Source organism: Streptomyces sp. NPDC020489, from assembly GCF_044386545.1.
Lineage (GTDB): Bacteria > Actinomycetota > Actinomycetes > Streptomycetales > Streptomycetaceae > Streptomyces.
This window is the reverse complement of record NZ_JBIRUZ010000005.1, coordinates 229960-454495: the sequence shown is the minus strand read 5'-3', so window position 1 is coordinate 454495 and position 224536 is coordinate 229960. Positions and strand designations below refer to the sequence as shown.

The following is a 224536-nucleotide window of genomic DNA, read 5'->3' as shown; positions in this document are numbered from 1 at the left end:
CCTCCGGGGTGAAGCCCCGCCGTCTCAGGGCGGGCCACCGGGCGGCCAGCAGGCCGTTGGCGATCGAACCCCCGGACACCGACGACGCGTAGCGCAGCTCGGGCATCATCCTCGCGTCGGCGACGAAGCGCAGGACGCCCAGTGCGGCGAGCGTCGCCCGGAAGCCGCCTCCGGAGAGCGCGACGGCGACCGGGGCGTCTGCCGGGGGCGGCGGGGCGGGGCGCAGGGTGTCACCGCAGGGCCGCGCGCGCAGGCCGGTGCCGCCGGCGGGGGAGTCCACGGCCCAGCGGCTGTCGGTATGGCGGGAGCGGGTCATGGCCGCTCGCCCACCTCTATGACCTCGGCGAGGTCCGCGGGCGGGCGGACCCCGACCGTGAAGCGCCGGTGGTGGTGGAGCTCCGCGAGGGTGTCCTCGGCGAAGTCGATCCGGTTCGTCAGATGGATGGTGTACTCGTCGTCGCGGTCCCGTGACTCGACCAGCATGCGCAGGGTGTCCTCGCTGGGATGATGGTGTTTCACCCCGTCGGCCGAGATGACGTAGTGGTCGGCGTGGACCTGGTCGAAGAAGTCGCTCTCCACATTGCGGTCGCTGCCGTGATGGGGCAGTTTCAGCAGGTCGACGTGGAGCGGGCGGGCGCCGTCCAGCAGCCCGGTGTCGCGCAGCCCCGCCAGGATGCGGTCGCCCCTGGCGTCGCCGGTGAGCAGTGCGGTGCTTCCGCGGTGCTTCAGCAGCAGGACGATGCTGGACAGATTCGGTATGGAACCGTCCGTGTAGGACGAGGTGATGACGCCGGGGTCCTGGAGCCGGCGCGCCGTCAGCCAGCGGTCGGCCAGTTCCTCCAGTGCCGTCCCGTCCGGGGCGACCACGGTGACGTGCAGCTGGTCCAGGGTCGCCGCCCCGCCCGTGAGGAGCGGCCCGTCGAAGAGGGGATTGCCGTCCAGCCCCAGGGCGGCCGCCGCGTCCCGGATGGCGCGTCCTTGGTTGTAACTGGCCCGGACGGCACCGCTCTCGGCGCTCGCGCGGTCGACGAGCTCCCGCGCCGAGGCACTCAGGCCCTCCTCCTGGTGGTCCACCAGTTCCTCCACCGAGTTGAACCAGACCTTCCGCACGGCGAAGGGATCGGCCTCCTGGTCGTCCCTGGCGTGCTGTATCCGCCGGAGCAACTTGAGGACCCCGACGGCGTGGTCGTCGTCGACGTGGGACAGGCAGACGACGTCGATCCGCGGGACGCCCCGGGCGTCCACGGGCAGCTGTGACAGCCGCTCGCGCAGGGACGTCTCGTACACCTGGCTGGGACCGCCGTCGACGAGCATGACCCGCTCGTTCGCCCCCCACCGGACCAGGAAGGAATCGCCGTGCCGGGCGTTGAGGAAGTCGAAGGTGAACATGAACCGCTCCTTCGGGGGCTCGGCGCTCTCAGACGGACTGCATCGCCCGCAGGACGTCGACCAGGCCGGATCCCTGGTAGTGCCGTTCCCGGCCCAGATCCGTCGCCGTCGCGCACAGGATCTGCTTGATCCGCTCCGGGCGCCCGATCAGCTCCCGGTTGCGGGCCAGCAGCATCGCGGCGGCCCCGCTGACGTGCGCCGCCGCCTGACTGGTGCCGTGCAGCGCGGCGATGCCCTGATCGGGCACGGGCCCGTCGATGTCCTCGCCCGGTGCCAGCAGGTCCGGCTTGGGCCGGCCGTCGCCGGTGGGGCCGCGGCTGGAGAAGTAGCTGACCCCATGGCGGTGCGGGTTGGTGCGATGGGTGGAGCCGACCGTGATGACGGACTCCGCGTTGCCGGGGTCGGAGATGCTCGCACCGCGGTAGTCGCGCCCCAGTGTGCGTACGGCTCCGGCGTACCCGGAGTTCCCGGCAGCGGCGACGACCACGACCCCCGACCGGACCAGGCGGTCGCACTCGATGCACACCGGGGTCCACCCGGTGGAGTGGCTGGCCACGTCGTGCGGCACCGACAGGCTGATGTTGACCCCGGCGATGACGAACCGTCCCGCCTGTTCGTTGATGTACCGGATGGCCTGAAGGGCCGTCACGATGGAGAACTCGTCGCCCGTCCCCTCGTCGCCGAGGACCCGGAAGTCGTACAGCTGGATCCGCGGGCAGATGCCGCGGAACTCCTCCTCGGGGCGCGGCCACCAGCCGCCGATGATCCCGGCGATGTGCGTGCCGTGCGGGTCGAGCGGGGTGGTGTACCGCTGGTGGCGCGGGACCTCGGCGGGCTGTGTGGTGGCCGGCGCCGCGGCGAGGTCGATCTCGGCGTACGGCAGGGCCTTGGGCCAGTCGATCCGGCCGTCGTTGAGGGCGTCGAGGGACAGGGATCTGCGTACGCCGACGAAGTTGAACGCGCGAGGGATGCGCGAGTGGCGCGGCACCGGCTGCGGTGTGGCCGTGGTGTCCCAGTCGTAGAAGGCCGGGTGCCGTGCGTCGATGCCGCTGTCGACCACGGCCCAGCCGATGGAACTGCAGTTCACCGAGAAGACCTGCTCGGCGGCGTCGGCCTTGATGGTGGCGCGGGACCGTACGACCGCGGAGGAGGCCTGCCGGTTGGCGGTCACGGAGAGGATGGGATACCGCTGCCTGCGGTCGAGGACACCCTGCGCGGCCGGATCCGCGGGGGGTGCGGTGTCGGACGGTTCCAGGTGGACGCCGATCAGCATCTCGGCGATCTCCGCGCTGACCCCGGGGTCCGGCGACGGCCTGCCGCGCAGCGCCGGACTCGACTCGGTGACGATCGCGCTCAGCAGCCTGAGGAACCACCTCTGGTGGCGGGTGCGCTCCTGCCGTCGCGCGGAGTTGTCGTGGACGTCACTGGCCCGCTCGGGAACGCCGCCCGGCTGCGCCGAGGCGGGAGGGTCGTCGCGCAGCGCGTCCTCGATGCCGGCGCCGCCCTGCCGCTGCGCCAGGTCGTGCGCGTCGCGAAGGACGCGGTTGAGATTGGTCTTCGGCAGCACGGTCTGGACGAGCTCGCGCAGGGTCAGCTTCGCCGCGATGAAGCTGCCCGACGCGATCGGCTGGCAGTCGTCCGTCATGCGCAGGTTCCTGAAGCGCTGGAGGATCTGCTGGACGCCGTACTCCTCGTTGATCGCGAGGATCAGGTCCTCCCGCCGCGACTGAGCCGCGTCCTCGGGAGGCTGAGCGAGGGCCAGCAGGGCGTCGAACCGTACGGGGCAGTCCGTCGCCCAGGGGACGGGACGGGGGCCCTTGCCGTAGAAGAGTTCCTCGAGTCTGTTCCGGTCCATCTGTCCTCGCCCTGGCTCAGGTGCCGGTGCGGATGCCGATGAAGCGCTCTCGCCCTCAGTGTGGGGCGCGGGACAAGGGCTGCACAGGGCAGAAGGGACCACACGCGGCGGGGCAGTGTTACCCCGGCCAGGGGCCGGTGGGGATGATGGCGTGGGTCAGGGCGAAGCGGGTGAGGTCGGCCCGGCGTCGGGAGCCGATCTTGTCCCGGAGGCGGTCCAGATGGGAGTGCACGGTGTGCTCGCTGATGCCGAGCCGGAGCGCGATGGCGTGGTCGGTCTCACCGTGGGCGACCAGTTCCAGGATCTGGCGTTCACGGTCCGTGACGTGACACGACGGCTCTGTGTCCGGTCGTACGGCGAGTTCCGCGGAGATGTACGAGCAGCCGTCGGCGACGAGCCGGATCGCGGCCAGCAGCTCGCCCTCGTCGGCGTGGCGGTCGAGGCAGCCACGGGCGCCGGCGCGCAGCGTGGGCACCGCGCGGCCGTCCCGCGCGGTGGCGAAGACCAGGACCTCGATGTCCTCGGCGGCCAGCTGCCCCACCGCCTCCGCCAGACAGACCGGGGGCAGCTGGAGGTCCACGAGCGCGATGTCCCCCTGGCGCAGGCTGTGCGCGGCCTCGTCAGCGGACCGGGTGACGAGCGCGAGCGCGAGGTCGTCGGCGCCTTCGACGACATGCGCCACGCCGGTGCGGAACAGCGGACAGTCGCCTACGACGGCGACACGCCTGGCCTCCGCACTCATCGGCACCTCACTTCCACCCGGGCCGGCGCCCCGGGCGCGGGCATGGGCTGACAGCTCCAGTGTTGTGGGTCCGCGGCGGTCCGGCACGCCGAGGCGCGGGGACACGGGCCAGGAGCAACCGGCGCTGTTGCGTGAGCGCGGGCGACTTGGCGGCCGGCGGGCCGGACGGTGGCGTCGGGGTGTGCAGGACGGGGTCGATGTGGGAGTCGGGCCGTCGTGACATGAGGTAGAGTTGATCACGAGCTGGTCGCCGCAACTCGCTTCGCCCGGTGCTGCGTTGGTGGTCCAAGGAAAGACGCCCCGCTTCCTGCGGGGAGATGCAGGTGCAAGGCCTGCCCGGCGCTCCGAATGGGGCCTGTCCGCAAGCGGACAGGCCCCATAGCTTTGCCCGCACGCGCTGAACGGGGCCGCCCCCTCGGAGCGCCCTCGGCCGGGACGGCCTGCCGGGGCGCTCAAGGGGGAGCGGCGGTGCGGTCGCGCGCCTCCGGTCAGCCGTTGGCGAGGAGTTCGAGGGTGTCGATCACGCGGTTGGAGAAGCCCCACTCGTTGTCGTACCAGGCGACGACCTTGACGTGGCGGCCGTCGACGCGGGTCAGGGCCGAGTCGAAGATCGACGAGGCGGGGTTGCCCACGATGTCGGAGGAGACCAGCGGGTCCTCCGAGTACTCCAGGACACCTGCGAGCGGCCCGTCCGCGGCGGCGCGGTAGGCGGCGAGCACGTCCTCGCGGGTCACGTCCCGGGCGACGGTCGTGTTGAGCTCGACGATCGAACCGACCGGCACCGGTACGCGGATCGAGTCGCCCGACAGCTTGCCGTCGAGGTTCGGCAGCACCAGGCCGATCGCCTTGGCGGCGCCGGTCGTGGTCGGCACGATGTTGACGCCGGCGGCCCGGGCGCGACGGGCGTCGCGGTGGGGACCGTCCTGGAGGTTCTGCTCCTGGGTGTAGGCGTGCACCGTCGTCATGAACCCGTGCTCGATGCCGGCCAGGTCGTCGAGCACCTTGGCCAGCGGCGCGAGCGCGTTGGTGGTGCAGGAGGCGTTGGAGACGATCGTGTGCAGCTCGGCGTCGTAGGTGTCGGAGTTGACTCCGTACGCGAGCGTGACGTCGGCGCCGTCCGACGGCGCGCTGACGAGCACCTTGCGGGCGCCCGCGTCGAGGTGGGCGCGGGCGGCCTTGGCCGAGGTGAAGCGGCCGGTGGCCTCCAGGACGATGTCGACGCCGAGGTCGGCCCACGGCAGCTGTGCCGGTTCGCGTTCGGCCAGCACGGTGATCCGACGGCCGTCGACGACAAGGGTGTTGCCGTCGACGGTCACGGGGCGACCGAGGCGGCCGGCCGTGCTGTCGAAGGCGAGCAGCCGGGCGAGCGCGGCGGGCTCGGTGAGGTCGTTGACGGCGACGATCTCGAGGGCGCTGTCGCGCTCCAGGAGCGCGCGCAGCACGTTGCGTCCGATGCGGCCGAAACCGTTGATGGCGATGCGAGTCATGAGTGAGGTCCCTTCCCTTCGCCACCCCAGCCTCGCGCGCGGCACGTCCCGCTGACAGTGGCGAGATCGCCATGGTTCAAAAGGATCTCGCCACCGCCGTTGTCGCAGCCGCCTCCGCTGTCGTCCTCGGACTACTCACCCCGCGTGAAGGTGCGCCGGTACTCGCTCGGTGTGGTGCCGAGGATGCGCTGGAAGTGCAGGCGCAGGTTCGCCCCGGTGCCGAGGCCCACGTCGTCGGCGATCTGTTCCACGCTGCGCTCGGAGCGTTCGAGCAGTTCGCGGGCCAGGTCGATGCGGGCGCGCATCACCCACTGCATCGGCGTGTAGCCGGTCTCCTCGACGAAGCGCCGGGAGAACGTGCGCGCGGAGACCCCGGCCTGCCGGGCCAGGATGTCCAGGGTGAGGGGCTCGCCGAGCCGGTGCAGCGCCCACTCGCGGGTGGCGCCGAAGCGCTCGCCGAGCGGTTCGGGGACGCTGCGCGGCACGTACTGGGCCTGGCCGCCGCTGCGGTAGGGGGCCGCCACCAGACGGCGGGCCGCGTGGTTGGAGGCGGCCACGCCGAGGTCGCCGCGCAGGATGTGCAGGCACAGGTCGATGCCGGAGGCGGCGCCGGCGGAGGTGAGCACGCTGCCCTCGTCGACGAACAGCACGTTCTCGTCGACCTGCACGAGCGGGTGGCGGGCCATGAGCGCGCGTGTGTAGTGCCAGTGCGTCGTGGCGCGTCTGCCGTCGAGCAGGCCGGTGGCGGCGAGCGCGAAGGCGCCCGTGGAGATGGCGGCGAGCCGTGCGCCCCGGGCGTGGGCGGCGATCAGCGCGTCGACGACGGGCCGCGGCGGGTCCTCGCGGTCGGGGTGCCGATAGCCGGGGACGAAGACGATGTCGGCCCACGCCAGGGTGTCGAGGCCGTGGGCGACGGCGTACGACAGACCGTCGCCGCCGGTCACCAGCCCCGGTGCCGCCCCGCACACCCGCACCTCGTACGGCATGCTCGCGCGGGTCGTGAAGACCTGGGCGGGGATTCCGACGTCGAGCGGCTTCGCCCCTTCGAGCACGAGGACGGCGACGCGATGCAGGGGCGTGGCTGGCATGGGAAGAGGCTACGTCGGGTCCCCGGCGCTCCCTGACAGCCCGTCACCGCACGTGAAGGGCTACGTCAGGCCTTCGACGGTCCCGGACTGCCCGTCGCTGCCCCGCGGGGACCACACCTGGGTGTCTGAAGGCCTCGGCGAAGGGCTACGTCGGTTCCTCGCCGTTCCCTGACTGCCCGTCACCGCACCCCCGGGGAGCACACCTGGTGTCTGAAGGCCCCGCTGAAGTGGCCGCTTCCCACGCGGCCGAGTCGGTGGCCCGCCTCCCGCCGGGGGGTGCCCCCCGGCGTGCCCTGCGGCTGCCCCCACCCGCGAACCGGCGGTCAGCCCGAGTGACCCCGCCGGGGCGCGTGCCTAGCGTTGTGGCGCATGGCATCCTCCCGCATCACCTCGACGCTGGGCAGGCGGGCCGGTGTGGCGGCCCTGCTGGCCGCCCTGGTCGTGCCCGTCGCTCCGGCCGTCGCGCAGCCGTCCCCGGCCGGGCAGCACGCCGACTGCGGACCGGGCGACGAACTGCGCCGGGCCCTACGGACCCTCACGGATCGCGACCGGATCACCGGGGCCGCCGTGCTGGTCACCGACACCGCCCCCGGCGCCCCCTGCCCGACCCGGACCGCGACCGCCGGGACCGCCGACCTCGGCACCGGGCGCCCCATGAACACCACCGATCGATTACGCGCGGGCAGCGTCACCAAGACCTTCACCGCGACGGTCGTGCTCCAACTCGCCGCAGAGCGCCGCATCGCGCTCGACGCCCCCGTGGAGCGCTACCTGCCCGGACTGATCCGGCGCGGCGGCTACGACGGCCGCCGGATCACCGTACGGCAGCTGCTGCGGCACACCAGCGGGCTGCCCGACTACCTCGACGCGCCCGAGTGGGAGCACTTCGAAGCCCTCCGATACCGGCACTTCGAACCGCGCGAACTCGTCGCCCGCGCCCTCGACCTGCCGCGCCCTAAGGAGGCATGGCACTACGCCACCACCAACTACCTGCTCGCGGGCCTGATCATCCGCGAGGTCACCGGTCACTCACCGGAGGCGGAGATCACCCGCCGCGTGATCCGGCCCCTGAAGCTGCGCGACACGTACTGGCCCGGGGACGACCCCCGCATCCACGGCCCGCACTCGCGCAGCTACTTCACCGCCGAGGACGGCCGCCTCGCCGACGGCACCGAGTGGAACACGACCTTCGGCGGCGTCGGCGGCGCCCTGGTCTCCACGCCCGCCGACCTGACCCGGTTCGTCACCGCGCTGTTCGGCGGCCGTCTGCTGCCGCCCGCCCAACTGGCCGACATGCGGCGGACGGTGGCCGCCGACCCCGAGCGGCTGTGGCCCGGCGCCCGCTACGGGCTCGGCCTGATCGCCTCCCCGCTGCGCTGCGGCGGGCTGTGGTGGGGCCACGCCGGGACCGTGCCCGGAGGCCATCGCGCGCTGGCCGCCATGGGCCCCGGCGGGCGGAGCGTCGCGGTCGCACTCACCAAGGTGCCGGACACGCTCCAGAGCGAACAGGCCTTCCTGGAGCTGGTCCAGGCCGCGCTGTGCGAAGGGCGGCCCTCCGAAGGAACCGAACCGGCCGACGGCACGGAAGCGACAGAAGGGGAACACCAGTGATCCGCTCAGCCCGTTCGCAGCAGGGCACTTCGAGGACGGCGAGGAAAGCCGCGCTGGGGCTGGCCGCCACGGCACTCGCTCTGACCGCACTGCCCGCCACGGCCCTTCCGGCCCAGGCGGCCGCCGACCCGCTCGCGCGCTATCACCACCAGCGCCTGGACTGGAAGAGCTGCGTGCTCGGCTCGGACGACGCGATCGGCAAGGAGTTGGAACAGGCCGGCGCCCGATGTGCCGACGTGACCGTGCCGTTGGACTACGGCGATCCCGGCGGCCGGACGATCACCGTCGCGATCTCCCGGATCCGCGCCACCGACACCGGCCACCGCGTCGGTCCGCTGTTGCTGAACGGCGGTGGCCCCGGCGGGCAGACGCTCGGCGACCCGCCGTGGGTGCGCCAGGCGATGCAGGACGTCGGCGCCCGCTATGACGTCGTGGGCGTGGATCCCCGCTTCGTCGGCCGCAGCACCCCGCTGGACTGCAAGTGGCCGACCGGCTCCGCGTTCCGCGGTGCGGGCGTCGACCGCGCCGGCTTCGACCGCGTGGCGGCGTTCTCCGAGGACCTCGCCCGGCGCTGCCGGCAGCACGCGGGGGACGTGCTGCCGTACGTCACCACCCGCAACACCGCGCGGGACATGGACGTCATCCGTGCCGCGCTCGGTGAGCGGCGGATCTCCTACCTGGGCTACTCGTACGGCAGTTACCTCGGCGAGGTGTACGCCACGATGTTCCCCTCCCGTACCGACCGGGTCGTCCTGGACGGTGTCATAGACCCGGACCGGTACGGTCCCCGGCTGCTGCGGGGCACCGAGAAGGCCAACCGCCACGCACTGCGGGACTGGGCCTCCTGGGCCGCCGCCCGTGACACGACCTACGGAATGGGCCGTACCCCAGGAGCGGTCCTGGCGTCCGTGGACCGGATCCAGGCGGCCGCCGCCCGCACACCACTGAGGATCGGAGACCACCGGGTGGACGAGCACCACGTCCCCCTCGTCGTCATGAACGGCCTCTCGCAGGACAACGACACCGCCTACGGAGAGTTCGCGCAGGGCGTGCGGGACATGCTGCGGGCGGCGCAGGGGCGACAGGTCACCCCGTCGCCGTGGCTCGCCGGGGCTCTCGCGTTCATGCTGACCGGTGCCGACTCGCACTACGGCAGCGTCCAGACGGCGATCCTCTGCGGTGACATCGCCGCGCCGCGGGACCGGGAGGTCTACTGGCGCGACATCCAGCACGCCCGCGCCCGGGACGCGCTGTTCGGCCCCGTCGCCCAGAACCTCAACCCCTGCGCCTTCTGGGACCGGCCCCGCGAGCGTCCGACCACCGTCAGGGACGACCTCCCCGCCCTGCTCGTCAACGCCACCGGGGACCCGCGCTCCACCTACGAGGGCGCCACCGCGATGCACCGGGCGTGGCCCTCGTCCCGCCTGGTCACCCTGCGCGGAGCCGACCAGCACGCGGTGTACGGCGTCCACGGCACCGCCTGTGTCGACGCCACGGTCAACGCCTACCTCGCCACCGGCCGCCTCCCGGCGAGGGACGTCACGTGCGAGGCGCACGACCGGTGAGCGCACAGGGGCGGAAAGGCGTCCGGGGGGCAGGGGCATCGCCCCGGCATCATCGGGTCTCCCGCCCCTGCCCGACGGTGGCCGGACCCCTGCGGGCCGGCCACCGTCGATGCGTACCGCTCGCCTACGGGGCCATCTCGTACGCGCCGGCCAGTGCCTCGACGCGCTGCCAGACGCGTTCCGTGCGTGCCGTGTCGACGACCGGCCGGCGGACCGCGCCCAGCGCCCACTCCTGCTGCCGCTCGGTCGCGGAGTCCTTGCCGTGGAGTTCGACGGCATGGCCGGAGAAGTCGCGTACCAGGACGGCGAAGAGTTCGTCGAGGACGTCCTCGTCGAGGCCGGTGAGGGCGGCCTGCTCCAGGACGAGCTGGGCGTGCACGACGAGTGCGAAGAGCTGGCCTATGGACAGGACGAGATCGAGGTCGCGGCTCTGGTCCGCGTCGGGCCCGGCGGTTGCGACGAACTCGCAGAGCGCCTCGGCCTGTTCGCGCAGCCGGGCGACGTTGGGGAGGTGGGCGTACGTGTCGAAGGCCGGGCGCCAGTCGTGGAAGCGCACGGAGCCGAGGCCGCGGGCGGGGCCCTGGCGGAACAGGAAGTCGTCGTCGGCCGCGTCGAGTCGGGTGGGCACGCTCGGGTAGTCGGCCGGGTCGAGGAGGTGGTTGCGCAGGAACTTGAGGATCAGCGCCAGGTTGACGTGGACGGTGCCCTCCAGCTTCGGCAGGCCGCGGATCTCGACGGCGGCCTGGGCGAAGTAGTTGTCCTTCTCGAAGCCCTTGGCGGCGATGACGTCCCACATCAGGTCGATGACCTTCTCGCCCTCCGTGGTCACCTTCATCTTCGTCATCGGGTTGAACAGCAGGTAGCGGCGGTCGTCGGGGCCGGCGGAACGGAAGTAGTCGACGGCGCGGTCGCTGAACTGCTTCATGCCGACGAGCCGGACGTAGGCGTCGGTCAACTCGCGGCGCACGTGCGGAAAAGCGGTGACGGGGCGGCCGTACAGGACGCGGTGGTGGGCGTGGGTGACGGCCTCGTACATCGCGTGCTCGCAGATGCCGATCGAGGCGGTGCACAGGTTGAACTTGCCGACGTTGACCGTGTTGAGGGCGGCGTCGAAGGCGGCCCGGCCGGTGTGCAGGACGTCCTCGGCCGCGACGGGGTAGTCCGCCAGGCGGAACTCGCTGACGAACTTGGAGGAGTCGACGACGTTCTTGACCAGGTGGTAGTTCGGGTGGCGGCTGTCGGCCGCGAAGAACACATAGCCGTCGGGGCCCTCGACGTCGGTGCGGCGGCCGAAGACGGAGACGAGTCCGGCGGCGTTGCCGTTGCCGATGTAGTACTTGGAGCCGGTGGCGCGGAAGCCGCCGTCGCCGTCGGGTTCGAGGAGCATGTCGGTGGAGTAGATGTCGGCCCCGTGGGCCTTCTCGGACAGGCCGAACGCGAACACCTCTCCCTGGGCGAGGAGTTCCGCGGCGCGGGCGCGGGCGGCGGCGTTCTCGCTCTGCCAGACCGGGCCGAGACCGAGGATGGTGACCTGCCAGGCGTACCAGTAGTCCAGGCCGTAGAAGCCGAGGATCTCGTTGAGGGCGGCGATGCGGGCGGTGTCCCAGCGCTTGTCCGGCTCTTCCGGTCCGGCGGCGGCGGCCGGCGTCAGGAAGGTGGCGAAGAGGTTCTCCTTCGCGGCGAAGGCGAGGAAGTCCCCGAGCCAGGCGCGGGTGCGGTAGTCCTCGATCAGCTGTCGCTTGCCGCGCTCCTCGAACCAGTCGACGGTGGCACGCAGCAGGCGGCGTGTCTCGGGGTCGAAGTGCGCGGGGTCGTACGTGCGCGGGTTGAAGAGCAGCTGGTCAGCCATGGTGAGGGTCTCTTTCGACAGACGGGCGGACGGGAATCGTGGAACCGTGGGACAGGGCGCGGGGGAGAGTGGGGTCGGGCGGCGGTCAGTGGCTCGGGCCGAAACGGGCCAGCGTGGTGAGCACGTCGTCCAGCCAGCCGATCATCATGCGCTCGTAGGCGATGCCGCCGCGCAGGACGACGTGCTGGAGCTCTCGCTCCGGGTCGAGCGGTGCCCTCGCGGCGGCCGCGCTCGCCTCGGGCCCGGTGAAGTCCCGCTCCTCGCCCGCGAGATAGTGCTTCAGCCGCTCCTGGTGCGCCTGCCGGTGCCGCTCCACCTCGCGCACGAGCGCGGCGGGGTCGTCGAAGGCGGCGCCCCGGATCTTCACCGCCAGGTCGTGGCGGACGCTTTCCGGCTCGATCGGGTCGTGCAGCCAGGAGGACAGCGCGGCGCGGCCGAGGTCGGCGACGGAGTACTCCTTCTTGTCCGGCCGGCCTTGCTGCGGGACGTCCCGGACGTCGACCCAGCCGTCGTTCTCCATGCGCTTGAGCACGCGGTAGATCTGCTGGTGGGTGGCGGTCCAGAAGTAGCCGATGGACCGCTCGAAACGGCGGGCCAGCTCGTAGCCGGAGCCCGGCTTCTCCAGGAGCGACACCAGGATCGCGTGTTCGAGCGCCATGGCACCGATCGTGCTATGCAACTCGTTGCATAGCAAGTCCCACCCGCCTCGATGCGACGTGGGTCACCCCGGGGTGGCGGAGCGAACCGCCCCCACACGGACCCCGCCCGGCAGGGGTGCGAGTTCCTGCCGACCACGAAACGTTGCGCTGACTGTCGACGGACGAGCCGTTGTTGGACATTCTTTCAACAACGACGTCCCGACGTAACGCGAGGGACAGCTGCATCCGGGGTGGTGATGGGTGTGAACGACGACACGCGCGGCGCCTTTCCGGTCCGCACCGTCGGTGTGGCCGGGCTCGGCCCGCCGGGGGCCCGCGCCCTGCCGCCCGCGCCCTGCGCCACCATCGCGCCGCGCGCCCGCGACGCGGCGTCCCGACGGGCCCTGGCGCACGGTCAGGAGCAGTTGCGCGACGGCCCCGTGGCCGATGCCTGCTCGGCGCTGCTCCGTGCCGCCGCCGGGCTGCGCGAGACCGACCCCGCGACGGCACGCCGCGCCCTGCTGGCAGCGGCGTCGGCGGCCTGGGCCGCCGGTGACCAGGACACCTACCGGCGCGTCTTCACGGTGGGCCCCTGCCACGCCTGCGGTGCCGACCGCGCGTCCGCACTGTGCGCCCCGGGATGCCCCGAGGCCGGCTGGAGAGCCCATTGGATCGGCATGAGCGCGGTGGTCGAGGGGGACTTCCCTCGCGCCGGCGCGGTCCTGGAACCCCGGCTGCGACAGGTCACGACCCGCGCGGACACCGAGGAGCTCTGCGAGGCCGGCAGCGTGGCCCTCCTCCTGGGCAGGCTGCCCCTGGCGCGCAGGCTCCTGAGCCTCGCCCTGGCGTCCGCGCGCTCGGCGGGAGCGGAGACGGCGGTCCCGGGCATCCTCGCGCACCTCGCCTGCGCCGAGCTGCGGGAGGGACGCCACCCCCAGGCCCGCGCCCACGCCGAGGAGGGGCTGGTGCTGGCGCGGAGATTCGGTCAGCGCAACGTCGCCGCCGAACTGTCGGCCGTACGCGCGCTCGTGGTGTCCATGGCGGGTGACCTGCCCACGGTGCGCGCCCAGGTGGCGGACGTCATGGCGGTGGCGCAGCCGCACGGGCTGGCCCAGGCCGCGTTTCTCGCCGCGTGGGCGCAAGCGCGCGCGGAACTGGGGGCGGGCAAGGTCGAGCGGGCTGCCGCCCGGCTGGCTCCGCTGGTCCAACCCGGCGCCCGGCAGGGCCACTTCGGGCTGTGGTTCCTGGCCGTGCCCTGCTTCGTCGAGGCCTGCGTCCTGTCCGACCAGGCCCCCGACGCCACCGGGATGGTCGACCTGTTCGCCGTCTGGGCGGATCTCGGCGCCGACCCGCAGGCACCGGCACAGCTGGCGCGGTGCCGCGCGCTCCTGGCGTCCGCGGACCGCAGCGAGGAGCTCTACCGCGCCGCGCTCGCCCACCACGAGCGGGCGTCAGGGCCGTACGAGCACGCGCGCACCCACCTGGCCTTCGGCATGTGGCTGCGGCGTCGACGACGGCCCACCGAGGCCCGTACCCAGTTGCGCGCCGCGCTGATGGGTTTCGAACACTGCGGCGCCGGGCTCTGGGCGAAGCGGGCGGGCGCGGAGCTCCGGGCGGCCGGCGAGGTGACCGGAGCGGGCGAGACGGGGCTGCTGTCCTCGCTCACACCGCAACAGGTGCGTATCGCCCGGGACGTGGCGCACGGCGCGACGAACAAGGAGATCGCCGCGGAACTGTCCATCAGCATCCGGACCGTCGAGTACCACCTGCGCAACGTCTTCGCGCAGCTGGGCGTCCGGTCGCGCACCGGACTCGCGCATCTGCTGGCGAACGTCGACACGGACGAGGACGAGGAGCAGGTCCGGGCCTGGGAACAGCCCGAGCCGAGTTAAGGCGTCGCGGGGCGCGTGGGTGCCCTGGGGCATGACTGGTGATTCCACGGATGACCGGCTTCCGGTTGGCTCCTACGTTGTTCACCGCCGGATGACTCGTGTCACGCCGGGCGACCGCGCCCTTCCCGCGGCGGTCGCCGCCAGGCCCGCGGGCGCCGGAACCCTCACCCTCGAAGGAGCCGTGATGAGCGACGACCCTGAGACCTTCCGTCCCCCGAGCACCCCGCACCCCCGCCACCGGCGCCGCCGTTTCGGGCGCCTCGCCTCCGGCGCCGCCACGGCCGCGGCGCTCGTCGGCCTGCTGACCTCGCAGACCGGGGGAGCCCAGGCGGCCGAGAACCCGTACGAGCGGGGCCCGGCGCCCACCCGGGCCAGCATCGAGGCCAGTCGGGGCCCCTACGCCGTGTCGCAGACCAGCGTGTCGCGCCTCGCGGTGAGCGGGTTCGGCGGCGGCACCATCTACTACCCGACGAGCACCGCCGACGGCACGTTCGGGGCCGTCGCGGTGTCACCGGGCTACACCGCCTACCAGTCCTCGATCGCCTGGCTCGGCCCGCGGCTCGCCTCCCAGGGCTTCGTCGTCTTCACGATCGACACCCTGACCACCTCCGACCAGCCGGACAGCCGAGGCACGCAGCTGCTGGCCGCGCTGGACTACCTGACCCAGCGCAGCACGGTCCGCGGCCGCGTCGACGCCTCACGCCTCGGGGTGATGGGCCACTCCATGGGCGGCGGCGGCACCCTCGAAGCGGCCAAGTCCCGTCCCTCTCTTCAGGCCGCCATCCCCTTGACCGCATGGAACCTGGACAAGACCTGGCCGGAGGTCAGGACACCCACCCTGGTCGTCGGCGCCGACGGTGACACCATCGCGCCCGTGGCGACGCACTCCGAGCCGTTCTACGCGAGCCTGCCGTCCACCACCGACCGCGCCTACATCGAACTGCGGGGCGCGACCCACTTCACCCCGAACTCGTCCGACACGACGATCGCGAAGTACAGCATTTCCTGGCTGAAGCGGTTCATCGACAACGACACCCGCTACGAGCAGTTCCTCTGCCCGCTCCCGGCCGTCAGCCTGTCGATCGCCGAGTCCCGCGGCAACTGCCCGCACACCTCCTGATCCCCGGCCCCGGGGTCCCACACGCTGTCGCCGTCGCACGGTCGTTTCCCGGCCGCGCGGCGGCGACAGCGCCGTCATGCCCGCTGTGGGTGCGACACCACGGGGTCGGGGCGGTCCGTGAGGTGATCTACGGCTCCGAGTGGGCACCCGCACAGGTGGCCCGTCTCCGCCGGTCAGGTGACGGGGTCCGCCTGCGCGGCGGGCCGGACCGCACTCGGCGGCGGGGCGGGCACGATGCTCGACCAGGTCAGCGCCGACCTGCGCGGCAACCTCGCCCCCGACACCAGCCCACCCCGCACCAGAGGAACGCCATGACATCGACCAGCCCGTCCTCTCCCCGCGGCACCGCCCTCCTCGCCGACCCCCTGCTCAACAAGGGCACCGCCTTCAGCACCGAAGAGCGTGCCGAACTCGGCCTGGACGGCCTGCTGCCACCGGCCACGGAGACCCTGGAGGAGCAGGCGAACCGCGCGTACGAGGCACTCCTCGGGTACGACAAGCCGCTCAACCGGCACATCTACCTGCGGCAGTTGCAGGACACCAACGAGGTCCTCTTCTACGCCCTCCTCACCCGGCATCTGGAGGAGCTGCTGCCGATCGTCTACACCCCGACGGTCGGCGAGGCCTGCCGCCGCTTCAGCGAGATCTACCGCAGGCCGCGCGGACTGTTCCTCACCTACGAGGACCGGCACCGCTTCCGCGAGATCCTGCGCAACCGGCCGGGCCGGGACGTGGACGTCATCGTCGTCACCGACGGCCAGCGCATCCTCGGCCTGGGCGACCAGGGGGTGGGCGGCATGGGCATCCCGATCGGCAAGCTCAGCCTCTACACCGCCATCGGAGGCATCCATCCGGCGCGCACCCTGCCGATCCTGCTGGACGTCGGCACCGACAACGAGGACCTGCTGGCCGGCGAACACTACCTCGGCCGCCGACGCCACCGAGTCACCGGCGCCGAGTACGACGAGATGATCGAGTCCTTCGTCGACGCCGTGCGGTCCGAACTCCCCGGCACCCTGCTCCAGTGGGAGGACTTCGCCACCCCCCACGCCCGCCCGATCCTCACCCGCTACCAGGACCAGCTGCTCACCTTCAACGACGACATCCAGGGCACGGCCGCCGTGGCGCTCGGTGCGCTGACCACCGCCACCCGGGTCGCCGGAGCACGGCTGACCGACCACCGCGTCGTGGTCCTGGGCGCCGGATCGGCGGCGATCGGCGTCGCCGACATGATCCGCACGGCACTCGTCGGCGAAGGCCTCACCGAACAACAGGCCGCCGACCGCTTCTGGTTCGTCGACATCGACGGCCTGCTGGTGCGCTCCCGCACCGGGCTCACACCGGAGCAGCGGGTCTACGCGCGCGACGACGAGGAAGTACGACCGTGGGGCGAGGGCGCCCACGACCTGGGCAGGGTCGTCGACGAGGTGAAGCCGACGGTGCTGATCGGACTGTCCACGGCGCACGGCGCGTTCACCGAGCAGATCGTGCGGAGCATGGCCGCGCACGTCGACCGGCCGGTCATCCTGCCGCTGTCCAACCCGACCTCGCACGCCGAGGCCGACCCCGCCGACCTGGCCCGCTGGACCGACGGCAGGGCGCTGATCGCGGCGGGTTCGCCGTTCCCGCCCCTGAAGCTGGGCGAGCGTGAGGTGCCGGTCGCGCAGGCGAACAACGTCTATGTCTTCCCCGCCGTCGGCCTGGGCGTCACCGCGTGCCAAGCCACCCGGGTCACCGACCGGATGATGGTGGCGGCGGCCCGCGCCGTGGGGGAGTGCGCGGTGCGCGCCGGCGACGGCGACGCGACCCCGTTGCTGCCCCCGCTGGCCGGCATGCGGGACGCGGCCCGCGAGATCGCGCTGGCCGTGGCGCAGGCCGCGGTCGAGGACGGCGTCGCCCCCGAGGCCACGGAGGACGAACTGCGCGAAGCCATCGCGCGGACCCAGTGGACCCCGCGTTACCCGTCCTGACACCGCCGCGCACCCCCGGCGTGGATCCCGTGCCGGGCCGTCATGGGATCCCGCCGACCGCGCCAGGCGTGGATCCTGTGCCGGGCCGTCATGGGATCCCGCCGACCGCCCTCTACGCGTCGACGCGCACGCCCAGTTGATCGGCCACGCTGCTCAGGGCCGGCCCCAACGGCAGCGCGACGCGGGTGAGGGCGTGTCGGTCGCCTCGGGTGGGGTCCCGGTTGACGACGAGCACCGGCTTCCCGGCCTCGGACGCCTGGCGGACGAACCGGAGCCCGGACATGACGGTCAGCGAGGAGCCCAGGACCAGCAAGGAGGTTGCCTCACGGACCAGGTGGCGGCAGTGCTCGACCCGTGCCGCGGGGACGGCCTCGCCGAAGAACACCACGTCCGGCTTGAGGATGCCGCCACAGCGCAGGCAGGGCAGCACGCGGAAGTCCCCGACCTGCGCGTCGGTGAGGTCGGCGTCGCCGTCGGGGTTGATTCCCGCTGCCACCGGCTCGAAGCCCGCGTTGGCCTCCTCCAGACGCAGGGCGAGGTCTTGGCGGGAACCGACGGCACCGCAGGACAGGCAGACGACCCGCGCCAGGCTGCCGTGCAGCTCGACGACGTCCGGGGTGCCGGCCAACTGGTGCAGGCCGTCCACGTTCTGCGTGATCACGCCCGTGAGCAGCCCGGACCGTGCGAACGCCGCCACCGCCCGGTGCCCGGCGTTCGGGCGGGCACGGCCGAAGGTACGCCAGCCGAGGTGGCTGCGGGCCCAGTACCGGCGGCGGGCCTGGGCACTGGCGGTGAAGTCCTGGTAGGTCATCGGCGTGTGCCGACCGAGGCTGCCGCCCTCGCCCCGGTAGTCGGGGATGCCCGACTCCGTGGAGATGCCCGCACCGCTGAGCACCAGCACACCCCCGGCCCTCAGGGCGTCGACGACCGGCGCGAGATCCGTGGTGCCGGGCGGCAGATCCTCGTCGGGCGTCCAGCTCAGAGTGGGGCGCATGCGCATGCCGCCAGGGTACGGAACCCGCGGGCGCACCGGCGTCGTGCCCGGGAGGACGCCGCCGGACCGTGTGCGCCGCCCGGGAGAGGGTAGATGGTGGTTTGTCCGGAGCTGCCGCCGGGGCGGTGGCCCGACCTGCGAGGGCCGGGGATCCGCTCGGGTGGCCCAGGGGCACCGGGCGCGGCGAGCGGTGGCGCGGGCAGGAGGCGAAGGACGTGGTGGAGCGGGCCGCGGTGGCGTCGAGGCTGATGCGGCTGATGCAGGACAGCCACTTCGTCACGCTGGAGAAGCTGCCCGCGCTGATCGCCGGGCACTGCGCCGAGGTCGGGCTGCATGACGTGACCGTGTTCGTCGCGGACCTCCGGGAGACGGTGCTGCGCCAGCTCACCGGCGAGGGGCGGACCGCGGGGGAGGGCGGGCAGGAGTTCACCGTGCGGGGCACCCTGCCGGGGCAGGCGTACCAACGGGTGGACCTGCTCGCGCAGACGGACCACGGGGCCGGCGGCCCGCAGCCGCGTCGGCGCTGGTGGGTGGCCGTCACCGACGGTGTGGAGCGGCTGGGTGTGCTGCGTGCCGACACCGAGACCGACGACGAGGCCACCCGTGACGCGGTGCGCGATCTGGCCTCGATGACAGCCCTGCTCCTGTTGAGCAAGCGCTCCTTCAGCGACTCCCTCGCGCGGCTGGTGCGCACCGAGCCGATGAACGTGGCCGCCGAGATGCAGTGGAACCTCACCCCGCCGCCCGCCTTCGCCGGGGCCGAGGCCACCGTCGGCGCGGCGATGGAGCCCGCCTACCAGATCGGCGGCGACGCCTACGACTACGCCGTGGCGGGCAGCGTCCTGCACCTGGGCGTCTTCGACGCCATGGGCCACGACACCACCGCCGGGATCACCGCCAACGTCGCCGTGTCCGCCTGCCGCAACGCCCGCCGCCAGGGCGCCTCCCTGGCACAGACCAGTCAGCATGTGGAGGCCACCCTCGTCGAGCAGTTCGGAAGCAGCCGCTACGTCACCGGCATCCTGGCCGACCTCGACCTGACCACCGGCCACCTGACCTGGATCAACCGCGGCCACCACTTGCCCGTCCTCATCCGCGGCAACCGGTGGACCACCGAACTGGTCTGCCCCCCAGCCGGGCCGATGGGCGCCGCCCTCGGACTTCCGGTGACCGAGTGCACCGAGCAACTCGAGCCCGGCGACCGTCTGTTGCTGTACACCGACGGCGTCATCGAGGCGCGTGACTCCCAGGGCAGGCAGTTCGGCCGGGACCGGTTCGTGGACTTCGTCCTGCGCCACCATTCCGGGCGGCGCACCTTGCACGAGACCCTGCGGCGGCTGATGGCGGCCGTGCTGCTCCACCACGAGGGAACGCTCGAGGACGACGCCACCGTACTGCTCACCGAATGGCGCGGCGCCCATCAGGAGAAGCTGACGCCGTGACCGTGTGCCGGAGCGGGGCCGGTCAGTGCACCAGCAGGTCGATCAGGCCCGTCAGGTCCTCCTCGCCGCTGCCCTCGGCCAGGCGGCGCCGCATCAACGCGAAGTAGGGGCTGAGCAGTTCGGTGCTGACCCCTTGCTGCTCCGCCGTGCGCAGGAAGGTCGGGATGCCCGCGACCTGCATGGCGAGGTTCGAGACGACGCCCTTGGTGTAGTCACCGCTGCGCAGCTGGTCGGCGGTCTGGTGCACGGCGGGGGCCATCGCGACCAGCCAGTCGGCGAGCAGAGGGGCGAACGTCGCGGGGTCGACGTCCTCCTTGCGGATCAGGGCGAAGGCGTGCGCGGCCCCGGCGAACATGCCGTACATGGCGCTGAGCAGGGCCACGTCGTGCAGGGCGGCGAAGCCCGCGTCCTCGCCGACGTACCTGGTGCCCGCGGGCACGCGCAGCGTCTGCTCGTGCTCCTCGAACAGCTCCCGCGATCCGCTGTAGAGGACGTAACCACCGGGCTGCGCACCGCCGATCATCGGGGGAACGGCCATGATCCCGCCGTCCAGGTAGCGGGCGCCGCGCGTCCGGGTCCACTCGGCGCGGGCGCGGGCCTGGGCGGGGGTGCCGGTGGTCAGGTTCACCAGGTCCTTGCCGGTCAGGTCGGTGCCGGTCAGCACGTCCTGGACTGAGGGGTCGTCCAGCAGACAGACGACGACCAGGGCGTTGGCCGCGACCGCGTCGGCCGCGCTCTCCGCGACCGTCGCCCCCTCGGCGGCGAGCGCCGCGGCCCGTGCGGGCGTGCGGTTCCAGACGGTGAGCGGGTGGCCGGCGGTGAGCCAGGTACGGGCCAGTGCGGTGCCCATCGCGCCGAGGCCGAGCAGGGTGAGGGACGTCTTCTCAACGGGGTGGTGTGTCATGCCGATTAGGCTGGTCGCAGGCCCGGAGGTGATCAAGTACGTACTTCGGAGTGGGTGGTTACCCCGGGGTGAGCGAGCACGTCGGAGGGGTGGGGGCATGACGACGCTGAACCGGCCCGGCGCACCGGACGGACACGTCTGCGGGATCGACACCGCGATGGAGGTGATCGGCGGCAAGTGGAAGGTGCTGATCCTGTGGGCGCTGCACGAGCATCCCCACCGCCGCTTCGGCCAACTGCGGCGACTGCTGCCGGGGATCACCGAGAAGGTCCTCGCCTCCCACCTGCGGGAGATGGAGACGGACGGGGTGGTGCGCCGCGTCTCGTACGAGGAGGTGCCGCCTCGCGTCGAGTACTCGCTGACGGAGGACGGCGTACGGCTCAACGAGGCGCTCCAGCCGCTGGCCGCCTGGGGCCGCGAGCGGCCGGCCCCTCGCTGACGAGCCCGGCCCGGACCCGTCCGCCGGCTGTGCGAGCCCGCGCCTACCGCGCGTCGCTCGGGCGGCCGAGGAAGCGGAGGAGTTCTTCGGTGAAGCCCGGGTCGAGCAGTGCTCCCAGATGATCGCCTGCCACCAGGCGCAGTGTGGCGCGGGGGACGGCCGCCGCGAGGGTCTGGGGGCGGGCGGCGAAGGGGTCGTCCCGTCCGGCGATGACGAGCGTCTCCGCCGTGATCGCGTGCAGCGGGATGGGGTCGCCGTGGGCCGCCGACGCCTGGGCGGCGAGAGCGAGCCGGTCGGCGCCGAGCGAGTCCGCGAAGGTCCGGAACGCGGCCGCCGTCTCGTCCGTGATCGACCTCGGGTCGTCGGTGCGCAGGGCGTGCTGGAGCGCGCCGGGGGCGATGACTCGGGTGTCCACGCCACCGCGTTCGACGACGGCGCAGCCCACCCCGCCGACGACGAGACGGCGTACCCGGGCATCGCGGGTGGCGGTGATCAGCGCGACGATCGCGCCCATGGAATAGCCGACGAGATCGACCCGGGACTCGCCCAGCAGGTCGATCAGGGCCGTCACGTCCCGCGCCATCCGGGCCTCGCCGTAGCGGGCGGGGTCGTGGGGTTTGCCCGAAGCGCCGTGCCCGCGGGCGTCGATGGTGGCGACGCGGTGCCCGCGGGCGACCAGCGCGGCGACGATGCCCGGCGCCTCCCAGTTCGTCGCTCCCGAGGCGATGAAACCGTGGTGGAGCAGCACCAGGGGCCGCCCGGAATCCTCCCCTCGGACGGCATCCCGCTCCCAGACCCTGTACGCGATCTCCGTACCGTCGTCGGCGTGAAAACGCTGCATGTCCCGGCCCTTCCAGGCGGCGGTGGACCGGCCGGCGGCGCGAGTGGGTGTGCCGTCGGCCGGTCCCGACTCGTCAGGAGGCGACGAAGTCGGCGATGTCGCCGAGCACGGACGTGTCGGTGAGGAAGCCGATGTGGGTCTGGCAGGCCACGGGATGGTTGGTCGCGCCGTCCAGCCGGGTGCTGGTGTACGGAATGATGATGCCGTCACACGGCGAGTACCAGGTGGCGTACCTGGTGCTCCCCGGTGTCTCGTCGCCCGCGGTGATCTGGCCGATGAACGAGGAGCCGGGGTACATCTGCTGACAGGTCGTGTAGATGAGACAGGCGCCGGCGTAGGTCGTCCCGTGGTTGGCGCCGGCGATCGAGGCCAGGTGACTGACGTTGGTGTTGCCGCCCAGGACCTTCAGGTAGTACTGGCTGACGAGCCCGCCCATGGAGTGGTTGACGAGGGCGACCTTGCTCGCGCCGGTCCGCGCCTTGACGTTGTTGACGAAGGACGCCAGCCCCTGCGCGTTGGTGACGTTGTTGCCGTAGGAGTTGTACTCGTAGGCGAACAGGTGGGAGCTCGACCAGCCGTTGAGCCGGAAGACGCTCATGGCGGTGGTCCAGTTCGACGCACTGCCGGTGTACCCGTGCACGAAGACGACCGGGGTGCTGGTCGACAGGACTCCGCCGGCCGCGTCGGCGGCCTTGACCGAGGCGACGGTGGTGGCGGTGGTGTCGGCGGCACCGGCCGAGGTGGCCGAGGAGAACAGGGCGAGTGCCGCGGCGACGGCCGCGACGGCGCCGGTACGTCGACGTGCTGAACGACGGCTCATGGAGCCCTCCCAACAGGGGTGCGGGTGCTTGACCCGACCAGAGTCGGCGCGCGGCTCGCCGCTGACATCAGCGGAATCACCAGTCACCGCACCCGGTCGAACACCGGCGGCGGCGCCAACTAGGCTCCCGCCCATGAGTGAGGCAGACGGAGGCCCTGGCAGACGAGTCGTCGACGGGCGCTTCGAGTTGGAGGGCCGCCTCGGTGGCGGCGGGATGGGCATGGTCTGGCGGGCCCGCGACCAGGTGCTGCACCGACTGGTGGCGATCAAGGAGGTCCGGCCGCCCGACCGCGACCTGGCCGAGTACGACCCCGAGGCCGCGCGGATGCTGCGCGAGCGTGTGCTGCGCGAGGCCAGGGCCCTGGCCAGGATCGACCATCCCAACGTCGTGACCATCCACCACATCGTCGACGGCGGCGAGGGCACCTACCCGTGGATCGTGATGGAGCTGGTCGGCGGCGGCTCCCTGGCCGACCGGCTGGCCCGGGGACCGATGCCCCCGGCCGAGGCGGCACGGATCGGCCGCGGGGTCCTGGCCGCGCTGATCGCCGCGCACGAGGCCGGAATCCAGCACCGCGACGTCAAGCCCGCCAACGTGCTGCTGCGCCAGGACGGGCGCCCCGTCCTCACCGACTTCGGCATCGCCGCGATCCGTGAGGCGACCAACCTCACCGTCACCGGGTCCCTCATCGGCACGGCCGACTTCATGGCGCCCGAGCGGATCTCGGGTCAGGAGGGCGGGCCCGCGTCCGACCTGTGGTCACTGGCGATGATGCTGTACACCGCCGTGGAGGGTCACCACCCGCTGCGCCGGGGCACCACCCTGGCCACCCTCGCCGCGGTCCTCCACGAGGAGGTGCCGCCGCCGGTCCGGGCCGGAGCGCTGGGCGACGTCCTGATGCGTGTACTGGTGCGGGATCCCTCGGCGCGCCCGTCCGCCGCCGCCCTGGACCGGGAGCTGGCCGTGATCGAGGCGGCGCCCACCGGTCCCGCGCACCCGCGCGACGAGCCCACCTCCTATCCGCTGCCCGCACCCGCCACGCCCGCCCTTCCCGCACCGGGGACGACGGCGCCCCAGTCGGTGGCGGCCCCGGTGCGCCCGCCACGCCGGGGGGCTCCCGGGCGCCCTGCCCTGCTGGCCGTCTCCGGTATCTCGCTCGTGGGGGCCGCAGCCCTGCTGTGGTGGTTGCTGCCGCTGGGCGGCGGCGGTTCGGCCGACCTCAACACCGGTTCGCCGACGACGACTTCGGCTCCGCCGCCGACCGCCTCCTCGGAGCCCAGGAAGACGCCGACCCAGACCGAGACCGAGACCGCGAGCGGGAGCATGCTCACCCCCGCGAACATCCGCATCGCCATCAAGGCGCTGGAGGAGGAGAGCGGCCGGAAGAGGTTCGGCAGGTTCTCGGTCTACCCCGAGTACGTGACGGCGCAGGTGATGGTGGAGGGCAGCGACACCGCCTACGAGACGTACGACTACCGCCCGGGACGGGGCGCGGAGAAGGGCATCATCGACGGCACACTGATGAGCGGCTGGGAACCCTTCACCGTCGAGAGCTTCAACTGGGACAGCGTTCCGGGGCTCCTGGCGGAGGCGGAGAAGAAGCTGAACGTCAAGGATCCCGAGACCCGGTATGTGCTGGTCCGGCAGCCCGACGCCTTCACCCCCGGGTTCGGGCTGTCCGTCTACCTGTCGGACAAGTACCACCGCAGCGGTTATCTGGAGACCGACAAGCAGGGCAAGGTGCTGGACGTGCACCCGGCGGAGGACTGACGCCGGGCCGCGTCCGGCCGTCGGCTCAGTAGGTGAGCGCGTCCTCGGCGGAGCCGAAGAAGCTGGTGACCTGGCCGTCGTTGACCGTGACCGGGCCGCCGCCGATCACGACGGTCGTGGGGGACTCGGCGGGGCTGAGGGCGATCTCGACCTGGTCGGCGCTCTTGCCGCCCTCGGTGTCGGCGCGGGAGAACATGATCCCGGCGTAGGCGCTCTCGCCGGCCTTGAGGATCCAGTCCTTGCCCTCGGGGCCGGCGTGCTCGGCGGCGCCGTCGAGGCCCGGGATCGTGATCACCAGGTCGTTGGCGGGCAACAGGCACGGATCGGTGCCCTTGTTGGCCGCGGTGAGCAGGGCGTGGTTGACGGGGCTGGAGGCGACGGTGACCTTGTAGGTCAGGTCGGCGGTCTCGCACATGCCCACCCCGCCGTCCTGGTCGTCCTCGGCGCCGGGATCCGCGGACGGGCTGCCTTCAGCACTCGGATCGACCGACGCGGACGGGTCGGCGTCGGCGGAGGCGCCGCCGTCACTCGGGTCCGCCGTCGTGGGCGCCTCGGAGCCCTGGCTGGTGGCGGAGGGAGACGGGCCCGCCGCGTCCTCCGTGTCACCGTTGCAGGCGGTCAGGGCCATGACGCCCAGTGAGAGTGCCACGAGCGCGGCGGCGGTCCGGCGTGAGCGAGCGGTGTGAGCCATGAGAAGTCCCCCGGGGAGTTGGAATGTCGCGGTGATCCTGCCTCACCGGAGCCGCGCCGCGGCCCGCTGACGCCGACAGAGATCCATCTCCGAACAGCCTTGTGACAATGTGACGGTGGGGGAGACGAGGGATGAGGCGCCCGGCCGGTCGCAGCCCACCGGACGGCGCCCCGCACACGAGGTGCCGCGTCGGCGTCGTCCCGACGGCCGTCCGCGCCGGGGCCGGGTTCAGCCGGGGAAGCGGCCCGTCGAGCGCAGGTGCCAGCGTCGTTCCGCGTAGGCGAGGTCGTCGCGCCACAGGCGTCCTGCGGCGGCCCGCATCAGGGGACGCAGCACCGGCCCCATCCGGCGCGCCACGGCGAACCCGGGCCGGTCCGAGGTGGCCACGACCGCCTCCACCACCGCCGTCCGGGGTCTGCCGTGCTCGTCGGGGCCCAGGGGGGTGGCGTGGGTCTCGACCACCGATCCCGCGCCCTCGCCCCGGGTGATGCGCATGAGGACCGTACGCGGCTCGGGTGCGGTGAACACCGCTCGCACCGGCACGACGAGGCGTCCGGCGACCTTGAAGGACACGTCGACGGTGAACCCGTCCTCGTCCCCCGCCCCGGTGGGGCCTCCCTCCTGCGGCGCGGTCGCGGGGACGACGTCGAGGTCGACGAAGGAGTACGGGTGGAACCAGGCGCCGTGCCACGGGTCGAGCCGGTTGGCCACGACGTCCTCGGGTTCGCAGGTGCCGACGCCGACGTACACCGCCGAGACCGCTCCCGCCGGAGCGGGCCGTACGGGCACCACGGGGGCGTCCAGGGGTGGCTCGCCGCCCACGTCGTCCAGGCGTACCCACACCAACACCCCGTCGTCGTGCACGGGCAGGGGCTCCCAGCCCGCGAACGCGGTGCCCCGCAGGCCGAGTCCGTGCCAGTGGCAGACGAGGGTGCCGCAGCGCACCGGGCTGTCGCGCAGCGGCGCGCCCAGATGCGGGCAGACACCCGGACCGGCGACCAGCCGGCCCTCGGCGTCGCGCCAGACGACCACCTCCTGCCCGGCGATCGTCCGGGCCAGCGGCCGGTCGCCGGGCACGGCGGCGGTGGCGCCGACGACGTACCAGTTGCCGGACGGCCGTGCCTGCGCGCGCTTCAGGGCGCGGGCGATCAGGGCTGGGCGCGCCTCACGCCAGATGGGGCGCTGCCGCTCCCAGGCGACGGCGTTCCGGCGCAGCGACAGTGGCTGTCGTGCGCGGCGGACGGGACGCTCGCGGCGGCCGTCCGAACGGTCGGAGTTCACACGACCTCCTCGTGCAGTGCGGGATCCTGGACGGGGGACATGAGTGACACGGGCGGCACGGGTCGCCCTGTCCGGGGTCGCCGACGCGCCGTGATCCTGGCGGCCGTCAGCCGCACCGCCCCGTCGACCGCCACCGCGGCACGCCGCCGCCGGGGCACCACGGCCCGGCGGTGCAGCACCGCGTACCCGTCGTCCGCGATGGCGTCCAGGATGCCGCCGTACAGCACGAAGGCCGTGCGGATGCAGGGGCGCGCGACCGGGTCGAGCATCGCCAGGCCGGGCGCCGCCTCGCGGTAGACACCGCGGGTGAGGTCCTCGGCGGCGCGGAACGCCTCGGTGATGCGTGGGTCGCGGCGACCGGTAGCGCGGCTCCAGGACAGCAGGTCCCGGTGGACGCCGTGGGCGCCCAGCAGGTCGGCGGGCAGGTAGACGCGGCCGCGGTCGAGGTCCTCGCCGACGTCGCGCAGGAAGTTGGTGAGCTGGAAGGCGACGCCCAGGGCGGCGGCGTAGGGGGCGGCCTCCTGGCGTGGGACCACCGTGCCGAGGACGGGGAGCATCTGGAGGCCGATGACGGCGGCGGAGCCGTGCATGTACGCCCGTAGGTCCTCGTAGGTCGGGTAGTCCGTGACCTCCAGGTCGCTGCGCATGGCGGTCATGAAGTCGCTGAAGTGGCGGTGGTCGATGGCGTGGCGGCGGGCGGTGTCGGCGAGTGCCAGGACCACCGGCTCGGTGCCGTCGCCGTCCCGGAGGCCCTTCTCCAAACGCCTTTGCAAGAGGGCCAGTTCGCTCGCGCGGCGGTGCGGTGGAACGCCCGGGTCGAGGGAGTCGACGATGTCGTCCGCCCAGCGGGCGAAGCCGTACAGGGCGTGCACGGCGGGGCGGCGTTCGACGGGCAGCAGCCGGGTGGCGAGGAAGTAGGTCCGGCCGTGCCGGGCGTTGAGCCGGCGGCAACGGGTGTAGGCCTCGCGCAGCGCCGGGTCGGTGATGCCCGCCGCGTCGAGTTCACGGCCGGTCATGGGGTGGGTCCCTTCGAGAGAGCCGAGGTGGTACGGCGGGGGAGGGTGGGCGTGTGCCGTCCGGTGATCCGGGCCGCGGCGAGCTTGCCGGACAGCAGCACGGTGGGCACGCCGACGCCGGGGGTGGTGCCGCAGCCGGCGAGGACGGCGTTCTCGGTGCCGCGGACGAGGTTGCGCGGCCGGAACGGGCCGGTCTGCGCGAAGGTGTGGGCGGCCGAGAAGGGGGTTCCGGCCGCGTGTCCCTGGGCCTGCCAGTCGGCGGGGGTGACGAGGGTTTCCTCCTGCACGGCGTCGGCGATGCCCTCGAAGCCGCGCCGCTCCAGCTCCCGCAGCAGGCTGTCGCGGTAGCGCGGCCCGAGTTCGGACCAGGTGGCGGCGTCGGGGCCGATGGCGGTGTTGGGGCACGGGGCGAGGACGTAGTGGAGATGGCGGCCGGGCGGGGCGAGGGACGGGTCGGTGGTGGTGGGGCGGGTGATGAGCAGGGACGGATCGCTCATCAGCCGCCCGGTACGGGTCAGTTCGTCGAAGGTGCGCCGCCACCGCGCCCCGAAGGACAGGGTGTGGTGGGCGAGTTGCGGCCAGGTCCGGTCGGTGCCGGCGTGCAGGACGACGGCCGACGGCGCGTATCGCAGCCGCGCGGGCCGGCGTGGTGTGTGACCGAGCAGGCGATAGGCGGCCGGCAGGTCCGCGGTGAGGACCACGGCGTCGCAGGCGATGCGCTCCTGGTCGGTGACGACGGCGGTGACGCGGTCACCGGCGCGCTCCAGCCGGGTCACGTGCCGTCCGAAGCGGAGGTCGGCGCCCGCGTGTTCGGCGGCGTCCGCCATGGCCTGCGGCAGCGCGTGCATGCCACCGCGCGGGAAGTACACCCCGGCGACGGTGTCCATGTAGGCGATCACGGCGTACGCGGCGAGCGCCCGCTCCGGGGGGACGCCCGCGTACAGCGCCTGGAAGGAGAACACCCGGCGCACCCGCTCGTCGCGCAGGTGGCGGCCGATCCGCGCGTCGAGCCGCCCGAAACCGCCGAGCGCGGCGAGCCGGGCCAGGTCGGGGGTCAGCAGGGAGAAGGGCGAGTCGAAGTTGGCGTCGATGAAGTGGCGCATCTGGACCCGGTACAGCTCCGTAAGCCACCGGCGCAGCCGTCGGTAGCCCGCGGCCTCCCCGGGGCCGGCGAACCGTTCCAGTTCCGCCTCCATCGCCTCCGAGTCGGTGTGCACGTCGAGGCCGCTGCCGTCGGCGAAGAGGGCGCGGTAGGCCGGGTGCAGGGGGATGAGGTCCACGCGGGCACGCAGGCTGTCGCCGACCGCCGCGAAGGCCTCGTCCGCGAGGTCGGGCATGGTCAGCACGGTGGGGCCGGTGTCGATGCGGTACCCGTGCCGCTCCAGGCGTCCGGCCCGGCCGCCGGGCAGCGGGTCCCGCTCCACGAGCGTCACCCTCCGGCCGGCGCCGAGCAGATGCAGGGCGGCGGACAGACCGGACAGGCCGGCGCCGACGACCACGACGTGGTCGGTGGGTCCGGGAACGGTTCGGGTCATCGGGCGGCTCCCTCGACGGCGGGGACCGGGAGCAGAGAGAGGGGCAGGCCGTCCTCGGCGCCCGGCCGGTCGGGTGCGGGCGGGGGAGTGGCGGACGAGCCGGCCGTGGCGAGGAGCAGCTCCCGCAGCGGCAGGTGGCCTTCCGGCTCCAGCCGGGCGGACTCCAGATGGCGCAGCGCGTGCCCGGCGAGCCGGTCGATCCTGGCCTCGACGATGTCCCGCGCGCCCGTCGCGACCAGCACGTCACGGACCTCGGCGAGCCGGCTCTCGGGTAGGTCGGCGCGTCCGAGCGAGCGGCGCAGCACGGCGAGGCCGTGACGGTCACCGGCCGCCTCGGCCCGCGCGTGCGCCACCGCCACGAGGTAGGTCGGCTTGCCCGCCCGGATGTCACCGCCGACGGGTTTGCCGGTGCGCCGGGGGTCGCCGAAGACGTCGGTGAGGTCGTCGCGCAGCTGGAAGGCGATCCCGACGCACCGGCCCGCCGAGCACAGGGCCCGGGTGCGTGCGTCGTCCGCGCCCGCCAGGGCCGCGCCCAGCGCCAGGGGCCGTTCCACCGAGTACAGGGCGCTCTTGAGGCAGGCGGCGCGGATCGCGCGGGTCAGGGAGCGTGCGGAGGTGGCCTGCCCCTGGAGGTCGAGGTACTGCCCGGCGACCATCTCGGTGCGCATGACGCTCCACAGGTCGCGCACCGCGCGGACGCGGGGCCCGGGTGCCTCCAGGGCAGCCACGATGTCGTCCGCCCAGGCCAGGGCCAGATCCCCGGCGAGGATCGCCGCGGCCTCCCCGAACCGCGCACCGGCCGCCCCGGGCACGCGGTCGGCGTACTGGGCGGCGAGGTCCGCGTGCAGGGCGGGCCGTCCGCGCCGCACCCGGGAGCCGTCCATGACGTCGTCGTGGACCAGGGCGCAGGTCTGGATCAGCTCCAGCGCGGCCCCGACCCGCAGGGCCGCCTCGGTCTCCGCGGCGCCGCCCCCGCAGGCGCGCAGCGCCCACCACACGAACCGGGACCGTATGCGCTTGCCACCGTCCAGGGTGAAACGCGCCAGCCGCGCGGCGAGGTCGCGGCCGAAGTCGGGGTCGAGGGCGGCGGCTCGCTCCACCCGTTCGGCCAGCACGCTGTCCAGCATCCGCCCCACGGCCGCGGACACGTCCGCGTCGACGGCGCGCGGTCCCCCGCCGTCCTGCGGGAATCGGGCGGGGACGGGACCGGGGCCCGACACTGTCGCGGCCACGGGGTGATCCTTCGCCTCGATCGGGCGCATCCCGGTTCCTCTCCTCCTGCTCGCGCATCGTCTGACGGAAGACCTTCCGCGCCGGATGCCTGCTCGGATGCGCTGTCAGGGTGGTTGTGGGCGCTTGTCGGCCATCGGAGTGCCGCCCCGCGCCGGACGGTACGGCCGCAGATGCTGGACGGGCGGTCCGTGGGCCGGTCGGCGCGGCCGCAGATCCTGACGGGCGGATCGTGGCGGGATGGTTTTCTCTCGGCTCACCCGACTGCCTGCATCCGCGTCGGACACCCGCGGGGAAGAGGTCAGACAGACCGCTGCCGGATATCCCGGCGCGGCGAGCCAGTGGTGTGCGCGGGGAGGAGAGGGCGGGTGCGGGAGGCCGAGGTGGCCATCGTGGGCGCGGGAGCGGCGGGACTGTCCCTGGCCCACCGCCTCGCGCGGCCCGCTCCCGGAACCCGCCGCGTGACGGCCGTCCTGCTGGACGCCCCGCCGGGCCCGCTCCGGCCACCCGAACGGACCTGGTGCTTCTGGGAGGACGGCCCCGGGCCCTACGACAGCGCGCTGACGGCGTCCTGGCGACGGCTGCGCGTCCACACCCCCGCGGGGCGCCCGCTGGAGGACGACATCTCGCCGCTGTCCTACAAGATGCTGCGCTCCACCGACTTCGAACGCCTGGTCGCGCGTGAGCTGGCGGACAGCAGCGACGTCCGTCGGCTGGAGGCGGCCGTGGAGACGGTGGACGCCGTCGCCGACGGGGCCGTGATCCGTGCCCGGGACGGCGAGGGGAGGCCCGTCACGGTGCGCGCCCGCTGGGTCTTCGACTCCCGGCCGCTCGGCAGCCTCCCCGCGGCCCGGACCACCCTGTTGCAGCACTTCCACGGCTGGTTCGTCCGCACCGACCGTCCGGTGTTCGACCCCGGCACGGTGGAGTTCATGGACTTCCGGGTGCCCCAGCCGCCTCGCGGCCTCGCCTTCGGATACGTGCTGCCCACCGGCCCGCACGAGGCACTCGTGGAGTACACCCGCTTCTCCCGTGCCGTGCTGTCGCGGTCGGCCTACGAGAGCGCGCTGCGCCGGTACACCACGGACGTGCTGCGCCTCGGACGCTTCGAGGTCGTGGCCACCGAGACCGGTGTCATCCCCATGACCGACGCGCGCTTCGCCCGCCGCTCGGCGCCGTCGGTCTTCCGCGTCGGGGCCGCGGGCGGCGCCACCCGCCCCGCGACGGGCTACACCTTCTCCGCCGTCCAGCGCCAGACGCGGGCGATCGCGCGGGCCCTGTCCGCGGGCCGCACGCCGGAGCCCCCGCCCGCCCATTCGGCCCGCTCACGGGCCATGGACGCGGTCCTGCTCCGGGCACTGGACAGCGGACGGCTGGACGGCGCGGCGTTCTTCACGCGCCTGTTCTCCCAGGTGCCGACGGCGCGGCTGCTGCGGTTCCTCGACGGCCGGACCCGGCTCGACGAGGACCTCGCCCTCGGCCTGCGCACGCCCGTGCTGCCGATGCTCCACTCCGCCGCGGAGCTGCTCTGGCTGCCCCGCACCCCCTTTCCCCGACCGTGATCCCGGCACCAAGGAGTCCCGTGCACCCCGACCGAGGCGACCACCCGACCCTGCTGCGCGACGAGGACCTGGCCACCGCCTTCGACCATGCCGCGCGCAGCTACGACACCCTGGTGGCCGCGAACCCCGGCTACCACGCCCACCTGCGCCGCTCCGCGCGCCGCCTGGGCCTGTCCGACCACGGCGGCGGGCTGCGCGTGCTGGACCTCGGGTGCGGCACCGGCGCCTCGACGGCCGCGCTCGCCGAGGTGCTGCCCGGCGCCGAGATCGTCGCGGTGGACGCCTCCGCGGGCATGCTGGAGCGGGCGGCCGCCAAACCGTGGCCCCCGGGCGTGCGGTTCGTGCGGTCCTCCGCGGAGCGACTGACGGACGCGGGCGTGCGGGGACCGTTCGACGCGGTCTTCGCCGCCTACCTCTTCCGCAATGTCGGGGACCCCGACGCCGTCCTCGCGGCCGTGCGCGAAGTCCTCGTCCCCGGTGGCCGGCTGGCGGTGCACGAGTACACCCTCAGTGGCCGGGCCGTCGACCGCGCGGTGTGGACGGGCGTGTGCCGGGGCCTGGTCCTGCCGGTCGCGACCCTGCTCGGCGACGGTGACCTGTACCGCCATCTGTGGCGCAGCGTCGTGGAGTTCGACACGGCGGGCGACTTCGCCGCGCGGGTCCGCTCGGCCGGGTTCACCGACGTCCGGGTGCTGCCCCTGCCGGGATGGCAGACCGGCATCACCCACACCGTCGTCGCGCGCCGCCCGGGCACCGGTGTCGAGGACGGCCGGTGAACGCGCCCGGCCGGGGCGCCGCCGCCCGGCGCGGCAGGGACCGCCGCGCCCGCACCCTCCTGCCCGCGCCCGGCGCGCCGCGCCTGAGCGGCGACCGCACGGTGAGCACCGCGGTCGTCGGCGGCGGGATCGCCGGGCTCGCCGCCGCGACGGCCCTGGCCGAGCGAGGCGTGCGGGTCACGCTCTACGAACGCGAGGCCGTCCTGGGCGGCCGGCTCGCGGGCTGGCCGACCGTCCTCGCGGACGGCAGCACCGCCACCATGAGCCGTGGCTTCCACGCCTTCTTCCGCCAGTACTACAACCTGCGCGGACTGCTGCGGCGCACCGATCCGGGTCTTGAGCGCCTGCGCGGCCTGCCCGACTACCCGCTGCGGCACGCCGACGGGGCGCACGACAGCTTCCGGCACGTGCCGCGCACACCGCCCTGGAGCGCCCTCGGCTTCGTCGCCCTGAGCCCCACCTTCACCCTCCGCGACCTTGCGCGGATGAACCCGGTCGCCGCACTGCCCCTGCTGGACGTCCGCGTCCCCGGCGTCTACACGCGGCTCGACGACGTCAGCGCCCACGACTTCCTCGAGTCGATCCGCTTCCCACCGGCGGCGCACCACCTGGCGTTCGAGGTGTTCTCCCGCAGCTTCTTCGCCGACCCGCGCCATCTGTCCGCCGCGGAGATGGTGTTGATGTTCCACATCTACTTCCTCGGCTCGGCCGAAGGACTCCTCTTCGACGTGCCCGACGAGCCCTTCCCCGCCTCCCTGTGGGACCCCCTGGCCCGCTACCTCACCGGCCACGGCGTCGACCTGCGCACCGACACCCCCGTCACCTCGGTCGACCCCACCGCGGACGGCGGCTTCGTCGTCGCCGCCGACGGGGGTGAACAACGCCACGACACGGTGGTGCTGGCCCTGGACGCCGCCGGTCTGCGCTCACTCGTGGAGCGCTCCCCGCGCCTGGCCGACGCCGCGTGGCGCGAACGGATCGCCAGGCTGCGCAGCGCGCCGCCGTTCCTCGTCTCCCGGCTGTGGCTGGACCGCCCGCTCGACGCCGCCCGGCCCGGCTTCCTGGGGACCAGCGGCTACGGCAGCCTCGACAACGTCAGCGTGCTGGACCGCTGGGAGGGCGAGGCGGCGCGCTGGGTCTCCCGCACCGCGGGCTCCGTCGTGGAACTGCACGCCTACGCCCTGCCGGAGGACGCGGCCCGGGACGTGGAGCAGAAGCGCCTGGTGGAGCAGCTGCACCGGGTGTACCCGGAGAGCCGCGCGGCCACGGTGGTGGACGAACGGCACGAATGGCGGGCCGACTGCCCGCTGTTCCCGGTCGGTGGATACGCGGACCGGCCGACCGTGCGCACCAGTGACCCCGGCCTGGTGGTGGCCGGTGACCTGGTCCGTACGGAGCTGCCGGTGGCGCTCATGGAACGCGCGGCGACGAGCGGCTTCCTCGCGGCCAACGCGCTGTTGGAACGGTTCGGGGTCCGGGGCCAGACCCTGTGGACCGTGCCGGACCGCGGACGCGGCGCGGTCCTGCGCACACTGGCGGGCCTGGGCTGAGCCGCAGCGGCACCGATCGGGGGTGGGATGGCGAAGGCGGGGTAACCGCGTTCGTACCGGGGCCTCGCCACAGGGGCCTTGGCACCGCTAGTTGGGGAGGACGTCGTGGCAGGCATGTTGGAGAAGATCAAGCAGTTCAGCCGGAGCCCGCAGGGCCGCAGGACCATCGAACAGGCCCGCCGTGCCTCCGCGGACCCGCGGCGCCGGGCCCAGGCGCGGCAGCTGCTGGGCCGGCTCCGGGGACGGGGCCGCTGAGCCCACCTCTGAGAGACGTCGCGCGTACGACGGCGCGTCAGCGTCCGTGCCGCCCGGGAAGACCGGCGGCACGGACGCATTGTCAGTGGTCGACGCGAGAATGCGAGCTGCAAGATCAACACCGGGCCCGGACGGGGTATGCGGTGTCCGTTCCTTCTGTCGGAAAGGCCCTGCCGATGCCCCAAGCCCCTACTCTCGCACCGGTCCCGCGCGGTGGGTCCGCGGCCGACGTGCTGCGCCTGGTGTCGGACTCCCGCACCCCGGTGTTCGTCACCGAGTACCCGGGCGGACGGCTCCGCTACGGCTACTGGCGTTCGCTCGACGCCACCACCGGTCGCGGCGGCTGTTACGTCGCCCTGCCGACCGACGTGTGCGAGGAGCTGCGCTCCACCGGCCGTATCACCCTGGGCGAGCCCATCACCGATCCCGCCAGAACCACCTACCGGGTCAGTGCCGCCCGCCCGCAGACCGGTGCCGCCCGCGCCCGCGCCCGCGCCCGCGTCCGCTTCCGCGCCGCGTGAGGTCCCCGGCGGCCCTGCGCGAAGGCACCGTCGCCCTGCACGCCTGATACGGCGCGAGCGGGGCGCGTTCTCGTGCCGCGGGTGACAGGTGAGCCGCTGGATGGCATGGATTCGCGCTCCGTGGTGAGGTGATGCGGGAGGGCGACGGCACGGGTGACGGGAGAGGTCTGGGGATGGCGGGCAGCGATGAGTTCGTCGGGCGGCTGGATCCCGAGATGTGTGTGGTCACGGCCGCGGCGGGCGGTGAACGGGCGGGCTGCCTGGTCGGCTTCTCCTCGCAGTGCTCCCTGCAACCCGTACGGTTCGTGGTGTGGCTCTCCGAGGTCAACCGCACCTTCCGGGTCGCTCACTCCGCGACGTTCCTGGCCGTGCATCTGCTGACCCGTGAACAGCGTGGTCTGGCCGAGGTGTTCGGCGGGCGGACCGGGGACGAGGAGGACAAGTTCCAGCAGGTCCGCTGGCGGGAAGGGCACGCCGGTTCCGTGATCGTCTGTGACGCGGCCGCCTGGTTCGTCGGCCGGATCCTCACGCGTGTCGACGGCGGTGACCATGTCGGCTTCGTCCTCGACCCGGTCGAGTGGGGAGGCAGCGCGGCGCACGACGGGCCGCTGCTGCGACTGGGCGACGCCGAGGGCATCTCGCCCGGCCACCCGGTGGACTGACCGCCCGATCCGGGCCGGCGGAGGCGCGCTCCGCCTGGGCAAGCGGGCCACCCCGTACAGGGGGCGCCGCTTGCCCGGACGAACGCGGTACGCGGGGATCAGGCGGGGGAGACGACGCCGCTCTCCTCGACGACGATCTTCTTCGACGTGGCGCCGTTACGGCTGCCGAGCGCCTCGATCGCCTTGACGACGTCCTCGCCCTCGACGACCTCACCGAAGACGACGTGCTTGCCGTCGAGCCACGGGGTCACCACGGTGGTCACGAAGAACTGCGAGCCGTTGGTGTTCGGGCCGGCATTGGCCATGCTCAGCAGGAACGGCCGGTCGTGCTTGAGCTGGAAGTTCTCGTCGGCGAACTTCTCACCGTAGATGCTCTTGCCGCCGGTGCCGTTGCCGTTGGTGAAGTCGCCACCCTGCAGCATGAACTCGGGGATGACGCGGTGGAAGGGCGAGCCCTTGAAGCCGTAGCCGTTCTGGCCGGTGGCCAGCTCGCGGAAGTTGCGGGCGGTCTTCGGCACGACGTCGTCGAAGAGCCGGAAGACGATGCGGCCGAGGGGCTCGCCGTTCGCGGAAACCTGGAAATAGACGTTCTCACTCATGCGGGCAATTCTCCACTGTCGCGGTTCAGGGCGAAGCACCCCCCTCCCAGGCCGTGTCGAATGAACCGATCTGTCTCAGTTGACCGAGTCCGTCGGCGCCACGGGGTGAGCTTCCAGGCCCGGGGTGGCGAGCAGGTCCGCGACGCAGGCCGCCGTGCCGCCGACATAGGTGCTGACGAGGTCGACGTCGCCGCCGACGCACCAGGCGCGGTCCTCGGGCCACCACAGGTCGGGGAGCTCGAGGGCCGCCTCGGTGGTGTCCCGTGCGGGGGAGTCGGCGTGGTCGAGCGGACCCGCGAGGAGGATCTCGTCGCGGCCGGGGGTGCGGAAGACCGGCAGACCGTCCCAGTCGTAGCGGCCGTAGCCCTCCCACAGGCCGAACCAGCAGTGTCCGGGGGTGCGGGTGTGCCGGGCCAGCACCGGAATCAGGAGGCGGGCCACGTCGGCGGGGGTGGGGCCCTCGTCCGGGTGCTCGTCCCAGACACCGGGGACGGCAGGCGGGTCGTCGTTGCGGTACAGGAAGGGATCAGGGGCGCCGATCACCTCGTGCCAGCGTGTCTCGGCGGTGACCGAGCGGCCGTACACCTCGGCCACCCGCTCCCACCGCACCGGCGCCTCGGCGAGCCGGGCGGGATGCAGGATGCGCGCGTACGCGTCGAACCCGGGTGCGCACACGCCCGCCACCGTGCCGAACCCGTCGTCGCCGGGCGGGCGTTGCTCCAGCCAGCGGGCGGGGGCGAGGTCGCTCGGCTCGACGCGGAGACTTCCGTAGCGGCGCGGGGGCGGTGACTGCTGGACATACATGCCGCCAGTGTCGCCTGTCGCGCCGCGAGGGAGGATGGCGCGGTCAGCGGAGGCGACGCGCGCGCAGGACCACGTCGTCGGTGTGGTGCGCGCCCGCGCCGCCCTCCGGTGCCACGCGGGGGCGTTGCTCGTCCACCTCGATCTGCCAGTCGTCGTCGAGCAGGGCGGCGACCATCGAGGGCCAGACGTAGTCGGCCGGATCGAATCCGCCGTCGTGCGCGTGGGGCTGGTCCATGCCGGCGTGGTGGACGAGGAGCAGGACGCCGCCGGGTGCGACGGCCGCGAGCAGGGCGCGCTCGGCCGCGGCGTCGGGGGTGCGCAGCAGGGCCGGGTACTGGGCGGAGACCAGGTCGAAGGAGGCCGGCGGGAGGTTCGCCTCGGTGAGGCCCGCGTGGACCCAGCGAACGGTCACGCCGGCGTCGCGGGCGTGCCCGGCCGCCCGTTCCAGCGCCACGCCCGAGACCTCGACCGCGGTCACCTCCCAGCCGCCGCGGGCGAGCCAGACGGCGTCCGCGCCCTCGCCGCAGCCGACGTCGAGGACCCGGCCGGGGGTGAGCCCGGCGACCTCGGCCACGAGGGCCCCGTTGGGCCGGCCGCTCCACAACTGCTGTCGCTCGGTGTAGCGGCTGTCCCACTCGGCCCGCACGGCGGGGTCTCCTGCGTATCCGTCGGTGGGCGGCGATCCTGCCGCGATGTTGTCGGTCACGGGCCCACCGTCGCGCACCGGCTTCCGCGCGGCCACTTTTGTTGCCGGTCCGGCAAAAGCAGAACGCCCGGCCGGGGACCCCCGGCCGAGCGTTCCGTCCGCACCGTTCCGCGGTCAGCTCACCTCGGTGATCCGCCACCGCTGGTTGGACCCGGAGTTGGCCTGCCAGGTGGTGACGGCCGCGCCCTCGTTCGTGGCCTGGCCGCCGACCTCCAGCAGACGCCCGGTCGCCGCGTTCACCAGCGTCCAGGTGCCGTCGCCCGTGGTGGACAGGATCCACTCCGTCGCCGGGTCCCGCTCACCGGTGTCCGCCTCGATCACCGGCACGTTGTCGCGCACGGCGAGCCGCTTGCCCTCGGCCGGGTTGGCGAAGACGTAGCGGGCACGGTTGCTGCCCTTCTTGCCGTACTTGGCCTCCAGCCGCCACTCCTGCGCGACCGTGGAGTCGGCCGAGCGGATGACCAGGTTGGTGCCGTTCGCGCCGACGGTCACGACCTTGCCGCTCTGGACACCGGTCAGCGTGTAGGACTCGCCCTTGCTGAACAGGCTCGCGTCCTTGGCGACGCCGGAGACGCCCTTGATGGCGAACGAGGTCACGGACTGCGCGGGGACCGTGAACGTCGCCCTGCCGTCGACGACCCGGACCGGGGCCTGCTTCACGAGCTTGCCGGCCGCGTCGGTGACAGTCGGGGTGACGGTCGCCGAACGCTTGATCGTCCCGAACTTCGACAGGTCGATCGTCACCGCGCGAGGCGCGGTCGTGGAGTTGACGTGGACCAGCGAGGCGCCCTTGCCGTCCTTCGTCACCGCGGCGGCGCTGGAGGTGTCGTCCACCTTGACCAGACGGTCACCGGGCTTGATGAAGTGGGTGAAGTTGCGGGCCGTGTCGAACTTCGTGTTCGTGTAGATCGGGCAGGACTTGAGGGTGTCGGCCGAGGTGCAGCTGAACGGCAGCTGGATCGAACCCCAGTTGCCGCCCTTGGCGGACTCGCCGCCCGGCTTCATGTTGTCGTAGTCCTCGACCGGCTGCCAGAACACCCAGGCCGTGGGCTCCAGTTCGCGCAGGTCGTTGACCATCTGCTGGGCCAGGCCCAGGCCGGGGCGCATGTCGGTGAAGCTCTGCCCGTCGCCCCAGTCGCCCTCGACCTCGCTCATCCACAGCGGCTTGTCGGCCGCCTTCGCCAGGTCGCGGACCGTGGTGCGCTGACCGGTGCCGTAGGTGTGGACGTTCATCTGGTCGACGAGGTCCTTGGAGGCCTGCGAGTAGGAGTTCCAGTTGGTCGCGAACAGGCCGGGGTTGGTCTCGTCCATCGCCGATATACCGGCCTTGACCTTGGCCTTCTTCAGCGCCGGCGCCAGCGCGGCCAGCACCTTCTCCTGCATCGCGGGGCCGATGTGCGCCCCTTCCTGACGGCCGCCCACGGGCTGGCCCGCGGCGTCCAGACGGGTGCCCCAGTAGCCGGTGTTCGGCTCGTTGAAGGGGTCGACGGTGTCGACCTTGATGCCCTCGGACCTCTCCAGCCGCTTCGTCACGCCGGCCACGTAGGCGGCGAAGTCGTCGACCGAACTCTCCTTCAGCTGCTCGGCGTTGGCGTTGAAGCCGCCCGAGACATAGCCGCTCTCCGTCATGAACCACGGCGGGGAGTTCGAGAACGTCTCCCAGTGCGTGATGTCGTTCTTGATGCGGTCGACCCACCAGCGCTGCGTGGCGTCCGCCTTGGCGTTCCAGTCTGCGGGGTCGTCGGCGCTCCACCAGTCGGTGTCGGTGCGGGTGGTGCCCGCCGGGGCCTTCCACCAGCCCTCGACCGCGCCACCGGCACGCAGGTAGTCCTTGACGTCGGGGGCGTTGCCGCCGCCGATGTTGTACCGCGCGATGTTCAGCGCCAGACCGTCGTCACCGAACAGCAGCTTGGCGAGCTTCTCGCGGATCTCCTTGGGGTAGTCGCCGGTGGCGTTGGCGAACCAGACCAGGCTGGTGCCCCAGCCCTCGAACCTGTCCTGCTTGTACGACGGGTCGGGCTGGACGGTGACCGACGCGGTGGCCGTGTCGGCCTGCGCGAGCGGCGCGGGCACGGACAGCAGCGCCGCCCCGGTCGCCAGCGCGGTCATCGACGCGGCCCCGAGGAGCCGTCTGCTGCGGGTGAGTCCTGCCATCGTGTGCTCCCAGCTTCATAGGTGGAAACGCTGCGGTGGTCCCTCCCGCCGGACGTACCGGGAGGGGTGGCCCCGGACGGGCCGTGTGCCGCCCGGGGAGCCGGAGGAGGTGGGGAGGGGGTCAGGCCCGCGGTCGGCGCACCACGGCGACCTCGCGCGGCCCGAGTTCGAGCCCGTCGCCGGTGGCCGTGCCGTACAGCACGTCCCCGGTGAAGCCGGGCAGCGGCACGGTGTCGTCGGTGCGGTTGACCAGGAACAGGAAGGTGTCCTCGGCGTTGCCGCGGACGACCAGTTCGACCCGTCCGCGCGCCTCGGCCGGCAGCTCGCTCGTCACACCGGCCGGCTCCAGCAGACGCGGCAGCAGCGCGGTGAGCCCCTCGACGCCGAGGCGTGTGGAGACGTAGGCCGCCGAACCGGCGTTCGTCGTACGGCGGGTCAGGGCGGGGCGGCCGGCCTGGTCGCCGGTCTCGTAGCGGGCGAGGACCTCGGTCCGCTCGTCGGTCAGGGTGATGCGGTCGGTCCACAGGGTGCCGGTCGAGCCGTCGTCCAGGGACACCGTCTCGTCGGCGAGCAGCGGGCCGAACTCCTCGACGCGGATGCCGAGCAGGTCGCGCAGGGCGCCGGGGTAGCCGCCGAGCCAGACGTGGTCGTTCTGGTCGACGATGCCGGAGAAGTAGGTGGTGATCAGGTGGCCGCCCTGCTCGGCGTAGCGGGTGAGGTCCTTGGCGAGGTCCGCCGGGACCACGTGCAGGACGGGCGCGATCAGCACGTCGTAGCGCGCGAAGTCGCTCTTGGTGGTGACGAGGTCGGCGCGCACGCCGAGGGCGAGGAGCGCCGAGTACCAGTCCAGGCCTTCCTGGCGGTAGTTGAGCAGGGAGGTGGGGTGGGAGTCCTGTTCGCTGGCCCACCAGGAGTCCCAGTCGAAGACGATGCCGACCCTGGCGCTGTTCCGGGTGGAACCGGCCACCGGGGCAAGGGTCTTGAGGGTGGCGCCCAGCTCGGCGACCGCGCGGAACAGCTCGCTGTCGGCGCCGGCGTGCGGGACCATCGCGGAGTGGTACTTCTCGGCACCGGCCGCCGACTGCCGCCACTGGAAGTAGCAGACGGCGTCGGCGCCGTGCGCCACGTGCAGCAGGGAGTCCCGGGCCAGCTCCCCGGGCCGCTTGGCCACGTTGACCGGCTGCCAGTTGACGGCGCTGGTGGAGTGCTCCATCAGGAACCACGGCCGCCCGCCCGCGATGCCGCTGGTGAGGTTCGCGGAGAAGGACAGTTCGTCGCGGGACTGCGGTCCGGGGTGGACGTAGTGGTCGTTGGAGACGAAGTCGATCTCCTCGGCCCAGTCCGCGTAGTTCATGCCCTTGGTCTCGCCCATCACCATGAAGTTGGTGGTGACCGGGACGTCCGGGGTGATCGCCTTCAGGAGGTCCCGCTCGGCGCGCAGATAGTCCTTCAGGGCGTCGGAGGAGAAGCGCTTGAAGTCCAGCTGCTGGGTCGGGTTGGGGTGCGAGGCCGCCAGCCGCGGGGGCAGGATCTGCTGCCAGTCGGTGTAGCGCTGGGACCAGAACGCGGTGCCCCAGGCGTGGTTGAGGGCGTCGAGGGTGCCGTAGCGGGCGCGCAGCCAGTCACGGAAGGCGTGGGCCGCGTCGTCGGAGTAGTCGTAGACGTTGTGGCAGCCCAGCTCGTTGGAGACGTGCCAGGCGACGAGCGCCGGGTGGTCGGCGTACCGGGTGGCCATCTCGCGGACCAGGCGCAGGGCGTGCTCGCGGAAGACCGGGGAGGTGGGACGCCAGTGCTGACGGGCGCCCGGCCACAGGGTCTCGCCGGTCGCGGTGACCGGCAGGATCTCCGGGTGGGCCGTGGTCAGCCACGGCGGCGGGGAGGCGGTGGCGGTCGCCAGGTCGACACCGATGCCACCGGCGTGCAGCAGGTCCATGACCTCGTCGAGCCAGCCGAAGTCCCACGCGTCGGGGCCCGGTTGCAGACGGGCCCAGGAGAAGATCGCCACGGAGACGACCGTGACACCGGCCTCCCGCATCAACCGGACGTCCTCCTGCCACACCTCCCTCGGCCACTGCTCGGGGTTGTAGTCGGCGCCGAAGCCGAGACGCGGGGTGGGATCACCGTCCGCCCCGCTGCGGCGGGAGTGGAGGGTGGAGATCATGGCGGTCCTTCCGAAGGGGTGGTGCACAGGGGCGGCGCGGCCCGGAGCCGCGCCGCCCGGTGTCTACTGCTGCCGCGAGAACTACTTCTCGACGGTGAAGCCCTGCTCCTCGGCGTACTTCACCGACGCGTCCTGCCAGGCCTTCAGACCCTGCGCCAGCGTGGTGCCGGAGACGTAGGCCTTGCCGACGGTGTCGTTGAAGATCGAGTTCGCGTACGGCTGGAAGGGCAGGTACGACCAGTCGCTCGCCACGTTCGCCGCGGACTCGGCGAAGATCTTGTTGGCCTCCTGGCCGCCGAAGTAGTCGAACTTCTTGCCCTGGAACTCGGCCGAGTCCAGCTCCGCCTTGGTGGCGGGGAAGGCGCCCTCGGAGACGCGCGTGGCGACACCGGCACCGGCGTTGGCGTACTCGGTGAAGGCGTAGGCGAGAGCCTTGTTCTTGGCCAGCGCCGGGACGGTCAGCGAGCTGCCGCCGTTCTCCGCGCTCGCCTTGTCGCCCTTGGTCCAGGCGGGCATCGCGGCGGCACGCCACTGGCCCTTGGCGCCCGCGACGCCGGTCTCGAAGTTGGCGGGCATCCAGGCGCCGGTGGCCAGGGTGGCGATGGTGCCGTCGCCGAGGCCCTTGTACCAGTCGTCGGTCCAGCCGGTGACCGGGGCGAGGAGCTTCTCGTCGACCAGCTTCTGCCAGACGGCCTCGTACTTCTTCGCGCCCGCGTCGTCGAAGTCGATGCCGACCTTGGTGCCGTCGACCTTGTACGGGCGCGAGCCGGACTGCCACAGCAGGGAGGTGGTCAGGCCCGCGTCACCGGTGTCGTTGGCGATGTAGGCCTTGGGGTCGGCCTTGTGGAGCTTGCGGGCCGCGTCCAGGTACTCGTCCCAGGTGGTCGGGACGGCGATCTTGTACTTGTCGAAGACCTTCTTGTTGTAGAACAGCGCCATCGGGCCCGAGTCCATGGGCAGGCCGTAGACCTTGTCGCCGTCGCTGACCGCGTTCCACGGGCCGGGCGTGTACTTCGAGGCGAGCTTGTCGGCGCCGTAGGGGGCCAGGTCGGTCAGGCCCTTGGTGAGGGAGTACTGGCCGAGCGCGAAGTACTCGACCTGGGCGACGTCCGGGACGCCCTTGCCGGCCGAGATCGCGTTGGACAGCGCGGTGTAGTGCTTGTCGCCGGAGCGCTCGCTGACCAGGTTGACCTTGACCTTGGGGTACTTCTTCTGGAAGTCGGCGGCCACGGTCTTCAATGTGGGCTCCCACGCCCAGACCGTGATGTCGCCGCCCTTGTCCAGGGCCGCCTTGATGTCCGCGGCGGAGACGGCCTTGGTGTCGGAGTCGTCGTCGGAGCCGCCGCAGGCGGTCAGGCCCAGGGCGAGGGTGGAGACGAGGGCGATGCCGCGCAGGATGCGGCTCGGTGTTCTGCGCATGGAGGTGCTTCCACTTCTGCGTGGGTGGGACAGGTGAGGGTGGGGGTGGTGCGGGTGGTGCTCCAATGGGGGGCTTGCGGGCGCCGGCCTCGTCACTCCTTGACGCTTCCGGCGGCGAGACCGGACTGCCAGTACTTCTGGAGGAACAGGAACGCGGCGATCAGGGGGATGATCGTGAGCAGCGAGCCGGTGATCACCAGGTTGAAGATCACGTCGCCGCCGATGGTCTGGGCCTGCGAGCTCCAGGCGCTCAGACCCAGGGTCAGCGGGTACCAGTCCGGGTCCTTGAGCATGATCAGCGGCAGGAAGTAGTTGTTCCAGGTGGCGACCGTGGTGAACAGCAGCACGGTCACGATCCCCGGCGCCAGCAGCGGCAGCGCGACCTGGAAGAAGGTGCGCAGCTCGCTCGCCCCGTCCATCCGGGCCGCCTCCAGGAGCTCGGTCGGGATGGCCTCGGCGGCGAACACCCACATCAGGTAGAGGCCGAACGGCGAGACCAGGGACGGGATGATCACCGCCCAGGGGGTGTCGGTGAGCCCCAGCTTGCTGAACATCAGGAAGGTCGGCACCGCCAGCGCCGTGGCGGGTACGGCCACCGCGCCGATGACGACGGCGAAGATGGCGCGCTTGCCGGGGAAGTCGAACTTCGCCAGCGCGTAACCGCCAAGCACCGCCAGCAGCGTCGCGCCGCCCGCGCCGAGCACCACGTACAGCAGGGTGTTCAGCAGCCAGCGGCCGAAGATGCCGTCGTGGTAGGTGAAGGTGGTCCGGATGTTGTCCCACAGGGCGAAGTCATGGGCGAACCACAGCCCGTTGGAGTCGCCCAGACCGGCCTGGGTCTTGGTGGAGTTGATGACCAGCCAGATCAGCGGCACCACGGTGTAGAGGACCATCAGGGCCATCAGCACCGTCATCAGCACACTGCGGCGCGGCTTGTCCGGGCTGTGCTTGCGCGGGGTCCGCAGCCGGGGCGGGCTGCTGCTCCGGCTGCTGCTCTTGGCGGGGGAGGCGGTGGGGGCAGAGGTGCTCATCGGGTCACGCTCCCTTGCGCATGCCGCGCAGCTGCACGACGTAGGCGACCACCATGGTGAGCAGGCCCATGATGATGGCGACCGTCGCGGAGTAGTTGTGCTGCTGGCCGGCGAAGGACAGCGAGTACGTGTAGAAGTTCGGCGTGTAGTCGGTGGTGATGGCGTTCGGCGCCAGTGGGCGCAGGATGCTCGGCTCGTTGAAGAGCTGGAAGCTGCCGATGATCGAGAAGATCGTGGCGATGACGATCGCGCCCCGGATCGCGGGGAGTTTGATCGAGGTGATCACGCGCCACTGTCCGGCGCCGTCGATCTCCGCCGCTTCGTACAGCGAGTTGGGGATGACCCGGAGCGCCGAGTAGAAGATCAGCATGTTGTAGCCGACGAACTCCCAGGTCACGATGTTGCCGATGGAGGCGAGCACCCAGTCGGGGGAGAGCAGGTCGGGCAGCGAGGTGCCGAACGCCTCGTTGATGTCGCCCACCAGGCCGTACTTGGTGCCGTACATGAAGCCCCACATCAGGGTGGCGACGACGGCGGGCACGGCGTACGGCAGGAAGATAGTGATCCGGAAGAAGCTCTTGCCGTAGAGGCGGCCGCTGTCCAGCGCCAGCGCCACCAGCAGGGCGATGCCGAGCATGATCGGCACCTGGATCGCCAGGAAGAGCCCCACCCGGCCGACAGCAGACCAGAACTGGTCGTCCTTGAGGGCCTGGGTGTAGTTGTCCAGGCCGACGAAGTGGTTGCCGCCGATCAGCTGGTTGCGGAACAGGCTCAGGTAGATCGAGTACGCGATGGGTGCGAGGAAGACCAGCGCGAAGACCGTCACGAACGGGCCGATGAATCCCCACCCCGTCCAGGAGCGTCGGTCCCGTGGTGCCGGCGGCGGTGCCGGGCGCGGCTCGGCCGTGGCCGGCGGGTGCAGAGTTGTCATGATCGTTCCTCGCTCGTTCACTCATGGAACCCCCGCCCGCACCGGTTTCCCGCGTGGAGCGGCCGGGATGGTCACGCAAACACCGATCAGCGAAAAAAGAGACCTGAGCTGTTATGTTTACGTAAACATCCGATGGCGGCATGTCTACACTCCTCCGATGACGCGGGTCAAGGGTCTCCCGGGCGGATCGTGATCAAAGCGATGTAATGACAGGCAGGGGGTAGGAAATGGACGCCACGCAGGACTCGCCGCCACAGGCGCCCGCACCTGCGGTGACCCGTGGTCGGCGCTCGTCCGGAGGGGGCCGCTCCTCGGTCTCGATGGCGGACGTGGCGCGGCTGGCCGGAGTGTCGTCCCAGACCGTCTCCCGCGTGTCCAACGGCTACGCCGGTGTCAACGAGGAGACACGCCGTCAGGTCCTCGCCGCCATGCGGGAGTTGGGCTACCGCCCCAACAGCGCGGCCCGCGCCCTCAAGCGCGGCGAGTTCCGCACCCTTGGCGTGATCACCTTTTCGCTCTCCACGACCGGCAACGTCCGCACCCTGGAGGCGATCGCCACCGCGGCCGCCGCCGAGGGGTACGCGGTCACCCTGCTGCAGGCCACCGTCCCCACCCAGGACGAGGTCCGGGGCGCCTTCTCCCGCCTGGAGGAGCTCGCCGTCGACGCGGTGATCGTCATCATGGAGGTGCACCTCCTGGACGCGGCCACCATCAACATCCCGCCCCATGTCCAGGTCGTCGTCGCCGACTCCGACGCGGGCGAGCGGTATACGGTCGTCGACACCGACCAGGCCGGCGGCACCCGCGCGGCCGTCGAGCACCTCCTCGAACTCGGCCACGACACCGTCTTCCACCTCGCCGGCCCCGAGGACTCCTACGCCGCCCAGCGCCGAACCGACGCCTGGCAGGCCACCCTCGTCGAGGCGGGCCGCAGCGTGCCGCCGCTGGTGCGCGGCGACTGGTCCGCGGAGTCCGGCTACCGGGCGGGCCTGGAGCTGGCCGCGCGCGAGGACTGCACGGCGGTCTTCACCGCCAACGACCAGATGGCCCTGGGCCTGCTGCGCGCCCTGCACGAACGCGGCCGGCGCGTCCCCCAGGACGTCAGTGTCATCGGCTTCGACGACATCGCCGAGGCGTCGTCCTTCCAGCCGCCCCTGACCACCGTCCACCAGGACTTCGCCGAGGTCGGCCGGCTCTGCGTCCAGGCGGTCCTGCGCAAGATGCGCCACGACGGCGCCCCCCACGACACACCTCACGGCACGACCCTCGTGCCGACCCGGCTGATACTCCGAGCGAGCACGGGTCGTCCTAGGGGGCGCTGAACGCCGGCGGGGGTGGCGGCTCGGGGGTGCGCGGTGGGGTCCGTGCTGCTCCGGCTGGGGCTTCGGACGGTCTGCGCTTCTACGGCTGAGGCTTCGGACGGTCTGCGTTTCTACGGCTCGGGCTTTGGGGGCCTGCGCTTCTACGGCGGGGCTGTCCGACGGTCCGCCTTCGAACGCGGCTCTCGTTTGACGCCGCTGCACGCCAGGAGTTCGGTTCCGGCGGCGTCGAAGTACAGCGTGAAGTGCCAGGACCGGTCCGGCGTGTCGATGAAGCCGGTACGCAGGGGTTCGCCACGGTGCCGGGCCAGGATCTCGACGGTCTCGTCGAGGCCGAGGGTCGTCAGACCGATCCTCAAGGACCGCCTCAGCCGCGTGGCGGTGATGCCGTAGACCATCCAGTGCGGCCCGGCGTCACCGCAGAGCGTCACCGTACCGCCGGCGGCGATGGCGGCGCGGGCCGCCTCACAGGCACGGGTCTGGTCGGTGAGCATCGCCGCGATGTCGGGCTGACCTGGGGTCTGGGTGGTCATGGGGTGACTTTAGGGAGGAGGCGGGGGCGTGGCCATGGGGTTTTGCGGGGTGGGTCGTGTGGGGGTGGGGGGGGTTGCGTGGGGCTGCGGAGGCGGGGCGGGGCGCCCGCGCCCTCCTCCATGCGCTTCGCGTTCGCCTGAAGCTCTGGCGCGTCACCTGGGCGGCCAGGGACATGGACGGGGGCTATGCCGGTGGCGGGCTCGCAGTGGTCGAGCACTCGTGCAGAGTTCCGTCGGCGACTGCGTGGAGCTTGTCGGGGTTGGCCACGTTGTGGATGGTCGAGATGCGGCCTTCCGGATCGAAGTCGAAGGTCAGCGTGGCGACCACGCGGTCCGGGCCGCGGAAGACCACGCCCGGCCCGCCGTTGATCCAGGTGAGCTCCGCCCGCATGTGCCCGGGCTCGATGCCCTGGTAGGTCGTGGTGCCGAGCGCGGCGAACCAACGAGCCACGGTCTCGAGGCCGACGACCGGCTTGAGGGCCTGGCGGACCTTGCCGCCGCCGTCGGTCCAGAGGGTCACGTCCGGGGAGAGCAGTTCCATGAGGGCGTTGATGTCGCCGCCCGCCGTCGCCGCGAAGAAGCGCTTCGCGACGTCGCGTTGGCGGGAGCGGTCCGCGGAGAAACGGGGCCGCCGGGCCTGGACGTGCTCGCGGGCGCGGTGCGCGGCCTGCCGGACCGCCACCTCCGAGCGTTCCACCGCCTCCGCGATCTCCGCATAGCTGAAGGCGAAGACCTCCTTCAGCACGAAGACCGCGCGCTCCAAGGGACTCAGCGTCTCCAGCACGACCAGCAGGGCCATGGAGACCGAGTCCGTCGTGGCAACGCCGTCCGCTGTGTCCGGACCGGTCAGGATCGGCTCCGGGAGCCAAGGCCCGACGTAGGTCTCGCGCTGGTGACGAGTCGAACGCAGCCGCTCCATCGCCAGGTTGGAGACGATCCGGGTCAAGTAGGCCTTGGGCTCGGCGACCTGGGACCGGTCGGCTGCCGACCACTTGAGCCAGGCGTCCTGGACCACGTCCTCGGCATCGGCGGCGCTGCCGAGGATGCGGTAGGCGACGGAGAAGAGCAGGGTGCGGTACTGCTGGAAGGCGAGCTGGTCGGGGTCGGCCTGCTGCGGCTGGGTCACTTGGCGCTCCGAATCCGGGTGTAGCGGCCGCCGTGCGGCCAGAACGCGCCCGAGACGGGCATCTTCTTCATGCGGGCGAAGGTCGGCCACGGCGCGGCGCTGACCGTCTCCTTGTACTTCGCGGCCCGCTTGCCGGTCAGCACGATCCGGCGCGGGCTGTCATCGGGGTGGGTGAACTGCACGACGGCGTCGTTCCGGCCCAGACTCACAGGTGTGTGGTAGTAGCCGAAGCGGAAGGGCTTGGGCTCCTTGCCGGCCAGCACTCGCAGGATGGAGAGGGCCGCGTGCACACCGGTGGGCATACCTCCCTGACAGGTCCCGTGCATCATGCCGTAGCCCTGACGGATCGCCGCCGCATCGCCCACGGCATAGACATCCGGGTGGGAGACCGAGCGCAGCGCGCTGTCGGTGACCACACGGCCGCGCTCGTCGACGGTCAGGCCCGCGGTGGCCGCCAGCGGCGAGACACGGGTGCCGCTGGTCCACAGCACCGCGCACGCCGGGATGCTGGATCCGTCGGCGAGCTCGACACTGTCCGGCAGCACCTTGGCCACCTTGACGCCGCTGCGTACCCGCACGCCGAGCCGGGCGAGCGCCGCGTCCAGGTAGGCCTTGGCCTTCGGGTGCATGCTCGCGCCCGGCTCCTGCCGGCCCAGCAGCACCACGTCGAGCTCCGGGTGCCGCTCGGCGATCTCCGCGGCGGCCTCGACGCCGGTGAGGCCGCTGCCGCCGACCACGACGGTCCCACGGTCGAGCCGGGCCAGCCGGTCGGCGAGGATGGCGGCGTCCTGCGGGCTGTTGAGGGTGTGGGCGTGGTCGTCCACGCCGGGGACGGCGACGGTGTCCGCGATGCTGCCCAGGCCGTAGACCAGGGTGTCGTAGCGCAGGACCCGGTCGTCGTCGATCCGGACGGTCTTCGTCTCGGCGTCCACGGCGGTGACCCAGCCACGGACGAAGCCGGCGCCGGTGCCGTCCAGCAGGCCCGGGATGTCCATCTCGGCCGTCTCCTGACCGGTGGCGGTCATGTGGAGTCGGAGTCGCTCGGTGAAGGTGTCGTAGGGGTTCACCAGCGTCACTCGCAGGTTCCCGCGCTTCCTGGTGCGGGCCGCGAGCTGGATCGCGGCGGAGAGCCCGGCGTAACCGGCACCCAGGACCAGGACCTCGTGCTGCTGCGCTGCTGTCGCGTTCATCGCTCTGTTGTCTCTTTCCTGTCGGCCGCTCCCGCTGAGCGGACGACCAGCAGACGCAAGGTGCCTTTCCGTTCGTGACATGGGTTCGATGTGACCCGCGTCACATCGTGAGGAGAGAGGGGGCGCGCGGCATCGGCACCCCGACCACCGCGACGCTGAGCAGTCAATCATGATCGACTGGCGCCGCACAGGGACTGACGGCACAGCAGAAGCCGGAGGTCAGCGGAGGGGGCGGGCCCGCGGTGTCCCAGGATCTCTGTCGATTCCCCCACGGCCGGGGTGAACAAAGCGTCCGTAAACGGGACGGCGCGTCCTGAACGGGGGAGGATGGTCGGCATGACGCTGCCTGCCCTGCCCGAGGAATCCTTCCAGCGTGTGCTCTGTGTCGTCGCGCATCCCGACGACATGGAGTACGGCACGTCCGCGGCCGTCGCCCGCTGGACCGCGCGCGGTATCGAGGTCGCCTATCTGCTGCTGACCCGCGGCGAGGCCGGCATGCCGAATCCTCCCGAGGAGACGGCTCGCCTGCGCGTCGCCGAGCAGCAGGCCGCCTGTGCCGCCGTCGGTGTCGAGCGGCTGACCATCCTCGACCATCCGGACGGTGTGCTCGTCTACGGCCTCGACCTGCGCCGCGACATCTGCCGGGAGATCCGCCGGTTCAAGCCCGACGCTGTGCTCGGTGGAAGCTACGACATCGAGACGCCCCTCGGCTTCGACCAGGCCGACCACCGCGCCGCCGGACTGGCGACCCTGGACGCGGTGCGCGACGCCGGCAACCGGTGGGTCTTCCCGGAGCAGGTCGACGACGAAGGGCTTGAACCGCACTCGGCGCGCTGGCTCATCCTCCCCGCGTTCGGCGGCGCCGGCGCGACCCACGGCGTCGACGTCACGGGTGAGCCGTTGCGCCGCGGCGTCGCCTCCCTCGAAGCGCACGCGGCGTACCTGGCCGCGCTCCCGGGGCACCCCGCCCCGAAGGACTTCATCCCGAAGATCGCCGCCATGAGCGGCAAGGCCCTGGGCGTCGAGCACGCGGTCCTGTTCCGCGCCCATGACCTTCAGGCACCGCCGGAATTGTTCACCGAGGACGCGAAGGACTGACGCGGGGGCCCGTGGCGCCCGGTCTGTCAGTGGCGGCCGGCCAGGGCCTTGTCGGCGTTGGACAGTTGCGTACGTATGTCCTGCTGGACGGCGGCGAGTTCGCGCTGCTTCTCCGCCATCGCCCGCCGTTGGTACGCCGCGTCGACGGAGGACCAGATGCCGACGACGTTCGTCTCCTGTTTGCACGCCACGTCGGCCTTCGCCAGGGCGAGTTCGGCCCGGCCGGCGGTCGGACCGCTGAACTCGGGGTCCTTGCCGGGTGGTTGGGTCGGGTCGGCGTAGGTGTAGTCGTCGTCATGTCGCTTCATGCAGCGTGACCAGGCACGGAAGACCGCCACCACACGCGGATCGCGCTGTGAGTCACGGTAGCTGCCGATGTTGATCGCGCCGACGAGTTCAGGGTTCCCCAGCTTCTGCGGGTCACCCGACAGGGCCTTCACCGCCTCGCCCTGGCAACCGCCCGCAGGGAGCCGTCGACCGCGCGAGTCCGTGTCCGCGGGTGTGCCGTCCGGCTTCAGCCCGCGCAGAACGAGCATGGCTTCCCGCCCCGGCTTCGGCCCCGTGGACTTCTCCTTGGCCTGCGGCGGCACTGAGCCGGGAGCCGGGTGGTAGCCATGGCGTGCCGCCTCGGCCGCGTCCGTGATGCCGTACCGGTGTGCCGTGTTGGCCGGGTTCAGGGTGCCTGTCTCCGGGATGGGGCCGGTGGGGGCGGGCCAAGAGTGGCCGAAGCGCCGCATGCAGGACTCGGTCAGTACCGCCTTGGCCCGGTACAGGCGTCCGACCTGGCGATCAGTGAACAGGTAGGGCTCGATGGGCAGGACCAGGTCACTGACGTCGAGCATGTTCGGCACCGCGGTGACCGTTGGCGGCCCGGGAGCCGTCGGTGTTCCGGGCGGAGTGGACGTCGGCGTCGACCCCGCCGCCTGGCCCGGCGCGCACCCGGCCGTGACGGCGAGCAGGAAGACGGCCGCGCCGAGATGCCTGGTCCGGTGGATTCGTCGCGTCGGCATGTTGTCCTGTCCCTTCCGGGGTGCGGGGCCCGCCCGGCAGCGCGCGGGCGGGCCGGACACGTGTCAGACGCGGTACCAGGCGAGCGAGGCGTTGTTGTTCTGCACTCCGGAGTTCAGCGCGCGGGCCTCTCCGGGCCAGAAGTCGTCGTAGGGGGCGTTGGGGGTGCCGGAGTTCTGCCACTCGTTGTAGAAGATGCGGGCCCGGTACCTCTCATCGTTGTTCCAGCCGCGGTACACGTTGTTCTTCACTCTCTGGCCCTGGCCTTCACCGGCGGCTGTGAACGTGTCGGTCCCGAAGTCATTGACCCAGTTCCAGTACGTGCTGTAGGAGCTGTTGCCGGAGGCGCTGTAGTAGAGGTAGAGCTGGCCGTCCCATTCGGCAGCCCGGACCTCGGCGGCTGCGGCTTCCCCCTTCGCGGCAGCGGGCGCAGTGGCCAGGACGGTGCTACCGGCGATCAGTGCTGCGGCGACTGCGATGGATCCCACCATGCGACGTGCAGTTGTCACGATGCTCCTCCGTTGGCATACGGGAAGGGGGGCGGCGCTCGGGCAGGAGTCGTGCGCCTGCGCGAGCCTCCCCCGTGTCGATCGGCCCTGAGGCTAGGCCGGACGCGCCGCCGCGCGGTCCTGACAGGTGTCAGGGCCGCACGGTCCGCCAGGTCGGTCAGAGGGTGGTCCCCGGTGTGTGGTCTGTGGCCCGGCGGTCCAGGCGTGCGACGAGTGCGTGCTCTGCGCGGAGCAGCCGCCGACGTCGGTCCTCGGGAAGGGACGCCAGGGCGTCGTGGAGAGGCTGCTCGCGCGGGACGTGGACCATGGCCGTGGAGTAGATCCGGCAGCCGGGGCACCAGGCGTAGCCGACGCACCGCTCGAACATCGTGGACTCGGGCGGATGGAAGCGGTGTTGATACGAGCGGACGGCTGTCCCGCACTCCTTGCAGGCGCGGCGCTCTCCGTCCTGGACGGTGTCCCAGGAGGAGACCTTCACCCAGGGCCGGTGGCCGGCCGCGGCTCTTCAAGTCGTCATGAGCCGCATTATGCCCGGCGGTTGAGCACGGGCGCCGGCCTCACCCCTTGCGCAGTGCGGCGGGGAGCTGGTCGGGGTGCCCGCGTGCGGTGCAGGTGCGGACGGGGTGGATGTGGTCGCGGGACTCGATGATCCGGCTGCCCCGGGCGCGCATCACGAAGACGTACGGGACCTTGGCCGCGGAGCCGTCCGGCGAGGCGAACGCGTGGCCGGACTCGGCGACGATCACTTCCGGGTCGGTGGTTTCGTGGTGGTTTCGTGGACGACGACGTCGACGACCCGACGCTTGGTCAAGGACTGCCGGGCTCCGGGATGGCACGGTGAAGTGTTCAACGCCGTGGTTCAGCGTGTTGCCGCGGAGGCGCGCTCGGTGTCGACGGCCGGCTTCGGCCTCGATGTGCGGGCGATGGTCAGCAGGAGTACCCCGCACGCGGCGACGAGGATCCAGCCGGGGCGGGAGGCGTGCGCGAGTCCGGTGGGGGTGGTGTCGGCCACCAGGGCGCCGGCGAGGGCGATGCCGAGGGCGGCACCGAGTTGTCGGGCGGTGGAGGTGACGGCTCCGGCGACGCCGGCACGCGCGGGTGGCAGTCCGTTGACCGCGGTGTTGGTGAGGGGCGCGTTGGCGAAGCCGAACCCGATGCCGATGAACGCGTACGAGGTCAGCAGCAGGAGCACGCTCGTGTGCGCGGTGAGCCGGGTCAGGCAGAGCCCGCCGACCGTGATGAAACCGCCGGCCAGCAGCAGCGGCAGGCGGGGGCCCGAGCGGCCGACCATGCGGCCGGAGAAGGGGGCGCAGAGTGTCGCGCCGAGGGCCAGGGGCAGGGTCGCCACACCGGCGGCCAGCGGCGTCCATTGCCGGGTGTGCTGGAGATAGAGGGTGTTCAGCAGCAGGGTCGTGTTCAGGGCGACGAAGACCGTCACCGCGCCGACGACGGCGGCGCTGAAGGCCGGGCGGGTGAAGAGCCGCAGATCCATCAGAGGCTCACGGCGACGTGACTCGACCCGCACGAACCCGGCTGCGGCCAGTACGGCCGCCGCGTACCCCGTCAGGGCCATGGGCGATGTCCAGCCGATGTGCGGGCCCTCGATCAGGACGCCGACCACGGCCGCGAGGAGCATGGTCAGCAGGACCTGGCCGGGCAGGTCGGGTCGCCGGGTGTGCTGTGCCCGGGACTCCGGTACCAGCACGGCGCTGAGCAGGAGGGCGGCCGCGATGACGGGTGTGTTGATCCAGAACAGGGCCCGCCAGTCGAGTGCCGCGAGGAGCGCGCCGCCGGTCACCGGCCCGGCGGCCATGCTCAGGCCGAACACGGAGGCCCAGATGCCGATGGCCTGTGCCCGTTCCTTCGGGTCCGGCATCGCGTTCACCACGATGGCCAGCGCGACGGGGCTGAGCATCGAGGCACCGATGCCCTGAAGGGCGCGGCCGGCGATCAGGACACCTGCCGACGGGGCCAGGGCACAGAGCAGTGAGGCGGCACCGAAGGCGGCCAGCCCGTACTGGAACACCCGACGGCGTCCGAAGCGGTCCGCCAGCGCGCCGGAGGAGATCAGACAACTCGCCAGGACGAGGGTGTAGGCGTCCACGATCCATTCGAGATGGCGTGTGTCGACGTCCAGGCCCCGCCCGATGGCAGGCAGCCCCACATTGACGATCGTGGTGTCCAGCCCCACCAGGAACATGCTCAGGCAGCACACGGCCAGGATCGTCCAGCGTCTGCGCGCGCTCAGCGCGGGTGGAACGGTATGTGTCGTCGCGGTCATGGTGTACCTCACAGGTGCGGGAACAGTGCCCGGCAAGACTCCGCTCGGGTCCCGGGCGCCGCCCATCAGTTTTGCGAACACTGCAAAAATGGGTCCATGAACACAGGCGCCGACTCCCCGCACACCGGTCTCGAGGACGCCGAGCTGGCGGAGATTCTCGACGGCATCGGGTCCCGGCTGCGCCGACTGCGCAGGGAACGGGGTCTCACGCTGGAGGCGCTCGCGGCCACGACCGGGATCTCGGTCAGCACGCTCTCCCGGGTGGAGTCGGGCAAGCGGCGCCCGACGCTGGATCTGCTGATCCCGCTGGCACGCGCGCACCGCGTCGCACTCGACCAGCTGGTGGCGGCACCGGCCAGCGGCGACCCCCGGGTGCATCTGCGGCCCCTGCGCAGGGACCGCGGGAGCGTCCTCGTCCCGTTGACGCAGTACCCGGGCCGGGTGCAGGTCTTCAAACAGGTCCTGGCACCCCGTCCGCCGGAACTGGTCACCCACGAGGGCTACGAGTGGCTCTACGTCCTCGCCGGCCGCCTCCGCCTGATCCTCGGGGCGCGGGACTTCACGCTCCGGCCCGGCGAGGTCGCCGAGTTCGACACTTCCGAGCCTCACTGGTTCGGGCCGGCGGACACCGAGGCCGTGGAGATCCTGCACCTGTTCGGTCCCCGCGGAGACCAGGCCGTCGTCCGCGCCGGACCGTCGGCGACCGACCTGACCGACCCGACAGACCCGACCGACCGGACCGACTCGACTGATCTGACCGGCCCGGTCGCGCCGAACCTGCCGGGGAGGACGTCATGACGGGGCGCCGGGGCGGTTCCGTAAGGAACGCGTCAAAGGTGTCGGCGCCGCCGTAAGGGACGCGTCAACGGGCGGTCATATGCGGTCACAGCAGGGGTTTGCTCTGGCTGTCCGCATGTTGTCCGTACCTCTCCTAGGAGCTCGCGATGGCCGATCCGGCCTTCGTCGTCACCACGATCGCGCTGTTCGCGCTGGTGGCTCTCGTTGCCAAGGGGGTGACCAGGCTGTGACCGCCGAGAACATCGTCGGCCTCGTCGTGGCCGTCGCCCTGCTGGGCTATCTCGTCCTCGCCCTGATCTTCCCGGAGAGGTTCTGAGACCAGGTATGGGACCCGTACTCGCCGGCGCTCTTCAGCTGCTCGCCCTCATAGCGGCGCTGGCTCTCGCCTACATCCCCCTCGGCAATCACATGGCCAAGGTCTACTCCTCCGACCGGCACTGGCGGGTGGAGAGGTGGATCTACAGGGGCATCGGTGTCGATCCCGACGCCGAACTGCGCTGGCCCGCCTACCTGCGCGGTGTTCTCGCCTTCTCCGCGGCCGGGGTGCTCTTCCTCTACCTCTTGCAACGGTTGCAGGGCGTGCTGCCGGGTTCGCTCGGCTTCTCCTCGATCGACCCGGACCAGGCGTTCAACACCGCCGTGTCATTCGTGACCAACACCAACTGGCAGTCGTACTACGGCGAACAGGCCATGGGTCACGTCGTGCAGACCTGCGGTCTGGCCGTGCAGAACTTCGTCTCGGCCGCGGTCGGTATGGCCGTCGCCGTGGCGCTGGTGCGCGGGTTCGCCCGGTCCCGGACCGGTGAACTGGGCAACTTCTGGGCGGACATGGTCCGCGGGGTCACGCGCATCCTGCTGCCGCTGGCCTTCGTCGCCGCGATCGTGCTGGTCGCCTGCGGTGCCCTTCAGAACTTCTCCGGCATCCACGCGGTCGGCCAGTTCATGGGTGGCTCGCAGCAGTGGAACGGCGGCGCGGTCGCCTCGCAGGAGGCGATCAAGGAGCTGGGTACCAACGGCGGTGGCTACTTCAACGCCAACTCCGCGCACCCCTTTGAGAATCCGACGCCTTTCACCAACCTCTTCGAGGTCTTCCTGATCCTCGTCATCCCGTTCGCCCTGACCCGCACCTTCGGGGTGATGGTCGGCTCGGTGAAGCAGGGGTACGCGATCCTGGCGACCATGGCCACCATCTGGATCGGCTTCACGGCCCTGATGATGTGGACCGAATTCGCCCACCACGGACCGGCGTTCGAGCTCGCGGGTGGGGCGTACGAGGGCAAGGAGGTCCGCTTCGGCGTAGGTGGCTCGTCGATCTTCGCGGTGGCGACCACGCTCACCTCGACCGGTGCCGTCGACTCCTTCCACTCCTCCTTCACCGGGCTCGGCGGCGGCATCACCATGCTCGGCATGATGCTGGGCGAGATCGCGCCGGGCGGTACCGGGTCCGGGCTGTACGGCATGCTGATCATGGCGATCATCGCGGTGTTCATCGCCGGGCTCATGGTCGGCCGTACGCCCGAGTACCTGGGCAAGAAGATCGGCACCCGCGAGATCAAGCTGGCCGCCTGTTACATCCTGATCACCCCCACGCTGGTGCTGGTCCTGGCCGCGGCGGCGATGGCGCTGCCCACGCCCGCACACTCGATGACCAACTCAGGCGCGCACGGGTTTTCCGAGATCCTTTACGCCTATACGTCCGCCGCCAACAACAACGGCTCGGCCTTCGCCGGGCTGAACGCCGACACGCAGTGGTTCAACACCACGCTCGGCATCGCCATGCTGCTCGGCCGCTTCCTGCCGATGGTGTTCGTGCTCGCGCTGGCCGGCTCGCTCGCCGAGCAGAAGCCGGTGCCGCAGACAGCGGGCACCCTGCGCACCGAGAAGCCGCTGTTCACCGGGTTGTTGGTGGGCGCGATCCTGATCATCACCGGTCTGACGTATTTCCCGGCGCTGGCCCTGGGCCCGCTCGCCGAAGGGCTGGCGTCATGACCACTCGTACCGAAAGCGAAGAGATGCCCCCAGCCACCGCGACCCGGGCGCCGCACAGCGACGTACCGACCGGGCACCAGTTGTCGCAGGGCCGAGTCGGAGCGGGCGTCTTCGATCCCGGACAGCTGCTGACGTCGCTTCCCGACGCGTTCCGCAAGCTCGACCCGCGCGTGATGATCAAGTCGCCGGTGATGTTCGTGGTGTGGATCGGTTCCGTGCTCACCACCGTCTTCTCCTTCAAGGACCCGGGGGACTGGTTCGGCTGGACCATCAGCGCCTGGCTGTGGCTGACCGTCGTCTTCGCCAACCTGGCGGAGGCAGTCGCCGAGGGCCGGGGAAAGGCACAGGCCGACACCCTCCGCAAGGCCAAGACCGACTCGGTGGCACGACTGCTCAACGGCACCGAAGTCCCCGGCACCCAGCTGAAGATCGGCGATCTGGTCGTCTGCGAGGCGGGCGATGTGATTCCGGGCGACGGTGATGTCGTCGAGGGCGTGGCCTCGGTCGACGAGTCGGCGATCACCGGTGAGTCGGCGCCGGTCATCCGGGAGTCCGGCGGCGACCGTTCGGCGGTCACCGGCGGCACGAAGGTGCTGTCCGACCGGATCGTCATCAGGATCACGACGAGGCCGGGCGAGACCTTCATCGACCGGATGATCAACCTCGTCGAGGGCGCGGCCCGGCAGAAGACGCCGAACGAGGTCGCGCTGAACATCCTGCTCGCCTCGCTGACCATCGTGTTCCTGCTCGCGGTGGCGACCCTGCCGCCGTTCGCGGACTACGCGGGCACGCACCTCACCATGGTCGTGCTGGTCGCCCTGCTCGTCTGCCTCATCCCGACCACGATCGGCGCCCTGCTCTCCGCGATCGGCATCGCGGGCATGGACCGACTGGTGCAGCGCAACGTGCTCGCCATGTCCGGCAGGGCCGTCGAAGCGGCCGGTGACGTCTCGACCCTGCTCCTCGACAAGACCGGCACCATCACCCTGGGCAACCGTCAGGCCGCCGAGTTCGTCCCGGTCACCGGGGTCACGGAGGCCGAGGTGGCGGATGCCGCCCAACTCTCCTCGCTGGCCGACGAGACGCCCGAGGGCCGTTCCGTCGTCGTACTGGCGAAGGACAGGTACGGGCTGCGCGAGCGCGAGTTGGCCGGTGCCGAGTGGATCGCCTTCACCGCCCAGACCCGTATGTCCGGAGTGGACGTCGACGGACGCAGGATCCGCAAGGGAGCGGCGGGTTCCGTCGTCGCCTGGGTGGGGGAGCGGGGCGGTGAAGTCGCTCGGGACGCACTGGAGTTGACCGATCGGATCGCCACCGCGGGCGGTACTCCGCTGCTCGTGGCGGTCGAAGACGCCGAGGGCGCACGGGTGTTGGGTGTCATCCACCTCAAGGACGTGGTGAAGGAGGGCATGCGAGAGCGGTTCGAGGAGCTGCGCCGCATGGGCATCAGGACCGTCATGATCACGGGTGACAACCCGCTGACCGCCAAGGCGATCGCCGAGGAGGCGGGCGTCGACGACTTCCTCGCCGAGGCCACCCCCGAGGACAAGATGGCGCTCATCAAGCGGGAGCAGGCCGGCGGCAAGCTGGTCGCGATGACCGGTGACGGTACGAACGACGCGCCCGCGCTGGCCCAGGCGGACGTCGGCGTCGCGATGAACACCGGCACGTCGGCCGCCAAGGAGGCCGGCAACATGGTCGACCTCGACTCCAACCCGACCAAGCTGATCGAGATCGTCGAGATCGGCAAGCAACTCCTCATCACCCGGGGAGCGTTGACCACGTTCTCCATCGCCAACGACGTCGCGAAGTACTTCGCGATCATCCCGGCGCTGTTCGCGACTGTCTACCCGGGCCTGGACACGCTCAACATCATGGGCCTGTCCTCGCCGGACTCCGCGATCCTGTCCGCCGTCATCTTCAACGCGCTGATCATCATCGCGCTGGTGCCGCTCTCGCTGAAGGGGGTGCGGTACCGGCCGGTCAGCGCGGACAGGCTGCTGCGCCGCAACCTCACCGTCTACGGCCTCGGCGGGCTGATCGCCCCGTTCCTCGGCATCAAGATCATCGATCTGCTCATCTCCCTCATCCCCGGGATCGGCTGAAGTCCATGAACAACTCCCTCACGAACACAGGCCGGTTGCTCTGGGCTGGGCTGCGTGCCCTGCTGGTGCTGACACTGGTGACCGGCGTGCTGTACCCGCTGGCCGTCACCGGCGTCGCCCAGGCCCTCTTCCACGACACGGCGAACGGCTCGGAGGTGAGGGCGGGCGACAAGGTCGTCGGGTCCTCGCTCATCGGCCAGGCCTACAACCTGCCGGTGAAGAAGGGCCAGAAGACGCCGGAGCCCGACCTGAAGTGGTTCCAGGGCCGCCCGCAGAACGGCCTCGGCACCAACAGCGTCAACACCCGGTACCAGCTGATCCTGTCCGGCGCCACCAACCGCTCCGGTGACAACGCCGACCTCGTCCAGTGGGTCAAGGACGCCAAGGCCGCGGTCATCAGGGACAACTCGACCGGCGACCACACCGTCGAACCGTCCGAGGTGCCTGCCGACGCGGTGACGTCCTCCGGCTCCGGCCTGGACCCCGACATCTCCCCGGCCTACGCGCAACTCCAGGTCCACCGGGTCGCCGAGAGGAACGGCCTGACCGACGCCCAGGTGCGCAGGCTGGTCGACGACCACACCGAGGGCCGCACGCTCGGCTTCATCGGGGAGCCCCGGGTGAACGTCCTGGAGCTCAACATCGCGCTCAAGGACCTTGTGGGCAAGGGGTGATGGGGTGACCCGTCCGGCGGGGGAGTCGGCGGCCCGGGACGACCGGGTCCGTCGACTCCCGCGGTCCGTACAGGTCATGCCACGGCGTCCTCCACGGTCGCCCGTACGTCGAGCACCGTGTCGGCCCCGGTCAGTTCCAGGATTCGTCGCAGTTGTGGGGGCGGCCCGACCAGCCGCAGCTCGGTCTGCCGGTTCAAGCCCAGCAGCAGATTCAGGAACGTCGAATCGGCGAAGGTGATGCCGGCGACATCCACCACGACCCTGGCGTGCTTCTCGGCCGCGGTGCCCAGCGCTTCTGCGAGCGGAGACAGCGAGTCCATGTCGTAGGAGCCGTGGGCGACGACGACCCACGCCCCGTCGCGCTCGTACTGGACCACCGCCCCGAACTGCTCCTGAGCGGACCCGTTGACCTGGTCGAACTCGTTGACGTGGTCGAATCCGTTGCCATGGTCGAACGATCTCTTGTCATCGTCGGCGGTACTCATCGCGTCATTATCCCCGCGAGGCGTGTCGCGGTGGATCACGGATGGATCACGCGTGAGGCCGCTCGTCCGCCCAGCCGCGGATCGGCGGGACGGAGAGGGTGACTCCGTCTACGTGACGTCAGGCCCTGCGAGGCGCGGGTCGGGGGCGGATCACGGAGGCGAGCAGGGGTAGTTGTTGCCGGTGCCCAACACGATGGAGTTGATCGGGCCCAAATTCTGCACGGACCCGTACGGGGCGGCGAAGATGATTGCTTCTCCCCGGCCGGTCCCGTTGTAGCCGGTGCACAGCTCCACCCAGGCGCCACCGTACTGGTTGTTCACCACGTAGTGATCGCCGTACTGGTTGCTGAGGTTGTGCGGGCCGTAGGCCCAGTAGACACCGCCGTTCTCGATGCCCGAGTCAGGGTTGGCGGTGTTGTAGATGCAGACGGCTCCGTACGGACATCCGTAGTAGGTGGCGTCGGCCCTCGCGGACGCCGGCCCGGCGCTGACGGCCATGAGCGACCCTGCCACCGCGACGGCCGAAACCGCCAGTCTCACCAGTTTGCCGAAAATCGCGGGTACCTCCTTGTAGAAGCCTGGGCGGACAAGTGATGGGCCCCGGTCGGCAGTTGCCCATCGACCAGGCCGGATCCCCGTGCCCGTCGGGTGCGTCGTGCTGACCGCACTTGTGAGGTGGTGCGCACAGCAACCTAGAGGGACGTCGATCCCGACGGTCCTGACAGATGTCAGGAGTGCGGCTACCGCTCGTCGGCGGGCAAGTGGTGTGAGTTGCATCCGTAGCGCGGACTCCGCACGGACGCTGCTGGCGCCTGCTGAGCTCTCGACGTCGCGCACAGGAAAACAGCTTGGCCCGGATTGGGGGACCCGGAACAATGGTGATCATGCGGATTCGACAGGCATGGCCTGATGACGCGTCAGCGGTCGCTGACGTCTACGTGCGCTCTTGGCGGGCGGCCTTTGCCGGTCTTGTTCCGCAGCACTACCTCGACGCCATGGACCCGGTCCGCGAGGAGTCCGTCTGGAAGACACGGATCGCGGAGACACGGTGGCCGTCATCGGGGGTGCTGGCAGCCGAGACCGAGGCAGGGATCATCGGATTCACAAGTTTCGGCCCGTCGCAGGAGATCCCTGCCGTCGCGGAGATCGGCACGCTGTACGCCGTCCCCGAGGTGTGGGGCAGCGGGGTCGGAAAGCAGTTGATGCTTGCCGCTCTGGCGACGCTCGGACAGGCCGACTACAGCCGAGCCACCTTGTGGGTACTGCAAGACAATGAGCGTGCCCGGCACTTCTACGAGGCTGCCGGTTGGCGCGCGGACGGCGCGGCCGTGGAGGACACCACCGGCGGGGCATCTCTGAACAAGTTGCGCTACGCGCGCACCCTTTGCTAGCCCTGGCCGGCCCGCTAGCCGGTCTTCGCAGGAACTCCGCGAGAGTCCGTGGGGGCCGGCGGGTCCTCGGCGTGATGTGTCCGAGGCGTGCCCCCGCCGTGGCGCGGGGTCCGCTTCCGCCCAGCGTGTGAGGGCTGGGCGGAAGCGGGGCGGGTCCCCTCCGGTGGTTCTTGAGCACGAGGGGTCCGCGCGGCCTTCCAGACATGGAAGGTGCGACGCCGGGGTGGCGTACGTGTTCCATGGTCCGCCATCCGGCTGGTGCCGCAAGGAGAACTACGGCTTCGCCATCAAAAGGGTTCATTACCCCATGATTTGGCGGCGGTAAAAGCGTTCTTGCGGTAACGCGCCCTGGTACGCCGGGGCCTGAGGGGACGTCAGCGACGCCGTGCGATCGCCTGGTGACGATGTGTTCACTGGGCGACATTGTTCCGCAATCTCATGATCACGTTGAGTGGTGGCCACCTCACCCAGCATGCTGTCGTGCAACTCCTCCGAGGCGCTTGAGCACCGCCTCGGAGGGGCCTTTCCAGACGCCTGTACGTCCTTCCAGGGAAGGTGCCATGACAAGCAAGCAGGTGATGACCGTCATCGTCCTGGCGGCGGTCCTCACATGGAGCACGGTGATGACCGTGCTGGGCCAACTCGCGGCCATGGTCGCGCTGTTGCCCACGCTGGGGCTCCTCGTCCAGCAGATCGTCTCCGCGCTCGGCGGCTCGGACACACGGGCCACCACGGCGGCGCCCGCACCGCCCGCGGGTCAGCTGGGAAGTCAGGAGCCGCCCCAGTGAAAACGCCCCCCGTACCCGAACGACCCGCTGAGCCTCCCCATCGCCGCGGCCGCCCGCCGGAGCCGATCTGCAAGGAGGCCGGACTGGCGCACAGGACATGGCTGGAGCCGGTCCGCACCCGCTTCGCCGCCAGTGGACTGACCCTGGACGAGCTGGTCGGCCGTTCCGGCTTCTCCAAGACCCGCCTGTCCGAACTGATGCGCGGCAAAGGCCTCTACCCCACGTGGGAGATCACCTACAGCGTGGTCCGTGCCCTGGACATACCCGTCGGCCCGTTACGCAGGCTGTGGCGGGTCGCCGCCATCGAGGCGGAGAAGAAACCGTCCTGGATAGACGATCGCATCCAGGCCGTCCAGTCGGCGGACGCCGATGAGCAACCCCTCGCCCACGTAGCGCTCTACCAGGCCATGGCCGAGCCCTACAGTGCCTACGCCCAGGCCTTCCTCCAGTCCCTGCCCCGCGCCCGCCATGCCGTCGGCGAGGTCTTCGACCTTCTCTGGCTGACCTGGGACGAAGCCACGTCCAGCCCGGACATGCCGCGCCACGCCTGGCAGATGCTGCGGGCCACCGTCCTGTCGAGGGCCGCCAAGCGGCCCGCCGGTCACCACGACCTGCGTGCCGCGGCCTTCACCACCACTCATCAGGCGCAGGCCCAGAACCTGATGGAGCGCCTGGCCCGCATCGACGCCCTGGCCCGCTTCTTCGACGCGATCGCCCAACTGCCCGACGACCAGATGGACGTCACGGTCCTGCGCTACCTGTGCGGGATCGACCCCGACGCCATCCCCGACGTGGTCGGTCTGCCCCCGGCCCTGGTCCACACCCTGGACCACCACGCCCGCTGGGCTCTGAAGCAGCTCTTCCCCGACGCCGAAACCCAGGAGTGATCCCGCCGCCATGAGCACCATCGACGACCTCCTCGCCCAGTCGCTGCTGCTGCGTGAGCCCCACGTCCCCGCCGACGTCGTCCCTCATGACGAGGCTCTCGACGACGACCTGCTGCTGTGGCAGCACCGGGCGGACGACACCACCGACAACAGCGCCGCCCACAGCCTGAACGCCCTGTGCGAAACAGTCGTCAGTCACTGCACCCCCGACCAGCTCGCCGACTTCCTCACCGACCAGGTCCCCCAGCCCCGCACCGCCCGCATCCTGGGGTGCGCCCTGCACCTGGCCGGCGTCGACATCGGTGCCCGCTTCTGGTGGCAGTACGCCGCCGGTGCCGAAGACGCCCCCGCCTCCTACTGCCTCTACCTCCAGCACCTCGCCCACGGCGAGACACACGCCGCCGCCCTCTGGCACGCCCAAACCGATGTCCCCGCCCCGGCCGAAGGCAACCCTGGCGCCGAGGAGTGCGTCCCGGCCCGAGGCGACACCGACGCCGACGCCGAGGAGTACGCCCCCGCCTTGCAATCGATGAGCGCCGACAGCAGCCTGGCCACCGTCCTGCGTGTCCTGGCCCAGCTCACCCGCACCATGCCCACCCGTCGGCACACCCCGGCCGCCCGCGCCGTCATCGAGTTCGTCGCCACCGCCGTCGCCGGTGGCTACGCCCGCCATCCCGACCTCGAAATCCCGCTGCCCGGCACCTACTTCGCCGAACGGCTCGAGATCGTCGTCGCGGCCAGCACCAGCAGCGACCAGGTCCCGCCCGCGTCCGCACACGCCGCCCCCGCGCACCCGTCACCCTCGGCGGACGACCTGCCCAACCGGCTCGCCCCTGACGAGGGCCGCAAACACATTCCCACCAGAACCACCCCCCGCGACCCCGAACACCTGCTGGTCCAGGTCACCGCCGCGGACCACGAACCCACCACCGCACACACCTTCTTCGAGAACGCCGCGGCCGTCTGCTGGAGGACCGCGACCGAACAGGACACCCGGGGCAACGGCATGGCCTACCGCCTGCGCCGCTTCGCCCAGCGCCTGGCCCCGGCACCCTCCGGCTTCGGCCAGCTCAGAGCGGCCTCACCCTCCGGTGGCGCCCCCATGCCCTTCCATCGGCTGTGAGAGAGCAGCTTGAGCAAGTGCCCCGAACTTTCCTTCATAAACAAGGAGATATTCAGGAGTTGAGGCGCAATGCGAGGGCAACAGAGGGTGCAGGAGGTTGATAACTATGGTTCCCCTGCTTCTTGTTCTGCTTCTCGCGTTGCTTCTCTTCGGTGCTGGATTTGCCGTCAAGCTGCTGTGGTTCGTCGCCGTCGCGGTGCTGGTGCTGTGGCTGCTCGGCTTCGTGATGCGCTCCACCACCGCCGGTGGTGGTCGGGGCCGCTGGTACCGATGGTGACCTGACGAGGTAAGTATCCCTTCGTGGGGCCCGGCCGCCGAGAAGGCCGGGCCCCACGGGCATGTCTGGGCGAGAGCCGGGAGGCCCGACCCACCCGCCGGGCAGCCGGATCCAGGACTTCGCCCCGTCAGACGCGGTCGGCCGCAATCAGTACATACTGGAACGAGCCATCCCGGTACGACTCGATGAACGCCTCCTCGATCCCCGTGACCAGTGACGACGTGGCCCGCAACTCCCAGTACGGCAGGGTGTCCGGGGTGAGGTCGATTACGGTCTGCGGCACGAGCCGGTTGTCGGCCATGGCCCGCAGGTACTCACGGCGGGAGTGGATGTTGCACTCGAAGTGAGCATTGATCTGGGAGACCCACTTCGACGGCTGGCCGTAGCGGGGATTCCAGCAACCGGTGATGGTCACGTACCTGCCGCCCACCTTGAGGAAGCGGGAGTGCTCGGCGAACAGGTCGTGCAGATCGACGTACATGCTCGACTCGTTGTTCCAGGAGGCCGCGATGCTGCCCTTCTCGAAGGGGGTGTCGAGCATGTTGCACACGTGGGAGCGCACACGGTCCTGGATCCGTAGGTCCCGTGCCCGTCCGTTGCCGAACTCGGCCTGGGTGACGGACAGGGTGACACCCTCGACCTTGCAGCCGAAGCGTTGGTGGGCCATGACCATGGATCCGCCGCGCCCGCAGCCGGCGTCGACGAGGGTGTCGTCGGGTTCGATGGGGCCGAGGTGGTCCAGAAGGAGTTCGGCCTGCGCGGACTCGAGCCGGTGCAACTCCGCGATCAGCTTCTTGTCGTACTCGCTGTGCTCCGGGTCACCGAGGGCCTCGTGGTTGACGGCCCCGATGCCGTAGTGGTGGTGGTAGAGCCCGTCCACCTCACCGAGGCGCAGGTTCACCGGCCTCGCCTCGTTGTTCCAGTACCGGGCGATGTCCCCCTGGTAGGGGGTTGCCGGGTTCGGGATCGTCGCGGAGACGGTGGGGGTGATGTCTGTGGTCACAGAGGTGTCCGTTCCTTACCAGAAGGCGGGCAGGCTGTAGCGGAAGGTGTTGGTTCGGTGCCAGTCGTGGTTGCCGTCGACCCAGGTGGCCACGCCCTTGAGGAAGCGCACCACGGGGGGCAGCGGACAAGCGGCGGCCAGGTCGGCCGCTGCCGCCTCGAAGGCGTGCATGAGCTCGTTGTGGATGTCGATCGCCTTGAGGTAGGCGTCGCGCTCCGAGAGTTGCTCGCGTTCGGCGATCACCACGGGCAGGTTCAGATGCCTGCCCGGGCTGGCGAGTTCCTTGGTGTACGAGTACAGGTCGTTGACGATGGTGGTCGCGTTTCCGGCCAGAGCGATGACTCGCTGCATCTCCGGCCGTGCGTGCAGGTCGGCTGGGAGTTCGTAGCCTCCGACGGTGTCGGTGATCGTGGGGCAGGGGCGGAAGTTGTTGAACTGGCGCATCGCCAGGTACTCCCACACCTCCGGGACGTGATCGGTCTCGGCCCAGGCCGCCTCGGCCAGGTAGCCCATGTGCAGGCGGGCCATGTCATGGCGGTACCGGTCGGCCTGGGAGGGGCTGGCCGTGCGGACGAAGTAGTCCATCGCGCTGCGGTAGGCGCGCCGTGGGGGGTCCGAGCCGAGCGACTCCTCCCAGGCCGGCGCGTACCCGGGGGTGGTGTGGAGAGGGTCGAGCGCGGTGTGCGCCAGAAGAAGACGTCCGCCGAGACCGACGGGGGAGCCGCCGTGGTCCTCGCAGTAGCAGTCGTCGACTGCGTTCTCCGCGACCATCAGCCGGGTGGCGATCATCAGGTGCTCGATCGTGGGGGCGTCGGGGTGGCAACCGACCATGTACCGCCCGACGGAGAAACCGTCGAACTGGCCTTCCCACTCCTCGGGATACAACTGGACCTCGTCCTCGGCCCAGCGCTTGATCCGGGAACTCACCTCCTCGACACGGGTGGGGTCGGGCTCCGGGACGGGATGGTGGTACAGGCCGGGGATGGCTCGTCCTGCTGCGGGAGGCGCGGGAGACGGGGGTGCCAGTGGTGCGGGGAGCGTCGGGACGGGTCCCGGCGGCGGCTCATGCGGGGGGTGGGCCAGGGACAGCGAGGCCGTGCCCAGACCGGTAGGACCGCCCAGAACTCTCCGCAGACTCACGTCGGTTGGGGGCGTGGTGGGCGTGTCCGGCGGGATCGGAGGCGGCGACGGCGTGTCCGTCGCAGGCGAACCACCCGCCAGGGACAGTGAGTTGGTGCCCAGCCCGGTGGGTCCGGCGAGGATGCGCTGAAGGATGGGTTCGGCGGTGGCCGCGGGCGGCGTGCCGGGCGGCGTCTCGGTGATCGGTGGGGGCGGGGGAACGATCTGCGGATGCGGTACCGCCGCGAGGCCGAACGCTGCCGCTGCGATCGGAAGATCGGGGAGCACCGGCGCGGGGGCGTCCGGCACGGTGGCCGTCGGCCTCGACTGCTGTCGGGGAACGGATGGCCCCTGGGGCCGGGGTTCGGGCATCTTCTGCTCCTTGCTGCGGTGGGGTGAGCGCACATGCGGCGTGGGCGGGGCGGCAGCCCGTTCCGCGTGGCGCGCCCTCAATCCCGTACGCGGGCGATCTGCACGTTCTCCATCACGCCGAGCGCGTCGGGGAGAAGCACCGCGGCGGAGTAGTACGTGCTGACGAGGTAGGAGATGACCGCCTGCTCGTTGATGCCCATGAAGCGTGCCGAGAGGCCCGGCTCGACCTCGTCCGGCAGTCCTGTCTGCCACAGGCCGATGACGCCCTGGTTCTTCTCGCCCGTGCGCATGGCGAGGATGGAGCTGGTCTGGTCCTTGCTGATCGGGATCTTGTTGCAGGGCAGGATCGGGACGCCGCGCCAGGCCGGGACGGACTGTCCGCCGAGATCGACGTGCTCAGGGTAGAGGCCGTAGGCGTTGAAGCCGCGCCCGATCGCGGCGATCGTCCTCGGGTGGGCGAGGAAGAACTTGGTGCCGCGGCGGCGACAGAGCAGATCATCCATGTCGTCCGGGGTCGGAGGGCCGGAGTGGGTCGGGATGCGCTGCTTGAAGTCGGCGTTGTGCAGCAGTCCGAACTCGCGGTTGTTGATCAGTTCGTGCTCCTGGCGTTCGCGCAACGCCTCGATGGTCAGCCGGAGTTGCTCCTCGGTCTGGTTCATCGGCCCGTTGTAGAGGTCGGTGACCCTGGTGTGGACCCTCAGGATGGTCTGGGCGACGGAGAGTTCGTACTCCCGCGGGTTGAGTTCGTAGTCGACGAAGGCGCTCGGCACGTCGACCTCGCCGACATGACCGGCCGACATGGCGATCTCGGCCTCGCCGTGCTTGTTCATCCGTCGCCGAGTGGCGGATTCGAACTCGCGTGTGTGGGCCTGGAGAGCGGGCGCCGAGTCCCGCACGGCGGCGAAGTCGGCGCGGGAGAGGGTGAGGAGGGTGCCGGAGGTCTCGGCGGTGGCCGTGTGCTCGTGGCGTGCGTCGGCGTCCAACAGGGCGTGCTCGCCGAAGTGGGCACCGTCCGCGAGGACCGCGATGGCGATCTCCCCGCCGTACTTGCCCACACCGGACTGGCTGATCCGTCCGTGGGCGATGAGGTGGATGCCGTCCGCCGGGCTGCCGCGCTCGACGATGACCTCGCCGGCGGTGAAGTCGCGCTGGACGCAGCGCGAGGCGAGGGCGGAGAGGACGTCGGTGTCCTCGAAGCCCCGCAGCAGGGCCAGTTCGCCCAGCTCGCGCGGGATCACACGGACCGTGGCACCCTCTTGCACGAACTCGACGCGGCCGTCGCCGACGGTATGACGCAACCGTCGGTTGACCCGGTAGGCGCCGCCCGTGGTCTCGACCCAGGGGAGCATCCGCAGCAGCCAGCGGGAGGTGATCTCCTGCATCTGCGGGGCGGACTTCGTGGTGGTGGTGAGGTTGCGTGCGGCGGCGGTGCTCAGCGACTGTCGCGGCACGGCTGGTGCGGCGGCCTGGACCTCCGGGCTGCTGTCCACGGTCATCGGGGTGGGGTACTCCTTGCGTGGCCGGGCGTGGGCGCACAGATGTGCGCCGGTTGGGGGAGCGGGGGACGGGCACGAGGCAGGGAGGAATCCGACGATTCATCCACGCGAAGGACGATAATGGCCGGTCGGAGCGGCTCGCCCGGAGATCCCGGCTGCTTACTTCGAAGCGGTGATAATCGGTCGATCACGGTTTATCGCATGAGTGGCGTCATTGCGCCAGCTTCGGCGGGGCGCGACGGGTGACGCAGGCCGATCACCACGCCCTACGGCGCATCCCGGGGGTCGAGTCGTCATGATCGAGCCATCGAAGAGGCGCGTGTCCTGCGACATGCGACGCACGGCAGGACTCGACGTGCCCCAGGTCGCCGTTGAAGGGCGCCGCTCAGATCTGACCATGGCTGTCCTGCGGATGCCCGCAGCGCACGATCGCGTGGCCCCCGTCGACATCGCCCTCGGTGTAGTCGGTGAAGGTGTTCCGGCAGGGCTCGCCATTGCTGCCCCGGTAACGCGGGCAGAGGCAGGTGTGATGGACCGGCGGCGGGGGCAGTTGCGCCATGCAGCGGTCTGCCGCGAACCACTCGCGCTCCTCGGGCAGCAACTCCGTGCCCCCTCTCCGCAGGATCTCCATGGCCTCGCGCTGTGCGCCGGCGACCAGTGCCGCGGCTTCCGCCAGCGCCCTCCGCTGCTCCTCGGTCCGCTGGTTCGTCGTCGTCGCGTCGTCGGACATGTACGCCCTCCTCGGAGTGGTCGAGGCCGGGGCGGCAGGGCCGTCGGTGCCGCCCGCCGGAAACCTCGTACAAGACAGTCGATGCCAGATCGGGGCAGGGCGCGCGCTGACAGCGCCGCACGGCGGACCCCGCGGCCTTCACGCAGGGGACCGTGTGGCTGGGAGCACTGCACACCCGCCGCCCGCACACCTCCCGCCCGCACATCCGCCACCGGCGCACCTGCCATCCCCACACCTACGCGCAGTGCACCTCACACCTGCACACCTGTGCACCGCGACCCGCGCACCCGCGCGCCTGCGGATCCGTGCACCCGTGCACCCACGCACCCGCACTCCTGCACACCGCGACCTGAGCACCCATGCACCCGCGGACCGGCCCCCTCCTCAACGCACCGCGCTCTTCCCCCGCCACTCGCCCCACGAGAGGTTCCACGCGCCGAACCCGTTCCCGGGGGCGACCACGCCCTTGGTCTCCTTGCCGGTGATCTCGAAGGGGTCGCCCGGCCGTACCTGCTGGTAGAACCAGGCTGCGTCCGCGTCGCTCATGCCTATGCAGCCGGAACTGTGGTTCGCGTTGCCGAAGTAGCGGGCGTTCCACGGGGCGGCGTGCGCGTACATGCCCGACCAGGTCAGCCGCATCGAGTAGTCGACCATCTTGTCGTAGGCGTTGGCGAGGCCGACCGTCTCGGAGTTCATGTTGATGGTGCCCTCCTTGGCCATGAGCACGGCGGTCCCGCGCCAGGAGCGCCGGTCGCCGCCGGGGGTGCCACCGGAGACGGGTATGAGCCGGACCGGCTCGCCGTCGCGCAGGAGGGTGAGCTGATGGCTGTCGAGGTCGACCTTGACGATCTGCCGGGCGCCGATGGTGAATGAGGTCGTGTAGTCGCGTACGAACCAGCCGCCCCCCGCACCCGAGTCGGTGCCGTTCAACCGGGCGTTCAGCGTCACCTTGGTCCCGGGCTTCCAGTACGTCCTGGGCCGCCAGTCCACCCGGTCCCGGCCCGACCAGTCCTGGATCCAACCCCAGGAGCCCTCGGTGTTGTTCGAGGTGGTGACCTTGAGCTGTTTCTCGACCTCGGCCTTGTTCTTGACCGGGTTGTCGAAGACCAGCGAGATCGGCTGGGCGACACCGACGGTGGCCGCGGCGCCCGGCCTCCAGTCGACCTTGTTGACCTTGTCCGCCGGGGCCGTGGTGAAGGAGGCCTTGGTGCTCCTGGTGGCTCCGCCCTCGGTTCTGGTCGCCGCCGTCACCGCGTACGCCGCCCCGGGTACGGCCTTGCGGGTGGAGAGCCACGACCGGCCGTCGGCGGCAAGCTTCCCGGCGAGCCGGTGGCCCTCGGCGTCGGTGACGGTGACCGAGGTGAGGCGGCCGCCCGCGGCCGTGACGCGCACGGACCGGCCCGCCCGCACCTGGTCTCCCTGAGGGGTGACGGTGACCTTGACGGGACGGTCGTCGGCGCCCGGTGCAGGCTTGGCGTCCTGGGCGCCGGGGGAGGCGTTCGACGAGCAGGCGGCGAGCGGCACCAGCAGCGCGGCCACGACGGCGGCCCTGACGCGGGCCGGGGTGACTGCTCGGGTGCGGGACATCGGAACCTCCGGGGAGACGACAACGGGTGGGCAAGTCGGACGATGTCGTGACTGTAGAGCCGGAAAACCCGAGGTCAGCCGCGATCGGGCTGTGTGACGGCGACTGGTGAGGAACGGTCATGGTCCGGTCACATTCGCCGCGCGGAGCGGTCACGGTCCGCTGTGAGCATCCTTTGCGTCCCCGCGAACAGGGTCCGGGGAGAAGGAGAGGCTCAGACTGTGTCAGCGCTGCTCGTCCCACCCAGCCGCGTGTGCCGATCGGGCAACCGGGGCTTCGCCCTGCGGACCATCACCGCTCGGACCTACCGGGCCTTCCTCGCGTCCCCCGACGGTGCCGCGCTCGGCGCCGGCTTCCTGCAATGCCCGTCCTGGGCCGACGTCAAGGAGGGCTGGCGTGCTCACCTGCTCGGGTGGGGCCCGGATCCGGAGGCAGGGGCGCTCGCGGGTGTGGCGCTGGTGCTGATGCGGCAGTTCCCCGGCACCCGCAAGTACTTCGCCTACCTGCCCGAGGGGCCCGTGGCCGACTGGAACGACCCCGACGTCGACGGCTGGCTCGATCCGCTCCTCGAACACCTGCGCCGCGCGGGCGCGTTCGCCGTGCGCATCGGCCCGTCGCCCGCCTATCGGCGCTGGGACGCCGCCCTGCTCAAGCCGCTCGCCGGTCCGGGCCGACACCTGGGCGACGTCCTCGCCAGTGAGGTCGACCCGCTCGGCACCGCCGTCGCCGAGCGGCTGCGGGCACGCGGCTGGCGCCGCTGCGGTGGTGACGGCACCCAGGAGGGCGCGGACGCCCAGCCCCGGCACGTCTTCCACGTACCACTCGCCGGACGGACCACCGAGGATCTGTGGTCCGGACTCAACCAGGAATGGCGGCGCAACGTGCGCCGGGCCCAGAAGGAGGGCGTGGAGGTGGTGGTGGGCAGTGCGGCCGAACTCCCGGAGTTCTACCGGCTGCTGGGCATCACCGAGCGCCGCGACGGCTTCCGGCTCGGCCGCTCGCTCGCCTACTACGAGCGTCAGTACGCCGCGCTCAACGCCGAGGAACCGGGCCGGATGAAGCTGTACCTGGCCCGTCATCAGGGGGAGATCCTGGCCGCCCACACCATGATCACGGTGGGTCGCCGGGCCTGGTACCAGACCGGAGCCTCGGCCGACCACCGCCGCGAGGTCCGGCCCTCCAACGCCCTCCAGTGGCGGATGCTGCTGGACGCCCATGCCCTCGGCGCCCACGTCTACGACATGCGCGGGGTACCCTCCACTCTCGATCCGGAAGAACGTTCGTACGGACTGCTGCGGTGGAAGCTCGGCACCGGAGGGCAGGTCGTCGAGACGCTGGGGGAATGGGAGAGGGCCTTGGGCGGCAGCGCCAACCACGCGCTTCACCGCGCTTTCCAGGCATATCTGAACCGCCGATGAAACAACAGACATCGACCAGGTCGACCAGCGCGCGGAAGGGGACCAAGGCGGTCTCCGCAGCCCGCGGCAGCGCCGTCATGGCCGCCGGATCGGTCGTCTCCCGCGCCACCGGTTTCGTCCGCTCCGCCGTGGTCGCGGCGGCGCTGGGCACCATCGGGCCGACCGCCGACGGCTACGCGGTCGGCAACGCCCTGCCCACCATCGTCTACGTGCTGCTGTTGGGCGGCGCGTTGAACGCAGTGTTCGTCCCGGAGCTGGTCAAGGCCGCCAAGGAGCACGAGGACGGGGGTGCCGCCTACACCGACCGCCTCGTCACCGTGTGCGTCGTCGCCCTGCTGGTGATCACCGCGACCGCGGTGTGGGCGGCTCCCGCGATCATCGACGCGTACACCGACTACACCGGCCCGCAGGCGGCCATGACCATCGCGCTCGCCCGCTACTGCCTGCCCCAGATCTTCTTCCTCGGACTGTTCACGCTGCTCGGGCAAGTACTCAACGCACGGGGCCGGTTCGGCGCGATGATGTGGGCGCCGGTCCTGAACAACGTCGTCGTCATGACCGTCTTCGGCATCTACCTGGCCCTGGCCATGGGCGGGGACGGCCGTCTGCTGACGCCGACCGAGACCGCCGTGCTCGGCTGGGGCACGACCGCCGGCATCGCCGTCCAGGCACTCGCTCTGCTCCCCGCCCTGCGCGCGGCCCGCTTCCGCTGGCGGCCCCGCTTCGACTGGCGCGGCAGCGGACTGACCCGGCCCCTGCGCTCGGCGGGCTGGCTGGTGCTGCTCGTCCTGGCCAACCAGGCCGCCTACTGGGTCACCACCCGGCTGGCCACGACCGCCGGCCTCGACGGCGGCCCCGGATACGGCGCGTACAACAACGCCTATGCCCTGTGGGTCGTACCGCACGGCATCATCACCGTCTCCGTGGTGACCGCGCTCATGCCCCGGATGAGCGCGGCCGCCGCCGACGGGGACACCGCGGCCGTGCGACGCGACGTCTCCCACGCCCTGCGCGTGTGCGCCGCGGCCGTCGTCCCCGCCGCCTGCGCCCTGTTCGCCCTCGCCCAGCCGGTGACGGCCCTCGTCTTCGGCCACGGCAGGACCAGCGCCGACGACACGGCCGCCATGGCCGGGATCCTCATGGCCTTCGCACCGGGACTCATCGCCCTGTCCGGCCAGTACGTGCTGTCCCGCGCCTTCTACGCGCTCTCCGACACCCGTACGCCGTTCCTGCTCAACCTGGTGATCGTCGCCCTGAACGCGGGACTGTCCCTGCTGGCCGCACAGCTGCTGCCGGCCCGCTGGGCCGTGACGGGCATGGCGGGGGCGTACTCGCTGGCGCTGTGCGTGGGCTGGGCGGTGACCGGGCTCGTGCTGAGCCGCCGGCTCGCCGTCGCGCACCCGCTGCGCTCGTCCGCCGCCGGCGCGCACGCGCGGCTGCTGCTCGCGGCGCTGCCCGCCACCGCTCTGGGCCACCTCGCGACCCTGGGCACGGCACGGGCCGGTTCCCTGGTCTCCGCAACTGCCGGGGCGGTCGCCGTCGTCCTCACCTTCGCCCTGCTGGCCCGTCCGCTGCGACTGGCCGAGCTCACCGCGCTGCTCTCCGGCCTCCGCCGGCGACGGTCCCGGATCTGACCTTCACCTAGGGAGAACTGCCCATGCCCCGCGTGCTCCTCATCGAGGACGACCCCTTCGTACGCGAGGGGGTCGAACTCGGTCTGCGCCGCCGCGGCCACGAGGTACGGGCGACCGCGACCGGCGAGTCCGGCCTGGCCGCGCTGGCCGAGTTCCGCCCCGACCTGCTGCTCCTGGACCTGATGCTGCCCGGCATGACCGGCGTCCAGGTGTGCCGGCAGGTCCGTGAGCACAGCCAGCTCCCGATCATCATGCTCACCGCGCGCGGCGACGACTTCGACGTCGTCATCGGTCTCGAGGCCGGCGCCGACGACTACATCGTCAAACCCGCTCGCCCCGAGGTGATCGAGGCCCGCATCCGTGCCGTACTGCGCCGCCTGGACGACAGCGGCCCGGGCCGTCCGGCCATCGAGGTCTACGGCGAACTCACCGTCGACCGCGCCGGGTTGACCGTCACCAAAGCCGGCCGCCGACTCGAACTCGCCCCCTCGGAACTCAAGTTGCTGCTGCACCTGTCCGCCGCCCCGGAGCAGGTGTTCAGCAGGCAGCAACTGCTGGAGCACGTGTGGGAGCACAGCTTCCACGCCGACGCCCGCCTCGTGGACGCGTGCGTCCGTCGGCTGCGCGGCAAGATCGAGGACGAGGCCGGCAGCCCTCGCTACGTCCAGACCCTGCGGGGCTTCGGCTACCGCTTCGGGCCGCTGTGACCGTCGGCGAGCGGTGGCGGATGAGGGCGTTCGGGCTGCGTACGCGGCTGTTGCTGGCCTTCCTTCTGGTCGCCGCCGTCAGCGCGGGCACGACGGCCGCCCTGACCTACCGTGAGGCCCGCAACGCCCTGTTGAAGACGGCGCAGGACACGGCGGTCTCGTCGTTCCGCGACCAGGTCCAGCAGACCGGTTTCTCCTTGCCGGTGCGGGAGGAGGGGCTGGAGGAGGTCCTGCGCGACATCGCCCGCAAGGGCAAGCCGCACCCCTGGGTGGTGTTCGCCGAGTACGGTTCCCTCCGCGCTTCCTCGGGCGAGAACCCCGTCTCCACCGTCATCACGCCCGAACTGCGCCGCGCCGCGCGGGCCGACCCGCACGGCAGCTTCGAGCGGGTCGTCAAGGACGGCGTCCCCTACCTGACCATCGCCATGCCCACCGTGTTCAAGGCGAGCCCGGACAGTGTGCTGCCCACCGGACTCGTCCTGTACGCCGTCATGCGGATGACCGACGAGCAGGTCAACGTCGACGCCCTGCTGACGGCCGGGCGGGACGGCGCCGTGCCCGGTCTGGCGGCCGCGCTGATCCCTGGTCTGATCGCCGCGCGGAGCGTGCTGCGTCCGGTGCGCAAACTCCGCGAGGCGGCCCTGAGCATGGGCAGCGGCAAGCTCGACACCAGGATCCCGGTACGCGGCAGCGACGAACTGACGGACCTGGCCCGCACGTTCAACGCGTCGGCGGGGCAACTGGAGCAGTCCGTGCGGGAACTGCGCGAGGCCGAGGCACGCGCCCGCCGCTTCGCCTCCGACGTGTCCCACGAACTGCGCACCCCCCTCGCCGGAATGCTCGCCGTCACCGAGATCCTCGACGACGGCGCGGAGGGCCTGGACGCCGACACCGCCAGGGCCGTCCGGCTGGTCAGCGCCGAGACCGGGAAGCTCGCGGTGCTCGTCGAGGACCTGATGGAGATCTCCCGCTTCGACGCCCGCGCGGCCGAGTTGAACACCGACGAGGTCGACGTGGCCGAGGCCATCCGCAAGACCCTCCACAACCGGCACTGGACCGACGACCGGATCCGCGTCGAACTGCCCGACGGTATCCGGGCCCGGCTCGACCCACGCCGTTTCGACGTGGTGATCGCCAACCTCGTCGGCAACGCCCTGCGCCACGGCGGCGCACCCGTCACCGTGCGGCTGCGCAGCGAGGCGCGCGACCCGGGCCCGCCCGTGCTGATCACCGACGTCATGGACAGCGGCCCCGGCATCCGGCCGGAGGTGCTCCCGCACATCTTCGACCGCTTCTACAAGGCCGACGCGGCCCGCACCCGTTCGACGGGCAGTGGCCTGGGGCTGGCGATCACGCTGGAGAACGTGAAGCTGCACGGCGGAACGATCCACGCGGGGAACCGTGCCGGGGGCGGTGCCGTCTTCGCCGTCGAGATCCCGCTGTACACGGAGGAGACCTGCGGATGAGGCGACGTACGTCCGCCGTCGCCGTCGCCATGGCCGTCACGGCCGCCCTGCCCCTGCTCGGCGGCTGCGGGATCCAGGAGAGCGACGTCATCGAGGCAGGCGGCCCCGCCAGCGTCCAGGCCTTCCTCAACCGCGAGTACGACATGCTGCTCTTCTTCCGTTCCCCCGACGGAGACCTGAGCCCCGTGATCCGCACGACCGGCCCCTCGGCAGGGTTGGGCGGCGAGTACGAGGTGGCGGGTGCGGAAGGCCAGAACACCGGTGACCCGGAGGAACCGGTGCCGACGGAGAAGGTCGTCCTCGCACTGCTCGCCGGCCCGCGGGAACTGGACCGGGCCGCGGGCCTGAGCACCGCCCTCCCCGCCCTCACCCGCGGCGCCCACGTCGAGATCGGTTCCCCCTCGGGCGGCAGGGTCACCGCCCGCGTACCGCTGACCCTGGCAGGGTTGGACAGCACCGCTCTACGGCAGCTGACCTGCACGATCGCCTACGGCGTGGACCCCGAGGGCCAGCTCGTCGTGGAGCTGACCGGACAGGACGGCACATCGAGGTCGGGCACCTGCGGACTGGCCCCCGCGGCACGGAGGACGTCCCCCTGACGGCCGGGAAGCGGGCGCATCCGGCGCCCAGCCTGGTGGCCGTGCTGGTGTCAAGCCCCGCCAAGGTCGGCAAGGACGCGGGCGAACTCTGTCAGGGCTGAGCGGTCAGTCGGAAGCTCTGCGCGGCCGAGTTGTCGCAGGTGCGCTGTACGAGCTGCACGCTGTTGCTGGACATGCCGTTCGTGCTCAGGCACTTGCCGCTGTGCCGGGCGACGAAGTGATAGGTGCCGCCGCTCTCGCGTACCGGCAACCACTGCTGGTTGGTGCCTGAGCCGTACGTCCACAGTTGCAGGGGCGCGTTGTCGGCGGTGGACACGTTGGTGACGTCGATGACCTGCTGGGGATTGCCGCGGTTGGCGATACGTGTGTATCCGCTGTCGGTTGAGCGGAACTGGAACTGCTGGGCGAGTGTGCCGTTGCAGGAGTACTGCTGGACGGCCGTGCCGTTGGCGGTGGCCGCACCGCGTGCGTCGGCGCAGACCGCGCCCGCGCTGCTCGTCAGCGAGTACCAGGTGGTCTCGGAGATGGGGTCGGTGGGTGCGGGGCTGCCGCCTGCGCCGCCGAGCCACTTGAGCCCGTCGATGAGGAAGCGGTTCTGGGTGGGACTGGCGAACGTCGAGGACAGCCGGGTGTTGGTGTCGTAGTTCATGGCGTTGTGCCCGAAGTTCGCGTACAGCATCCGGTACTGGGTGTTGGTCCACAGGATCGGGTAATAGCCGCTGTACCAGGACTGGTTGGGATCCGTACCCAGGGGGAAGCTGCTGGGGTCGACGGAGGCCAGCACCTTGATGTTCGGGTTGGTCCGCAGGTCGTTGGACCAGCTGTACCACTCGCTGACCGCCGAGGTGAACGTCGCGGGAAGCGCGGCGGTGGCCGGGTGGGTGCGGTCCTCGGTGCGCAGGACCGCCGTCGTCGGGCCCCAGGTGTTCGAGCGGAAGGTGCCGCTGCCGAGGAAGGTGTTGTAGTACCAGGGCCATTCCCCGGCGTTGGTGGTGAACGCCGAGACATGGAAGCCCAGCCAGCCCCCGCCGGCGCGCATGTACCGCTCGAAGCCCGCCTGTTGGGCGGCCGTGGGCGGGGCGTCGTCGAGGAACAGCACGACCTGGTAGTCGTTCACGCCGCCGTTCGCCAGCAGGTTCCAGTCGGTGGTCGCGCGGTAGGTGAAGTTGTTCTCCGCGCCGGCCCGGGGAAACCACTCGTTGGCTTCCTTCACGAAGTCGATGTGGGCGGCGTCCCAGGTGCCGTTGTAGAAGGCGATCACCTTGAACGGGTCGGCCTGGGGCGCGGCGGACACGGAGGGGGCGGGCGTGGTGAACGCCAGGACGAGCGCCAGCAGGGTCAGCAGCTTCGCCGCGAGCCGTCTTACGGATGACTCGACGGGACGGTCGCGCAGGTGGACGGGGTGAAGGGGCCGTGGTCGGGTGGGTCGGGGCATGACTGCTCCTCCTGCCGCCGAAGCGGCCAGAGACGGGGGGTGGGAGCGGTGATGGGTGCGGTGATGGGGGTGGTCAGCCGCTGTACTGGGCGAAGACGCGGGTGAATTCCCAGGGCTGTTGGGAGACGCCCGAGCAGGTGTCGGCGCCGCCGCCGGTGCAGGGGCGGTCACGGTTGACGGACCAGAAGGTCAGCCGGGCCAGGTGTCGCTGCTGGGCGTAGGCGAGGATGGTGCGGAAGTCGGCGACGGTCACCGTCTCGCCGTTGTCCGTGATGCCGTTCATCGAGGAGATCCCGGTGTGCCGGTAGGCCTGGTCGTCGCTGTAGCCGTACGCGTTCTTGACCGCGGTCTTCAGACCCTCGGCGGCGCGGACGGTGAGCTGGCCCATGTTCTGGCCGGCCCCGCCGAAGTTGAACGGCATGATCGTCCAACTGTCCACGGTGAGCCCGGACGCGGCGGCCTTGTTGATCAGGCTGCTGTCCGGCCCGTTCTGGCCGGTGCCGAAGGTGACGTACACCTTGATGCCGGGGTTGTTGGCCTTGACCGTCTTCAGGGCGTCGACGGTGCGTTGCTGCACGGTCGGGCTGTCGTAGGCCGCCGCCTCGATGTCGATGTCGATCGCCTTGAGCCCGTAGGCGTTGATGACCTTCTGGTAGGCGGTGGCCAGTTCGCCCACGCTGCCGCAGGAACTCTCCAGCTTGTTGCCGCTCCAGCCGCCGAAGGACGGGATGACGTCGCCGCCCGCGCCCCGCACGGTGTTGATCGTCTGCTGGTCGACACCGCCGGTCAGCGGACGGTTGCCGTCCCACTGGGGGTTGCAGTAGCCGTTGCTGAGCACGAAGGCGAGCGTGAACCACTTGACGCCGGTCGCGTTCATCACGGTGGTGGGGCTCGGCGGGCTGCCCCAGCCGTTGTAGAGGTACGGCGCGACCGCCATCGCGCCCGGACCCGGCGCCGGGGTGTCGCCGGCGGGGGCGGTCCACTTCTGGTTGGCGGCGCCGGTGCAGGTCCAGATCTGCAGCGGGGTCGCGTTCGCCGAGCTGCTGCCGGTCGCGTCCAGGCATTTGTCGGCCTGCGGGTTGACGATGTCGCGCGCCGCGGTGACGGTCCACTGCTGGGCCCCGCTGCCGTTGCAGTCCCACAGCTGGACCCGGGTGCCGTTCGCGGTGCCCGCGGAGGCCACGTCCAGGCACTTGCCGAGGGCGCGGATCGTGCCGTCGGAGCGGACGTCCCACTGCTGGGCGGCGCTGCCGTTGCAGTCGTAGAGCTGTACGGCGGTGCCGTTGGCCGTGGCGGCGCCCGCCACGTCCACGCACTTGCCGCCGAGTCCGGTGATCTGTCCGACGGCCGCGGCAGCGGCGCCCGCCGGGGTGCCGGTCGCCCCGAGGAGGAGGGCGGCCACTGCCGCACCGAGGGCGCCGCGGACCGCGGTTTTGGGGAGGGGGGTTGTCGTCATACGTCGTGTCCTGTTCTGTCGTCAGCCGCCGCCACTTGCATCGCGGGTTGGGGTGCCCATGACATGTCGAAGATCGGGCACGCCCATGACACCCCAGGGGAGGGGAGGGCCTTGCGAAGCGGTGAGCGGCGGGCGGCGGTGGGGGGAGCCGAGGGGCCAGGAGGCCAAGGGGCCAAGGCAACAGGGGGGTTACTTCACACCGTGATTTAAGATCTGGCGTAAAGCCTTGTCAATAGTTTGGTCCAGTCCAATCGGTCGTCTCGTCGGCTCTGGTGATGAGTTTTCGTCTCCCCGGCCGTCACACATACGACGGGAGATCGGCGCGGCGGAGGGACGAGGCGATGGGTGCGGAGACGGGACTCGGTGAGCTGGGCGTGAGTGGTGGCCTGGGCGACATCGGCGAGGTGGCGTTCTCGGGGCTGACGGAGCGGCATCGGCGGGAGCTGCATGTGCACTGCTACCGGATGCTGGGGTCGTTCGAGGACGCCGAGGACGCCGTACAGGAGACGTTCCTGCGTGCCTGGCGGCGGCGGGAGACCTTCGAAGGGCGGTCGACGCTTCGGGCGTGGCTGTACCGGATCGCCACCAACACCTGCCTGGACCTCCTGGCCAAGGTCCGTCCGGAGCCCGCGAGCGGGGGCGAGGTGCTGTGGCTCCAGCCCTACCCGGACCGGCTGCTGGACGAGCTGCCGGCGGCGGACGCGGACGAGCCGGAGGCGGTCGCCGTCGCCCGGGAGACGATCGAGCTGGCGTACCTCGTCGCCGTCCAGCACCTCGCGCCGCGCCCCCGGGCCGTGCTGATCCTGCGGGACGTGCTCGGCTGGCCGGCCAAGGATGTCGCCGAGTGCCTGGGGGACACCGTCAACTCGGTGAACAGCGCGTTGCAGCGGGCCCGCGCCGGCATGCGGCAGCACCTTCCCGCCGAGCGGCAGGACTGGACCGGCGGTGAACAGGACGCCGGTACGCGTGAGTTGGTACGCCGTTATACCGAGGCCAGCGTGGCCACCGACCTGGACGGCATCGCCGCACTGCTGCGGGACGACGTGCGCTGCTCGATGCCGCCCACGCCGGGCCTCAATGTCGGCCGCGACGCGGTGGTGAAGGACTGGGTCGAGGGCGGCTTCGCGGAGATGACGGGCCTGCGTGCGGTCCTGACCCGCGTGAACCGGCAGCCCGCGGCCGCCTTCTACCTCTGGCGCGAGACGGAGGGCGCGTACCTGCCGCTGACGATCGACGTACTGCGCGTCACCGGCGGGGCGATCGCCGAGATCGTCACGTTCCACGACGACCAGTTCCCGCGCCTCGGTCTGCCGGAGCGCCTGGCGGCGGACGGCGCGGAGTAGCCCCGGCGGTTATCGGAGTTGGGGAGGATCGACAGGGGCAACACGAAGGGTCTGCGCGCCCGGAGTGGGTGACGGCGGACGGCTAACTTTGTCCTGCGAGTGGAAGAAGAGGCGCCCTACTCGCGCGTAAGTACTTCCCAGTCTGGAAAATGGTTGTTACGTTCCTCTCCGACAGGCAGACGGCGCAGCCGGTGCGACGGACGCCTGGGGGCCCCGCAGCGGGGGAGGGGAGGGATCGTGCGACGGATGACCGCGCGACCTGAGAACGCACATCAGGCGCGGCTGCTTCGTCTACTGCGTGACAGCGGCTCCAACTCTCGAGCCGAGCTGGGTGACCTGGTGGACCTGTCCCGTTCCAAGCTGGCGGTCGAAGTGGACCGGCTGCTGGCGACGGGGCTGGTCGTCGCGGACGGGCTGGCGCCCTCCCGGGGCGGTCGACGGTCGCACAACATCCGGCTCGCGCCGACGCTGCGTTTCCTCGGTGTCGACATCGGTGCCACGTCGATCGATGTCGCCGTGACGAACGCGGAGTTGGAGGTCCTGGGGCATCTGAATCATCCGATGGATGTCCGGGAGGGGCCGGTCGCGGTCTTCGAGCAGGTCCTGTCCATGGCCGCCAAGCTGAAGGCCACGGGGCTCGCGGAGGGGTTCGACGGCGCCGGCATCGGCGTCCCGGGCCCGGTCCGCTTCCCCGAGGGTGTGCCGGTCGCGCCGCCGATCATGCCGGGCTGGGACGGTTTCCCGGTCCGGGAGGCACTCAGCCAGGACCTGGGCTGCCCGGTCATGGTCGACAACGACGTGAACCTGATGGCGATGGGGGAGCAGCACGCGGGCGTAGCGCGCTCCGTGGGCGACTTCCTGTGCGTCAAGATCGGCACGGGCATCGGCTGCGGCATCGTCGTCGGCGGCGATGTCTATCGAGGGACGACCGGCAGTGCCGGCGACATCGGTCACATCCAGGTGGAACCGGGAGGCCGCGCGTGTGCGTGCGGCAACCAGGGGTGCCTGGAAGCCCACTTCAGCGGCGCCGCGTTGGCCCGTGACGCTGAGCAGGCCGCGCGTGAGGGCCGGTCGGTGGAGCTTGCTCTCCGGCTGGAGACGGCCGGGCGTCTGTCGGCCGAGGACGTCTCGGCCGCCGCGGCGGCGGGGGACGCGGTGGCTCTGGAGCTGATTCGGGAAGGTGGGAAGCGTCTGGGGCAGGTCATCGCAGGCCTGGTCAGTTTCTTCAACCCGGGACTGGTGGTGATCGGCGGCGGTGTGACCGGGCTCGGACACACCTTGCTGGCCAGTGTCAGGACCCAGGTGTACCGGCAGTCGTTGCCGCTGGCCACGGGCAACCTGCCCATCGTGCTGGGTGAGTTGGGACCGGCAGCCGGAGCCATCGGCGCAGCGCGGCTCATCAGCGACCATGTCTTCTCACCGGCGTGACCGCGGGCGGCCCCCGGCGTACGACTACGACCGGCGGCGCCGCTGCCACCCTTGACGGGGCCACTGCGCCCTGACGGGGTCGCTGCCCCCTGATGGCGCCGCCACCGGACGTGCCTGGTCACAGCCACAGCTACCCCACGGGTGACACTGAGCGCTCAAAGCGGCTCGGCCACCTGACGGTGCTCTCGGCGACCCCGAGTGCCACCGTGACCTTCGGCGAGCCACCGCAACCTCGGGACAGGCGCGGGAATCCCCGGGCAGTTGCCGAAAGTCCCGGGGCGGCCCACGCCCCCGACGGCCAGCGCAACTCTCCGACGGGCAGCGCGACCCTCGGACGACACGCAACCCTCAGAGCAGCGCAAGCCTCGCAGGGCCAGCGCAACTCTCCGACGACCAGCGCAACCCACAGAATCAACCCAACCCTTGGAAGCGCACCGCACCACGGGTCCGTTCCGGCCTGCCTCGCCTCGCTCGGCCCGTGAGCCGTGGCTCGCCGCGCCAGGGGCCCTTCAGCGCCGCCCAGCAACAGCAACCGCCCAACCTGGCCCTGCCCGCTCACGGCCCGTATCCGCCGAGGGGATCTCTCATGGCACCACGACCATCCCTGCTCACCATGTCCGGTATCACCAAGTCGTTCCCGGGCGTTCGCGCCCTGGACGGTGTGGATCTCGAGGTACAGGCCGGTGAAGTCCATTGCCTGCTCGGCCAGAACGGGGCCGGGAAGTCCACGTTGATCAAAGTGCTCGCCGGGGCCCACCAGCCTGACGACGGTGAGATCACCTGGCAGGGCGAGCCCGTGACCCTGGGTTCGCCGATCGCCGCCATGCGGCTGGGCATCGCCACGATTTACCAGGAACTCGACCTGATCGAGGGGCTGTCGGTCGCCGAGAACGTCTTCCTCGGACACGAACCGACCTCCGCCGGGTTCGTCGTGCGCGGCTCCGCCGCCCGTGCGGCGACCGAGAGGCTGCTGAACCGTCTGGGGCACTCGGAGATCGATCCCTCGGGGCTCGTCGGTGAACTGTCCGCGGCGCAGCAGCAGATCGTCTCCATGGCCCGCGCCCTGTCCCACGAGGTGCGGCTCATCGTGATGGACGAGCCGTCGGCGGCGCTCGACCCCGAGGAGGTGGACAACCTCTTCAGGATCGTGGCCGACCTCACGGCCGAGGGCGTTGCCGTCATCTACATCTCCCACCGGCTGGAGGAGATCCGGCGGATCGGCGACCGGGTCACGGTCCTGAAGGAGGGCCGGTCGGTGGCAGTCGGTCTGCCCGCAGAGTCGACGCCGACCCATGAGGTCGTGGCCCTGATGACCGGGCGCAACGTCGAGTACGTCTTCCCCGAGCGCCCCGAGGCAGGGTCGGCCAGCGGACGGGAGCCGGTGCTGAAGGTCGAAGGGCTCACCCGGCGAGGGGAGTTCGCGCCCGTCGACCTGGAGTTGCGGCCCGGCGAGATCGTCGGTCTGGCCGGGCTCGTCGGGTCCGGGCGCAGCGAGATCCTGGAGACGATCTACGGGGCCCGCAAGCCTGACGGGGGCCGGGTCCTCGTGGAGGGCACGCCCCTGCGCCCCGGCAGCGTCCGCGCCGCCGTGCGCGCCGGCATCGGTCTCGCGCCGGAGGAACGCAAGGCGCAGGGACTGCTGATGCTGGAGTCCGTCAGCAGCAACGTCTCGGTGTCCACCCTGTCCCGGTTCGCCCGCGCGGGCTGGATCGACCGGCGTACCGAGCGGGCCGCGGCCCATCAGGCGGTACGGGAACTGTCGCTCCGGCCGGACAATCCCGATGCCGCGATCAGGACCCTGTCCGGCGGCAATCAGCAGAAGGCGGTGCTCGCCCGCTGGCTGTTGCGGGGCTGCAAGGTGCTGCTGCTGGACGAGCCGACCAGGGGCGTCGACATCGGCGCCCGGGCGGAGCTCTACGCGGTGATTCGCCGGCTGGCCGACGACGGTCTGGCCGTGCTTCTCGTGTCCAGTGAGGTGCCCGAGGTCCTGGGCCTCGCCGACCGGGTGCTGGTGCTTCGCGAAGGCAGCGTCGTGCACACGGCGGACGCCCGCGAGCTCGACGAACACCGTGTACTCGACCTTGTGATGGAAGGGAGCCCGACGTCATGACACAGCCGGTCACCGCGGCACAGCCGGAGACGCCGACGTTCGCCAGCAAGTCCCCCGGGAAGCAACCAGGTTCGGGCCGTCCCGGCCTGCCGTGGGACGTGCGTACGCTGTCCCTGCTGGGCGTCCTCGCCGTCCTCGTCGCGGTCGGCGGTATCACCGCGCCGGACGAGTTCCTGTCGACGAGCAACCTCCAACTCGTCCTCACCCAGGCGTCCGTGATCGGCGTCGTCACCGTCGGCATGACGTTCGTCATCACCAGCGGCGGCATCGACCTGTCGGTCGGCGCCATGGTGGCGCTCTCCTCGGTGTGGGCGACGACCGTGGCCACGCAGGAGTTCGGCTTCGCGGGCATCCTCTTCACCGCGGTGATCGTCGGTGTGGGATGCGGTCTCGTGAACGGTCTGCTGATCGCCTACGGCAGGATGGTGCCGTTCATCGCGACGCTGGCCATGCTCGCCTCCGCCCGGGGTCTGGCACTGCAGATCACGGACGGCAGCACCCAGATCGTGAGCGTCGAGTCCGTGCTCGAACTCGGCGCCAGGGACTCCTACGTCCTCGGCATCCCGCCCCTCGTCCTGATCTTTGCCGCGGTCACCGTCATCGGCTGGCTGCTGCTCAACCGCACCACCTTCGGTCGCCGGACCGTCGCGGTCGGCGGCAACGCGGAGGCCGCCCGGCTCGCCGGTATCGACGTTCGCCGTCAACGCCTGTACCTGTACCTGCTGTCCGGCCTGTGCTGCGGTATCGCCGCCTTCATGCTCATCGTGCTCGCCGGCTCGGGCCAGAACACCAACGGCAACCTCTACGAGCTGGACGCCATCGCCGCGGCGATCATCGGCGGCACCCTGCTCAGCGGCGGCCGCGGCACCATCGTCGGCTCCGTCCTCGGTGTCCTGGTCTTCACCACGATCACCAACATCTTCGCCCTGAACAACCTGGAGACCGCTGTCCAGCAGATCGCGAAGGGCGCCATCATCGTCGCCGCCGTCCTGGTCCAGCGCCGCTCCCTGCACGGCGACACCTGACGCCGTACACCGCCGACGCCGGGCCCTGACACCGCCGAACACCGCCGACGCCGGGCCCCGGCACCGCCGTCCGGGACCTCTCACCTCCCCCAACTGACGCACACCGCACATCTGACGCACACCGCACAGTCGAAGGGTCGATCCGCCATGGCAAGAACCCCCGCCACCAGCCGCAGAGCACTCCTGTTCGGAACCGCGGCCGTGTCCGCCGGCGCACTGCTGACGGCCTGCACCAGCAACGAGCCCAAGGACCAGGAACAGGCCGCGGACAACGTGCCGGTCGCCGACGACAAGCCCGGCAAGCAGGTCACCATCGGCTTCGCGGGACCGCAGGCCGACCACGGCTGGCTCAACGCGATCAACGACAACGCCAAGTCGCGAGCCGAGAAGTACTCCGACGTCACTCTGGAGATCACCGAGGGCTCCAACGACACCGCCCAGCAGATCGGCCAGATCCAGACGCTGATCAACAAGAAGGTCGATGTCCTGGTGGTCCTGCCCGCCGACGGCAAGGCGCTCACCCAGGTCGGCCTCCAGGCCATGCGGGCCGGCATCCCCGTCGTCAATCTGGACCGCGTCTTCGCCTCTCCGCAGGCGTACCGCTGCTGGATCGGCGGCGACAACTACGGCATGGGCCTGAACGCGGGCCACTACATCGGCGAACAGCTGAAGGGCAAGGAGGGCGCCAAGGTCGTCGAACTGGCCGGCCTGGACAACCTGGAGCTGACCCAGCAGCGCACCAAGGGCTTCGACGACGCGCTGAAGAACTACCCGAACATCAAGAAGGTGGCCCGGCAGGCCGCCGACTTCACGGTGGAGTCCGGACAGGCCAAGATGGCCCAACTCCTCCAGGCCCAGTCCAAGTTCGACGCGCTGTGGAACCACGACGACGACCAGGGCGTGGGCGCGCTGCGCGCCATCGACCAGGCCGGCCGCGACGACTTCCTGATGGTCGGCGGCGCGGGCGCCAAGTCCGCGATGGACGCCATCAAGGCGGGTGACAGCGTGCTCAAGGCGACCGTCCTGTACCCGCCGACGATGGCCGCGTCCGCCATCGATCTGGCCCGTGCTCTCGGCCAGGGCAAGGGTGTCGGCGGGCTCGCAGAGTTCGAGATCCCGTCCTCGCTGACCCTCTATTCGGCCGTGGTCACCAAGGACAACGTCGAGCAGTACCTGCCGACCGGCTTCGTCTGATTGGCCCGGGCCGCGTGCCCCGCCAACACAGCGATTGAGTCAGTGACACTCCGACGAGGAGGAATCCGTATGGAACACAGGGACGTTGGGACCGCAGCGCCGGCACTCGGTGTGGGCATGGTCGGTTACGCGTTCATGGGCGCCGCCCACTCACAAGGGTGGCGCACCGTTGGGCGCGTGTTCGACCTGCCGCTGCGGCCGGTCATGGCCGCGATCGCCGGCCGCGACCCGATCGCGGTGCGGGCGGCGGCCGACAAGCACGGCTGGGCGGCGGCGGAGACCGACTGGCGTGCCCTCGTGGCCCGCGACGACGTGCAGCTCGTCGACGTCTGCACACCGGGCGACAGCCATGCGGAGATCGCGATCGCGGCACTGGAGGCGGGCAAGCACGTGCTGTGCGAGAAGCCGCTGGCCAATTCGGTCGCCGAGGCGCAGGCCATGGTCACGGCCGCTGAAGCGGCCCGCGCACGCGGGCAGTTGGCCATGGTGGGCTTCAACTACCGGCGGGTGCCCGCCCTCGCCTTCGCCCGCCGCCTGATCGCGGACGGCAGGCTCGGCACGCTACGCCACGTGCGGGTGAGCTATCTCCAGGACTGGCTGGTCGACCCCGACTTCCCGCTGACCTGGCGGTTGCAGCGGGAGCATGCGGGGTCCGGGGCGCTCGGCGACCTCGGTGCGCACATCGTCGACCTCGCCCAGTACCTGGCGGGCGAGACGCTGGTCGGGGTCTCCGCCCAGATCGAGACCTTCGTCAAGGAGCGTCCCCGCCTCGACGGCCCCTCCTCCGGGCTGAGCGCTTCCGGCGGCACCCGGCGCGGTCCGGTGACGGTCGACGACGCGGCCGTGTTCACCGGTCGGCTCGCCTCGGGGGCGCTCGCCACGTTCGAGGCGACCCGGATGGCGACCGGACGCAAGAACGCCCTGCGACTGGAGGTGAACGGCGAGTACGGCTCCCTCGCCTTCGACCTGGAGCGGCTCAACGAGCTGTCCTTCCACGACCACCGGGAGGCCGCCGCCACGGCCGGGTTCCGCAGGATCGTCGTCACCGAGGCCGAACATCCCTACCTGGCCGCCTGGTGGCCGCCGGGCCACGGCCTCGGTTACGAGCACACCTTCGTCCACCAGGCCCGCGACCTGGTCGAGGCCATCGCGTCCGGCACCGACCCGATGCCGTCGTTCGCCGACGGACTCCAGGTCCAGCGCGTCCTCGCGGCGGTCGAGGAGAGCGCGCAGAAGAACTCCGTCTACACCCCCGTCCAGGCCGTCGAAGCCGAAGTCCGGTAGGGAGCCGTCAGAAACCCCGCTTGCGGCATTCACAGGCGGCGCCGACCAGGTGCTCCGCCGCTGCCCGGTGGCGGTAGCGCCGCCGGGCCGATCCGTGCTGCCCTCAACTCTCCTTTGTCCTGACCCTGGAGGAAGTTGGCGCTCTTCGTGCATAAGGGGTTCCGGTCGGGGACGAACGGGGCTACGGTCCCCTCGTGCACAGGAACCACACGGTGGTTCGAAACTGACGGCTCATTCGGACCGGGCGGCACATCGCTCGACCGACCGACCTGTGAAGGAGGGCCCCTGCCCAGCGCAGGGCCAAGGCCTTCGGGTATCCCGCACGTCTCACCGGCGGTCCCTATGCCGCCCACTCGCACGCCGTAACCGCGCCGACCACGGAGACAGCTCCTGGGCCGCGGCCAAAGCCGCCCAAATGCCGGCGGTGGGCGGGAGGCCACCGCGCCCCCACCCACCGTCCTCCACACCACATCGGAACTTCGACATGGCAGGGAGGCAGCCCGTGAACCACGACGGGAACGCATCGGAGCCCCAGATCCGTGAGCGGACCGCACGCACCGGCGTCTGGTTCGTCGGAGCCCGCGGATCGGTGGCCACCACCGCCGTCGCCGGGTGCGCGGCCGTCACCGCCGGACTGCACGCCCCGACCGGCATGGTCACCGAGACACCGCCGTTCGACGGCACCGGCCTGCCCCCGCTGGCCTCACTCGTCTTCGGCGGCCACGACACCGCCCACTGCCCGCTGCCCAAGCGCGCCGAACACCTCACCGAGGCGGGCGTCCTGCCGCACGGCCTGGCCCCCGCCACACGCGCCGAACTCCAGGCCGCGGACGCGGAGATACGGCCCGGCGGCCCGCTCCCGGACGACGCACGCAGCGACGAGGAACTCATCGAGGACTTCGCCACCGACCTCACCTCGTTCCGCGAGCGCAACGCACTGGCACGGGTGGTCGTCGTCAACGTCTCCTCCACCGAACCCCTGCCCGCGCCCGGCGCCGAGCGTCTCCCGCCCAGCTCCCTGTACGCGGCCGCCGCCGTGCGCGCCGGCTGCCCCTACGTCAACTTCACCCCGTCCACCGGGCTGCGCACCGCGCACCTCACCGACGCCGCGGCCGCGCGGGGACTTCCTCACGCGGGCCGTGACGGCAAGACCGGCCAGACGCTGCTGCGGGCCGTACTCGCCCCGATGTTCGTCCAACGCGCCCTCGAGGTGCGGGCCTGGTCCGGCACCAACCTGCTGGGCGGGGGTGACGGGGCGGCGCTGGCCGACCCGGGGGCTGCCGCGGCGAAGAACGCCGGCAAGGAGCGGGTCCTGGCCGAGACCCTCGGGTACACCCCGCAGGGCGAGGTGCACATCGACGACGTACCGGTGCTCGGTGACTGGAAGACCGCCTGGGACCACATCGCCTTCGAAGGCTTCCTCGGCTCACGCATGATCCTCCAGACCATCTGGCAGGGGTGCGACTCGGCCCTCGCCGCACCGCTCGTGCTGGACCTGGCCCGCCTGGTCGCCCGCGCCCACGAGGCGGGACTGTCCGGTCCGCTACCGGAACTGGGCTTCTACTTCAAGGATCCCGACGCGGGACCGTCCGGCCTCGCGGAGCAGTTCACCGCGCTGCTGACGTTCGCCGACCGCCTACGGGAGGCAGAGTGATCTGCCTCCGGCCGACCCGCCTCGCGGCGCCCGTAGCGAGGCCCGCCCAAGGTGCCGTCGGCGGCGGCACCCGTGCCCTGATCCCGCTCCAAGCCACGCTCGCCACCCGGGCCGGGGCGAACATCACCGCCCTCGCCCTGCTGGGCCTCGTCCCCGTGACCCGCACCCTCGCACGGAAGGTGAGCCTCACATGAGCCCCCGACAGCGACTCCGCCTCGGCTACGGCACCAACGGACTCACCGACCTGCGCTTGGACGACGCCCTCGGTCTGCTCGCGGACCTGGGGTACGACGGCGTCGGTCTCACGCTCGACCACATGCACCTCGACCCGCTCGCCCCCGATCTCGCCGCCCGCACGGCCCGGGTCGCCCGTCGGCTCGGTGAACTGGGGCTGACCGCGACCGTCGAGACAGGCGCCCGCTATGTGCTCGACCCGCGCCGCAAGCACGGCCCGTCACTGCTGGACGCGGAACCCGAGGCGCGTGCCGCCCGCACCCGGCTGCTGACCACGGCGGTCAGGGTCGCGGCCGACCTCGGAGCGCACGCCGTGCACTGCTTCAGCGGCATCACCCCGCCCGGCACCGACGACGACACCGCGTGGCAGCGGCTGCGCGAGGCCCTCGGGCCCGTGCTCGACGCCGCTGCCGCCGCCGGCATACCGCTCGCGATCGAACCCGAACCGGGCCATCTCCTGGCCACCCTCGCCGACTTCCATCACCTGCGCACCTCGCTCGGCAACCCTCCCGCGCTCGGCCTGACCCTCGACATCGGCCACTGCCAGTGCCTGGAGCCGGACCCGCCCGCCGAGTGCGTCCGCGCGGCCGGGCCCTGGCTGCGGCATGTGCAGATCGAGGACATGCGTCGCGGGGTGCACGAGCATCTGCCGTTCGGTGACGGCGAGATCGACTTCCCGCCCGTGCTGGACGCCCTCGCCGCCACCGGGTACCAGGGCCTGACCGTCGTCGAGTTGCCCCGCCACTCCCACGCCGGGCCTGAACTCGCCCGCACATCAATGGAGTTCCTCCGTGACGCGGGAGCCACCACGCGAGAGGCGACGGCGGCATGACGCACACCGCTCCCTGGACCCGTGAAGACGTCGCCGCCTCGCTGCCCGCGGGCACCGCGCGCGCCTGGTTCGACGAGGCGCTGGCGGAGGCCGCGTCCGCCGCCCAGGCACCGCCCGCGGCCCCCTCCCCGGACCTCGCCCACAGCTGGGAGTCGCGGTTCGCCGCCGCCGGACGGCACTGCGGCCACGAGCACGCGGACGCCGTCCGTACGCTGCTGCTGGTCGAGGCCCGGGCGAGACCCGAGACCCTGACCCGGCTCTACCAGCAGGGCAGTGCCGCCGAACGCCGCGCCGTGCTCCGGGCGTTGCCGACCCTGGTCGAGGGACCGGACGCCCTGCACCTCGTCGAGGACGCCCTGCGCAGCAACGACACGCGGCTCATCACCGCCGCCGTCGGCCCATACGCCGCCGCCCACCTCGATCCGCACGCCTGGCGGCACGCCGTTCTGAAGTGTCTGTTCACAGGCGTCCCCGTGGACGCTGTCGCCGACTTGGCGCGGCGGGCGGCCGGCGACGGTGAACTCGCCCGCATGCTCGGCGCCTACGCCGCCGAGCGCACCGCCGCAGGCCGTGACGTCCCCGACGACCTCGGCCGCGTGCTGACCCTGACGGGCGAAGCGCCCGAGGGGCCGTGATGCGCGTCCTCGCTCCGCGCGTCAGAGCGGAAGGCTCAAGCCCCGCGAGGTCGCCGACACCACGCTCCACCCCGCACCTATCTGCGGCAGCCACCGCAGCCTCCCTCCGAGTGACGGCGAAGGTCCGCTCCTCCTGGTCTCCACCCCCCGCGCAGTGCCCGCCCACGTCGCTGCCGCCGAAGTGAGGTCCCTTCTCCCGCGGCCCGCCGGCCTCTCCAGGGGCGGGGGCCGTCGGACACCCGCAGCGCCGCGACAACGAATCAACAATCACCCGAAGCACCGCGACAACGACTCAGACCCCCAGAACCGCGACAACGCATAAGACACCCGAAGCACCGTGACAACGAAAGAGAGAACCACTGTGACCGCGTTCAACGACGAAGCCGTCACCGGCGACTCCCTGCGCCGCGCGCTCGGCGTCAACCGCCGTCGTTTCCTGAGCACTTGCACGGCCGTCACCGCCGCGGCGATCGCCGCCCCTGTCTTCGGCGCCGGCCCCGCCCTGGCGCAGGACGGGTCGGAGGCAGCCGACCATGACCGGGGCCGTTCCGCGCTGGTCCCGCCGCACAAGCGCGGCATCATCCTCTACACCGTCCGCGACGCGATCAGCCGCGACCCGCTCGCCTCCGACCTGCCCTCCGGGTTCCGCGAGGTGTTCCGGCAGCTGGCGCGCTTCGGTTACCGCCAGGTGGAGTTCGCCGGTTACGGCCAGCACGCCAACGCCCCCGGCGGCGCCGATCTGGGCACCGTCGCGGGCGCGAGGCTGCTGCGCTCCTGGCTCGACGAGTACGGCCTGCGGGCGCAGGGCAGCCACGGCTTCATCCCGCCGTCCTGGCCGCTGACCTCGTCCGACCTGGACACCTTCAAGCGGTTCCTGGAGATCGCCAACATCCTCGGCATGGCCCACATGGGCACCGGGGCCGACCCCACCAACACCCCCTACCGGGCGGACTGGGACGTGGCCGCGGAGAAGTGGAACATCCTGGGCGGCATCGCCCGCCGCGAGGGCATCAAGCTCTACACCCACAACCATGACGCGGCCTATGACTTCCTGCTCGACGGCGGCCCCCTCGACGCCCAGGGCCGGCCGACCCGCAGCTCCGGGATCCGCAAGCTGGAGTACTTCCTGAAGGTGACGGACCGCAAGAACGTGTATCTGGAGCTGGATGTCTTCTGGGCACACGTGGCCCGGTACAAGTTCCACACGTACACCGCCCACGACGGCTCGCAGCGCAGGGACGTCTTCGACCCGGCCGCACTCGTGGTCCGCAACACCAACCGGTTCCCGCTCTTCCACGCCAAGGACGGTGTCGTCAACCTCCAGAGCGGTCTGGGCTACGACATGGTGCCGTTCGGCACGGGGGACATCGACTACCGGAGGTTCTTCACCCGGGTGGGTGCGAAGAACTACCACAACCCGATGGTGGAGCAGGACAACGCACCCAGTGCGACCGCTCCCGGCCAGTCCCTGGAGTTCGCCAAGATCGGCTACGACAACCTCGCGGCCCTGCGCGCCTGCAACTGACGACGCGTCACTGACACTCCCCGCCCGGCGCCTTGGCGCGGGGCGGGCCCCGGGTGCGCCCGCAGAACCACGCAAGACAACCACGAAAGACAACCCCGAAGGACGGGACAAACTTTCCTCGGATTGCTTGGGACTTTGTCCTTGACGAGTCGAAAGTGGGCGCCCTAGCGTCCATCGCACGGCGTCCAACTCACGTATTTCGCCTGGCTTTTCACCTGCATGCCAGACCAAAGGAGTTCTGAGTGCGCAACAGACGGATCGTCACCCTCGTGGGTGCGGCTGCGTTGGCCGGAGCCGTCGGGCTCCTGCCGCTCTCCGTGGCCGAAGCCGCCAAATCAGACCCTGTGCCGCCGAATTCGTCGGACTTCCAGAAGGTCACCCTCAACGACCGCCCCGGCGAGCCCATGGCTCTGGCCGTCCTGCCCGACCGGCGGGTGCTGCACACGGCGCGCACCGGAGAGGTCCGCATCCACGACCCCAAGAGCGGCGTGAACTTCCTTGCCGCCGACATGAAGAAGAGCCCCGCCGGGCTCTATCAGCACGACGAGGAAGGCGTGCAGGGCATCGCCCTCGACCCCGGCTTCGCCAAGAACCGCTGGGTCTACCTCTACTACTCGCCGCGCCTCGACACCCCCGTGGACGACCCGGCCACCCCGGGCGTCAACGAGGGGGACGCGCCGCAGTTCGGCACGGCCCAGGACTTCGCCAAGTACAAGGGCGTCACACGGCTTTCGCGGTTCAAGCTCGTGGGCAACAAGCTCGACTTCGCCAGCGAGCAGAAGGTCATCGACGTGCCCGCCGACCGTGGCATCTGCTGCCACGTCGGCGGCAAGATCGACTTCGACCACAAGGGCAACCTGTTCCTGTCGACCGGCGACGACTCCAACCCCTTCTCCTCGGACGGTTACGCCCCGCTCGACGACCGCCCGGACCGCAACCCGGCCTACGACGCGCGACGGACGGCGGGCAACACCAACGACCTGCGCGGCAAACTGCTGCGCATCAAGGTCAAGCCGCGCGGCGGCTATTCCATACCGAAGGGCAACCTCTTCGCGCAGGGCACCGCGAAGACCCGCCCCGAGATCTACGCCATGGGTCTGCGCAACCCGTTCCGCTTCGGCGTGGACGACAGGACGGGCGAGGTCTATGTCGGCGACTACTCGCCCGACGCCAACACCGCCAACCCGGGCCGCGGCCCCGCCGGCCACGGACGCTGGATGGTCATCGACCGTCCCGCCAACTACGGCTGGCCGTTCTGCGTGACCCAGGACATGCCGTACCAGGACTACGACTTCGCCACCCAGACCTCCAGCGGCGCGTTCGACTGCGCCAAGCCGGTCAACGACTCCCGCCACAACACCGGCCGCAGCGAGCTGCCCCCGGTCGAGGACGCGGAGATCGTCTACGGCTACGGGGCCTCGGCGGAGTTCCCCGAGCTCGGCACCGGCGGCATCGGCCCGATGGGCGGCCCGGCGTACCGCTACGACCGGCACAACAAGGCCGCGAACCGCTGGCCCCAGTACTTCGACGGCAAGCCGCTCTTCTACGAGTGGACCCGTGACCAGATGAAGGCCATCACCCTCGGCAAGAAGAACGAGGTCCTGAAGATCGAGGACGCCATCCCCTCGATCAAGACGGACGGCCCGATCGACGCGGAGTTCGGCCCGGACGGCGCGCTGTACGTCCTCGAGTACGGCACCGGGTACTTCGCGGAGCTGCCCGAGGCCCAGCTCTCCCGCATCGACTTCACACGTGGCAACCGCACCCCGGAGCCCAAGGTCGCCGCGGACGTGGTCAACGGCACCAGCCCGCTGACGGTCCAGTTCTCCAGCGCCGGCACGAAGGACGCGGACGGCGACGCACTGCGCTACGCCTGGGACTTCGACGCCGACGGCACCGTGGACTCCAGGGAGGCGAACCCGAAGCACACCTACGACAAGAACGGTGTCTACGACGCCACGCTGAAGGTCACCGACAGCACCGGGCGCTCGGCCTCCGCCTCCGTTCCCGTGGTGGTCGGCAACAAGGCGCCGGTCGTCGCCCTCACCACCGACCCGGCTCCGCACGGCGGCACCCCGTTCCACTGGGGCGACACGGTCACCTGGCAGGTCACCGTCACCGACGACCAGCCGGTGGACTGCTCGAAGGTCACCGTCTCGTTCATCCTCGGCCACGACTCGCACGGTCACCCGCTGTCGACGAGCACCGGCTGCTCCGGGTCGTTCAAGACCTTCGTGGACGGCGGTCACAGTGGTTCGGACAACCTGAAGGCGGTCTTCAACGCCACCTACACCGACACGCCCCCGGCCGGCCTGCCGGCTCTCTCGGGCAGCGCCGAGGTCGCCCTGACCCCGGCTGACTGATCGTCGGCGACGACACCACGACGGGGCGCCCTTTCCGAGGGCGCCCCGTTCGTGGGCGGACGTGTCACTCCACCCGCCCGGTCAGGCGCAGGCGCCCCCGTTCAGAGTGAAGGGGGCGGGAGCGGGATTGCCGCCGCTGAGCGAACCCTGGACCCCGAAACTCGCCGTCCCGCCCGGTGCGATCACCCGGTTCCAGTCGGTGTTGCGGGCCACGACAGCCGTCCCGCTCTGCGTGACGGTCGCGTTCCAGGCACTGGTGACACGCTGGCCACCCGGGTAGCCCCAGGTCAACTGCCAGCCCTCGACAGGGGATTGGCCCGTGTTCTTGACGGACACCGTCGCCGTGAAGCCGTCGCTCCAGGCGTTGTCCACCTTGTACGTCACCGTGCACGCCGCGGCAGGCGGTTCCCCGCCGGTGGACGTCCGCTCGGCGGCGTAGGCGGCCAGCCACGCCAGCGGGGCGTTCCAGTTGACCGCCACCTCGTTGGTGGAGTACGAGCCGATGTCGTCGACGTAGCAGGCGGCGGGCGCGCATCCGCCCAGCTTCTGCTGTGCCACCGGGTCCTGCAGGCCGCTGTTGGGGCCGCCCGCGAGTGAACCCGCCGGGGGGTTGGGCAGCGAGGCGTCGGACTGGTGCGCCCAGAAGCGGTGATGCTGGTTGCGGGAGTCCTTCTCGCCGTAGCCGGTGACGTAGGACTGGCCGAGGGCGTTGCGGCCGAGGAGATAGTCCATCGTCTCCAACACGCCGGTGCGGTAACGCCCGTTGCCGGTCAGCTCCCCGGCGACGGCCAGGACGATCGCGTTGTTGCCGACCATGCTGTTGGAGCCCCAGACGTACCCGTCCGCCGGGAGGGGGACGGCGTAGCCCTGGGCGGCCATCCGGGACAGGTGGTTGTCGGCGGCCGACGTCACCGAGGTGCGCACGCGCGCGAGGTCGGAGGCGGGCAGCCCGTTGGGGACGGTGGCCAGGGTGAGCCGGCCGAGGGCGGCGGTGTCGGCCCAGCCGAAGCCGTAGGAGGTGAAGGCGTCGGCGGAGGTGTGCCAGGACGAGGACGTCACGGCGTCCCGGTAGGTGCTCTCGCCGGTCGTCGCGTACAGCTCGGCGGCCGCCCAGTAGAACTCGTCCGTGACCCGGGTGTCGCCGTAGGCCCCGCCCCCGGTGCTGTCGGAATCCGGCGCGTACATCGCGGGGTTGGCCTGGGCCGCCGTCCAGGCCCGGCGGGCGGCCGCCAGGCAGCGGTCGGCGAAGGCCGCGTCGTACGGGCGGAAGACCCGGGCGCACTGGGCGGCGCTCGCCGCGAGGTTGAGGGTCGCCGCGGTGGACGGGCGGTGCAGCTCGCGCTGTTGGCCGTCCTGCTCCGGGCGGGTGGGGATGCCGGTCCAGTTCGCGTCGTGGATCTTGTGGAAGGCCATGCCCGCGTACGGCTTGCCCACGGGCACCTGCATCCGCAGGAGGAAGTCCAGCTCCCAGCGCGCCTCGTCCAGGACGTCCGGGGTGCCGTTGCCGCGTTCGGGGACCCGCAGTGTCGAGTCGCCCAGGGCGCCCGCCGTGCCCGCGCGTTGGGCCCGCTCGAAGGAGTTGACGACCAGCCAGGCGGAGATCCCGCCGTTGACGACGTACTTGCCGTGGTCGCCGGCGTCGTACCAGCCGCCTCTGACGTCCTGGGTGTAGTCGCAGACCCCGGACTGGCAGGGGACGGAGGTGTCTCCCTTGTTCGGCGCGACGCCGAGGTGCCCGGCCGTGTGGGCGTAGGCGGAGCCCACCAGGGAGGCGTCGATGGCGATACCGCTGCGCTGGTGGTAGAAGAACGCCATCGCGTCGGAGCGCAGCCCGTCGTAGAGGTTCGCGCGGATGTCGAACGGGTCGCTGGTGCTGCCGTCCGCGGTCAGGACATAGCCCGAGCCGGGGGTCTGGTACGTCGAGAAGTCGGCGACCTGCACGGACTGGCCGGAGGGGGCGTCGGCGCCGCGCGGGGTGGTGGAACCGGAGGCCACCACGGTGCCGGCGGCGTTGCGCAGCTGCCAGGTGAGCGACTGGGCCGCCGTGGTGACGACCGTGGCGCGCTTGGGCCCGTCGGGCAGGTAACCGACCTGGTTCACGCGCACGGCGCTGGTGGCCGCGGCGGCGGTGGGGGCGGTCAGGACGCCACCGAGGAGGAGTGAGCTGGTCAGCAGGGCGACGGCGAGGGGCCTGCTGTGGTGACGTAGCGAGACGAACGTGGGCATCAGCGGCTCCTGATGGGGGATGTGCGCATGAGGTGGGAGCGCTCCCACTGGGAGCGTGGCATGGGCACGTCCACCCGTCAATCGGTGTGCACGCGGGAGCCGTGGGCGGCCCGCCCCGCACGCGGCGGGGCGGGCTCCGGTCACTGGCCGGGCGTGAGGACGTAGGTGTTGAGGGTGTTGACCGCGCCGAGCGGGGTGGGGGAGCCCAGGTCGTAGCGGTCCACGGCGAGGTAGGTGGGCTTCTTGCGGGCGGCGGGGGTGCAGAAGTTCTGGGCGCGGTTGAGGAGTTTGCCGTTGTCCGTCGAGGCGGTGGAGGCCATGGGGTAGTCGCGGAAGTGGTTCATCACGAACAGGGGGTGGAAGGCGGACGAGTCGGTGGTGAGCGGTCTGTCGGTGCCCCAGCGGCTGTAGCAGGACCAGTCGGAGCCGCCGATGCCGCCGCCCATGGACCAGTAGTTCTCCACGGTCCATTCGCGCTGGTACATCACCCCGAAGGTGTCCCGCGTGGTCCAGCCGTTCGCGGTGTCACTCGCCCGGGTGCGGTCGCTGAAGATCAGCAGCTGTCTGCCGCGGGCGGCAAGATCGGCCATGGTGGGCCAGCCCTTGGTGGCCACGCCCTCCTGGTCGGGCCGGTACAGCACGTCGTACAGCCCGCTGACCGAGGCGAGGGAGGACTTCAGTACGTCGGAGGAGACGTAGTCCTCCAGGAACACGGTGACGAACTGGCCCGGGTGCGCCTTGAGGAAGTCGACCATCCGCTGGAGGTCGGTGGCCAGCGGCACGGGGTTGCTGACGCCACCGCAACTGTTGTGGCACAGCACCGCCCGGCCCGAGACGGCGTAGTCGTCCAGCATGAAGCCGCGTACCCCGTCGTTGAGTTGCCGGCTGATGCCGTTGCTCTGGTTGGGGAACAGGCTGACCGGGAACGAGGCGAAGTTGCCGTCGGCGCTGTTGGCGAACGCGTTGTGCGAGGTCAGGAAGGTGACCTGATCCAGAGTGCGGGTGTCGCCGGAGGCCGGCGTGGTGGCGTAGGCGGCCGGGGTCAGGTACCAGCGGGCCAGGTCGCCGGACGGGCCGAGCTGTACGGCGGCGGAGTTCGAGGGCGAGGTGGTGAGGTACTGCGACGTCCCGGGCGCGGAGACGGTGTACGTACCGTCGGCGGCGGCCGTGATCGTCCACGCGGTGCCGTCCGCGCCGCACGAGGCGGTGACTGCCGAGGTGCCGCTGCGGCCGAGACAGGTGCCGGACGCGTCGGCGTTCTGGAACTGGTAGCCGCCGCTGACGGCGACCGGGGTCCACTGCTGGTGGTCCTCGTTGCCCTTGGGGTTGTGCGCGGCGACGGTGCCGCCGCTGTCGGCCGCGTTCAGGCCGGTGACGTAGTTCTGGAGATAGACCGTGGACGTGGGGACGGCGGCCGCGGCCTGGGCGGGGTGCAGGACGGGCAGGGTGAGGGCGAGCGCGGCTGTGCCGCACAGGGCGCGCAGGGGGTGCATGCGCACGGGGGGTCCTTTCGCTCCGACACTGGGGGTGATGTGGCAGAGACATGACATATCCGAAGTGGGGGGCAGGTGCCAGGCCTGGCGCGTGAACTGTGGCCGCCCGTTCAGAGGTGCGGGCGGAAACATGGACAAGCGCCCCCCTTCGGGGCCGGGGTCCCGTCAGCGTTGCCGGCCTCCGGCGCGGGTGTGCGGCGTGCCGAGGAGTGAGCCGGCGAAGGCCATGGACGTGGCGAAGCACTGCTCGACGTCCTCGTCCGACAGGCCCGCCCATGCGTGGTCGGCACCAGGGACGGGGCGGAAGTCGACGTGCGCGCCGGCCTGTCGGAGCGCCGCGGCGAGTTGCTCGCCCTGGGCGAGCGGGATGAGCGTGTCGTCGGTGCCGTGCAGGATGAGGAAGGGCGGGGCGTCGGCGGTGACATGGGTGACCGGGCTGGCGGCCCGGGCGCGGTCCGGGGCCGTCGCCAGAGGCGCCCCGATGAGCAGGGCCTCGCGTGTCGTGGGGCTGGCGGGGTCGTAGGCGCCGGGGCGGGACTGCTCGGGCAGCGTGGTGAGGTCGGTGGGCCCGTACCAGGCGATGCAGCCGCGCACCGGGGCGGTGAGGGCCAGCAGGGCGGCTAGATGGGCTCCGGCGGATTCGCCCCAGGTGACGGTCCGGTCGGTGTCCAGGCCCAGTTCGTCGGCGCGGGCGTCGAGATAGGCCATGGCGGCGGTGACGTCCTCCAGCTGGGCGGGGTGGACGGCCTCGCCGGTGAGCCGGTAGTCGAGGCTGGCGACTGCGAACCCGGCCTGTGCGAGGCGGGCGAAGGGGCTGGGCAGCCAGGTACGAAAGCGCGGTCCCATGTCCGTACGGGTGCCCGTCCGCCAGCCGCCACCGTGGAGGTAGACGATGACCGGCACCGCTCCTCGCGGCTCCTCGGGCAGCCACAGGTCGAGTTCCAGTGGCCGGATGCCTTCCGGAGCGGCGTAGACGACGCCGCGCAACAGTCTTGTGCCCGGGGCGGGGTGCGCGGCGGGCACAAGCGGCAGCCGAACGGGGGCGGGCGCGGCGAGAAGGGCGGCGAGCTCAGGCGACAGGGGCATGGGCGGGCACTCTCTTCGAAGGGAACGGGCGTGCGGGTCAGTGCGGTGCGGTCGGCAGGCAGGTGCAGTGGGCAGGCGGGCCAGGGGTGGCGGGGGCGGGGCCGGAGGGGCGCGGTGGCGGGCCACCCGGACGCCCAGCGCCGTGGCCGCGCGTTCCCCGACGCCGATGCCCAGGAGCCCGGTGAGCCCGAGCAGGGCCGGCGCCGGCGCCCTGAGGTCCCAGGCCCAGTACAGGGCGCCCATCGCCAGACCGGCGGCGAAGGAGATCACGATGCGGCGGCCGTACGCGGAGGCGCGAGCCCGGCGCGCGGGCCTCACAGCTTCTCCAGCAGGCTCTGCCCGAGCAGGATGCCAAGCAGGCCGGCCAGTGCGACGGGCGGGGGAGCGGGGGCTTTGACGCGCAGTGCCGCGTACAGCACGCCGACCAGCGCCCCGGCCAGCAGCGCGTGGACGTACGCCATCGCGCTCAACTCCCGGTGCGCCACTGGTGGTCGGGCAGGAACCGCACGTCGTACTCGCGCGGCACGGTGCCGAACTTGTGCGGCTCGGGCACGTAGGGCTGTGCGGGCAGACCGAGCTCCTCGGTGGGCGTGCCGAGGTTCTCGAAGAACCGCTCGAAGGTGCCGCCCGGGCCGGCGGCCACACCGACGATCCGGCTGTGATGGCGCTCGATGCGGTAGGCGTGCGGGCAGTTCTTGGGCACGAATCCGAAGTCGCCCGCGGTGAGGAGCTTTTCGTACTGCTCTCCCTGGAGGTCCTCGACGAAGAGCCGGACCGCGCCGTCCGTGACGTAGAACACCTCGTGGGTCTCGGCGTGGGAGTGGGCGGGGATGAGGTCGCCTTTGGGGCCTTCGACGGTGAAGAAGTTGAAGGCGTTCTCGGTCTGCTCGCCGCCCGCGTAGACGGTGACCAGGTCCGTGAACAGGTGCGAGCGGTCGCCCATGCCCTTCTCGATGAAGTACGGCTTGCCCGGCTCGACGGGGATGCGGGAGCGGGGGCGGTAGCGGGTGGCGAACTCCATGGTCATGGAAGACCTCCGGTGCGACGAGGAAGCAAGAATGTCAGGCTACCTGACATTACGCTGTCGGGGTGCCCCTCTGTGAGGAAGCCGGTTCTGCCGCCCGGGGCCGTCGGTGATCCGTCTCGCGTGCTCGTCGGTGATCTGTTTCGCGGTGCCCGTCGGTGATCTGTCTCGCTATGCTCGACACCCCGTCCCGCCGAGGAGTCATGATCACGCCCGCGCCGAACCTGCCCCAGCTGTTGACCGAGGCCAAGCGGTGGTTCGACGACGCGTTGCTGGCCAGCATGGAGGCCGCGGGCGAACAGCCCGTGACCGTCGCCCAGGCCGCCGTCTTCGCCACCCTGGACGAGGACGGCACCACGATCTCCGAGCTCGCCCGCCGGATCGGCGTCACCCGCCAGACCGTCCACCAGGCCGTGCACGGCCTGATCGGCATGGGCCTGCTGGAGCAGGTCCCCGACCCCGCCTCCGCCCGCAGCCGCCTGATCCGACCCACCGGGGAGGGTGTCCGCGTCCATCATCGGGCCCAGGCCGCGCTCGCCGTGATCGAAGGCGTGCTGGCCGAACGCATCGGCGCCGCCGCCGTCGACGCGTTGCGGCAGGCGCTGGCAGTCTCCTGGGGGGAACCGCCCCTGGTGCGGGCTCCCTGAGTTGCGGGGGGGCTTTGCCTCCGCGGCAGAGTCGAGTGGACACCTGGGGCGTGCCCCGTCAGGTTTGCTCGACCGTGTAGGTGTGTGTTCCGGGCGGCGCGGTCACGGTGTCGCCTGTCGGGCGGCGAAATTCTGCCTCGGTGCCCGGGGGATCGGCGCCGTGAGGGTGAAGTCCCTTTCCTTCAGGCGCCATTGGCTTGCTGTACAACCGTGCGGCAGCGTGCCGGGCTGGCCTCGGCGTCCGGGACGGGCCGGGCAGGGCCGGGCCAGGGGGATGGCGAAGCGCCGGTATCCGGCTTTGCGCGCGTTCGGGGCGGCGGGTGCGGATCGGGGAGACGAACTGGCCGGCCCGGTGCGGGCGCGAAGTGGGGCCGGTGCCCGGTCGAGACCCGCGCGCACGAGGGTGGCCTGGAGAGGGGCCGGGCCGCAACCTTCCGATGGCGTGGGCTGCCGTGTCCGTACCGGGGGCGGCCGGTCGGGGCGGGGGCGCCGTCAGGTGGGCCGCTCCGGGGCGGGGCGGCGGCAACTCACTGCGTGGGCCTCACCGGCGCGGCCGCGGCACCGTCACCGCCTCGGACCGCCGTACTCCGTAGGAAGGCAGCGCGTCGGTGTCCGGCCCGAAGTCCGGACCGGACACCAGCGAGCGCGTCGTACGGTCGTCAGTTCGTGCCCTGCTCCCGGCGGCGGCGCACGATGATGAGCGTGCCCGCACCCGCGACCAGGGCGGCCCCGGCCGCGGCACTGATCGGCAGCGTCGAGGAGCCGGTCTCGGCAAGATGACCGCCGTCCGGCGTTACCCCGCCGCCGCCGCCGATCGACGACGACCCGCCCGCCGAGCTGCTCGGGTCACCGGTCGGGCTGCTGGTCGGGCTGCTGGTCGGGCTGCTGGTCGGACCACTCGTCGGGCTGCTCGTCGGGCCGGTCGGCGTACCGCCCGTGACGTCCAGCGTGATGTCGGCCCTGTCGTTCTCCTTGTTGGGGTCGAACGGCCGTGCTTCGCTGCTCAGCGCCACCGACCCCGTGGCGTCCGGCACGCGCTTCTCGATCTTCAGGTGGAAGGTGTAGGTCTCTCCGCTGCCCTCGTGGAGCGACCGCATGCCGCACACATACTCCGCACCCCTGGCCTGGCAGAACTGGCCGCGCTTGACGACGGACGTCCCGGCGGGAGGTGTGATGCGGACGCTGACGGCCTTGTCCCCCTCCCTGGGCCAGACCCAGGCCGGCCCGGCGTTGGTGAACGTCGCCTTCATCGTCACCGTGTCACCGACGCGCCCCTTCAGCGCGTCACCCGTCACCTGGTAATCGGCCGTGTTGACGGCGGTGACCGGCATGTCGACAACGCTCCTCGAGCCCGCGTCCCCGGCGGGTGCCTGGACCAGTTTCAGCGCCGGCGCGGTTCCCGCCACCGGTTCGGTGCCGTTGTCGTCAGGCGCGGGCTGGACGGCCTCGACCCGCACACGTATCTCCTCGTTGAGCGCGCGGTCCAGCACCTTGACGTCCACGGGCTTGTCCGTGGTGTAGACGGCGCCCGGCTCCACCGCCTGGTCGAACGCGCATGCCGCGGTCCATCTCTCGGGCATCTCGTCGTAGGACGGGATGTGCTGCACGAGGCAGTTGGAGGGCACCGCCGCGAAGTCGAGGCCCCGGGTGACCGAGTAGGAGACCCACACCTTCTCGGCGGTCGCCACGCCCTTGTTCGCCACGGTGGCCCGCATCTCGAAAGCGCCGCCCGGCTTGACCCCGTCGATTGCCTGGATGCCGCCCGCGACCAGTTCGGGCCCGGGTTCATCGCCGAAGGCGGCGGGAGCCGCGGCCAGCGCGATCAGGCAGGCGGCACCCAGGACGCCGGCAGCAGTACGAGAGGCGCGACGGTGGCGCGGGGGCATGGGCATGGGGAAATCCTCTGGTGAGACGTGGTAAAGGGACGGTTCCTGCGAGGAGGCCCAGTCCTTCCCTCGCTAGACTCCCGCCGCTGTCGCAGGGTTGCACGGCCCGCGCCACTTTCGTCCAGCGGGTCACCTCCACGTGCCGGCGTGTGACACCGGTCCCGGTCGCGAGGTCATCGGAGGTCACCTCGGCTGTCCGGCGACCGAGGCACCGTGGCCCTCCGCCGAAAGCCGGTCTTCCGTACGGCTCCCGGTGCCGCGGAGCGGTGTCTCGCGCTCATGACCGCCATCGGCTCCGACTGGCCAACTGTGCGGCGCGCGGTGGTCGTTGGGGCGGCGGAGGGGAATGATGATCCGCCGCGTCCGAGGCGTCTGTCGGCCACTCCCCGCTCGTTCACCGTTCATCTATCGGCTCGATCCTCCACACACGCGGCGCGGTCGCGCGGCGGAAGGCAGCCGCAGAAGGCAGCGGCAACCAGGAGGCGTCATGGGTCACGGACATCACCACCACAGACACGACCACGACCACGGTCACAGTCACGCGCAGGAGGCGGCTCCCGCCCTGCCCGCGGCCTTCGACACCGCCGTACCCGACGATGCCCTCACCCCCGAGCAGCGGTCGCGCCGCACTCTGCTGCGCCGGGCCGGACTGCTCGGCGCGGGGCTGGCCGCCGGGAATGTACTCGGCGGCGCCACGCCGGCCGCCGCCGCGACCGCGAGCGCCCCCTCCGGCGGTCGGCGATCGCACGGGTTCCTGTGGCTGGCCGGTGATCACCACATCCACACCCAGTACAGCAGCGACGGCAAGTACCGTGTCGTCGACCAGGTCCGCCAGGGCGCCCGCCACGGTCTGGACTGGATGGTCATCACCGACCACGGCAGTGCGACGCACGCCAGGATCGGCGTCGACAAGGTGAACCCGGACATCCAGCAGGCCCGGGCCGCCCACGAGGACACGCTCGTCTTCCAGGGCCTGGAGTGGAACATCCCGGCCGCCGAGCACGGCACCGTCTTCGTGCACCCCGGCAAGAACGAGGTCGCCGTCCTCAAGCAGTTCGAGACGGACTACGACGGCAGCGTGAAGGGCGCGAGCGACTCCACGCCCGCCAACGAGGCGCTGGCCGTCGCGGGTCTGACCTTCCTCGCCGAACAGGTGCGCAGGCGCAAGGTGAAGGACGCGCTGATGCTCGCCAACCACCCGGCGCGGCGCGGTGTCGACTCCCCGCACGAGATCCGCGGCTGGCGGGACGCGACCGGCGCGGGCCGCCAGATAGCCGTCGGGTTCGAGGGTGCCCCGGGCCACCAGGCCGCCGGTCTCCCCGGCCCCCTCGGCATGGCCCGCGCCCGCGGCATCTACGACAACAGTCCCAGCGCCGCCTCCTTCGCCGGCTACCCCCTGGAGAGCTACCGCACCTGGGGCGGCTTCGACTGGATGACCGCCACGGTCGGCGGACTGTGGGACAGCCTTCTCGCCGAGGGCAAGCCGTGGTGGATCACCGCCAACAGCGACAGCCACCAGGTCTACGGCGACACCGCGGTGCGTGGACCCGGCGGAGACTTCAACGCCGATGGCCGGTACGAGGACCCGGTGTACGGCGGCAAGATCGACATCACCCAGGGCGACTACTGGCCCGGCCAGTACAGCCGTACGCATGTGGGCGCCGACGGGTTCTCCTACGCCGCGGTGATGGACGGCATCCGCGCGGGCCGCGTCTGGGTGGACCACGGGCAGCTTCTCGGCGGTCTGGACGCCAGGGTCTCGGGCGGCGGCCGCTGGGCCACGCTCGGCGGCGCCCTCCATGTGAAGAGGGGCGCGAACGTCACGCTGACGGTCGATGTGGCGTTGGCCGGAGGTCCCAACTGGGCCGGATTCGTGCCCAGGTTGGCACGCGTGGACGTCATCCGGGGCGCGGTGACAGGTCCGGTCGCGGACAAGGACACGTTCACCGCCCCGACGGCGAAGGTGGTCCGCTCGTTCGAGGTGGACAAGTCCTCCGGCGTGGTCCGGCTGACGTACCAACTCGGCCGCGTGGAAGACCCGTTGTACGTCCGTCTGCGAGGCAGCGACGGCAACCGGTCCGCCGTCGGGGCGATGGGTGCGGCGGTCGACCCGGCGGGTCCGGCGATCGACGTCGTGGGTGACGCGGACCCGTGGCTCGACCTGTGGTTCTACTCCAACCCGATCTGGGTGCTGCCGTCGTGACGCGGTACGCCCTCACCGTGGACCCCGGTGTTCGGGAGCTGCGCGCGGCCGATCACGTACTTCATGAATTGGCGGCCGAACTCGCCCTCGCCGAGGGCGTGTTCGGCTGCACCCACCTGGTGCGGGGAAACCGGCCGCGCGTCGTTCTCTCCTTCACCCTGCCGGTCGAGCCGTTCGTGCGCACCGTCCAGGAGCGGCTCATGGCCCGGGGTCTGGAGGTGCGGGACGGTGTGCCGGATCCGGTGGGCCGTGCGGTGCTGTATCCAGGGGGCGCCGCCCTCACCGGCACGCTGACGGTCGCGGATGTGCTCGCGCGGTCCGCGATCGACCGGGTGACAGTACTGGGCGCCCCCGGCCCGCCGGACCCCGGTACGCCGCTCGTCACGCGCGACCACGTGCGCCCGCAGTGGCAGGACGGGGAGCTCGTACTGACGGCCATGCCGGCGGCCGGGGGCGCCCTCGTCCCGTTCGAGGTACCGGAGCCGACCCCGTGCTGCGCTGACCACTGACATCCAGCCGTGGCGGCTGCCGCCCACCGGCGCACCGCCCTGCCTGGCCCCGACCGCCGACCGCCATGTCATCGCGGAACAGGGGTACTTGAACGGTCATGACTGTGCCGAAGCCGTTGAAGATCGCTCTGCTGGTAGTGCTGACCTACGCCGTGATCGTGCTGTTCATGCACTACCGAAGGGAGGGCATGGACTGGGGGCCGGCGCTCCTGATCGGTCTGCTCGCGACGCCGCTGGCCCTCCTGGCGTCCTGGGGACGGGATCGCCTGAACGGCAAGGCGAGAGAGGCGGGGCTGCGGGCACGGGCCCGCCGTCGAGGCGAGACGACCGAGTGACGCCTGCTCCATCGGTACGCGCCGATTGACGGCTGCTCCATCGGTACGCGCCGATTGACGGCTGCGTGATCCGTATGGGGCGAGCGACGCCTGCGTGATCCACGTGAGTGGGGGCGCGTGCTGCCGGGCACCCGCCCGGCGCCGCCTCCGCCCAGGCCGCAGCCCGGCACCCGTGCCGCTTGTTGCGGGCGGGGTGCCGGGTGATGTGGTGAACCGACTGCGGGTCAGCGGGGCGATCGGCGCCGGGCGGCGGTGACCAGCTCCGTGACGGTGGCGAGCTTGGTGCGCGGTCTGCCGTCCCGCTCCCCGCGCAGGCGCTCGGCCCGGTCGATGGCGGCCATGCCACGGGCGTCCACGACATGCGGCGCACGTCGGCGGGCCAGCCGCGCAAAGGACTTCGGCGTGTGGTCCGGGGCGCGCAGAATGCCGTCCACGGCATCGGCGAGCAGACTGCCGACGGTTTCGGCGGCGCATGTCCGGTTGGCGCCGATACCTCCTGACGAGCCGCGCTTGATCCATCCGACGACGTAGGTGCCGGGCAGCCCGGTCACGCGCCCCTTGTCGTGGGGCACGGTTCCGGTCGCCTCGTCGAAGGGCAGCCCGGGCACCGGTGCGCCGCGGTAGCCGATGGCCCGCACCACCGTCGAGGCGTGCAGCAGTACGTCGCCACCCGCACCGCTGACGCGCACCGCCCGCACCCTCGCGTCCTCGGTGCCGACGAACTCCGCGGGCGCGGAGTGGAAGCGCAGGACGATACGGCGGCCCGGGGCAGGTGGCTGCGCCCAGTCGACCTTCTCGCGCCGTGCGGCACGCAGGAGCGCGGCGGGCTCGTGCGGCCCGGCCGTGTCGATGGCGTCGGCGATGCGCGGGTCATGCTCGTCGACGACCAGCTGCACACCGGGCAGCTGGGTCAGGGCGAGCAGCTCGGGGCGGGTGCAGGCGGCGTCCTGCGGGCCGCGGCGTCCGAGGAGCACGACCTCTCGTACGGCGGCGCCGCGCAGGGCACGCAGGGCGTGGTCGGCGATGTCGGTCCCGGCGAGTTCCTCCGGGTCCGTGACCAGGATCCGGGCCACGTCAAGGGCGACGTTGCCGTTGCCGACCACGACGACCCGCTCGGCGGACAGGTCGACCGCGTCGGGCGCGACGTCCGGGTGGGCATTGTACCAGGCCACGAACGTCGTGGCGGACACGCTCCCCGCCAGGTCCTCCCCGGGGATGCCGAGCCGCCGGTCGGCGGAGGCACCGACGGCGTACACCACGGCGTCGTGATGAGCGGCGAGTTCGTCCGCCGTCACGTGCTCCCCGACCTGAAGCCCCAGCAGCATCCGCACCCGGGGGTGGGTGTGGAACCGGGCGAACGCGTCCCCGATCCCCTTCGTCCCCGGGTGGTCGGGAGCGACGCCGTAGCGGACGAGGCCGCCCGTCACCGGCAGCCGGTCGATGAGCGTGACCTCGGCGTTGGTGTGCAGCAGCAGGTCCTGGGCGGTGTACATGCCGGCCGGTCCCGTGCCGACGACGGCGACACGCAAGGGACGGAAGTCGGCCGGCAGGGCGCGGTCGAACGTCGGGCTGTCCCAGGCGTGGAAGTTCGGGCTGCCCTCGGCGGGTTCGGGCGCCGGGGCATCGGCGAAGTACGCGGCGTTGATGTCGGCGTACGCCTTCTGCGGGCCGGTGAGTTCGTCCACGGGGAAGATGGCGTCGACCGGGCACGCGTCGGCGCACGCGCCGCAGTCGATGCAGGCCCTGGGGTCGACGTAGAGCATCTCGGTGCTGCCGAAGGCCCGTTCCTGCGGTGTGGGGTGGATGCAGTTGACCGGGCAGACGGTGACGCAGGTGGCGTCGGCGCAGCAGGTCTGGGTGATCGCGTAGGTCATGGGGTCCGCTCTGCTCGGCAACGCTGCCGTCGGGTCGGTCAGATCAGGTGGGCACGCTTGTAGAACGCCAGGGCCGGCTTGGTCAGCAGCCCGGTCGTGGCCAGGAACTCCATCAGGCCGGCGCAGCTCGAGCGCATCATGGCCTTGTGGTGCTCGTTGGCGCGTGCCTCGGCGAGCGCCCGCTCGGAGTCCAGTCCGGCGTTGGCGTACACGGACTTGTTCACCATGCTCGTCACGATGACGTAGGCCGCCACGGCGATCACGAACGCGTGGATGTGACGGCGCACCCGTCCCGCCTTCGCCAGGTGACGGCGCGTCTCCTCGCGGGCGAACTTCATGTGGCGGGACTCCTCGACCACATGGATGTTGTTGATGGTCCTGACGAAGGGCACGACCCGCTCGTCGCGCATCCAGTCGCGCTGCATGACGTCGAGGACCTCCTCGGCGACGAGGATCGCCGCGTAGGCGGCCTCGCCGAACGCCAAGGTCTTGAAGGCCCTGCCCAGTTCGATCGCCACCCGGCGCGGTCGGTAGGCCGGCGCCTGGAGCTTCTTGGCGCCGCGGGCGAACATGATCGAGTGCCGGCACTCGTCCGCGATCTCGGTGAGGGCCCACTGGACCGTCTCGTCGGTGGGGTCCTTGGCGTAGACGTCGCGGAGGATCAGCTGCTGGAGGATCATCTCGAACCAGATGCCGGTGCTGGCGACGGAGGCGGCTTCCTGCCGCGTCAGCTCCTTGCGCTGCGCGTCGGTGAGCTCGTTCCAGTACGAAGTCCCGTACAGGGTGCTCCATTCCGGGCTGGCACCGTGGAAGTCCTTGTCCAGCGGGGTCTCCCAGTCCACCTCGGTGATGGGGTCGTAGGAGAGTGTCGCGGCCGAGTCGAGCAGTCGGCCGGCGACCTCGCCGGCCGGAGTGCCGCGCTCGACTCGCGGCCGGGCGGTGCTGCTTGCCATGCTCCCAACTCCTCAGTCTCGATGACGGACCGTCTTCGTCTGTGATGCTTCGTCTGTGGTGCATGCGGCTGTGGTGCGTGCGGTACGGGTCTCCGCCCACCGCCTTGTTAGACGGAATGTATAACAAGGGAATGGGCTGGGCCTACCCCCGGGTAAGTAAGAGTCCGCAGGCCTGTCCGCAGGCGCCGCGTTGTCAGTGGTGGGTGCCATGCTGACCTGCATGGACTGGTCGCAGATCATGCGGGGCCGTGTGTACGGCGCCGACCACGACGATGCCGGGCCCCGGCCGGACCGTGACTACGCAGAACTGGTCGGGGGGCCGCTGGACGGGCTGTTGCTGGACATCACCGGCCGCCCCGAGCGGGAACTGCTGGAGGGGGTGCAACTCCCCACGGAGATAGGCGCCCACGGCCCGGGCGGCCGTGCGCTGTACGTGCTCCGCGCGGCGGGCGGCAGGCACTTGGACTGGCGTGGCGACAGCCCTTGAACGGGCGTCCACCGGTGACCCGAAGTCCACCGGTGCCTAGGTGTCCGCCTATTGCTTCCGCCACCGGATTCCGTGCACGGTCCGCAGGCAGATTCCGCGTTCGGGCCGCGGCCGGACTCGCCGCCCGAACACGGTCTGCACCGTGTGGTCACCAGACCTTCACCTGATGCGGGTCCGGGGCGGCCTTCGGTGGGCACCCGGCCGGTCATCCACCAGGAGGGAACCGGGCCGTGATCGCTGTTGCCGTTGTTCTGCTGCCCGCCCTCGGTGTGCTGTTGTACGCCATGGACCGAGTCGAGGGCTGGCTGTCCGCCGGACCGCCGGCGGCCCGCCACGCCCGCCGCCGTCACCTTCGACTGGTCCACGACGCCGGCTCGTCCGTCGACGAGCACAGTCCGTCTTCGCGGGGGACGCGGCACATCGAGGCGGCGTGACGCTGCCGCAGGGCAGGTCATGATCGGGGCCACCGCCCCGGCGCAGGGGTTCGCACATGACCCCGTCGAGCTCTCCGGCACCACTGCGGGGAGCTCGGCCCTTTTCTGGGCGGGTTCCCGGCGACCCGAAGGGGTCCCGGTGACCTGAAGCGGTCGCAGAGACCTGATGAGAGACCCCGGCCGACCACGCCTCGGGGCACGGTGGAGTTTTCCCAGACCAGCCCAAGGACGATTGGGTGTCCGCCGGGGGGTTACTCGGGCCACATGAAGCTGCATCTTCCAGGGCGTAAAGAGCATCACGGCAGCGACGAGGCTCCGCGTGAGGTCCCGCCGCCGGAAGAGGCGGGCCCCGGGCCCGACGTGGAGCGGCGAGCGCCGGATACACCGACGGAGCTGCCGAAGACAGCGTGGGGTGCCGTGCTGAAGGGCAGCCTGCGTGAGTTCAAGGACGACGAGCTGACCGACCGGGCCGCGGCGCTGACCTACTACGGCCTGCTGTCGCTGTTCCCGGCTCTGCTGGTCCTGGTGTCCATGCTCGGTCTCACCGGCAAGTCCGCCACGGAGTCCGTGCTCAAGAACCTCCAGCAGTTCACCCCGGGCTCCGCCCGCACCATCATCACCGGTGCCGTCGAGCAGCTGCAGAACAACGCCGGTGTCGGCTCACTCATGGCGATCATCGGCATCGTCCTGGCGGTGTGGTCGGCGTCGGGGTACGTGGCCGCGTTCATCCGAGCCGCCAATCGGGTCTACGACATGCCGGAGGGGCGCCCCGTCTGGAAGATCCTCCCGGTGCGGGTCGGTCTGACGGTCGTCCTGCTGGTGCTCGCCGTCATCAGTTCGCTGATCGTCGTCTTCACCGGCACCCTGGCCCGTAAGGCGGGCACGGCCCTCGGGATCGGCGACAGCGCGCTGACGGTGTGGTCCATCGCCAAGTGGCCCGTGCTGGTGATCCTGGTCACGATCATGATCGCGCTGTTGTACTGGGCCACCCCGAACGCCCGGGTCAAGGGCTTCCGGTGGATCACGCCCGGCAGCTTCCTCGCCCTGCTGATCTGGCTGATCGCCTCCGCCGCCTTCGCGTTCTACGTCGCCAACTTCGCCTCGTACAACAAGACCTACGGCACCATGGCCGGTGTCATCGTCTTCCTGATCTGGCTGTGGATCAGCAACCTGGCGATCCTGCTGGGCCTGGAGTTCGACGCCGAGACCGTCCGGCAGCGGGCGATCGCCGGCGGTATGCCGGCCGACCAGGAGCCCTACACCGAACCGCGCGACACCAGGAAGTGGGATGAGCAGGACCTGAAGCGGCTGGACGAGTCGTGACCCCACCACGCAGCGCGTGCGACGAACCGAACCGGACGGACAGGGCTGCTCAGCCCGGGGAGCTTGGGGACAACCGCAGATCATGAGACTGCTGACGGGCCTGTACAAGGCTGATAGGGGACTGACACAGCGAGCCGCTTCCCAGACCCCGCCGGGTGTGGCGAAGGCGCTGTCGGCGGTGGAGGAGTGCGCGGAGAGCTCGAAACTGTGGTGTGGGGCCGCGATCGCCATGGCGTGCCTGGGCGGGTGGCGGGGCCGCAAGGCGGCGGCCGCCGGGCTGGGCGCGCTGGTGATGGCGCAGGTGGTGTCGAACGGTGTGTGCAAACAGCTCGCCGACCGGCCCAGGCCGCCCGTGGAGTGGATCCCGCACGACGAGGTGGAGGACCGCCCGGACTCCTCGTCGTTCCCTTCCGGACATACGGCGGCCGCGGTCGCCTTCACCGCCGCCGTCGCTCCCACGTGGCCGACCGCGGGCGCCCTGTGCGCGGTGCCTGCGGTCATGGTGTCCGTGGAACGGGTGCAGTCCGGCGCCCACTATCCCAGCGACGTGGCCGCCGGAGCCGTCATCGGCCTGGCCAGTGCCTGGCTGGCGCACCGCGTCCCGTCTCTCCTTCTGCGCCACTGGCTGTAGCACGAGAGCCGCGGCTTGCGTGAGCGAAGGGGCTTCCTCCGAGTACGGCCGTGCGCGCGCAGCCGCTCTTGGAAGCCCTACGAGTTCCTGCGAGTCCTTGGCGTTCGGCGCCGGGGCGGTTGATCGGCCCGGGGGCGTCTGCGCTAGACGGCGCGGACGTCGCTCAGGGTGCTTTCCGGCTCGTTCGCGAGGGCGATGCGGGCGGTGACGCGTTTGCCGAGCGGTGTGGGTTGGGCGTCGAAGCCATGGGCGACGGCCATCACGATCTCGAGGCCGTGCCGTCCGATCCGCCCCGCGTCGGCGGCGCTGGCCACGGGCAGCGTCGGCTCGGAGTCGCACACCACCACTTCGACCGAGCCGTCGACGATCCGCAGCTCCATGAGCACCGGGCCGGGAGCGTACTTACGGGCGTTGGTGACCAGCTCGCTCACCACCAGCTGGGTGACGTCCTTGGCGCGCTGCGACACGGACAGCCCGTGCTCGACCTGCGCGCGCACGAGGAACTCGGCCGACAGTCGACGGGCTTCCGCGATACAGGTGCCGTTCCCGTCCAGGGCCACCGTGGTCTGGACAACGTGATCGTCCGACACGGTGGCGTCCTCACCCCCAGGGAATCTGTCCACGTCCACTTTGCCTCTTCTCGCCCCGTTCATTCCCCCGCGCATACCCGAACCAGCCCGAGGCACGCTCACCACCGCTCCCGCCCCCGCTCCCGATGCCGGGCTGTGCTGCCGCTGCCGGGCTGCGACGCTGCCGGTCGGGGGAGCACCTACTGGAATCCACGCTCCATACATTGAAGCTCGGATCAGAAGATACCGAGGGCCTGCTCCTCCTGGACTCGACCGTTCCAGGGCGACTCCTGGGCACGGGGTGTGATCCCTTGTGCAGACGCTCTGTGTGGTCGGCGCGGTTTCATCGAGCGGGTGGTTCCGGGACCTGGGTGGGGCCATGACGGTCGAGTGTGTCTTCCAGCGAGGCGCGGACCTCTGGAGGGATGTCACCCTTCTGCCCCCAGATCAGGATCAGCTCCGCGACGTTCCGGAGCCTGATGTTGGTGTGCTGGGAGACCTCCTTGAGGACGTTCCAGCCCTGCTCCGGGGTGACCCGGCCGAGGGCGATCATCATTCCGATGGCCTGGTCCACGACGGCGTGCGAGGTGATGGCCTGCTTGAGCTGCTGGACTTCCTCTTGCAGCTGGCAGACCCGGCGGTCGGTGTCACTGTCGCGCTGGCGGTCGTGGCCGCGGTCGGGGTCGCCGGACAGTCTGTTCGTCGTCGATGTCACACGACCATCGTGGTCACGGCTGTGGATCGGTGCCACAGGGGCGGCTCCGCCGTGGACAGGAATGGTGACTTTCCTGGGGCGACGGTGTGAGCCGAACCCCCCGGCCGCGCCGGTTCGGCACGCCCGACAGGGACCCGTGGCCACAGGAGGGGACCGGCATCCTCGGCAGTCACGGCAAACGCAGGGTTATCTCTGCTCAATCCGGGTTACTCGCACAGCGTAGCCTTCCGGGCAGCCGCGGCGGCGCTCCCGGCAGGCTTCTTCCGGGGTGTGTCCGGCGGTGTGGGGCTGCCGACACACATCTGCCGGCCCGCTCAGCAGGTCCGAGCGGGCCGGCTCGGGCGTGCCGTGCCACCGACGTCATGCGGGTGGCCAGACCGATGCCCCCGACGCCCTGTGAAAGCACGCAGGCCCATCCGCAGAACCCCACCAAGCAAAACCGAGGTGCCTCGGCGGAGGTTGCTCGGGTAGCGTGCGGGCCATGTCGAGTCCTGAGTCAGACAGGGCGGGGGCTTTCGGTCACGCCGTCAGCCCCCTGAACCACTGAGTACGTAGCCCTGCCGCCGTACCGCGCTCTGCGGTCGGACGGTGTGCTGTCGGGGCTGGCCGCGGTGACGAGATGACCCTCTCGTGCTTCTCCTCACCCCGGAGCCTCTCGATGCCTCTCCCGCTGTATCTGCTTGCCGTGGCCGTCTTCGCCATGGGCACCTCGGAGTTCATGCTCGCCGGCCTCCTGCCGGACATCGCTGCGGACCTGAACGTCACTGTCGGGACCGCCGGCACGCTCACTTCGGCCTTCGCCGTCGGCATGATCGTCGGTGCGCCACTCCTGGCGGCACTGGCCCATCACTGGCCCGCACGGTCGAGCCTGCTCGGGTTCGTCCTCGTGTTCGCGACAGCCCATGTCGTGGGCGCCGTCACACCGAGCTTCCCGGTCCTGTGGGCGACCCGGGTGGTCGCGGCACTCGCGAACGCCGGCTTCGTCGCCGTAGCCCTGACGACTGCCGCCACGATGGTCCCGCCCGACAAGAAAGGACGGGCGCTCGCCGTGCTGCTGTCCGGCACCACGCTGGCCACGGTCTTCGGCGTCCCAGGGGGCTCCCTCCTGGGCACCTTGCTCGGTTGGCGGGCGACCTTCTGGGCTGTCGCCGCTCTCTGCCTGCCCGCGGCCATCGGCATCCTCGCGGGAATCCCAGCTCGTCCAGCGGACGCGGGCGAGCGCGGCGGGCCGACGCTTCGAGCGGAGTTCGCGCAGCTGAAGAGCCTGCGACTGCTGCTGGTGATGCTGCTCGGCGCACTGGTGAACGCGGCGACCTTCGGGAGCTTCACCTTCCTCGCCCCGGTCGTCACCGGCACCGCCGGGCTGAGCGAGTTGTGGATCTCTGTGGCCCTGGTGCTGTTCGGAATGGGGTCCTTCGTCGGCGTCACCGTCGCCGGACGCCTGTCCGACCAGCGCCCCGGCCTGGTCCTCGCAGCCGCTGGTCCGCCCCTGCTCGTCGGCTGGCCGGCCCTCGCCGTGCTGGCCGAGGAGCCGGTCGCGCTGCTAGCCCTCGTATTCGTCCAAGGCGCTCTGTCGTTCGCGCTCGGCAGCACGCTGATCGCGCGGGTGCTCTACGAGGCTGCGGGGGCCGCCACGATGGCCGGTGCCTATGCGGCCGCCGCACTGAACGTCGGCGCCGCCGTCGGACCGCTCGTCGCCGCGGCCACCCTCGACAGCCGGGCCGGTGACCTCGGACCACTGTGGGCAAGCGGGCTCCTGGTGGCCGTCGCGCTGCTCGTCGCGTTTCCCCTGCGTGGGATCGTCGCGGCCGGGCGGAGCACCGAGTCCGTCAGGCTCACGCCGCCCGTGCGGGGCCGGTCGTGAAGAAGCCGACCATCTGCTCCAGTCCGTCCTCGGCGAACATGGTCTCGAGGCTGCGGGCGGACTCTGACGCGGAGGCCTCGCTGCGGGGGAAGAGCGCCTCCTCGTACGCGGTCAGCGCGGCCTCGACGCCGCCGGGGTGGGCGGCGATGGCGAGGGCGAGTTCGGCGCCGTCGAACATGGCGAGGTTGGCGCCCTCGCCGGCGAAGGGCGACATCAGATGTGCGGCGTCGCCGAGCAGGGTGACGCCCGGCACCCGCTCCCAGCGGTGGCCGACGGGCAGGGCGTGGATGCGGCGCGGTGTGATGGTCTCCGCGTCGGCGACCAGGCCGTGCAGGCTCTCGGCCCAGCCGTCGAAGTGGGCGAGGACCGCGGCCTTCGCGGCGTCGTGGTCGCCGAAGTCGATGGTGTCGAGCCAGCCCTCGTCGGCCTTGAGCGCGGTGTAGACGTGGAGGCTTCCATCGGTCTCCCGGTGGGCGAGGAAGCCGCGCTGGTCACCGAGGCAGAGGAAGAACCCGCCGCCGACGAGGTCCGCGCTGCGCGGATGGCGGGTGTCCGCCTCGTACAGGTCGGTCTCCACGAAGGAGATGCCGGTGTAGGCGGGCTCGGCGTCGGAGAGCAGCGGACGTATGCGGGACCACGCGCCGTCGGCTCCGACCAGCAGGTCGGTGGTGATGGCGGAACCGTCGCCGAACGTGACCTCGTGACGGCCGTCGCCGAGCGGGCGCGCACCGGTCACCTTGCGGCCCCAGTGGATCGTGCCCTCGGGCACGGAGTCCAGCAGCAGGTCACGTAGATCGCCCCGGTCGACCTCGGGGCGGTCGCCCTCGCCTTCGTCCGGGGTGGAGACGTGGACGGTGCCGTCCGGGCCGACGAGACGCATGGCCTGGCCACCCTCGTGAATGATCTCGCGGAACTGGTCGTAGAGGCCGGCCGCGTGGATGGCCTTCTGGCCGCTCTCGGCGTGGATGTCGAGCATGCCGCCCTGGGTACGGGCCTGCGGGCCTGCCTCCAGGTCGAACACGGCGGACTCGATCCCGTTGACATGCAGGACTCGTGCGGCGGTGAGGCCGCCTGGGCCCCCGCCGATGATCGCGATGGGGAAGTGGTTGCCGCTCATCGTGGCCTCCGGGATGTGGGCTGGTGGGTGGGCGCATTCTCGGGAGCGCGGCCCGAGTGCGCGGGCTGCCTGACGGCACTGGCGGCGACGCCTTACGCAGTCGGACCTTTCCACCGTAACGAACATGTTCGTAGCGAACAAGTTCGGCGACGCCATCACTGGGCCCTGGCTTGCTGCGGGGGTGGGAGGTGCCGACGACCAGTAACGCCGGACTGACCGCGGTCCGCGGTCAGTGACGCCGGAACAACTGCTTCGCCGGCTAGTCAGCCGCCCCGTCGGGGACGGGTGTCCGGGTGATGCCGTTGACGAGAACGTCGAAGGCCCAGTGCATGCGGTCATCGGCGGAGCCGCTGATCAGGACGGGCATGTGGGCGGTGATCGCGGGATGGGTGGTGGCGTCCGCGGTGCGCAGGGCCTGGACGGTGGCGTTCCAGTCGTCGCCGGACGTCGGCTCCTGATCCTGCGTGGCGTGTTCGGCGGCGGTCGCGGTGGCGTCCTGAAGCAGTTTGTCCACGCCCCAGGCGACCTGGGCGCGGGGTGCTCCGCTGCGGGAGAGCAGTTCCAGGATCCGTTCCACCAGGCGGAGGTAGTTCTCACCGCTGGGGCGGGCTACCAGGGCCGACCGTGCGAGCTGTGGGTGCGCGAAGAGCATGCGGGTGTACGACGTCAGTACGGCGCGAAGCTGCTCGCGCCAGTCGTCGTTGGCGGCGCCCGTGCCGCTGAGGTCCACTTCGCCCAGCAGGGTGTCCAGCACGGCCGCGTGCAGTTCGGCGGTGTTCGCCACGTAGACGTAGAGGGAGGCGGGCCCGGTGTCCAGCTCTTGCGCCAGACGCCGCATGGTGACCTTCGCCAGCCCCTCCGCGCGCATGATCTCCACCGCGGTGTCGACGATCCACCGCAGGGACAGCGCGGGCTTCGCCGGGCGCTCCCGGCGGCTGACGGGCTCTCTTCTGGCTGGCATGCTCCAGATCGTAACGAACGCGTTCGTCCCCTGTGTGGGAGGCCGGTGCCGGGGGAGGCGGGATCGGAAGCGGGCTGGACCGCGCCGGGAACACCTGGTCAAGGCCGACGTCCTTGGCTCAGGGACGCCGGGGGACTGGAGCCAACTCCGCGCAGCGCAGCTGGTGGTGGACGGTCGGCCGGTGGCAGTATCCGGGGATGCCTCGCTCCCTTCAGATCGGCCCCTACACCGTTGTCGCGCTCGCCGATGGCGTGGGCCCCTTCTTCTCCCCGCGGTCGGAGGCGTTCCCCGGCGCCACCGGCGAGCAGTGGGCGGCGGCCGACCGGTTCGACCCCGGCGCGCTCGGCGCGGACGGGAACTGGCGGCTTCAGTTCCGCGCGTTCGCGATCCGCGGCGACCAGGGCGTGACGCTGGTCGACGCGGGGATCGGCCCGGCAGACGGCCCGGCGGCCTCATGGGCACCGGTCCCCGGGGAACTGCCGGCGTCGCTCGCCGCCGCCGGGATCGAACCGTCCGAGGTCGACACCGTGGTGCTCACCCACCTGCATACCGACCACGTGGGCTGGGCCGTCGTCGGCGGGGAGCAGCCGCGGCCCTTCTTCCCGAACGCCGAGTACCTGTTGCAGCAGGCCGAGTTCGACGCCATCGACGACGTCAACCCGCAGCTGCGATCCACGGTGACCACCCCGCTCCACAACAGCGGTCAGCTACGGCTGCTCGACGGTGACACCCCGCTGCGCCACGGTGAGCGAGTGATTGCCACCCCTGGTCACACGCCCGGGCACCAGAGCGTGCTCGTCGCGTCCGGGCGCGAACTGATCGCCGTCACCGGTGACCTGCTCGTGCACGCGATCCAACTGCTCCACCCCGAACTCGCCTACGCCCACGAGATGAACCCTGAACAGGCAAGGGCCTCAAGGGAACGCGTGCTCCACCGTCGGCCCGCCGACACCCTCCACCTGGCGACCCCGCACCTGACCGAGCCGTTCATCACGCGCTGATTGACCGCCGACGGCCCCGAGTGTCCGCGCCAGCCACGCCGACGGCCGGGTCGTGGCCCTCGCCCACGCGACGGCCTCGGTGGAGACGGTGTGCTCCCCACCTCGGCCCTGGCCGCGAGGGTCCCGTCGGGACGCCAGGCCGTGTCCGTGTCAGGGGGTGAAGACCTGCTCCAGGCGGTCGATGGCTCCGTCCGCGCCGAGGTGGTACTGGAAGACCAGGCCGCTGTCGGGGTGGGCCTCCAGCCAGTCCAGGAACTCCTGGACACCGATGGGCTGGTTCTCGGTGCTCTCCACGATGGGGTTGGTGACGGTGATGTACGCCGCCTGGTCCATGGGCAGATAGGTTTCCTTGCCGACCGTCTCGAACGGCGCGCCGTCGGAATCAGGTGTGCCGCAGCCCCAGTTGCCGTGGCGGAAGATCAGGCTCAGAGCCCCGCCCTCGGGCGTGTAGCGGTAGACGGCGATCTCGTCCGGTGAGATGGGCATCTTGTGATCGCAGCCGTCGTCCTCGCCACCGCTCCCGGCGGCGACCGGCGAGCCCGTGGGCGACACGGCCGGAGAGGAGGCGGACGCCTTGCTGTCGGGCGACGCCGAGACCTTCCCGGCGGGCAGCGCTTCGGCGCTCGCGCTCGCGGTCGCCTCGGCGCTCTTCTCGCCCTTGGCCGGCGAGGGAGTGACGGCCGGCGTCGTGCTGTCGGCGTCAACGGAGGTGGGGGAGCAGGCGGTGAGTGCCAGGACACCGGCCGCCCAGGCACTCAGGGCGAGCGTCCGGAACGCGATCCGTCTGCGGCGATGCGTGGTCATCATGATGTGTCCCCCAGGGTGGTGGCAGCGGTCGCCGGCGCGACCGTGTGAGCTGGAAGACCATATTCAGCCACACTGCCGCGTTCTCGATCACCCTGGCACCGTCCGTTGCGAAGCGGTGACCAGACCGACGCAATCCGCAACAGCACCGGTGGCGCTGCCATCGGCCAAGACCTCGGCTGACTCTCAGGCCCGGCCGGCTCTAGGGAGTGTTGTCGTCGGCGCGCTCTTCCGCGGGGGTGCGGTGGATGCGCCAGACGCCGAGAGCGGCTCCGAGGATCCCGCCCACCACGGCCGCCACAACCGCCCCTGTGTCACTGCCTGAGAGCCCTGCCACCAGCAGACTGGCCAGGAGGGATCCGAGCAGCACATACATGAAGACGATGAACCCCATGGCCAGATGACGGTCCCGCAGCGGGGCCATGCCCCCGCTCACCCTCGCGCTCCCCGAGCGCGGTCCGCACGGAGGGCTGCCACGGCAGGTCGGCGTCGTTGCATGAGGCTCCTCTATTCGTCGTCTCAGGTGAGTCGTCCCCTTGACGTATGTCCCGCAACGGCCGCGACAACCCGGCGCCACAACGGGTCGTGTCAGCACGGCGATTCGGGTCGCCCCTCCGCCCAGGGCCGCAAGACACGTTCCGCCCGGTCGACGCGCCCGTGCGCTCATCATGCAGCCGGTACGGCGTCGGCACGCCTGCGGGGGCCCTGTGCCCCGCCGTCGGCCGGGCACAACTGGCGGGAGGTCAGGCGGGGTAGGCGTGAGTCTGGGCAGCCTTGACGGTTGCCCAGACCTCGGCGCCCGGGTGCAGGTCGAGTTCGGCGGCGGCGATGGTGGTGAGGTCGGCGGCCAGCGGCAGTTCACCGGTGAGGGCGGCACGGATCTGGTCGCCGTGGGTCTCCAGGCCTGCCACCTCGCAGCGCCAGAGGTTGCGGGCGCTGGAGCCGGTGGGGCGTTCGCGGTGCAGGGTGACCGCGCTGGGCGGGAAGGCGACGAAGACCGGTCCGTTGAGGTTCTCCGTGGTCGTGACCTCGGCGGCGCCGTCCACGCGGACCGTGTGGCCGTCCGCCTCGCCCCGGTAGAGGTTGAGTCCGACCAGATGCGCGATGTAGTCCGTACGAGGATGACGGGCGATGTCCGCGGGCGCGCCCTCCTGGACGACGTGCCCGTCCTCGATGACGACGAGCCGGTCGGCGAGCACCATGGCGTCCAGCGGATCGTGTGTCACCAGCACGGCGACCGCCTCGAACTCGGCCAGGTGACGGCGGAGTTGGGCACGCACCTCCAGCCGGGTGCGCGCGTCGAGCGCGGCCAGCGGTTCGTCGAGCAGCAGCAGGCGCGGACGGGTGGCCAGAGCGCGGGCGAGCGCCACCCGCTGCGCCTGGCCGCCGGAGAGCCGTCGGGGCTTGGCGGACCCGTGTGCCGACAGGCCCATGCGTTCCAGCCATACGGCGGCCTGGGCGCGGGCTTCCGCCTTGCTCGCGCCGTGGCATCGCGGACCGAAGGCCACGTTGTCGAGCGCGGTGAGATGCGGGAAGAGCAGGTAGTCCTGGAAGACGACCCCGACAGGGCGCGACTCGGGCGGCGTACGGTCCAACTCGGCTCCGTCCAGGCGCAGATGCCCGTCGGTGAGCGGGGTGAGCCCGGCGAGGGCGCGCAGCGCGGTCGTCTTGCCGGCGCCGTTGGGTCCGAGGAGCGCGACCACGTCACCGGGGGCCGCCGTGAGCGCCACATCGAGTCGGAAGGAGCCCCGCTCGACCACGAGCCGGGCGTCGAGTCCGTCACCGGTCGGGGTGCCGACGTCCTGGCGCGCGGTGTTCTCGGTACGGGTCATGAGGTGGTCATCCAGCGGTCACGCAGTCCGGCCAGCACCGCGATCGAAACGGCGAGCAGGACCAGACTGAGGGCGATGGCGGTCTCCGGGTCGTTCTGGAGGGCGAGGTAGACGGCGAGCGGCATGGTCTGCGTGCGGCCCGGGAAATTGCCGGCGAACGTGATCGTCGCGCCGAACTCGCCGAGCGCGCGGGCCCAGGCGAGCACGGCGCCCGCCGCGATGCCAGGGGCGATCAGCGGCAGGGTGACCCGACGGAACGCGGTGAAACGTGAGGCGCCCAGGGTCGTCGCGGCCTCCTCGTAGCGCGGGTCGGCGGCGCGCAGTGTGCCCTCGACGCTGATGACGAGGAACGGCATCGCCACGAACGCCTCGGCGACCACGACTCCCGTGGTGGTGAAGGGCAGCGTGATCCCGAACCAGGCGTCCAGCCACTTGCCGACGACCCCGTTGCGGCCCAGCGCCATCAGCAGTGCCACACCACCCACCACGGGCGGCAGCACGAGCGGGAGCGTGACCACGGCCCGCACGAGACCCCGTCCGGGGAACTCCACCCGAGCCAGCAGCCACGCCAGCGGCACCCCGATCACCAGGCTCACCGCGGTGGCCGCCGTGGCGCAGAGCAGGGAGAGCTGGAGTGCCTGCCACACCTCGGAGCTGGTGAGCAGATCGGGCATGCTCCGCCAAGGCGCCCGGATCAGCAGAGCGACCAAGGGCAGAACCAGGAACGCCAGACCGATCAGCGCGGGCAGGAGCAGGGGCAGCGGGGCACCGCCGCGGACGCTTTTGCGGGTCCGGCGGCGCCGCGGCCCACCCTTCAGCGTGTCCACGGCATCGGCCTTCCCGGCGGAGAGAGGGGTCACGGGGTGAGGAACCCGGCCTCGGTCAGCACCTTCTGCCCCCCGGTCGATCGCACCAGGGCGATGAACGCCCCGGCGGTCTCGGTGTTCCTCGACTCCTTGAGCAGAGTGATGGGGTAGTCGTTGACGGCGTCGGCGGACTCGGGGAACTCCACGCCCTCGACCTTGTCACCGGCCGCCTTCACGTCCGTCTTGTAGGCGAGCGCCGCGTCGGCCTCCTTCAGCACCACCTTGTTGAGTGCGGACTTGACGTCCTCCTCGTAGGAGACCGGGGTGAGCTTCAGCTTGCTCGCCGCCAGGGCCTTCTCCGCGGCGGCACCGCACGGCACCGTCCTGTCGCAGAGCACGACCTTCAGGTCCTTGTCCGTGAGGTCCTTCAGCGAGGAGATCTTGTCGGGATTGCCCGGCAGGGTGGCGATCTCCAGCTGGTTGCGGACGAAGGTGGCCGGGGAGCCGGCGTTGTCACCCGCGTCCGTGACGATCTTCATCGTCTTCGGGCTGGCCGAGGCGAACACGTCCGCCGGCGCGCCCCCGGTGATGGAGGCGGCGAGCGCGTCACTGCCACTGAAGCTGAACGTGACCTTCGTGCCCGGGTGCGCCTTCTCGAACTGCTTGCCCAGCGTCTCGAAACTCTCCTTGAGCGAGGCCGCGGCGAAGACGGTGACCTCCCCGGACAGCTTGCCCGAGCCGGACGCGGAGGAGCCCGACGAGCCGGAGTCCGAGTCGGAGGAGGAGCAGGCGCTCAGGGCCAACAGCGCGGCGGCTCCCACCCCGGCCACCTGCATCATCCGGCGGGGCCTGCGCACAGTACGGGTCATCACGCGTCCACTCTTCCTGGTCCTGACGGACTCGGCTACGACTCGCTCGCGTCCACCGCCGGAGCGCGGGGTCCCGGCACCGACGTCGAGCGAGGCGGCGGCGTCCCTGATCCGGTGGATGGCCATACGTCGATCATACTGACGCAGATGCGAGGCGTATGTCTTCTGTCGCATCGCATGAGCAGGGCCTTCCGCCCATTGCCTTGGTATGTGCGTTCGTACGAGATCCGCGATCCGCCGTCGTAAGTCCGCGCACATCCGGCGCGATCGCGCCCGCCCGCTCACGCCCGCGCAGAGGGGCGGCGACCGCACCGACGCCCGCGTGTCGCCCGGGGTCTTGACCACGCTGATGCGCATCGTTAACTTGCGTCAGGTCCACCACGTGGACGCTGTTCAGGATGTCGAACGACAGATAGCGCCGCCTGACCCCGCGCAGCGGCATCAGGCGGCACTCGGCAGCACTTTCCGCCGAAATGAGCACGTGCGCAGTCATCCATGCGAATGGGAGCGCTCCCATGAACCTTGGGTCGAGGCGAGCCCGTAAAGCCCTCGGAGGTCCGGAGCGGAACCCGCGGCCAAAAGGAGGAGACGTGGCACAGAGTCGGAAAGACCCCCTGAGCGCGGACCGGAGATCGCCGAGCCGGAGGACCGTCCTGGCGACGATGGGGGCCGTGCCCGTCCTCTCCGCCACGGCGTCGGTCGCGCGAGCCTCCGAGGCCGGGACCGCGGCGGTCGCTGCCACCGCGGTCATCGATCCGTCGGTGACGCGGCAGACGATCCGTGGCTTCGGCGGCATGACCCACTCGGCCTGGATCGGGGACCTCACGGCGGCTCAGCGGGACATGGCCTTCGGAACCGGTGACGGGCAGCTGGGGTTCACGCTGCTGAGGATCCCCGTGCCCGAGGACCGGGCGGCCTGGAGCCGCGATCTGGCGACGGCGAAGCGCGCGGCCGAACTCGGCGCCGCCGTCATCGCGTCCCCCTGGAATCCGCCCCCGTCCATGGTCGAGACCTTCGTCCGCGGCAGCCAGACCGACGCGCGCCGGCTCAGGTACGACATGTACGGCGCCTACGCCCAGCACCTGAACGACTTCACCACCCACTTCCGCAACAACGGGGTCAATTTGTACGGCATCTCCGTGCAGAACGAGCCCGATTACGCGCATGACTGGACGTGGTGGACCCCCGCCGAAATGGTCCGGTTCCTGCGCGAGAACGCCGCCTCCATCAGCACCAGGGTCATCGCACCGGAGTCCTTCCAGTACCTCAAGAACATGTCGGACCCGATCCTCAACGACCCGGTGGCGCTCGCCAACGTGGACATCATCGGGGCCCACCTGTACGGCACGCCGTTCGCGAACTTCCCCTACCCCCTCTTCAAGCAGAAGGGCGCGGGCAAGGAGCTGTGGATGACGGAGGTCTACTACCCCAACAGCTCGGACTCGGCGGACCTCTGGCCCCAGGCGCTCGACGTGGGGGAGCACATGCACCGGGCCCTGGTGGACGCCGAGTTCCAGGCCTACATCTGGTGGTACATCCGGCGCGGCTACGGCCCCATGCGGGAGGACGGCAAGATCAGCAAGCGCGGCGCCGCCATGGCGCACTTCGCCCGGTTCGTCCGACCCGGGTACGTGCGGATCGGGGCGACGGCGAATCCGGCGACGAACGTCTACGTCTCCGCCTACCGCGGGGGCGGCTCCACGGTCGTCGTCGCCGTCAACAAGGCGACCGCCGCGGTGAACCAGCAGTTCACCCTGGCGAACAGCTCCGGCTCCAGCGTCGCTTCGTGGCTGACCGACGCGAGCAGGAACGTCGCGTCCCAAGGCACGCGCGGCATGTCGAACGGCTCCTTCACCGTGACGCTGCCCGCCCGTAGCGCGATGACGTTCGTGATCCGCTGAACGGGACTGTCCAGGCACCCGCACCGCAGTCGCGGACGGCTGCTGCGTCTGCCCGCGCCGGTTTGCGGAGGGGCCCTGTCCGCAAGCCGGTCGGCAGTCGTTCGGAGTCGCGGAGCACGTGGGTCCCTCCCGCCGGGAATGCCATCCCCGTCCCCGGGCTGCCAGCGCACGGCGCACAGCGCACGGCCACGGGTGGCACCGGCCGGCTCATGGGGCTCCGCCTCGCTTCTCACCATTAGTTTTTCGTCGTCGTCGCAACCAATCCGTGCTCCCGACAGGAACGGATTACGTACGGACATGTCCCGACGACGGAGGCCCTCGGTGAAGGAAGCAGTACATATCGGCAGACACTCGGCGGCCGGGCCCGACCTGCAAGAGCTGGTCAGTCGGGTGGCCCTGGGCGACGAGGAGGCGTTCGCCGGTGTCTATGACACCGTCGCCGGCGGGGTGCTGGGAGTCGTACGGGCCGTGGTGCGAAACCAGGCGCACTCGGAGGAGGTGGCGCAGGAGGTGCTGGTGGAGGTGTGGCGGACCGCCCCGCGCTATCGGCCCGAGCTGGGTACGGCCATCAACTGGATTCTCACGCTGGCACACCGGCGGGCGGTCGACCGGGTGCGCTCGGTGGAGGCCGCCGCGGCCCGGGACCACAAGGCCGCCCTGCTGGAACAGGTGCCCGCGTACGACGAGGTGGTCGAGCATGTCGAGGCGCGACTGGAGCGGGAGCAGGTGCGGCGCTGTCTGCGCACGCTGACCGAGCTCCAGCGCCAGGCCGTGACCCTGGCGTACTACCGAGGGCTGACCTACCGCGAAGTGGGGGAGGCTCTGGCGCTTCCGCTGGGCACCGTCAAGACCCGACTACGGGACGGGCTCATCCGTCTGCGTGACTGCCTGGGGGTGACCGCGTGACGACCACCGATCTGCACCGACTGACCGGTGCCTACGCCCTGCACGCCCTGTCCGACGACGAGGCAGAGGCCTTCGAGCGGCACCTCGCCGGGTGTGAGGCGTGTGCGCAGGAGACTCTCGAGCTGCGGGCCACCGCCGCCCGACTGGCCATGGCCGTGACCGTCCGGCCGGCCCCGGAGCTGCGCGCGCAGGTGCTGGGCAGAATCACCTCCGTCCGGCAGCAGACGCCCACAGCGCCGGCCCGGGTCCTGCCGCTCCGGGCACGGGTGCGCAGGCGGGCTATGTCCCGGTGGGCACTCGCCGCCTGCCTCGCCGCCGCGGCCGCATTGGGCGGAACGACCGTATGGCAGCAGCAACAGGCCCAGGACGCCCGGGATCAGACGCGCCAGGCCACCCAGGCCGCGGACGAGCTCGCCGCCGTGCTGGCCGCGCCCGACGCCCGGACCCGGGCCGCCAAACTGCCGGGCGGCGCCACCGGCACCGTCACGGTGTCCGGCGGCCGGGACAAAGCGGTGTTCGCCGTGTCCGGGATGGCCCCCGCGCCGAGCGGGAAGGTCTACCAGCTGTGGTTCGACGACCATGGCACCATGCGCTCCGCCGGCCTGATGGACCCCGGGCGCACCCAGCAGGCCGTGCTCATGGAGGGCGCCGTCGACGGGGCGTCCGGTATGGGTGTCACCGTCGAACCCAGCGGCGGTTCGAAGGAGCCCACCTCCACGCCGATCGTCCTGATGAGCTTCCCGGGGTGATCGGGTCCGCACCCACGGGCGGCCGCTTCCACGAGGAACTCGTCGGAGCGGCCGCTCTGTTCTGCGGCTCCCGGCAGACGCGCTTCCCGGCCGGGATCTCATAGGCCCGCATATCGAAGGCGGCGCGTCGTCACAACTTGGGCGACGCCGAAAAGGGCAGCCGTCTTTTGTGTGATCCGTAGCCGTGACGCTTCCGGATTGGCCCGGAAGAAATGTTCATCCGATGGTGGGCGCGACCAATCCGGAAGCGTCGCAGGGCCGGATTCCCCCCGTGACGGAGAACAAGAAGGACCGGCGGATCCGCCCCGGCCAGTGGGCGCTGGGAGCCCTCAGCGGCGTGCTGGCGGCTTTCGCCGCACTGGCGGTCGCCGAGCTGGTGGCCGGAATGATCCGCCCGCAGGCCGGACCGGTCGTCGCGGTCGGTGGAGCCGCCATCGACCGTACGCCGGCCGCCGTCAAGGACTGGGCGATCCGGCATTTCGGTACCGACGACAAACTCGTGCTCCAGCTCGGAATTCTCGCCGTACTCACGCTTTTCGCATTGCTCCTCGGAATGGTCGCCGTGCGTTTCCGGCGCGGCGGGGCCGCCGGTGTGCTGCTGTTCGGCGTGGTCGGAGCAGCCGCGGCCCTCAGCCGGCCCGACTCCACCGGTGCGCTCGACGCCCTGCCCTCGGTGGCGGGCGCCGTCGCGGGCGCCGCGGTCCTGTACCTCCTCGCGGGCCGCATCACGTCTCGCCGCCGGGCCACGGCAGCGGACGACGTCTCCCTCGACGGTGCCGACTGGGACCGGCGCGGGTTCGTGATCACCGCGATGGCAGCCGCCGCCGCGTCGGCCGGGGCGGGCGTCCTGGGCCGCTCACTGAGTGGTTCCCGGGCCCGGAACGCGGCCGCCTCCCGCCGGGACGTGGTGCTGCCGGCGCCGTCTTCCCCGGCCCGGCCGGTGCCGAGGGGCGCCGCGCTGCGCATCCCGGGAGTCAGCGCCTTCACCACGCCCAACAGCGACTTCTACCGGGTCGACACCGCGCTGGTGGTACCCAGGGTCGACGCGACGGCCTGGCGACTGCGCATCCACGGCACAGGAGTACGGCGACCCGTCACCCTGTCCTTCGAGGACCTGCTGCGGCGTGAGCTGGTCGAACGGGACATCACGCTGACCTGTGTCTCGAACGAGGTCGGCGGCCCCTACGTCGGCAACGCCCGCTGGATCGGCGTGCGCCTGGCCGACCTGCTGGTCGAGTGCGGGGTGCGGCCCCCCTCGAAGGGTGGCCCGGCCGACCAGTTGGTGGCGCGCTCGGTGGACGGCATGACCATCGGCAGCCCGGTCGAGGACCTCATGGACGGCCGCGACGCGCTCCTCGCCCTCGGCATGAACGGCGAGCCGCTGCCCTTCACCCATGGCTTCCCGGTCCGCATGGTGGTGCCCGGCCTGTACGGGTTCGTCTCCGCCTGCAAATGGATCGAGGACCTCGAACTCACCACCTTCGGCGCCTACGACCCCTACTGGGTCAAGCGGGGCTGGGCCCGTGAGGCACCGATCAAGACCCAGTCCCGCATCGACACACCGAAGCCGTTCGCCCGGCCCAGGTCCGGCACCGTCATGGTCGCCGGGGTCGCCTGGGCCCAGCACCGCGGCATCGACACGGTCGAGGTCCGCGTGGACGACGGCCCCTGGCAGCAGGCCCGGCTCGCCACCGAGAACACCTCCGACACCTGGCGCCAGTGGTCGCTCCCGTGGGAGGCCACCAAGGGCGGCCACACCCTCACCGTGCGCGCCACCGACCGGACCGGTCAGGTGCAGACCGACAAACGTGCCCGGACCATCCCCGACGGCGCCAGCGGATGGCACTCCGTCGTCGTCACCGTCGACTGACCCCCAAGCCACTTCCCGACCCCCATAGGAACGCGGCATGTCCGCATCCATCAACAGGAGAAACACCATGAACACCCGTATTCGCCGTACCGCCGTCACCCTGGCCGCCGCGGCCGTCCTGCCGCTGGCCCTGAGCGCCTGTTCCGACAGCGGGAGCGACTCCGCCAAGTCGGACTCCTCGTCGAAGGCGTCGGCATCCTCCGCGGCGCCGGACGACAGCATGTCGGACTCCGGCGGCACCGCCGCGGCGGACCAGCCCTTCGGCTCCGCCTGCTCCACGGTGCCCACGAGCGGCGCCGGCTCCTTCGACGGCATGGCCCAGGACCCGGTCGCCACCGCCGCCTCCAACAACCCGGCCCTGTCCACCCTGGTCACGGCGGTGAAGAAGGCCGGGCTCGTCGACACCCTCAACAACGCCCAGAACATCACCGTGTTCGCGCCGACCAACGACGCCTTCGCCAAGATCCCCAAGGCCACCCTGGACAAGGTCCTCAACGACAAGGCCCAGCTGACGAAGATCCTCACCTACCACGTCGTCGGCCAGAAGCTCGCCCCCAAGGACCTGGAGAGCGGTTCCTTCGAGACGCTGGAGAAGTCCAAGCTCTCCACCGCCGGGTCCGGCGAGTCCTACACCGTCAACGACTCCGCCAAGGTGGTCTGCGGCAACGTCAAGACCGCCAACGCCACGGTCTACATCATCGACACCGTCCTGATGCCCGCCAGTTGACACACCCCGCCTGCCGGGCACCGCGCGCCGGTGCCCGGCAGGCGCGTTCCCATCCGCCCGCTGGCCGCGGGCGCTGCCAAGGATCGCCTACCCATGCCGACGCTCTTCCGTATCCGTGTCCTCGCCGTCTCCGACCCCCGCTTGTGGTGCGCGGGATCAGGGCCGGTGGCCGCCCACTTCAGCCGCGCCGTCCATGACGAGCTGACCGAACTGTGCGCCGGGATGTCAGTGGTCGGGCTCGACCTGCGGGAACTCAGCCTGCCGGACGGGGACTTCCTGCCGGACGTGCCGTGGCCGGACGGCCCTCACACCATCCATCTGCTGGGCCCGGCCGTTCTGAGGTCCCAGGCCGCCGAGGACGAGCGCGTCCACTGGCATGTCGACCCGCGTGTGGCCTGGGAAGCGTGGCTCGACGCCTCTCTCTGACGCCCGCCGGGGACAACTCCGTTGTGGTGAAGCCGAGTTAGTCAAGTTCGTTTGGGCGCGCCGTAGTCCGGGGCCGGGCTCAGGCGGTCGCCGCCACGGGAGCAGTGGCTTCCCAGACGAATCCGTCCGGGTCGCTGAACGGGCCCTCGGTGCTGGAGAGCACGAGTCGATGCGACCCGGTGCCGTCCGGGGAGACCCCCGCGTCCTTGGCGAGTGCGCGGCGCTTGTACAGGGCGAGCCTGACGGGGCCCGACCCGGTGGCGAACTCGACGTACTTCCCACCGAAGCTCTTCCCGACGGACAGACCCCGCTCGACATAGAACTGCTTCGTGGCCTTCACGTCCTCGACACCGAGCAGGAGCACGAGGTCGTCGAACTGCCGGGCGACGGGGGCCGTGTCCTTCTTCGACGAGGTCGCGATCTTCCAGATCGTGCCGTCCGGGGCTTGTACGACACCGCCATAGCCCCACAGCGACTTCGAGGCCGGCTTGAGGACCGTGGCGCCGGCGTCGACAGCGGAGCCGACGAGAGCGTCGACGTTGCCCGGCTGCGACACCACGAGCGACAGGGTGAAGCCGCGGAAACCAGTCGTGGGAGTGTCGCAAGCACGCAGGCGCACCTGGGAGGAGTCCAGTCCGAACGCGGCGGAGTAGAAGCGGGCGGCGGCCGCGGGGTCGGCCACCTCGAGCGTGATGGAGTCGATGGAGTTCATGTCCTTGACGTTAGGGGCGGCCTCGTCGCGGACGCTTCTCGAAAACTGACCGGCCTGGCCCGGCGGCAGACGGACCTCTCGTCCTCCCGCAGGGGTCACGAGCCGGTGAAGGCCTCCCGGTGGGCGAGGGCCCACTGACGGAAGGTGCGCGGCGGTCGGCCGGTCACCTCCTCGACGGTGGGGTGGATGAGGGACTCGTCGATGGTCCCGTCGCCGTAGAAGCTGAAGAACGCGTCGACGTACTCCTGCGGCATGCGTCCGGTCATGTCGGCCCGCGCCTCTTCGTCCGTGAGGGCGCGGAAGCGCAGGTCGCGGTGGAGCACGTCGGCCAGGACGGCCAGTCGCTCGGCGGGCAGCAGCCGTTCGGGACCGCTGAGGAGGTGAACGCGCTCCTCGTGACCGGGGTCGAGCAGGGCTCGGACGGCCACGGCGGCGATGTCGTAGGGATCGACGGAGGCGATGGGCACGTCACCGAAGGCGTCCTCGACGATGTCCCCGGCACGCAGTTGAGGCAGCCAGCGCAGGGCGTTCGACATGAAGGCGTTGGGGCGAAGGAACGTCCAGGCGAGCCCGGACTCACGGACCGCCGTCTCGGACCGGATCATGAACTCGGAGACGGCGTTGTCGGTGTCGGTGGCGACGGCGGCCAGGCTGGACAGGAGCACCACGCGTTCCACCCCCGCCCGCCGCATCCCGGCGAGCAGGCCCGGCATGTCGCGGTAGCCGGGCAGCAGGAACACCCCGCGGACGCCGTCGAGGGCCGGGGCGAGCGAGTCAGGGTCGTTGAGATCCCCGACCGCCTGTTCGACGGGCAGGTCGGCGTGTTTGCGTACCAGCGCGCGGGCCGGCTGCCCGGCCCCGGCGAGGGCACGGACGACTTCGCCGCCGACCTGCCCGGTGGCTCCGGTGACGAGGATCATCGCAAGGTCCTTCCGAAGTGGGCGGCCACGGTGTCCGCCGCGAGGGTGACGTGGGGTTCTTGGTCGTAGAAGTCGAACTGGGTGCCCTGCGTCCAGAGGATGTCCTTGGGACCGGCCAGCCCGGTGTGGAAGCGGCGGGCCCCTTCAGGGATGGCGGCGTCCTCGCTGTGGACGAGCAGGGTGGGCTGGGTGATGCGCGGTGCGAGGGCGATGGAGTCGTAGGTGAGCCAGTCCTCCCAGGCCATCACGGCGAAACGGTTGGGCCAGGCCGGGATGCCACCGCGGGCGGGGTTGAGGTAGAAGTCGATGTCGTAGGGCATGGCGGCGCGCTCGTCGGTGGCGTCGACCACCGGGACGAACTCGAGATCGCCGGTCCGCTCGAACCGGGCGCGGGCGTCGCGGGCCAGTTTGATCTTCTGTTCGACCGCTTCCGCGCCCCCGTAAGCGGCCTCGCAGATGGCGGCGTCGTGCAGCCATGGTGCGACCAGGGCGAGCGAGCCGACACGGGGGTCGTGTGCCGCGTTGTCGGCCATGTACATCGCGGCCGCGCAGATCCCCAGGGCGCCCAGCCGGTCGGCGTCGATCGCCGGGTGGAGGGCCAGGAACGTCAGCGCGTGATGGATGTCTCGGACCTTGCGCGCCGGGTTCTCGACATCGCGTGGTCGGCCCGCGGACTCGCCGAAGCCGGTGAAGTCGAACGACAGGGCGGCGTATCCGCGATCGGCCAGCCGCTCCGCGTACCGGTCGGCCATCAGTTCCTTGACGCTGGTCCACGTCCCGGCCACCACGACCCCCGGGGTGGGTGCGTCACCGTCCGGCAGGAACAGGTTTCCCGTCAGGTCGACTTCCTCGCTGGGGAAGGTGACCTTGTGCTGGGTCGTCATGAACGGTCCTCTCCGGAGGGTCGGTTGGCGTGGGTGAGGTCGGCTCGGGTGAGGGCCGCCTCGGACACCGTGAAGGCGTAGAGGGCGGCGCACCCCGCGCCGCCGTCCGGGGCGAAGCCACCAGCAGCTCGACGGGCTGTCCGCCACCTGGTGGACTGTGAGCGGGCCGCCCACGGCGTGACGGACAGCCGCACGGCGCGATGCCGTCGGATCATCCGGCCGTCCTCGCCGCCGCCGACGTCATCAGCTCCTTGTTGCCATCGGCCCAGGTAGCCGTCATCACCACGCCGCTGATCCTCCACTCCGCGCCGACGCGGACGAGGGCGAACCGGTAGGTGCCGCCCAGTGTCCACAGCGGTGCCCCGAACGGGTCCGCCAGCCGGTGGGTGGCCTGGAACGAGGCGGTGCACTCGGCGGTGTCCCCGTCCGGCGTCACCAGGTGGTTGGCGAGCAGGTGCTGGGTCGCGTCGAACCCGCCGAGCACCTGGGACCAGGCGTCCACGATCTGCTCCGGCGACAACACGGCCGGCTCGCCACCGCTGAGGCTCGTGTAGTCCAGACGTACCTCACCGGCGAACACCTCCTTCAGCGCGGCCCACTCGCGTTGGTCGGCGTGCCACACCATCCGTGTGCAGACGTCGACGACGGCCTGACGGTCCATCAGGTCACGCACGTCCGCCGCGAGGGCGGGATGGTCGGTCGTGCTCACTGTGCCTCTCCTGTCGTTGCGTTGTGCACTTCTCCACGGCCCGCTGGTCGGCGCGGGGAGTCCGGCAGGCGGACCGTGCCGGCCGGCAGGGCAAGTCTGGACGCGGTGGCCTCGCCGGGGGAAACAGCAAGATCTTGTGCCCGATACCGCAAATCGCTGTGGGAGTTAGGGTGTTGAACGTGAGCGAAATCGACCTGCGGCACCTGCGCTCGTTCCTGGCCGTGGCCCGGCAGCGATCCATCACCGGCGCCGGAGCGGCGCTCCACCTGACGCAGCAGGCGGTGTCGACCCACGTACGACAACTGGAACGGTCCCTGGGCGTCGACCTGTTGGTGCGCACCTCGCGCGGTGTGCTGCTCACGGCCGCCGGAGAGGAACTCGCGGCCGGTGGCGCGACCGTCGTCGACGACGTGGCCCGCCTGGCGGCGCGGGTGCGTGCCGTCGCGAACGCCGAGACCGGCACGCTCCGTCTGGCCTGCTGTCCCGCCGCCACCACCCTGTTCGCCGTCGACGTGGCCGATGCCCTGGAGGCGGCGGTGCCCGGGCTCCAGGTGACCTTGAAGGGTGCGCAGCATCCCCGGCAGGAGCAGGAACTCCTCGACGACGGCCGCGCGGACGCGGCCTTCATGTGGCTGCCGCTCGGTGACGTGGGCCTGCACACCGCGGTGGTCCGCACCGACCCCCGAGCCGTGGTCCTCTCCGCCCGTCATCCGCTGGCCGACCGTTCCACGCTGACGCTCGCCGACCTGGCCGACGACCCGGTGGTACGTCCCGACGTCCTGGTCTCGCCGGAAGCCGAACGGTTCTGGCTCGCGGACCCGAGACCAGACGGCCGTTCCGCACCACACGGCCCGAGTGTGCCCACCGTCGAGGACTGCCTGTGGGAGGTCGGCCGTGGCCGCGGGATCTGGTTCGCCCCGCAGCCGCTGGACGCCCTGCTGCCGGCCGGTGACGTGCGCTGGATCGAGGTCACGGACGCGCAGCCGTTCGACCTCGCCGTGGTCTGGACCGACCGCGCTCCCCAGCCCCTGATCACCCGCCTGATCGCCGAAGTCCGCTCCGTCGTCGAGCGCGATCCCCGGGCGCACGCCGCGTAACGCACACCGACCGGTCGTACGACGCCGCCCGGGCCTGCTTGCCCGAACATCTGAACGACACCCCGACCCCCCGACACCCGAGGGCGCCCCAGCCCCGGGAATCGCCCCCCACGCACCCACAGGCACCGCGCTCGTCTGTGCGGCACGTGTCCCATACGGGCATCTCCCCGTGCTTATAGATCCGCTTCCTGGGAACTTGGTCTTCGTCGCAGCCGCCGTATCGCCCGGTGAGGGACTCACGCTCCCGGGACGGCAGGTATCGAGGCCCAAGGAGTGACCGTGAGCGTGCGTATCGGTGTCGAAGAGGAGTTTCACCTCCTGGAGGTGAACAGCGGCCTGCTCGTGCCACGGGCCGACGCGGTCCTCCGGCGGCTTCCACGGGAGACCTTCACCAGTGAGCTGCACCAGTCCACCGTGGAGTCGAACAGCGGGGTGCACACGTCCCTGCACGATCTGTTCGCCGACCTGTCCAGAACGAGACGGCGGCTCGACGCGGCAGCCGGCTCCCTGGGACTCGCGGCGGTGGCCGCGGGCACGGTGCCGCTCGCACCCGCCTCCTCGGGGCACCCGACCGCCGACGCACGCTACCGGCACATGGTCGACGAGTACCGCCAGGTCGCCGACGAGCAGTTGATCTGCGGCGCCCAGATCCACGTGGATCTCGCCGACCGGGACCTGGCGGTGCGCGTGATGTGCGCGGTCTCGCCGTGGCTCCCCGTGCTGCTGGCGCTGTCCGCCAGCTCACCGTTCTGGCAGGGCTCCGACACCGGCTACGCCAGCTGGCGCACGATGCTCTGGCAGCGCTGGCCCACCGCCGGCCCGATCGGCTGCTTCCCGAACGCGAGCGCGTACGACGAGGCGGTACGGGACCTGGTCCGCGCCGGGATCATCAGCGACTCCGGGATGATCTATTACGACATCCGTCCCTCCGCGCACCTGCCGACCCTGGAACTGCGGATCTGTGACGCCTGTCCCCGCGCCGAGACCGTCGTGCTCCTCGCCGGACTGTTCCGCGCCCTGGTGACCGAGGCCTGCGAACGGCTGCGCGCGGATGACGCGCCGACCTGTCAGAGCGGCCACGAGTGGCTGCGCGGCGCCACCTGGAGAGCGGCTCGCTCCGGCATCGAGGGGACCCTGGTGGACCCCGAGACCCGCGAGGAGGCGCCCGCGCCCCAGGTCGTCCGGGCCATGCTGGCCCGGCTGCGTCCCGCGCTCGAGGCCCAGGGAGACTGGCAGACGGTCACGGAGCTGACGGAGGAGGCCCTTGCCGAGGGCAGCGCCGCCGAGCGCCTGCGCCGTACGGCGCGGAAGGAAGGTCTGCCGGCCTGTGCCGAACTGCTGATCGCCGAGACCCGCGGCGACCGTGGAAACCGCGCGCCCCTGCCGTTCGGCAGCGTCAGCCTCCCGCACCGCGGCCCGGAGACGGCCGGTCCGCCGCCCGGCACCGGGATCCCGGAGGTCATCGGCCGCTGACATGCCCGTGTACGTCATGAGGCCGGCCCGGCCCGTCGCCGGCACCTCACCTCGCAGCACCCCGCTGCGTCACCCATGTGTCGAAGAGAGGTTCACCATGCCCACCAGCACACCCCGGCCCACGGAGGAAGGCGGTCCGAAGGGAGGCGGAACGACATGTGCGGTCTGAGCGGCGAGATCCGCTTCGACGGTCACCGTCCCGACCTCGCCGCGGTCGAGCGCATGAGCGATCGGCTGGCGGCCCGCGGCCCCGACGGAAGCGGAGCCTGGACGCACGGGGCGGTGGCACTGGGCCATCGACGCCTGAAGATCATCGACCTGTCGGACTTCGGCGCCCAGCCGATGACGGACGAGGCGGGCCGGATCACCGGCGTCTTCAACGGTTGCGTGTACAACTACCAGGAGCTGCGCGAGGAACTGCGCGGACTGGGCCACAGCTTCGCGTCGACGTCCGACACCGAGGTGATCCTCAAGGCCTACCAGCAGTGGGGAACCGCCTGCGTCGAACGCTTCTACGGCATGTTCGCCTTCGCCCTGGTCGAGCACCGGACCGGCCGTGTGGTGCTGGGGCGTGACCGGCTGGGCATCAAGCCTCTCTACCTGGCGCGGACGCCGGGCCGCTTGCGGTTCGCCTCCTCGCTGCCTGCCCTGCTCGCCGCCGGGGACGTGGACACCTCCCTCGACCCGGTGGCCGTACACCAGTATCTGAGCTGGCACGCCACCGTGGCGGCGCCCCGCACCGTCCTCAACGGCGTACGCAAGCTCCCGCCCGCCACCGTGCGTGTCGTGGAGCCGGACGGCACCGAGCGGGACCACTGCTACTGGCAGCCGTCGTACACACGGCGCGCCGAGTACGCCGACATGGCCGTCGACGAGTGGCGCGACGCGGTGCTGGGGGCGCTGCGCACCGCCGTACGCCGCCGGATGGTGTCGGACGTGCCGGTCGGGGTGCTGCTCTCCGGCGGACTGGACTCGAGCCTGATCGTCGCGTTGCTGGCCGATGAGGGTCAGCGTGACCTGCGGACGTTCAGCGTCGGCTTCGAGGCGGAGGGCGGCGAGGAAGGGGACGAGTTCGCGTACTCCGATCTGGTGGCCCGGGAGTTCGGCACCGACCACCGCCGGATGATGATCCCCTCCCGCCGGGTGTCGGAGGCGCTGGACGGGGCCGTCGCGGCGATGAGCGAGCCGATGATCAGCCATGACGCCGTCGCCTTCTACCTGCTGTCCGAGCAGGTGTCGAAGGAAGTCAAGGTCGTGCAGAGCGGGCAGGGAGCCGACGAGGTGTTCGCCGGCTACCACTGGTATCCGGACCTGGCGGGGGTCCCCCGTGAGCAGGAGCCGGAGCAGTACGCCGAGACGTACTTCGACCGGCCGCACGCCGACCTCCGGCGGATCCTGCGGCCCGGCATGCTTCCCGCGGACGACGTCTCGCGCCGTTTCGTCGAGGAGCACATGGCCGTCCCCGGGGCGGAAACGGCGCTCGACGCGGCTCTTCGGCTCGACACGCACGTCATGCTCGTCGACGACCCGGTCAAGCGGGTCGACAACATGACCATGGCCTGGGGCCTGGAGGCGCGTGTGCCGTTCCTCGACCACGAGCTGGTGGAACTGGCGGCGGTCTGCCCGCCGGAGCTCAAACTGGCCGACGGCGGGAAGGGCGTGCTGAAGGCGGCCGGGCGCAAGCTGCTGCCCACGCAGGTCGTCGACCGTCCCAAGGGCTACTTCCCGGTTCCGGCCGTCCGGCACATGGCAGGCCCGGTCCTGGACCGGGTGCGCGAGGCGCTCGAAGCGCCCGAGGCCAAGCAACGAGCGGTGTTCCAGGAGTCCTACCTGGCCGAGCTCCTGGCGGCACCGGACCAGCACCGGACCAAGCGGGGAGCCAACGCCCTGTGGCAGGTGGCTCTGTTGGAGATATGGCTGCAGACGCACGGAATCAAGTGAGCGCCGAGCCGAGCGCTCGGACCCCGCGGGCGGCGGCCCCCACCGGGTCGCCGGCCGCCGCCCGCCCGGTTGCGCCCGGTCTGGCGTCACCGAGCCCGCGATCGTCGGACGCCTGGTCGGCCGACGGGCACGGGCCCGCCTGTGCCGCCGCACCCGCCCTCACCCCGCTGCCCGACGCGGTCGGGCCACGGGATGCCGTGACACGGCTGCGTGCGCACGGCTGCTGGTATCCGTCCGCCAACGCGGACGGCACCGAGGCCGCCTTCATCTGCGACCGGGGCGGAGTACCGCAGTTGTGGGCCGGGCCGGTCGACGGTGACGGGGTGCGGCTGCTCGACTCCTCCCCGGACCCCGTCAAGGAGGTCGCCTGGTCGCCGGACGGCCGCTGGATCGCGTACACCACCGCACCCGGCGGCGGCGAACACTCACGCGTGCTGTGCGTACGGCCCGACGGCTCCGGACGCCGCCTCCTCGCGGGCGCGGAGCCGGGCAGTACCGCGTACCTGGGGTGCTGGACCCACGACGGGTCCGCCGTCGCCGTCACCGTCGCCGCGCCGAGCGTGTACGACCACCCGCCGAGCATGGCGGCGTGGCACTCCACGGACTCCGACCCCACCGAGTTTCCGCTCTCCGCCGACTGGACCGGCCGGGACGGCCGCGCGACGCTCCTCGGCGCAGTGCACGACGAGCCGGCGCAGCCCTCGATCGATCTCACGGCTCGCGCGGCACCGGCGGCACGCCCCGGTGGCGGGCTGTCGGCCTACCTGCTCGACCCGGACGGTCTCGCCTCCCCGGTACTCCTCGCCACGGAGACCCACGCCGCCACCCTGCGCGTGTGCGACCTCAGCCACGACGGAAAGCTCGCCCTGCTGCGCCGGGGGCCGCGCGGGCGGCGTGAGGCGGTGCTCCGGCGCACCGCCGACTCGGTGACGACGTACACCATGCCGGTCGCCGACGGCGATCCGTGGATCGGCCGGTTCTCCCCCGAGGGCCGCACCCTCTGGCTGCGCAGCGACGCCGACCGCGAGTACGCGGCCCTGCTGGCGATCGCCCTCGACGCCGACGGCGAGCCGCGCGGCGCCTCGGTCGTGGCGGAACGCCAGGACCAGGAACTCGAACTGCTCACGCTGGACCACGACAGTCGTACGGCCGTGCTGGTGTGGAACGCCCAGGGCGCCGGGGAACTCGAGCTCGTCGAGACCGTCCCGACGCACCAGGAACCGGCCGGGGTGGGGCCCGCCAGGCCGGTCGCCCTGCCGCACGAAGTCGTCACGCGCGTGGCGGCGGCCGGACCGGGACGCCTGCTGCTCGCGCTGTCCGGCTCGCAACGCCGCCCGGGTGTGTGGTGGGCCCACGAAGGCGTGTCCCTGTCGCGCACCCCGTGGTCCTCTCGCGACGAGGACGCCGTGCCACCGGGCCGGCCACCCGTGCGCCCGGTTCCCCTGCGCTTCACGGCACGTGACGGACTGCCCCTGAGCGGCTGGTACTACCGGGCGCCGGGGCGCGCTCCCGGCGAACCCGCGCCCTGCGTGATCCATCTGCACGGCGGACCGGAGGAACAGGAACGCCCGGTCTTCAACCCGCTCTACCACGAACTGCTGGGACGCGGACTGGACGTCTTCGCCCCCGACGTCCGCGGCTCCTCAGGACACGGCCGGTCGTTCGTCGACGCCGACCTGGGCACAGGCCGCTTCGCCGCGCTCGACGACGTCGCCGACTGCGCGGCCCACGCGGTCACGGCGGGCCCCGCCGACCCGACCCGACTGGCGGTCATGGGGCGCTCCTACGGCGGCTACCTGACGTACGCCTCCCTGGTGTGGCACCCGGACCTCTTCCGCACCGGGGTCGCCGTCTGCGGCATGTCCGACCTGCTGACCTTCTTCGCTGCCACGGAGCCGTGGATCGCGGAGTCGGCGGCCCACAAGTACGGCCACCCCGAGCGCGACCGCGAACTGCTGCGGGCCCTGTCCCCGATGCACCGTGTCGACGCGCTGCGTGCCCCGCTGCTCGCCGTCCACGGGGAGCACGACACCAACGTGCCACCGGGGGAGTCCCACCAGTTCGTACGGGCCGCCCGGGAGCGCGGCATCCCCGCCGAGCTGCTGTCCCTCCGCGAGGAGGGCCACGACTTCCTGCGCGCGGACAGCCGACGCCTGTTCCGCCGGACGGCGGCCGACTGGCTGGAACGGCACCTCGGCGGTTGACCCCCGCCTCTGCCCGCACGCGGCAGGCCGCCATGTGTCATGTGCCGGGTACTTGGTACTCCGTACTCGGAAATGATCAGGCACGACCCGGAGGCGATCATGAGTGATGAGGCCATGGCGGACGACGTCTACCAGCCCACCGGCGGCAACGAGGAGCAGGAGGACGCCGCCCCGCTGGACCTTCAGGACGCGGTGGACGAGCGCACCTACGACGACCAGCTGGATGAGGGTTACTCGCCGCCGGAGAAGCCTCTGGGCGTGACCAAGGTGGGCACCACGGCCGCCGAGCAGCACGAGGGTGAGTCCTTGGACGAACGCCTGCGCCAGGAGGTCCCCGACGTGCAGGCACCCCTGGGGGACGAGATCGGTGACCTGCCCGACGGGGAGGGCGAACCCCTCGACCCGGAAGCCGGGGCCGAGCGCGCCGGCCGCCTGGTGGCACCGGACGAGGGCGTGCGGGAGGACACCACCAAGGAGCTCGTCGCCGAGGACGAGGGCATCGACGGGGGAGCGGCGGGCGCGGAGGAGGCCGCGATGCACGTCGTACCGGAGGACCAGCTGCCGTAGCCCGGCGCGCGGCCGAAGCACGGCCGAGGCCTGTGCTGCCGACGCACAGGGGCCGGCGCGGCCCGGACGGCGAGGTGGTGAACCGTCCTCGTGCTCCTGGCAGGAAGGGAGAGCGAAGCGCGACGAAACACCTCGACCTGCAACCCACCCGGGTGAGTTGAGGATTTCCTGGGGTCGGCGCGGCTTCCGGGGGTATGGGCATCACGATCGTGTTCAAGCTTCTTTGCGAAGGTGGGTGCCAAGGCCGTGGCCGACGATGCCTTGTTGTTCGTTCTCCCCGAGCGCCATCCCCGTCTGGGTGCGCCTCTGGCCGCTGTCGGTGACCTGGAGTGCGCGGAGACTCCCGCGGTGCTGGGGTGGCTGGGCGCGCACGGCGTTCCCGTCTCCTCCGAGTGCGTCAGGATCGTCCCGGCCGGCGCCGAGGTGCTCATCCCCGAGGACGCCGAGCGGTTGCCGGTTCCGCTGACGGAGGAGGAGACGGTACGGGTGGAGCACGCCTGTGCGCCCACGTCCGTGACGGACATGGAGTCCGAGCTCCTCAACTTCCGGGACACCACCCAGGACTGGCAGTCCCTGGTCCACCGGGCGCTCACGTCCGGGATTCCCGCTGCGCGGATCGCGCAACTCACCGGTCTGGACCCGCAGGACATCCTCAAGGCCGCCGAGGGCTGATCCCTCGCGAATGCCCTCGACTCCCGGGACCGAAGCGCTCGGGAGCCGAGGGCATCAAGCCCCCTGAGGTGGGCGGGGTACGGTGCCGGCCGCGGATTCGCCCCAGGCGGCTCGTCGTTGCCGCGGTCGGCGCCGCCTCACGCGCTGCTACAGGAGTGCGTCGACGTAGACCTTGTGGTGCACGTTGCTGACGCTGCCGCAGCGTGCGTCCAGCAGGTCGGCGCGTGTCCGCGCGAAGTCCTCCGCGAGGTCGGCCCGGGAGTCGGGGCCGAAGCTTTCGCGCACGTGGTTGACGAGGGTGCGTTCCTCCTCGTCGGTGTGGCGGGCGACTGCCAACGCCAACTGCTTCAGCCGCCAGTCCCATTCGGCCGAGCCGACCTCGCGCACCTCCAGCAGAGCGAGGAGGACCTTGACGGCTTCCCGGTGTGCCGCCTCGACGTGCTCGACGGTGTCGGAGTCCTCGAAAGAGGCGAGGACGGGGTGCACCGAGGCCTCCTCGGCCTCGCCGTGGGCGACCATCAAGTGTGCGAAGTCGTGCAGTGCGGCCTCTCGGTCGGCCTCGACGCTGCGCATCACGCGGAGCAGGTCCTCCAACGTCCGGTGATCCTCGAGGATCAACTCGACGACATCCTGGGGCGGTGTCATGCGATACGCCTCCTCCCTGGAGTGGTTCACCTCCCGCTACCCGATCCGGCGGTGGCCAAGGCTCTTGATGCCCCATTTGCGCTAGAGCTCCACATCTCCACGTCCAGGGACCGCTCAGCGCGGGGGTACTCGGGCGCTGTCAAGACGGCCCGGCTCCCGCGTGGTTGGCGATCACCGCTACGGGGCATCACGAGTGGGCGGAACCGCCCGCAGAAGACATGAAGCGGCCCCGGCGAGCGGCCGGCCGCGGGGTGCAGGTTGTCCAGGAGGGGAAGTGATTCGCCATGCGTACGCATCGGCGTACCCATCGGCGTTCCGTACGAGTGGAATACCTACTGCCCGAGGAGGCCTCGTCGGCGGGGAAGGCGCGGCGGCTGACCACCGTGTTCCTCGCCCGGTCCCGGCACCGGATGGCCAAGGTGGACGCCAGGCACATCGACGACGCGACCCTGATCGTGTCCGAGCTGGTCACCAACGCCACCCGGCACGGCCGTAGTGCCTGCCGCCTGCGTCTGCAGGTGTCCGACGACCGGGTGACCGTCGAGGTCTACGACGGCAACCCGAACCGGCCCCGCGTGCGGCCGTTGACGGCCGACGGCGAGAGCGGCCGGGGCCTGGCCATGGTGCGGGGCCTGGCGGACCGGTTCGACGTCACCCCGGCCCACGGGGGCGGCAAGCGGGTGCGCGCCATCCTGGCCATCTGAACCGCCCGCGCCAGGACCCGGCAGACCTTGATGGCGCCGGTCGGTGTCGGGGGCGCCGAAGGGCGATCCGACTGGACACTTGTTCGCCTTCGTGACGGTCCTGGGGAACAGCGGACCTGGACTCCTCGGCTCCGGAACGCCCGACGACGCCTGCGTGTCACGGCGCCGAACCCCGGTGCGGACGCGGATATGCGTCACTCGACGAACGCACACAACAGTGGTTGCTTGCTCGTCGGGTCTTCGGGTACTGCGTTTGAATGAGCATTGCAATTGCATGGTCTCGGGCTGACGGAAAGTGACTCGTTCGTGACCCACCTCGACAGCACCGGCGACGAGCAGGCGAAGGAACCGGGCGGCAGCCCTGAGGCCATCGCGCTCGAGATCGCCGACGCTGTGGAGAGCCTGACGGATCTGTGGACCGTCGCCACTCAGGGTGCGGCGCTGCGGCTGTCCCTGCACCAGTTGAGGGCGCTGCGTGCTCTGGAGGCGGCCCCGGGGTTGAATCTCACGGCCCTGGCGGAGCGCCTGGACATCGGGCTGCCCACGGCCAGTCGGCTGTGCGACCGTCTTGAGGCGGCCGGCTTGCTGGAGCGCGCCTACCATCCGCGCAGTCGCCGTGAGGTGCAGCTGAGCCTGACCGTGGCCGGTCGGCACGTGCTCAGGGACGTGGCGGGGCGGAGGGCTCAGGCCGTGGCGGCCGTCTTGGCGGGGATGGGACCTGCCGAGCGGGTCGCGTTGAGCCGGGGGCTGAAGGCCTTTCTCGACACGCGGCGCGCCACGCCCTCGCGGCCGGAGGAGCCCGGGCTGTGAGTGGCAAGGGGCGGCGCGCCGGCGGGTGCGCCCTGCGGCCTCAGCCGACGCGTCCCTTCCAGTCCAGGCACACGACCGCGGCGTCGGCGGCGAGTTCGTCGCTGCCGAAGTGCTCCATCAGGCCGGAGACCATGGCACGCGCCGCCTCGTGCGGGGGCGCCAGCCGTGCGGCGCTGATCGTCTGGCGCAGAGCGCGTTCTCCGAAGGACCCGCCGTCGGCGGCGCGTGCGCCGTGTACGCCGCTGCTGACCGCGATCAGGCGGTCGCCCGGCTCGACGTGGAAGGTCTGCTCGTCGTAGAGCGTCTCCTCGAACATGCCCAGAGGGAGCTGTGCCTCCAGTTCGATCTGCTCGATGGTGCTGCCGCGCTGGCGGTAGAGCTGGGGGGAGCCGGCGTCGACGGCGCGTACGGTGCCGGAGTCCAGGTCGAAGTTCAGCAGCAGGGTCGAGGCGTACGCCTTGCCCCCGTACTGGGCGAAGAGGGCCTGGTCGGCGAGGCAGGCCTGGTCGGCGAGCCCTATACCGGCGCGGCGGGCGTTGCGCAGCGCGCTGACGGTGAGGTTGGTGAGGAGGGAGGCGTCGATGCCCTGGCCCATGCCGTCGGTGACGGTGAGGGTGAGATGGTCGGCGCTGGTCGACCAGTCGAAGTTGTCTCCGCCCACGGCGTAGGCCGGCTCCAGGTGGGCGCCGATGACGTACTCCTGGCGCCGGCAGCCCCGGCCGGGCAGCAGCTGCCACTGCATCTCGGCGGCGAGGGTCAGCCGCCGGGTGCGCCGGGCCTGGAGGTAGAGGTCGGTGTCGCGGGAGGCGGTGGTGACCTCGTGTCCCAGGGCGGTGGCGAAGTCGGTGAGCCGGAGCACGGTGGTGGGGGTGCAGGCGTTGCCGGGCAGACGGACGGTCAGGACACCGAGACGGTCGCCGCGGACGGTGATCGGCAGATGGACGAGGTTGGTCGCCGACGCGTCGTCCGTGACCTCGACGACCGGGGTCTGGCCGTTGAAGGCGCGTCCGGCGGGGCCGTCATGGGCGGGGACCGGGGGACCGGTGCGCGGCAGGTGGGTGACCGGTTGCAGCACGCTCAGTCCGTAGTCGGCCAGGAGCAGGGTCAGCTCCTCGGCTCCGAACCGTTCGGTCAGCAGCCGGCGTGCGGTCGCCACCAGCTCGTGGGGTGGGGCAGCGCGAAGCCGGCTCTCCGCGGACGGGCCCGGTTCAGAAGTGTTCACGTCATCCACCCTCTTCGTTTGTCGCCTCCACGCTATCCCTGCGAGCGCCGGTTCCGCGGCGCGCGGAGGGAACCATGAGTCGGTCCACCGGTACGGCCCGGGCGTGTGGCGGCGTGTTGACGGGCGGTGCGGACGTGGTGTGGCACAGCAGCAGGCAGATGTCGTCGTCGCGCTCGGACTCGTGGAGCAGGGGCTCGAGCAGGGATTCGGCCGCGGTGTCCAGGTCCTGGCGCAGTTCCGTGGCGTTCAGCGAGGACAGGGCCTGGGCGAGACGGTCGATCCCGAGGTCTATCCCCAGGGCGCGGCGCTCGACCAGTCCGTCGGTGTACAGGGCGAGGGTCGAGCCGGCGGTCAGCTCGACGGAGTGGTCCTCGTAGGTGTAGGGCAGGGGGACACCCAGCATGATCCCGGGTTTGGTGTCCAGGATGCGTACCGTCCCGTCGGGTGCCCGCACCACGGGTGGCGGATGTCCGGCCGAGGCCCAGACGACGTGGGGATCGCCAGGCCGGAAACGGACGACGGCCGCGGTCGCGTACAGCTCCGGCTGCTGGTGGTGGAGCAGTCGGTGCAGACGGGTGAGGAGCTGGGCGGGGCTGTCGCCTTCGACGGCGTAGGCGCGCAGCGCGGTACGCAGCTGGCCCATCATGATCGCCGCGCGCAGCCCGTGTCCGGTGACGTCGCCTATGACGGCGAGCAGGCTCCCGTCGGGCTGCTGGAAGGCGTCGTACCAGTCGCCGCCGATGTTGAGCCCGCGGGTGGCGGGAAGGTATCGGGCGGCCAGAAGCAGGCCGTCGGCGGCGGGCAGGTTGGTGAGCTGGGCGCGCTGGAGGGCTTCGGCGGTGTCCCGGTGCTGTTCGTAGCGGCGGGCGTTGTCCAGAGCGATGCCGATGCGGCGGGCCAGTTCGACCAGCATTACGGAGGTGTCGGGATCGAAGCGGGGGCCCGGCGAGACGAGGGTGAGCACCCCCAGGGTGTGGCGGACGGTGAGGGGGATGCACAGCAGCGGGTGCGAGGGGGCCAGCAGCGAGGGCGGCAGGTCGTCGACGCCCGGCAGACCCCCGGGATGGGCGGCGGCGTGCTGCGGGCGGCCCGTGCGGGCGGCGGCGACCGCGGCGGCCGGCCGGTGACCGCCGTGCGGGACCGATTCGTCGTCGAAGAGCCAGAGGTCGACCTGGCTGGCGTACTCGGGGATCAGGAGCTCGGGCAGGCGGCGCTGGATGTCCTCGTGGTTGAGGGATGCGATCACCTCGCCGCTCGCGTCGGCCAGGAAGGTCAGCAGCTGCCTGGCCTTCTCCGCCTCGCTGCGGGCGATGCGCTCACGGTCGAGCAACTGGTGCTGAAGGAGCGCGGAGGCGTCCAGTTCGGCGTGGAGTGCCAGAACGCCCTGGTTGGTCCGGTGCAGTTCCTCCCGGTGGAAGCGGATCAACTCCTCTTGCTCGTCGAGCCTGCTGAGCACCGCCGCGGTGTCGTCGTCCGACGCCAGGAGGGCCCTGGTGAGGGCCGTCCCGTCGCTGTCGGACGGGTGGGGCTGTGCGGGCCCGCGACAGGGGAGCGTGAGCTGCCAGGAGGGCGAGTCGTCCGGTGGGCCTCCGGCCGGGCGCACGGAGACGGTCAGGTGCCCCTGACCGAGCGCGTCCGAGGCGGCGGGCGGCTGGGTGCTGAGGTGCAGTTCCCAGCCCCCGCCCTGTTCGAGGCGTGCTCGCAGGTGCGCGGTGAGCGCGGTCAGCGAACGTGCGCGCTCGATCAGAGGCACCTCGGCGGCTGACATGAAGTGCGCCGCGAGAGCACGGGCGTGGGCCGCGTCGGTGGTGGAATCGATTTTCCAAGTTGCGGAGGCGGCTGTCATGGGCTCAGGTCCGCTCGTCGGGGGCCAGCACGGCGACGCTGGTGTCGTCGCGCACGGGGCGGGCGTCACTGCCGGCGTTCCGCAGGATGGCCGCGGCCACCACGGCCGGGTCACGGGTCAGCAGGACGGCGTCGTTCGGCGGTGTCCAGCGACTGGGCAGTCCGTCGCTGTGCAGGACCAGCAGGCTGTCGGGATGCCAGGTGACGCGCTGGACGGGCACGGTGCGGGGGAAGTGCGCGCCGACGATGCCGGGATGCGACAGCAGCGGCCGCCAGCCCTCCACGGTGTCCAGGCGCGCGCCGATGTTGCCCACGCCGGCGAAACAGAGCCGCTGGGCGTCCGTGTCGAGCTGTGCCACCGCGACGGCCGCGCCCCGGGTGGTCCGGAGCCGCGCGTGCAGGCGCCGCAGGATCTCGGAGGGCGGCAGATGGCAGGCGCGGGCCAGCTCCGCCGCCGCGGCGTTGGACGCCTCCGCGGCTTTGGCGCCGTGGCCGAGCCCGTCCGCGAGCATGAGGGTCGTGAGCGCGGCGGAGCGCGCCCAGCTCCAGGTGTCGCCGGAGAACTCCGCCCGGGCGAGGGAGACGTTGACCCCTCCGGCCCGTGGACCCCTCGGACGCTGCTGCGCCCGGTGGTGGCGAGACGGGGGCTCGTGGTCGATGCGGGCCACCGCGACCGTTCCCCGGCCGGGCGTGCTGTGCAGGTCGAAGTCGTTGGACACGCGCATGCAGGTTCCAAGGCCCGCGCCGAGTGAGGCGTCGACGGTGCTGTGGCCGTCGCGCAGCGCCGCGCTGACATCGGCGATGCCCGGGCCGTGGTCGAGGGCGAGGAGCTGAACCGCTGTCCGGTGGGCGTCGGGGCCGGCGGGCACGCGGTCGACGAGGTTGATCAGGATGTGTCCGCCCCCGGCGTGCTTGAGGAGGTTGGTCGCCAGCTCGGTGGCCACGAGAGCGGCAGCCGCGGTGCGGTGAGGCGTGAGCCCGGCATGCGCGGAGGCCGACTCGGCGGCCACGCGGACATCCCGGACCCGCGTCGAGTCGTGCACCGGGATGTCCCACACCCGGCTCACGCCGGCCCCGTCCGGGGTGTGGGCACGCCGCCGGCCCAGGCGACGACGGTGACGGTGGTGCCCTGGCCGGGCCGGCTGTCGACGTCGAACTCCTGCACCAGCCGCTTGGCGCCGCTCAGACCGAGACCCAGGCCGCCGCCGGAGGTGTAGCCGTCGGTCATCGCCTGCTCGAGGTCGCGGATGCCCGGGCCGGCGTCGATGAACGCCAGCCGGAGCCCCGGCGGTTGGGCGTGGTCCAGCGGTGTGATCTCCACATGCCCGCCGCCGCCGTGGACGAGGGTGTTGCGGGCCAGCTCACTGGCGGCGGTGACGAGTTTGGTCTGCTGCACGAGGCTGAAACCGAGCTCGGCCGCGGTCTGGCGCACGCGCTGCCGTACCCAGGCCAGGTCCGCGTCCGAGCCGATGGGCAGGCTCGTCGCGGTGGCGTGGCGTGAGGCAGGCATCATGGACCGCCTTCCGCGCCCACGGTCGGCGCCGGCCGTTCGAGCAGGTCCCTCGCGCGGTCGACGTCCAGAGCGGTGGACAGTCCCGGCAGCGTGAGTCCCAGCTCGACGAGGGTGATCGCCACCGCGGGCCGCATGCCGGCCAGGACCGTGCGCGCGGCCAACAGCTGGGCGCTGGAGGCGATCTCGGCGAGGATCCGTCCCAGGAACGAGTCGACGATGTCCACGCCGGAGATGTCGATCACCACGCCGGTCGCCGTGCTGTGCGCGATGCGACGGGTGATGTCCTGCTGGAGCTGCTGCGCCGTTCCGTCGTGCAGTTCGCCCTGGAGGGTGACCAGCAGGGTGTCTCCAAGAACAAGGACCGGAACCGGGGGCGCGAGAGCGGACGGCGGGCCGGTCACCGTCGGCTCGCCCCGACCGGGGTGCGCGCGGAGACCTCGATGCCCAGCTGGCTCAGGGCATGCGCCAGGGCGTCGGCCAGCGAGGAGCGGGTGAGCACGGTCCCCAGGTCGATGCCGAGCTGGACGATGGTCTGCGCGATCGCGGGTCGGATGCCGGAGACGACGCACTCGGCGCCCATCAGCCGGGCCGCGGCCACGGTCTTCATCAGATGCTGGGCGACGAGGGAGTCGACCGTGGGGACGCCGGTGATGTCGAGGATGGCGTACCGGGCGCGCTCGGTGACGATCGCGTCCAGCAGGCTCTCCATCACCACCTGGCTGCGGGCGCTGTCCAGGGTGCCGATCAGTGGCACGGCGACCACACCCTCCCACAGGTTGATCACCGGTGTCGCCACTTCCAGCAGCTGCTGGCGCTGACGTTCGATGAGTTCCTCGCCCGTCCGGAGCGCCGTCTCCATCACGACCAGGCGCAGGGTGCCCATCAGCACGGTCAGAGCCAGCAGGCACTCGTTGAGGCGTGCGTCGGAGGGGTCCGGGAACTCGCCGCGCATGAGGCTGATCACCGAGTCGCGCAGCTCGGCCACTTCGTCGGCGATCCGGGCCGGGGAGGAGCCGGCGCGGGTTCTGGACGCGGTCATCCGGCTGAGCTGCTCACGCACCGGCCCGAACCCGGGCGCGGTGATGTCCTCGAGCCGACCGGAAGCGGCCACGGTCGCCAAGGCGTCGACGACGGCTTTGGCGGCCTCCACGGCCTCGTCCCGGGAGACCGTGAAGACGGTCCGGAACACGGCGGCGTCCGCCCATCGCTGAGCTACCTGCTCCTGGCGACGCTCGAGGAACTCGCCTGTCTCCCGCGCCGCCGATCCGGCGATCGCTTCCTGTTCCGACACCTGGATCTTCTCTCTCTGGACAGGGCCCCGTGGCCACGGAATGGCAGGCGAACCGCCATTAGTTGCCGTATGACAAACATTAGCGGTTGGGGTGTGGCGCAAACAACACACACCTGCCGAAACCTGGGCCGGGTCACGAGACGGCCGTCACGGCTGCCGCCCGCGCCAGTCCAGGCAGACCACCAGGGCGTCGTCGTTCGGCATGGCTTGGCCGCGGTGGCCGGTCAGCTCCCGCAGCACGGCCCGAGGGACCTCGGCGGCCGGCAGCAGCTGCGTGGAGAGGATCGCGCGGGTGAGCGCGGCATCCCCGTACGTCTCGCCACCCGGCGAGGCGACGGCGTGGACCCCGTCGCTGACGAACATCAGGCGGTCCCCCGGCTCGACATCGAACTCCTGCACCACGTAGTCGGTCTCCTCGAACATGCCCAACGGCAACTGCGCCTCGAAGGTGATGCGCTGCACCGTGCCGCCGCGCAGGCGCAGCAGCTGCGGCGACCCGGCGTCCACGACCTGGACCCGCCCGCTGGTGAGGTCGAAGTCGAACATCAGGACGGACAGATAGCAGCGACCGCGGTAGTGGGCATACACGGCCTGGTCGGCGAGGGCCGCCTGGTCGGCCAGCGGGAGGCCGGCGCGCCGGGCGTTGCGCAGTGCGTTGACGGCCAGGTTCGTCAACAAAGCGGCCTCTATCCCCTCGCCCATGCCGTTGGAGACATACAGCATCAGCCGGTCAGCGGTAGCCGCCCAGTCGAAGTTGTCGCCGAAGATCGCGTACGCCGGCTCCAGCTGCGCCCCCAGCTCGAATTCCGGGCGGGTGCAGGACCGGCCGGGGAGCAGCTGCCACTGCATCTCGGCGGCCAGGGTCAACCGGTCCTTGCGGCGCGCTTGAAGGTAGAGGTCGGTGTCCCGTTCGGCCACGACCACCTCGTGCCCGAGTACCTCGGCGATCTCCGCCAGCTCCTTCAGGCAGCCGCGTGCGTGGTCCCCGCCGGGCAGGGTCACCGACAGGACGCCGAGCCGGTCCCCGCGTACGGTGACGGGGAGATGGACGCGGACCCGCCCGCCCGAGGCGCCCTCGATGAACGCCTCCTGAGCGCCGAAGGCGCGGCCGGCCGGGCTGTTGTGAGCCGACACCGGCTCGAGGGTGTCCGGCAGCACGGAGACCGGCTGGAGCACGGTCAGGCTGTAGTCGGCCATGAAGAGCTCGACGGAGTCCGCCGCGTACTGCTCCGTCAGCACACGACGGACCGCGTCGAGCAACTCATGAGGTGCCGCCGCACGCAGGGCGCGCTCAGCGGTCACAAATCTGTTCACGATGGTAAACACACCAATCTTTCGTCGGATGGCGACAGGTCGCGCACACGAGACGTCCCCTTGGAAAGGGCGGCGCCCGGGTCCGGCCCATCCCTAGTCGGTCTGCTCGCCTAGTACCCTGGCCGTCACCCCGGTGCCTGCGAGAGTGTGACTGTGACTTCCTTCCGCCCCCGCCCAGAGCCTGACGAGGTCGCGCGCGTGACCTCCACGGCCGCGGAGCTGCTGGAAGTCCTGTGGGGCCGGGCCTCCACCGCGCCCGTGTCCGCGTCCCAGCTGCGCGTCCTGCTCATCCTCGAGCACCATGAGGACATCAACCTGCGCAGTCTCGCGGACAGTCTGGCGTCCACGCCGCCCTCGACGAGTCGGCTGTGCGACCGACTGCAGGCCGCCGGCTTCGTCGAGCGGGTGGTGAGCCCGACCGACAGGCGTGAGGTGCGCCTGCACCTCAGCGGTCGGGGCCGTGACTTCCTCACGGATCTGCGCGCGCGCAGGGAAGAGGCGCTGCGGGCGGTCCTCGACCAGATGCAGCCCGCCCAGCGGACTGCGCTGCTGCATGGGCTCGAGGCGTTCTGTGACGCCGCTGCGGCCCAGATACACGACGACGCCCAGGGCTCCGGCAGCCAGACCGCCTGAGCGGACCGCCGCGGCACCGGACTCGCCGTACACCGGAGCATTCCAGGTCCTTCCCCGCGCACGTCCGACCTCCACTTTCTTGCTTCCTGGCTATAGTTGTCAAATGGCAACTGTCGCCTTCTGTAGACCCATTTGCCCTCAGAACTCGCTTACCCCCTGTCTCGTCGACCTGCATAACTGTGGGAAACGTCTCTGAGTGGCAGGAGGCGGAGGGGGAGCCCGACTCGCCTCATTTCACCGACCGGGCGACTTGCGCACCGACGCCCCTGGGTTTCGCTCCACTGCGCTGTTTCGCGGCCGCGGAGTGAGGGGAGCGAATGTCGTTGGCAGGCTGGGGTGACCAGGGCCTGGCGGTGGTGCTGGCCGCGGGCGCTGTCGTGCTTGCGCTTGGGGCGCGGCCTGCGGCGGCTGACCTTGATGCGGGCCATGGCGGGCGGGGCTCGGCTCCCGTCCGGCAGCGCGGACACGCTTACGAGGCGTTGAAGCGCCGGGCGACCCGAAGGTCATGGCACCGGCCCGTGCGCGGTCCACCTGTCCGCCAGCTCTGCCGTCCGCGGTCTTGGCCGGACGGCAGAACGGGCGGACACGTTGAACGCTGGCTCAGGGCCGAACCGGCGTACGACGCGACCTCCGGCCACCGTGTCCCCGAACCCGCGCGGGTGAAACGTCCGCAGGGCGGGCAGGGGTCAGGTGCCGGAAGGAAGCCCCTTGTAGGTGTCGCCGAACTTCTAGTCGACCGGTCTAGTAGCGACGTAGGCTGAAGCTGTGGGACGTACCAGTGATGCCAGGAAGAACATCCTCAGTGCTGCGCGCTCGCTCATCGCTGAGCGTGGCTACTCGGCTCTGGGGGTGGCCGAGATCTGTAAGGCGGCCGGGGTGCCGAAGGGTAGTTTCTACTACTTCTTCGAGTCCAAGGAGGCTCTCGCTCTCGCCGTCGTCGACGAGCACTGGGCGGCGCAGCGGCGTGATTGGGCGCGTGTCCTGGGCGGTGACGAGGAGCCGTTGGCCCGGCTTCGGCGGCTGTTCGCCGAGACCGAGGCCGGCCAGCGCGCGGCGCAGGATGCGTGCGGAACCGTGTCGGGCTGTCTGTTCGGGAACCTCACCCTGGAGCTGAGCAACCAGGCCGAGACGGTTCGGCACCGGTTGCAGGAGATCTTCGACGAGCAGGTCGACATGGTAGAGGCGGTCGTCGTCGAGGCCCGCGAGCGTGCCGAGGTCACCGTGCCGGACAGCCGGGCGGCGGCGCGAGCCGTGGTGGCGCAGCTGGAGGGCCAGGTGATGTTCGCCAAGCTGTACAACAGTCCGCAATGGCTGAGCCCGCTGTGGGACAACTGTCTGGCCATGCTGGGCGCGACGACACCGCGGTAGCCGTGACAACCCCTTGTCCTGGAGTTGCGGCCGGCTCCCGCACGTGGATGGCCTCGGCGGTACGTCGTCGGTCGACCTCGGCCTGACTCGTGCCGTCGGAGACCGTGGTGGTGGCCCCGACCAGGAACTTCCGGAAGGCCGGTCAGGCATCGACCCTGGTGGCGGGCCCAGGCTGGACCCAGCAACCCCACCCTCGCGGGTGAGGGGCGTGGCCTCGCCGCCCGCGTAGCATGACGGGCGTGGAGCTGCGCCAGCTGAGGTACTTCGTCGCGGTTGCCGAGGAGCTGAACTTCGGCCGGGCCGCCGAACGACTGCTCATCGCCGGGCCCTCGTTGTCCCAGCAGATCAAGGCGCTCGAACGCGACCTGGGCGTCCGGTTGTTCGAGCGGGACCGGCGCTCCGTGTCCCTGACTGCAGCGGGTGCCGCCCTTCTGCCGCACACCCGCGCCCTGTTGGAGCAGGCCGACGACCTCCGGCGCCGGGCCGGCCGGCTGTCGGGTTCGGAAGCGGTACGGCTCGGTTACGTCAACTGGCTTCCCTCGGACCTGACAGCACGGACCGCCGCCGTGGCCAAGGTGCACATCGACGCGTGGGTCGCCCCGTCCCACGCCCAGGCCGCCCGGGTCGCCGACGGCAGTCTGGACCTGGCCGTGTGCTGGGTCCGCACAGAGGATCTGGCGCGGCTCGGACTGCGGGCCCGGTTGATCGGCGCCGACCGGCTCTACGCCGTGGCCGTCGGCACCGACAGGCGTGACGTTCCGGCGGGGGAGACCGATGTCCTCGTCGACGACGACGTCACGTCCTGGCGGTCGTGGAACGACTACGCCGAAGAACTGGCCCGCACCACGGGCGCCCGTGAGGTGCGCATCTCGGACGGGGCCATCACCGGTCCGGCCTTTTTCGACCACGTTCGCCGGTGCCGGCGTCCGGTCGTCAACTCTCCCAAGGGGCAGACCCTGCCGCTGCCGCCGGATCTGGTCCGGCGGGAGATCGTCGGACCGAAGGTGTACTGGACCTGGTCCCTGGTCTGGCGCGAGACGGAGCGGCGCGCGAGCGTTCTCGCGGTGGTCGACGCCCTGGGTGACGGCGTTGGCGACCTCGGTATCCACGCCCCGGACGCCTGGCTTCCCGCCGACGATCCGTACGCGCTCCAGCGATGACCTGTACTGGAAGGCCGAGCCTTCCAGTCAGGAGAAAGCCCGTCCTTCCTCCCTGCGGTGCGCGGACCTACCTTCTGAATAGTCGACCGGTCGGCTAGTACCGGTCACCCACACGAAGAAGGTCACCATGAACCAGAAGGTCGCGATCATCACGGGCGCCTCGCAGGGCATCGGCGCCGCCCTCGTCGCCGGCTACCGCAAGCTCGGCTACGCCGTCGTCGCCACCTCACGCGGCATCGCCCCCTCCGACGACCCGGAGGTCCTCACCGTCCAGGGCGACATCGCCCACCCGGCCACCGCGGAGCGCCTCGTCGCCGCCGCCGTCGAGCGGTTCGGTCGTCTCGACACCGTCGTCAACAACGCCGGCATCTTCGTCGCCAAGCCGTTCACCGAGTACACGGCCGAGGACTTCGACGCCGTGACCGGCATCAACGTCGCCGGTGTCTTCCACCTCACCCAGCAGGCGATCCCGCATCTGCTCGCCCAGGGCGGTGGTCACATCGTCAGCGTCACGACCAGCCTGGTCGACAACGCCAACGCGAGCGTGCCGTCCGTCCTCGCCTCGCTGACCAAGGGCGGCGTGCAGTCCGCCACCAAGTCCCTCGCCATCGAGTACGCCACCCGCGGCATCCGCGTCAACGCCGTGTCGCCCGGCACCATCAAGACCCCCATGCACGCGGAGGAGACTCACGAGTTCCTCGCCGCCCTGCACCCCGTCGGCCGGATGGGCGAGGTGAGTGACATCGTCGACGCGGTGCTCTTCCTGGAGACGGCTCCCTTCGTCACCGGCGAGATCCTGCACGTCGACGGCGGTATGAGCGCCGGTCACTGATGTCCGGTCAGCCCGCTGAGAAGGAGGAGACATGACCACCACGGACGACGAGGCGATCCTGCGTGCGGTGCTCGACCAGTGGAAGGAGGCGGTCGACGAGCACCAACCTGAGCGCGTCGCCTCCCTGTTCACCTCGGACGCCCTCTTCCAGGGCCTGCACCCCTATACCGTCGGCCGTCGAGGGGTCGCCGAGTACTACGACTCCCAGCCCCTCGGTCTGAAGGTCGACTACCGCATCCTGGAGACCAGGCGCCTGGCCGACGATCTCGTCCTCGGCTATCAGGACGTCGAGTTCTCGTTCACGGACCGGCCTGCCCTGAACGTCAAGCTCGCGGTCCTCGTGTCCCGTGTGAAGGGCGAGTGGCTCATCAGCCATTACCAGGTGTCCCGGCTGGGCTGACGGATCCCCACAGGGTCAGCCCTGGCAGGCGTCGGGTGGCTCCCCCCAGGCACCGGAGGACACGGCCTAGATCTTCGGTCCGGGATTCTTGGGTTGGCCACCCATCCTGTGGTCGCTCCAGTCGATGCCGTCGTCGTGCTCCTTGCTTCCCGCGAGTCCGAGGAACCCGAGCAGGGGCAGCAGAATGAGGATCACCCCGCACAAGGTGCCGACAGCGACGTATGCCGCGGCCGCGGCGAGGACCGAGAACGTGATGTCGCACAGGATGCGAACCCATCGTGGGAACGGCGCACGCCATGCGCGGTACCGGTGAAACACACGCGTGAGCCGGCCACGCCTTCCTCGGCCTGGTTCCTTGCTCATGAAAGAAGAGCAGCCGGGGGATCTTCTTCGCTGCTTCTGCCGCTGTGAGGCCACGGGGCGAGCGTAGGGCGGCAGTGGCCGGGAGAGTGAGGTATGCCCACAATCGACCAGGTGGGGCCGAAGGTGTTCGTTGAGGTGCGATGCCTGTTCTGAGGGTGGCCGCGGGGTTTGGGACGATTGCCGCTCGGGATGTGGGTCAGCCATGAGGCGGTGCGCAGCTTGTCGGCCGTCGGCTGTGTGTTCCGGCGGCTGGGGGGCATCCGCACGGCACACGGGCTATCGGCCCCGACCCGGAGGGAATTCCCCCATGCTGGCCATCGTCTCCGCAGTCCTGTTCTTCATCGCTTTTCTGATCAACGCCGCTGACATCTCGACGAACGACGCCTTCAGCTCGACGAACGTGATGCTCCTCGGGCTGACCGTGCTCGCACTGCACCTGGCCGGCATCGGCAGTGGCTGGTCGCGTGGCGGCCGCAGAGGCTGACGCCGATGTCGCCGAGCACGCCGGTGCCGGTCAGGTCCGCACGTGACCTGACCGGCACCGGCTGCCTGGGCGCCGCGCGGACCAGGGGGCGGTCACCGCGCGGCACGGCCGTCCGGCAACGGCGACTCGGCGCCCCCTGACGGCTCGGAGCAGTACCCCGGGGAGCGTGCCCGCCAGGTCCGTCACGACCCTTGCCGACCCGTGCCCGCACCCCCCGCCCGGCGTATCCTGCGCTCGTGGAACTGCGCTTCGACATACGCCGGTCCGACTCACCGTGGGTCGACAGCGTATGGACCTGCACCAGTGAGCGGGTCACGACGATGACGTCGGTTGCGGGGGTGCGCTGGGGCCTGGTGTTCTGGGAGCAGGACGGCCGGTCCTACGCGGCCGTCACCGGCCCGGAGACCCGGACGAGCACGGCGCCGGTTCCGCAGGGCGCCGTCTTCACCGGCATCGACTTCGCCGTGGGCACCGCGCTACGGGCCCTTCCCACACCGGAGTTGGTCGACGGCGGCATCGAGCTCCCCGACACCACGCGCCGGACGTTCCGGCTGGACGGCGCGCGCTGGCAGACGCCGGGCGCCGATGACGCCGAGGCACTGGTGGAGCGACTGGTCCTGGCCGGGACCGTGGTGCGTGACCCGCTTGTCGCCGAAGTCCTGCGAGGCCATGAGCCGGCCGTGTCCGGACGGACCGTCGAACGCCGCTTCCGGGCCGCCACCGGCCTGACGCGGGGTGCCGTACGGCAGATCGAGCGGGCCCGTACAGCGGCGGAACTGCTGGCGGCCGGGGACACGGCCGCCGATGTCGTCGCCAAGCTCGACTACTTCGACGAGCCGCACCTCGCCCGGGCGCTGCGCACCTACGTCGGGCGCACCGTCGGACAGCTGCGGGACGGAATCGGCGGCGCGATCGCGCTCGACCTGGATCAGCGCTTGACGTCGTAGATCACCTTCAGGATCCCGTTGGAGTAGCTCTCCGACTCCCGCAGCGACAGCATCTGCTTGTCCCGGTCGGCGCGGTGGAACAGGCTCTTTCCGGCACCGAGCAGGACGGGGAAGACGAGCAGGTTGTACTGGTCGATCAGGCCCGCCTCGGACAGCCGCCGCGCCAGCTCCGCGCTTCCGTGGATGTAGATGGAGCCGCCCTCGCTCTCCTTGAGCTTCGCGATGTCCTCCGTCGTGCGCAGGATGGTCGTCGGCCCCCACCCGTCGACGAGGGACTCGTCCGGCAGCGCGCTCGACACCACGTACTTGGGCAGTTCCTTGTAGGAGGCGTGGTCCTCCGAGGCGGGCCACACGGACGCGAAGGCCTCGTAACTGCGGCGCCCGAACATCAGAGCCGTCGTGTCGGCAAGCTCCTCGCCCTTCAGCGACCAGGCCTCCGGGACGAACTCCAGATCCTTCACGACCCAGCCACCGCTGCGGTGCCCCTCCTCGGTCCCGCCGGGGGAGTCCAGGACGCCGTCGAGCGACATGAATCCGGTGTAGACCAACTTACGCATCTGCTGTCTCCTCATCACGGGCCGAGCTCCTGGGACGAGGCTAGGTCGCGGCCGGGCGGGTGTCTTGGACGGAAACGACATCGAGGTGTGCGGAGGGCAGGTGTGCCGAGGTGTGTGTGAGGTTGTGTGCGGCGCCCGAGGCCTGTTGGTCGGGACGCCCGATACGAATGTCCTAGTATTAATCATCCATGGAAGATAATTCTTCGGAAGACGAGTGATGGCTGACCTGAAGCGGCTGTACCGGGAGTTGGTCTCGCTGGAGATCGAGCTGTGGGGCGGTATCGAGGCGCGGTTGCGGGCCGAGTACGACCTGCCACTGACCTCGTTCGAGGTGCTGCATCTGCTGCTGCGCCAACCCGGGCGGCGGATCCAGGACATCGCGGAGGAGTTCTCCATCACCGTGGGCGGCACCAGCAAGGTGGTCGACCGTCTGGAGGCGGCGGGTCTGTGTCGGCGACGGGCCAATCCCAGCGACCGCCGCTCCTCGGTCATCGAGTTGACGCCTGAGGGGCGGAAGCTGGTGGACGGAGCGCTGAAGGTCTTCGAGGAGGAACTGGAGCTGCGCATCGGCTCGGTGATGTCCGATCAGTCCGTGCGTGAGGTGACGGAAATCCTTCGCACGCTGCGGGCAGCCGGACGGACCCTGGACGCGGAGCGCAAGGCCGCCGGGCAGACGCCCGTGCCGGAAACGCGGGCGTCGAAGCAGTCCGGTCGATCGGGGGCGTGAGCCGCGACGCGCGGTCGTCTTCCGCGTGCGGGTGCCTTTCGCCATGGAGCGGATCGCGCGTCGTGGATGCGTCCGGGGCCGACCTGGCCCCGGACACGGGAGGGTTCAGCCCCAGAAGGCGTCTTCGGTGGCCGGGTCCTCGGAGAAGAGCCACATTTCGGTGATCTTGCCGTCTGCGATGCGCAGGAGGTCGACGCCGTTCATGCTCATGGACGCGTCGTCGCGGCGGCCGCTGAAGTGGATGGTGGCGGTGACCAGGTCACCGTTGGCCATGAGTGCGTCGACCGTGTCGATGGCGAAGGTGCCCTGGCTGGTCTCCATCATGCCGCCGAGCATCTGGAAGACGGCGCCCTGGCCCTTGTGCTCGCCGGAGAACTGATGGGCGCCGGGCTGGTGCCAGACGATCGCCTCGTCGAGGAGTTCGCCGAGGGTGGCCATGTCGCCGGTCTGGACGGCCTGGAAGTAGGCGCGGGCGATGTCGATGTTCGAGCTGGTCATGAGCTGCTCCATGGGTTCTTGTGAGGGGTGATGGCTAGCGGGCGAAGTCGAGGTGGTCGGCCAGACCGGCAGCGCTGAAGGCGGCCTCGATCTCGTTTCGGCCCTCTGTGAAGTGGGCCCAGCTGTCGTAGTGGGCGGGGACGACCCGGCGGGCGCCGAGCGTCTTCGCGGCTTCGGCGCCCTGGGCGCTGTCGAGGGTGAGCAGGGCGCCTTCGAAGGCGAAGGGCATGCGGACGCCGCCGAGGAAAAGGATCGCGGTGTCGATGGGTGCGAACCTCTCGGCGATCTCCTTGACGTGCCCCAGGTCGGCGTTGTCGCCGCTGATGTAGACCGAGGGAAGATCGTCCGCGGTGAGCAGGAAACCGACGACGTCGCCGGTGATCGGTTCGCACCCGGCGGGGCCGTGCCGGGCGGGCAGGCCTGTGACGGTTATGGTGCCGCCGTCGGGCCGCCTGAGCTCGGCGCTCTGCCAGAAGGCCAGCCCCTGTGCGGCACCGCCCAGACGGCCGGCACCGCTGACCGTGGTGAAGACGACCGGTACGTCGGACAGGAATGCCCGGCCTGCGTCGTCGAGGTTGTCGTCGTGCTCGTCATGGGAGAGCAGGACGGCGTCGACGTGGCCCAGATCGACGCTGGTGACGGGCGCAGGGGCGGTCTTGACGAGCTTGTGGTCGCCGGGGGGTGGCATGGGGTACTCGCCGGGCGGGTCGAAGGTGGGATCGGTGACGAACCGGAGTCCGCCGTACTCGATCAGGGCGGTCGGGCCGCCGTAGACGCGGACAGGGACTTTTTCACCGGTGGTGCTGGCGCCGGGCATCGGTGACCTCCAACGAAGGGGGTGGCATGGGGACCGTGCAGGCGGCTCCCCGGCGTCCAGCAAACCATTTCCATTCCATGGAAGCAACTTCCGTAGATTATTGTTCCTGGGTATGGGGTCGCCGGTCTTCGGGCCGGCGACCCGCAGGCATCGCAGGAACCGGGCGTCACGGCAGCGGACGGTCGGACGGGCGGAGGGAAGTGGTCATGGAACCGGTCGAGATCGAGGCGAAGACCCTGATCCAGAAGTCGAGAACCCCGTCGAACGACTACGTGATCAACCCGTACACCGGCTGCGTGCTGGGGTGCGCCTACTGCTTCGCCAGCTTCGCCGGGCGGCAGTTCGGCCGGTCGGTGCAGGAGTGGGGCGACTACCTGTACGTCAAGAAGAACGCGGTCGAACTCGCCCGCAAGGAGCTGGCGAAGATGCCCCAGGACAAACGGTGGGGCACGATGCTGCTCAGCTCGGTCACCGACCCCTACCAGGGCCACGAGGCGAAGTACCGGCTCACCCGCGGGATCCTGCGCGAACTGGAGGCGATTCAGTACCCGGGTTTGATTCGCATCCTCACCAAGTCGCCTCTCGTCACCCGGGACGTCGACCTGCTCACCCGCCTGCCACGCGCCGAGGTCGGCATGACCGTGACCACCACTGACGATCAGGTCAGTCGCTGGCTGGAGGTGCGTGCCCCTCTCGCCTCCCGCCGTCTGCGCACCCTGGCCGAACTCGCCGAGGCCGGCATTCACGCCTACGCCTTCGTCGGCCCACTTCTTCCGCACTTCGCCACCCACCCCGAGCTGCTGGACGACCTCTTCGGCCGGCTCGTCGACGCGGGGGTGAGCGAGGTGTTCATGGAACACATCAACCTCAAGCGGTACATCCGTGAGCGCATGGAGCAGGTCCTCGCCGGCGAGCCCGACGATGTCCGCGAGGCGTACCTCCAGGCGCGGACGAAGGAGCATCGGGAGCGGCTCGACGTGATCGTCGCGGAGCTGCTGGACAGGCACGGCCTGCGGCTGCGCTTCGAGGAGGTCGTGCACCACGACGACAACGACGCCCTACGGCAGCGGCTCGCATCCTCGGAATGACCGCGCAGGCGCCGCCGGGGGGCGCTGTCATCTCCGTACAGCCGTCATCTCGGCGGCGGGAATGCCGACAGGGGTGGGCGTGTTGAACGCGGCGTGGGAGTGAAGGGGACAGTGTCCCCGGGCCTCAACCATTGCCTGCGGGGACGATCGTCCGGCTGAAGCCCCGCAGAGCCTTTCGCCGCGTAGGCGACCGCCCTTCACTCCCATGTTCTTTGCCGTGACCCGAGCCGGGCTGCAACGCTCGCCGGGTCCCGGCCGCTCCGGGCCGCGCCGGGAGCGATGACCGCGGGGAATGAGACAACGCCTCCGCTTGTTGCAGAAGTCGTATGACATGTCCGAGTCAATCGGCTCGGATCATGGTGGAAGGAGCCCCTCATGGCACGCAGCACCACGCGTCCCGTCGTGAAGCTGAAGTCGACGGCCGGTACCGGCGTCACCTACGTGACCCGCAAGAACCGCCTGAACGATCCCGACCGAATGGTCCTGCGCAAGTACGACCCCCAGGTCGGCGCGCACGTCCTGTTCCGCGAAGAACGCTGACCCTCGCCTTCACGGCACCCCGCCGAAGGCAACAGAAAGGCCACCCATGAGGCACGGCATCCACCCCGTCTCCCGCCCGGTCGTCTTCCGCGACCGTGCGGCAGGCTTCCAACTGCTCACCCACTCCACCATCGACTCGGAACGCACGGTCGAGTGGGAGGACGGCACCACGTACCCGGTCGTCGACGTCGAGGTCTCGTCGGCGAGCCACCCGTTCTACACCGGCACCTCACGTGTCGTGGACACCGCGGGCCGCGTGGAGCGCTTCCAGAGGCGCTACGGCGCCAGCGCTCCCGTCCGCCCCTGACGCCGGACCCTGTTCGAACCCTCGGGAGGAGACCGCGATGAAGGTGCGCAAGTCCCTGCGCTCGTTGAAGGCCAAGCCCGGCGCCCAGGTGGTGCGCCGACGCGGCGTCACCTTCGTGCTGAACAAGAAGGACCCGCGCTTCAAGGCCCGCCAGGGCTGACGACCTGAGCCGTAGCGACGATCCGGCCCGGCACCGCAACCGCGGTGCCGGGCCGCATCGCTGTCGTGCCCGGCGGCAGACGGCGGGGCGTGGCGGGGTGGTGGCGGGCTCGCAGGCTACGTACCCGCCCGCTGCCTCAGCGGGAAGCCAGGAGGTCTTCCTGGACTGTCGCGGAGGGCGTGAGCCGTCCAACTTCCCTTCGCGGCGGGGTTATGGCGGAAAATGGGCGTGGCAGGTACATGACCCACGGGGCTTCCGGGGCATACCATCGCAACGCCCCGGAGGGGCGGTCGACGGCGCGTCCGGCCCCACCGGACAACCCATGCCGCTCCTTCGCGTACCCGGCCCCGCCGGGGCCGGATTCCCCCCACGGATGAAGGAGCAGCAATGCCCCTCGGCACATGGCTCAAGGCAAGCACTTCCGCCGCCGCGCTCGTCCTCGCCATGGCGGGCGCCGCGACCGCCGCCCCCACGAGTGAACCGCCCACCGCACAGGCGGCAGTGGTGACCCTTCGCTACGACGACAGCCGTGCCGGAGGCTGGGAAGCCGCGATCGCTGCCGGAGTCTCCTCATGGAACGCGAACGTCAGCAACGTCAGACTGGTGGAAGCGGCACCCGGCAGCGCGGCCGAGATCGTGATCGTCGCCACCACGGGGTGGCCGCAGGCCACGCTCGGCCCCGTTCGTCCGGGTCGTCAGGTCCGGGTCGAACTCGGCAGCCAGGCCGTGAGCCAGGGCTACGACAAGACCCGGATCGCGGCCCACGAGCTCGGGCACAGTCTCGGCCTGCCGGACACCAAGCCCGGCCCCTGCTCACAACTGATGTCGGGGTCGAGCGCCGGCACGTCCTGCACCAACGCCGTGCCCAACGCGACCGAGCGGTCCCGCGTGCAGTCCGCCTACGCGAGCGCCGTCGCGGCGTTCCTGCGCACTGATGGTCGGACCCTCATCGACGCACCCTGAGCCCATTGCCCCGGCGCCCCCGGAAGCCTCGACGAGGTCTCCGGGGGCGCCGTCGCGTCAGATCGCCGGTGAACGAGGCGCGGTCTTGAAGGAACCCGAGAGTACCGGGGTTACTGGACCGGGCACGGCGCTGAATGGTTCTCCCGGGGCGCACGCCCGAAGGACTGGGACCTTCTGAAGCAGCTGCGGAACATCCCTCCCCACTGGCGCTGACCACAGCGGTGGGCGGCAGGAACCACAGGTCGGTGACGGCGGGTTGACGCGGCACGAGGTAGGACCCGCCCCGCCACGAGTGGCGATGTCAGTCCTCTCCACTATCGTTCCGGCCACCACTCACCTACGGGGAAGATTCAGAGACTTGACTGACCTGGCCGCTTTTCCACTGCCCTTTCACGCTTCCCGTCACATAGGGGTCGCAACACCCCGTACTTTGCGGGAACTTCAGATGATGGAGTGCAGCTCGCAGATCAGGGCGAAGCCGCGGTGGTTCGAGAAGATGGACGACGCCGACATCGCGGCCAGGTGGACGCAGGAAGCGATCGCCCAGGGCCTCACCGGAGCACAGGTTCGCTACGTGTTGGACGAGCTTCGGCATTACGCCGCGCTGCGAGACGCGGGAACCGGCATCGAGGTGTCCGCCGTCGATGGAGTGTGGCAGTCGGACACCCTCATCGATGACGAGCTGGGATCGCGGCTGCGTGCGGCGGTGCGGGTTCTGGAACGGGTCCCCGAAACGGAGAAGGACTGGCACCCCGGATCAGACGGTCTCGTACTGGATCTGGTCCATCCCTCGCTGTTCTGCCTGGTGAGAGAGGTGAGCGGAGCACCCGAGCGGGCTTGGCGAAATCCGACGGACCGGTACTCGGAGTACGAGTTCTCCGAGAAGTTCCAGTGGCTGCCGACGGACGTGGACGTGAGCGACGACGGCGCTGTCTCCTTCCGGTCCTACGTGAACAACGTCCACCCGGAGACCCATGGCGAACTGGTCTCCGTACTACCGGGGTTGTTCGCTCGCTTCCTCCCGCTCTGGGAGAACGTGCTGACCGACCTGCGCCATCCGAGACCGCCGCGGATCGAGGCCGATCCGTACGGGTGGTACGGCTCGGGCCCTGAACACCCGGACAGGTCCTCCTACGCTGATGATCAGGCGTACGCCGAAGCCCGCCGAGCATGGGCGGAAGCTCACGATGCCTGGTGGGAGAACCGTTGCCCGGTCGTCCCGGACGCACCCGCCTTCACCCCGCCCGAGACACCCGAGGGGGCCTCCCGGGTGGACCTGCGGGGCCGCTCTCTCCAGGTCATCGTCAAGATCGCCGCTATTCATCTCACCCCGGACAAGCCTGAATACCCCGGCGGTTCCTGGCATGTCGAGGGAATGATGAACGAGCGGATCGTCTCGACCGGCATCTACTACTGGGACAACGAGAACATCACCGAGAGCCACCTGAGTTTCCGGGCGGCCCTCGACGACCCGAGCTACGAACAGAACGACGACAACGGTCTGCGGGAGGTCTACGGCCTGGAGGACGAAGACGCCCTGAACCAGGTGCTCGGATCGGCGTCGACTCCAGAGGGACGCTGCCTGGCCTTCCCGAACGTCCTGCAACACCGCGTCGGTTCATTCCGCCTCACGGACCCCACCCGCCCGGGGCACCGCAAGATCCTCGCGTTCTTCCTGGTCGATCCGTCAGAACAGATCGTCTCGACGTCCGACGTGCCGCCACAGCAACCGTGGTCCGCCACCTCGACCATGACACTGGAACAGGCCAAGGAGTACCGCCAACAGCTCATGCGGGAACGCAAGTTCTTCGTCGACGAGCACAACGAGCAGCTCTACGAACGGGAGTTCTCCCTCTGCGAGCACTGAACCTCTTCCGGCCTCCGTGCGGACGACGTGCGCGTCCGAAGCCGGAGCGGGGCGGAGAGTGCGGAGCGCAGCGCCGCCTCAGGTGGGGCGGCGCTGCGCGGCGGCGGGGGTCAGGGTTGCAGGGGCATGCTCCAGCAATTGGAGCCGGTCGGCTTGCCGGCGAGACGATCACTCAGCCAGTCGATGGCATCGCCCTGGTCGGTGATGAGGGGCACGATGTGGTTGGTGAGGATCTTGTCGCCGAGGTTGGGCAGCTCAAGGGGCTCGTAGGAGACGTTCGCGCCCTTGCGGCACCAGTCCACCGCCAGTTGCCTGGCCTGGGAGTGCGGGACGATGTCGTCGTGCACGCCGGTGGCGACGCGCACGGGGCCGGCGGGCTTCAGCGTGCCGACGCGCTGGGCATCCAGGACCGCCTGTGCCGTGGCCTCGGCGGCGATGACCTCGGCGATGGACTTGCCGTTGGTCGTCCACTTGGTGCTCTTGGTGAAGCCGTAGCCGAGGATGGCATCGCCGACGCACATGGTCGACGCGTCCTTGAGCGCTGCCTTGCCGGTGTCGTTGATGTTGGCCTCGACCACTCTTCGCAGGTCGGGGTAGGCCTGGGCGAACCCGTTGACCGACCAGGCCAGTGCGCCCACCAGGGCGCTGCCGTCGATGCCCTTCATGGTGGAGGTCAGGTCGGCGGGAGGTGCCCCCGCGTAGGTCCCGGCGAGGGGGATGTCGGGGGCGTACGTGGGCTGGAGTTCGGCGGCCGAGGCCGATGCGCCGCCGCCCTGGCTGTAGCCGTACAGGCCGGTCGGTGAGGCTGCGGTGACGGAGGCGCCCGGCACGCTGCGAGCCGCGCGGGCCGCGTCCAGCAGCGCGTGGCCCTGGTCAAGGCGGTTGACATAGGTGTGCAGCCGGTCGGGGGCGCCGAGCCCGACGTAGTCGGTGATGACCACCGCTGCGCCGGTGGCGAGGATGCGGTAGACGGCCAAGGCCTCGTAGCCGACGGAAATGGTGTCGCCGGTGAGGGTGAGCGGATGCTCCAGGGCGAAAGAGGGAGCGCACTGGTCGCCCTGTCCCATGGTGCCCGAGGCCACGGCGACCAGCGGGCGCGGCCCGGACTTCGTCCATGCCGCCGAGGGTTCGATGTAGGTGCCGGTCACGGCGACGGGCCGGCCGGCGGAGTCGGTGGACTTGTACATCAGGCGGGTCGCGGTTCCCGGCATGGGGCGGCCGTCGAGGCCGGGAATGCTCAGCCCCAGTTTCATCGGCTCGGTGCGGACCAACGCGCCGTTGGTGCTGGGAAGTTCTGCGGGCGGGGTGTAGAAGGCGGGGATGGTGACGCCTCGGGAGACCACGGGTGGCGCGTCGGCGGCGGAGGCGGGAGCACCGGCCAGGCACACGCACACGGTGCTCGTGACGGCGCCGGCGATCAGGCGTAGACCGGCGGGCCTGCTGCGGTGGGTTCGCGGCCGTGCGGGGGCGGCAGGGGAGGGGGTACGGGAACGGGATCTCTTGCGGCTCAAGGTGTGCTCCTCGTTCGCGAGGGGATGGGTTGCGTACCGGTCGGATGACCGTGGCGATGTCTTGGGGCGGGGTGGCGTCCAACACCCCTTCGGCGACGGCGGTGATGGCCGTCGGGGGAGCGCGGGCTTTCGTGGAAGTCGATGGGCCGGCCGCCGATGTCGCAGTCGACGCCTGGGATCAGGGCGCCGTCCAGCACATAGAGGCCGCGCGCTGGTTCCGCATCCGCTCGCCGCGGTCGCAGAGGGCGCCCATGGTGGCGCGGCCCAGGCAGTGTCCGGTGCTGCGCCAGGGTGTCGGTGAGGGGGCCGAGGCCCTGTGGGATCTGGGTGATGCGGCGGTGGCCGACGCGGTAGCGCGTGAACTCGCCGCCGGTCCTGGACCAGTGCGGGGACTCGGAACCGGTGGTGGAGTCGTGGCGCAGGCCGATCCGGCAGGTGCTCACTTGGAAAGCCGCCGTCTGCTTGGTGACGCTTTCGGCGGTCACGGTCAGCGCCCGAGTGATGAGGATCGTCCGCTCGTGCGCGATCTCGCGGATCGGCATCGGGTTCTTGTCAGGCCCCGTTCGGCTCCCGGGTCCGGCAGGCGAAGCCTCGATCCGCGCGGTTTGTAGGCGAGTTGACCACCCTGTCCGTGCGGTGGCCACCTGTAGGGCGCGGGCGATGTCGCGGTCAGTGGATCGGGTTCACGCGCCTCCATTCTCCGCGGTTCGGAGGGTCATCCCTCGGTCGAGGAAAGCGCGACTCCGTCACGCGCACGCCCAGGAGACGCTCGCCGAGTGCCGGTTCGAGGAGGGGCCGACGGAGGACGGCACGCTGAGGGAGGCGGGCGAGCGGCACGACTGCTTGGGGGAGAGCGCCGTAGCGAATCATCGGGAGGCTTACCGGCGTCGAAGTGGCAGCACCTGATAGCGGGGGCGCGCCTGCTGGGGGAGGGCATGTACGGCTCCTTGGCGAGGGGTGGGGTGCTGTCGATCGGTGTCGGTGTGCGGGCCCGGGGTCACCGGTACGAGTTCACCAATGGCGTGAGCATGCCAAGCGGAAGGCCGAGGCGAGCGTGGTTACTCAAGAGTCAGCTACTGCAGAGTAAAGTCGGCTGTCACTCAATGACAAGGTGTCTGCATGCGTCGACTGCGGGGCGCGGAAGGGTCGTTCGGAGGTCCGCGCGCCGTGGGTGGCCGCGCCGGTGTCGAGCGCCGTGCCCTGCCTGCTGCCGACGGCCCGCCGACGGTGCGCATGCGCGAGAGGGCCCAAATCCGGTCCCAGCCGGGCGTGTTGGGAGGGGGCCTGTGTGCACGGCGGGGCAACTGGCGGCCGTGTACCGGCTCATCCCCTGGATATGCTGCGGTGACTGCAGGCGGAGGGCGGGGACGAGGGTGCGCGAGACGCTGTCGAGGACGTGGGAACGAACGGCGCCAGAGGATGATCGACCGTCGTTCGCCGAGCGTCGCCGCGAGGCCCTCCGGCTCGAGATAGCGGTTGAGGCGGTGCGTCTGTTCAACTCCCAGGGGGTCACCGCGACCACGGGCGAGCAGATCGCCCATGCCGTCGGGATCTCCGCCCGCACTCTGTGGCGGTACTTCCCCAGCAAGGAAAGCTGCGTCCTGCCCCTGCTCACGGCGGGCCTCGACTTCGCCGTTGAGAGGCTGCACGACTGGCCTTCGGACACAAGCCTGTTGGACTTCTTCGCCGAGGCCTGCCGCAACGGGGACCTGCCTCCCACGGCACCCCAGATCCTCGATCTGATCCGTATGACCTCCTCCGATCCGGCGCTGCGCTCCGTCTGGCTGCAAGCTCATGACGAGGCGCTCCCGGTCCTCGGCCGGCTCCTGGCGCGGCGGGCCGGCGCCGACCCCGGCGATCTGAACATCGCGGTGCATGCCGCGACGCTCAACGGAGCGTTGCGCGCGGGGGTGGAGGAGTTCGCGCGCAGGCATGCGAGGGACCCGGACGCCGCCGACGCCGAGATCGCGGTGTGCCTCGACGCTGCCCTGCGTGCGGCCGCGGAGGGCTTGCCCTATTGAGGGCGCAGGCAAGAGCACCCGGGCACGAGCGTTTGCACTTGTACTCGCACTTGCCGCCCCCGGGACGCCTGTTGGGCCGTCGTATTGTCAGCCTCACAACCGCGCCTGTATAACGTTGTAAAAGTTCATGTACGGGGACTTGGGCACGATCCATGGTGAAGACTCCGTACCCTCACGGACCGTTTCGGCCGGGTCGCTGTTGAAGGGAATGCCGTGCGGGTCAGCCTCAAGGACGTTGCCGCGCACGCTGGGGTCTCGATCAAGACCGTCTCCAACGTGGTGAACAACTACCAACACGTCACGCCTGCCATGCGCGAGCGCGTCCAGCAGTCGATCGACGCGCTCGGCTACCGGCCCAATCTCGCGGCCCGGCATCTGCGCAAAGGGCGCACGGGCATCATCGCGCTCGCGTTGCCCGAACTCGGCAACCCCTACTTCGCCGAACTCGCCGCGGCCGTCATCGACGCCGCCTCCGCACACGACTACATCGTGCTGCTGGACCACACCGGCGGCCTGCGTGAGCAGGAGGTACTGGTCAGTCAGGGCTTCCGGGCGAGAGTGATCGACGGGCTCATCCTCAGCCCCATCGAGCTGGAGGCGGAGGATCTGCGCGACCGGACGGAGAACGTCCCCCTGGTGCTGCTCGGCGAGCGGGACTATGACCTGCCGTACGACCACATCGCCATCGACAACGTCGCCGCGGCCCGCGCCGCGGTACGGCACCTCATCGCGCTGGGGCGGCGCGAGGTGGCGTTCATCGGTGCGCGGCGCGGACACAGCAAGCCCGCGCAACTGCGCGTCCGGGGCTGGCGTGAGGAACTCTCCGCCGCAGGTCTGCCGGCCGACGACGGCCTGGTCGCGGCCACCGACGGCTGGGGTCATATGGACGGGGCGGCGGCCATGGCGCGCATCCTGGAATCGGGGCGGCGTCCGGACGCCGTGTTCGCCTACAACGACCCGATGGCCATCGGTGCGATGCGCGTCCTGCACGAACGCGGGCTGAGGGTGCCGGAGGACATCGCGGTCGTCGGCTTCGACGACGTCGTCGAGGGACGGTTCGGTGCGGTGACGCTCACTTCCGTGTCACCGGACAAGCGGGCCATCGGCCGACTCGCGGTGGAGTCGGTGCTGGCCGGCCTCGGCGGTGGCACGCCGTCCGAACCTCGCCGAGTGTGGGCGGACTACCGTTTGGCCGAACGGGAGAGCACGTTGGGGCGCGCCGCGCCTGGCGGAGGCCGCCAGGGGTGATGCGCGGCGTCACCAGGTGGCCGCACGAACGGGTGACCGGCTGGCCTGACGAACGCTGAGCTACGGCGACCCCGTCCGCCTGACATGTGCGCTGGGCAGCCCCGTAAACCCCGCAGCCCCGACGCGCGTCGAGCCGGACGGCCCCACAGCCCCAACCCGCCCTACCCTGCGCCTCCTTCGCCACCCTGGCGCACGCCGTACCCCAGCGACCCCCAAGTCAGACGCGCCCGGCACCGACAGGAGGCAAGCCCCGGCTCCCCGCTCCCCACCTTTGCGAACGCACTACACCAGCAATGCCGTAACGGCTGCCGGATGCACTTCACCCGTACCCGATCGGGCCCGCGTCCGACGCGACTGACCCCGTTCGGGCGAGGGCGCGAAGGAGCACCCACGCGCACGCTGCGTTCAGGGTGCTATGCGGCGCGAATCCCCCTCGGTGCTCAACTTCATGCCTGCGCAAGCGCGTTGTGAGACGCGGTCGCCGAGCCCCACCACGACCCCCTCTGGCGCCACGCACTCAGCGTAAAGCGCCCCGGCCCCCAACTGGGCTATCCCATCCCAACCCTGAGGGCTTCTCCTCTGCAACGCCTGCGCCAAAGCCGGGTGTTGCAAAGGGCGCCGCAGTCGGAGCGCTCAGACGCAGGGTGTGCGCAGGGGGTTTACAGCCTCCTTCCAACGATGTAAAAACCTCTGTGCGGCGGGTCGAACAAGATTCCCGCCCGGGGAGAAGAAGCGCCACCCTGCTCGACGTTCTTGCTCGACTTGTGCCCGGCCTCTGCTCGCTCACCACCTCCCCAGTTCCCCTTCACCGTTCGCCCGGATCGGGGTCACCATGCAGCGCACCACTCACCGTCGTCGCCTTCTCGCCCGTCCAGTGGCCCTCTCGCTGGCCGCCGCGGTGGCGTTGACCGCAACCTCCTGTGCCAAGTCGGAGGACGACGCGTCGAACGACTCCACCTCCGCCACGGCCGCCGCGGACGCCGAACAGAAGGTCGCCTCGCCCGCGCCGGGCGGCAAGACCTGCACCGTCGAGGCCTACGGCGCCGAGAAGCTCGACCTCAAGGACGCGACCGTCGGGTTCTCGCAGTCGGAGAAGGCAGCCAACCCGTTCCGCATCGCCGAGACGCGGTCCATCAAGGACGAGGCGAAGCGGCGCGGCGTCAAACTGCTGACGGCCAACGCCCAGTCGCAGTTCTCCAAGCAGATCAGCGATGTGCAGGACCTGCTCGCCAAGGGCGTGGACCTGCTGGTCATCGCACCGCTGAACTCGGACGGCTGGGACCCCGTCCTACAGGCCGCGGCGGCCAAGAAGGTCCCCATCGTCACCATCGACCGAAAGATCAACGCCACCGCGTGCAAGGACTACGTCTCCTTCATCGCCTCCGACTTCGTCGAGCAGGGCAAGCGTGCCGCCGACCAGATGATCGAGGCGACCGGAGGCAAGGGCGAGGTGGCGATCCTGCTCGGTGCGGCGGGCAACAACGTCACCACCGAGCGGACCAAGGGCTTCAAGGACCAGATCGCGGCGAAGGCGCCGGGCCTGAAGGTCGTGTTCGAGCAGACCGGCGACTTCGCCCGCGAGAAAGGCCAGCAGGTCACCGAGCAGCTCATCCAGTCCAAGCCCGGCATCAAGGGGATCTACGCCGAGAACGACGAGATGGGCCTCGGTGCCGTCGCCGCGCTGAAGGGTGCCGGCAAGAAGGCGGGCGACGTCAAGATCGTCACGGTCGACGGCACCCGCAACGCCGTCCGGGGCATCATCGACGGCTGGATCAGCGGCGTCATCGAGTCCAACCCGCGCTTCGGACCGCTTGCCTTCCAGACCCTGGACACCTTCACCAAGGGCGAGGAAGTCGCCCAGGACATCGTTATCGAGGACGGCGCCTACACCGCGGACAACGCCGAGGGCGACCTCGGCAAGGCGTACTGACAGACCGTGGTCCGCCGCCATCCGGCGGCCCCGTCCCGCTCCGCACCTGGCCCTTCCTTCCTCGCATCGCACTCTGGAGGCACAAGGTGGCACCCCCCGCCGAAGTCCTCGCCGTCCGGGGACTGAGCAAGACCTTCCCCGGCGTCCGGGCCCTGGACGACGTGGACCTCACCTTGCATGCCGGTGAGGTCCACGCCCTGATCGGCGAGAACGGCGCCGGCAAGTCGACCCTCATCAAACTCCTGACCGGCGTGCACCGGCCCGACGCGGGCGAGATCCTCCTCCAGGGCCGCGAGGTTTCCTTCGCCACCCCGCTGGAGGCGCAGAAGGCGGGCATCTCCACCATCTACCAAGAGGTCAACCTCATCCCGCTGCTCAGCGTCGCCCGCAACCTGTTCCTGGGCCGCGAACCGCGCACCCGCTTCGGTGTGCTGGACATGGCACGGATGAACCGGCAGGCCGAGGAGACCTTGCGCACCTACGGGGTGCGGGTGGACGTCCGCCGCCCTTTGCGCACCCTCGGAGTCGGCGCCCAGCAGATGGTTGCCCTGGCCCGTGCCGCCGCGACCGACGCACGGATCGTCATCATGGACGAGCCGACCTCCTCCCTCGAACCCCGCGAGGTGGAGACCCTTTTCACGGTCATCCGCCGCCTGCGTGACGCGGGCATCGCCGTCGTCTACGTCAGCCATCGCCTCGAAGAGCTGTACGCCGTGTGCGACACCGTCACCGTGCTGCGTGACGGCCGACGCGTCCACCACGGTGAACTGGCCGGCCTCGACCGCCTGTCCCTGGTGTCGACGATGCTGGGACGGGAGCTGGGCGAGGTCCGCGCGGAGGGCCTGACCAAGTTCACCGGGGACCATGCCGCGACCCGCGCCGAACCAGTGCTGGTGGCACGAGATTTGACGGTCCCTCACAAGCTGCGCGGTGTGTCGTTGAGCATCCGGCCCGGCGAGGTCGTCGGGTTGGGCGGGCTGCTCGGGTCGGGGCGTACCGAGACGGCCAAGGCCATCGCCGGTGCCCTGCCCATCCGTTCGGGCGGTGTCACCGTGGCCGGTGTGCCGTTGCGCGCGGGATCGACCCCGGCTGCCCTGCGCGCCGGCATCAGCATGCTGCCCGAGGACCGCAAGAGCGAGGGCATCGTCCCAGGCCTGTCCGTGCGCGAGAACATCGCCCTCGCGGTACTGCCACGCCTGTCCCGGTTCGGACTGGTCTCCGAGGCCCGCGTCGACGCCGTGGTGGACACCTTCATCGATCGGCTGCGCATCAAGGCGTCCTCACCGCGGCAGAAGGTGGGCGAACTCTCCGGCGGCAACCAGCAGAAGGTGCTGCTGGCCCGCTGGCTCGCCATGCATCCCAAGGTGCTCCTCCTCGACGAACCGACGCGGGGCATCGACGTCGGGGCCAAGGCCGAAGTGCAGAAACTCGTCGACGAACTGGCCGCCGACGGCCTGGGCGTCCTGCTCATCTCCTCCGACCTGGAGGAACTGATCGAAGGGTCCGACCGCGTGGTCGTACTGAAAGACGGGGCGGTCGTCGGCGAGTTGAGCGGCGACGACGTCACCGAGGAGAGGCTGATGCGCACCATCGCCGGGGACGCCCCCGCACGGGAGGACCGGGGGGAGGAGGCCGCCGATGACTGAAGTCGCCCTGCGCACCGCGTCGTTCGACAGAAATCGCGCCCTGCAATGGCTACAGACCTACGGCGTCTACGCCGGCGTGGGCGCGCTGCTCGTCGTCAACGTCTTCGTCACCCCGCACTTCCTGTCCGCGGAGAACTTCCGTACCCAGGCCGTCCAGGTCGCCCCGGTCATCATCGTGGCTCTCGGCATGGCCCTGGTCATCGGCACGGAGGGCGTCGATCTGTCCGTAGGCGCCGTGATGGCGTTGGCGGCCTCCGTCACCGCACTCTACCTCGGCTACGGCCTCCTGCCCGCCCTGCTCGCCGTCGCCCTGTTCGCGGCCGGTGTCGGGCTGGCCAACGGCGCGCTGGTGGCGTTCATCGAGGTCCAACCCATCGTCGCCACACTGGCGTTGATGGTCGGCGGCCGGGGCCTGGCGCTGGTGCTGCTGCCGCAGCTGAAGGACCTGCGCAACCCCGCCCTCGCGTCGCTGGGCTCGGGTGACGTCCTGGGCGTGCCGTATCTGATCCTGATCGCCGCCGCGCTGGCGCTGCTGGTCTCGTTCGTCGTCCGCCGCACCACGTTCGGACGTCAGCTGCTGGCCGTCGGCGACAGCCGCCCCGCGGCCCGGCTCGCCGGGCTGCCCGTGCGCCGCGTCCTGATCGTCGTGTACGTCGTCAGCGCGCTCCTCGCGGCCGTCGCAGGGGTGCTGGCGACCGCCAGATTGCAGGCCAGCGACCCGACCTCGCTGGGCAACCTGATGGAGCTGTCCGCGATCACGGCGGTCGTGGTCGGCGGCACCCCACTGACCGGAGGGCGGGTGAACATCGCCGGAACCGTAGCCGGAGCCGTCCTCATCCAACTGCTGACCGCCACGCTCATCAAGCACGACCTGCCGCCGTCCTGGACACAGATCGCGCAGGCCGTGGTGATCGTCGCCGCGGTCTACGCGGCGCGGGGACGGGGGAAGCGATGAGCGCGACGAGGACGGACGTGCCCGTGACCACCGCGAGCGCCGAGTCAGCGAAGGGCGTCGCGCCGGTGGACTCCGCCCGCTCCGAGCGGTTGAGCGCACTGTTGCAGCAACATGGAGCGCTGGCCGTGCTCGTGCTCGTCTCCCTGGTGGCGTCGTTCTCCTTCGACTCCTTCGCCACCGGCGACAACCTCGGGAACATGGCGACCAGTTCGGCCTTCCTGGCGATCGTCGCCCTTGGCATGACCTTCGTCATCATCACCGGCGGCATCGACCTCTCCGTCGGTTCCCTCTTCGCCCTCGGCGGGGTCCTGGCCGCCTGGGGTTCGCGGCACGGCACTCTGGTGGCGCTGCTGCTGCCGCTCACGGTCTGCGGCCTCGTCGGCGTCGTGAACGGTCTGCTGGTCGCCCGGTCCCGGCTGGCGCCCTTCATCGTCACGCTCGCCGCCATGCTGGGCGCCCGCGGGCTGATGCTGGCGCTGACGGACGAGGGCGCCGACACCTATCTCATCGGCAAGGGCTCCTTCCTCGCCGAGCTCGGCCAGGGCAGGACCCTGGGCCTGGGCAACCCGGTCTGGATCACCCTGGTGCTGTTCGTCGCCGGTGCCGTCGTCCTGCGCCGCACCTGCTTCGGACAGCATGTGTACGCCGTCGGCGGCAACGAGGACGCGGCGGCCCTGATGGGCGCCCCGGTCGCCCGCACCAAGATTCTCGTCTACACCCTGTCCGGGCTCCTGGCGGGACTGGCCGGTGCGCTCAATGCCGCCTGGCTCGCGTCCGGGGTGACCATCCTCGGCAACGGCATGGAGCTGGAGGCCATCTCCGCAGTCGTCATCGGCGGGACCCTGCTCACCGGCGGACTCGGCTACGTCAGCGGCTCGCTGGTGGGGGTACTGCTGCTGAAGGTCATCCAGAACGTCATCAACCAGATCGGCTCCCTCGACTCCTCCTACCAACAGGTCGTCAGCGGCGCCTTCTTGGCCGTGGTCGTCATCGCCCAGACCTGGCTGGGCCGCAGACGGCAACTGATGTGACACACCCCGGACGGCGACAGGGGCCCCCACCCTTGGCGCCGCCTCCGGTCCCGGGCCGTCGGACGCGTACGCCCCGGCCGCCTCTCGCACGCGCACGTCTCCCCGCCCCCTCACCCAAGGAGTCACGATGCGTCGAGTACCCGCAGAGCATGGGCCGTTGGCCCGGCTGAGACGGCGCACACGATGGGCGGCGACCGTCCTGGCCGCGCTCGCCCTTCTCGCCGGTACGGCCCTGACGGCCACCGGGGCCGCGGCCGCAGCCGTGCGGGCGTGGGCCCCCAAGCCGTCGCCGATGACCACCCCGTGGACGAACCAGGTCCCCACCGACACACCCCTGCCCGAATACCCGCGCCCCCAGCTGACCCGCCCCGACTGGGCCAACCTCAACGGCATCTGGGACTTCGCGGTCACCTCGGCCGACGCCGGCCAGCCCGCCACGTTCAGCGAACAGATCCGGGTGCCGTTCGTCGCCGAGTCCGCCCTCTCCGGCATCCAGCGCAAGATCACGCAGAACGACAAGCTCTGGTACAAGCGCACCTTCACCGTCCCCGCGGGTTGGAACGGGCGCCGCGTCCACCTCAACTTCGGTGCCAGCGACTGGCGTACGAGTGTGTGGGTCAACGGCCGACCGGCCGGAGCCGTGCACAGCGGCGGCTACGACGCCTTCTCCTACGACATCACCGACCTGCTGGTGGGCGGCGCCAACACCCTGGTCGTCTCGGTCTGGGACCCCACCGAGACCGGCAACCAGGCCGTCGGCAAGCAGCGCATCCGTGACGTCGCCCCGCACGCCGGCGGAGGCATCTTCTACACCGCCGCCTCCGGCATCTGGCAGACGGTGTGGCTGGAGCCTAGGGCCTCCGCCGCCGTCACCCGCCTCGACCTGGTCCCGGACCCGGCGGCCGGCAGACTGAAGGTCACCGTCCGCGCCACCGGGACCACCGGCCACCAGGTCCGCGTCACCGTCTCCACCCGTGGCACCACCGTCGGCACGGCCACCCATGCGGTCGGCAACGAGTTCACCGTCCCCGTCCCCAACCCCCGTCTGTGGACCCCGGAGGACCCGTTCCTGTACGACGTCAGGGCCGACCTGCTCTCCGGCTCGACCGTCGTGGACTCCGTCGGCAGCTACACCGGCATGCGGAGCATCGGCCTGGCGCGCGTCGGCGGTCATCTGCGTCCGGTCCTCAACGGCACGTTCGTCTTCCAGACGGGCACCCTGGATCAGGGCTACTGGCCCGACGGCATCTACACCGCGCCCACCGACGCCGCGCTCCGCCATGACCTGCAAAAGCACAAGGACCTGGGCTTCAACATGGTCCGCAAGCACATCAAGGTGGAGCCGCAGCGCTGGTTCTACTGGGCCGACCGGCTCGGGCTGCTGGTGTGGCAGGACATGCCCGCCATGGACCTGCGCACCCCCGACAGCGCTGCCCGCACCCAGTGGGAGGCCGAGTACGACCGGATCATCGACCAGCATCGCAGCTCGCCCTCACTCGTGGTGTGGGTCAACCAGAACGAGGGATGGGGCCAGTACGACCAGGCCCGCATCGCCGACGAGGTCAAGGCCTACGACCCCTCGCGGCTCGTCGACAACATGAGCGGCGTCAACTGCTGCGGCGCCGTCGACGGTGGCAACGGCGACCTCGTCGACCACCACGTCTACGTCGGTCCCGGCACCACCGTGCCCAGCAGTACCCGGGCCGCCGTGCTCGGCGAGTTCGGCGGCTTGGGCTACAAGGTCGCCGGGCACGAGTGGTACCCCGGCGGCGGCTTCAGCTACGAGGACCAGCCCACCCTCGCCCACCTCAACAACCGCTTCGTGGGCCTGCTCGACGCCATCCGCCAGGTCCGTATGCCCCGCGGCCTGTCCGCCTCGGTGTACACCGAGATCACCGACGTGGAGAACGAGGCCAACGGCCTGCTCACCTACGACCGTCAGGTGGTCAAGGTCGACGAGGCCAGAGTGCGGGCCGCGAACCGCGCGCTGATCGACGCCTCCCGGGGCACGACCACGCCGATCACGCTGCCCGCCGGCCAGTACACGTCCCTGCGCGTGACCACCCCGGGCTACACCGACCGCTATCTGCGCCACCGGGACGGCGCGGCCTTCACCGACGTCGTCGGCAGCGGCAGCGACACCCTGCTCAAGAACGACGCCACCTGGAAGATCGTCCCCGGCCTGGCGAACACCACCTGCTACAGCTTCGAGTCCCGCAACTATCCCGGCCAGTACCTGCGCCACCGGGACTTCCGCGTCTACAAGGAGTCCGGCACCACCGACCTGTTCCGCGCCGACGCCACCTTCTGCCCGGCCCCCGGCGCGAACGGCGGCATCCGCCTGTCCGCGTACAACTTCCCCGAACAGTACCTGCGCCACTACAACGCCGAACTCTGGCTCGCGACCCCGGGCGGCACCCACACCTACGACACCCCGGCCCTGTTCACGGAGGACACGACCTGGTCCCTGGAGGCGCCTTGGGCACCGTGACATCCCCCTGACGCGGAAGGACGAGGCCCCAGCAGAGGAGCAGACCTCCCGCCGGGGCCCCGTCCGCTGTGTCAGGAATCAGGGCGCGCGACCCTCGACTTTGTCCTGATCATGGAAAAAGTTGAAGGATTCGATGCGAAAGGGGTTACGCCCTCGCACGAACGCCGCTAACTTCCTTGAAATGAACCGGTCATTCAGAGGTGGCCGTTTCAACGGCGCGACGGCGCGCGCCTGTTCTCCCCTTGTCAGGACCGATCGTGTCCTGCTGCCACCCCACCCCTCGGGAGACTCTGTGCGCACAAGACTGCTCAGACCCATGCTCCTTCGCACGTTGGCGCTGGCGGTGACATGTGCCGTCGGCTGCCTCACCCCAGGTATCGCGACCGCCGCACCGCCGGATCAGGCGCGCGAGGCGAGCGCGGCGGCCCCGGTGTTCCAACAGGTCACGCTCGCCAAGGGCGTGGCCGAGATGGGCGAACCCATGACGCTGACGGTCCTGCCGGACCGGTCGGTGCTCCACACGTCGCGCGACGGCACCGTCCGGCGAACCGACGCGGCCGGCAACACCGCCGTGGCGGGCAAGCTCACCGTATACAGCCACGACGAGGAGGGCCTGCAAGGCATCGCGACGGACCCGGGGTTCGCGTCCAACCGCTTCGTCTACCTGTACTACGCGCCCCAGTTGAGCACGCCCGGCGGCGACGCCCCCTCCGACGGCGCGGCCTCCGACTTCACACCGTTCGACGGAGTCAACCGGCTCTCCCGGTTCGTGCTGAAGGCCGACAACACCCTGGACCTGGCGAGCGAGAAGAAGATCCTGGACGTTCCCGCCTCCCGCGGCATCTGCTGCCATGTGGGCGGCGACATCGACTTCGACGCGGCCGGCAACCTCTACCTGTCGACGGGCGACGACAGCAACCCGTTCGCCTCGGACGGTTTCACACCGATCGACGAGCGAGCCTCCCGCAACCCCGCCTACGACGCCCAGCGTTCCGCGGGCAACACCAACGACCTGCGCGGAAAGGTGCTCCGCATCAAGGTCAACGCCGACGGGACGTACTCGATCCCGAGCGGAAACCTCTTCGCGCCCGGCACCGCCAAGACCCGCCCCGAGATCTACGCGATGGGGTTCCGCAACCCCTTCCGCATGAGCGTCGACAAGGCCACCGGCACCGTCTACCTCGGAGACTACGGCCCCGACTCCGGCACCGCCTCACCCGGGCGAGGACCCGAGGGGCAGGTCGAGTTCAACCGAATCACCAAGGCGGGCAACTTCGGCTGGCCGTACTGCACGGGGAAGAACGACGCCTACGTCGACTACGACTTCGCCACCGGCAGTTCAGGCGCCGCGTTCAACTGCGCCGCCCCCAGGAACACCTCGCCGCGCAACACGGGGCTCACCGACCTGCCCGCCGCGCAGCCGGCCTGGATCCCCTACAACGGCAGTTCCGTACCGGAGTTCGGCGGCGGCTCCGAGTCTCCGATGGGCGGCCCCGTCTACCGCTACGACGCCGCGTCGAGCTCCCAGGTCAAGTTCCCCCAGGAGTACGACGGCGACTTCTTCGCGGGCGAGTTCGGGCGCCGCTGGATCAAGCGCATCGAGTCGGGCGCCGACGGCACCGTACAGTCCATCAACTCCGTTCCCTGGAGCGGTACTCAGGTCATGGACATGGCCTTCGGCCCGGACGGCGCCCTGTACGTCCTGGACTACGGCACGGGCTACTTCAACGGTGACGCGAACTCCGCCCTGTACCGGATCGAGCACGCCATCGACGGACTCGCCCCCACCGCCCAGGCCAAGGCCGACGTCACCTCCGGCACGGCACCGCTGACCGTCTCGTTCTCCTCCTCCGGCAGCGCGGATCCGGACGGCGGTGCCCTCACCTACGCCTGGACCTTCGGGGACGGGGCGACCTCCACCAGCGCCAACCCCTCCCACACCTACACGGCCAACGGCCAGTACACGGCCACGCTGAAGGTGACCGACCCGACCGGAAAGACCGCGACCGCGTCGGTGCAGATCACGGTCGGCAACACCGCACCCGCCGTGCGACTCGACCTGCCCGCGGACGGCAGCATCCATGACTTCGGCGACGCGATCCCGTTCAAAGTCACGGTGACCGACCCGGAGGACGGCACCATCGACTGCTCCAAGGTGAAGGTCTCGTTCATCGTCGGACACGACAGCCACGGCCATCCGCAGACCTCGACGACCGGATGCACCGGCACACTCCAGACCCTGGCAGACGGCGAGCACGACCCCAACGCCAACATCTTCGGTGTCATCGACGCCGAGTACACCGACAAGGGTGCTAATGGCCAGCCCGCGCTGACCACCCACGACCAGCACGTCGCCCAACCCTCCCACCGCCAGGCGGAGCACTACGGTGACTCCTCCGGCGTCGACGTCATCACCCACACTCCGGCCCACGGTGGCAAGACCGTCGGAAACATCGAGAACGGCGACTGGATCTCCTTCAAGCCGTACGCCCTCGCCAACGCCACCCGATTCACCGCCCGGGTGTCCTCCGCCGGCGCGGGCGGCACCATCGAGGTCCGCACCGGATCACCGACCGGAACCCTCCTCGGCACCGCGACCGTACCGGTCACCGGCGACTGGGAGACCTTCCAGGACGTCACCACAGCCCTGGCCAACCAGCCCAGTGGCACCACCCAGTTGTACCTCGTCTTCAAGGGCGGCAGCGGCGCGCTGTTCGACGTCGACGAGTTCTCCTTCACCACCTCTGGAGGGACACGTACGGGTGCGGTGAAGGGCGTCAACGGCAAGTGTCTGGACGTGGACAACGCCGGTACGGCGGACGGTACGAAGATCCAGTTGTGGACCTGCAACGGTACCTCCGCCCAGCGTTGGACGGTCGGTTCGGACGCGACGGTGCGGGCGTTGGGCAAGTGCCTGGACGTGTCCGGCGGGGGCAGCGCCGACGGGACGAAGATCCAGTTGTGGACGTGCAACGGGACGGGAGCCCAGCAATGGGCACCGCAGCAGGACGGCACGGTCCGCAATCCGCAGTCCGGCAAGTGCCTCGACGCCTCGGGCGGTACCTGGAACGACGGCACCCCGGTCCACCTGTGGACCTGCCACACCGGCCCGAACCAGAAATGGACCCTTCCCTAGAAAGGAGGCCACCTGACATGCGTACGCGACTCAAGGCGGCCATCGGCCTGTTCACCGGCCTCCTGCTCTGTCTGACCCCGCAAGCCACCGCCGTACCCGAACACACGGACCAGAGCGCCGACACGATCCGCCACGCGGCATCGGCCCCCCGTGCCGCGACCGCCCCGGCGGCCGACCCGGCGTACAAGATCCTCGTGTTCTCCCGGACCGCGGGCTTCAGGCACTCGTCCATCGACGAAGGCATCTCGGCGCTGCAAGCCCTCGGCGCGGCAAACAACTTCACCGTGGACGCCTCCGAGGACCCCCAGGTCTTCACCACCGGCAACCTCGGCCAGTACAAGGCAGTCGTCTTCCTCTCCACGACCGGAGACGTCCTCGGCGCCCCCCAGCAGACCGCATTCGAGCAGTACATCAACGGCGGCGGCGGATACGTCGGCATCCACGCGGCCGCCGACACCGAATACGACTGGCCCTTCTACGCGGGCCTGGCCGGCGCCCTGTTCCACTCCCACCCCGCCATCCAGTCCGCCACCGTCCGGGTCGAGGACCGGGCCCACGACGCCACCGCCCACCTCGGCACCACCTGGCAGCGCACCGACGAGTGGTACAACTACCGCACCAACCCCCGCACCAGCGCCCATGTGCTCGCCTCCCTCGACGAGTCCAGCTACACGGGCGGGAACATGTCCGGCGACCATCCGATCGCCTGGTGCAAGGGGTACCAAGGAGGCCGGGCCTTCTACACCGGTGGCGGCCACACCGAGGAGTCGTACAGCGACCCCGCCTTCCGCCGGCACCTCCTGGGCGGTATTCGCTGGGCCGCGGGCATGACCAAGGCGGACTGCCGCCCGGAGACCGGCTACACCTCCCTGTTCAACGGCTCCTCCACCACCGGCTGGCGACAGGCGGGCCCCGGCGGCTTCACCCTCGCCGACGGCAGCCTCACCTCCTACGGCGGTCTCGGCATGCTCTGGTACGCGGCCGAGGAATTCACCGGCGACTACTCGCTCAAGCTCGACTGGAAAGCCGCGGGCGACGACAACTCCGGCGTCTTCCTCGGCTTCCCCGCCTCCGACGACCCCTGGTCCGCGGTGAACAACGGGTACGAGATCCAGATCGACGCCACCGACGCGGCCGACCGGACCACGGGTGCCGTGTACGGGTTCAAGTCCGCCGACCTCGCCGCACGCGACGCGGCGCTGAACCCGCCGGGGGAGTGGAACACGTACGAACTCCGCGTCACCGGCGAACGATTGGAGATCTTCCTCAACGGCTCCAAGATCAACGACTTCACCAACACCGACCCCGCCCGCAGCCTCCAACAGGGTCACATCGGCATCCAGAACCATGGTGACGGCGACGAGGTCGCGTTCCGCAACATCAGGATCGACGCGGACGACGACACCCCGCCGGGTCCCCGTACGGGTGCGGTGAAGGGCGTCAACGGCAAGTGCCTGGACGTGGACAACGCCGGTACGGCGGACGGTACGAAGATCCAGTTGTGGACCTGCAACGGTACCTCCGCCCAGAGTTGGACGGTCGGGACGGACGCGACGCTGCGGGCGCTGGGCAAGTGCCTGGACGTGTCCGGCGGGGGCAGTGCGGACGGGACGAAGATCCAGTTGTGGACGTGCAACGGGACGGGAGCCCAGCGGTGGGCGCCGCAGTCCGACGGCACGGTCCGTAATCCGCAGTCCGGCAAGTGCCTCGACGCCTCCGGCGGTACGTGGAACGACGGCACCCCGGTCCATCTGTGGACCTGCCACACCGGCCCGAACCAGAAATGGACCCTCCCATGAGCCGCTGAGGGCCGGCAGGAGCCTGCCTGAGCACGCGGTCGCGGGGCGCCGAGTAGATCCCTCCTACCAGCATGGTCCAGGCACTGGCCCATGCTGGTAGGCGCTGCCCGGCCATCCACGGCCCAGGCCGCGCCGACCAGCGCGGCCGACAGCGGTGATCTGTCCCTGACAGCGGTGATCTGTCCCTGGCAGTGCGGAAACCGCCCGAACGCCAGTCCGCCCCGAGGCAGGGTGGGCTGGCGCCGGTACCTGTGCTGGCGCGTATATTCCCAGCTCAGAAGCTTTCTCGGTCAATGCTCCCCGAGCTCGGTCCGCGCTTCCCTGGCGCTCCCACCCTCCTCCACAATTCCTGCGCCGATCCTTCCTGAGCTGGATTGCCCGTTTGGGGTACTCGCACGCGGCAGGGGCCGGACCGGCCGGCCCCGGGAACGATGGACGGGAGGTGACCGCCGTGTCGAGCACGCAGCCGTATTCGTCCGGGACCGACCACAGCCCGCACTCTGCCGGCCAGGAGTCGGTGGGCGAGCTGGTGCAGAAGGCCTCGGAGCAGCTGACAGAGCTGGTGCGCGGAGAGATGCGCCTGGCTCAAGCGGAGATGAAGGAGAAGGGCAAGCGCTACGGCAAAGGCGGCGGACTGTTCGGCGGCGCCGGAGTAGTCGGCTTCCTGATGCTGCAGGCCCTGGTGACCACCGCCATCGCGGGGCTGGCCGTACCGCTGCCCGTGTGGGCTGCGGCACTGATCGTCACGGCCCTGCTCGGGGTGATCGCCGCAGTGATGGCCCTCACCGGAAAGAAGCAGGTCAGCAAGGCCGCACCGCCGACCCCTGAACAGACGATCGAGAGCGTGAAGGCCGACGTGGCCGAGATCAAGGAGAGCACCCGCCGATGAACCAGCCACCTCGTGACGAGCGAACCGCCTCCAGCCCGGAGGAACTGCGCGAGCAGGTCGAGCAGACCCGCAACGAACTCGGCGAAACCGTCGAGGCGCTCGCAGCCAAGACCGACGTCAAGGCACGTGCCCAGGAGAAGGCCACCGTGGTCCGTGAACAGGCCACGATCAAGGCGACCGAACTGAAGACGAAGGCCGCCGACCTGGCCCACCAGGCGCAGGACAAGCTGCCGGACCCGGTCAAGGACAAGGCGGCCCAGGCGGCAGAGCAGGCCCGCTCGAAGGCTGCCCAAGCAGGTCAGATGTGGCACGACAAGGCCCCCGAGCCGGTTCAGGAGAAGACCGCTCGGTGGGCGCAGCTGGCCCGTGACAACCGCAAGGTGTTGCTGGCGGCCGCCGGTGCGGCCGCTGTGGTGTGGCTGGTACGGCACCGCAAGGAGTAGACCGATGAAGGCATCGAAGATTGCCTACAAGCCGGTCGGCCTGGCCATCGGCGCCGTCAGCGGCGTCGTGGCCGGGGCCGTCTTCAAGCAGGCGTGGAAGATGCTCGGCAATGACGAGGACGCCCCGGACGCCACGGACGAGGAGCGCACCTGGCGCGAAGTGGTGCTGGCCGCCACCTTGCAGGGTGCGATCTTCGCGGCGGTCAAGGCCATCGTCGACCGCGCCGGGGCCTCGGCGACCCGGGGCCTGACGGGCACCTGGCCCGGCTGATCGTTACGGGGAGGCGGGGCCCGGACCCATGGGGTCCGGGCCCCGCCTGCGCTGCTGGAGGCACCGCGACCGCGTCACAAGGCGCGGCGGTTGTCAGGACGGCACGGCGGGGCAGTGGGTGCCACGTGCTGGGAGGGTCAGGTCGGTGAGGTAGGTGTCCACGGCGTTCTGCATGCACGGGCCGCTGGTGACGCTGCCGTGGCCGTGGCCCTCGTAGGTCAGGAGCCTGCCGCTGCGGCCGAGTTGCCTGGCCACCGAGACCGCCCAGGTGTAACCGGTGGCGGGGTCGTGCAGTGCGTTGGAGACCAGGATCGGCGGGGCACCGTGTGCGTCGAGACGGTGTTGGGGGTTGGCGGTCGGCGCACCCAGGCACGCCGCCACCATATGCAGCGGCAGCAGGTAGGGCAGGTCAGGCGCGGTCCGCTTCATCGTGGTGACGAGCGAGGCGTACTCGCGGTAGTCGCGCACGGGCAGTTGCCAGTCAGAGCAGAAGACCGGCGTGGCCGCGGGCAGTGGTGCTACCGAGGTGGCCGCAGCGGGTAGCGGTGTGCTGGCGTCCATCGCGGCGATCGCGGTCGCCAGGCCCGCGTAGTCAGCTTGGTAGAACTTCCGGAACGCGATTCTGTTGACCAGGTCCGAAGAGGACAGCGAGGTGTTCGGCTTCGACGGGTCTGCGAGTTCGCCGCGCCCGGCCCGGGCGAGCAGGTCCTGCCAGACGGCGCCGACGTCCCGGCCGTGCAGCGCGCAACCCGCGGTGTCGTCACACCAGTTGACGAACTCCCGGAAGGAGTCCTGTGCTGCGGCCGCCGTGGAGCGCAGGAAGTCACCGGTGGTCGGGACGCTGTGGTCCATGACGCTCTCCAGCACCATCGCGCGCACGCGACGCGGGTACGTCTCGGCGTACTGCGCGCCGAGCAAGGTGCCGTACGAGCTTCCGTGGAAGGTGAGTTGCCGCTCGCCGAGGGCCGTACGGAGGGCGTCCAGATCCCGGACCGTCTGGGCGGAGTCCAGGTGATCGAAGACCGGGCCGGTGCGGGCCCGGCAGTCGGCACGCAGCCGTTTGTTGTACGCCACGGTGGCGTCGAAGTCCGCCCGGTTCGTCAGGTGCGGTGACGGCCGTCCGGCCAGCAGGTCGCTGGAGCAGGTCACCGGGTTGCTGCCGCCCACGCCGCGCGAGTCGAAGCTGACGATGTCGAACTTGCGGCGCACCTCGGGGCTGAACCGGCTGACACCGCGCACCACCCTTTCCACACCCGAGTCGCCCGGTCCGCCGGGGCCGAACACCATGGCGCCGACACGTGCGTCGGTGTCGGTGGCCTTGCGGCGGGCCAGAGCCAGGTCGAGTCTTGGCCCGTCCGGACGGGCCCAGTCGACCGGCACGGACAGTGTGGCGCACTCGGCTCCCGGGTACGCCCCGTCGTCACACGGCGCCCACCGCAGGGTGCCGGTGGCGGATGGTGACGCGTGGACGGCGGGCGCGGCGGCGAGGCCCGCGACGACGGCCATCGCGCCTGTCACGGCCAGGGCCGTGCGCCGCGCGGCGATGCGCCGCGGTACGGGTGTGCCGTGTAACGGCATGGATCCTCCTCGTGGAGCGCGTGGTCGTCGGAAGGCGTGCGAACCCGGCCGGGGCACCCTCGTCACGGTAGGTTCCCCGGCACCCGCGCGGTGCCTTTGTCAGGGGCTTTTCCGGGTCGGATCCGGGACCGCTCAGGGGCGATCAGATCGTGGTCGCAAGCCAGAGACGGTCAGTGACCTTCACGGTGACCTGTGTGGCCGAGGAGCGCGTGCTGACCAGCGTCGGCCCGAAGTTCGACGTGGTCTGATCCGAGAGTTCGGCTGTCGCGATGATCGGCCCGGATGCGTCGCCGCGGATCTCATGGGGCAACGTGGACGATCCCAGCCGCGACGCCAGCACCCCTGGCCAGCTGACGCACGCCTCCGGACGGGCCCGGTGCACAACCGGACCCGTCCGGAAGCCGGACCCTAGTACCAGCCGGTGCAGGTGATCGCCGTGTTGTAGCCGGAGTCGCCGCAGGCCCGCATGAGGTAGCCGTTGGCGTCCCTCCATGCTTCGGTGTGGACGCTGGTGCCCGAGTCGACCTGGCGCCAGCCCAGCTGCGGCTCCCAGGTCCTGCCGCCGTCGTGGCTGCGGTCGACCCAGACGTGCATGCCGACGGAGCCGTTGGTGACCCGGCCCCAGGCACAGGTGTTGTTCCCGGAGCCGTTGTACCTCAGCTCGAAGAGCTGGCCCCTGGCTCCGACCGCCGAGCGAGCGGTCCCGGTCACCGGGCTGGTGCTGCAACCATCCGCGGCGGTGGCGGTCGAGGTAGCTCCGGACATGGCCAGCAGTCCCGTGGTCATGGCCAGCGCCGAGACGGTGGCCGCGACCTTCGTGTTCATGCGCATGTGGCGTGTTCCCCCTTGGGAGCCCTGAGGCTCTCGTGGTCGGATTCGGCTTGCGTGAACCATCCTGCTGTCGGGCCGTCAGGGGGAACAGTTCACGGACCGTCCACGCGTGGACGGTCCGCCGGAAGCCGGTCGAGCTGTCCCTGCACCTCCTCGACCTCCCGGTCACGGCCCTGCCGGCGGTACAGGTCGCGGGCCTCGCGCCACACCTCCCGGGCCTCGTCGTGCCGGCCGAGGGCGGCGTGCGGATGGCCCAACCGCTCGAGCGTGTCGGCGGCCTCGTAGAGGTTGTCGAGGTCGCGGTAGAGGCTGAGGGCCTGCCGGTAATGCTCGATGGCGTCGAGGTGGCGGCCGCTGTGGTGGTCGATGTAGCCGAGGCTGTCCAGGGTCTGCGCCTGCCCGTTCACGTCCTGGTGGTGCCGGTACAGGGCGAGGGCGGCCTGGCAGTGCTCACGGGCGGTGTCGTCGGCTTCGCCGAGGAGCGCGGTGTACCAGCCCACGGCGTTGAGCGCGTTGGCCTCCGCGATCGGCTGGTCGAGGCCGCGGTAGAGGTCCAGTGCGCGCCTGGCGTGTTCCAGCGCCCGACGGCCGTCCGGCCAGATCGACGCGAGCGTGTAGTGCGCCTGGGCTTGGAGGGCACGGTCGTTTTGCTGCTCACTCAGGGCGAGGGCCTGGTTCAGGGCGTCGATCGCCTCTTGATGGTGTCCGAGCACGACATGGGCGCGGCCGAGGAGCCGCTGGGTGAGGATCTGGACACCGGGATCGGGCAACCGGGCCGCGGAGTCGACCGCGATGCGCCACACATCGAGCTGGTCCTGACGGTGTCCCCGCCGGTAGTGGTAGTCGTTCAGCGTCCAGGCCAGCTGCCACGCCGTCCGGTGCCACGCGTGCGTGACGGCGATCCGCTGGGCAGCGAGCAGGTTGCGGTGTTCGGCGTCGAACCAGTCCATCGCCGCCGGGATGTCGGGCAGCGCCAAAGGCCGGCAGCCGGGCTCCAGCGGGTCGAGCTCGATGGGCTCGCGATGGGAGTCCAGGAGGTGGGCGGCGGCATGCGCGGTATGCGTGTAGTGGGCGAGGACCCTCCGTAGCGCCGCGCTCCGTATGCCGTCGGCCGGGGCGTGGGCGGTGGTGGCGTAGCGCCGGATCAGGTCGTGCATGCGGTAGCGGCCGGCTGCGTCCCGACCGATGAGGGAGGCCTGTTCCAGCCTGCGCAGGACGGTCCTGGTCCAGCTCAGGTCGCGGCCGGTGAGGCCGGCGGCGGCCTGTAGGCCGGTATCGGGGCCGGGTGCGATCGCCAGCAGCCCGAACACCTCGGCCTCCTCGTCGGTCAGCGCACGACGGGACGACGAGAGCACGGCGGGCAGGCTCGCCGCGGGGTCGGCGTCGTCGAGTACGTCGAGGACGTCATCGCGCAGTTCGTCGGCGAGCTCGGTCAGGGACAGGTGCGGATGGGTGTGGGCTCGCCCGGCCATGATGCTCAGCGCCAGCGGGAACCCGCCGCACCACCGGATGAGTTCGTCCACGGCCGCTGGTTCGGCGTCGATACGAGCCGTGCCGAGCCGGGCGACGAGCAGCGCGCGGGCCTCGGTGTCGGGCAGCGTGTCCACGGACAGCAAGCGGGCACCGTGCCCGGTGATCAGCCCCGACAGCCGGTTGCGGCTGGTGACCGCCACGGCGCAGCTGCCGCTGCCCGGCAGCAACGGGGTGACCTGGGCGGTGTCGACAGCGTTGTCGAGCACCAGCAGCATCCGCTTGTCCGCCACCAGGCTGCGGAACAACGCCGCCTGCGCGTGCGGGGCGACGGGGACGCGGTCCGGCTCGACACCCAGCGCGTCGAGGAACCCGCGTACCGCCACGGCCGGGTCCATCGGATCGCTGTCGGGGCTGAAGCCACGTAAGTCGACGAAGAGCTGCCCATCGGGGTAGCGGTCGGCGTTGCGGTGCGCCCAGTGCAACGCCAGCCACGACTTGCCCGCTCCGCCGGCACCGGCGATCGCGGAGACGACCACGGTGGCCGCCGTGCCCGAACCGGCCCGCATCGCGGTGTCCAGCAGGGCCAGTTCCTCCAGGCGGCCCACGAACGGCGCGGGCGGGGCGGGCAGTTGGCGTGGCACGGGGACGGTCGAGGACTCTGCCGTGCCCGCCGCCGCGGCCAGCAGTTCGTCCAGTTCCGCCGACCGCAGTTCGAGGGCCGCGGCCAGTTGACGCACCGACGCGAGCTGGGGATTGCGGCGTCTGCCGGTCTCCATGCCACGGATCGTGCTGACCGAGACACCCGAGCGCTCCGCCAGTGCCTCCTGGGTCAGCCCCGCACGCAACCGCAACCGGCGCATCGCCGCAGCGAAATGATCTCCCACAGGAACCTTCCTACCAGGGGGATCGTCCGCCCGTGACCGGTTCGACGGCACCGGCACCACCCCCGCACACGACCTCGCACGGTCCTACGGGATGAGCAGCCCTCGGAAGCGTGGACCGCGGGAGGGGGCGCGCTGATGGTTCACGTTCCAGCGAGTCCTCCGGCGACGTGCTCCGGTTGCCGTCGGTCGGACATGAAGCGTGGACGTGTCCGCTGTCTCGGGGAACCCGGCGCGTTGAGCGGGTGAAGCTTGGGCCCGTGCTTGTGCCGAGGGGCATGCATGAGGTTCGCGGCCGAAGCCGGTCGAGTCGACGGGCACAACCAGCTGGAGGCGGGCCATGGACCCAAGAGACCACCACACCGACCACACGACCCATCACGTCCCTGTCCTCATCGTCGGCGGTTCTCTCGTCGGCCTGTCGACCTCGCTGTTCCTGAGCCGGTTGGGCGTACGGCACACCCTGGTGGAGCGCCACACCGGCACCTCCATCCACCCTCGTGGGCGCGGGAACAACGTTCGTACGATGGAGCTGTTCCGCACGGCCGGAGTCGAGCCGGCGATCCGGGAGGCCGCCGCCACCCTGGACGACAACCACGGGATCCTCCAGACGCCCACCCTGGTGGGTGACGCGGGGGAGTGGCTGTTCAAGGAGATCGACGCGGGCGGCGCACTGGCCCGCTTCAGCCCCAGCTCATGGTGTCTGTGCAGCCAGAACGACCTGGAGCCGGTGCTTTTCGAACACGCCGAGCGGCTCGGCGGCGATCTGCGCTACGGCACCGAGCTGCTGTCGTTCGACAGTGACCCCTCCGGCGTCACCGCGGTGGTCAAGAGCCGGGAGACCGGCGAGCACACCACCATCCGCGCGGACTACCTCGTCGCCGCGGACGGCCCCCGCAGTCCCGTGCGCGAGCAGCTCGGCATCGCCCAGAGCGGCCCCGGCGACCTGTTCAGCAACGTGAGCATCACCTTCAGGTCCCGCCGCCTGGCCGATGTCGTGGGCGACCGCCGCTTCATCGTCTGCTACCTGACGGACCCGGCGGCCGACGGGGCGCTGCTGCCCGTGGACAACCGTGAGAACTGGGTCTTCCACGCCCCCTGGCATCCCGAACACGGCGAAACCCTGGAGGAGTTCACCGACGAGCGGTGCGTCGAGCACATCCGGCGTGCGGTCGGGGTGGCCGACCTCGACGTGCAGGTCACCGGCAAGGCTCCCTGGCATGCCGCCCAGCGGGTCGCCCGCAGCTACCGGTCCGGGCGGGTCTTCCTGGCGGGCGACTCGGCCCACGAGATGTCCCCCACCGGGGCCTTCGGATCCAACACCGGCATCCAGGACGCGCACAACCTCGCGTGGAAACTCGCAGCGGTCCTCGGCGGATGGGCGGGGGAGGGGCTGCTGGACACCTACGACGCCGAGCGGCGCCCGGTGGCGGAGGCGACCAGTGCCCGTGCCGCCGAACGGTCCGTTGAGCACAGCCACCCCGGTTTCGCCCCGCCGCCCGGCATGGGCGGTGGCGGTGGGCCGCAGCGCGGCATCCTCGGCGCGGTCCTGGGCTACCGCTACCGGCAAGGCGCCGTCATCGGAACCGACCCCGAGGCTCCGGTCGTACCGGAACGCTTCGAACTGTCCGGGGAACCCGGCAGCAGGGCACCCCACTTGGCGGTACGTCACCGAGGCGAGCGGATCTCCACGCTGGATCTCTACGAACGGTCGTTCGTCCTGCTCAGCGACGCCGATCACCCAAGTGGCTGGCACGAGGCGGCCATCCGCCTCGCCGAGTCGATGCCCGTCCCCCTGACCTCGTACCGGGTGGGCAGCGCTCCCGATGCCGAGCTGACGCCCGAGGGCGAGACGGACTGGTCGGCCGCGCACGGGACGCCGCCCGGGGGCGCCGTACTCGTCCGGCCCGACGGATTCGTGGCCTGGCGGGCCGCAGCGCCGGAACCTGACGCCGAGTCGGCACTGCGCCATGCCCTGAGGACCCTGCTGGCAGCGGTCTGACCTCGCACGACAGGGCCGGCCGCCCCCATGAGCGGGGCCGGCCGGCCCTGTCGTGCCGTCGCGATTCCGCTTCCCTCGGGATCCGGGCGTGTTCACCCGAGTGATCGTCCCGAGTGGTGGGCGGCCGACGGCGCGCTGACGGTGGATCACGTCGAGGGCAGGCCACCTCAGCTGACGAACTGGCAGCTGCCCGCTCCTCGGCGGAGGGAATGTCAGATGCACTCTGCTCGCATGCTTCTTGCCACCGCGGCGGCTTCGACCGTCCTCGTTCTCGGCGCACCCGGCGCCTATGCGGCCGGGAACGACTGGGAGGACCACACCGACGCCTCGCACAGCAAGGAGCACGACAAGGACAGCGGACACGAGTCGCCGCGCGGTGGCATGCACACCGGTGGTGGCGCCCTGACCGCGGTGAACGAGGACGGTTCGGACCCCACGAAGGACTCCAGGTTCGACCCGGAGACGTACAAGGACAAGGACAAGGAGGACTCCGGCAGCGGGAGGCAGGAGGAGGACTGGAGCGGGAAGCACGACGGCGACGGGTGGAGCGGCCGCGGGGAGAAGCCCAGCGGCGGCATGCACACCGGAGGCGGCGCGCTGGCCTCCCCGGCCGTGACCACGGGCGGACTGGCCGTCCTGGCGGTCGTCGGTACGGGCCTGTACGCGGCGCGCCGTAAGAAGACCGCTGAAAGCGTGGCCTGACCCATGCCGGGTGCGATAGCCGAGCGGGCCGCCACGCGCACGTGTCGCGTGGCGGCCCGGTCGGCCCCGTGCCCGTTTCTCGTCCGAACTTCCGCCGTGCCCCGATGAGGTTGCGTCCGATGGCAGACCGTCCCTCTTCCCCCGCGGACAACCAGCCCCGCACCAAAGTGCTGGTGGTGGCTGCGGTAGCGGCCCTGGCACTGGTCATGGGCCTGTTCGCAGGCAACGACACCCCGCCCGACGCCTCCCGCGCGTCACAGGCCCCGCACACCGCCGCCGCGGCGCCGCCGGCCGGACACAGCGCGGGGAAGCGACTGCCGCGAGCGAGACCCGTGCGCCTGGTCATTCCGAAGATCTCCGTCGACGCGCCCTTCACGGACCTCTCCATCGGTCGCAACGGACAGCTCCAACCGCCCCCGGCCGACGACACCAATCTCGTCGGTTGGTATGCCGGGGGAGCCTCCCCGGGGGAGGCGGGCACGTCGATCATCGCCGGGCACGTCGACACGGCGACCTCGGCGGCCGTCTTCGCGGACCTTGGAGAGCTGGAGAAGGGGGATGCGTTCGAGGTCAGACGAGCCGACGGGCGTACCGCGTCCTTCGTGGTCGACAGCGCGGAGACCTTCGACAAGGACAACTTCCCCAGCCGACGTGTCTACGCCGACACGGCCCAGGCGCAGGTCCGGCTCATCACCTGTGCGGGTGACTACGACCACACGGTCAGGGACTACACCGACAACCTGGTGGTCTTCGCCCACCTGGCCTGAGCAGGCCTCGTCGTTGCAGCCCGAAGATCATCCACGCGGTCGCATACGAGTCGCGCGCTCGCGGGAGCGGGCTGAGGATCGAGGGGATCGAGGGGCTCGAGGCACGTCGGTGGCGTATCGACGTGATCGAGATCCATCCGGTTTTTTCCCGGCCAAGGAGATGTGCGCAGGATGACCACCACGTCCGATCGTGTTTCGGAATCTCTCATGCGAGAGGCGTCGCAAGGCGTCGCTCAGTCCGTCTTCGACGGTTCCCGGCTGCGGGTCGTCCTGCTCGTGGACGTCTACGACGGCGCCCAGCAGCAGTTCCTGGAGGCGTACGAGCAGCTGTGCAACCAGGTCGCGTCCGTCCCCGGACATGTCAGCGACCAGCTGTGCCAGTCCATCGAAAACCCCTCGCAGTGGCTCATCACGAGCGAGTGGGAGAGCGCCCCTCCCTTCCTCACCTGGGTGAACAGCGAGGACCACGTACGGATGGTGCAGCCGTTGCACAGCTGCGTCCGGGACACCCGCTCCCTCCGCTTCCACATCGTCCGCGAGACCGGCGGCCCGGCGGCGGGCAGCGAACCGGGCACCCGTCGGCTCCAGGCGTCGCCCCGGATGGGGGACGGGCTGGTCCGGCACGCGCTCACCTTCACGGTCAAGCCGGGCAGCGAGAAGGCCGTGGCCGAGATCCTGGCCGGGTACGCCTCGCCGGAGTCGCGGGTCGACGACACCACCCAGCTCTGCCGCACCTCTCTGTTCATGCACGGCAACCGGGTGGTCCGGGCCATCGAGGTGCGGGGCGACCTGCTCGCCGCGCTGCGCCATGTCGCCAAGCAGCCCGAGGTACGCGCCGTCGAGGAAGCCATCAACCCCTATCTGGAGCAGGACAGGGACCTCGACGACCCCGAGGCCGCCCGCCTGTTCTTCACCCGCGCGGCGCTGCCCGCCGTCCACCATGTGACGTCGGGCCAGGACAGCGCGGACGCCGTGCGGCAGGCGCTCTACTACCCGGCCCGTGCGGGGTGCGGTATGCGCCTGGCCGAGCTGCTCGCCCGTCAGGACGTGGCAGCGCTGGACGATCCGCGGACGCCGCTGTTGCGCAGCACGATCTTCCAGCGCGACGAGGTCGTGGTGCGGCTCATGGAGGTGCGCGGCGGCCTCGACAACGTTGCCTTGCCCGGTCTCCCGGACCCCGGCCAGGCGACCGAGCTCATGGAACTCCTGGACGTGGAAGCCCTCGCAGGGGACGGCCCGACGTTGGTGGACGGCCTCCCCGTCGGCCACCTCACGGTCCCCCGCATGGCCCTCGTCACCGATCGCCGGGCGCCCGACGCCTGATCCGCCCCGCCGGCATCCGGGCCGTGAAGGCCCCGTGTCATGCCGACGTCACACATGTTCGGAGGAACGTCGTGAACAAACGTCCTGGGATCGTTGATCTGAGCGATGTCGAGCCCAACACCCGGCGCGGCGGTGACCTGCGCGCCCTGCTCACCCCCGCCACCGTCGGCTCCACCAGCGGTTTCATGGGCGTGGCCATCGTGCAGCCCGGCGACCGCATTGCCGAGCACTACCACCCGTACTCCGAGGAGTTCATCTACGTCCTCTGCGGGCAGCTGGAGGTGGACCTGGACGGTGAGCCCCACGCGCTGCAACCCGAGCAGGGGCTCCTGATCCCCGCTCACATGCGCCACCGCTTCCGCAACGTCGGCAAGGTGCAGGCCCGCATGGTCTTCCACCTCGGCCCGCTCGCCCCGAGCCCGCCGCTCGGCCACGTCGACACCGAGGACGCGGACGGAGTGCCGATCGCGGCGGACGCGACCCACTCGGGCGTGGGTCGGGTGGCCGGGCTGCCTCAGGTCCGTTCATGACCAGGCGCGTGGCCGTCACTGGCATGGGCATCGTCGCCCCCGGCGGCATCGGAACACCGGCGTTCTGGGACCTGCTGTCCCACGGGCGCACGGCGACCCGGGGCATCACCTTCTTCGACCCCGCCGGGCTGCGCTCGCGGATCGCCGCCGAGTGCGACTTCGACCCGGCGGCCCACGGGCTGGACGCGGAACAGATCGCACGGTGCGACCGCTACATCCAATTCGCCCTGGCGGCCGGGGAGGAGGCGGTACGGGACTCCGGCCTCGACCTCGCCGCGGAGAACCCGTGGCGTGTGGCGGTCTCCCTGGGCACCGCGGTCGGCGGGACCACCCGGCTGGAGCACGACTACGTGCTGGTCAGCGAGCGCGGCAGCCGCTGGGACGTGGACCACCGGCAGGCCGAACCGCATCTGCACCGGGCGTTCTCGCCGAGCACCCTCGCCTCGACGGTGGCGGAGCGGTTCGAGGCCCGCGGCCCGGTACAGACGGTCTCCACCGGCTGCACCTCGGGCCTGGACGCGGTCGGATACGCCTTCCACACGATCGAGGAGGGCCGGGCCGACATCTGCATAACCGGCGCGTCGGACTCCCCGATCTCACCGATCACCATGGCCTGCTTCGACGCGATCAAGGCGACCTCCCCGAACAACGACGACCCCGCCCACGCCTCGCGCCCCTTCGACGCGGACCGCAACGGCTTCGTCATGGGGGAGGGCGGCGCGGTCCTCGTCCTGGAGGAACTGGAACACGCGCGGGCCCGCGGCGCACACGTGTACTGCGAGATCGGCGGCTACGCCACGTTCGGCAACGCCTACCACATGACCGGTCTGACCGGCGAGGGCCTGGAGATGGCCCGCGCCATCGAACACGCCCTGGACCAGGCCCGATTGGACGGTACGGCGATCGACTACGTCAACGCGCACGGCTCGGGCACCCTCCAGAACGACCGGCACGAGACGGCCGCGGTCAAACGGGCCCTGGGCGCGCACGCCTACGACACACCCATGAGCTCCATCAAGTCCATGGTGGGCCACTCCCTCGGAGCCATCGGGGCGATCGAGCTCGTCGCGTGCGCGCTGTCCCTCAAGCACCAGGTCGTCCCACCCACCGCGAACTACGAGACGCCCGACCCCGAGTGCGATCTGGACTACGTCCCGCGCACCGCCCGCGAGCGCAGGCTGAACAGCGTGCTGTCCGTGGGCAGCGGATTCGGTGGCTTCCAGTCCGCGGTGGTCATGACTCTGCCGAGGGAGAAGACACGATGAGCGGACATCCCCGGCGCGCGGCCGTCACCGGGATCGGGCTGGTCGCGCCCAACGGGACCAGCACCGAGACCTTCTGGAAGGCGACCAAGGAAGGCATCAGCGTCCTGGACCGGATCACCCGCGAGGGCTGCGGGCACCTGCCGCTGCGGGTGGCCGGCGAGGTCCGGGACTTCGACCCGCCGTCGGTGGTCGAGGAGCGCTACCTCGTCCAGACCGACCGGTTCACCCACTTCGCGATGGCCGCGGCCGACCAGGCGCTCGACGACGCCGGCCTCGCCCGGAGCACCACCGACGCCGCGCCGTACTCCGTGGGCGTGGTGACCGCGGCGGGCTCGGGCGGCGGCGAGTTCGGGCAACGGGAACTCCAGCGGCTGTGGGACAAGGGCAGCCGCTTCGTCGGGCCGTACCAGTCCATCGCCTGGTTCTACGCCGCGAGCACCGGTCAGATCTCGATCCGCCGCGGCTTCAAGGGCCCCTGCGGGGTGGTCGCTGCCGACGAGGCCGGTGGCCTCGACGCTCTGGCGCAGGCGGCACGGGCCGTGCAACGCGGCACCGACGTGATCGTCGCCGGCGCGACCGAGGCGCCGCTGGCCCCGTACTCGATGGTCTGCCAGCTCGGCTACGAGGAGCTGAGCACGGTCGACGAACCCGAGCGCGCCTACCGCCCCTTCACCTCCGCGGCCTGCGGATTCGTGCCCGCCGAGGGCGGCGCCATGCTCGTCGTGGAGAGCGAGGACTCCGCCCGCCGACGGGGCGCCCCCGTGCGCGCCACCCTGGCCGGCCACGCGGCCACGTTCACGGGCGCCTCCCGCTGGGAGCAGTCCCGCCAGGGGCTGGCCCAAGCCGTCCTGGGCGCCCTGGACGAAGCCGGCTGCGCGCCCGAGGAGATCGACGTGGTCTTCGCCGACGCCCTCGGCGTACCGGAGGCGGACCGGGCCGAGGCGCTGGCGATCGTGGACGCCCTGGGCGCGCACGGCCGACGTGTCCCCGTCACCGCACCGAAGACCGGCACCGGCCGGAGCTACTCGGCGGCGCCCGTCCTGGACGTCGCCGCCGCGGTGCTCACACTCGAGCACGGTCTGATCCCGCCCACCCCCAACGTCTTCGACACCTGCCACGACCTCGACCTCGTGACCTCCCGCGCCCGTGCCACCGAACTGCGCACGGCGCTGGTCCTCAGCAGAGGACTCATGGGGTCGAACTCGGCGCTCGTGCTCCGGCGCGGCGCCGGCGACGCCTGGTGACAGGGCATCGCCCGCACTGATCACACCACACCCGACACAGCAGGGAGACCCACCGCATGAGCGACCGAATCACCGTGGAAGAGCTCGCCGAGCTCATGAAGAAGTCCGCCGGAGTGACCGTCCCGCCGGAGGACCTCCGCAAGCGCTACGACGCCGGCTTCGACGCCTTCGGCATCGACTCGCTCGCGCTGCTCGGCATCGTGGGGGAGCTGGAGAACCGGTACAGCACGCCCATGCCTCCCGACGCGGAGAAGAGCAAGAGCCCCCAGCAGTTCCTGGAACTGGTCAACAGCGCGCTGCTGGCGGGAGCCTGAGATGGCCGGGCACACGCAGAACGAGATCACCATCGCCGCGCCGCTCGACCTGGTCTGGGACATGACCAACGACGTCGCGAACTGGCCGCAGCTGTTCAGCGAGTACGCCTCCGCCGAGATCCTCTCCCAGGAGGGGAACCGGACCACCTTCCGGCTGACCATGCACCCCGACGACAACGGCAAGGTGTGGAGCTGGGTGTCGGAACGCGAGCCGGACCGCGACTCCCTCAGCGTGCGGGCCCGCCGGGTCGAGACCGGACCCTTCGCCTACATGAACATCGTGTGGCGGTACGAGGAGGTGCCCGAGGGCGTCCGGATGGTATGGACCCAGGACTTCGCGATGAGGCCGGACGCGCCGGTCGACGACGCCTGGATGACGGACAACATCAACCGCAACTCCAAGGTGCAGTTGGCGCTCATCCGGGACCGGATCGAGCAGGCCGCCCGGGAACGCCGGCCCGCGCCGGTGCTGTCCGACTGAGGCGCGAGGAAGGACAGGATCATGCACCAGTCCCTGATCGTCGCCCGTATGGCGCCGGAGTCGGCCCTCGACATCGCCAAGCTGTTCGAGGAGTCTGACCGGGGGGAGCTTCCGCACCTCGTCGGAGTCGCCCGCCGCAGCCTCTTCCAGTTCGGCGACGTCTACATGCACCTCATCGAGTCGGAGCAGGATCCCGGGCCCGCCATCGCCAAGGCGGCGGGACACCCGGAGTTCCGGGACATCAGCGAACGGCTGTCGGCGTACGTCACCGCGTACGATCCGGCGACCTGGCGCTCACCGAAGGACGCGATGGCGCGCTGCTTCTACCGCTGGGAGCGGGACGCCTCCTCCTGAAGCCCTGGTGTGAACCGCCGGTGGCCAGGCACGTCACGCGTGCCTGGCCACCGGCGGTTCGGAGGGCATCACCCGGGGATGGTGCAGTCGAACGCGTGCAGATAGGGGTTGACCGGGCTGACGTCGTCGATGACCAGGCCCGCCTCCGTCAGTCTGCTGGTCATGCTGGCGGTCGTGTGCTTGGCGCCGCCGACGTTCAGGAGCAGCAGCAGATCCATCGCGGTGCTGAAGCGCATCGAGGGGGAGTCGTCGACGAGGTTCTCGATGACCACGACCCGCGCTCCGGGACCGCCCGCCTGGATGACGTTGCGCAGCGTGCGGGTCGTGCTGTCGTCGTCCCACTCCAGGATGTTCTTGATGACGTACACATCGGCCCGGACCGGGACGGCCGTACGGCAGTCACCGGGCACGAGGCTCATCCGGTCCGCGAGCGCGCCTCCCTCCCGCAACCGTGGATCGGCGTTCGCCACCACCCGCGGCAGGTCGAGCAGAGTGCCGTGCAGCGACGGGTACTTCTCCAGCAGGCTCGCCACCACATGCCCCTGGCCGCCCCCGATGTCGGCGACCGAGGTGGCCCCCGACAGGTCGAGGAAGTCCGCCACGTCCCGCGCGGACTGCACGCTGGACGTCGTCATGGCACGGTTGAAGACGTCGGCCGACTCCGGCGCGTCTTCGTTGAGGTAGGGGAAGAACTCCTTGCCGTACAGGTCCTGTACGACGTCGCGGCCGGAGCGGACCGCTTCGTCCAGCAGCGGCCACGCGTCCCAGGTCCACGGCTCGGTGCACCACAGCGTGATGTCGCGCAGGCTGTGCGGGTCGTCCGCGCGCAGCAGTCGGGACATGTCGGTGTGGGTGAAGGTCCCGTCCGGCCGCTCGGCGAAGACGCCGTAGCAGGACAGGGCCCGCAACAGCCGTCGTAGCGGCTTCGGTTCGGTCTTCACCACGGCCGCGAGGTCCTCCGCGGTCTGCGGGACGTCACCGAGGGCGTCGGCGACCTTCAGGCGCGTGGCCGCGCGGAGGGCGGCAGCGCATGCCGCTCCGAAGACGAGCTCCCTGAGCCGCATGGGCGGCGCCGGGGTGCCCGGTGCGGCCGGTGGCGTTTCGGTGGTCGGTGCGGTGGTGGTCACGGGCCGCCCTCTTTCTCGCAGTTCATGAGCCTTCCCGGGGACGTCAGCACAGTCCTGCGGGCTGGGACGCCCGGCAGGAGTTGCCGTGGAAGGTGTTGTCCTTGCCGGTGTCCGTGTTGACGAGATCCGCCGGGGCGTTGTCCTTCAGCTGGTTGCCGGTGATCCGGTTCCGCTGGTTGGTGGTGCCCACGAAGCTCTTGATCAGGACGATGCCGCCCGACATCGAGGAGCGGCCGACGTTGTTCGTGACGTGGTTCTTCGTCACCAGGGAGTCCTCGACGCCGGTCAGCACGATGCCGGAACCCTGGAGCGCGTCGAGCCGCGCGGTCTTCGGGCAGGACTTGTTGTTCCGTTCGACGCGGTTGTCGCGCACGGTCAGCGCACCGGCTCTCGGTTTGTTCTCGTCGCCCACGACGAAGACGCCCGCGCAGTTGCCGGTGACGCGGTTGTGCGCGACGGTCAGGTTGCGCAGGCGCCGGACGGTGAGACCGATCCGGTTGCCCTTGAGCAGGTTGCCCTCGACGACCGTCCCTCGGGTGTCCTCGGCGCCCTCCTCCGATCTGACCGTGTTCGCGAGGAACAGGCCGGCGTCGCCGTTGTCCCGGGCGGTGTTCTTGCGCAACACGCTGCGGACCGCGTGCTCCTGCGCGATCCCCCACACCCCGTTCTTGACCGCGGTCACGTTCCGCACGGTCAGCTTGTCGGTCCCCACCGCGAACACCCCGGCCTTCGCGAAGCCGCGCACGGTCAGAGAGGCGATGGTGACGTCCTTGAGGTTCTTGTCCTTCTTGCCGACCACGCAGATGCCGTTGCCGTTCTCGCCACAGCTCTCGGCGGCCTTCGTCCTGGCCGGCTCGAGGACGGTCTCGTGGCCCATGCCGCGCAGCGTGAGGCCAGGTGTGGACACCTTGACGCTCTGGCGGTAGGTGCCAGGGGTCAGCAGAACGGTGTCGCCCGGCTGTGCGGCGTCCACCACCTTCTGGATCGAATCCCCCGGGAAGACCACATGGATCATGTGGTCCGCGGCGACCGACGGGCCGGCGCCGAGCCCCACCCCGGCGAGGGCTGTGGCGCATGCCAGGTAGGCTACATGAGTTTTCATCATATTCAGCACGTTATGACCAGAAGATCGGTGAAAGGTCCGGATAGACCATCCGGCGGCGTGTCACGGTGTGCCGTTGCCGTTGCCGTTGCCGTTGCCGTTGCCGATGACGCTGGTGGCGCGGTCCCGGTGAGCGGGGACCGGGGCCCGACGATCCGTCAGGCCCCGGCTCGCGGAACAGGGAGGTCAGGTGGCGGGGACGTTGTCCTGGAACGTGGTGCCCGCGCTGCGGTACGCCGCCACCTTGGCGGCGACCTGGGCCGGTGTGAGGACCTGGTCCTTGACGTGCAGTACGTAGTCGACCTGCTGGTCGTAGGCCCGTGGCGTGCTGCTGCTCAGCCCGCCGAAGTCGATCAGCCACTGGTTGAAGTTGATGGACATGGGCCGTTCCGGCAGGTACGCGGCGTCATGGGTGCCGAAGAGCTGGCCGTCGACGTAGTACTTGATGCTGCTGTTGTCGATGGTCACCACCAGGTCGTGCCAGCCGGCGTAGCTCTGCCGGCTCTCGCTGTGCTGGTTGACCGCCACCCAGGGCTCGGCCTGGTAGGTCTCCCAGGACGTGGTGTAGAGGATGTTGGACGGCTCGCCCCAGCCACCGTTGGGCAGGTACTCGAAGTCGTACTCGGCGTAGTCGTCCGCCAGGGGCGCCTTGAGGTCGTTGATGGTGAAGAAGGTCTGGACGACGTGGTCGCCGTCCGGCCCGGACCTGGGTGCGTCGCTGAACTTGACGCGGGCCGCGTAGGTTCCGTTCTTGAACTTCATCGACTTGGTGAGGATCTCGGTCTGCTCGGTGCTCGCCCCGGTGCCGGCGGTCGAGGTCTCCAGGTTCATGATGGAGTTGCCGGCGACGGTGGAGAAGGTGACGTTCTCGGGGGCCCAGGTGGCGCCGGGGACGCCGGGGCCACCGGAGTTGGAGCGCACGTTCCAGCCGTTCGCCGAGATCTTCGGGTCGGTGTGGCCGGCGTAGTTGAAGTCGTCGAACAGGGTGGCGCCGCCGGTCGGAGGGTCGGTGGGCGGATCGGTGGGCGGGTTCGTCGGGTCGTTGCCGGCGGGGGCCTGGCCCCACAGGGTGGTGCCGGCGAGTTGGGCTGTGACCTTGGACCAGTTGGCGTACGAGGTCTGGGAGGCGCCGAAGGAGTAGTCGTCGCTCTGGTTCAGCGGCGCCCACGTCGACTGGTAGAAGCGCAGTTGCATGTCGCCGGTGTCGGCGCCGGGCGCGAGGGAGCCGGCCCCGGAGGTGAAGCCGATCTCCAGGTAACGGTCCGCCGTGGCAGTGGGGTTGGTGAGTGTGCCGAAGGTGCCGGTGATGTTGGCACAGCCCTTGACGGCCCAGGAACAGGCGAAGCGGTAGGTGGCGTTCGCGGAGTCCGCCTTGAAGTAGTAGCGGATCTTGACGTTGTGCAGGGAGACGCTGGTGGTGCCGGTGTTCTTCACCTTGAACCAGGGTTCCGCCTGATCGGCGCTGGCCCCGGAGGCGCTGGTCCGGTACTGGACGCTCAGGCCGTCGGTGGCCGCGTTCGCGGTGGCCGGGAGTGCGGTGAGTGCGGCGGCGCCCATGCCGACCGCGACGGCGACGGCTGCGGTGGCGCGCAGTCGGCTCGTGGTGGATCTCATGGTTGTTCCCTCCAGAAAGGTGGGGGTGTTTCCCGGAATGGGACAGGGGGTGCGTCAGGGACGGTGCGGGGTGCCGAGCGGGCGTTCGGCGGGGGCGCGCAGGCATGGGTAGGTCGTCCGCCGGGACGGGGACGTGGGCGTGGACGGCGCGCGGATCCACCACGGCTCCAGCAGGTCGACGTAGCGGCGCGGCGTCAGTCCGGTGGCAAGGGCGAGGAGGGAGCGCAGCAGGTCGGCGGCCGGTTCGGTGCCTGTGCCCAGGTGGACGGAGGTGTGGTGATCGAGCGTGAAGTGACCGGGCGGGAAGGCAACTTCGGGGGGACGGGGGACGAGAGCGGGCATGCGTCGCTCCAAGGCGGGTGGCTGGGCGGGCGGTTCAGTCCTTGACTGCGCCTGCCCGTGAGCCGGAGGGAGGTGGTGCTGGAGCGGTGCTCAGGCGGGCGAACGCCGTGTGCGGGGGGACATCAACTGACCACCTGGCCAGTGGAGGCCACTGGTCAGTTCACCTGTTGAGCTGAGGACGAAGGTGGCATAGACCAATTGAGGCGTCAACCCCCTTTGCACACAAGGGTTTTGCTGCGCTGGGCTGCGACACAGCCGACGACTTCCTGATGGTCTGCGGCTAAACTTCGGTCGCTGACAGGGGGGAAGCCACTGGTTCACCACTGGTCAACTGGTCAGCTGGGCAACTGGGTTCAGGGCGAGGGGGAACGCATGAAGGCCGACGCACCGGGCGCGGTGCTCAAACGCGAGCGGGTCCGCGACTTCCTCCTCGACCTCGTGGAGTCCCACCGGCCCGGAGACGCCATCCCCTCCGAACGAGTCCTCTGCGCCCAGCTGGGAGTGTCCCGCCCGACCTTGCGCGCGGCGGTGGACGAGCTCGTCGCCGCGGGTCTGCTGGTACGCGAACACGGTCGGGGCATGTTCGTGGCACCCGAGAAGATCACTCAGGAACTCGTTTCCGCCGAGCATTCCATGACCGTGCCGCAGGCCGCGGGCGCCTGGTCGAGCCGCCTGCTGGAGTTCACCACCCTTTCCGCCGGCGCGCGCGTGGGCCGAAAGCTGCGTATCTCACCCTCTGCCGAGATCGTGTACGTCGCGCGGCTGCGCCTGGTCGACGGCGCCCCGATGGCCATCGAGCACCTGCACCTCAAGGCCGAGTTGGTGCCCACCTTGTCCGCGGAGGAACTGGAGGCCGGCGACTTCTACGAGCACCTGCGCCGCCAGCACGGCGTGCACGTCCGGGAGGCCGTCCAGGCGATCGAGCCGACCGTCGTGACCCGCGCCGAAGCGGCACTGCTCGACGTGCCCGAGCTGTCCCCGGCGCTGCTCTTCGAGCGGCTCACCTCCGACGCCAAAGGGCAACCCGTCGAGTACGTCCACTCCATCTACCGCGGAGACCGCTACCGGATCGTCTCCCGGCTCACCCTCGGCCCCACTGCCACGGCACCCTCCGACCGGCTCGGCCACCACCCGGGCATCCCCCCTGGCGACTTCGCCCACCGGGACGCGATCGCGTCCTCGACACGGGGGGACATCCAGTCGGGAGCCTGAGCGGGAAACGGTGGTACGGCATCGGCGCTCACGTCGTGGCCCGGTGCGCGCGGGGCCGGGAGCTTCGGGGCGGGCTGCACACCGGGGCGGAGATGATCACGGCGGCCGGGACGGGGAGGCCCTGCGGAGGCTGCTCGCCGCGGTGGAGGCCCTGAGGGGGCTCCTCGCCCCAGTGGAGGCCCTCGGGAGGCTCCTCGCGCCCGGTGCGTAGACGCGTCCCCGTGCCGCGATCAAGAGACATCGGGCAGGTCGGCATGCTCTGGGGGTGATGGGGTAGACGAGCTGAGTTGGCCGGGGAGGGACACGTGATCTGGGGAGGTCGTCGTGTTCTTTCCCGGCCCCTGGCCCTCACGGGTGCAGAACTCGCCGTCGCGCAACCCTGGTGATCCGCCGGACTGTGCCTGTCGAGCCCGACGGGTGTCGGGCCCCTGCTCCTGGTGATGACGATGGAGTGGGAGAAATTTGATGAGTACGGATGTCCGGCGCAGGAACAACGTCACGGTCAGCGGCCGGGCGGACGGGGCGGTGCTGCTGCTGGCCCACGGCTTCGGCTGTGACCAGAACATGTGGCGTCTGCTGGCTCCCGCGCTGGAGAAGGACTTCCGGCTGGTGGCCTTCGACTACGTCGGCTCGGGCCAGGCGGACCCCTCGGCCTGGGACGAGCAGCGCTACAGCTCCCTGGAGGGCTACGCCCTCGATGCGCTGGAGGTGTGCGAGCAGCTGGACCTGCGGGACGTGACGTTCGTGGGGCATTCGGTGAGCGCGATGGTGGGGGTGATCGCGGCGGCGAAGGCGCCGGAGCGCATCTCCCGCCTGGTGATGGTGGCCCCCTCGCCCTGCTACATCGACGACGAGGAGTACCGGGGCGGGTTCAGCGCCGAGGACATCGACGAGCTGCTGGAGTCCTTGGAGTCGAACTATCTGGGCTGGTCGGCGGCGATGGCCCCGGTCATCATGGGCAATGCGGACAGGCCGGAACTCGGGGAGGAGCTGACCACCTCTTTCTGCGCGACCGACCCGGACATGGCCCGCGTCTTCGCCCGCACGACGTTCCTGTCCGACAGCCGTAAGGACCTCACGACGGTCACCGTGCCGACGCTGGTTCTGGAGTGCCGACAGGACGTGATCGCGCCCCGCGAGGTCGGCGCCTACGTCCACGACGCGATCCCCGGCAGCCGCCTGGTCACGTTGGAGGCGACGGGGCACTGCCCGCAGCTGAGCGCTCCGCAGGCCACCGCGGAGTCGATCATCGACTTCATGGGAGCGGTGCGGTGATGTGCCGCACCGGCCAAGGGCCCGGTCCGGACGAGGAGCAGGACGTGGACGCCACGAACGCGGCATTCACCTCGCTGCTGGAGGACAGCGCCGAAGAACTGTACGAGCAAGCCCCCTGCGGGTACCTGTCGACGCTGATGGACGGCACCATCGCGAAGATCAACGCCACGTTGCTGGAGTGGCTGGGCCTGGACCGGGCCGAGGTGGTGGGCCGGATGCGGTTCACCGACCTGCTCACCGTGGGCGGAAAGCTGTACCACGAGACCCACTTCGCGCCGCTGTTGCAGATGAAGGGCGAGATCAGCGGCATCGCCATGGACATCAAGGCCTCCGGCGTCCGGATGCCGGTTCTCGTCAGCTCGAAGGTGAAGAGCAGCGAGGACGGCGACCCCCTGCTGATCCGCACGACCGTCTTCGACGCCCGCGACCGCCGCGCTTATGAGGCCGAGCTGCTGCGCGGACGCCGCGCGGCCGAGGAAGCACGGCGGCGGTCCGAGGCCGACCGTCAGCGGCTCCAGGAAGCTCTCGCCGTCCTCCAGCAGAGTCTGCTGCCCGCCGAGCTGCCGGCGGTTCCGGGCCTGGAGGCGGGCTCCTACTACCACACGGCCTCTCCCGATCTGCTGGGCGGAGACTTCTACGACCTGTTCCCCCTGGACACCGGTCGCTGGGCCTTCTTCCTCGGTGACGTATGCGGAAAAGGCCCCCAGGCCGCGGCAATGACCTCGCTGACCCGCTACACCCTGCGGGCTGCCGCCCTGCACGACGCCGACCCCGTCGCCGTGCTCACCACTTTGAACACCGTGCTGCACGAACGGTACGCGAGCGGCGACACCCGCTACTGCACGACCATATTCGGCGTCCTCGAACCCGACGACGGCCATGTCAGCGTGCGCCTGGCCTCCGGCGGACACCCCTCGGCACTGATCCAGCGCGCCGACGGCAGCGCCGACTACCTCCCCACCCCCGGTGGGCTGCTCATCGGCGTCCTGCCCGAAGCCCCCTTCACCGCGGCCCGCACCACCCTGCAGCCCGGCGACACCCTCCTGCTGTACACCGACGGCCTGACCGAGGCCCGCACCGGACCCGGCCGAGAGCTCTACGGTGAGGACGCCCTGCGCGCCTTCACCGCCGCCCAGCCACCGGCGGGCGCGAAGGCATTGATCACCGCCCTCGCCGGACTGGTGGCCTCCTTCGACGACGGGCTCGACGACGACACCGCGCTGCTCGCCGTCAGCGTGCCCGCATCCGTTCCCACCACCGCGAGCGAAGACCTGACATGACTCCACTGACGATCACCGTCCGAGACGCCGCGACCGGTCCCGTCCTGGAGATCGCCGGCGACCTTGACCACGCGACGGCGCCCGAACTGCGCCGGGTCATGGCAGGCCTCACCCTGACCACCGGGCAGCTGCTGGTGATGGATCTGGCGGGCCTGACCTTCTGCGACTCCAGCGGGATCAGCACGCTGCTCATGGCCAGAAACCAGGCCATCGAAGAGAACGGCGACATAGCGCTGGCCGCGGTCCCCGCCAACACCGCCCGCATCCTGCGCATCGTCGGCCTGAACCAGGTCTTCACCATCCACCCGGACGTCTCCGCGGCCACCACCCGCTGACGAGGCGTACGCCCTCCCGTTCCCGGGGGTCGGCCCCATGTCTGCGTGAGGCACGCCTGTAGGTTCCTGGTCGGTGGCTGAGGACGTAGACCTCACCGGAGTGACCAGGGGGAGCCCGCAGCATGCCCGGCACCACGGAGGCCCTTGGCGGGGCCGCGGCTGACGATGCGGCACGCAGCGTCACGCGCCCGTTCTATGTATACGCCGTGCTCGCCAATGCGCTGTTCCAGCGTGGCGTATTCGTCCTCTTCCTCTACCAGCGCGGCTTCTCCGCCGGGCAGGTGGCCCTCCTGCAAACCTTGATCTACCTGGTCAGCGGCGTTGCGGAGTTCCCGACAGGAGTCATCGCCGACCGCATCGGCAGACGTGCCGGCATCGTGATCGGCCAGGTGCTGACAGCCGGCTGCCTGCTCGGCCAGATGACCTCTTCCCACTACTGGGTGTTCCTGACCCTGTTCATCGGCCAGGGCGTGGGCATGGCATGCGTGTCCGGGTCGGACACCGCCCTGCTGTACGACCTGCTCGTGCGTCGTGGCGCCACGGCCGGCTACGTCAAGGTCAGATCCCGCTTCACCATGCTCGGGACGCTCACCTCGGGAGTGGCCATCGCCCTCGGCGGCCAACTGCAGCAGTTCTCCTGGGGGGTCGTCTACGTCGGTTCGGCGGCGTGCCTCGTCCTGGCCGTGGTGGTGCTGATGGCCGGGGTGCCCGAGATCCGTGGTGCGGACGCGGTGGACGAGCAGGGGGGAGCAGCGACGGACCACGGCGACGCCACAGCATGGCGGGCGATGCTGCGGATCGCCACGCCGACACTGATGACCCTCGTCGTGGTGTCCGGGCTGATGCATGCGACCTTGACGCCGTACATCATCTTCACGCAGAAGACCCTCTCGGATCAGGGAGCCGGCACCGCGTTGGTCAGCGTGGTCATATCGGCGGGATTCTTCGTCGGCGGACTGACTCCATTGCTGTCGGACCGCGCGGACCGGCGCCTCGGCTACCGGGTCATCGTCCCGGCGTCTCTCCTGACGCTCGCCGTGGCCCTCGGCTTGACCGGCCTCGGTCTTGTCTGGGTCACCATCGCCGCGTTCCTGGTCCTGGTCGGGATTCCCGAGATCACCGCCGTGCTCGTGGACAACGTCTTCAACGAGGCCGTGCCGTCGCGTCACCGGGCGAGCCTGCTGTCGATGATCACATTCGTGGAATCGGCGCTCATCGGCATCGGCTATCTCGTCCTCGGCGCGCTCATGGACGGGATGGGCTCCAGCGTGGGCATGGCGACCTACGCCGCGGTTCCCCTGCTGGCATGTCTTCTGTGGCTCCCGGTGCTCTTGCGAGGGGCACGCGTGGCCACCGAGACCAAGAAGCCCGCCGAGCAGAAGGCATCCTGAGGCCGACCTTCTGGCGGCGCGTGCTGCCCGATGGCAGAGGCGCCGCTCGATGACATGTCGCTCCTGGTCGGCGACGGAGCCGGCATCGCGGCGATCAGGGCCGCGTATCCGTCGGCCACGACCTACCTGCGACGCCGAAGCAACCAGCCGACGATCAGCACCACCATTAGCGACAGCGTGAACGCCCATACGGTTGTCGCGGTGTCATAGGACCGGTACACCATGGCCAGCATGCAGTCCCGCATACCCGCTCTGGGGTCCGACAGCCCTGCGGAGATCGACTGGCTGGTCCCCAGCGCGGCCGGGACCGTGGAGGGCAAGGCCTTGCGGGCGGTGGGTCAGATGGTGTTCCAGGCGCGCAGTTGGCGGCCGACGAGACCTACTCCCGTCGTGCCGGACGCCGCATCACGCACCAGGGCTACCGCTTCCTTGGGTGCGTAGTCCAGCCGGTGCCCGTTGAGTGCCAGGTAGGCCTCGGTCGCGTGCCAGGCGAAGGCTTCGTTGCTGTGTTCCAGGCAGGGCAGGCGTACCAGGGTCTGGAGCAGTGCTGCGGCTCTGAGGTGGAGGGAGCCGTACACGTCGTGCTTCAGGGCGCGTGCGTTGGCCCGGGCGGCGGCCGCGTACAGCGGGCCGTAGTCGTCGACCTGCGGATCACCCGGCAGCAGCTCGGCGGCGTGGAGCAGGAAGGCCACATCGAGCGGGTGCGACGGTCCGTGCTGGGTCATGCGGCGTGACCCCGGCCCGGCGTGTGGCCGTCGAGCTCATGGCGGGCCTGAAGTTCCGCGGCGCGTTGCTGGGCACCGCGGTCGACCGTGCTGGCCTCGTCGGCGAATGCGGCTTGGCTGTGGGCCATCGAGGCGCGGAAAGCGTCGAGGAAGGCGTTTTCCACGGCGGTGGCACGGTCGTAGGCGGCGGACAGGATGTATTCCTGCGGGCCCGCCGCGCGAGGGTGCTGTCCGATGCGAAATACTCTCCGGATGAGTTCACGCACCTCCCCGATCAGTCAGCCGGTCACGGTACGGAGGGCTGTCGCGCGGGATGCCAAACGGCTCACACGGCTCGTGCGTGGTTCAAGCGCCTACGAGGGCAAGTACGCACCCGCGGTCGCCGGCTACCGGGTCGGCGCTGATTACATCGAGGCCCATCGCACCTTCGTTGCCGTCGGTGCCGAGGAGGACCAAGGCAGGGTCCTCGGGTTCTACTCTCTCGTCCTCGCTCCTGCGGAGCTTGACCTGCTGTTCGTCGCGGACGACGCGCAAGGCCGGGGTATCGGACGGTTGCTCGTCGCGCACATGCGGTCCGAAGCCCGCGCCGCCGGGATCGACCGTCTCAGAGTCGTGTCGCACGTTCCGGCTGAGGGCTTCTACCACCGCGTCGGTGCGGTACGGACCGGGACCGTGTTCGCGAACCCACCGGCCGTGCCGTGGGACCGCCCTGAATTCGAGTTCCGCTTTCCTGAGAATTGACGCGTGTGTTAAGGGAGGGCGCGGCGAATGCGCAACGGGCCGTGTGCCTCGCTCTCCTCGACGGGTCGCCCGCCCTGGGTCACCTCGACCTCACCGGCCGCTGCCAGGCGCCAGGCCGCCTGCCGCGCCGGTTCCATCAGCGACCGCCAACCGTCGTCGTCCCCCTCGTACACCTCGCGCGCGGCCTCGGACGGGCAGATCGAGGCGGTTGCGGCACGGCGCTCCAGCAGGCCCCGGATGGCCTGCTCCAACTGTCTGTCCAGCTTGTTCGCGCTGCGTGTCACGCCATCCAGTGTGGCACCGCTCCGGAGGGGGCGGGCCGGGGTGCGTGGGGGAGGGGCAGCACCTGGTCGTGGCAAGCGCTCCCCGTCACCCCTGCGGACCCTGGTACGGCAGCTTCTCCGCCAGCCCGAGTCCACTGAGCCGGAGGGCGTTCCTCATCTCGCTGAACCTCTCGGTCGTCGCCGGGGTCCACTCCTTCGTCTGCTCACCGAGGCGGAGGGCGTTCTCCATCTCGCTGAGCTTCGCGGAGGACAGAACGCCCGCTCGCTCGATCAGGTCCTCCCGGGACACCGTGGTCAGCCACGTGCAGGGGGTGAAGCCCGGACGCGGGAGTGCGAACCGCAGCACCCCTTCGAAGGGCAGCCCTTCCTCGGCGCCTACCGCCACTTCGACGCCCAGGCCGGTGATGTCGACACCCGCTGGAGGTACGACCTGCATGACCCGGATCCCGGACGCGTCGTCTCCCGACAGCAGTACGACCGGCCGCCGCTCATCGAACTCCACCCACCAGACTTCGCCACGGCGCACATGTCCTCCTGACGCGTTGCGGAGACGGGCGCGACGACCCGTGATCATCGGTGTGCCAAGACAAACGATCACGCGGTGGCCACGGGTCCCAGCGTAGACCGGGCCCGCCGGCAGGAGGCGTTCGAGGCCTGATGAGTCGGACAGCAGGAAGGTTCACACGGGCGAACGACATGCAGCATCTGTAGGGGCGAGCCCCGGGTGCTGACGGTGAGGTTGTTCATGGTGGTTCGTGGGCTCGACCTCGCATTCGAGGCGGATGCAGGGGTACCAGCACGACCGAACGCCCGCACCGACGCACGACAGGTACCTCATGGCCTTCTTCGCCCTCTCCCGAATGAATCAGCTGACCCTGTACTCCCACAGTGATCTGGTGGTGGAGAACGACCGCCTGAGCGTCGAGTGCGAGCAGCTGGGGCAGGCGGTCACCTCGCACGCGATCGTCGACCAGGCCATCGGAGCGGTGGTCGTCCTGGGGCAGATGCCGCCGGAAGAGGCCTGGCGGGCCCTGCGCGATGTCTCCCAGCGCACCAACACCAAGCTGCGCGTTGTCGCCGAGCACGTGATGGAGTTCGTGCAAGGCGGCGACCTGCCGGATGCCGAACGCGTCGAACTGCAGCAAGCGATCGCTCGGTACACCCACCATCCGGCCCGTACGCCCGACCCCCACCAGCCGCAGTAAGGGCTGCGCCTGCCGCACAGGTCGGCGGGGTGAGGTGCAGCGGACCTCGCCCCGCCGGCTCGCGGCCACCGACCACTCAGCCTTCAAGAGGGGCGCGTCCGCTTCTCGGGCACCTCGCAGACAGCTGTCCCCCCGGGCAGGCGCCCCCGGTTCTCCGCCACGAGCCGGTACACGCCGTGCGCCGCCCATCGAACCGGCGGAAGCGTGAGGACCGCTCCCACCACGGGCCACACGCCGACCCCGCTCAACAGGATCTTCGCCACGGCCTGCGCACCGCCGTACACCCGCCCGGTGGGTGTCACCCACAGAGCCTCGTGCCGGGCCCGCGCCGCATTGACGCCGAGAGACGCCAGATCCGGTGGCTGCCAGGGCCTCACCCCGTGCCCGCCCCAGGCCCGAACTCTCACATCCCCCCTTGACGCCACCGCCCCGCACTGGTTCAGTGGCTCATCCACTGAGCCACTGGAGGACGGCGTGGAAGCCCTGCCCCGAGAGACCATCGTGGACGTCCTGGAAAGCCGTTTGAGGGAGGACATCCTCAACGGGCAACATCCGGCAGGCAGTTACCTGCCGCCGGAGCGCACCCTCGCCGACGGATACGGGGTCACGCGCACCACCCTGAAGCACGCCTTCGGCCGCCTGACGCAGGCGGGGTTGCTGGAGACCCGGCACGGGGTGGGTACCAGGGTGAGGGACTACCTGCGCCTGGGCGGGGCCGACCTGCTGCCCATGCTGGTGCGGCACAGCCCCGACTGGATCGGCGAGATCTTCGAGGTGCGGCACAGCATCGGCGCCCTGATCGCGGAACGCGCGGCCCTGCGGGCGACGGACGACCAACGCCGGGAGCTCAAGGAGCGGTTGGCGGTCGTGGGCGCGGCGGCGGACGCGGACGCGGTGCAGTTGGCGGACATCGAGGTCCACCGCGCCCTGGCCCGCGCCACCGGGAACCGCGTCTACGTCCTGCTGACCAACACCCTCTTCAACGCCTACCTCCCGGTGCGCGCCGCGCTGAAGGCCCCGTTCACCGACCCGCAGGCGGCACGCGAGAGGTTGGAACCCGTCATCGAGGCAGTGTCGTCCGGTGACACGGCCGCCGCCCGGCAGGCCGCCGAACACTACCTGACCGTCACCGAACGGCTCATGATGGAGGGCCTCGCATGAGCCTCGCAGACACCTCGCACCCGGCAGCCGCCAAAGGCTCCACCGCACGCGGGACCAGCTTCAGCGAGACGATGCTCGGCACCCTGCGCCTCGACGGCGACGACCGTACCCGCCGAACGCGTCTGGACCTGACCGTCTCAGCCGACCGCCTCCTCCAGCCTTTCGGTACCACCGAGGCCCGCGCCACCGGACGGATACGCATCGCAAGCTGGGCCGACGACCCCAACATTCAGGGCGAGTTGGAGATCTCACCGCTCGCCCGCCGCCGCATCCGCTACCGGCTGCACTTCACCGGGGACGGCCGCCAACTCACCCTGGACGGCTGGAAGTCCATCACCGCCCGCCGCCCGGTGTCCTCCATGACCGTCCTGCCGTTCACCCTCCTCGAAGACGGCACGCGGATCGGCGCCGGCACCTTGCGCTTCCCCCTCACCACCGGGCTCGTCCCTTTCCTCGCCGGCTTCCGCTTCCCTGTCCGGGAAGACCCCGCCGCACTGCTGCGACCGCGCTGGCGAGGTGAGGCGGGACGCACCGAGGTCTGGTACACCACCCTCACCGACCCGGCCACCGGCGCCGGCCTGTGGCTGCACCACGAACTGACCGCCCCCGACGACGGATCCGAGCCCTACGCCCACGGCTGGGCCGCCGTCTTCCCCACGGACGGTCCGGTGCGGCACGCCCGTTTCGGCCCCAGCCGCTGGAACCCGGGGACGACAGGCTTCAGCGCCGACGGCATCGACGTACGACCTGGCCGCCTGGTCGGGTCGGCGGCCGGCGGCGCTCTGCACTGGGACCTCGCCGAACACGCCACCGACCACCCGCTGTTCACCTTCCCCCGCTGGGCCTGGCGCCGCCCCGTGCTGCCGGCCGCCCATATGCTCCCCGCCGCACGCGCCACCTACGACGGGACCTTCACCCACGACGGCGAGACCCTCATCCTGCGAGGCGCCCCGGGTGCGTCCGCGCGCATCTACGGCCACGGCAACGCCCGTCGCTGGGCGTGGCTGCACGCCGACCTCGGCCACGGCGACGTGCTGGAGATCGTCGCTGCCGTCTCCACGCGCCCCGGCCTGCGCAGGCTGCCGCCCCTGGTGTTCCTGCGGCTGCGCCACAAGGGCCGCACCTGGCCGCGTCGCGCAGAACGGAGTGCGCTCGGCTTCGTCGGCCCGGGACGCTTCCATGCCGACATCGCCCTGCCCACCTGGACCGTCGTCGGCCGCAGTGGCCTGCGACGCGTTCACGTCCAGGTCACCCAGCCCGCCGACCGCACCCTCACCCTCGACTACACCGACCCCGACGGGCGGCACGCCACCTGCCGCAACAGCGAACGCGCGGACGCGCACGTCGTGCTCCAGCGGTGGTGGTTCGGCGGTTGGCGCACCGAAGCCGAGTGGACCCTGGACGGGACCGCCCACGCGGAGGTGGGCACCCGATGAGCCTCTCCAGCCTGGCCACCGCCTTGCTCGCCGACGTCCGTGACGCCGAGTGGGCTCTGGACGGGACCGCCCACGCGGAGGTGGGCACCCGATGAGCCTCACCAGCCTCGCCACCGCCCTGCTCGCCCACGACCGGGACACCGTGTGGACCAGCCGGGTCCCCGCCCGGCTGGAGGCCACCCTCGCCGCCCTGCCGTTGCCCGCCCGCGCCGGCGTCCGTACGGCCGCGCACGCCGTCAACGCCTACGCCCTCGTACGCACCGGCCGCCCCCTGAACGCACTGACCCGACCGGAGACGGACTCGGTGCTGGCGCAACTGGCCGCCCACCCCACTCTCGGATCACTGCTGGACGTGCTGAAGGTCCCCGTCCTCATGGCGGCCGGCACCGAGCGCATGCTCCAGCAGGAGCGGCCGGCCTCCCGCGCACTCATCCGCGACGATCCGCCCCTGCACCTGACTCCCGCGGCCCACTGGCCCGCCCGCTCCACCGCCGACGCGGTGGTCATCGGCTCGGGTGCGGGCGGGGCGACCGCCGCCCGCACCCTGGCCCGCGCCGGCCTCGACGTGATCGTCGTCGAGGAAGGCCACCACCACACCACCGCCTCCTTCGGGCGCCGCCCACCCTTGGAACGCTTCACCGACCTCTACCGCGACGGCGGAGCCACCGTCGCCGTCGGGAACCCGCCCCTGCTGCTGCCGGTGGGCCGCGCAGTCGGAGGCACCACCGTCGTCAACTCCGGGACCTGCTACCGCACCCCCGACCATGTCCTGGACCGCTGGAGCAACGACTTCGGCTTCACCCTCGCCGACGACTTCGGCCGCCACCTCGACGAGGCCGAACGCACCCTCGGCGTGGCCACCCAGCCCCTCGACGTCCTCGGTGCCAACGGCCGACTCGCCCTCGCCGGAGCCCGCGCCCTCAACTGGCGCGCCGCACCCCTGCGCCGCAACGCGCCCGGCTGCCAGGGCTCCTGCCAGTGCGTGGTGGGCTGCCCCACCGGCGCCAAGCAGAGCGTCCAGCTCTCCGTCCTGCCCGACGCCTGCGCGGCGGGAGCACGCATCGTCACCGGCGCCCGCGTCGAACGCGTCCTCGTCGACAGGGACCGGCCCGGCGGCCCACGCGCCGCGGGCGTACGGGTGCGCGGGGACGGAGGCGGGGGCTTCGAGATCCTCGCCCCGCTGATCGTCGTCGCCGCAGGCGCCCTGCAATCTCCCCAACTCCTGCGCCGCTCCGGACTGGGCAGTCACCCCCGTCTGGGGCGCAACCTCAGCGTCCACCCGGCGACCAGCCTCGCCGGACGCTTCCCCGAGCCGGTCACCGCATGGAAAGGGGTCCTGCAGAGCGTCGCCGTCGAAGAGCACCACGCGCAGGGCATCCTCATCGAAGCCACCGCCACGCCACCTGGCATGGGCTCCTTCGTCCTCCCCGGCCTCGGCACCGCACTACGCCGCGAACTCGAGGACGCCGACCGGCTCGCCACCCTCGGCGCGATGATCGCCGACCGTCCCTCCGGTCGCGTCCTCGGCCGCCACCACACCCTGCTCCGCTACGACCTCGACCCCCGCGACGCCGGCCGGCTGATGCACGCCGTCCACGCCATGGGCAGGCTGCTGTTCGCCGCCGGCGCCGAGGAGGTACTCACCGGCATCCCCGCCACACCCCGCGTGCGGACACTCGCGGACCTGGAAGCCGTCCTCGCCTCCACCAGCGCCCGCCAACTCCACCTGACCGCCTACCACCCCACCGGCACCATCGCGGCCGGCGCGGACCCGCAGCAGTCCCCGGCCGACCCGCAAGGCTGTCTACGGGGAGTGCACGGCGTCCTCATCGCCGACGCCTCGGTGCTCCCGAGCTGCCCGCAAGTCAATCCGCAGGTGAGCATCATGGCGGCGGCACTGGCGATCACCGAGGCCCACGCCGCCGGATGACGGCGTGCACGGGCTGAGCACGGCCTGCCCGGCCCCGACTCCCCGATCCCGACTGCCTGAGCCCGGCTACCCCACTGCCCGCGAACGCGTCACGCCGCGCTCGCAGGTCGCGCCGAGGGTTGCTCGCCGTGCTCGTCGTGCTCCTCGTGTTCGCCGTGCTCGTCGACGGAGTGGGAGTCGGTGAGGGTGAGGGCGCCGCCTGCCGCGATCGCGCCGACGATCACCGCCAGGACGGCGTAGGTGATCCGCTCGCCGTGGAAGAAGGACTGCACGAGGCTGCTGTCCCAGACACCGGCGGGCAGCCGGGTCGTGACCAGCGCGGCGATCATGGTGCCGACCACCGCGGTGCCGACGCTGGTGCCGACCTCCTGGGCCGTGTCGTTGAGGGCCGTGCCCATGGAGGTGCGGTTCTCCGGCATCGCCTCGACGAGAGCAACGGCGCAGATCGTCATGACGGTGCGCAGCCCGATGGTCATCACGACCATGCAGACGGCGATCGCGGCGTATCCGTGCTGCACGCCCCAGGCGAGACCGGCGAGCGCACCGGCCAGACAGGCCGCGCCGACCAGGCAGGCGACTCGGTGGCCGAACCTCTTGGCGAGCCATTCCGACAGGGGAGTGGCGATGATCATGGTCATGATGATCGGCAGGTTCGCCAGACCCGCCCGCACGGGACTCCAGCCGTAGGCGTACTGGAAGTGGAGGATGAGGCCGAACATCACGCCGGCCATGGCGATGGACGTACCGGTCTGAGCGATGGCCGCGCCGCGGACGGTACCGGTGGAGAAGATCTTCAGGTCCAGCATGGGTGCCTTGCTCCGGCGCTCGTGCCACCCGAACGCGATGCCCGCGGCCAGCGCGCCGGCGATCGACACGATCGTGGTCGCGGAGAGCCAGCCGTGCTCGACACCGCTGGTCAGCGCGTAGCAGGCGAGGCCGATGGTCAGCACGCTCAGGGCGGCGCCCGGCAGGTCGAGCGGGTCCTTGGTCAGGTCGTCGGGCCGGTCGGGCGCCACGCCGAGCCGTACGCCGATGGTCGCGATCAGTGCGATCGGCGCGTTGACGAGCAGGAGCCACTGCCAGCTGACGTGGGCGAGTGCGGTGCCGCCCAGCAGCGGACCGAGGACGAAGCCGGACATGCCGACGACGATCATCAGGGTCATCGCGCGCATGCGCAGCGCATGGTCGTCGAAGAGCCGGAAGACGAGCGAGTTGGTGATGGGCGCCATGGCCGCGGCGGCGATGCCCAGCCCCGCCCGCAGGGCGATGAGCTGCCCGGCGGAGTGGACGGCGACCACGCACAGGCTCAGCAGTCCGAACGCGGCGAGGCCGATGAGCAGCACACGGCGGCGTCCGAAGCGGTCGGCCGTGGAGCCGGCTGTCAGCAGCAGGCCACCGAAGGTCAGTGAATACGCGCCGGTGACCCACTGCAGGGCGGTCGTGCCGCTGCCGAGGTCGCGGCCGATGGTGGGCAGCGCGATCGACAGCAGTGTGTTGTCGACCATCTCGACGAAGAAGGCCAGGCAGAGTGCGGCGAGCGGAATCCACGCCGCGCGCAGGGACGGATAGGTGCGGGATATGGCGGGCTCTGGGGTCGTCGTGGTCATGGCCTGCCTCCTTCCTGAATGCCGCCAGGTGAGGGGCGACGCTCGTTGGGGAACGCTGTTCGATGAACGAACGTTGTTCGATGATGGAACGTTGTTCGACAGTAGAACAGCGTTCGATGCGATGGCAAGCTGTGATTGGATGGATGTCATGACGCCCCCGCGAACCCGCTCCGCCGAAGGCACCACCAGAGGACGCAGGCGCGCTTCGCATTCCATGGACGCCGTCCTCACCGCGGCCGTGGCCCTGCTCGACGAGGCCGGTGGATCCGCACTGACGTTCCGCGCCCTCGCCGCCCGCCTCGGCACGGGCGTCGGCACCATCTACTGGTACGTCGCCAACAAGGACGAGCTGCTCGACCGTGCCACCGACCACGTGATCGGCGCCGTCCTCGCCACTCTCGAAGAACAGCGCGACAGTGACGACCCCATCGCCGACCTGCGCGCCATGGCCATCGTGCTCTTCGACGCGATCGTGGACCGGCCGTGGCTGTCGGGCTACTTCATGCGCAACACCAACGTCCAGGGCAACTCGCTGCGCCTGTACGAGAAGCTCGGCCGGCAGACCCTCCGCCTCGACCTCACCCCGCGCCAGCGGTTCCACGCCGTGTCGGCGATCACGGGTGTCGTCGTCGGCACGGCGACCGACCTCGGCGTCGAGGTCCCCCAGGAAATTCTCGACGGGGCCGTCGACCGCGACGCCTTCCTCGCTCGCTTCGCCGAGACGTGGCGTTCTCTCGACGCCACGGAGTTCCCGTTCGTGCACCAGATCGTCGACGAGTTCGCCGGACACGAGGACCGCGACCAGTTCCTCGCCGCCCTGGACCTGACGCTCGCGGGCCTGCGCCTCCAGGCCGGCAGCTGACCGCCGACAACGCCATGCCGTGCGGTCCGCCGGGACGCCGTCCTGCCGACAGGTGCCCCTGAGGTCGCGCTCCGGGCGGCGCGGCGGTGTCACGGCAGGTGGACGAGGCGGCTCTCGTAGGCGAAGATCACGGCCTGGACCCGGTCGCGGAGTTCGAGTTTCTGCAGGATCCGCCCCAGATGGGACTTCACGGTGGCCTCCGCGAGGTGCAGGGCAGCCGCGATCTCGGCGTTGGTCAGACCGCGCCCCACCTGGACGAGCACCTCGCGCTCGCGGATGCTGAGCCGTCTCAGCCGTCTCAGCCGCTCGTCGCGGTCGGCGTGGCTGCCGTCGGGGATGTGCGGGCGGAGGTTCTCCAGCAGGCGGCGGGTGATCCGCGGGGAGACCACCGCGTCGCCCGCGGCCACGCTGCGTATCGCCGTGAGCAGTTCCTCGGGCCTGGTGTTCTTCAGCAGGAAGCCCGAGGCCCCGGCCCTCAGTCCGGCGAAGGCGTATGCGTCGAGGTCGAAGGTGGTGAGGATCAGCACTCTGCTCCCGGGGGAGACCCGGATGACCTGTCGGGTCGCCTCGATCCCGTCGATGTCGGGCATCCGCACGTCCATGAGGACGACATCGGGGCGCAGTTCCCGGGCGAGGCGTACGGCCTCCACGCCGTCTGCGGCTTCGCCGACCGGGGACATGTCGGACTGGGCCTCCAGGACCGTGCTGAAGGCCATACGCAGCAGCGCTTCGTCGTCGGCGACGAGGATGCGGATCGTCATGCGGACACCTCTCCGCTGCCGGCGAGGTCGAGGCGGGTGTGGACTCTCCAGCCGCCTCCCGGGAGCGGGCCGGCCCGCAACGTCCCCCCGTAGGCGGCCGCACGCTCGCGCATGCCCGGGATGCCGTGGCCGGACGGTGTGGCGGCCGGGAGGGGCGGACGGGGGCCGCTGTCGGTGACGTCCACCGTCACACCCTCGGTCGAGCACGACACCCGGACCTCGGCGTGTGTGCCAGGGGGTGTGTGCTTGAGGGTGTTCGTCAAGGCTTCCTGCACCAGGCGGTAGACGGTCAGTTGTGCGGTGGCGGGAAGGTGCGTGTGACCGCCCTCGATCTCCAGTCGGGTCGGCAGCCCGGCGACGCACATCTGGTCGGCGAGGGCCCGCAGTTGTGCGATGCCGGGCAGCGGGTGGCGTTGCGCGTCCGGTTCGTCGGTCCGCAGGACACCCAGGGCGCGCCGCATGTCGGTCAGAGCCTGCCTGCCCGTCTCGGAGATCTGGAGCATCACCGTGGTCGCCTTCCCGGGCGACCGGTGCTGCGCGTAGAGGGCGGCGTCGGTGAGCGCGACCATGACGGACAGGTTGTGGGTGACGATGTCATGCATCTCGCGAGTGATACGTGTCCTTTCCTCGGCGACAGCCAGCCGCGCCTGCTGTTCCTGTTCATGCTCCAGGCGCGCCGCCCGTTCCTCCAGAGCCGCGAGGTAGGCCCCCTTGGTCCGCGCGTTCACCCCCAGCACGGCGGCGGCGACGACCATCGCGGTCGCCGCCACGAACGTGGTCGGAAAGGCGCCCTCCGCCGCCCAGCGCAGACAGGCCAGGACGACCCCTGCCTGGACGATGGCGCCGGCGACGATGGTGCAGCGCCGACCGGAGTGCGCGGCCACCGTGTAGAGCGCTACCAACAAGGCGACGTCGGCGAGCAGTTGGATGTCCATCCACCACTGGACGAAGGCCGCGACCGCAACCGCGCCGAACACCGCCCGCGGGGCCCGGCGCCGCCACACCAGGGGCAGCGCGAGGGCGGCGGTGAGGGGCACGGCCCACGGCAGCTCGTGGGGCAGGCGCGTGGTCATGACGTTGACGAGGAGCACGGTCGGCAGGAGCGAGTCCCACACCATGGGCGGCAGCCGGGAGCCCCAGCGCTGGGTGGCGCTCGTCAGGCGCGCAGCACGTGCGGAGGCATGACAGGCGTACCTCGTCAGCCGCATCCGGCCCCGGTGAGCCACCGGTTGGGCGCTGCGGGACTCTCCGGCCGCCTCGGTCATCGCGCCTTCCCGTCGGTTCGGCATCAGGGGGTCCGGCCGGGCCACCACCCCGTGCACGCCGAGCCGGGGCGGGTGCGGGGAGCGAAGCCCGGCGTACCCCCGGCGTGCACTGCGGCCTCATCACGGCCCACGGTAGGCCCGCGGTCCCGTGGAACACATGAGCCCACCGTCTGAGGGCACCGTGCCCGGATACGACCGTAGGAGGAGTCCCGTTACCTCCCGGAGTCGCACAGTGGCCCCTCAGCCGGCGTGCTCGATTGCGACTCCGGTCGCACGGCGGACGTGTGCCTGACTGCGACCGCGGGGGCACGCGATGGCGACCCGGGAGCGATGTGGCGGCGGGGGCCGCGCGCCGACGATGACCGGGTGAACGAGATCATCACGGGACTGCACATGTCCCCCTTGGAGAGCCTTGCCGTGCTGGGTGCCCTCACGCTGGTGATGGCACGCTGGCTTCCCCCCACCGTCCGCCCACGCGTCACGATCGCGGCAGGAGCGGTTCTCGTGCTGTCCGCGGCTGTGCTGAGCGTGACGGGGGTCCGCTGGCAGATGCTGCCGGTGCTGGCGGGGGCGGCCTTCACTGTGCCGTTCGCCGTCTCTCCTCTGCTGCGGCGACGTACCGGCCGGCCGACTCGGCGGGCCCGGTGGTGGCTGGCGTTGCCGGGATCGGTGGCCTGCACCAGCCTGATCGCCACGGGTCCGGCGGCCGCCTGGGCCTTCCCCGTACCCGTGTTCCCCGAGCCGACAGGCCACTTCGCGGTCGGCACCCGGGTGATGCAGTGGACCGACCCGCACCGCCCCGAGACCGCGACCGCCGACCCGCACGACCGGCGCACGGTTGTCGTCCAGCTCTGGTACCCGGCGCAGCACAGCCCCGCGGGCGCGCGGCGGGCCCAGTACCTCGGACGCACGGGCCCCGAGGCGCGGACGGTCTCCGACGCCCTCGCGCGCTATTCCGGCCTGCCCGCCTTCCTGCTCGACGGCCCGCCGCGTGCCCACACCCACGCGGTCTTCAACGCCCCGGTGGCCGACCAGGGCGGACGGCTCCCGGTCGTACTGTTCTCCCCGGGGCTGGGGGGAGTGCGTACCCAGAACACCGCGTGGGCGGAGGAACTGGCCAGTCACGGCTATGTGGTCGCCGGCCTCGACCACCCGTACGACTCCGCCGCCGTCGTCCTCGCGGACGGCCGGACGGTCAACACCAAGATCGCCTCCACCGGCGACGACGACGAGGACGACAAGCGGGCCATGGAGACGACGGGGGTTCGGGCCGCCGACCTCAGCTTCGTCCTGACTCGGCTGGGCCGTCTGGACCGTGGCGAGAGCCCGGGCCCGCTGACCGGACGTCTGGACACCAGCCGAGTCGCGGTGACCGGCCACTCCCTGGGAGGCGGTGCCGCCCTCCAGGCAGCACGTCAGGACCCCCGGTTCGACGCCGTCATCAACCTGGACGGCTACCCCCGCGACCCCGACCCGCGGCCCTTCCACCAGCCCGCGCTCGCGCTCACCCAGGCCATCGGCCCAGACACCGACGCGCGCTACCTGCCTCGCCTCATCAAGGTCCTCAGGCTCAGCACCGCGACGAGCTACCGGCTCACCATCCCCGGCGCCGCACACCTGACCTTCATGGACGGCCCCCTGTACCTGCCGCCTGTGCCCTCCATAGTCGGCTCCCTCGGCCGCGCCGACAGCGTGCACGTGGTCACCGCGGCCACTCTCGCCTTCCTGGACACCACTTTGCGGCATGAACCCGGTGACCTGGCCGAGGTTCTTTCGGCCTACGGCGACCTCAGCGTCCACCGCCCGGACGACAGCGGCTGATCAGCTACGGCGGGGCAGCAGAAGGCAGTTGGCGATTCGTGACGGCGTCCTTGACGGCACCCCCAGTGCCGAGCGCGAGGCTCAGGTGGGTGAGCTGATGGTGCCGCGCGCCAAGGCGGTAAGGGCACGGGTGATCTGCGGGAGGTCGAGTTCGAGCTGGTCACGCTGGAACTGGAAGACCTCCGGAGCGAGGGGGGCGAGCAGAAGGTCCACCATCGCCTCCCGGTCGGCCACACCCGCCTCGCCGAGCAGCATTCCGACGTGAACGCGCCAGAACCCGTAGGCGCCGGTGGCGAACCGCGACCGTCCTGTCTCCGTTCCGAGGACCAAGTGCGTGTGCTGGTCGAGGAGTTCGACCATCGCCGCGTAGAACGCCGCCAGCCGCTCGGCGGGCGGCGCACCGGGGCCCAGGGGTGGATCACCCCGCAGCAGCTGCTCCTGCAGCGCGCGCTCGTGCTCGTCCAGAAGCGCCACCGCGATGGAGGCGATGTCCGGGTAGCGCCGGTAGAGGGTGCCTTTGCCCACACCTGCTTCACGGGCGATGTCCTGCATGCTCACGTTGCCGGGTCCGTGGGCGGCGAACAACCGCGCGGCTGCGTCCAGTACGCGCACACGATTGCGCGCGGCATCGACCCGCTCCCGCGGCGCGGCGGAGCGCTCCGCCGCCATCTCGAGCGGATTCCTCGGCTCATCCCGGTCCATGGCGTCACCCTACCAAAGAAGTGGACGCGCAGTCCGCTTCCCGTGCTACGGTCGGACCCCAGAAGCGGTCGCACCGTCCACTTCTCTCTTTCGTCAGAGCCGGAGGAACGCCATGCCTCACCTGCTCCACCTCGATGCCAGCGCCCGACGCCGCTCCATCTCCCGGGAGGTCAGCGCCGCCTTCGCCGAGTCCTGGCGCCAGAACGGCGCAACCGTCACCTACCGTGACCTCGCCGCCGACCCCGTACCGCCGATCACCGAGGCGTGGACCGGCATATGCGACAACCTCCTCGCCGACGGCATCACCGCCCTCGACCGCCTCGACGAGGGCGTGCGCACCCCGGAGCAGGCGGCGGCCTGGCAGGTGGCCCGACCGCTCCTGGACGAACTCGTCGCGGCCGACGTCGTCCTCATCGGCACCCCGATGTACAACTACTCCGTCCCCGCGTCGCTGAAGGCGTGGATCGACCAGGTCACCTTCCCCCGGATGTCCCTGCCCGGACGGACCATCGTGGTCGCCAGTGCACGCGGCGGCTCCTACCTGCCCGGTGCGCCGAAGGCCGCCTTCGACCACCAGGCCCGCTACCTGAAGGACTTCGCCGCCGGGCACTTCGCCATCACCGACATCCGCTTCCTGCACGCCGAACTGGCCAACTCCGTCATCGATCCCCATCTCGCCGACCTCCGCGCCACACACGAGGCCTCCCTCGCCCAAGCCCTGAAGGAAGCCCACGACCTCGGCCGTGACCTCGCCACCCGGGTCGCCGGATGAACTGGGTCTTCCTCGCCCTGGCCGGACTGGTGGAGATCGGCTGGTCGCAGAGCATCAAACCGACCCAGAACTTCACCCGCCCCCTGCCCACCGTGATCTGCTTCGTCCTGGCGGCCGGCGCCGTCTACCTGCTCACCCTCGCGATGCGCACCGTCCCCGTCGGCACCGCCTACGCCGTGTTCACCGGCATCGGAGCCGTCGGCGCCATCACCGTCGGCATCGTCATCAACCGCGACCCCGTCACCCTCCTGCGGATCGCCGCGTTGACCCTGATCGTCGGCGGCATCGTCCTGGCCCGCATCGCGAGCCCGGACGGCTGACGCCGGATCACCTGGCGGGGGAGAGCGCCACTGTGCGGCCGGTCAAGCCGCCGGACCAGCGGGAGGGCCCCGGGCGTGCCCGAGTCGACCGAGGTCCGTCGCCCTCGTGGGGATCGGGCCCGTCGCCCCGGCCGTACTGAACCCGGGCCGCGCAAAGGCAGGGAGGGCAGGCGCGCGCCGATCGTCCGGCCCCTGGCGGTCAAGGAGGCCGCGGTCGCGTCCCGTTCGGGCGTCACTGGGTACGCGGTTGCCACTCCACCATCATGATGGTCGCGTCGTCCCGGAGCCGGCTGGTCTCCACGTCCAGGATCGAGTGGATCAGCCGCCGCAGGCTCTCCGGGGCGGGTTCTCCCGCGGCGGTCGCGCGGATGACGTAGTCGGCGAACCGCTGGAGCCCGAACAGTTCCCCGTCATGGGTGCGGGCCTCGGTGACACCGTCGGTGTAGAGCAGTACCCGGTCGCCCGGCCGCAGGGTCACCTCGTGGATCCTGCGGCCGCGGCCGCTCAGCAGGAACGGCAGTCCCAGCGGAGGGTCGGCGTCTCTTTCCAGGGCGTTCTCCACCAGCCGCTGGTCCCGGATGAGCAGGGGTGCGGGGTGGCCGCAGTTGCACCACCGCAGCACGCCCGAGGCGAGGTCCAGTTGGGCGAGGATGCCGGTGCAGAACTGGTCGGGCAGCCATTGGGCGAGGGCCTCGTCCACGGTCTGCGCCAGCTCCGGGAGTTCGGCTCCGATCCGGCGGGCGTTGCGGCAGGCCGCCAGGGACAGGGAGCTGGTCAGGCCGGAGGCGAGGTTGTGACCCATGGCGTCGAGGACGGTGGCGTGCAGGGTCGTCTCGGTGAGGGCGTGGTCGAAGGCGTCGCCACCGATCTCGTAGGCGGGTTCGAGGACGGCCGTGGACACCACGCGCTTGGTGCCGATCGTCCGGGGCGGCAGGAAGGCGCGCAGCATCTCGGAGGGCAGCTGCATGCGTTCGGTGCGGGTGCGCTGGACGTAGGAGTCCTTGAAGGTTCGCCGGGAGGTGACCATCATCGCCACGAGCGTGGCCAGGGCCTTGCCGCGGTTGAGAGAGGCGGCGGTGAGAGAGGGGCCGTGGACGGCCAGGACTCCCAGGCGTTCGGCGCCGTCCAGCAAGGGGAACCAGGCCGTCATCGCGCCGGAATCCGCGGGCTCGACCCGCAGGGACTGGGTGCGGTAGGCCCAGCCGGCCAGCGAGTCGTCGATGGGCAGCGTCGCCGTCACATCGGTGAGCGGGACCAGGTGACGTTGCTGGATGTCGGCGAGATACGCCACCGAGTGATGCAGCCCCAGGGCCTTGGTGCAGCGGGCCATGGCGGTGGTGAGATCGACGGTCCGATTGGCCGAGTCGGCCAGGAACTGGTGCAGCAGCTCGTCACCGGCGCCGGACATCGTCACCCCGTCTCGCCTCCTCGGACCGCGTGTCGTCCGGGGTCCGTCGTTCAGCAGTCTCACACCGGGGGCACGCGGGCGCACTCGCACCACCGTCCCCGGAGTGACGCGGGGCGCCGGGACCAGGAGCGGCGCTCTGCTTCGGCGGCGGTGCCAGGCCGGTCTTGGGGCCACCGGCGCCGGGCCGGTCTTGGGGCTACCGAGACCCGCAGAACAGCACAAGCCTGTCCTCGGCTCCGACCAGCCGGCTGACCGTCCCGCGACACTCCGATCCTGCCGTGGTGAGGCGAGCGCTGCCGAGGGGATGAGCGCACGCTTCTGATCCGTTCACACACGCCGATGCCGTCTCTCCGCTGGACCACGGGAGAGACGGCATCGGCGTGTAGCGGGCCGACCTGTTCGTCGGCGCGGTGGGTGGGTGGGGCAGTCGACCTCGGGGTGCGTGGCGTCAGAGCGGTCAGCCGCCCACGTACCAACTGAATCCACCGTTGTTGGCGGCGACGATGAGGAGCACTACCCACAGAACGATGTCGACGATACCGAGGATGATTCCGGCCTTCGCCATTCCGCCGCCCGCCTTCACCGCGGCCTGGCGGCGGGCGACGGCGCCGAAAACGATGGCCAAGGGGCCCAGGATGATGTTCATGATGAACAGCCCGATGACTCCGCAGCACAGGCTGGCGATCGCCAGCCCATTGGTGCGCGAACCCGCAGGCGCAGCAGAAGACCCGCCGTAACTCGTCATTGGACA

Annotated in this window: 214 protein-coding genes (1 of these 214 cut by a window edge); 118 read left to right on the top strand and 96 right to left on the bottom strand. The window is 70.9% G+C overall.

Annotation, left to right across the window (positions count from 1 at the left end):
* The 6 genes from ACH41F_RS16005 to ACH41F_RS15980 form a co-directional block, all read right to left on the bottom strand.
* Positions 1 to 316 carry the 5' end (the start) of a patatin-like phospholipase family protein gene (locus ACH41F_RS16005; protein ID WP_398836006.1) on the bottom strand. Its footprint begins 920 nt before the window's first position, so the window shows 316 of its 1236 coding nt (coding positions 1-316); it begins with the start codon at positions 314 to 316; the stop codon falls past the left edge of the window.
* Positions 313 to 1389 carry a ComEC/Rec2 family competence protein gene (locus ACH41F_RS16000; RefSeq protein WP_398836003.1) on the bottom strand — a complete coding sequence of 359 codons (1077 nt, stop codon included), beginning with the start codon at positions 1387 to 1389 and terminating at the stop codon, positions 313 to 315. The genes ACH41F_RS16005 and ACH41F_RS16000 overlap by 4 nt, the downstream gene beginning before the upstream one ends.
* A gap of 28 nt (positions 1390 to 1417) precedes the next feature.
* Positions 1418 to 3244 (bottom strand): S8 family serine peptidase, encoded by a 1827-nt coding sequence (locus tag ACH41F_RS15995; protein ID WP_391230893.1) that lies wholly within the window; start codon positions 3242 to 3244, stop codon positions 1418 to 1420.
* 118 nt (positions 3245 to 3362) lie between these two features.
* Positions 3363 to 3986, bottom strand: coding sequence for a LuxR C-terminal-related transcriptional regulator (locus ACH41F_RS15990; RefSeq protein ID WP_391230894.1), 624 nt, complete (start codon positions 3984 to 3986; stop codon positions 3363 to 3365).
* 488 nt (positions 3987 to 4474) lie between these two features.
* On the bottom strand, positions 4475 to 5473 hold the full coding sequence (gene gap, locus ACH41F_RS15985; protein WP_398836000.1) for a type I glyceraldehyde-3-phosphate dehydrogenase: 999 nt from the start codon (positions 5471 to 5473) through the stop codon (positions 4475 to 4477).
* 131 nt (positions 5474 to 5604) lie between these two features.
* Complete coding sequence (locus ACH41F_RS15980; protein WP_391230896.1) at positions 5605 to 6561, bottom strand: helix-turn-helix domain-containing protein; 957 nt, start codon at positions 6559 to 6561, stop codon at positions 5605 to 5607.
* 369 nt (positions 6562 to 6930) lie between these two features.
* Here ACH41F_RS15980 and ACH41F_RS15975 point away from each other — a divergent pair, with 369 nt between their 5' ends.
* Entirely contained in the window at positions 6931 to 8172 is a 1242-nt protein-coding gene (locus ACH41F_RS15975) for a serine hydrolase (RefSeq protein ID WP_391230897.1), read from the top strand.
* The gene (locus ACH41F_RS15970) at positions 8169 to 9737 is read left to right on the top strand and encodes an alpha/beta hydrolase (protein ID WP_398835996.1); all 1569 of its coding nucleotides are present in this window, start codon (positions 8169 to 8171) and stop codon (positions 9735 to 9737) included. Before ACH41F_RS15975 ends, ACH41F_RS15970 begins: the two co-directional genes overlap by 4 nt.
* Positions 9738 to 9861: 124 nt before the next feature.
* On the opposite strand, the gene ACH41F_RS15965 is transcribed toward ACH41F_RS15970, so the two are convergent.
* Positions 9862 to 11586 (bottom strand): acyl-CoA dehydrogenase family protein, encoded by a 1725-nt coding sequence (locus ACH41F_RS15965; protein WP_398835994.1) that lies wholly within the window; start codon positions 11584 to 11586, stop codon positions 9862 to 9864.
* 85 nt (positions 11587 to 11671) lie between these two features.
* Positions 11672 to 12244, bottom strand: a complete 573-nt coding sequence (locus ACH41F_RS15960; protein WP_391230900.1) for a helix-turn-helix transcriptional regulator — start codon at positions 12242 to 12244, stop codon at positions 11672 to 11674.
* A 243-nt stretch (positions 12245 to 12487) separates the two neighbouring features.
* Here ACH41F_RS15960 and ACH41F_RS15955 point away from each other — a divergent pair, with 243 nt between their 5' ends.
* The 4 genes from ACH41F_RS15955 (at position 12488) to ACH41F_RS15940 (ending at position 17206) form a co-directional block, all read left to right on the top strand.
* Positions 12488 to 14116: a LuxR C-terminal-related transcriptional regulator gene (locus ACH41F_RS15955; RefSeq protein WP_391230901.1), complete on the top strand. Its 1629-nt coding sequence runs from the start codon at positions 12488 to 12490 to the stop codon at positions 14114 to 14116.
* A 184-nt stretch (positions 14117 to 14300) separates the two neighbouring features.
* Positions 14301 to 15236: an alpha/beta hydrolase family protein gene (locus ACH41F_RS15950; protein WP_391230902.1), complete on the top strand. Its 936-nt coding sequence runs from the start codon at positions 14301 to 14303 to the stop codon at positions 15234 to 15236.
* 177 nt (positions 15237 to 15413) lie between these two features.
* On the top strand, positions 15414 to 15551 hold the full coding sequence (locus tag ACH41F_RS15945) for a hypothetical protein (RefSeq protein ID WP_391230903.1): 138 nt from the start codon (positions 15414 to 15416) through the stop codon (positions 15549 to 15551).
* Positions 15548 to 17206, top strand: coding sequence for an oxaloacetate-decarboxylating malate dehydrogenase (locus ACH41F_RS15940; RefSeq protein WP_391230904.1), 1659 nt, complete (start codon positions 15548 to 15550; stop codon positions 17204 to 17206). The genes ACH41F_RS15945 and ACH41F_RS15940 overlap by 4 nt, the downstream gene beginning before the upstream one ends.
* A gap of 112 nt (positions 17207 to 17318) precedes the next feature.
* On the opposite strand, the gene ACH41F_RS15935 is transcribed toward ACH41F_RS15940, so the two are convergent.
* Positions 17319 to 18206 carry an NAD-dependent protein deacetylase gene (locus tag ACH41F_RS15935; protein ID WP_398835990.1) on the bottom strand — a complete coding sequence of 296 codons (888 nt, stop codon included), beginning with the start codon at positions 18204 to 18206 and terminating at the stop codon, positions 17319 to 17321.
* A gap of 242 nt (positions 18207 to 18448) precedes the next feature.
* Here ACH41F_RS15935 and ACH41F_RS15930 point away from each other — a divergent pair, with 242 nt between their 5' ends.
* Positions 18449 to 19642: a PP2C family protein-serine/threonine phosphatase gene (locus ACH41F_RS15930; RefSeq protein WP_398836392.1), complete on the top strand. Its 1194-nt coding sequence runs from the start codon at positions 18449 to 18451 to the stop codon at positions 19640 to 19642.
* Positions 19643 to 19664: 22 nt separating this feature from the next.
* On the opposite strand, the gene ACH41F_RS15925 is transcribed toward ACH41F_RS15930, so the two are convergent.
* Positions 19665 to 20546 carry an NAD(P)-dependent oxidoreductase gene (locus ACH41F_RS15925; RefSeq protein WP_398835987.1) on the bottom strand — a complete coding sequence of 294 codons (882 nt, stop codon included), beginning with the start codon at positions 20544 to 20546 and terminating at the stop codon, positions 19665 to 19667.
* Positions 20547 to 20643: 97 nt separating this feature from the next.
* On the opposite strand from ACH41F_RS15925, the gene ACH41F_RS15920 reads away from it, so the two are divergent.
* On the top strand, positions 20644 to 20985 hold the full coding sequence (locus ACH41F_RS15920) for a winged helix-turn-helix transcriptional regulator (protein ID WP_391230907.1): 342 nt from the start codon (positions 20644 to 20646) through the stop codon (positions 20983 to 20985).
* Positions 20986 to 21028: 43 nt separating this feature from the next.
* Here ACH41F_RS15920 and ACH41F_RS15915 read toward each other — a convergent pair whose 3' ends face one another.
* On the bottom strand, positions 21029 to 21826 hold the full coding sequence (locus ACH41F_RS15915; RefSeq protein ID WP_398835982.1) for an alpha/beta fold hydrolase: 798 nt from the start codon (positions 21824 to 21826) through the stop codon (positions 21029 to 21031).
* Between the two features lie 73 nt (positions 21827 to 21899).
* Positions 21900 to 22646: an esterase/lipase family protein gene (locus ACH41F_RS15910; protein WP_398835980.1), complete on the bottom strand. Its 747-nt coding sequence runs from the start codon at positions 22644 to 22646 to the stop codon at positions 21900 to 21902.
* Between the two features lie 133 nt (positions 22647 to 22779).
* Here ACH41F_RS15910 and ACH41F_RS15905 point away from each other — a divergent pair, with 133 nt between their 5' ends.
* Positions 22780 to 24417: a protein kinase gene (locus ACH41F_RS15905; RefSeq protein ID WP_391230910.1), complete on the top strand. Its 1638-nt coding sequence runs from the start codon at positions 22780 to 22782 to the stop codon at positions 24415 to 24417.
* A 25-nt stretch (positions 24418 to 24442) separates the two neighbouring features.
* Here the strand turns inward: ACH41F_RS15905 and ACH41F_RS15900 are convergent, their stop codons facing one another.
* From ACH41F_RS15900 to ACH41F_RS15880, 5 genes are all read right to left on the bottom strand, one after another.
* Positions 24443 to 25108, bottom strand: coding sequence for a DUF4232 domain-containing protein (locus tag ACH41F_RS15900; RefSeq protein ID WP_391230911.1), 666 nt, complete (start codon positions 25106 to 25108; stop codon positions 24443 to 24445).
* 228 nt (positions 25109 to 25336) lie between these two features.
* Positions 25337 to 26389, bottom strand: coding sequence for a DUF5914 domain-containing protein (locus ACH41F_RS15895; RefSeq protein WP_398835977.1), 1053 nt, complete (start codon positions 26387 to 26389; stop codon positions 25337 to 25339).
* Positions 26386 to 27405 (bottom strand): phytoene/squalene synthase family protein, encoded by a 1020-nt coding sequence (locus tag ACH41F_RS15890; protein ID WP_398835974.1) that lies wholly within the window; start codon positions 27403 to 27405, stop codon positions 26386 to 26388. Before ACH41F_RS15890 ends, ACH41F_RS15895 begins: the two co-directional genes overlap by 4 nt.
* Positions 27402 to 28940 (bottom strand): phytoene desaturase family protein, encoded by a 1539-nt coding sequence (locus tag ACH41F_RS15885; protein ID WP_391230914.1) that lies wholly within the window; start codon positions 28938 to 28940, stop codon positions 27402 to 27404. Before ACH41F_RS15885 ends, ACH41F_RS15890 begins: the two co-directional genes overlap by 4 nt.
* Complete coding sequence (locus ACH41F_RS15880) at positions 28937 to 30202, bottom strand: polyprenyl synthetase family protein (protein ID WP_391230915.1); 1266 nt, start codon at positions 30200 to 30202, stop codon at positions 28937 to 28939. Before ACH41F_RS15880 ends, ACH41F_RS15885 begins: the two co-directional genes overlap by 4 nt.
* 336 nt (positions 30203 to 30538) lie before the next feature.
* On the opposite strand from ACH41F_RS15880, the gene ACH41F_RS15875 reads away from it, so the two are divergent.
* From ACH41F_RS15875 to ACH41F_RS15850, 6 genes are all read left to right on the top strand, one after another.
* Complete coding sequence (locus ACH41F_RS15875) at positions 30539 to 31732, top strand: lycopene cyclase family protein (protein ID WP_398835971.1); 1194 nt, start codon at positions 30539 to 30541, stop codon at positions 31730 to 31732.
* Positions 31733 to 31752: 20 nt separating this feature from the next.
* Positions 31753 to 32508 carry a methyltransferase domain-containing protein gene (locus tag ACH41F_RS15870; RefSeq protein ID WP_398835968.1) on the top strand — a complete coding sequence of 252 codons (756 nt, stop codon included), beginning with the start codon at positions 31753 to 31755 and terminating at the stop codon, positions 32506 to 32508.
* Positions 32439 to 34058, top strand: coding sequence for an FAD-dependent oxidoreductase (locus tag ACH41F_RS15865; RefSeq protein WP_398835965.1), 1620 nt, complete (start codon positions 32439 to 32441; stop codon positions 34056 to 34058). The genes ACH41F_RS15870 and ACH41F_RS15865 overlap by 70 nt, the downstream gene beginning before the upstream one ends.
* Before the next feature lie 105 nt (positions 34059 to 34163).
* Positions 34164 to 34313: a hypothetical protein gene (locus ACH41F_RS15860; RefSeq protein ID WP_391231566.1), complete on the top strand. Its 150-nt coding sequence runs from the start codon at positions 34164 to 34166 to the stop codon at positions 34311 to 34313.
* A gap of 176 nt (positions 34314 to 34489) precedes the next feature.
* On the top strand, positions 34490 to 34834 hold the full coding sequence (locus tag ACH41F_RS15855) for a hypothetical protein (RefSeq protein WP_398835962.1): 345 nt from the start codon (positions 34490 to 34492) through the stop codon (positions 34832 to 34834).
* 173 nt (positions 34835 to 35007) lie between these two features.
* A complete protein-coding gene (locus ACH41F_RS15850) occupies positions 35008 to 35496 on the top strand; it encodes a flavin reductase family protein (protein ID WP_398835959.1) in 489 nt (162 codons plus the stop codon).
* A 98-nt stretch (positions 35497 to 35594) separates the two neighbouring features.
* Here ACH41F_RS15850 and ACH41F_RS15845 read toward each other — a convergent pair whose 3' ends face one another.
* The 8 genes from ACH41F_RS15845 to ACH41F_RS15810 form a co-directional block, all read right to left on the bottom strand.
* Positions 35595 to 36095, bottom strand: coding sequence for a peptidylprolyl isomerase (locus tag ACH41F_RS15845; protein WP_391230921.1), 501 nt, complete (start codon positions 36093 to 36095; stop codon positions 35595 to 35597).
* A 75-nt stretch (positions 36096 to 36170) separates the two neighbouring features.
* A complete protein-coding gene (locus tag ACH41F_RS15840) occupies positions 36171 to 36899 on the bottom strand; it encodes a hypothetical protein (RefSeq protein ID WP_391230922.1) in 729 nt (242 codons plus the stop codon).
* 43 nt (positions 36900 to 36942) lie between these two features.
* On the bottom strand, positions 36943 to 37605 hold the full coding sequence (locus ACH41F_RS15835; protein WP_391230923.1) for a methyltransferase domain-containing protein: 663 nt from the start codon (positions 37603 to 37605) through the stop codon (positions 36943 to 36945).
* A gap of 114 nt (positions 37606 to 37719) precedes the next feature.
* The gene (locus ACH41F_RS15830) at positions 37720 to 39759 is read right to left on the bottom strand and encodes an RICIN domain-containing protein (RefSeq protein ID WP_398835955.1); all 2040 of its coding nucleotides are present in this window, start codon (positions 39757 to 39759) and stop codon (positions 37720 to 37722) included.
* A 121-nt stretch (positions 39760 to 39880) separates the two neighbouring features.
* On the bottom strand, positions 39881 to 41920 hold the full coding sequence (locus ACH41F_RS15825; RefSeq protein ID WP_398835952.1) for a beta-galactosidase: 2040 nt from the start codon (positions 41918 to 41920) through the stop codon (positions 39881 to 39883).
* 81 nt (positions 41921 to 42001) lie between these two features.
* Positions 42002 to 43339, bottom strand: coding sequence for an ABC transporter substrate-binding protein (locus ACH41F_RS15820; RefSeq protein WP_398835949.1), 1338 nt, complete (start codon positions 43337 to 43339; stop codon positions 42002 to 42004).
* Between the two features lie 92 nt (positions 43340 to 43431).
* Positions 43432 to 44370, bottom strand: a complete 939-nt coding sequence (locus ACH41F_RS15815) for an ABC transporter permease subunit (protein ID WP_391230927.1) — start codon at positions 44368 to 44370, stop codon at positions 43432 to 43434.
* A 4-nt stretch (positions 44371 to 44374) separates the two neighbouring features.
* Positions 44375 to 45301, bottom strand: coding sequence for an ABC transporter permease subunit (locus ACH41F_RS15810; RefSeq protein WP_391230928.1), 927 nt, complete (start codon positions 45299 to 45301; stop codon positions 44375 to 44377).
* A 227-nt stretch (positions 45302 to 45528) separates the two neighbouring features.
* On the opposite strand from ACH41F_RS15810, the gene ACH41F_RS15805 reads away from it, so the two are divergent.
* On the top strand, positions 45529 to 46623 hold the full coding sequence (locus ACH41F_RS15805) for a substrate-binding domain-containing protein (RefSeq protein ID WP_391230929.1): 1095 nt from the start codon (positions 45529 to 45531) through the stop codon (positions 46621 to 46623).
* A gap of 140 nt (positions 46624 to 46763) precedes the next feature.
* On the opposite strand, the gene ACH41F_RS15800 is transcribed toward ACH41F_RS15805, so the two are convergent.
* From ACH41F_RS15800 to ACH41F_RS15790, 3 genes are all read right to left on the bottom strand, one after another.
* On the bottom strand, positions 46764 to 47153 hold the full coding sequence (locus ACH41F_RS15800; protein ID WP_391230930.1) for a hypothetical protein: 390 nt from the start codon (positions 47151 to 47153) through the stop codon (positions 46764 to 46766).
* A gap of 184 nt (positions 47154 to 47337) precedes the next feature.
* Positions 47338 to 48279 carry an RNA polymerase sigma-70 factor gene (locus ACH41F_RS15795; protein WP_398835943.1) on the bottom strand — a complete coding sequence of 314 codons (942 nt, stop codon included), beginning with the start codon at positions 48277 to 48279 and terminating at the stop codon, positions 47338 to 47340.
* Entirely contained in the window at positions 48276 to 49469 is a 1194-nt protein-coding gene (locus tag ACH41F_RS15790; RefSeq protein ID WP_398835940.1) for an NAD(P)/FAD-dependent oxidoreductase, read from the bottom strand. Before ACH41F_RS15790 ends, ACH41F_RS15795 begins: the two co-directional genes overlap by 4 nt.
* Before the next feature lie 336 nt (positions 49470 to 49805).
* Between ACH41F_RS15790 and ACH41F_RS15785 the strand changes: the two genes are divergently transcribed.
* Complete coding sequence (locus ACH41F_RS15785) at positions 49806 to 50567, top strand: PIG-L family deacetylase (protein WP_391230933.1); 762 nt, start codon at positions 49806 to 49808, stop codon at positions 50565 to 50567.
* Positions 50568 to 50593: 26 nt separating this feature from the next.
* Here ACH41F_RS15785 and ACH41F_RS15780 read toward each other — a convergent pair whose 3' ends face one another.
* The 5 genes from ACH41F_RS15780 to ACH41F_RS15760 form a co-directional block, all read right to left on the bottom strand.
* Positions 50594 to 51577 (bottom strand): hypothetical protein, encoded by a 984-nt coding sequence (locus tag ACH41F_RS15780; protein ID WP_398835937.1) that lies wholly within the window; start codon positions 51575 to 51577, stop codon positions 50594 to 50596.
* Between the two features lie 63 nt (positions 51578 to 51640).
* On the bottom strand, positions 51641 to 52084 hold the full coding sequence (locus ACH41F_RS15775; protein ID WP_391230936.1) for a hypothetical protein: 444 nt from the start codon (positions 52082 to 52084) through the stop codon (positions 51641 to 51643).
* A 157-nt stretch (positions 52085 to 52241) separates the two neighbouring features.
* Positions 52242 to 52562, bottom strand: coding sequence for a hypothetical protein (locus tag ACH41F_RS15770; protein WP_398835934.1), 321 nt, complete (start codon positions 52560 to 52562; stop codon positions 52242 to 52244).
* A gap of 79 nt (positions 52563 to 52641) precedes the next feature.
* Positions 52642 to 52830, bottom strand: coding sequence for a hypothetical protein (locus ACH41F_RS15765; RefSeq protein ID WP_398835931.1), 189 nt, complete (start codon positions 52828 to 52830; stop codon positions 52642 to 52644).
* A gap of 113 nt (positions 52831 to 52943) precedes the next feature.
* On the bottom strand, positions 52944 to 54365 hold the full coding sequence (locus ACH41F_RS15760) for an MFS transporter (RefSeq protein WP_398835928.1): 1422 nt from the start codon (positions 54363 to 54365) through the stop codon (positions 52944 to 52946).
* 96 nt (positions 54366 to 54461) lie between these two features.
* Here ACH41F_RS15760 and ACH41F_RS15755 point away from each other — a divergent pair, with 96 nt between their 5' ends.
* The 5 genes from ACH41F_RS15755 to ACH41F_RS15735 all read left to right on the top strand — a co-directional run bounded on the left by ACH41F_RS15755 (position 54462) and on the right by ACH41F_RS15735 (position 59931).
* Entirely contained in the window at positions 54462 to 55163 is a 702-nt protein-coding gene (locus tag ACH41F_RS15755) for a helix-turn-helix domain-containing protein (RefSeq protein ID WP_398835925.1), read from the top strand.
* A gap of 226 nt (positions 55164 to 55389) precedes the next feature.
* On the top strand, positions 55390 to 55479 hold the full coding sequence (gene kdpF / locus ACH41F_RS15750) for a K(+)-transporting ATPase subunit F (protein WP_016434100.1): 90 nt from the start codon (positions 55390 to 55392) through the stop codon (positions 55477 to 55479).
* An 8-nt stretch (positions 55480 to 55487) separates the two neighbouring features.
* Entirely contained in the window at positions 55488 to 57152 is a 1665-nt protein-coding gene (kdpA, locus tag ACH41F_RS15745) for a potassium-transporting ATPase subunit KdpA (RefSeq protein WP_391230942.1), read from the top strand.
* Positions 57149 to 59257, top strand: coding sequence for a potassium-transporting ATPase subunit KdpB (kdpB, locus tag ACH41F_RS15740; RefSeq protein WP_391230943.1), 2109 nt, complete (start codon positions 57149 to 57151; stop codon positions 59255 to 59257). The genes kdpA and kdpB overlap by 4 nt, the downstream gene beginning before the upstream one ends.
* A 5-nt stretch (positions 59258 to 59262) precedes the next feature.
* Positions 59263 to 59931 carry a potassium-transporting ATPase subunit C gene (locus ACH41F_RS15735; RefSeq protein WP_398835920.1) on the top strand — a complete coding sequence of 223 codons (669 nt, stop codon included), beginning with the start codon at positions 59263 to 59265 and terminating at the stop codon, positions 59929 to 59931.
* 74 nt (positions 59932 to 60005) lie between these two features.
* Here ACH41F_RS15735 and ACH41F_RS15730 read toward each other — a convergent pair whose 3' ends face one another.
* Together ACH41F_RS15730 and ACH41F_RS15725 are read right to left on the bottom strand one after the other, a co-directional pair.
* Positions 60006 to 60416 (bottom strand): STAS domain-containing protein, encoded by a 411-nt coding sequence (locus ACH41F_RS15730; protein ID WP_391230947.1) that lies wholly within the window; start codon positions 60414 to 60416, stop codon positions 60006 to 60008.
* 150 nt (positions 60417 to 60566) lie between these two features.
* On the bottom strand, positions 60567 to 60914 hold the full coding sequence (locus ACH41F_RS15725; protein ID WP_391230948.1) for a hypothetical protein: 348 nt from the start codon (positions 60912 to 60914) through the stop codon (positions 60567 to 60569).
* Between the two features lie 386 nt (positions 60915 to 61300).
* Between ACH41F_RS15725 and ACH41F_RS15720 the strand changes: the two genes are divergently transcribed.
* From ACH41F_RS15720 to ACH41F_RS15700, 5 genes are all read left to right on the top strand, one after another.
* Entirely contained in the window at positions 61301 to 61807 is a 507-nt protein-coding gene (locus tag ACH41F_RS15720) for a GNAT family N-acetyltransferase (RefSeq protein WP_398835916.1), read from the top strand.
* A 560-nt stretch (positions 61808 to 62367) separates the two neighbouring features.
* Complete coding sequence (locus tag ACH41F_RS15715; RefSeq protein ID WP_391230950.1) at positions 62368 to 62595, top strand: hypothetical protein; 228 nt, start codon at positions 62368 to 62370, stop codon at positions 62593 to 62595.
* The gene (locus ACH41F_RS15710; protein ID WP_391230951.1) at positions 62592 to 63482 is read left to right on the top strand and encodes an XRE family transcriptional regulator; all 891 of its coding nucleotides are present in this window, start codon (positions 62592 to 62594) and stop codon (positions 63480 to 63482) included. Before ACH41F_RS15715 ends, ACH41F_RS15710 begins: the two co-directional genes overlap by 4 nt.
* Before the next feature lie 10 nt (positions 63483 to 63492).
* Positions 63493 to 64605: a hypothetical protein gene (locus ACH41F_RS15705; protein WP_398835913.1), complete on the top strand. Its 1113-nt coding sequence runs from the start codon at positions 63493 to 63495 to the stop codon at positions 64603 to 64605.
* A 106-nt stretch (positions 64606 to 64711) separates the two neighbouring features.
* A complete protein-coding gene (locus tag ACH41F_RS15700; RefSeq protein ID WP_391230953.1) occupies positions 64712 to 64882 on the top strand; it encodes a hydrophobic protein in 171 nt (56 codons plus the stop codon).
* 127 nt (positions 64883 to 65009) lie between these two features.
* Here the strand turns inward: ACH41F_RS15700 and ACH41F_RS15695 are convergent, their stop codons facing one another.
* The 5 genes from ACH41F_RS15695 to ACH41F_RS15675 all read right to left on the bottom strand — a co-directional run bounded on the left by ACH41F_RS15695 (position 65010) and on the right by ACH41F_RS15675 (position 71189).
* Complete coding sequence (locus tag ACH41F_RS15695; RefSeq protein ID WP_398835910.1) at positions 65010 to 65885, bottom strand: geranyl diphosphate 2-C-methyltransferase; 876 nt, start codon at positions 65883 to 65885, stop codon at positions 65010 to 65012.
* A gap of 15 nt (positions 65886 to 65900) precedes the next feature.
* Complete coding sequence (locus tag ACH41F_RS15690; RefSeq protein WP_398835907.1) at positions 65901 to 67376, bottom strand: family 2 encapsulin nanocompartment cargo protein terpene cyclase; 1476 nt, start codon at positions 67374 to 67376, stop codon at positions 65901 to 65903.
* Positions 67377 to 67453: 77 nt separating this feature from the next.
* Positions 67454 to 68872 carry a family 2B encapsulin nanocompartment shell protein gene (locus ACH41F_RS15685; protein ID WP_398835904.1) on the bottom strand — a complete coding sequence of 473 codons (1419 nt, stop codon included), beginning with the start codon at positions 68870 to 68872 and terminating at the stop codon, positions 67454 to 67456.
* 385 nt (positions 68873 to 69257) lie between these two features.
* Positions 69258 to 69602 (bottom strand): DUF6422 family protein, encoded by a 345-nt coding sequence (locus ACH41F_RS15680; RefSeq protein WP_398835901.1) that lies wholly within the window; start codon positions 69600 to 69602, stop codon positions 69258 to 69260.
* Positions 69603 to 69986: 384 nt separating this feature from the next.
* A complete protein-coding gene (locus ACH41F_RS15675) occupies positions 69987 to 71189 on the bottom strand; it encodes an Ig-like domain-containing protein (RefSeq protein WP_398835898.1) in 1203 nt (400 codons plus the stop codon).
* 219 nt (positions 71190 to 71408) lie between these two features.
* Between ACH41F_RS15675 and ACH41F_RS15670 the strand changes: the two genes are divergently transcribed.
* From ACH41F_RS15670 to ACH41F_RS15650, 5 genes are read left to right on the top strand one after another with little or no spacing between them, the layout of a single operon-like run.
* Complete coding sequence (locus tag ACH41F_RS15670; RefSeq protein WP_391230959.1) at positions 71409 to 72605, top strand: peptidoglycan bridge formation glycyltransferase FemA/FemB family protein; 1197 nt, start codon at positions 71409 to 71411, stop codon at positions 72603 to 72605.
* Positions 72602 to 74239 carry a murein biosynthesis integral membrane protein MurJ gene (murJ, locus tag ACH41F_RS15665; protein ID WP_398835895.1) on the top strand — a complete coding sequence of 546 codons (1638 nt, stop codon included), beginning with the start codon at positions 72602 to 72604 and terminating at the stop codon, positions 74237 to 74239. The genes ACH41F_RS15670 and murJ overlap by 4 nt, the downstream gene beginning before the upstream one ends.
* Before the next feature lie 23 nt (positions 74240 to 74262).
* Positions 74263 to 74946: a response regulator gene (locus ACH41F_RS15660; protein WP_391230962.1), complete on the top strand. Its 684-nt coding sequence runs from the start codon at positions 74263 to 74265 to the stop codon at positions 74944 to 74946.
* A 20-nt stretch (positions 74947 to 74966) separates the two neighbouring features.
* Positions 74967 to 76412, top strand: a complete 1446-nt coding sequence (locus ACH41F_RS15655) for an ATP-binding protein (protein ID WP_391230963.1) — start codon at positions 74967 to 74969, stop codon at positions 76410 to 76412.
* Positions 76409 to 77011 carry a hypothetical protein gene (locus ACH41F_RS15650; RefSeq protein ID WP_391230964.1) on the top strand — a complete coding sequence of 201 codons (603 nt, stop codon included), beginning with the start codon at positions 76409 to 76411 and terminating at the stop codon, positions 77009 to 77011. The genes ACH41F_RS15655 and ACH41F_RS15650 overlap by 4 nt, the downstream gene beginning before the upstream one ends.
* A 91-nt stretch (positions 77012 to 77102) precedes the next feature.
* Here ACH41F_RS15650 and ACH41F_RS15645 read toward each other — a convergent pair whose 3' ends face one another.
* Both ACH41F_RS15645 and ACH41F_RS15640 read right to left on the bottom strand, forming a co-directional pair.
* Positions 77103 to 78446: a ThuA domain-containing protein gene (locus ACH41F_RS15645; protein WP_398835890.1), complete on the bottom strand. Its 1344-nt coding sequence runs from the start codon at positions 78444 to 78446 to the stop codon at positions 77103 to 77105.
* A 73-nt stretch (positions 78447 to 78519) separates the two neighbouring features.
* Positions 78520 to 79902 carry a ricin-type beta-trefoil lectin domain protein gene (locus ACH41F_RS15640; protein WP_398835887.1) on the bottom strand — a complete coding sequence of 461 codons (1383 nt, stop codon included), beginning with the start codon at positions 79900 to 79902 and terminating at the stop codon, positions 78520 to 78522.
* Between the two features lie 341 nt (positions 79903 to 80243).
* On the opposite strand from ACH41F_RS15640, the gene ACH41F_RS15635 reads away from it, so the two are divergent.
* The 12 genes from ACH41F_RS15635 to ACH41F_RS15580 all read left to right on the top strand — a co-directional run bounded on the left by ACH41F_RS15635 (position 80244) and on the right by ACH41F_RS15580 (position 95529).
* The gene (locus ACH41F_RS15635) at positions 80244 to 81245 is read left to right on the top strand and encodes an RNA polymerase subunit sigma-70 (protein WP_391230967.1); all 1002 of its coding nucleotides are present in this window, start codon (positions 80244 to 80246) and stop codon (positions 81243 to 81245) included.
* A gap of 246 nt (positions 81246 to 81491) precedes the next feature.
* The gene (locus tag ACH41F_RS15630; protein ID WP_398835883.1) at positions 81492 to 82673 is read left to right on the top strand and encodes an ROK family protein; all 1182 of its coding nucleotides are present in this window, start codon (positions 81492 to 81494) and stop codon (positions 82671 to 82673) included.
* A 586-nt stretch (positions 82674 to 83259) separates the two neighbouring features.
* Positions 83260 to 84783, top strand: a complete 1524-nt coding sequence (locus tag ACH41F_RS15625; protein ID WP_391230968.1) for an ATP-binding cassette domain-containing protein — start codon at positions 83260 to 83262, stop codon at positions 84781 to 84783.
* On the top strand, positions 84780 to 85808 hold the full coding sequence (locus ACH41F_RS15620) for an ABC transporter permease (RefSeq protein ID WP_398835880.1): 1029 nt from the start codon (positions 84780 to 84782) through the stop codon (positions 85806 to 85808). The genes ACH41F_RS15625 and ACH41F_RS15620 overlap by 4 nt, the downstream gene beginning before the upstream one ends.
* A 147-nt stretch (positions 85809 to 85955) precedes the next feature.
* The gene (locus ACH41F_RS15615) at positions 85956 to 87002 is read left to right on the top strand and encodes a substrate-binding domain-containing protein (protein WP_398835877.1); all 1047 of its coding nucleotides are present in this window, start codon (positions 85956 to 85958) and stop codon (positions 87000 to 87002) included.
* A gap of 69 nt (positions 87003 to 87071) precedes the next feature.
* Positions 87072 to 88286, top strand: coding sequence for a Gfo/Idh/MocA family oxidoreductase (locus tag ACH41F_RS15610; RefSeq protein WP_391230971.1), 1215 nt, complete (start codon positions 87072 to 87074; stop codon positions 88284 to 88286).
* Between the two features lie 502 nt (positions 88287 to 88788).
* Positions 88789 to 89940: an inositol-3-phosphate synthase gene (locus ACH41F_RS15605; RefSeq protein ID WP_391230972.1), complete on the top strand. Its 1152-nt coding sequence runs from the start codon at positions 88789 to 88791 to the stop codon at positions 89938 to 89940.
* Entirely contained in the window at positions 89937 to 90134 is a 198-nt protein-coding gene (locus tag ACH41F_RS15600; protein ID WP_398835872.1) for a hypothetical protein, read from the top strand. Before ACH41F_RS15605 ends, ACH41F_RS15600 begins: the two co-directional genes overlap by 4 nt.
* A complete protein-coding gene (locus tag ACH41F_RS15595; protein WP_398835869.1) occupies positions 90131 to 91006 on the top strand; it encodes a sugar phosphate isomerase/epimerase family protein in 876 nt (291 codons plus the stop codon). The genes ACH41F_RS15600 and ACH41F_RS15595 overlap by 4 nt, the downstream gene beginning before the upstream one ends.
* Positions 91003 to 91641: an EboA domain-containing protein gene (locus ACH41F_RS15590; RefSeq protein WP_398835866.1), complete on the top strand. Its 639-nt coding sequence runs from the start codon at positions 91003 to 91005 to the stop codon at positions 91639 to 91641. The genes ACH41F_RS15595 and ACH41F_RS15590 overlap by 4 nt, the downstream gene beginning before the upstream one ends.
* A 361-nt stretch (positions 91642 to 92002) precedes the next feature.
* On the top strand, positions 92003 to 93166 hold the full coding sequence (locus tag ACH41F_RS15585; protein WP_398835863.1) for a sugar phosphate isomerase/epimerase family protein: 1164 nt from the start codon (positions 92003 to 92005) through the stop codon (positions 93164 to 93166).
* 242 nt (positions 93167 to 93408) lie between these two features.
* Positions 93409 to 95529 (top strand): PQQ-dependent sugar dehydrogenase, encoded by a 2121-nt coding sequence (locus ACH41F_RS15580; RefSeq protein WP_391230977.1) that lies wholly within the window; start codon positions 93409 to 93411, stop codon positions 95527 to 95529.
* An 81-nt stretch (positions 95530 to 95610) separates the two neighbouring features.
* Here the strand turns inward: ACH41F_RS15580 and ACH41F_RS15575 are convergent, their stop codons facing one another.
* From ACH41F_RS15575 to ACH41F_RS15555, 5 genes are all read right to left on the bottom strand, one after another.
* Positions 95611 to 97755 carry a glycoside hydrolase family 9 protein gene (locus ACH41F_RS15575; RefSeq protein ID WP_398835860.1) on the bottom strand — a complete coding sequence of 715 codons (2145 nt, stop codon included), beginning with the start codon at positions 97753 to 97755 and terminating at the stop codon, positions 95611 to 95613.
* A gap of 140 nt (positions 97756 to 97895) precedes the next feature.
* Complete coding sequence (locus tag ACH41F_RS15570) at positions 97896 to 99248, bottom strand: RICIN domain-containing protein (RefSeq protein ID WP_391231532.1); 1353 nt, start codon at positions 99246 to 99248, stop codon at positions 97896 to 97898.
* Between the two features lie 165 nt (positions 99249 to 99413).
* Entirely contained in the window at positions 99414 to 100652 is a 1239-nt protein-coding gene (locus tag ACH41F_RS15565; protein WP_391230979.1) for a DUF1427 family protein, read from the bottom strand.
* Complete coding sequence (locus ACH41F_RS15560; protein ID WP_391230980.1) at positions 100649 to 100795, bottom strand: DUF1427 family protein; 147 nt, start codon at positions 100793 to 100795, stop codon at positions 100649 to 100651. The genes ACH41F_RS15565 and ACH41F_RS15560 overlap by 4 nt, the downstream gene beginning before the upstream one ends.
* Positions 100796 to 100800: 5 nt before the next feature.
* The gene (locus ACH41F_RS15555) at positions 100801 to 101361 is read right to left on the bottom strand and encodes a quercetin 2,3-dioxygenase (protein ID WP_398835856.1); all 561 of its coding nucleotides are present in this window, start codon (positions 101359 to 101361) and stop codon (positions 100801 to 100803) included.
* Between the two features lie 200 nt (positions 101362 to 101561).
* Between ACH41F_RS15555 and ACH41F_RS15550 the strand changes: the two genes are divergently transcribed.
* A complete protein-coding gene (locus ACH41F_RS15550) occupies positions 101562 to 102005 on the top strand; it encodes a MarR family transcriptional regulator (protein ID WP_391230982.1) in 444 nt (147 codons plus the stop codon).
* 659 nt (positions 102006 to 102664) lie between these two features.
* Here ACH41F_RS15550 and ACH41F_RS15545 read toward each other — a convergent pair.
* Entirely contained in the window at positions 102665 to 103897 is a 1233-nt protein-coding gene (locus ACH41F_RS15545; RefSeq protein ID WP_398835853.1) for an LPXTG cell wall anchor domain-containing protein, read from the bottom strand.
* 481 nt (positions 103898 to 104378) lie between these two features.
* Between ACH41F_RS15545 and ACH41F_RS15540 the strand changes: the two genes are divergently transcribed.
* From ACH41F_RS15540 to ACH41F_RS15530, 3 genes are all read left to right on the top strand, one after another.
* Positions 104379 to 106094 (top strand): PHP domain-containing protein, encoded by a 1716-nt coding sequence (locus tag ACH41F_RS15540; protein WP_398835850.1) that lies wholly within the window; start codon positions 104379 to 104381, stop codon positions 106092 to 106094.
* Positions 106091 to 106603: a hypothetical protein gene (locus tag ACH41F_RS15535; RefSeq protein ID WP_398835847.1), complete on the top strand. Its 513-nt coding sequence runs from the start codon at positions 106091 to 106093 to the stop codon at positions 106601 to 106603. Before ACH41F_RS15540 ends, ACH41F_RS15535 begins: the two co-directional genes overlap by 4 nt.
* Before the next feature lie 98 nt (positions 106604 to 106701).
* Positions 106702 to 106938 carry a hypothetical protein gene (locus ACH41F_RS15530; RefSeq protein ID WP_398835845.1) on the top strand — a complete coding sequence of 79 codons (237 nt, stop codon included), beginning with the start codon at positions 106702 to 106704 and terminating at the stop codon, positions 106936 to 106938.
* Positions 106939 to 107162: 224 nt separating this feature from the next.
* On the opposite strand, the gene ACH41F_RS15525 is transcribed toward ACH41F_RS15530, so the two are convergent.
* The gene (locus ACH41F_RS15525; protein ID WP_398835842.1) at positions 107163 to 108812 is read right to left on the bottom strand and encodes an FAD-dependent oxidoreductase; all 1650 of its coding nucleotides are present in this window, start codon (positions 108810 to 108812) and stop codon (positions 107163 to 107165) included.
* 38 nt (positions 108813 to 108850) lie between these two features.
* Positions 108851 to 109765, bottom strand: coding sequence for a diiron oxygenase (locus tag ACH41F_RS15520; protein WP_391230988.1), 915 nt, complete (start codon positions 109763 to 109765; stop codon positions 108851 to 108853).
* Between the two features lie 220 nt (positions 109766 to 109985).
* Here ACH41F_RS15520 and ACH41F_RS15515 point away from each other — a divergent pair, with 220 nt between their 5' ends.
* From ACH41F_RS15515 to ACH41F_RS15500, 4 genes are all read left to right on the top strand, one after another.
* A complete protein-coding gene (locus ACH41F_RS15515) occupies positions 109986 to 110252 on the top strand; it encodes a hypothetical protein (protein ID WP_391230989.1) in 267 nt (88 codons plus the stop codon).
* A gap of 230 nt (positions 110253 to 110482) precedes the next feature.
* Positions 110483 to 110686 carry a hypothetical protein gene (locus tag ACH41F_RS15510; protein ID WP_391230990.1) on the top strand — a complete coding sequence of 68 codons (204 nt, stop codon included), beginning with the start codon at positions 110483 to 110485 and terminating at the stop codon, positions 110684 to 110686.
* Between the two features lie 264 nt (positions 110687 to 110950).
* Entirely contained in the window at positions 110951 to 112009 is a 1059-nt protein-coding gene (locus ACH41F_RS15505) for a YhjD/YihY/BrkB family envelope integrity protein (RefSeq protein ID WP_391230991.1), read from the top strand.
* A gap of 82 nt (positions 112010 to 112091) precedes the next feature.
* Positions 112092 to 112640: a phosphatase PAP2 family protein gene (locus tag ACH41F_RS15500; protein ID WP_391230992.1), complete on the top strand. Its 549-nt coding sequence runs from the start codon at positions 112092 to 112094 to the stop codon at positions 112638 to 112640.
* A gap of 143 nt (positions 112641 to 112783) precedes the next feature.
* On the opposite strand, the gene ACH41F_RS15495 is transcribed toward ACH41F_RS15500, so the two are convergent.
* Both ACH41F_RS15495 and ACH41F_RS15490 read right to left on the bottom strand, forming a co-directional pair.
* Positions 112784 to 113293 (bottom strand): ATP-binding protein, encoded by a 510-nt coding sequence (locus ACH41F_RS15495; RefSeq protein WP_391230993.1) that lies wholly within the window; start codon positions 113291 to 113293, stop codon positions 112784 to 112786.
* A 259-nt stretch (positions 113294 to 113552) separates the two neighbouring features.
* Positions 113553 to 113834 (bottom strand): ANTAR domain-containing protein, encoded by a 282-nt coding sequence (locus ACH41F_RS15490; protein ID WP_391231533.1) that lies wholly within the window; start codon positions 113832 to 113834, stop codon positions 113553 to 113555.
* Positions 113835 to 114582: 748 nt separating this feature from the next.
* Here ACH41F_RS15490 and ACH41F_RS15485 point away from each other — a divergent pair.
* On the top strand, positions 114583 to 115788 hold the full coding sequence (locus ACH41F_RS15485) for a Cmx/CmrA family chloramphenicol efflux MFS transporter (RefSeq protein ID WP_391230994.1): 1206 nt from the start codon (positions 114583 to 114585) through the stop codon (positions 115786 to 115788).
* Here ACH41F_RS15485 and ACH41F_RS15480 read toward each other — a convergent pair.
* Both ACH41F_RS15480 and ACH41F_RS15475 read right to left on the bottom strand, forming a co-directional pair.
* A complete protein-coding gene (locus ACH41F_RS15480) occupies positions 115760 to 116905 on the bottom strand; it encodes an FAD-dependent monooxygenase (RefSeq protein ID WP_391230995.1) in 1146 nt (381 codons plus the stop codon). The genes ACH41F_RS15485 and ACH41F_RS15480 overlap by 29 nt on opposite strands.
* A gap of 259 nt (positions 116906 to 117164) precedes the next feature.
* Complete coding sequence (locus tag ACH41F_RS15475; protein ID WP_391230996.1) at positions 117165 to 117866, bottom strand: TetR/AcrR family transcriptional regulator C-terminal domain-containing protein; 702 nt, start codon at positions 117864 to 117866, stop codon at positions 117165 to 117167.
* 197 nt (positions 117867 to 118063) lie between these two features.
* Here ACH41F_RS15475 and ACH41F_RS15470 point away from each other — a divergent pair, with 197 nt between their 5' ends.
* The gene (locus ACH41F_RS15470; protein WP_391230997.1) at positions 118064 to 118867 is read left to right on the top strand and encodes an MBL fold metallo-hydrolase; all 804 of its coding nucleotides are present in this window, start codon (positions 118064 to 118066) and stop codon (positions 118865 to 118867) included.
* A 150-nt stretch (positions 118868 to 119017) separates the two neighbouring features.
* Here the strand turns inward: ACH41F_RS15470 and ACH41F_RS15465 are convergent, their stop codons facing one another.
* The 5 genes from ACH41F_RS15465 to modA form a co-directional block, all read right to left on the bottom strand.
* Positions 119018 to 119674, bottom strand: coding sequence for a hypothetical protein (locus tag ACH41F_RS15465; RefSeq protein WP_391230998.1), 657 nt, complete (start codon positions 119672 to 119674; stop codon positions 119018 to 119020).
* A 199-nt stretch (positions 119675 to 119873) separates the two neighbouring features.
* Positions 119874 to 120107 (bottom strand): hypothetical protein, encoded by a 234-nt coding sequence (locus ACH41F_RS15460; protein WP_391230999.1) that lies wholly within the window; start codon positions 120105 to 120107, stop codon positions 119874 to 119876.
* Between the two features lie 307 nt (positions 120108 to 120414).
* The gene (locus ACH41F_RS15455; protein ID WP_391231000.1) at positions 120415 to 121503 is read right to left on the bottom strand and encodes an ATP-binding cassette domain-containing protein; all 1089 of its coding nucleotides are present in this window, start codon (positions 121501 to 121503) and stop codon (positions 120415 to 120417) included.
* Positions 121500 to 122363: a molybdate ABC transporter permease subunit gene (gene modB / locus ACH41F_RS15450; protein ID WP_391231001.1), complete on the bottom strand. Its 864-nt coding sequence runs from the start codon at positions 122361 to 122363 to the stop codon at positions 121500 to 121502. The genes ACH41F_RS15455 and modB overlap by 4 nt, the downstream gene beginning before the upstream one ends.
* The gene (gene modA, locus ACH41F_RS15445) at positions 122360 to 123178 is read right to left on the bottom strand and encodes a molybdate ABC transporter substrate-binding protein (RefSeq protein WP_391231534.1); all 819 of its coding nucleotides are present in this window, start codon (positions 123176 to 123178) and stop codon (positions 122360 to 122362) included. Before modA ends, modB begins: the two co-directional genes overlap by 4 nt.
* 662 nt (positions 123179 to 123840) lie before the next feature.
* On the opposite strand from modA, the gene ACH41F_RS15440 reads away from it, so the two are divergent.
* The 6 genes from ACH41F_RS15440 (at position 123841) to ACH41F_RS15415 (ending at position 129757) form a co-directional block, all read left to right on the top strand.
* Positions 123841 to 125079, top strand: coding sequence for a glucuronoxylanase (locus tag ACH41F_RS15440; RefSeq protein ID WP_391231535.1), 1239 nt, complete (start codon positions 123841 to 123843; stop codon positions 125077 to 125079).
* Between the two features lie 321 nt (positions 125080 to 125400).
* Positions 125401 to 125985 carry an ECF RNA polymerase sigma factor SigK gene (gene sigK, locus ACH41F_RS15435; protein ID WP_391231002.1) on the top strand — a complete coding sequence of 195 codons (585 nt, stop codon included), beginning with the start codon at positions 125401 to 125403 and terminating at the stop codon, positions 125983 to 125985.
* The gene (locus ACH41F_RS15430; protein ID WP_398835833.1) at positions 125982 to 126734 is read left to right on the top strand and encodes an anti-sigma factor domain-containing protein; all 753 of its coding nucleotides are present in this window, start codon (positions 125982 to 125984) and stop codon (positions 126732 to 126734) included. Before sigK ends, ACH41F_RS15430 begins: the two co-directional genes overlap by 4 nt.
* A 223-nt stretch (positions 126735 to 126957) precedes the next feature.
* A complete protein-coding gene (locus ACH41F_RS15425) occupies positions 126958 to 128604 on the top strand; it encodes a molybdopterin-dependent oxidoreductase (protein ID WP_391231005.1) in 1647 nt (548 codons plus the stop codon).
* Between the two features lie 67 nt (positions 128605 to 128671).
* Positions 128672 to 129331 (top strand): fasciclin domain-containing protein, encoded by a 660-nt coding sequence (locus ACH41F_RS15420; RefSeq protein ID WP_398835830.1) that lies wholly within the window; start codon positions 128672 to 128674, stop codon positions 129329 to 129331.
* A gap of 93 nt (positions 129332 to 129424) precedes the next feature.
* The gene (locus ACH41F_RS15415) at positions 129425 to 129757 is read left to right on the top strand and encodes a hypothetical protein (RefSeq protein ID WP_398835828.1); all 333 of its coding nucleotides are present in this window, start codon (positions 129425 to 129427) and stop codon (positions 129755 to 129757) included.
* 79 nt (positions 129758 to 129836) lie between these two features.
* Here the strand turns inward: ACH41F_RS15415 and ACH41F_RS15410 are convergent, their stop codons facing one another.
* From ACH41F_RS15410 to ACH41F_RS15390, 5 genes are all read right to left on the bottom strand, one after another.
* Complete coding sequence (locus tag ACH41F_RS15410; RefSeq protein WP_391231008.1) at positions 129837 to 130469, bottom strand: glyoxalase; 633 nt, start codon at positions 130467 to 130469, stop codon at positions 129837 to 129839.
* A 95-nt stretch (positions 130470 to 130564) separates the two neighbouring features.
* Entirely contained in the window at positions 130565 to 131389 is an 825-nt protein-coding gene (locus ACH41F_RS15405; RefSeq protein WP_398835824.1) for an NAD(P)H-binding protein, read from the bottom strand.
* On the bottom strand, positions 131386 to 132273 hold the full coding sequence (locus tag ACH41F_RS15400) for an alpha/beta hydrolase (protein WP_398835821.1): 888 nt from the start codon (positions 132271 to 132273) through the stop codon (positions 131386 to 131388). Before ACH41F_RS15400 ends, ACH41F_RS15405 begins: the two co-directional genes overlap by 4 nt.
* Entirely contained in the window at positions 132270 to 132488 is a 219-nt protein-coding gene (locus ACH41F_RS15395; protein WP_391366041.1) for a hypothetical protein, read from the bottom strand. The genes ACH41F_RS15400 and ACH41F_RS15395 overlap by 4 nt, the downstream gene beginning before the upstream one ends.
* Positions 132485 to 132982, bottom strand: a complete 498-nt coding sequence (locus ACH41F_RS15390) for a nuclear transport factor 2 family protein (RefSeq protein ID WP_398835818.1) — start codon at positions 132980 to 132982, stop codon at positions 132485 to 132487. Before ACH41F_RS15390 ends, ACH41F_RS15395 begins: the two co-directional genes overlap by 4 nt.
* 179 nt (positions 132983 to 133161) lie before the next feature.
* Here ACH41F_RS15390 and ACH41F_RS15385 point away from each other — a divergent pair, with 179 nt between their 5' ends.
* The 6 genes from ACH41F_RS15385 to ACH41F_RS15360 all read left to right on the top strand — a co-directional run bounded on the left by ACH41F_RS15385 (position 133162) and on the right by ACH41F_RS15360 (position 140936).
* Entirely contained in the window at positions 133162 to 134079 is a 918-nt protein-coding gene (locus ACH41F_RS15385) for a LysR family transcriptional regulator (protein ID WP_398835817.1), read from the top strand.
* 279 nt (positions 134080 to 134358) lie between these two features.
* Positions 134359 to 135552: a glutamate--cysteine ligase gene (locus ACH41F_RS15380; protein ID WP_398835813.1), complete on the top strand. Its 1194-nt coding sequence runs from the start codon at positions 134359 to 134361 to the stop codon at positions 135550 to 135552.
* A 156-nt stretch (positions 135553 to 135708) separates the two neighbouring features.
* Positions 135709 to 137493, top strand: coding sequence for an N-acetylglutaminylglutamine amidotransferase (locus ACH41F_RS15375; RefSeq protein WP_391231015.1), 1785 nt, complete (start codon positions 135709 to 135711; stop codon positions 137491 to 137493).
* A complete protein-coding gene (locus tag ACH41F_RS15370; RefSeq protein ID WP_391231016.1) occupies positions 137466 to 139697 on the top strand; it encodes a prolyl oligopeptidase family serine peptidase in 2232 nt (743 codons plus the stop codon). Before ACH41F_RS15375 ends, ACH41F_RS15370 begins: the two co-directional genes overlap by 28 nt.
* Positions 139698 to 139796: 99 nt before the next feature.
* Positions 139797 to 140264 (top strand): DUF5709 domain-containing protein, encoded by a 468-nt coding sequence (locus ACH41F_RS15365; protein WP_391231017.1) that lies wholly within the window; start codon positions 139797 to 139799, stop codon positions 140262 to 140264.
* A 246-nt stretch (positions 140265 to 140510) separates the two neighbouring features.
* Complete coding sequence (locus tag ACH41F_RS15360; RefSeq protein WP_391231018.1) at positions 140511 to 140936, top strand: DUF6003 family protein; 426 nt, start codon at positions 140511 to 140513, stop codon at positions 140934 to 140936.
* A gap of 147 nt (positions 140937 to 141083) precedes the next feature.
* Here the strand turns inward: ACH41F_RS15360 and ACH41F_RS15355 are convergent, their stop codons facing one another.
* Positions 141084 to 141581, bottom strand: coding sequence for a hemerythrin domain-containing protein (locus tag ACH41F_RS15355; RefSeq protein WP_398835808.1), 498 nt, complete (start codon positions 141579 to 141581; stop codon positions 141084 to 141086).
* A 323-nt stretch (positions 141582 to 141904) separates the two neighbouring features.
* On the opposite strand from ACH41F_RS15355, the gene ACH41F_RS15350 reads away from it, so the two are divergent.
* Together ACH41F_RS15350 and ACH41F_RS15345 are read left to right on the top strand one after the other, a co-directional pair.
* The gene (locus tag ACH41F_RS15350; RefSeq protein ID WP_391366043.1) at positions 141905 to 142285 is read left to right on the top strand and encodes an ATP-binding protein; all 381 of its coding nucleotides are present in this window, start codon (positions 141905 to 141907) and stop codon (positions 142283 to 142285) included.
* A gap of 306 nt (positions 142286 to 142591) precedes the next feature.
* Positions 142592 to 143095, top strand: coding sequence for a MarR family transcriptional regulator (locus ACH41F_RS15345; RefSeq protein ID WP_391231021.1), 504 nt, complete (start codon positions 142592 to 142594; stop codon positions 143093 to 143095).
* A 40-nt stretch (positions 143096 to 143135) separates the two neighbouring features.
* Here the strand turns inward: ACH41F_RS15345 and ACH41F_RS15340 are convergent, their stop codons facing one another.
* The 7 genes from ACH41F_RS15340 to ACH41F_RS15310 form a co-directional block, all read right to left on the bottom strand.
* The gene (locus tag ACH41F_RS15340; RefSeq protein ID WP_398835804.1) at positions 143136 to 144326 is read right to left on the bottom strand and encodes a PP2C family protein-serine/threonine phosphatase; all 1191 of its coding nucleotides are present in this window, start codon (positions 144324 to 144326) and stop codon (positions 143136 to 143138) included.
* Positions 144319 to 146163 carry a PP2C family protein-serine/threonine phosphatase gene (locus ACH41F_RS15335; protein WP_398835801.1) on the bottom strand — a complete coding sequence of 615 codons (1845 nt, stop codon included), beginning with the start codon at positions 146161 to 146163 and terminating at the stop codon, positions 144319 to 144321. Before ACH41F_RS15335 ends, ACH41F_RS15340 begins: the two co-directional genes overlap by 8 nt.
* 4 nt (positions 146164 to 146167) lie before the next feature.
* Complete coding sequence (locus ACH41F_RS15330) at positions 146168 to 147229, bottom strand: SpoIIE family protein phosphatase (protein ID WP_398835798.1); 1062 nt, start codon at positions 147227 to 147229, stop codon at positions 146168 to 146170.
* Positions 147226 to 147672: an ATP-binding protein gene (locus ACH41F_RS15325; protein WP_391231025.1), complete on the bottom strand. Its 447-nt coding sequence runs from the start codon at positions 147670 to 147672 to the stop codon at positions 147226 to 147228. Before ACH41F_RS15325 ends, ACH41F_RS15330 begins: the two co-directional genes overlap by 4 nt.
* Complete coding sequence (locus ACH41F_RS15320; protein WP_391231026.1) at positions 147672 to 148076, bottom strand: STAS domain-containing protein; 405 nt, start codon at positions 148074 to 148076, stop codon at positions 147672 to 147674. The genes ACH41F_RS15325 and ACH41F_RS15320 overlap by 1 nt, the downstream gene beginning before the upstream one ends.
* Positions 148073 to 148972: an RsbRD N-terminal domain-containing protein gene (locus ACH41F_RS15315; protein ID WP_391231536.1), complete on the bottom strand. Its 900-nt coding sequence runs from the start codon at positions 148970 to 148972 to the stop codon at positions 148073 to 148075. The genes ACH41F_RS15320 and ACH41F_RS15315 overlap by 4 nt, the downstream gene beginning before the upstream one ends.
* 141 nt (positions 148973 to 149113) lie before the next feature.
* On the bottom strand, positions 149114 to 150280 hold the full coding sequence (locus ACH41F_RS15310) for a SpoIIE family protein phosphatase (RefSeq protein WP_391231027.1): 1167 nt from the start codon (positions 150278 to 150280) through the stop codon (positions 149114 to 149116).
* Between the two features lie 147 nt (positions 150281 to 150427).
* Here ACH41F_RS15310 and ACH41F_RS15305 point away from each other — a divergent pair, with 147 nt between their 5' ends.
* The 5 genes from ACH41F_RS15305 to ACH41F_RS15285 all read left to right on the top strand — a co-directional run bounded on the left by ACH41F_RS15305 (position 150428) and on the right by ACH41F_RS15285 (position 154673).
* Positions 150428 to 150913 carry a MarR family transcriptional regulator gene (locus ACH41F_RS15305; RefSeq protein ID WP_391231028.1) on the top strand — a complete coding sequence of 162 codons (486 nt, stop codon included), beginning with the start codon at positions 150428 to 150430 and terminating at the stop codon, positions 150911 to 150913.
* 765 nt (positions 150914 to 151678) lie between these two features.
* Positions 151679 to 152281 (top strand): TetR/AcrR family transcriptional regulator, encoded by a 603-nt coding sequence (locus ACH41F_RS15300; RefSeq protein WP_398835793.1) that lies wholly within the window; start codon positions 151679 to 151681, stop codon positions 152279 to 152281.
* A gap of 230 nt (positions 152282 to 152511) precedes the next feature.
* Complete coding sequence (locus ACH41F_RS15295; protein WP_398835790.1) at positions 152512 to 153441, top strand: LysR family transcriptional regulator; 930 nt, start codon at positions 152512 to 152514, stop codon at positions 153439 to 153441.
* Positions 153442 to 153568: 127 nt separating this feature from the next.
* The gene (locus ACH41F_RS15290; RefSeq protein WP_391231034.1) at positions 153569 to 154273 is read left to right on the top strand and encodes an SDR family oxidoreductase; all 705 of its coding nucleotides are present in this window, start codon (positions 153569 to 153571) and stop codon (positions 154271 to 154273) included.
* Between the two features lie 31 nt (positions 154274 to 154304).
* Entirely contained in the window at positions 154305 to 154673 is a 369-nt protein-coding gene (locus ACH41F_RS15285) for an SgcJ/EcaC family oxidoreductase (RefSeq protein WP_398835787.1), read from the top strand.
* A gap of 66 nt (positions 154674 to 154739) precedes the next feature.
* On the opposite strand, the gene ACH41F_RS15280 is transcribed toward ACH41F_RS15285, so the two are convergent.
* Positions 154740 to 154868 (bottom strand): hypothetical protein, encoded by a 129-nt coding sequence (locus ACH41F_RS15280; protein WP_391231036.1) that lies wholly within the window; start codon positions 154866 to 154868, stop codon positions 154740 to 154742.
* Positions 154869 to 155343: 475 nt separating this feature from the next.
* Between ACH41F_RS15280 and ACH41F_RS15275 the strand changes: the two genes are divergently transcribed.
* Positions 155344 to 155520, top strand: a complete 177-nt coding sequence (locus ACH41F_RS15275; protein ID WP_391231037.1) for a hypothetical protein — start codon at positions 155344 to 155346, stop codon at positions 155518 to 155520.
* Between the two features lie 236 nt (positions 155521 to 155756).
* A complete protein-coding gene (locus ACH41F_RS15270) occupies positions 155757 to 156467 on the top strand; it encodes a helix-turn-helix domain-containing protein (protein WP_398835783.1) in 711 nt (236 codons plus the stop codon).
* Here the strand turns inward: ACH41F_RS15270 and ACH41F_RS15265 are convergent.
* Positions 156449 to 157024 (bottom strand): dihydrofolate reductase family protein, encoded by a 576-nt coding sequence (locus ACH41F_RS15265; protein WP_391231039.1) that lies wholly within the window; start codon positions 157022 to 157024, stop codon positions 156449 to 156451. The two genes, ACH41F_RS15270 and ACH41F_RS15265, sit on opposite strands and share 19 nt — an antisense overlap.
* 217 nt (positions 157025 to 157241) lie before the next feature.
* Between ACH41F_RS15265 and ACH41F_RS15260 the strand changes: the two genes are divergently transcribed.
* The gene (locus ACH41F_RS15260) at positions 157242 to 157751 is read left to right on the top strand and encodes a MarR family transcriptional regulator (RefSeq protein ID WP_391231040.1); all 510 of its coding nucleotides are present in this window, start codon (positions 157242 to 157244) and stop codon (positions 157749 to 157751) included.
* Positions 157752 to 157856: 105 nt separating this feature from the next.
* Here the strand turns inward: ACH41F_RS15260 and ACH41F_RS15255 are convergent, their stop codons facing one another.
* Both ACH41F_RS15255 and ACH41F_RS15250 read right to left on the bottom strand, forming a co-directional pair.
* The gene (locus ACH41F_RS15255) at positions 157857 to 158249 is read right to left on the bottom strand and encodes a nuclear transport factor 2 family protein (RefSeq protein WP_398835779.1); all 393 of its coding nucleotides are present in this window, start codon (positions 158247 to 158249) and stop codon (positions 157857 to 157859) included.
* A 34-nt stretch (positions 158250 to 158283) separates the two neighbouring features.
* The gene (locus tag ACH41F_RS15250) at positions 158284 to 159066 is read right to left on the bottom strand and encodes an MBL fold metallo-hydrolase (RefSeq protein WP_398835776.1); all 783 of its coding nucleotides are present in this window, start codon (positions 159064 to 159066) and stop codon (positions 158284 to 158286) included.
* Between the two features lie 206 nt (positions 159067 to 159272).
* Here ACH41F_RS15250 and ACH41F_RS15245 point away from each other — a divergent pair, with 206 nt between their 5' ends.
* The 6 genes from ACH41F_RS15245 (at position 159273) to ACH41F_RS15220 (ending at position 163991) form a co-directional block, all read left to right on the top strand.
* Positions 159273 to 160154: a radical SAM protein gene (locus ACH41F_RS15245; protein ID WP_391231043.1), complete on the top strand. Its 882-nt coding sequence runs from the start codon at positions 159273 to 159275 to the stop codon at positions 160152 to 160154.
* A 375-nt stretch (positions 160155 to 160529) separates the two neighbouring features.
* Positions 160530 to 160694 (top strand): 50S ribosomal protein L33, encoded by a 165-nt coding sequence (gene rpmG, locus ACH41F_RS15240; protein ID WP_398835773.1) that lies wholly within the window; start codon positions 160530 to 160532, stop codon positions 160692 to 160694.
* Between the two features lie 46 nt (positions 160695 to 160740).
* Positions 160741 to 161001 carry a type B 50S ribosomal protein L31 gene (locus ACH41F_RS15235; protein WP_391231046.1) on the top strand — a complete coding sequence of 87 codons (261 nt, stop codon included), beginning with the start codon at positions 160741 to 160743 and terminating at the stop codon, positions 160999 to 161001.
* A gap of 37 nt (positions 161002 to 161038) precedes the next feature.
* Positions 161039 to 161161 carry a type B 50S ribosomal protein L36 gene (gene ykgO / locus ACH41F_RS15230; protein WP_046258531.1) on the top strand — a complete coding sequence of 41 codons (123 nt, stop codon included), beginning with the start codon at positions 161039 to 161041 and terminating at the stop codon, positions 161159 to 161161.
* A gap of 387 nt (positions 161162 to 161548) precedes the next feature.
* Positions 161549 to 162124, top strand: coding sequence for a snapalysin family zinc-dependent metalloprotease (locus ACH41F_RS15225; RefSeq protein WP_391231047.1), 576 nt, complete (start codon positions 161549 to 161551; stop codon positions 162122 to 162124).
* Between the two features lie 358 nt (positions 162125 to 162482).
* Positions 162483 to 163991 carry a DUF4246 domain-containing protein gene (locus ACH41F_RS15220; protein ID WP_398836386.1) on the top strand — a complete coding sequence of 503 codons (1509 nt, stop codon included), beginning with the start codon at positions 162483 to 162485 and terminating at the stop codon, positions 163989 to 163991.
* Between the two features lie 110 nt (positions 163992 to 164101).
* Here ACH41F_RS15220 and ACH41F_RS15215 read toward each other — a convergent pair whose 3' ends face one another.
* Positions 164102 to 165502 carry a lipase family protein gene (locus ACH41F_RS15215; protein WP_398835769.1) on the bottom strand — a complete coding sequence of 467 codons (1401 nt, stop codon included), beginning with the start codon at positions 165500 to 165502 and terminating at the stop codon, positions 164102 to 164104.
* On the bottom strand, positions 165499 to 166044 hold the full coding sequence (locus tag ACH41F_RS15210; RefSeq protein WP_398835766.1) for a hypothetical protein: 546 nt from the start codon (positions 166042 to 166044) through the stop codon (positions 165499 to 165501). Before ACH41F_RS15210 ends, ACH41F_RS15215 begins: the two co-directional genes overlap by 4 nt.
* Positions 166045 to 166875: 831 nt before the next feature.
* Between ACH41F_RS15210 and ACH41F_RS15205 the strand changes: the two genes are divergently transcribed.
* From ACH41F_RS15205 to ACH41F_RS15150, 12 genes are all read left to right on the top strand, one after another.
* Positions 166876 to 167523 (top strand): TetR family transcriptional regulator, encoded by a 648-nt coding sequence (locus tag ACH41F_RS15205; protein ID WP_391231053.1) that lies wholly within the window; start codon positions 166876 to 166878, stop codon positions 167521 to 167523.
* A 213-nt stretch (positions 167524 to 167736) separates the two neighbouring features.
* Positions 167737 to 168771 carry a LacI family DNA-binding transcriptional regulator gene (locus ACH41F_RS15200; RefSeq protein ID WP_398835764.1) on the top strand — a complete coding sequence of 345 codons (1035 nt, stop codon included), beginning with the start codon at positions 167737 to 167739 and terminating at the stop codon, positions 168769 to 168771.
* Positions 168772 to 169603: 832 nt separating this feature from the next.
* Positions 169604 to 170701, top strand: coding sequence for an ABC transporter substrate-binding protein (locus ACH41F_RS15195; protein WP_398835761.1), 1098 nt, complete (start codon positions 169604 to 169606; stop codon positions 170699 to 170701).
* 86 nt (positions 170702 to 170787) lie between these two features.
* A complete protein-coding gene (locus tag ACH41F_RS15190) occupies positions 170788 to 172347 on the top strand; it encodes a sugar ABC transporter ATP-binding protein (RefSeq protein WP_398835758.1) in 1560 nt (519 codons plus the stop codon).
* Positions 172340 to 173302 carry an ABC transporter permease gene (locus tag ACH41F_RS15185; RefSeq protein WP_398835756.1) on the top strand — a complete coding sequence of 321 codons (963 nt, stop codon included), beginning with the start codon at positions 172340 to 172342 and terminating at the stop codon, positions 173300 to 173302. Before ACH41F_RS15190 ends, ACH41F_RS15185 begins: the two co-directional genes overlap by 8 nt.
* A complete protein-coding gene (locus tag ACH41F_RS15180) occupies positions 173299 to 174333 on the top strand; it encodes an ABC transporter permease (RefSeq protein WP_398835754.1) in 1035 nt (344 codons plus the stop codon). The genes ACH41F_RS15185 and ACH41F_RS15180 overlap by 4 nt, the downstream gene beginning before the upstream one ends.
* Positions 174334 to 174460: 127 nt before the next feature.
* A complete protein-coding gene (locus tag ACH41F_RS15175; protein ID WP_398835752.1) occupies positions 174461 to 176824 on the top strand; it encodes an AbfB domain-containing protein in 2364 nt (787 codons plus the stop codon).
* A gap of 292 nt (positions 176825 to 177116) precedes the next feature.
* Positions 177117 to 179960, top strand: a complete 2844-nt coding sequence (locus ACH41F_RS15170) for a PQQ-dependent sugar dehydrogenase (RefSeq protein ID WP_398835749.1) — start codon at positions 177117 to 177119, stop codon at positions 179958 to 179960.
* A gap of 17 nt (positions 179961 to 179977) precedes the next feature.
* Positions 179978 to 181759, top strand: a complete 1782-nt coding sequence (locus tag ACH41F_RS15165; protein WP_398835747.1) for a ThuA domain-containing protein — start codon at positions 179978 to 179980, stop codon at positions 181757 to 181759.
* A 442-nt stretch (positions 181760 to 182201) separates the two neighbouring features.
* Positions 182202 to 182648 carry a phage holin family protein gene (locus ACH41F_RS15160; RefSeq protein ID WP_391231063.1) on the top strand — a complete coding sequence of 149 codons (447 nt, stop codon included), beginning with the start codon at positions 182202 to 182204 and terminating at the stop codon, positions 182646 to 182648.
* Complete coding sequence (locus ACH41F_RS15155) at positions 182645 to 183091, top strand: DUF3618 domain-containing protein (RefSeq protein WP_391231064.1); 447 nt, start codon at positions 182645 to 182647, stop codon at positions 183089 to 183091. Before ACH41F_RS15160 ends, ACH41F_RS15155 begins: the two co-directional genes overlap by 4 nt.
* A gap of 4 nt (positions 183092 to 183095) precedes the next feature.
* Positions 183096 to 183362: a DUF4235 domain-containing protein gene (locus ACH41F_RS15150; protein ID WP_391231066.1), complete on the top strand. Its 267-nt coding sequence runs from the start codon at positions 183096 to 183098 to the stop codon at positions 183360 to 183362.
* 93 nt (positions 183363 to 183455) lie between these two features.
* Here the strand turns inward: ACH41F_RS15150 and ACH41F_RS15145 are convergent, their stop codons facing one another.
* From ACH41F_RS15145 to ACH41F_RS15135, 3 genes are all read right to left on the bottom strand, one after another.
* Positions 183456 to 184940, bottom strand: coding sequence for an alpha/beta hydrolase (locus ACH41F_RS15145; protein ID WP_398835743.1), 1485 nt, complete (start codon positions 184938 to 184940; stop codon positions 183456 to 183458).
* Positions 184941 to 185348: 408 nt separating this feature from the next.
* A complete protein-coding gene (locus ACH41F_RS15140) occupies positions 185349 to 185771 on the bottom strand; it encodes a glycosyl hydrolase (RefSeq protein ID WP_391231069.1) in 423 nt (140 codons plus the stop codon).
* 92 nt (positions 185772 to 185863) lie between these two features.
* Complete coding sequence (locus ACH41F_RS15135; protein WP_398835739.1) at positions 185864 to 188128, bottom strand: ATP-binding protein; 2265 nt, start codon at positions 188126 to 188128, stop codon at positions 185864 to 185866.
* 337 nt (positions 188129 to 188465) lie between these two features.
* On the opposite strand from ACH41F_RS15135, the gene ACH41F_RS15130 reads away from it, so the two are divergent.
* The 10 genes from ACH41F_RS15130 to ACH41F_RS15085 all read left to right on the top strand — a co-directional run bounded on the left by ACH41F_RS15130 (position 188466) and on the right by ACH41F_RS15085 (position 197107).
* On the top strand, positions 188466 to 190127 hold the full coding sequence (locus ACH41F_RS15130; protein ID WP_398835736.1) for an FAD-dependent oxidoreductase: 1662 nt from the start codon (positions 188466 to 188468) through the stop codon (positions 190125 to 190127).
* Between the two features lie 231 nt (positions 190128 to 190358).
* Positions 190359 to 190829, top strand: a complete 471-nt coding sequence (locus ACH41F_RS15125) for a hypothetical protein (RefSeq protein ID WP_391231072.1) — start codon at positions 190359 to 190361, stop codon at positions 190827 to 190829.
* 119 nt (positions 190830 to 190948) lie between these two features.
* Positions 190949 to 191596 (top strand): class F sortase, encoded by a 648-nt coding sequence (locus ACH41F_RS15120; RefSeq protein ID WP_391231073.1) that lies wholly within the window; start codon positions 190949 to 190951, stop codon positions 191594 to 191596.
* Between the two features lie 171 nt (positions 191597 to 191767).
* On the top strand, positions 191768 to 192919 hold the full coding sequence (locus ACH41F_RS15115) for a SchA/CurD-like domain-containing protein (RefSeq protein WP_398835732.1): 1152 nt from the start codon (positions 191768 to 191770) through the stop codon (positions 192917 to 192919).
* A gap of 71 nt (positions 192920 to 192990) precedes the next feature.
* On the top strand, positions 192991 to 193449 hold the full coding sequence (locus tag ACH41F_RS15110; RefSeq protein ID WP_391231075.1) for a cupin domain-containing protein: 459 nt from the start codon (positions 192991 to 192993) through the stop codon (positions 193447 to 193449).
* Positions 193446 to 194714, top strand: a complete 1269-nt coding sequence (locus ACH41F_RS15105) for a beta-ketoacyl-ACP synthase II (RefSeq protein ID WP_391231076.1) — start codon at positions 193446 to 193448, stop codon at positions 194712 to 194714. The genes ACH41F_RS15110 and ACH41F_RS15105 overlap by 4 nt, the downstream gene beginning before the upstream one ends.
* On the top strand, positions 194711 to 195958 hold the full coding sequence (locus ACH41F_RS15100; protein WP_391231077.1) for a beta-ketoacyl synthase N-terminal-like domain-containing protein: 1248 nt from the start codon (positions 194711 to 194713) through the stop codon (positions 195956 to 195958). The genes ACH41F_RS15105 and ACH41F_RS15100 overlap by 4 nt, the downstream gene beginning before the upstream one ends.
* A gap of 56 nt (positions 195959 to 196014) precedes the next feature.
* Positions 196015 to 196272 (top strand): phosphopantetheine-binding protein, encoded by a 258-nt coding sequence (locus ACH41F_RS15095; protein ID WP_391231079.1) that lies wholly within the window; start codon positions 196015 to 196017, stop codon positions 196270 to 196272.
* 1 nt (position 196273) lies between these two features.
* Positions 196274 to 196753 carry an SRPBCC family protein gene (locus ACH41F_RS15090; RefSeq protein WP_391231080.1) on the top strand — a complete coding sequence of 160 codons (480 nt, stop codon included), beginning with the start codon at positions 196274 to 196276 and terminating at the stop codon, positions 196751 to 196753.
* 21 nt (positions 196754 to 196774) lie between these two features.
* Positions 196775 to 197107, top strand: a complete 333-nt coding sequence (locus ACH41F_RS15085; protein ID WP_391231081.1) for a TcmI family type II polyketide cyclase — start codon at positions 196775 to 196777, stop codon at positions 197105 to 197107.
* Positions 197108 to 197175: 68 nt separating this feature from the next.
* Here ACH41F_RS15085 and ACH41F_RS15080 read toward each other — a convergent pair whose 3' ends face one another.
* The 4 genes from ACH41F_RS15080 to ACH41F_RS15065 form a co-directional block, all read right to left on the bottom strand.
* The gene (locus ACH41F_RS15080; RefSeq protein ID WP_398836383.1) at positions 197176 to 198171 is read right to left on the bottom strand and encodes a methyltransferase; all 996 of its coding nucleotides are present in this window, start codon (positions 198169 to 198171) and stop codon (positions 197176 to 197178) included.
* A gap of 106 nt (positions 198172 to 198277) precedes the next feature.
* A complete protein-coding gene (locus tag ACH41F_RS15075) occupies positions 198278 to 199339 on the bottom strand; it encodes a right-handed parallel beta-helix repeat-containing protein (protein WP_391231083.1) in 1062 nt (353 codons plus the stop codon).
* Positions 199340 to 199522: 183 nt separating this feature from the next.
* On the bottom strand, positions 199523 to 200950 hold the full coding sequence (locus tag ACH41F_RS15070; RefSeq protein WP_398835727.1) for a cellulose binding domain-containing protein: 1428 nt from the start codon (positions 200948 to 200950) through the stop codon (positions 199523 to 199525).
* 54 nt (positions 200951 to 201004) lie between these two features.
* Positions 201005 to 201292 carry a hypothetical protein gene (locus tag ACH41F_RS15065; RefSeq protein WP_398835724.1) on the bottom strand — a complete coding sequence of 96 codons (288 nt, stop codon included), beginning with the start codon at positions 201290 to 201292 and terminating at the stop codon, positions 201005 to 201007.
* 372 nt (positions 201293 to 201664) lie between these two features.
* Here ACH41F_RS15065 and ACH41F_RS15060 point away from each other — a divergent pair, with 372 nt between their 5' ends.
* The 5 genes from ACH41F_RS15060 to ACH41F_RS15040 all read left to right on the top strand — a co-directional run bounded on the left by ACH41F_RS15060 (position 201665) and on the right by ACH41F_RS15040 (position 206785).
* Positions 201665 to 202504: a UTRA domain-containing protein gene (locus tag ACH41F_RS15060; RefSeq protein WP_391231087.1), complete on the top strand. Its 840-nt coding sequence runs from the start codon at positions 201665 to 201667 to the stop codon at positions 202502 to 202504.
* A gap of 465 nt (positions 202505 to 202969) precedes the next feature.
* Positions 202970 to 203779, top strand: coding sequence for an alpha/beta fold hydrolase (locus tag ACH41F_RS15055; RefSeq protein ID WP_398835721.1), 810 nt, complete (start codon positions 202970 to 202972; stop codon positions 203777 to 203779).
* Entirely contained in the window at positions 203779 to 205059 is a 1281-nt protein-coding gene (locus tag ACH41F_RS15050; RefSeq protein WP_398835718.1) for a SpoIIE family protein phosphatase, read from the top strand. The genes ACH41F_RS15055 and ACH41F_RS15050 overlap by 1 nt, the downstream gene beginning before the upstream one ends.
* Entirely contained in the window at positions 205056 to 205394 is a 339-nt protein-coding gene (locus ACH41F_RS15045) for an STAS domain-containing protein (RefSeq protein WP_398835715.1), read from the top strand. Before ACH41F_RS15050 ends, ACH41F_RS15045 begins: the two co-directional genes overlap by 4 nt.
* A gap of 122 nt (positions 205395 to 205516) precedes the next feature.
* The gene (locus ACH41F_RS15040) at positions 205517 to 206785 is read left to right on the top strand and encodes an MFS transporter (protein WP_398835713.1); all 1269 of its coding nucleotides are present in this window, start codon (positions 205517 to 205519) and stop codon (positions 206783 to 206785) included.
* Between the two features lie 338 nt (positions 206786 to 207123).
* On the opposite strand, the gene ACH41F_RS15035 is transcribed toward ACH41F_RS15040, so the two are convergent.
* Positions 207124 to 207510: a fic family toxin-antitoxin system, toxin component gene (locus ACH41F_RS15035; protein ID WP_398835711.1), complete on the bottom strand. Its 387-nt coding sequence runs from the start codon at positions 207508 to 207510 to the stop codon at positions 207124 to 207126.
* On the bottom strand, positions 207507 to 207776 hold the full coding sequence (locus ACH41F_RS15030; RefSeq protein WP_398835708.1) for a hypothetical protein: 270 nt from the start codon (positions 207774 to 207776) through the stop codon (positions 207507 to 207509). Before ACH41F_RS15030 ends, ACH41F_RS15035 begins: the two co-directional genes overlap by 4 nt.
* Between ACH41F_RS15030 and ACH41F_RS15025 the strand changes: the two genes are divergently transcribed.
* On the top strand, positions 207763 to 208251 hold the full coding sequence (locus ACH41F_RS15025; protein WP_391231097.1) for a GNAT family N-acetyltransferase: 489 nt from the start codon (positions 207763 to 207765) through the stop codon (positions 208249 to 208251). The two genes, ACH41F_RS15030 and ACH41F_RS15025, sit on opposite strands and share 14 nt — an antisense overlap.
* Before the next feature lie 8 nt (positions 208252 to 208259).
* On the opposite strand, the gene ACH41F_RS15020 is transcribed toward ACH41F_RS15025, so the two are convergent.
* Both ACH41F_RS15020 and ACH41F_RS15015 read right to left on the bottom strand, forming a co-directional pair.
* On the bottom strand, positions 208260 to 208535 hold the full coding sequence (locus ACH41F_RS15020; protein ID WP_391231098.1) for a DUF3253 domain-containing protein: 276 nt from the start codon (positions 208533 to 208535) through the stop codon (positions 208260 to 208262).
* An 85-nt stretch (positions 208536 to 208620) separates the two neighbouring features.
* Entirely contained in the window at positions 208621 to 209061 is a 441-nt protein-coding gene (locus ACH41F_RS15015) for a type II toxin-antitoxin system PemK/MazF family toxin (RefSeq protein ID WP_391231099.1), read from the bottom strand.
* A gap of 334 nt (positions 209062 to 209395) precedes the next feature.
* Between ACH41F_RS15015 and ACH41F_RS15010 the strand changes: the two genes are divergently transcribed.
* The gene (locus ACH41F_RS15010; protein ID WP_391231100.1) at positions 209396 to 209740 is read left to right on the top strand and encodes an ANTAR domain-containing protein; all 345 of its coding nucleotides are present in this window, start codon (positions 209396 to 209398) and stop codon (positions 209738 to 209740) included.
* A gap of 83 nt (positions 209741 to 209823) precedes the next feature.
* Here the strand turns inward: ACH41F_RS15010 and ACH41F_RS15005 are convergent, their stop codons facing one another.
* Positions 209824 to 210165 carry a DCC1-like thiol-disulfide oxidoreductase family protein gene (locus tag ACH41F_RS15005; RefSeq protein ID WP_391231538.1) on the bottom strand — a complete coding sequence of 114 codons (342 nt, stop codon included), beginning with the start codon at positions 210163 to 210165 and terminating at the stop codon, positions 209824 to 209826.
* A gap of 49 nt (positions 210166 to 210214) precedes the next feature.
* Here ACH41F_RS15005 and ACH41F_RS15000 point away from each other — a divergent pair, with 49 nt between their 5' ends.
* The 3 genes from ACH41F_RS15000 to ACH41F_RS14990 all read left to right on the top strand — a co-directional run bounded on the left by ACH41F_RS15000 (position 210215) and on the right by ACH41F_RS14990 (position 214267).
* Positions 210215 to 210901 (top strand): FadR/GntR family transcriptional regulator, encoded by a 687-nt coding sequence (locus tag ACH41F_RS15000; protein WP_398835704.1) that lies wholly within the window; start codon positions 210215 to 210217, stop codon positions 210899 to 210901.
* Positions 210898 to 212337: a hypothetical protein gene (locus tag ACH41F_RS14995; protein ID WP_398835701.1), complete on the top strand. Its 1440-nt coding sequence runs from the start codon at positions 210898 to 210900 to the stop codon at positions 212335 to 212337. Before ACH41F_RS15000 ends, ACH41F_RS14995 begins: the two co-directional genes overlap by 4 nt.
* A gap of 91 nt (positions 212338 to 212428) precedes the next feature.
* Positions 212429 to 214267 carry a GMC family oxidoreductase N-terminal domain-containing protein gene (locus ACH41F_RS14990; protein ID WP_398835698.1) on the top strand — a complete coding sequence of 613 codons (1839 nt, stop codon included), beginning with the start codon at positions 212429 to 212431 and terminating at the stop codon, positions 214265 to 214267.
* An 89-nt stretch (positions 214268 to 214356) separates the two neighbouring features.
* On the opposite strand, the gene ACH41F_RS14985 is transcribed toward ACH41F_RS14990, so the two are convergent.
* Positions 214357 to 215874, bottom strand: a complete 1518-nt coding sequence (locus tag ACH41F_RS14985) for an MFS transporter (protein ID WP_398835696.1) — start codon at positions 215872 to 215874, stop codon at positions 214357 to 214359.
* A 214-nt stretch (positions 215875 to 216088) separates the two neighbouring features.
* On the opposite strand from ACH41F_RS14985, the gene ACH41F_RS14980 reads away from it, so the two are divergent.
* Positions 216089 to 216736, top strand: a complete 648-nt coding sequence (locus ACH41F_RS14980; RefSeq protein ID WP_391231106.1) for a TetR family transcriptional regulator — start codon at positions 216089 to 216091, stop codon at positions 216734 to 216736.
* Between the two features lie 89 nt (positions 216737 to 216825).
* On the opposite strand, the gene ACH41F_RS14975 is transcribed toward ACH41F_RS14980, so the two are convergent.
* Complete coding sequence (locus tag ACH41F_RS14975; protein WP_398835693.1) at positions 216826 to 217497, bottom strand: response regulator; 672 nt, start codon at positions 217495 to 217497, stop codon at positions 216826 to 216828.
* Positions 217494 to 218615, bottom strand: a complete 1122-nt coding sequence (locus tag ACH41F_RS14970; protein ID WP_398836381.1) for a sensor histidine kinase — start codon at positions 218613 to 218615, stop codon at positions 217494 to 217496. The genes ACH41F_RS14975 and ACH41F_RS14970 overlap by 4 nt, the downstream gene beginning before the upstream one ends.
* A gap of 477 nt (positions 218616 to 219092) precedes the next feature.
* On the opposite strand from ACH41F_RS14970, the gene ACH41F_RS14965 reads away from it, so the two are divergent.
* A complete protein-coding gene (locus ACH41F_RS14965) occupies positions 219093 to 220583 on the top strand; it encodes an alpha/beta hydrolase family protein (protein WP_398835692.1) in 1491 nt (496 codons plus the stop codon).
* 81 nt (positions 220584 to 220664) lie between these two features.
* Here ACH41F_RS14965 and ACH41F_RS14960 read toward each other — a convergent pair whose 3' ends face one another.
* On the bottom strand, positions 220665 to 221285 hold the full coding sequence (locus ACH41F_RS14960) for a TetR/AcrR family transcriptional regulator (protein ID WP_398835689.1): 621 nt from the start codon (positions 221283 to 221285) through the stop codon (positions 220665 to 220667).
* 112 nt (positions 221286 to 221397) lie between these two features.
* On the opposite strand from ACH41F_RS14960, the gene ACH41F_RS14955 reads away from it, so the two are divergent.
* Complete coding sequence (locus ACH41F_RS14955; protein ID WP_398835687.1) at positions 221398 to 222057, top strand: FMN-dependent NADH-azoreductase; 660 nt, start codon at positions 221398 to 221400, stop codon at positions 222055 to 222057.
* Complete coding sequence (locus ACH41F_RS14950; protein WP_391231111.1) at positions 222054 to 222377, top strand: SMR family transporter; 324 nt, start codon at positions 222054 to 222056, stop codon at positions 222375 to 222377. The genes ACH41F_RS14955 and ACH41F_RS14950 overlap by 4 nt, the downstream gene beginning before the upstream one ends.
* 232 nt (positions 222378 to 222609) lie before the next feature.
* Here ACH41F_RS14950 and ACH41F_RS14945 read toward each other — a convergent pair whose 3' ends face one another.
* Both ACH41F_RS14945 and ACH41F_RS14940 read right to left on the bottom strand, forming a co-directional pair.
* Positions 222610 to 223785 carry a PP2C family protein-serine/threonine phosphatase gene (locus tag ACH41F_RS14945; protein WP_398836378.1) on the bottom strand — a complete coding sequence of 392 codons (1176 nt, stop codon included), beginning with the start codon at positions 223783 to 223785 and terminating at the stop codon, positions 222610 to 222612.
* A 457-nt stretch (positions 223786 to 224242) separates the two neighbouring features.
* Complete coding sequence (locus tag ACH41F_RS14940) at positions 224243 to 224530, bottom strand: DUF4190 domain-containing protein (RefSeq protein WP_391231112.1); 288 nt, start codon at positions 224528 to 224530, stop codon at positions 224243 to 224245.
* Positions 224531 to 224536 lie beyond the last annotated feature (6 nt).

What these genes read in the sequence shown, in the direction of transcription:
- ACH41F_RS16000 (WP_398836003.1), bottom strand. Translation starts at nt 1,389, where the DNA reads ATGTTCACCTTCGACTTCCTCAACGCCCGGCACGGCGATTCCTTCCTG.
- ACH41F_RS15995 (WP_391230893.1), bottom strand. Translation starts at nt 3,244, where the DNA reads ATGGACCGGAACAGACTCGAGGAACTCTTCTACGGCAAGGGCCCCCGT.
- ACH41F_RS15990 (WP_391230894.1), bottom strand. Translation starts at nt 3,986, where the DNA reads ATGAGTGCGGAGGCCAGGCGTGTCGCCGTCGTAGGCGACTGTCCGCTG.
- gap (WP_398836000.1), bottom strand. Translation starts at nt 5,473, where the DNA reads ATGACTCGCATCGCCATCAACGGTTTCGGCCGCATCGGACGCAACGTG.
- ACH41F_RS15980 (WP_391230896.1), bottom strand. Translation starts at nt 6,561, where the DNA reads ATGCCAGCCACGCCCCTGCATCGCGTCGCCGTCCTCGTGCTCGAAGGG.
- ACH41F_RS15975 (WP_391230897.1), top strand. Translation starts at nt 6,931, where the DNA reads ATGGCATCCTCCCGCATCACCTCGACGCTGGGCAGGCGGGCCGGTGTG.
- ACH41F_RS15965 (WP_398835994.1), bottom strand. Translation starts at nt 11,586, where the DNA reads ATGGCTGACCAGCTGCTCTTCAACCCGCGCACGTACGACCCCGCGCAC.
- ACH41F_RS15960 (WP_391230900.1), bottom strand. Translation starts at nt 12,244, where the DNA reads ATGGCGCTCGAACACGCGATCCTGGTGTCGCTCCTGGAGAAGCCGGGC.
- ACH41F_RS15950 (WP_391230902.1), top strand. Translation starts at nt 14,301, where the DNA reads ATGAGCGACGACCCTGAGACCTTCCGTCCCCCGAGCACCCCGCACCCC.
- ACH41F_RS15940 (WP_391230904.1), top strand. Translation starts at nt 15,548, where the DNA reads ATGACATCGACCAGCCCGTCCTCTCCCCGCGGCACCGCCCTCCTCGCC.
- ACH41F_RS15935 (WP_398835990.1), bottom strand. Translation starts at nt 18,206, where the DNA reads ATGCGCATGCGCCCCACTCTGAGCTGGACGCCCGACGAGGATCTGCCG.
- ACH41F_RS15930 (WP_398836392.1), top strand. Translation starts at nt 18,449, where the DNA reads ATGCGGCTGATGCAGGACAGCCACTTCGTCACGCTGGAGAAGCTGCCC.
- ACH41F_RS15925 (WP_398835987.1), bottom strand. Translation starts at nt 20,546, where the DNA reads ATGACACACCACCCCGTTGAGAAGACGTCCCTCACCCTGCTCGGCCTC.
- ACH41F_RS15920 (WP_391230907.1), top strand. Translation starts at nt 20,644, where the DNA reads ATGACGACGCTGAACCGGCCCGGCGCACCGGACGGACACGTCTGCGGG.
- ACH41F_RS15915 (WP_398835982.1), bottom strand. Translation starts at nt 21,826, where the DNA reads ATGCAGCGTTTTCACGCCGACGACGGTACGGAGATCGCGTACAGGGTC.
- ACH41F_RS15910 (WP_398835980.1), bottom strand. Translation starts at nt 22,646, where the DNA reads ATGAGCCGTCGTTCAGCACGTCGACGTACCGGCGCCGTCGCGGCCGTC.
- ACH41F_RS15905 (WP_391230910.1), top strand. Translation starts at nt 22,780, where the DNA reads ATGAGTGAGGCAGACGGAGGCCCTGGCAGACGAGTCGTCGACGGGCGC.
- ACH41F_RS15900 (WP_391230911.1), bottom strand. Translation starts at nt 25,108, where the DNA reads ATGGCTCACACCGCTCGCTCACGCCGGACCGCCGCCGCGCTCGTGGCA.
- ACH41F_RS15890 (WP_398835974.1), bottom strand. Translation starts at nt 27,405, where the DNA reads ATGACCGGCCGTGAACTCGACGCGGCGGGCATCACCGACCCGGCGCTG.
- ACH41F_RS15885 (WP_391230914.1), bottom strand. Translation starts at nt 28,940, where the DNA reads ATGACCCGAACCGTTCCCGGACCCACCGACCACGTCGTGGTCGTCGGC.
- ACH41F_RS15880 (WP_391230915.1), bottom strand. Translation starts at nt 30,202, where the DNA reads ATGCGCCCGATCGAGGCGAAGGATCACCCCGTGGCCGCGACAGTGTCG.
- ACH41F_RS15865 (WP_398835965.1), top strand. Translation starts at nt 32,439, where the DNA reads ATGGCAGACCGGCATCACCCACACCGTCGTCGCGCGCCGCCCGGGCAC.
- ACH41F_RS15855 (WP_398835962.1), top strand. Translation starts at nt 34,490, where the DNA reads ATGCCCCAAGCCCCTACTCTCGCACCGGTCCCGCGCGGTGGGTCCGCG.
- ACH41F_RS15850 (WP_398835959.1), top strand. Translation starts at nt 35,008, where the DNA reads ATGGCGGGCAGCGATGAGTTCGTCGGGCGGCTGGATCCCGAGATGTGT.
- ACH41F_RS15845 (WP_391230921.1), bottom strand. Translation starts at nt 36,095, where the DNA reads ATGAGTGAGAACGTCTATTTCCAGGTTTCCGCGAACGGCGAGCCCCTC.
- ACH41F_RS15840 (WP_391230922.1), bottom strand. Translation starts at nt 36,899, where the DNA reads ATGTATGTCCAGCAGTCACCGCCCCCGCGCCGCTACGGAAGTCTCCGC.
- ACH41F_RS15830 (WP_398835955.1), bottom strand. Translation starts at nt 39,759, where the DNA reads ATGGCAGGACTCACCCGCAGCAGACGGCTCCTCGGGGCCGCGTCGATG.
- ACH41F_RS15825 (WP_398835952.1), bottom strand. Translation starts at nt 41,920, where the DNA reads ATGATCTCCACCCTCCACTCCCGCCGCAGCGGGGCGGACGGTGATCCC.
- ACH41F_RS15820 (WP_398835949.1), bottom strand. Translation starts at nt 43,339, where the DNA reads ATGCGCAGAACACCGAGCCGCATCCTGCGCGGCATCGCCCTCGTCTCC.
- ACH41F_RS15815 (WP_391230927.1), bottom strand. Translation starts at nt 44,370, where the DNA reads ATGAGCACCTCTGCCCCCACCGCCTCCCCCGCCAAGAGCAGCAGCCGG.
- ACH41F_RS15810 (WP_391230928.1), bottom strand. Translation starts at nt 45,301, where the DNA reads ATGACAACTCTGCACCCGCCGGCCACGGCCGAGCCGCGCCCGGCACCG.
- ACH41F_RS15805 (WP_391230929.1), top strand. Translation starts at nt 45,529, where the DNA reads ATGGACGCCACGCAGGACTCGCCGCCACAGGCGCCCGCACCTGCGGTG.
- ACH41F_RS15800 (WP_391230930.1), bottom strand. Translation starts at nt 47,153, where the DNA reads ATGACCACCCAGACCCCAGGTCAGCCCGACATCGCGGCGATGCTCACC.
- ACH41F_RS15790 (WP_398835940.1), bottom strand. Translation starts at nt 49,469, where the DNA reads ATGAACGCGACAGCAGCGCAGCAGCACGAGGTCCTGGTCCTGGGTGCC.
- ACH41F_RS15785 (WP_391230933.1), top strand. Translation starts at nt 49,806, where the DNA reads ATGACGCTGCCTGCCCTGCCCGAGGAATCCTTCCAGCGTGTGCTCTGT.
- ACH41F_RS15780 (WP_398835937.1), bottom strand. Translation starts at nt 51,577, where the DNA reads ATGCCGACGCGACGAATCCACCGGACCAGGCATCTCGGCGCGGCCGTC.
- ACH41F_RS15760 (WP_398835928.1), bottom strand. Translation starts at nt 54,365, where the DNA reads ATGACCGCGACGACACATACCGTTCCACCCGCGCTGAGCGCGCGCAGA.
- ACH41F_RS15755 (WP_398835925.1), top strand. Translation starts at nt 54,462, where the DNA reads ATGAACACAGGCGCCGACTCCCCGCACACCGGTCTCGAGGACGCCGAG.
- kdpA (WP_391230942.1), top strand. Translation starts at nt 55,488, where the DNA reads ATGGGACCCGTACTCGCCGGCGCTCTTCAGCTGCTCGCCCTCATAGCG.
- kdpB (WP_391230943.1), top strand. Translation starts at nt 57,149, where the DNA reads ATGACCACTCGTACCGAAAGCGAAGAGATGCCCCCAGCCACCGCGACC.
- ACH41F_RS15735 (WP_398835920.1), top strand. Translation starts at nt 59,263, where the DNA reads ATGAACAACTCCCTCACGAACACAGGCCGGTTGCTCTGGGCTGGGCTG.
- ACH41F_RS15730 (WP_391230947.1), bottom strand. Translation starts at nt 60,416, where the DNA reads ATGAGTACCGCCGACGATGACAAGAGATCGTTCGACCATGGCAACGGA.
- ACH41F_RS15725 (WP_391230948.1), bottom strand. Translation starts at nt 60,914, where the DNA reads ATGGCCGTCAGCGCCGGGCCGGCGTCCGCGAGGGCCGACGCCACCTAC.
- ACH41F_RS15720 (WP_398835916.1), top strand. Translation starts at nt 61,301, where the DNA reads ATGCGGATTCGACAGGCATGGCCTGATGACGCGTCAGCGGTCGCTGAC.
- ACH41F_RS15715 (WP_391230950.1), top strand. Translation starts at nt 62,368, where the DNA reads ATGACAAGCAAGCAGGTGATGACCGTCATCGTCCTGGCGGCGGTCCTC.
- ACH41F_RS15705 (WP_398835913.1), top strand. Translation starts at nt 63,493, where the DNA reads ATGAGCACCATCGACGACCTCCTCGCCCAGTCGCTGCTGCTGCGTGAG.
- ACH41F_RS15700 (WP_391230953.1), top strand. Translation starts at nt 64,712, where the DNA reads ATGGTTCCCCTGCTTCTTGTTCTGCTTCTCGCGTTGCTTCTCTTCGGT.
- ACH41F_RS15690 (WP_398835907.1), bottom strand. Translation starts at nt 67,376, where the DNA reads ATGCCCGAACCCCGGCCCCAGGGGCCATCCGTTCCCCGACAGCAGTCG.
- ACH41F_RS15685 (WP_398835904.1), bottom strand. Translation starts at nt 68,872, where the DNA reads ATGACCGTGGACAGCAGCCCGGAGGTCCAGGCCGCCGCACCAGCCGTG.
- ACH41F_RS15680 (WP_398835901.1), bottom strand. Translation starts at nt 69,602, where the DNA reads ATGTCCGACGACGCGACGACGACGAACCAGCGGACCGAGGAGCAGCGG.
- ACH41F_RS15675 (WP_398835898.1), bottom strand. Translation starts at nt 71,189, where the DNA reads ATGTCCCGCACCCGAGCAGTCACCCCGGCCCGCGTCAGGGCCGCCGTC.
- murJ (WP_398835895.1), top strand. Translation starts at nt 72,602, where the DNA reads ATGAAACAACAGACATCGACCAGGTCGACCAGCGCGCGGAAGGGGACC.
- ACH41F_RS15660 (WP_391230962.1), top strand. Translation starts at nt 74,263, where the DNA reads ATGCCCCGCGTGCTCCTCATCGAGGACGACCCCTTCGTACGCGAGGGG.
- ACH41F_RS15655 (WP_391230963.1), top strand. Translation starts at nt 74,967, where the DNA reads ATGAGGGCGTTCGGGCTGCGTACGCGGCTGTTGCTGGCCTTCCTTCTG.
- ACH41F_RS15650 (WP_391230964.1), top strand. Translation starts at nt 76,409, where the DNA reads ATGAGGCGACGTACGTCCGCCGTCGCCGTCGCCATGGCCGTCACGGCC.
- ACH41F_RS15645 (WP_398835890.1), bottom strand. Translation starts at nt 78,446, where the DNA reads ATGCCCCGACCCACCCGACCACGGCCCCTTCACCCCGTCCACCTGCGC.
- ACH41F_RS15640 (WP_398835887.1), bottom strand. Translation starts at nt 79,902, where the DNA reads ATGACGACAACCCCCCTCCCCAAAACCGCGGTCCGCGGCGCCCTCGGT.
- ACH41F_RS15635 (WP_391230967.1), top strand. Translation starts at nt 80,244, where the DNA reads ATGGGTGCGGAGACGGGACTCGGTGAGCTGGGCGTGAGTGGTGGCCTG.
- ACH41F_RS15630 (WP_398835883.1), top strand. Translation starts at nt 81,492, where the DNA reads ATGACCGCGCGACCTGAGAACGCACATCAGGCGCGGCTGCTTCGTCTA.
- ACH41F_RS15625 (WP_391230968.1), top strand. Translation starts at nt 83,260, where the DNA reads ATGGCACCACGACCATCCCTGCTCACCATGTCCGGTATCACCAAGTCG.
- ACH41F_RS15620 (WP_398835880.1), top strand. Translation starts at nt 84,780, where the DNA reads ATGACACAGCCGGTCACCGCGGCACAGCCGGAGACGCCGACGTTCGCC.
- ACH41F_RS15615 (WP_398835877.1), top strand. Translation starts at nt 85,956, where the DNA reads ATGGCAAGAACCCCCGCCACCAGCCGCAGAGCACTCCTGTTCGGAACC.
- ACH41F_RS15610 (WP_391230971.1), top strand. Translation starts at nt 87,072, where the DNA reads ATGGAACACAGGGACGTTGGGACCGCAGCGCCGGCACTCGGTGTGGGC.
- ACH41F_RS15595 (WP_398835869.1), top strand. Translation starts at nt 90,131, where the DNA reads ATGAGCCCCCGACAGCGACTCCGCCTCGGCTACGGCACCAACGGACTC.
- ACH41F_RS15590 (WP_398835866.1), top strand. Translation starts at nt 91,003, where the DNA reads ATGACGCACACCGCTCCCTGGACCCGTGAAGACGTCGCCGCCTCGCTG.
- ACH41F_RS15575 (WP_398835860.1), bottom strand. Translation starts at nt 97,755, where the DNA reads ATGCCCACGTTCGTCTCGCTACGTCACCACAGCAGGCCCCTCGCCGTC.
- ACH41F_RS15570 (WP_391231532.1), bottom strand. Translation starts at nt 99,248, where the DNA reads ATGCACCCCCTGCGCGCCCTGTGCGGCACAGCCGCGCTCGCCCTCACC.
- ACH41F_RS15560 (WP_391230980.1), bottom strand. Translation starts at nt 100,795, where the DNA reads ATGGCGTACGTCCACGCGCTGCTGGCCGGGGCGCTGGTCGGCGTGCTG.
- ACH41F_RS15555 (WP_398835856.1), bottom strand. Translation starts at nt 101,361, where the DNA reads ATGACCATGGAGTTCGCCACCCGCTACCGCCCCCGCTCCCGCATCCCC.
- ACH41F_RS15550 (WP_391230982.1), top strand. Translation starts at nt 101,562, where the DNA reads ATGATCACGCCCGCGCCGAACCTGCCCCAGCTGTTGACCGAGGCCAAG.
- ACH41F_RS15545 (WP_398835853.1), bottom strand. Translation starts at nt 103,897, where the DNA reads ATGCCCATGCCCCCGCGCCACCGTCGCGCCTCTCGTACTGCTGCCGGC.
- ACH41F_RS15540 (WP_398835850.1), top strand. Translation starts at nt 104,379, where the DNA reads ATGGGTCACGGACATCACCACCACAGACACGACCACGACCACGGTCAC.
- ACH41F_RS15530 (WP_398835845.1), top strand. Translation starts at nt 106,702, where the DNA reads ATGACTGTGCCGAAGCCGTTGAAGATCGCTCTGCTGGTAGTGCTGACC.
- ACH41F_RS15525 (WP_398835842.1), bottom strand. Translation starts at nt 108,812, where the DNA reads ATGACCTACGCGATCACCCAGACCTGCTGCGCCGACGCCACCTGCGTC.
- ACH41F_RS15520 (WP_391230988.1), bottom strand. Translation starts at nt 109,765, where the DNA reads ATGGCAAGCAGCACCGCCCGGCCGCGAGTCGAGCGCGGCACTCCGGCC.
- ACH41F_RS15515 (WP_391230989.1), top strand. Translation starts at nt 109,986, where the DNA reads ATGGACTGGTCGCAGATCATGCGGGGCCGTGTGTACGGCGCCGACCAC.
- ACH41F_RS15505 (WP_391230991.1), top strand. Translation starts at nt 110,951, where the DNA reads ATGAAGCTGCATCTTCCAGGGCGTAAAGAGCATCACGGCAGCGACGAG.
- ACH41F_RS15500 (WP_391230992.1), top strand. Translation starts at nt 112,092, where the DNA reads ATGAGACTGCTGACGGGCCTGTACAAGGCTGATAGGGGACTGACACAG.
- ACH41F_RS15495 (WP_391230993.1), bottom strand. Translation starts at nt 113,293, where the DNA reads ATGAACGGGGCGAGAAGAGGCAAAGTGGACGTGGACAGATTCCCTGGG.
- ACH41F_RS15485 (WP_391230994.1), top strand. Translation starts at nt 114,583, where the DNA reads ATGCCTCTCCCGCTGTATCTGCTTGCCGTGGCCGTCTTCGCCATGGGC.
- ACH41F_RS15480 (WP_391230995.1), bottom strand. Translation starts at nt 116,905, where the DNA reads ATGAGCGGCAACCACTTCCCCATCGCGATCATCGGCGGGGGCCCAGGC.
- ACH41F_RS15475 (WP_391230996.1), bottom strand. Translation starts at nt 117,866, where the DNA reads ATGCCAGCCAGAAGAGAGCCCGTCAGCCGCCGGGAGCGCCCGGCGAAG.
- ACH41F_RS15470 (WP_391230997.1), top strand. Translation starts at nt 118,064, where the DNA reads ATGCCTCGCTCCCTTCAGATCGGCCCCTACACCGTTGTCGCGCTCGCC.
- ACH41F_RS15465 (WP_391230998.1), bottom strand. Translation starts at nt 119,674, where the DNA reads ATGATGACCACGCATCGCCGCAGACGGATCGCGTTCCGGACGCTCGCC.
- ACH41F_RS15455 (WP_391231000.1), bottom strand. Translation starts at nt 121,503, where the DNA reads ATGACCCGTACCGAGAACACCGCGCGCCAGGACGTCGGCACCCCGACC.
- modA (WP_391231534.1), bottom strand. Translation starts at nt 123,178, where the DNA reads ATGACCCGTACTGTGCGCAGGCCCCGCCGGATGATGCAGGTGGCCGGG.
- ACH41F_RS15440 (WP_391231535.1), top strand. Translation starts at nt 123,841, where the DNA reads ATGGGGGCCGTGCCCGTCCTCTCCGCCACGGCGTCGGTCGCGCGAGCC.
- ACH41F_RS15425 (WP_391231005.1), top strand. Translation starts at nt 126,958, where the DNA reads ATGGTGGGCGCGACCAATCCGGAAGCGTCGCAGGGCCGGATTCCCCCC.
- ACH41F_RS15420 (WP_398835830.1), top strand. Translation starts at nt 128,672, where the DNA reads ATGAACACCCGTATTCGCCGTACCGCCGTCACCCTGGCCGCCGCGGCC.
- ACH41F_RS15415 (WP_398835828.1), top strand. Translation starts at nt 129,425, where the DNA reads ATGCCGACGCTCTTCCGTATCCGTGTCCTCGCCGTCTCCGACCCCCGC.
- ACH41F_RS15410 (WP_391231008.1), bottom strand. Translation starts at nt 130,469, where the DNA reads ATGAACTCCATCGACTCCATCACGCTCGAGGTGGCCGACCCCGCGGCC.
- ACH41F_RS15405 (WP_398835824.1), bottom strand. Translation starts at nt 131,389, where the DNA reads ATGATCCTCGTCACCGGAGCCACCGGGCAGGTCGGCGGCGAAGTCGTC.
- ACH41F_RS15400 (WP_398835821.1), bottom strand. Translation starts at nt 132,273, where the DNA reads ATGACGACCCAGCACAAGGTCACCTTCCCCAGCGAGGAAGTCGACCTG.
- ACH41F_RS15395 (WP_391366041.1), bottom strand. Translation starts at nt 132,488, where the DNA reads ATGATCCGACGGCATCGCGCCGTGCGGCTGTCCGTCACGCCGTGGGCG.
- ACH41F_RS15375 (WP_391231015.1), top strand. Translation starts at nt 135,709, where the DNA reads ATGTGCGGTCTGAGCGGCGAGATCCGCTTCGACGGTCACCGTCCCGAC.
- ACH41F_RS15370 (WP_391231016.1), top strand. Translation starts at nt 137,466, where the DNA reads ATGGCTGCAGACGCACGGAATCAAGTGAGCGCCGAGCCGAGCGCTCGG.
- ACH41F_RS15365 (WP_391231017.1), top strand. Translation starts at nt 139,797, where the DNA reads ATGAGTGATGAGGCCATGGCGGACGACGTCTACCAGCCCACCGGCGGC.
- ACH41F_RS15355 (WP_398835808.1), bottom strand. Translation starts at nt 141,581, where the DNA reads ATGACACCGCCCCAGGATGTCGTCGAGTTGATCCTCGAGGATCACCGG.
- ACH41F_RS15335 (WP_398835801.1), bottom strand. Translation starts at nt 146,163, where the DNA reads ATGACAGCCGCCTCCGCAACTTGGAAAATCGATTCCACCACCGACGCG.
- ACH41F_RS15325 (WP_391231025.1), bottom strand. Translation starts at nt 147,672, where the DNA reads ATGCCTGCCTCACGCCACGCCACCGCGACGAGCCTGCCCATCGGCTCG.
- ACH41F_RS15295 (WP_398835790.1), top strand. Translation starts at nt 152,512, where the DNA reads ATGACGGGCGTGGAGCTGCGCCAGCTGAGGTACTTCGTCGCGGTTGCC.
- ACH41F_RS15290 (WP_391231034.1), top strand. Translation starts at nt 153,569, where the DNA reads ATGAACCAGAAGGTCGCGATCATCACGGGCGCCTCGCAGGGCATCGGC.
- ACH41F_RS15285 (WP_398835787.1), top strand. Translation starts at nt 154,305, where the DNA reads ATGACCACCACGGACGACGAGGCGATCCTGCGTGCGGTGCTCGACCAG.
- ACH41F_RS15275 (WP_391231037.1), top strand. Translation starts at nt 155,344, where the DNA reads ATGCTGGCCATCGTCTCCGCAGTCCTGTTCTTCATCGCTTTTCTGATC.
- ACH41F_RS15265 (WP_391231039.1), bottom strand. Translation starts at nt 157,024, where the DNA reads ATGCGTAAGTTGGTCTACACCGGATTCATGTCGCTCGACGGCGTCCTG.
- ACH41F_RS15260 (WP_391231040.1), top strand. Translation starts at nt 157,242, where the DNA reads ATGGCTGACCTGAAGCGGCTGTACCGGGAGTTGGTCTCGCTGGAGATC.
- ACH41F_RS15255 (WP_398835779.1), bottom strand. Translation starts at nt 158,249, where the DNA reads ATGACCAGCTCGAACATCGACATCGCCCGCGCCTACTTCCAGGCCGTC.
- ACH41F_RS15250 (WP_398835776.1), bottom strand. Translation starts at nt 159,066, where the DNA reads ATGCCCGGCGCCAGCACCACCGGTGAAAAAGTCCCTGTCCGCGTCTAC.
- ACH41F_RS15245 (WP_391231043.1), top strand. Translation starts at nt 159,273, where the DNA reads ATGGAACCGGTCGAGATCGAGGCGAAGACCCTGATCCAGAAGTCGAGA.
- rpmG (WP_398835773.1), top strand. Translation starts at nt 160,530, where the DNA reads ATGGCACGCAGCACCACGCGTCCCGTCGTGAAGCTGAAGTCGACGGCC.
- ACH41F_RS15235 (WP_391231046.1), top strand. Translation starts at nt 160,741, where the DNA reads ATGAGGCACGGCATCCACCCCGTCTCCCGCCCGGTCGTCTTCCGCGAC.
- ykgO (WP_046258531.1), top strand. Translation starts at nt 161,039, where the DNA reads ATGAAGGTGCGCAAGTCCCTGCGCTCGTTGAAGGCCAAGCCCGGCGCC.
- ACH41F_RS15225 (WP_391231047.1), top strand. Translation starts at nt 161,549, where the DNA reads ATGCCCCTCGGCACATGGCTCAAGGCAAGCACTTCCGCCGCCGCGCTC.
- ACH41F_RS15210 (WP_398835766.1), bottom strand. Translation starts at nt 166,044, where the DNA reads ATGCCGATCCGCGAGATCGCGCACGAGCGGACGATCCTCATCACTCGG.
- ACH41F_RS15195 (WP_398835761.1), top strand. Translation starts at nt 169,604, where the DNA reads ATGCAGCGCACCACTCACCGTCGTCGCCTTCTCGCCCGTCCAGTGGCC.
- ACH41F_RS15185 (WP_398835756.1), top strand. Translation starts at nt 172,340, where the DNA reads ATGACTGAAGTCGCCCTGCGCACCGCGTCGTTCGACAGAAATCGCGCC.
- ACH41F_RS15180 (WP_398835754.1), top strand. Translation starts at nt 173,299, where the DNA reads ATGAGCGCGACGAGGACGGACGTGCCCGTGACCACCGCGAGCGCCGAG.
- ACH41F_RS15175 (WP_398835752.1), top strand. Translation starts at nt 174,461, where the DNA reads ATGCGTCGAGTACCCGCAGAGCATGGGCCGTTGGCCCGGCTGAGACGG.
- ACH41F_RS15165 (WP_398835747.1), top strand. Translation starts at nt 179,978, where the DNA reads ATGCGTACGCGACTCAAGGCGGCCATCGGCCTGTTCACCGGCCTCCTG.
- ACH41F_RS15155 (WP_391231064.1), top strand. Translation starts at nt 182,645, where the DNA reads ATGAACCAGCCACCTCGTGACGAGCGAACCGCCTCCAGCCCGGAGGAA.
- ACH41F_RS15150 (WP_391231066.1), top strand. Translation starts at nt 183,096, where the DNA reads ATGAAGGCATCGAAGATTGCCTACAAGCCGGTCGGCCTGGCCATCGGC.
- ACH41F_RS15145 (WP_398835743.1), bottom strand. Translation starts at nt 184,940, where the DNA reads ATGCCGTTACACGGCACACCCGTACCGCGGCGCATCGCCGCGCGGCGC.
- ACH41F_RS15140 (WP_391231069.1), bottom strand. Translation starts at nt 185,771, where the DNA reads ATGCGCATGAACACGAAGGTCGCGGCCACCGTCTCGGCGCTGGCCATG.
- ACH41F_RS15130 (WP_398835736.1), top strand. Translation starts at nt 188,466, where the DNA reads ATGGACCCAAGAGACCACCACACCGACCACACGACCCATCACGTCCCT.
- ACH41F_RS15125 (WP_391231072.1), top strand. Translation starts at nt 190,359, where the DNA reads ATGCTTCTTGCCACCGCGGCGGCTTCGACCGTCCTCGTTCTCGGCGCA.
- ACH41F_RS15120 (WP_391231073.1), top strand. Translation starts at nt 190,949, where the DNA reads ATGGCAGACCGTCCCTCTTCCCCCGCGGACAACCAGCCCCGCACCAAA.
- ACH41F_RS15115 (WP_398835732.1), top strand. Translation starts at nt 191,768, where the DNA reads ATGACCACCACGTCCGATCGTGTTTCGGAATCTCTCATGCGAGAGGCG.
- ACH41F_RS15105 (WP_391231076.1), top strand. Translation starts at nt 193,446, where the DNA reads ATGACCAGGCGCGTGGCCGTCACTGGCATGGGCATCGTCGCCCCCGGC.
- ACH41F_RS15100 (WP_391231077.1), top strand. Translation starts at nt 194,711, where the DNA reads ATGAGCGGACATCCCCGGCGCGCGGCCGTCACCGGGATCGGGCTGGTC.
- ACH41F_RS15095 (WP_391231079.1), top strand. Translation starts at nt 196,015, where the DNA reads ATGAGCGACCGAATCACCGTGGAAGAGCTCGCCGAGCTCATGAAGAAG.
- ACH41F_RS15090 (WP_391231080.1), top strand. Translation starts at nt 196,274, where the DNA reads ATGGCCGGGCACACGCAGAACGAGATCACCATCGCCGCGCCGCTCGAC.
- ACH41F_RS15085 (WP_391231081.1), top strand. Translation starts at nt 196,775, where the DNA reads ATGCACCAGTCCCTGATCGTCGCCCGTATGGCGCCGGAGTCGGCCCTC.
- ACH41F_RS15080 (WP_398836383.1), bottom strand. Translation starts at nt 198,171, where the DNA reads ATGCGGCTCAGGGAGCTCGTCTTCGGAGCGGCATGCGCTGCCGCCCTC.
- ACH41F_RS15075 (WP_391231083.1), bottom strand. Translation starts at nt 199,339, where the DNA reads ATGATGAAAACTCATGTAGCCTACCTGGCATGCGCCACAGCCCTCGCC.
- ACH41F_RS15070 (WP_398835727.1), bottom strand. Translation starts at nt 200,950, where the DNA reads ATGAGATCCACCACGAGCCGACTGCGCGCCACCGCAGCCGTCGCCGTC.
- ACH41F_RS15065 (WP_398835724.1), bottom strand. Translation starts at nt 201,292, where the DNA reads ATGCCCGCTCTCGTCCCCCGTCCCCCCGAAGTTGCCTTCCCGCCCGGT.
- ACH41F_RS15060 (WP_391231087.1), top strand. Translation starts at nt 201,665, where the DNA reads ATGAAGGCCGACGCACCGGGCGCGGTGCTCAAACGCGAGCGGGTCCGC.
- ACH41F_RS15055 (WP_398835721.1), top strand. Translation starts at nt 202,970, where the DNA reads ATGAGTACGGATGTCCGGCGCAGGAACAACGTCACGGTCAGCGGCCGG.
- ACH41F_RS15050 (WP_398835718.1), top strand. Translation starts at nt 203,779, where the DNA reads ATGTGCCGCACCGGCCAAGGGCCCGGTCCGGACGAGGAGCAGGACGTG.
- ACH41F_RS15045 (WP_398835715.1), top strand. Translation starts at nt 205,056, where the DNA reads ATGACTCCACTGACGATCACCGTCCGAGACGCCGCGACCGGTCCCGTC.
- ACH41F_RS15040 (WP_398835713.1), top strand. Translation starts at nt 205,517, where the DNA reads ATGCCCGGCACCACGGAGGCCCTTGGCGGGGCCGCGGCTGACGATGCG.
- ACH41F_RS15035 (WP_398835711.1), bottom strand. Translation starts at nt 207,510, where the DNA reads ATGACCCAGCACGGACCGTCGCACCCGCTCGATGTGGCCTTCCTGCTC.
- ACH41F_RS15025 (WP_391231097.1), top strand. Translation starts at nt 207,763, where the DNA reads ATGAGTTCACGCACCTCCCCGATCAGTCAGCCGGTCACGGTACGGAGG.
- ACH41F_RS15010 (WP_391231100.1), top strand. Translation starts at nt 209,396, where the DNA reads ATGAATCAGCTGACCCTGTACTCCCACAGTGATCTGGTGGTGGAGAAC.
- ACH41F_RS14995 (WP_398835701.1), top strand. Translation starts at nt 210,898, where the DNA reads ATGAGCCTCGCAGACACCTCGCACCCGGCAGCCGCCAAAGGCTCCACC.
- ACH41F_RS14990 (WP_398835698.1), top strand. Translation starts at nt 212,429, where the DNA reads ATGAGCCTCACCAGCCTCGCCACCGCCCTGCTCGCCCACGACCGGGAC.
- ACH41F_RS14985 (WP_398835696.1), bottom strand. Translation starts at nt 215,874, where the DNA reads ATGACCACGACGACCCCAGAGCCCGCCATATCCCGCACCTATCCGTCC.
- ACH41F_RS14980 (WP_391231106.1), top strand. Translation starts at nt 216,089, where the DNA reads ATGGACGCCGTCCTCACCGCGGCCGTGGCCCTGCTCGACGAGGCCGGT.
- ACH41F_RS14975 (WP_398835693.1), bottom strand. Translation starts at nt 217,497, where the DNA reads ATGACGATCCGCATCCTCGTCGCCGACGACGAAGCGCTGCTGCGTATG.
- ACH41F_RS14970 (WP_398836381.1), bottom strand. Translation starts at nt 218,615, where the DNA reads ATGGTGTGGGACTCGCTCCTGCCGACCGTGCTCCTCGTCAACGTCATG.
- ACH41F_RS14965 (WP_398835692.1), top strand. Translation starts at nt 219,093, where the DNA reads ATGTGGCGGCGGGGGCCGCGCGCCGACGATGACCGGGTGAACGAGATC.
- ACH41F_RS14960 (WP_398835689.1), bottom strand. Translation starts at nt 221,285, where the DNA reads ATGGACCGGGATGAGCCGAGGAATCCGCTCGAGATGGCGGCGGAGCGC.
- ACH41F_RS14955 (WP_398835687.1), top strand. Translation starts at nt 221,398, where the DNA reads ATGCCTCACCTGCTCCACCTCGATGCCAGCGCCCGACGCCGCTCCATC.
- ACH41F_RS14950 (WP_391231111.1), top strand. Translation starts at nt 222,054, where the DNA reads ATGAACTGGGTCTTCCTCGCCCTGGCCGGACTGGTGGAGATCGGCTGG.
- ACH41F_RS14945 (WP_398836378.1), bottom strand. Translation starts at nt 223,785, where the DNA reads ATGTCCGGCGCCGGTGACGAGCTGCTGCACCAGTTCCTGGCCGACTCG.
- ACH41F_RS14940 (WP_391231112.1), bottom strand. Translation starts at nt 224,530, where the DNA reads ATGACGAGTTACGGCGGGTCTTCTGCTGCGCCTGCGGGTTCGCGCACC.